Consider the following 227,923-nt stretch of genomic DNA (forward strand, 5'->3'; position numbering starts at 1 on the left):
GCATCCGACGATTCATCGCGAAGCTGCGCGGGCGGCCCGATCCCGGGCCGGTGGACATGTCCCGCCTGCTGCCGCTGACCAACGCGGTCGCGATCGTCTTCATCCTCATGACGGTGCTGCTGCTCTACGCCGACATCGTCAAACCCATCACGCTGTTCCCCTGACACCGGGCCCCTCGTGACGTGCATTCGCGCTGTCCTTCCCCGTCGTCAGCACAGTGCGAGTCCGCGTCCTGGAACGGCAGCGGGGGAAGAATCAGGGGCCGGGAGAGCCAGGTGGTGAGGGACTCGCGGTGTGTGCGCCGCGCCACCGCAGGCGTGCAGGAGCAGTGGAGGTGTCGCACCTGACCCTCCAGAGCGCCGGGACGAGTCCATAATGGAGGGGTGACTTCAGTGAGCCTCGGGATCCCGTCCGTCAAGCAGCCGCCGCCGGTCCTCGCACCGCGCCGGAAGACCCGCAAGGTCAAGCTCGGAAACATCTATGTCGGTGGTGATGCTCCGATCACCGTGCAATCGATGACGACCACGCCGACGCATGACATCAACGCGACGCTCCAGCAGATCGCGGAGCTGACCGCCGCCGGTTGCGACATCGTGCGCGTGGCGTGTCCGCGCCAGGAGGACGCCGATGCCCTCAAGGCCATCGCGGCCAAGTCGCCGATCCCGGTGATCGCCGACATCCACTTCCAGCCCAAGTACGTCTTCGCGGCGATCGAGGCGGGGTGCGCGGGGGTCCGCGTGAACCCCGGCAACATCCGTCGCTTCGACGATCAGGTCAAGGACATCGCCCAGGCCGCGAAGGACCACGGCACCGCGCTGCGCATCGGCGTCAACGCCGGCAGCATCGACCAGCGCATGATGACGGCGGACCGGGTCACCCCGGAGGCGCTCGTCGCCTCCGCGAAGTGGGAGGCCTCGCTGTTCGAGGAGCACGACTTCCACGACTTCGGCATCTCCGTGAAGCACAACGACCCCGTGATCATGGTCGACGCGTACCGTCAGCTGTCCGCAGAGGGCGACTGGCCGCTGCACCTCGGCGTCACCGAGGCCGGCCCCGCCTTCCAGGGCACGATCAAGTCCTCCGTCGCCTTCGGCATCCTGCTGGGCCAGGGGATCGGCGACACCATCCGCGTCTCGCTCTCGGCCCCGCCGGTCGAAGAGGTCAAGGTCGGCATCCAGCTGCTGCAGTCGCTGAACCTCAAGGAGCGCAAACTGGACATCGTCTCCTGCCCCTCCTGCGGCCGTGCCCAGGTGGACGTCTACACCCTGGCCGAGGAGGTCACCGAAGGCCTCAAGCACCTCGAGGTCCCGCTGCGCGTCGCCGTCATGGGCTGCGTCGTCAACGGCCCGGGCGAGGCCCGGGAGGCAGATCTCGGAGTCGCCTCCGGCAACGGCAAGGGCCAGATCTTCGTCAAGGGCAAGGTCATCAAGACCGTCCCCGAGGCCGATATCGTCGAGACCCTGCTGGCGGAGGCCAATCGCATCGCCGCCGAGATGGAGGGCGAGGACGACGCCACCACCGCCGGCGCCGCGTCGGTCTCCGTGGGCTGACGCCCATGTTCCGGCGTGGAGGGCGGGTCCGAGCGATCCGCCCCAGTGGTCTCGACGTCGCACTCGCGCACGCGCTCACCGACCCGGTGACCAATGCGCTCGCGGGCGCGCGTCTGCAGGAGGTGGGGCGCAGCGCCGCAGTCTCCCAGGAGTTCTCCCTGGCCGGGGACGAACAGCGGCCCGAGGGTCTGCTCTGGCACGGGGTGAACGTCTCCCCGTTGTCTGCAACCGGGCTGGCGCTCGGTGAGTTCGGCCGCCATCTGGCGGCCCGCAATCGCCGCTCCAGCTCGGTGGTCGGTGCCCGCGCCGCTGTCGAGAAGCTGTGGGAGTCGTTGTCTGCGGACTGGGCCCGGGACGTGCGGGAGTACCGCTGGAGCCAGCCGCTGCTGATGGCCGATGAGACCGCGCACCTCGTCACCTCGGAGCTGCGTGCGGCTGTACCGGGCGAGGAGAGCATGGTCTTCCCGGCCGCGGTCGCGATGTTCCGCGAGGAGGTCGGGGTGGACCCGATGCTGGGGGACGGCGGCCGTTCCTACCGGGCCCGTGTCGAAGGGCTGATCCATCACGGGCGCACCTATGTCGTGATCGAGGACGGCGTGGTGCTGTTCAAGGCCGACGTCGGCGCTCTGTTCGGGCCGGTCGCCCAGATCCATGGGGTGTGGGTGCGGCCGGATCACCGTGGCCGCGGAATCGGCCGGACGGCCATGGCGGAGCTGGTGCGCCAGGTGCGCCGTGACCACGCTCCGCAGGTCTCCCTGTACGTCAACGATTTCAACGAGGCCGCGCGCCGAGCCTATGCCGCTGCCGGATTCCGCCAGGTCGGCGAGCTCTCGACGATCCTGTTCTGAGGGCTCCTGCCTCTGCTGCGCCGGGCGCGGTGAACTCCGTCGCCTGGGCCGGTGCCGTACCAGGTCATTCCCGGCTCAGCGTCTCGAGAGCCAGCAGCACGTTCGCCGCGGTCCAGGCGAGCGGAGCGACGGCGGCCGGGCGCCCGTCGAACAGCACCTTCTCCGGGATCGAGCCGGCCTCGGTGCGGTGCTCGGCGATCCAGGCGAGGATCTCCAACGCGGCAGTACTTTCACCGGCCCGGGCGAGAGCCAGCCCGAGCAGACTGGTCGAGGGCGTCCAGCTGATCCCGTCCTCGCGCCAGGAGGCGCCCGGGGCGATGCCGCCTCCGGGGCGTGCGAGCTCCTGCCGCAGGGAGACCAGCTGATCGGTCGGGACCAGGTCGTGGCAGCCGGTCGCATCGAGGAACGCCAGCGCGGAGTCCGGGCCCCCGCTGCGGCGGTAGCGCTGGAAGCCGTTCGCCCCGAAGGACTCGGTCAGCAGGAGGGCGAAGGAGTCGGCGGCGCCCTGAGTCCGGTCGGAGCCGGTCAGTGCGGCGCCTCCGCGCAGGCCGGCGAGCGTGGCAGTCATGATGCCGAGCGTCACGCTGCGTTCTCGCACCTCCCAGTAATCCGGGGAGACCGGAGGCATGCCACTGCCGTCGCGGGTCGCGGCGAGCAGGGCCTCCTGGGAGGTGCTGATCAGACGGGACAGGCGATCGATCGCGGCGTCGCGACGAGGCTCGGGCAGGGCCCCCGTGACCTCGGCGGCTGCCCAGAGCACGAGGCCCGTCCCATCGAACTGGCGGCGACGGTCATCCGGTGCCCGATCGGTTCCGGGCACGTAGCGCGCCTCGAACCACCCGTCGGCCGATTGGAGGGATTGCAGGTGCTCGAGAGCGGCGAGGGCCCGCTCGACATGACCGACGCGAGCGAGTGCGACCGCGCAGAACGCCGTATCCCGTGGCCAGATGAACCGCCAGTTCTTGGTCCAGGCGGCGACGGGTGCCGGCAGCGCGTCTCCGAGGATCCACAGGTCGGCCAGGGCCGACTCCGCGAGGGACTCCAGCTGGGCTCGCCGTGGGTGGGCGGCGGCGAGGCGCGACCTCCAGGACTCGGTGCCGGCCCAGAACTCCCGCGAGCGCTCCCCGACCTCGGACCCCTCCGGGAGGGCGGCCAGCAGTCGTGTCCCGGGATGCATGGCGGCGTCGATGCCGTTGGCGCCCACCAGCACCCGCTCCTGCGTCGCGCCATAGGCGACGGTCTGCGACGACAGGGAGACGACGGCGCGGGGGTCGACCGGGGGAGCGACGAGACGGCTCACCGTGTACCCGCCCGCTCCGACGGCGCCCAGTACCGCGACGGCGCCGGCTCCGCGCAGCACGTGACGGCGGGAGGTGCCCCGGGACGGGTCGACCCGTGGATCCGCTCCCGCCGGCCGCTCGAAGGGGCTCGACCCCTCCGCGGCACGTCGTCCTGGCCAGTGCATCCGTTCAGAGTACTGGGCGCCCTCGAGGGCGCGCACGCAGCTGCTGCCGTTGGCCGCCTCGCACGGTTCCTGCCCAGTACGATGGACCCCGCATCCGCCACTGGTGGCGGTGGCGCCGAACCGCCCGCTGTGAAAGGCCGTGCCCCCATGATCCGTTTGTCGTCGTCCTTCGTCCGCACACTGCGGGAGGACCCGGCCGACGCCGAGGTCGCCAGCCACAAGCTGCTCGTGCGCGCCGGGTACGTCCGTCGCAGCGCCCCGGGCGTCTACACCTGGCTGCCGCTGGGGCTCAAGGTTCTGCGCAAGGTCGAGGCGATCGTGCGCCAGGAGCAGGAGGCGATCGGGGGCCAGGAGCTCGTGTTCTCGGCGTTGCAGCCGCGGGAGCCCTATGAGACGACCGGCCGCTGGGAGGACTACGGACCCACCGTGTTCCGCCTCCAGGACCGTCGCCAGGGGGACTACCTGCTCGCCCCCACCCACGAGGAGATGTTCACCCTCACCGTGAAGGATCTGTACAACTCGTACAAGGACCTCCCGGTGATGCTGTACCAGGTGCAGACGAAGTTCCGCGACGAGGCGCGCCCCCGCGCGGGCCTGCTGCGCACTCGCGAGTTCGTGATGAAGGACGCCTACTCCTTCGATATCGATGACGCCGGCCTGGACGCCTCCTACGAGAAGCAGCGCGGCGCCTACCAGCGCACTTTCGAGCGTCTCGGCCTGCCCACCGTGATCTGCCGGGCCGATGCCGGCGCCATGGGAGGTTCCCGCTCCGAGGAGTTCCTCCACCCGACAGCGGTGGGCGAGGACACCTTCGTGGTCTCCGACGGCGGCTACGCGGCGAACGTCGAAGCTGTCACCACCATCGCACCCCCCGCTCTGGATGATGCGGCCATCGCCGCCCTCCCGGCGATGCACGTCGAGGACACCCCCGGTGCGAGCACCATCGCCGCTCTGACCGATTTCTCCAACCGGGCCTTCCCCGGGAAGGGGCCGATCGCCGCGTCCGGGGAGTGGACCCGCTACGAGATGCTCAAGCACCTCGTCTACCTGCTGACCTACCCCGACGGCTCCACCGAACCGCTGGTGATCGCGCTGCCCGGCGACCGCGAGATCGACGACAAGCGTCTGGAGACCGCCGTCGCCCCGGCGGTCGCGACCCCGTTCACCGAGGCCGACTTCACGAAGCACCCCGTGCTCAAGAAGGGCTACATCGGCCCGGACGGCCTGGGCACGGAGTCCGATTCGGCGATCCGCTACGTGGTCGACCCCCGCGTGGTGCCCGGCACCTCCTGGGTCGCCGGTGCGGGGGAGAAGGACAAGCACGTCTACGACCTCGTCTTCGGTCGGGACTTCCACGCCGACGGCACCATCGAGGCCGCCGCGGTGCACGATGGTGATCCGGCTCCCGACGGCTCCGGCCCGATGCGGCTGACCCGGGGCATGGAGATGGGTCATATCTTCCAGCTGGGTCGCAAGTACGCCGAGGCGCTGGACCTCAAGGTGCTCGACGTCAACGGCAAGACCGTCGTCGTCACGATGGGCTCCTACGGGATCGGTGTCACTCGCGCGGTCGCCGCGATCGCGGAGCTCCACCACGACGACAAGGGCCTGGTCTGGCCGCGCCAGATCGCCCCGGCGGACGTGCACATCATGGCGACCGGCAAGGGTCAGGAGATCTTCGACGAGGCCGAACGGATCGGGACGGAGCTCGAGGCGCGTGGCCTCGAGGTGCTCTACGACGACCGCCCCAAGGTCTCCCCGGGTGTGAAGTTCAAGGACGCCGAACTGCTCGGTGTGCCCACCTCCGTGGTGGTCGGCAAGGGGCTGGCGACCGGTGTCGTCGAGGTCCGCGACCGTGCCCGCGGCACCCTCGAGGAAGTCTCGCCCGCAGACGTCGTCGAGGCCGTGGTCGCGGAGGTCCGCGGAGCCTGAGCGGCGCGGGACGGCCGGCAGCGACCGCTCCGGCCGTCCGAGGGCGGTCCGGTCACCCGCCGTCGCTGACCGCGGGGTCCTCGACCTCGAGGCTCGGCAACGGCTGCATGCCGCCGGCCAGACCCACCAGCACCTCCGCCTCCTCCATCGCAGCGACGATGGACAGGGGGCGGCGGGCGAACGGGGCCGCTCCCACCAGAGCGACGTGGTCCACGAGCAGGCCCTGGGCGAGCAGTGTCGGCAGTTCTGCGGCCATCTGCTCGTCCAGCGTGCCGCCGGGCAGAGCGTAGACCGCTTGTCGGGGGACCACCGGCGCATCGTCCTGCTCGGCCAGGGCCCCGAGCGCCTCGGCTCGCGCGCGGTGGCGTTCGCTGAGGGTGAGGTTCAGCTCGCTCTCGTCGGCCGACGTGCGGGCTGCCAGCACCTCGTGCACGTACCCGGCGTACCACTCCTCCTGCTGAGCGCGCTCGATCGTCGAGTGGTAATCGGTCGCGGCGCCGACCGACGGGGGGTCCGTCGTCGGGATCTCGCGGCTCGGCTCGATCTGCTCGGCCGTGCGGAGTGCGGGGACCTCGCCGGTGTGGGCCGCGAGATGGAAGCGGCGCACGCTCCAGGCTGTGTGGGCGGCGATCGCTGCCACCGGGCGGGCGAGGGAGCCGGAGACCTGTCGAGCGGCGTCCGTGGCCAGGTCGCGCAGTTCGACCAGCACGGCGACCATCTCTGCGCCGTCGCTCGGAGCATCGGCCGGAGCAGGGGAAGGGGTCTGGTCCGGTGCCGGATCCGTCGCGACCGCTTGTTCCCGTTCGGCCTGAGCGCCCGTCAGCAGCGCGCTGCGCTGGGCGGGCAGCGCCGAGACCAGGACCGCGAGGGCGGAGGACAGTGCAGGGTCCGCGGAGAGGTCCCCTCCCACTGCCTCCACGAGCGCGTCGGCCCCCGAGACGGCCCGATCCAGCACGGCGAGCAGATCGATCCGATACAGGTCGTCGATCCCGGGTGGAGGCGGCGTATAGGTCTCGGGGCCGCCGAGCCGGATCGGCCCGCACGCCGAGGAGGTGGCCGCGGTGAGCAGTCCGAGCGCACCTGCGGCGCCCGACCTCAGGACCCGGCGACGGGTGAGGGCGCGGGCTGCGGGGTGGTGATCATCGGGAGGGAGCACAGGAGGATTCTCGCATCGGGGCCGTTCCTGGAGGCGTCCACAGCTCGCGGACACTATCCTGGGTCCATCCCGTCGGGCGATTCGTCCCCGACGGACACAAAGGTATCCATATGCAGGAGGAGGTGAGCGAGCGATGAGCGACCTCGATGGCCAGATGGCCCACACCGCCCTGCGGGAGGCTGCAACCCGGATCCTTGCGGTCCATGACCTCGTGCTCGAGGACATCGTGGTGAAGGGTCCCCGGTCGATGCCCGAGGTGAGGTTGATCGTGGACCTGCCGGAGGACCAGCTCGGCAGCGCAGACCTCGACGCCGTCGCGACGGCGTCGCGGGAGCTGTCCGACGTGGTCGACGCCGACGACACGCTGCTGGGTCCGGACCCGGTCGTCCTGGAGATCACCACCCCCGGGGTGGATCGCGAGCTCACCGCTCCGCGGCACTTCCGTCGTTCCCGTGGTCGCCTGCTGACGCTGACCATCGACGACGTGCCCTACCGCGCCCGGCTGCTCGCCGTCACTGCCGCTGACGTCCTCCTGCTGCGCCAGGAGCCGGGACGCGATGATCGCGGCCGGCCCCGACGCCGTCCCGACGGCACGCCCGAGCGACTGGAGATCCCGGTCGCCGACGTCACCTCCGCCCGTGTCGAGGTCGAATTCGACCCGCCCGCCGACATCGCGCAGCTGATCGCTGACGCCGACCCCACCGCACTGAAGGAGAGCTGAGATGGACATCGATATGGGTGCCCTGCGGGCCCTCGAACGTGAGCGAGACATCCGACTTCCTGTCCTCCTGGACGCGATCCGCTCGGCTCTGCACGCTGCCTACCTGCACACCGACCATCCCGTGCGGGATTCCGAGGTGATCATCGACGAGCACACCGGGAAGGTCGCGGTGATCGCCCGGGAACGCGACAGCGACCGCGTGGTGGTGGAGGAGTGGGACGACACCCCCGAGAACTTCGGGCGGGTGGCGGCCTCGACGGCGCGCCAGGTGATCTTCCAGCGCATCCGTGACCTCGAGGACGAGGCGGTGCTCGGGGAGTACGCCGATCGTGCCGACGACATCGTCTCCGGCATCATCCAGCAGGGCCGTGATCCCCGCATGGTGCTGGTCGACCTCGGCGAGGTCGAGGCGGTGCTGCCTCCGCACGAGCGGGTGCCGGGGGAGGACTACTCCCACGGTCGACGATTGCGCGCCTACGTCACCGAGGCGCGTCGTGGGCCGAAGGGACCGCAGATCACGCTCTCGCGGTCGCACCCGAACCTGGTGCGGCGCCTGTTCGACCTCGAGGTCCCCGAAGTCGCCGACGGCACGGTCGAGATCGCCGGGCTCGCCCGCGAAGCCGGTCACCGCACCAAGATGGCCGTCCTGGCGACCGTTCCCGGCGTCAACGCCAAGGGCGCGTGCATCGGCCCCATGGGCGCCCGCGTGCGCTCGGTGATGAGCGAGCTGGCCGGGGAGAAGATCGACATCGTCGACTTCGACGAGGACCCCGCCACGTACGTCGCCAATGCGCTCTCGCCCTCGAAGGTCACCAGCGTCACGGTGATCGATGAGGTGGGTCGCGCGGTCCGCGCCATCGTGCCCGAGTCGCAGTTCTCGCTCGCCATCGGCAAGGACGGGCAGAACGCCCGACTCGCGGCGAAGCTCACCGGATGGAAGATCGATATCCGCCCGGACAGCGATCCCGTGCCCGAGGCCGCGCACAAGGTCGCACCGGACGCCGAGCCCAGCACTCCCGCAGGTCCCGCGGCCGATCTCTGAGATGTGGCCCACGCCTCGCGGGTGAGGGCGGTCCGTGGCGTTTCCGCTACACTGGCGAGGCTGTTCGTCCGGTGGTGACGCAGGCCGTTCGCGGTCGAGGACCCATGCAGACGGAAGCGCTCGGAACGGAGGTGGAGGCGTGCTCACCCACCCTTCGCACCCTCCGCCCGAGCGCACGTGCGTCGGCTGCCATCAGGTGGCTGCGCGCGATCAGTTGGTGCGTCTGGTACGGGAGTCCGCTCCCGACGGCGTCGCCCCGCGAGTCCGCGTCGATCCCACCGGATCGGCTCCCGGCCGCGGATCGTGGCTCCACCGCGACGCATCATGTCTCGACCTCGCCCTGCGGCGGGGCGGCTTCGCCAGGTCCTTCCGGGGCGCGGTCGACACCGGGTCCATAGCCCGGGATCTCGAGAACTCCGATTTCACCCGAACGTGGAACAGGTAGAAGAACCATGGACATCCGATGAGTACTCGGCAATGAGCACCTTCAGGAATTAATGGTCCGAGCCCTCTTGTCGGCCGGACCGAGACAGGAGAAATGTGGCTAAGGTCCGCGTCCACGAGCTCGCCAAGGAGCTCGGACACCCCAGTAAGATCGTTCTGCAGAAGCTGCAGGACATGGGCGAATTCGTTCGCTCCGCCTCCTCGACCATCGAGGCCCCCGTCGCCCGCCGTCTGCGGGAGGAGCTCCCCACCAAGGGTGGTGACAACACCTCCGCGACGAGCGCCCCGGCACCATCCGCAGCTCGTAAGCCCGGCGGCGCCCCCAAGCCCGGCAGCGTTCCGAAGCCCGGTGCCAAGCCTGCCGCCACGCCGGCACCGACCGAGCCCGAGCCGTCCGCGCCGGTGACCGAGACGCCCGCCGCAGCCGCTCCAGCGGCTCCGGCACCGGAGTCCGCCGCCGCGCCGACGCCTGCTGAGGAGCCCGCGACGTCCGATTCAGAGGCGCCCGCAGCGTCTGAGGCGCCCGCAGCGTCTGCAGCGGACACCAGCACTGCCCCCAAGCCCGGGGGCGAGCGCCCCTCGCCCGCGCCGAAGCCCGGTGGTGAGCGTCCCTCGCCCCGTCCCAGCAACGCACGTCCCGGCAACAACCCGTTCGCCAGCTCGCAGGGCATGCCCCGTCCCGGATCCCGCAAGCCGGGCCAGGGCGGCGGCGATCGTCCGCCGCGTGAGGGCGCTCCGCGTCCGGGCGCTCCCCGTCCCGGCAACAACCCGTTCGCCAGCTCGCAGGGCATGCCTCGCCCCGGGTCCCGTCCCCAGGGCCAGGGCCAGAGTCAGGGCCGCGGCACTGATCAGGCCGGTACCGCTCGTCCGGCCCGCGAGGGCGCAGCTCCCCGCCCCGGGGGCGGTCCCCGTCCCGGCGCGCCGACCCCCGGCATCATGCGACAGCACTCCAGCGGCGGTCTTGCCGACGCGCGACCCGGCGGCGACGCCGGTGCTCGCGGTCGCGGAGGCAGGCCCGGTCCCGGTGGTCGCACCGGCGCTCCCGGTGGCGGCGCTCCCGCTGGCGGCGGTGGCGGCGGTCCCCGCGGTCGCGGCGGTCGCGGCAGCACCCAGGGTGCTTTCGGTCGTGGCGGCAAGCCCGCACGCTCGCGCAAGTCGAAGCGCGCGAAGCGCGCAGAATTCGAGCAGATGTCGGCACCCGCACCGGGTGGCGTCTCGATTCCCCGCGGTGACGGCAACACCCCGATCCGCCTGCGCCGCGGAGCATCGCTCTCCGACTTCGCCGACCGCATCGACGTCAACCCCGCGTCACTGATCACCGTCCTGTTCGCGATGGGCGAGATGGCCACGGCCACGCAGTCCCTCGACGAGGTCACCTTCGACCTGCTCGGCACCGAACTGGGCTACAAGATCGAGATAGTCTCCCCGGAGGACGAGGAGCGCGAGCTGCTCGGACAGTTCGACATCGATCTCGATGCCGAGCTCGACGCGGAGGACGCAGAAGATCGCGTTCCGCGCCCCCCGGTCGTCACGGTCATGGGTCACGTCGACCACGGCAAGACCCGACTGCTCGACACGATCCGCAAGGCCACGGTGGGCGCCGGCGAGGCCGGCGGCATCACCCAGCACATCGGCGCCTACCAGGTGCAGGCTGAGCACGAGGGTCAGGACCGCGCACTCACGTTCATCGATACCCCGGGTCACGAGGCGTTCACCGCCATGCGTGCCCGTGGCGCCGACGTCACCGACATCGCGATCCTCGTGGTCGCGGCCGATGACGGCGTGATGCCCCAGACCATCGAGGCGCTCAACCACGCCCAGGCGGCGAACGTGCCGATCGTGGTCGCGGTCAACAAGATCGACAAGCCGGGTTCGAACCCGGAGAAGATCCGTCAGCAGCTGACCGAGTACAACCTGATCGCCGAGGAGTACGGCGGCGACACCATGTTCGTCGACGTCTCCGCCCGCGAGAACCAGAACATCGAGGCGCTGCTCGAAGCGGTCCTGCTCACCGCAGACGCTGCTCTCGAGCTCACGGCGATCGCCGCCAAGGACGCACGCGGTGTGTCCATCGAGGCCAACCTGGACAAGGGCCGCGGCCCGGTCGCGACGGTTCTGGTCCAGCAGGGCACGCTGCACGTCGGCGACGCGATCGTCTGCGGCATCGGCCACGGCCGAGTGCGAGCCATGCTCGACGAGAACGGCGAGCATGTCACCGAGGCGGGCCCGTCCCGCCCCGTGCAGGTGCTCGGCCTGACCTCGGTGCCCGGCGCCGGTGACTCCTTCCTGGTCGCCCAGGACGAGCGCACCGCCCGCCAGATCGCCGAGAAGCGCGAGGCCGCCAAGCGTGCCGCGTCGCTGTCCAAGGCCCGCAAGCGCATCAGCCTCGAGGACATCAACAAGGCGATGGCCGACGGCAAGGTCGAGACGCTCAACCTCATCCTCAAGGGAGACGCCGCAGGTGCGGTCGAGGCCCTGGAGGAGTCGCTGCTCGGCATCGACGTCGGCGAGGGCGTGGATCTGCGCATCATCGATCGCGGTGTCGGCGCGATCACGATGAACAACATCAATCTCGCCGTCGCGTCCGATGCGATCATCATCGGCTACAACGTGCGCGCCGAGGGATTGAACGCGCAGTACGCCGACCGCGAGGGCGTGGAGGTCAAGTACTACAGCGTGATCTACAACGCCATCGACGAGGTCGAGCAGGCTCTCAAGGGCATGCTCAAGCCGGAGTACGAGGAAGTCGAGCTGGGCTCGGCGGAGATCCGCGAGATCTTCCGGTCCTCCAAGTTCGGCAACATCGCCGGCTCGATTGTGCGCAGCGGCCTCATGAAGCGAGGCGGCAAGGCACGCATCACCCGCAACGGTGTCGTGGTCACCGAGAGCCTCGAGATCGCGGGACTGCGCCGCTACAAGGACGATGTCACCGAGGTCCGAGAGGGCTACGAGTGCGGCATCAACCTGGGGTCGTTCAACGACCTGCAGACCGGTGACGTCATCACGACGTACGAGATGCAGGAGAAGCCCCGCAGCTGATCCGGTACCGGCCGGGCGCCTCTGGGGCGCCCGGCCGCCCGCGAGGGAGGATCGACGCCACGCCGCCTCCGCGCGTGGCCAGCACCTGGGCCTCGCCTCGACGCCGAGCTCTCGCGCCCGATACGCAGGCTCGCCAGGAGGCTGCAGCCTCACGCCGCCGCTCCTGGCGGCGACGCCACCGGAGGCAGTGACCTGTCGCCCCACCCCACCCCCCATTGGCTCGATGCCCTCGTCGGGATCAGACCGACGGCGTCCAGCACTGATCGCGCTGCCAGAACGCCCGGCAGCGCTCCCGCGTCGACGTCCTGCGAGGCTCCGGTGGCCCCTGGCACCTGCTGCTGCGTGAGTGCTCGGGTATCGCGCACGTGGTTACCCGGCATACCCTCAGTCATGACGAGGCCAGCGAGATGCTGGCCGACGCCGGGCTGCAGGTGATCAGCCGTGACGGCGCCTTCCGCCACCGAGCGGATTCCTCCCTCGACCGCGACGCCCTGCTCGCGGTCGCCACCGACCATTCCCGCCTCGACGAGCTCGCAGCTCTCGACGCCGACCAGGAGACTGACCGACCATGAACGACAACCCCCGCGCCCTCAAGCTCGCCGACCGCATCAAGGTCATCGTCGCCACGATGCTCGACACCCGGGTCAAGGATCCGCGTCTCGGCTTCGTGACCATCACTGATGTGCGCGTCAGCGGCGACCTGCAGCACGCCACCTGCTTCTACACCGTCTTCGGCACCGACGAGGAACGCGAGGGCACCGGCGCTGCGCTGGTCAGCGCCACTGGCATGCTCCGCCGTGAGGTGGGGCGTCAGACCGGCGTGCGGCTCACCCCGACGCTCGAGTTCATCGCGGACGCGATCCCGGAGAACGCTCGAGTCATCGAGGACCTCCTGTCCGAGGCGCGCGGTCGTGACGCCGAGCTCGCGGAGGCGAAGGAGGGCGCCGCCTATGCCGGAGATGCCGATCCCTACCGCGTGCCGCGTGACGAGGACGCCGATCTCGACGAAGCAGAGGGCACCGGCCTCGACGACGGCTCGGGCTCGGGCTCGGGCACGGGCACCGACACCGACGGTCGCGGTCGCGAGGACGTATGACCTCGCCGCACGGCATCCTGCTGGTCGACAAGGCACCGGAGCGGACGAGCCACGACGTCGTCGCCCGCGTGCGCTGGTTGCTGGGCACCAAGAAGGTCGGCCACGCCGGCACCCTGGACCCGATGGCGACCGGACTGCTGATCCTCGGGATCGGCCAGGGCACGCGCCTGCTGACCTACCTCGTGGGCCTGGACAAGACCTACGAGGCCACGATCCGTCTCGGACGCGCCACCACCACCGATGACCGTGAGGGCGAGGATCTTGGCATCCACCACGACGCCACCGCTGTGAGCGACACCGCGATCCAGGAGCAGCTCGAGCTCCTGCGCGGGGACATCCAGCAGGTGCCTTCGACCGTCAGTGCGATCAAGGTCGACGGCAAGCGCGCCTACGCTCGCGCCCGCGCAGGAGAGAACGTCGAGCTCGCGGCTCGCCCGGTGCGGATCTCCCACCTCGAGGTGACCGGTCGTCGGGAGGTCGAGGGGCATCTCGACCTCGACGCCGTGGTCACCTGCTCCTCAGGGACCTACGTGCGAGCGCTGGCGCGCGACCTGGGGGCCGCTCTCGGTGTCGGCGGACATCTCACCGCCCTGCGCCGCACGAGCATCGGTCCGTTCGCCGTGCAGGACGGCCACAAGGTCCCGGCCCGCGGAGAGGGCGACGACGTCGATCTCCCGCTGGGCGGGCTGGGGGAGACGGCGGCCCGCGTGCTGCCGGTTCTCACCGTCGACGAGCAGGGAGCGCGCGACCTCGCCGACGGTCGCCCCATCCCGCGCACCGAGGAGCAGGCAGTCGCACCGGCGGGAGTCCCGCCGGTGCTCCGGCCCGAGGGAGAGGACCGGGACGTCGTCGCCGCCCTGGACCCCCAGGGGGCCCTCTGCGCCGTGCTCCGCCCCGACGGCTCCCGCTGGCGCCCGGCGATGGTCATCCCGCCCGAGGCCCGCTGCTGAGCAGACGCCTGCCGCCCGGGACCGTCGCCGAAACTCGAGAACCCTGGAAGGACGGACGTCCCGGCGCCCTAGACAGGTACGGCTCGAGGAGTCGTTCCCGGACGCTCTCTCGTCGGCGCCGCCCGCTGACACGACGAAGGCCTCCCCCGGAGAACCGGGGGAGGCCTTCAGCGTGTCAGCGGGATCGTGTCAGCGAGCCGCTGCTCAGTAATGGGACTCCACGCGCGTGCCCATGGATGCCCAGTCGTACAGCCACTTCGCATCGGACACCGGCATGTTGATGCAGCCATGCGAGCCGGAGAATCCGAAGGACGAGCGCCACGGTGCACCATGGAAGCCGAATCCACGATGGAAGTACTGCACCCAGGGGACGTCCTTGGTGAGGTAGTACTTCTCGTGCCCCTCGGGGTAGTACGCGGCGTTGGTCATGTCCTGACGGTCATAGCGGAGGTAGATCTCGAAGGACCCGGTGACCGTCTCGTTGCCTTCCTTGCCGTCGACCATCGAGCGCGGGCCCCACACCGGAGTGTCGCCGACGTACGCCGTGACGGTCTTGTTGGCCAGGTCCACGTCGATCCACTTCTCACCGGTCGGCTTGGCGGCAGGAGTCTCCTCCTCGGCGTCCTTCTTCTTCTCGTCCGCGTCCTTCTTTTCTTCGTCCTTCTTCTTCTCGTCCGCGTCCTTCTTCTCTTCGTCCTTCTTCTTCTCGTCCTTCTTCTCTTCGTCCTCGTCCTTGGGGGCGTCGACCTCGTCGACCTCCGCCTCGACCTTCTTGGTCTCGAACGCGGCCTCCAGGGGCGAGGTGCCGTTCAGTGCGGAGATCAGCTCCTCGGCGACCGCATCGGTGTTGGTGATCTGCAGGCCATCCGTCTTCTCGGCGACGACCTTGACGACTTCGCCCTCCTCGTCGACCTGCTCGATCCCGTTCTTGACCTCGACGGCGTCCTCGTCGGCGCGCGCGGACACCCACTCGTGCACGGCGTCCTCGTCGACGGAGACGACCAGTGCCTTGCCCTCCTCGTCGGGAGCGACGGAGAGCCAGCTGCTGCGACGTTCGGCCGAGACCTCGTGGGTCTCGTCCTCGGCGCCCGCGATGGACATCGGCTGCTCCAGGAGGGAGCCGATGGTGCCGACTGTCTCCTCGGCCTCCGCCGTGGTGATCGCCGGAGCGATGTCCTGGATCGGCTGCTCCACGCTGAAGTCCTCGAGTGCCGGCGCCTTCTGCTTCACGGTCTCCACGAGGGTCTCGGGATCCACCCCCTGGCCATTGCGGCCGGGTTCGGCGTTCCAGGTCTGCGCCTCCTCGTCGAAGGTGACCTGGGCATCGACCGGCTCGGTCATGTCCTCGGGGATGAGCCCGGTGGCGAAATCTGCGACGGCGGTCTCGTCGACGCTCACGACGGGTTCGACGGCACGCTCGCCCGACCAGGTCGAGGAGATCACGTCACCGAAGGAGTCCTCGCCGTCGACGGCGGCCTGCGCAGTGGCGGCGGCGTCGACGCTCACGCCGAGATCCGCGAGCGGCACCTCGAGCTGCTGGTCGCCGGCCGTCACGGTCACCGTGACGCCCTCGCCGCGCTCGGTGACGAGCGCGGCGATCTCCTCGGGCGTCTTGCCCGCGACGTCCTGACCCAGCACGGTCGTCCCGGGCAGGGCGCGGCCCTCGAACTGCTTGGCGTATGCCAGGGCGCCGCCGGTCAGCACGACCGCGATGACGCCGATGATGGCCACCAGGATGATGATGATCCGTCGACGGCCGTGGCGGTCGGTGGGTCGAGACGGGCCACCCATCGCGGCCGGTTCGGTCACGTTCGTCATGGAATTCGATCCGTTCTCAGCGGCCGTCGTGTCTGCCCCCGCATCAAGCGCGGGAGGGCACAGGGGTCCCTCCCCGGCGCCGCCTTGTCCTTCAGGGTAACGGAGCGCCCATCACCGGCGATATGCTGAAAATGCCGAGCTTCGTCACAGCTCGGTCACGTCCTGGGGGAAGACCTGCCGCGTCGCACCTTTTTCTGACACCTCCTCGGAGTGGCGCCAGGAACTATGCGGACGGCCGTTCACGCATCTGGGCGCTACAGTGTTCCCCGGTGTTCTCGCACCGATGGGCGCCACTGTTCGGTGCCGTTGCCCGAGGGTGCGTCCGCGCACCCGGCCCTGGAAGGACTTGACCGCGCCGTGACCCGCACCCCCATCTGGCACTCCGTCCAGGACGTGCCCGTCGACCTCGGTGCGACGGCGGTCTCGATCGGCAACTACGACGGGATCCACCGCGGCCACCGTTACGTGCTCGATCAACTGCTGCGTCATGCCGAGACCCGTTCGCTGACCCCGGTCGCCCTCACGTTCTGGCCGCACCCGCGCCACGTCATGGGCACGCCCGGGGATCCGCCGTTGCTCACGGGGCATTCTGACCGGGATCGGCTGCTGCTGCTGGCGGGACTGCACGGTGTGCTCGATCTCGAGTTCACCCGAGATTTCGCGCTCTACTCGCCCGAGGATTTCGTACGGGTCTTCCTCGTCGAGGGTCTCGGGGCGAAGTGCGTCGTGCTCGGCGAGGACGCCCTGTTCGGTCGCGCGAACGCCGGGACCATCGACACCATGCGCGAGCTCGGTCGGACGTATGACTTTGAGGTCGTCACCGTCGCGGACCTCGGCCCCGAGGGGGAAGGGAGCGGTCGCATCTCCTCCTCAGCGATCCGCGGCGCTCTGCTGGCCGGGGATGTCGAAGGTGCCGCGGAGGGTCTCGGACGGTTCCACACGGTCTCCGATGTCGTGCATCACGGGTACCAGCGCGGCCGTGATCTCGGTTTCCCGACCGCCAACCTGGGGCCGTCCCCGGCCGGTCTGATCCCGGCCGACGGCGTCTACGCCGGCCACCTCACGGTTGTGGATCAGGACCCTGGCCACCTCGGCACCGCGCCGCTGACCGGCGCACCCGCGACGATCTCGATCGGCACAAATCCGACCTTCGAGGTCGACGGCGCGCCGCGGCGGACGGTCGAGGCCTACGTGCACGGAGCGCATGATCTCGATCTCTACGGGGACACCGTCCGGATCGAGTTCGTGGCATTCCAGCGCCCCACCCTCAAGTTCGACTCGGTCGAGAGTCTCGTGGATCAGATGGAGCGGGACGTCGAGGTGACCCGCCGCACTCTCGATGCGGAGTCCTCCCGTTCGGCCACGGCCGACTGATATCCTGCACACGCCGTGAATTCGGCCGCGGAGAGTTAGTCCGCCCCACCCCGCAGCGCCCGTGATGATCGTGTGCGCATCCCGCGGGGACGTGGGGCGATGCTCGCCCAGAGAGCCCGGGACATACGGTCCCGGTGCGCCGCGCAACGACCACAGGAGAACCATGGCCTTCGACACCGCCACCAAGCAGGAGATCATCAAGGAGTACGGGACCACCGAGGGTGACACCGGTTCGCCCGAGGTCCAGGCCGCGCTCCTGACGCACCGCATCACCTACCTGACCGAGCACCTGAAGACCCACAAGCACGATCACCACTCGCGCCGTGGTCTGATGCTGCTGGTCGGTCAGCGCAAGCGCCTGATGAAGTACCTGCAGGCCACCGACATCGCGCGGTACCGTTCGCTGATCCAGCGCCTCGGCATCCGCCGCTGATCCTCTCCGCCGCTCGCCCGCAGGGGCGGGCGGCGGTTTCATCTGCCCGCCCCGGCGGGCCCCTGCGAGTTCCGCCCCGACCAGGTTCGGTCCTCGGCAGTGACCTGCGGTTCCGCAGAGACGGCTTGTCATCAGCATGTCCGTCCCTGTGCACCGCGAGTGACTGGCGATGACCGCACCGGCAGGGCAACCCCCTACCAGAGGAGATACCCATGGCCATGGAAGGCCCTGAAATCACCGCGACGACCGCGGTCATCGACAACGGCTCGTTCGGCCGTCGTGAAGTGCGCTTCGAGACCGGGCGACTCGCCCAGCAGGCAGCCGGCGCCGTCGCCGTCTACCTCGACGACGACACGATGGTGCTCTCGGCGACCGCCGTCTCGAACCGTCCCAAGGACCAGTTCGACTTCTTCCCGCTCACGATCGACGTCGAGGAGCGGATGTACGCCGCGGGCCGTATCCCCGGCTCGTTCTTCCGCCGTGAAGGTCGCCCCAGCACGGACGCGATCCTCGCCGCCCGCCTCACCGACCGCCCGCTGCGCCCGGCCTTCGTCAAGGGCCTGCGCCACGAGGTCCAGGTCGTCCTGACCGTCCTGGCCAACGGCCCCGACGACGCGTACGACGTCGTCGGCATCAACGGCGCCTCCGCGTCCACCCAGATCTCCGGCCTGCCCTTCTCGGGCCCGATCGGCGCCGTGCGCATCGCGCTCATGCCGACCGCGCAGGGCGGCCAGTGGGTCGCCTTCCCGACCTTCTCGCAGCTCGACGAGGCCGTTTTCTCCATGGTCGTCGCCGGCCGGATGATCGACGGCGATGTCGCGATCATGATGGTCGAGGCCGAAGCCACCGACAACTCCTGGACGCTCATCAAGGAGCAGGGCGCGATCGCGCCCACCGAGTCCGTCGTGGCCGAGGGCCTCGATGCCGCCAAGGTCTTCATCCGCAGCCTGTGCGTCGCCCAGCAGGAGCTGGCCGATACCGCCGCGAAGCCGGTGCGCGAGTTCCCGCTGTTCCTGGACCACCAGGACGACGCCTACGAGATCGTCGCCGGCGCCGCCACCGACCGTCTCGCCGAGGTCATGGCGATCGCCGAGAAGACCGATCGCGAGGAGCGCACCGAGCAGCTGCTCGCCGAGGTCACCGCGGAGCTCGCCGGCGAGGGCAAGCCGCTCGAGGGCCGCGACAAGGAGGTCACCGGTGCGTTCCGTGCGCTGACCAAGCAGGTCGTGCGCAAGAAGGTGCTCACCGACGGCACCCGCATCGATGGCCGCGGTCTCCGCGACATCCGTGCGCTCTCCGCCGAGGTCGAGGTGCTCCCGCGAGTGCACGGCTCGGCGCTGTTCCAGCGCGGCGAGACCCAGATCATGGGTGTCACCACGCTGAACATGCTCAAGATGGAGCAGCAGATCGACTCCCTCGGGCCGGTCACGCGCAAGCGCTACGTGCACCACTACAACTTCCCGCCGTACTCCACCGGCGAGACCGGTCGCGTCGGCTCCCCGAAGCGCCGCGAGATCGGCCACGGTATGCTCGCCGAGCGCGCCCTGGTACCGGTCCTGCCGACCCGCGAGGAGTTCCCCTACGCGATCCGTCAGGTCTCCGAGGCCCTCGGGTCCAACGGCTCCACCTCCATGGGGTCCGTCTGCGCCTCGACCCTGGCCATGCTGAACGCCGGCGTGCCGCTGCGGGCCCCGGTCGCGGGCATCGCCATGGGCCTGATCTCTGACACCGTGGACGGAGAGACCCGCTACGCGGCGCTCACCGACATCCTCGGTGCCGAGGATGCCTTCGGCGACATGGACTTCAAGGTCGCCGGCACCAGCGAGTTCATCACCGCCATCCAGCTCGACACCAAGCTCGACGGCCTCCCGGCCTCCGTGCTGACCAGTGCGCTGTCTCAGGCCCACGAGGCTCGCCTGGCGATCCTCGGTGTCCTGCACGAGGCGATCGACGCCCCGGACGAGATGAGCCCGCACGCTCCCCGCGTCATCGCGGTCACCGTTCCGGTCGACAAGATCGGTGCGGTCATCGGCCCGAAGGGTCAGATGATCAATCAGATCCAGGACGACACGGGCGCGGACATCACGATCGAGGACGACGGCACCGTCTACATCGGCGCCACCGACGGCCCCTCGGCCGAGGCCGCACGCTCCGCGGTCAACGCCATCGCCAACCCGCAGGTCCCCGAGATCGGCGAGCGCTACCTCGGAACCGTCGTGCGCGTGGTCGACTTCGGTGCCTTCGTGTCGCTCACGCCGGGCAAGGACGGCCTGCTCCACGTCACCCAGCTGCGCAAGCTGAACGACGGCAAGCGGGTCGACAACGTCGAGGACGTCGCCAAGGTCGGTCAGAAGATCGAGGTGGAGATCCGTGAGATCGACGCCCGCGGCAAGATCTCCCTCGGCGTGATCGACGACGAGAAGGAGGAGTCCGCCGACTCCGCCGCCTCGGAGCCGACCACAGCAGAGTGATCCTCGCGGCGGCCTGAGGTCGTCAGCGCCATGAGGGCGGCATCCCGGAGACGGGGTGCCGCCCTCATCGCATGTCGGCCCGATCCCCGGGGGACCGGCGCGCGGGTCCGTGTTCCGCGACACGGTCCGAGAGTGACCCCGGACGACCGCCATCCGGTCGTGGAACAATCGGTCGATGCCTTCTGACCTTGCTTTCGACGACCCCACCTCCGACGTCATGCTCGACGCCGCCACCGGCGTGCGCCGCAGCATCCTGCCCGGCGGGGTGCGCCTGCTGACCCAGACCGACCGCAGCGTGCGCAGCGTGACCATCGGGCTGTGGCTGCCGGTGGGCTCGCGCGACGAGCAGCTCCGGCACGCCGGGTCCACGCACGCGCTCGAGCATCTGCTGTTCAAGGGCACCCGCAGGCGCTCGGCGATGGACATCGCGACCGCCTTCGATGAGGTCGGCGGCGACTCCAACGCGATCACCGCCAAGGAGCACACCCTGTATTACGGCCGGGTTCGATCGGCTGACGTCCCCATGGCGGTGGACGTCCTGACCGACATGATCACCGCGAGCCTCCTGACGCAGGAGTCGCTGGTCACCGAACGGGAGGTGATCCTCGAAGAGCTCGCCATGGCGGAGGACGATCCCACCGACGTCGGCTACGAGGCGTTCCTCGCCGATGTCCTGGGCCCCGATACCGCGATCGGCCGTCCCGTCGGCGGCACCGCCGGGAGCGTGAACGCCCTGAGCATCGACGATGTGCGCGCCCACTGGACCGAGCACTACCGTCCCGACAACCTCGTGGTCACCGCCGTCGGCGACGTGGACCATGACGAGCTCGCGGGCCTGCTGCAGACCGGACTGCGTCGTGGCGGCTGGACGCTGGAGGCAGGCGCGGTGCCCACCCGTCGGCCCCGGTCCGAGCATCTCCTGGATGACACGACGAAGATGTCGTTCCAGGACGTCGCGACGATCACGCCGCACCGGCTCATCCGTCCCGCCGAGCAGAACCACATCTATCTCGGCGGGCCGGGCATCTCCGCTCTCAGCGAGGACCGCCACACCCTCTCGGTGCTCATGTCCGTCCTCGGCGGCGGCATGTCCTCGCGACTGTTCCAGAACATCCGCGAGCAGCGCGGGCTCGCGTACTCGGTGTACTCCTTCAGCGGGGGGTACCGCGATGCCGGCCTGTTCGGGATGTACGCCGCCTGCCGCCCCGGTCGTACCGCACAGGTGGTCGAACTGCTCGCGGCGGAGCTCGCCCGGATGGGTACTGGCGGCATCGACGAGGAGGAGCTGTCCCGCGCGAAGGGCCAGATCACCGGATCCTTCGCGCTGGGCCTCGAGGACACCAGCAGCAGGATGGGTCGCCTCGGCACCCTGGAACTGGTCCACGGCAGGTACACGAGCGTCGATGAGACCCTGGAGCGGATCGGCCGGGTCGACGTCGCGGCCGTTCGCGAGCTCGCCGGGCGCCTGGCCGGCTCCTTCAGCACTCGGGTCGAGGTCGGACCGGAGTCCTGACCGAGCCATGGGCCAGCACGACAGCACGTCTTTCATTGCTCTGAACCCTGAACCCCTGACGATCGAGGAGCACTCCATGACCCATTCCGCACAGGCACCCCTGCGTGTCGCCGTGATCGGCGCCGGAGGCCGCATGGGCTCCGAGGCCTGCCGCGCCGTCGAGGAAGCCTCGGACCTCGAGCTGGTCGCTCGCCTCGGCCGCGACGACGACCTCTCGGTGATCGTGCAGGAGCGGGCCCGGGTCGCGATCGACCTCACCGTTCCAGCCGTGACCGGCCAGAACGTGCAGTGGCTGGTCGAGCACGGCATCCACGCCGTGGTCGGCACCACGGGATGGACGGCCCAGTCGCTCGAGGGCCTGCGCTCACAGCTCGCCGGAGCCGACGGGGTGGGCGTGCTCATCGCCCCGAACTTCGCGATCGGAGCAGTGCTGGCCATGCGCTTCGCCGAGATCGCCGCCCGCCACTTCGAGAGCGCCGAGATCATCGAGATGCACCACCCGGACAAGCTCGATGCCCCCTCCGGCACCGCGCGCCATACCGCCGCCGCCATCGCCCGGGGCCGAGCCGCAGCCGGGCTCGGCCCGGTGCCCGACGCCACCGAGAAGGATCCTGACGGCGCCCGGGGCGCCGTCGTCGACGGGATCCACGTGCACGCCGTGCGCCAGCGGGGCCTGGTCGCGCACGAAGTCGTCCAGTTCGGCGGCCCGGGCGAGCAGTTCCAGATCCGCCACGACTCCTTCGATCGCGCCGGCTTCATGCCCGGTGTGCTGCTGGGCGTGCGCCAGGTGGCCGAGCACCCGGGCCTCACGGTGGGCCTGGACGGCTACCTCGAGCTGGACTGAGGCGAACGGATGCGTCAGAAGATCTTCGTCGTCGCGCTGGTGCTGATCACTGCGGCGTACTGCTGGGGCCTCGGCTGGATCGCGTGGGGCTTCGTCCGTGCAGGCAGCGCCCTGGGATACGGCCTCGCCCTCGGCGTTGTCATCCTGCTCGGCCTGACCGTCTGGGTGATCTGGCGCGAAGTGCTCTTCGGGGTCGCCGCCGGTGACCTCGCGCGCCGGTACGCACCCCCTGCCGACGCGGTGGCCGACGACCCGCCCGCCGAGTTCGAGGCCGCACGCGCCGCGATCCGGCAGGAGGGTGAGGAGGGCGAGGACGGTGAGGACGACTGGCGCGCCTGGTTCCGCCTTGCTCTGGCCTACGACGCTCTGCGGGATCGCAAGGGGGCGCGCATGGCCACCCGCCGTGCCATCGACGCACGCCGCGACGGAGCACGGTCCTTCGTGGACGGCCGGGGTCCAGGGGCCTGATCACGGGAGGGGCTCAGCCCCAGCCGAGAGCGCGCAATCCGGCGGCTGTGACGGCGGCGGCGATCACGACCACCAGGAACGGGGCACGCAGGAGCAGCAGCACGGCGCCGACGCCGACCGCAGCCAGCCGTGCATCGAGCACGATCTCCGCGCCGCTGGCGGCGGTCTGCGTGGCCACCAGGGCGCCCAGCAGCGCGATCGGCAGCAGGGTCGTGACCCGTGCGATCCGCGGACGCTCCAGGATGTCGGGCGGGGCCTGGTAGCCCAACCACTTCTGCCCGAAGGACAGCACCGAGGCGGCGATCACGGCAATCCACAGCATGCTCATCGTTCGCCCTCCTGCTCCGGGTTCCGGGCAGTCGTCGCGCCCTCACCATCACGACTGCTCGCGGCGGGGACCGGGTGATGACGCGAGGGCAGCAGCCCGGCCACCACCGCGACCAGAGCGGCTGCCAGCACCGGCAGCCCTGGCGGCAGCACGGGCGTGGTCAACAGGGCGATGAAGGCGGCGGCCACCGCGATGACCACGGCGTCACCGGAGCGCAGACGCGGCCACAGCAGCGCGAGGAAGGCCGCGGCGGCCGCGGCATCGAGTCCCCAGGCGCGCGGATCGGCCACGTACTGTCCGGCGAGCGCGCCGACCAGGGAGAACAGGTTCCAGAAGACGAAGACCCACAGGCCGGCGGCCCAGAAGCCGGTGCGCTTCTCGGCCGTATCCGTCCCGGAGGCCGCGAGCGCGGCGGACTCGTCGATCGTGAGGTGGGCCCGCAGGATGCCCTTCACGCCGCGGTGGGGGAGGGACGGGGCCAGGATGAGCCCGTACAGCGTGTTGCGAAGACCCAGCAGCACGGAGGCCAGGGCCGCCCCCAGGGCGGAGCCACCCCCGCCGACCACCCCGATGAAGGCGAATTGGCTGCCACCGGTGAACATCACGGCGGACAGCACCATCGCCTGCCACACATGGAGTCCGGAGGCCGTCGCGAGGGCCCCGAAGGAGATGCCGTACAGGCCGGTGGCGAGCCCGATCGAGAATCCAGTGCGACGCACGGTGCGCAGGCGGCCGGGGGAACCACGCCCGCCCTGATCGGCGGCCGGCGGAGCAGTCGTCATGATGGTGTTCACTGTACGGTCACCTGGGTGGATGTCGCGTTCGCGTCCGTTCGTGGATGTGAGAGCGTAAGACTATGACGGCCTCCTCGGACACTCCCGGCACGCTCGTGCCCACGGAAGCACTCCCGCTTCGCACCCAGGTGCTCCTGCTCGACATGGACGGCACCCTGATCGACTCCGGCCCGGCGGTCGAGCGGGCCTGGAACACACTGCTGCGCGAGCTCGGCACCGACCTCGAGTTCGGTCATGCCCAGCACGGCAAGCCGGCCCGACAGGTGCTCACCGAGCTGCTGCCCGAGCTGAGCGAGGAAGAGCTCGCGACGGCGCATGCCCGGGTCGAAGCCCTCGAGATCGCCGATGTCAGCTCGATCGTGACTCTGCCGGGCACCGAGCGCCTCCTGCGCGAGCTCGACGAGGCCGCTCAGCAGCTGGGCAGGGCCACCTGGACGATCGTCACCTCCTGCACCGCGCCGCTGTTCGAGGCCCGCTGGGCCACCACCGGGCTGCCCGTCCCCGCACAGATGGTCACCGCCGACCAGGTCGCACGAGGCAAGCCGGATCCGGCGCCGTACCTGCTCGGGGCGCAGCGACTCGGAGTCGCCCCAGCCCGGAGCGTCGTGATCGAGGATTCCGTCGGGGGGCTGCGGTCGGGGATCGACGCCGGCGCTCGCACCGTCGCCGTGACCAGCACCACGCCGGCCTCCGAGCTGGCGCCCCTCGCGGACGCCCTGGTGACGTCGCTGGATGACCTGGAGATCCGGGTCGAAGGCGAGGACCTGGTGCTGGCGCGACGCGGTAGCTGAACGTCACGCCGCGCCTGCCCGTGCGGCGGCGACGGCGTTGATAAGCTCGGGCGGCCGATCCCGGCACGCCCGGGCGCCCGCGGACACCTGACGATTCTCCGGTGCCCGTGTCGGCCCGCTGCGACCGAACCGCGGATCGGAGCCGTCCCCCTCGAAAGGACTCGTCCCATGTGCGGAATCTCCGGCAGCTACGGATTCGGCGCCGACACCGAGGGCATCGCCCGGCGGATGAACAGCGCCCTGGCCCACCGCGGCCCGGACGGCGAAGGGATCTTCGTCGCCGGTCAGGCCGGTCTGGCCCATCGTCGCCTGTCCATCATCGACATCGCCGGCGGCGCCCAGCCGATGACCACCCAGGACGGTCGCTACACGATCGTCTACAACGGTGAGACCTACAACTACCTGGACCTGCGCGCGGAGCTCCAGGAGCTCGGCCACACCTTCCGCACCGAGTCGGACACCGAAGTGCTGCTCGAGGCGCACGCCGAGTGGGGCACCGCCGCCTACGACCGCTTCAACGGCATGTTCGCCTTCGCGATCCACGATGCGCAGACCGATACGGTCACCATCGCGCGCGACCACTTCGGCATCAAGCCGCTGTACTACTGGGTCGATGACGCCCAGGACCGTGCGGCGGGCGCCCCCAAGGTGCTCTTCGGCTCCGAGATCCGCGCGTTGCTCGCCGCCGGTCAGTTCGAGGCCGCGCCGGACGATCGCGCCGTCTACCGCTACTTGAAGTTCCGGGTCCAGGACGACGACTCGCAGACCTTCTTCCACGGCGTGCGCCGGCTGATGGCTGGCCAGGTCCTCGAGATCGGGCCCGACGGCACCGAGGTCACCTCCTTCACCCGCTTGCAGGAGGAGCTGCGCGAGATCGCTGCGCGCCCCAGCCGCCCGTACAGCGAAGCCGTCGTCGACGAGTACCGGGAGCGTTTCCACGAATCGGTGCGGCTGCGCCTGCAGTCGGAGGTGCCCGTGGGCACCTCGCTCTCCGGTGGCCTGGACTCCTCCGCGGTGGCCGCCGTGATCGCTCGTCATCTGCGCGAGCAGCCCCAGGACGAGAGCTTCAGCGCCGTCGGCAGCCGACAGAACACCTTCTCGGCCGTCTTCCCGAACTCTGCGAACGACGAAGAGGCCTACGTCGACAAGCTGCTCGAGGACAACGCGGGTCAGATCACCGCACACAAGATCCACCCCCAGCCCGACGCCTTCCTCGAGGACCTGCGCGATTTCGTGCGCACCCAGGAAGAGCCGATCATCTCCACCGGCCCGTACGCCCAGTACGCGGTGATGCGCGAAGCCAGCCAGCACGTGACCGTACTGCTGGACGGCCAGGGCGCCGACGAGATGATGGCCGGGTACAACCCGTACTTCTACGTCTACCTGCGCCAGCTGCGCCGCCAGAAGCGGTTCAAGGAACTCGCCAGCGAGGTCATCGGCTCGCGCGACATTCTGCGCAAGCTCGCACGGACCAAGTACTCCGGGCGCACCTCGGTGCCGATCGAGGCCCTGCTGAACTCCGGCTTCGTGGCCGAGCACAGCTCCGAAAAGGTCACCTCGGTCCAGGACGACATCAAGGAGCGCCTGCTCGAGGACACCTTCCGCTCCTCCCTGCCCTCGCTGCTGCGCTACGAGGACAAGAACACGATGCGCTTCAGCATCGAGGGCCGCGTGCCCTTCGTGGACAAGGAGCTGCTGAAGTTCCTGTTCTCTCTCGACGAATCCGCGATCATCCACGACGGCTGGAACAAGCGGATCCTGCGCGAGTCCATGGACGGCATCCTGCCGGACATGATCTCCAAGCGCCGCAACAAGATCGGTTTCACCACCCCGGAGGGGGAGTGGTTCCGCACCATCGCCCCGGAGCTGCAGGAGATCTTCACCTCCGAGTCCTTCGCGAGCCGGCCCTACTTCGACGCCCCCAGCGTGATCGCGCTGTTCGAGGACTACATCGCCAACCCCGGCAACCACGGCACCATGATGTTCTGGCGCCTGCTGAACGTCGAGCTGTGGATGCGCACCTTCTTCGACGACACCGAGGGCTCCTCGCGCGCTCTGGGCGACCAGGCCGCTGCCGACGAGCAGGAAGCGCTGGCCGCAGCTGCTCCTGCACCGGTCCCCGAGCCCGAGGACGAAGAGCCCAAGAGCGACTACGTCGCCAATCCCGATAAGCAGCTCGACCTGGTGTCGGAGTCCGACGCCCACAGCTGGCGCCGGCTGCCCCTGCAGACCGAGCTCGTCGCGCGCGGTGATGATCTCGAGTCCCTGGTGCGCGAGCGGGCCGAGCGCTTCGCCGCGTCGCTGCCCGCGGACGTCGTCCCGGAGGGCTCTCCCTGGTACTTCGTGATCAGCGAGAAGATCATCGCGATCATGCAGGGCCGCTCCTGGTTCACCTGGGAGATCAAGCCCCGCACCTCCGCGAAGGTGCTCAGCCGCTTCGTGACCCGCACCCCGGCCGGGATCGGGCTCGGCGACCCCACCACCATGGAGCTCGCCATCCGTGAGGTCGGCCTGCCTCGTGTCGTGGCTGCCTCGGCCGCGGGCGCGGCCGGCAAGGTGGTCGGCAAGCGCGGACTGTTCTACGAGGTCGTCGGCGCCAACGTGCGAGCCATCGACGGCCCCACCCCGTACTCCGCATTCCCGTCGAACGTCTCCGCAAAGCTGCCTCCGAAGGATCCGGACGCCGTCTCGGCGACCATCTCCGCGGCGATCCGCGGCGCTGACATCCCTGCCGCCCTGCGCGACAGCTTCGTGGGCACCGTGGTCATGGATGCCAATGACATCGGCCGCAACGTGCTGGGCTCGGACGTGGCCACCCCGGACGAGCGCCTCGAGGCGACGTTCGCCGACAACCCCCTCGGTCAGGGCCGCCAGCGCACCCCGCTCGCGATTCTGGTCGATCTCGGTACCGCGTCACACCGCTGAACGGTCCTGGAGCTGGACTAGGCTCCGATGACCAGAACGTTTCCAGGAGGAGACCATGACCAGCACCGACTCGCGCCCCGTGCGGCCGTTCGGCGCGGTGGGGACCGCAATGGTCACCCCGCTCACCGAGGACGGCCGTCAGGTCGATTTCGAGGCCGCCCAGAAGCTGGCGGTGCACATCTGCGAGCACGGAAACGACCTCATCGTCGTCTCCGGCACCACGGGCGAGGCCCCCACACTCACCGATGTGGAGAAGCTCGATCTCGCCCGCGCCGTGCGTGAGGCCGTCGGGCCCGAGGTGAAGCTCCTCGCGGGCGTCGGCACCTATGACACGGCGCATTCGATCGAGCTCGCACGTGCCCATGCGGAGCTCGGCCTCGACGGCCTGCTGGTCGTCACCCCGTACTACTCCAAGCCGAGTCAGGCCGGGGTCATCGCGCACACCACCGCGGTGACCGAGGCCACGGATCTTCCCGTGATGCTCTACGACATCCCCGGGCGCGCCGGGATCCCGCTCTCCTACGAGACGCTGCTGCGGCTCGGCGAGCACCCGCAGATCCTCGCGGTCAAGGACGCCAAGTCGGACCTGCAGCAGGCGACTTTGGTGATGGCGGAGACCGGTCTGGCGTACTACTCGGGTGAGGACGCCCTCAACCTCGCGTGGCTCTCCATTGGCGCCGCCGGCATCGTGTCCGTCGTGGGCCAGGTTGCCGGCGATCTCGAGAAGGTGATGCTCGAGGCCATGGACCGGTCCGATCTCGCCACCGCGCGGGACGCCCACAACCGCCTCGCCCCGCTGATCGAGGCCACCTTGCATCGCATGCCCGGAGCCGTCGCTGCCAAGGCCGCTCTCGCCCTGCAGGGAGTGCTGCCCCACGCTGTCGTGCGCGGGCCCCACCTCGCTGCTGACGCGGATCAGCTGCGTGCGCTCGGCGCGGCGCTGGACGCGATCGACGGTGTTCCCCCACGTGATGCGACGCGGAGTCCCCGGTGACGAGCCCGTACGCCCATCGCTTGAACCAGCCGCCGAAGCTGCGCCAGGGCACGCTTCGGGTCACCCCGCTGGGTGGCCTCGGCGACGTGGGCCGCAACATGACCGTCCTCGAATTCGAGGGGCGTCTGCTGATCGTCGACTGCGGGGTGCTCTTCCCCGAGGACGCTCAGCCCGGTGTGGACCTGATCCTGCCGGACTTCGACCTGATCCGTGACCGGCTCGAGGACATCGCCGCGATCGTGCTGACCCACGGTCATGAGGACCACATCGGTGCGGTGCCGTATCTGCTGCGTATGAAGCCTGATATTCCCCTGGTAGGCAGCCAGCTGACGCTCGCCTTCATCGAGGCGAAACTCAAGGAGCACCGGATCAAGCCCTACACCTACGCGGTGAAGGAGGGGCAGCAGGAGAGCTTCGGCCTGTTCGACTGTGAATTCGTGGCCGTGAACCACTCCATCCCTGATGCCCTCGCGGTCCATGTGTCGACCCCGGCCGGCACCGTGCTGCACACCGGCGACTTCAAGATGGACCAGCTGCCCCTGGACGGCCGCATCACCGATCTGCGCGCTTTCGCCCGACTCGGCGAGGCCGGCGTGGATCTGTTCATGACGGACTCCACCAATGCCGAGGTCCCCGGCTTCACCGTCGGCGAGCAGGAGATCGGGCCGACGCTCGATGCGATCTTCGCCCGCGCGACGCAGAAGATCGTCATCGCCTCGTTCTCGAGCCACGTCCATCGCGTCCAGCAGGTGCTCGACTCCGCCGCCGCACACGGTCGCAAGGTCGCCTTCGTCGGCCGGTCGATGGTGCGCAACATGGGCATCGCCTCGGAGATGGGCTATCTCGACATCCCCGACGGCACCGTCATCGACGTGAAGAAGATCGACACCCTGCCCGATGAGCAGGTCGTGCTCATGTGCACCGGAAGCCAGGGCGAACCGATGGCCGCGCTGAGCCGGATCGCCAACCGCGACCATCGCGTCAGCGTGGGTCCCGGCGATGTCGTGATCCTCGCGTCCTCCCTCATCCCGGGCAACGAGAACGCGGTGTTCCGCGTGGTCAACGGCCTGATGGCGCTCGGCGCCGAGGTCGTCCACAAGGGCAACGCGAAGGTCCACACCTCGGGTCACGCGAGTGCCGGCGAACTGCTGTACTGCTACAACATCGTGCAGCCCAAGAACGTCATGCCGATCCACGGGGAGGTACGCCACCTCATCGCCAACGGCAAGGTGGCCGAATCCACCGGCGTTCCCGCCGAGCGGGTCATCCTCGCCAAGGACGGTCACGTCGTCGACCTCAGGGACGGCGTCGCGACCGTCGTCGGCGAGATCCCCAACGGCTACGTGTACGTCGATGGTTCCAGCGTCGGGGAGATCTCCGAGGCCGATCTCAAGGACCGCCGCATCCTCGGCGACGAAGGGTTCATCTCGCTGTTCGCCGTCGTCAACTCCGAGACCGGCGCCCTCATCGCCGGTCCCGAGATCCACGCCCGCGGTGTGGCCGAGGACGACCTCGTGTTCGAGAAGATCCGTCCCGAGATCGTCAAGGCCCTCGAGCAGGCCGTCGCCGACCAGACCGACCGCCGCGACACCCACCAGTTGCAGCAGGTCATGCGACGGGTCGTCGGCCGCTACGTGTCCCGACTGCGCCGTCGACCCATGATCATCCCGATCGTCATCGAGGTCTGACCGGCCCGGCGAGCCTCCCCGCCCAGCGACGCCTGCCCCCCTCGACCAGCCGCCCTGTGCGACGGAGGGCGTGAGATGCGTCCGGTGCGACGAGGCCGCGCGCCTCACCTCCCGGAGCGGGAGAGGGGTGGGCGGTACCCTGTCTCTTATGGCGACACGTACGTCTTCCCCCGCACGTGCGTCGAAAGGCTCGTCCCGGAGCTCGGCTGCAGGTAGTTCCCGCACCACCGGTTCCGCGACGCATGACCCCTCGACGCTTCCTCTGCCGGTGCGCGCAGTGCGCTCCGGCTATCTCGCGCTCGCGCGCATGGTCGGCGGCTTCGTCCGCTCCATCGGCGTTGCGCGCTGGGAGGTCTCCGCCGAGCAGCGGCGCGACGGCTACGCGCTGTTCCTCCTGCTGATCGCCGCCCTGGTGGCCGTCGTCGAGTGGTGGCAGTCCTCCGGCCCCGTGTTCGGTGCCGTGCATACGGTGGTCGCGGGTACTTTCGGCATCTCCTCCATGGTGATCCCCCTGCTCGCAGCAGGATGGGCGCTGCGCATGTTCCGCCGCCCGGATCAGGTGCGCGCGAACAGTCGCATCGCGATCGGTATCGCGCTCCTGCTCACCGCCCTCTCGGCGATCGCCTCCGTCTCCGCGCGCCTGCCGGCGCCGGCCGACGGCATCGACAACCTGGCTCGTGGGGGAGGGGTGCTCGGGTACCTCGCTGCCGCGCCGCTCGAAGCGCTGCTGCCGCCGGTCGCGGTCATCGTCATCCATTCCGTGCTCATCGCCTTCGGGATCCTCGTGCTCACGGCGACGCCGGTCGAATCGATCCCGGCGCGCGTGCGCGGCGTCTACGACGTCATGGTCGGCAACAGCGAGGACGAGGACGCCGAGCGGGTGGCCGTCGGCCTGCGCCCGCGTCGCGGGGGCCCCGAGCTCCACGAGCAGGCCACGCAGGCGCAGCCCTCCGGGCGTACGCGACGCCGCAGCCGCAAGGAGAAGGCCGAGGCGGCCGCCGCTGAGCGGGATCACGAGAGCTTCGGCTACGCGGGGGACGAGGCGTTCCAGCAGGGCGTCAGCGAGGAAGCCGCTGCCGCGGCGGCGAAGAAGAAGGGCCGCACGTCCGGCCCGCGACGCGGTGCGCCGGCCGACTCGACCGAGGTCTTCGACGTGGTGGAGGGGGAGAACCACCGCGCCAAGACGTTCCCCGGCAAGGGCGGGAAGCAGACTCCCGATGCCACCACCGAGATGCCAACCGCCGCGGCCGCCAAGAGTGCCGGCGCGACCAAGCCTGCGGCCACCAAGCCAGCGCCGACCAAGGCTCCGGAAGCTCAGAAGCCGGAGCTGGTGCAGCCCCCCATGGGCGACCTGCCCCGTGCTGGGGAGCAGCTCGAGCTGGCCGGCGACGTCGTGTACACGCTGCCGGAATCGTCCTTCCTCCTGGAGGGCGCGCCGCACAAGACGCGTTCCGAGGCCAACGACCAGGTGGTCGCTGCGCTCGAGGAGGTCTTCGAGCAGTTCAACGTCAACGCCAAGGTGGTCGACTTCTCCCGCGGGCCGACGGTCACGCGCTACGAGGTCGAGCTCGCCCCCGGCACCAAGGTCGAGAAGGTCACGGCCCTGGACAAGAACATCTCCTACGCAGTGGCCAGCTCCGACGTGCGCATCCTCTCGCCGATCCCCGGCAAGAAGGCCATCGGCATCGAGATTCCCAACACCGACCGCGAGACCGTCGTCCTCGGTGACGTGCTGCGCAGCTCGGTCGCACGCCGGAACGAGCATCCGCTGGTCATGGGCGTGGGCAAGGACGTCGAGGGCGGTTACGTCATCGCGAACCTCGCCAAGATGCCGCACCTGCTGGTGGCAGGTGCCACCGGTGCCGGCAAGTCGGTCTTCGTGAACTCGATGATCACGTCGATCCTCATGCGCGCGACCCCCGAGGAGGTGCGCATGGTGCTGGTCGACCCCAAGCGCGTCGAGCTCTCCATCTATGAGGGCATCCCGCACCTGATCACCCCGATCATCACCAACCCGAAGAAGGCCGCCGAAGCCCTCGAATGGGTGGTCAAGGAGATGGACGCCCGCTACGACGACCTCGCCGCCTTCGGGTACAAGCATGTCGACGACTTCAACAAGGCGGTGCGTGCAGGCGACGTCACCCTGCCCCCCGGCAGCGAGCGCCGCCTGGCCCCGTACCCGTACCTGCTGGTCGTGGTCGACGAGCTCGCGGATCTCATGATGGTGGCGCCGAGGGACGTGGAGGCGTCCATCCAGCGCATCACCCAGCTGGCGCGAGCGGCCGGGATCCACCTGATCCTGGCCACGCAGCGACCCTCGGTCGACGTGGTCACCGGCATCATCAAGGCCAACGTTCCCAGCCGGCTCGCCTTCTCCACCTCCTCGCTGCAGGACTCGCGGGTCATCCTCGACTCCGTCGGCGCGGAGAAGCTGATCGGTCAGGGCGACGCCCTGTTCCACCCGATGGGCAAGGCCAAGCCGATGCGCGTGCAGGGCGCCTGGGTCAACGAGTCGGAGATCCACAAGGTCGTCGACCATGTCAAGACCCAGATGAAGCCCAACTACCGCGAGGACGTCCAGGTCGTCGCCGTCAAGAAGCAGATCGACGATGACATCGGCGATGACCTCGACGTGCTGCTGCAGGCGACCGAGCTCGTGGTGACCACGCAGTTCGGCTCCACCTCGATGCTGCAGCGCAAGCTGCGCGTGGGGTTCGCCAAGGCCGGCCGCCTCATGGACCTGCTCGAGTCGCGCGAGATCGTCGGCCCCTCCGAGGGATCCAAGGCCCGCGACGTGATGATCCATCCCGACGAGCTCGGCACTGCCATCGCGCGGATCCGCGGCGAGGAGGTCCCGAGCTCCGAGGCGGACGAGCCCTACAGCGACGACCACTCCGTCGACCTCGAAGCGGACCCGCCCCCCGGCGCTCCCGTGGGCGAGGACGACTCCGCACCCGCGCAGAGCGAGAATCGGTACGCGACCGACCCGCTGGCCGATGACGGGTCCGAGCCGGCCACCGACTATTACGACGAGGATGATGAGGACGGGCAGGACGCCTGGAGCCTCACCGGCCGCTGAGCGTCCCTCCTCCCCGCTGCCCCGTCGGCTCCGACCACCGCCTCCACCCTCCACCCCGCAGGAGCACCGATGAGCACACCCCGTACGGACCCGGTCCCGCTCTGGAACATCGCGAACATCCTCACCATGGTGCGGTGCGCCATGGTCCCGGTGCTGGTGGTGCTTGCCGTCCTCTTCCCGGACTCCGTCCCCGGGCGCCTGCTCGTGGCGGCGGTGTTCGTGCTCGCGATGATCACGGACTTCCTGGACGGATACCTGGCACGCAGCCGGAACCTGATCACGGACTTCGGCAAGATCGTCGACCCCATCGCGGACAAGGCGATGACCGGGGCGGCGCTGATCATGCTGTCGATCTGGGAGTACGTCCCGTGGTGGATGACCATCCTGATCCTGGTCCGCGAGATCGGCATCACCGTGATGCGCTTCACCATCCTGAAGTACGGCGCACTGCCTGCGAACATGGCGGGCAAGGCGAAGACGATGGTCCAGACCGTCGCGATCAGCTTCTGCCTGATCCCCTTCGAGCTGTGGTGGGGGCCGGCGCGCTGGATCGGCCTCGCGCTGGTGCTGCTCGCCGTGGTCCTGACCGTGTGGTCCGGCCTCGTCAACCTCAAGGACGGCCTGCGACTGCGTCGTGAAGCCCTCGCCGGCGGCGCTGCGTGACCTCAGATCCCGCTGCGATCATCGACCGGGCAGCCGAGCTCGGGCTGACGATCGCGACGGCGGAGTCCCTGACGGCCGGTGCCGTGGTCGCCCGTCTGGTCGACGTCCCCGGAGCGAGCGCCGTCATCGCCGGGGGAGCGGCCTGCTACTCCTACTCCGCCAAGTCGCGTGTGCTCGGCGTGGACGCCGGCCTGCTCGTGAGCAGGGGAGCCGTGGCGCCCGAAGTGGCCACCGCGATGGCGGACGGGGCGCTCGCGCTGTACGGCACGGATCTCGCGGTGGCCACGACGGGGGTGGCCGGACCGGGCCCGGACGAGCGTGGCGTGCCGGAGGGGACCCTCTGGGTGGGCCTTGCCCGACGGGACGGCGAGACCTCTGTCCGTGAACTCCATCTCAGCGGTGGAAGGGCCAGGATCCGGGCGGCAGCTGTCGACGCCGCGCTCGAGGACCTGGGGTCCGCCCTCGGCTGCTGAGCTCACCTGCAGGTCATCACGGCGTGACGGTGCTTCCTCCTCAGGGTCTCGTCATGCACAATTCTCAGCGAGCCCTGCGAGGCGGACCACTAGACTCTGGGGAACACTCTGGAGGGTCGGGGCGTTGTGATGATCGTGATGACTTCCATGCACCGCACCCCTGAGGTGTTCCACCAGTTCAACCAGAGGAAGGGAGGCAAGGCCATGGTCCTGTTCCGTCAGGAGCTCGGGGACGTGCTGCGCGATGCTCGTCGTACCCAGGGCCGCACGCTGCGGCAGGTGTCCTCCGACGCCCGCGTGTCCCTGGGCTACCTCAGCGAGATCGAGCGCGGCCAGAAGGAGGCCTCCAGCGAGCTGCTGGTCTCCGTGACCGATGCCCTGGGTCTCCCGCTGTCCTTCGTCCTGCGCGAGGTGTCCGATCGGATCGCCGTCGCGGAGCGCGTCACCATCCCCGACACCGTTCCCGAGGGCCTCGCCGACGACGCGAGCCCGCTGGTCGGCGCTCACTGAGGTGCGGCGCAGCGAGTTCACGGAGCTGGCCGATCATGTGTTCGGCCCGGCCCTGGCCCGCACCTACACGCGTGACCTCGTGCTCGAGGACGCCGGCGGCCTGACCGCCGAGCAGGCCCTCGAGCACGGGGTTCGTGTGCGCACGGTATGGACAGCTCTCTGCGAGGCGATGGACGTGCCGGAGTCCCGGCGCTGGGAAGTTCCCCTCCAGCAGCGACGACGCTGACTCTGCCCGGATCTCCCCGGGTGTCGCGAGCATGAGGTACGGGCACGCTGCTCTCCGAGATGCCGCACGACGCACCTCGATGCCGTACGCCATGGCGGGAAGCCGTGCGACACGCCGCGACGCACCCTCTGGAAACGCGCATGTTCGAACGCCTGTTCGGTACAGTGGTCCCTGACGGTCTCCCCCGGCACCACGTCCACGATCTTGTCTTTCCTCCCCACTGACCGGTCATCCACACCGGGATCGGGGTGGCAACGAATGTCGGGACCGCCGCCTACTGTGGCCGCAAGGTCAAGACGTCGGCACTCCCGGCCCCCCAGGAAGGAACGAAGCACATGGCTGCTCCCAAGTCAGCTGGATCCAAGACGGTCGCCTCCAAGGATCGCGGCTCGTCGCTCGACAATGCTCTCGCGCAGATCGATCGGCAGTTCGGAAAGGGCTCGATCATGCGCCTGGGTGATGACACCCGGCCCCCGGTCGAGGTCATCCCCACCGGCTCCGTCGCCCTGGATGCCGCTCTCGGCATCGGTGGCCTGCCCCGTGGCCGTGTCGTCGAGGTCTATGGTCCGGAATCCTCCGGCAAGACCACGCTCGCCCTGCATGCCGTGGCCAATGCGCAGCGCAACGGCGGTATCGCGGCGTTCATCGACGCCGAGCACGCGATGGACCCGGAGTACGCCAAGAAGCTGGGCGTCGATACCGACGCCCTCCTGGTCTCCCAGCCGGACACCGGCGAGCAGGCCCTCGAGATCACCGACATGCTGATCCGCTCCGGTGCGCTGGACATCGTGGTCATCGACTCCGTGGCCGCGTTGGTGCCCAAGGCCGAGATCGAGGGCGAGATGGGCGACACCCACGTCGGCCTGCAGGCTCGCCTCATGTCGCAGGCGCTGCGCAAGCTCGCCGGTGCGCTGTCCACCTCGGGCACCACCGCGATCTTCATCAACCAGCTGCGCGAGAAGATCGGTGTCTTCTTCGGCAGCCCGGAGACCACCACCGGCGGCAAGGCGCTGAAGTTCTACGCCTCCGTGCGGATGGACATCCGCCGGATCGAGACCCTCAAGTCCGGCACCGATTCCGTGGGCAACCGCACCCGCGTCAAGGTCGTCAAGAACAAGATGGCCCCGCCCTTCAAGCAGGCCGAGTTCGACATCCTGTACGGCGAGGGCATCTCCCGCGAGGGCGGGCTGATCGACCTCGGCGTCGAGCACGGCATCGTTCGCAAGTCCGGTGCCTGGTTCACCTACGAGGGTGACCAGCTCGGCCAGGGCAAGGAGAACTCCCGCCAGTTCCTCAAGGACAACCCGGATCTCGCGGTCGAGATCGAGGAGAAGATCCTGCGCACCCTCGGAGTCGGCAAATACGCCGCTGAACCGGTGGAGGCGGCGACAGAGGCCGCGCTCGGCGAGGACGAGTTCCTCGACGAGGACGTCCCCGCCACCATCTGATCCATGGCGGATCACCTCCCGGCCGGGAGCGGCCGCGACGACCACGAGATCGCCGCGGCCGCTCCCGTCTCTCTCGCCCATATTCCCACCGCGCCCGAGATCCGCGCCGATCTCTCGCAGCGCACCCACGAGATCCTCAACTCGCCCCCCACCGCGGCGGACCCCCTGTCGGCGGAGCGGGAGAAGGCCGTCGTGCACGAGTGTCGGTACCTGATGAGGCTCCTGTCGACGCGCAGACGCTCCGCCGGGGAGATGCGCCAGCGGCTCGAGAAGCGCGAGGTCCCCGCCGATGTCGCCCACGAGACCATGGCCCGGATCGATCGCGCCGGACTGATCGACGACGCCGCCTTCGCCCGCGACTGGGTGCAGCAGCGTCGAGAGCTGCGCGCTCTGGGCGACGAGGCCCTGCGCCGTGAACTGCACAAGCGTTGGGTAGCTGCCCCCCTCATCGACGCAGCGCTGATCGCGGGGGAGAGCGACGAGGAATCACGGTGTCGTGCGCTGGTGCGATCTCGCATCGGCTATCGCGACCGCGAGCAGCTGAGCACCGAACGCGACGGCAGCCATCGCCGCCGACTCTCCCGGCGCCTGGATGCCCTGCTCACCCGCAAGGGCTACCCCGGAAGCCTGGCGGTCCACGTGATCGCCGGCGAGCTGCGCGAGGCCGCGAGCAGCCCTGAGCGCTGAGGGCTGGGCGCTCTTCGAACTGCGCAGGTGACAGGAGCTCCCACCGAGGAACGTCGGACGCGCCGCAGCCGGGGACTCTCCGGGCGAGTGCCGCCCAGGCGCCCCGGCGGGAGGCGCACAGTGGCTCGCTCGCCGTACCCTGGAGGCACTATGTCCCTCAGCACTCCCCCTTCTGACCTCGCCTCCGACGATCAGCACGTCGTCTCGCCCCGCGGCACCTACCAGGTGCGCACCTTCGGGTGCCAGATGAACGTCCATGACTCCGAGCGCCTGACCGGCATGCTCGAGGACTCCGGGCTCGTCGCCGCACCGGCTGAGGCCGATCCCCGTCGCGGCGAGGTCGACGTCGTCGTGTTCAACACCTGCGCGGTGCGCGAGAACGCCGACAACAAGCTCTACGGCACCCTCGGGTCGCTGCGGCCGGGGAAGGACGCGAACCCCGGCATGCAGATCGCCGTCGGCGGCTGCCTCGCTCAGAAGGATCGCGCCACCATCGTCGAGCGCGCACCCTGGGTCGACGTCGTCTTCGGCACCCACAACATCGGCTCGCTGCCGGTGCTGCTGGAGCGGGCCCGCCACAATGCCGAGGCGCAGGTGGAGATCCTGGAGTCGCTCGAGGTGTTCCCCTCCACTCTGCCCACGCGGCGCGATTCCGTGTACGCGGCATGGGTGTCGATCAGCGTCGGCTGCAACAACACCTGCACCTTCTGCATCGTCCCGTCGCTGCGAGGGAAGGAGAAGGACCGTCGGCCAGGAGAGATCCTCGCGGAGGTGCGCGACGTCGTCGATGCCGGCGCGATCGAGGTGACCCTGCTGGGACAGAACGTGAACTCCTACGGGGTCGAGTTCGGCGACCGCAGCGCCTTCGCGAAGCTGCTGCGGTCCTGCGGCGACATCGACGGACTGGAGCGGGTGCGGTTCACGTCCCCGCATCCCGCGATGTTCACCGATGACGTGATCGATGCGATGGCCGAGACTCCCCACGTCATGCCGCAGCTGCACATGCCGCTGCAGTCCGGCTCCGACGACGTGCTGCGCCGGATGAAGCGCTCCTATCGGGGCAAGAAGTTCCTCGGCATCCTCGACAAGGTGCGTGCACGCATCCCCGAGGCCGCCATCACGACCGACATCATCGTCGGCTTCCCCGGGGAGACCGAGGGCGACTTCCAGCGCACCCTCGACGTCGTCGAGGCCTCCCGCTTCGCCAGCGCGTTCACCTTCCAGTACTCGATCCGGCCCGGGACCCCTGCTGCGACCATGGGGGATCAGATCCCGAAGGAGGTCGTGCAGGAGCGATACGAGCGGCTGACGGCGCTGCAGGACCGCATCACGTACGAGGAGAACCAGAAGCTCGAGGGCAGCACCGTCGAAGTCCTCGTCGCCGAGGGGGAGGGAGAGCGTGCCGCCGAGACGCACCGCATCTCCGGTCGCGCCCGTGACCATCGACTGGTGCACGTCTCGCTGCCGGCGGACCTCCCGAAAGCTTCTCGTCCCCGCCCTGGAGACCTGGTCACCGCGAGGGTCACCCGTGCCGCACCGTTCTATCTGATCGCCGACAGTGCACTGGCCGTCCAGCCGGGCGCGGCGCCTTCCCGCGAGCAGTTCTCGGTGCGGCGCACCCGCTCCGGGGATGCTTGGGAGGCCGGCGTGCAGGGGCAGAGCGCCGGATCCTCCTGCGGCGCCGGCACCGGCGCGAGTGGTGCTGGCGCGGTCACCCTCGGGATGCCGAGCCTGCGCCGACCCTGAGATGCTCGGGATGAGAAACGGCCGACGCCCCTGTGCGGGATGTCGGCCGGTCCTGATCAGCAGGTGCTCGCCTGCCGAATGTCAGCTGTCGAGCTCGTCGAGCTCCGCGCCGAGGCGCTCTTCGAGGCTCTTGAAGAAAGCGATCACGGTGCTCAGACCGCATGTGATGGCGCTGTCGATCTGCGAGTCCAGGGCGCCGGCGCGGTAGTCCGCGGCGAGCTCGCCGTAGACGCCGAGCAGACCTTCGGACTCGCGGCGCACGTAGACCTTGGGCCAGACCCGGTTCATGTTCCACTCATTGCAGAGCTTGATCATCTCGACCTTGCGCGAGACGTCCACGGAGTGGCTCCAGCGGCCGCGAGTCTGCAGCACGCCGTGGTCCTCTCCGGTCAGCATGAACTGGAACCGGTAGTCGTCGAAGCGGGCGCGGAGGATCTCCGGGTGCTCGTCATCCTCGACGAAGGCGTAACCATGGCGGGTGAGGCACTCCTCGACCCTGGTCAGGGACATCGGGGCCAGACCTTCAGCCGAGTCCATCATGGAGGGGGACTCGTTCGGTGCAGTCACTTCCAACCTCAAGCAATGCAGTAGGAGATGAAATCGACCCGGGATGTCGGGCCGTCGCTCACCCTACTCCGTCCGGCTGGTTTCCACTCCGTCACCAGGCGTGATCCGCCTGACCTCAGGCATCGGCGCAGGTAGGGTGCCCACCATGGACGTCACCCCGGTCACGAAACCGGCCCCCCACCAGACAGCACGAGGGGTCGGTGACTGCGAGGTGCCGCCGCTGGTCGCGATCGTCGGGGCCACCGCGACCGGCAAGTCCGACCTGGCGATCGCGCTGGCACGTCGGCTGAACGGGGACGTGGTCAATGCCGACGCCCTGCAGCTGTACCGCGGGATGGACATCGGGACGGCGAAAGTCACGGCACTCGAGCGAGGCTCCGTGCCGCACCATCTGCTCGACGTGCTCGAGGTCACGCAGGAGGCGAGCGTCTCCGCGTATCAGCAGGCCGCCCGCGCGGCGATCGCGGGCATCCGGTCCCGCGGCAGGATTCCGATCCTCGTCGGAGGGTCCGGCCTGTACGTGCGCGCCGTGCTCGACGACATCGAATTCCCTCCCACCGACGCCGCCACGCGTGCTCGCTTCGAGGCGCGCGCCGCCCACGAAGGTGCCGGTGTGCTGCACGCCGAGCTCGCCCTCTCGGACCCCGACGCCGCAGAGATGATCGGGCCCCGCGACACCCGTCGCATCGTCCGTGCGCTCGAGGTCGGTGCCCTCACCGGACGACCCTTCACCGCCTTCCTCCCGCGACCGGTGTACGCCGATGCCCGCACTGTCCAGATCGGCCTGCGGCTGGAACGAGCCGACCTGCACGATCGCGTTGCACGCCGCGTGCACCGGATGGTCGAGCTCGGCCTGCTCGAGGAGATCCGCACCCTGCGGGATCAGGGCCTGGACCGCGGACTCACCGCTCGCCGCGCCATCGGGTACGAGCAGGGTCTCGAAGTTCTCGAGGGCACCATGAGCTGCCAGGACGCCATCGAGGCGACGGTCGTCGGCACCCGGCGCCTGGTGCGCAAGCAGGACACCTGGTTCCGGCGCGACGCGCGGGTGGCGTGGATCGATGCCGCCGCGGGCGACCCGGATGGCCCGAGCAGCGCGCTGGACCGCGCGCTGGCCGCGATCCAGGAGGGCCTCGCAGCGTCTGACCCGGAAGCGTCATAGGCTCACCCCATGACCGACAGCATCCGCTTCACCAAGGGCCACGGCACCGAGAACGACTTCGTCCTCCTGGACGATCCCGAGGGCGCCCTGGACCTGGACCCGGCCACCGTCACCGCACTCGCCGATCGCCGTGCCGGCATCGGCGGCGACGGCGTGATCCGCGCCGTCCGTACGAGACGTGCCGGGATCGACGCCCCCGCGGACGCGCCCGAATGGTTCATGGACTATCGCAACGCCGACGGCTCCGCCGCAGAGATGTGCGGCAACGGGGTGCGGGTGCTCGCCGCCCACCTGCAGCGCGCCGGCCACGTGAGCGAGGACCACTTCGAGGTCTGGACCCGCGCCGGGACACGCTCGGTCGAGATCCTGCAGCGGCCCACCACCGAGAACGGTCCCTGGTCGGTACGCGTGGGGATGGGAGACAGCCGCAGCACTCTCGAGGCACGGACCGTCGTGGTCGCGGGCCGGACGCTGGTCGGGACCGACGTCGACATGGGCAACCCGCACACCGTCGCCTTCCTGCCGTCCGAGCTCGATCTGGGCTCGCTGGACCTCACCTATCGGCCTGCCCTGGACCCCGAGCCCGCCGGCGGTGCGAACATCGAACTGGTCGCCGCACGCGGTGAGCGGCACGTGGCGATGCGCGTCGTCGAACGCGGGGTGGGCGAGACCCGCTCCTGCGGGACCGGAGTCGCAGCGGTCGCCGTCGCCGCGGCGCTGCGCGCAGGCGACGAGACCCGCCTCCCGTGGAGGGTCGACGTGCCGGGCGGCACCTTGCAGGTCGGGTGGACGGAGACCGGCGAGGTCACCCTCACCGGACCGGCCGAGCTCGTCGCGGACGGCACCACCCTGGCCTGACGCCGACGGCGCTGCGGTCCCCAGGAACCGACACCAGCCGGGGGCCTCAGCGGGAGGGTCCGACCTCCAGCACGCGGAAGCCCTTGGCACTGGCGACCTTCGCAACCTCACGCTCGGGCAGCTGGTCGTCGAGCCAGCGGCCCAGCGGGTCGGCCCCCAGATTCTTCCCGACGACCAGTGCTGCAGTGCCCTGCGGGGCCAGGCGCGCCATCCATTCCAGCAGCAGCTCGTGCAGCGCCGGCTTGCCGATCCGGATCGGCGGGTTCGACCAGATCGCGTCGAGGGCCAAGCCATCTGGTACGTCGTCGGGGGCGATGACGCGGACATTGGTGAGCCCCGCCCGCTGCGCATTCTCGGCCGTGAGCTCGCGCGCCCGCTCGCTGACGTCGACCGCCCACACCTCTGCCTCGGGATAGGTGAGTGCGGCGGTCAGGGCGATGGGCCCCCATCCGCAGCCCAGATCCAGGATCCGCGCGCGGGATGACGGCTGCGTGATCTCGTCGAGGCGTTTCAGCAGCACGGCGGTGGCCTTGTCCAGTGCGTGTCCGCTGAACACGGAGGCGCTGGAGACCAGATCGAGGTCGCGACCCGCCAGGCTCACCCGGAGGGGGAAGCGCCGGTCGTCGGTCTTGGGGGAGGGGGTGAAGTAGTGCTCGTCCACCCCAGCAGGATACTGACCCCGCGCAGCGTGCGGTGCACGTCATGGCCGCAGATGCGCCCTGCGCAAAATTCCTCGACCGGGACGCGCCGACGTGGGACTCTGTGAGTACCGCAAGTCCCCGACGCAAGGAGTACCCCGACCGTGCCCATCGCTTTCCATCCCGAGCCCGACTCCGACACCGACGTCGACGGGACCACCACGGGAGGAACCGGGGCCGCGGCGCCCACCGACAATGCAGACGGCGCCCCGGCCTCGCCGACGTCTTCGTCGCCCGCCCCCTCCGCCTCGTCGACCCCGGACCCGGCTCCCACCGCACGAAGTCGGGACGCGCTGACCGAGCGGATCCTCTCGCGCGGTGATGCGTCGGTCTCGCAGGTCACCTACGATTCCGGGGCCGATGGCGAGCAGTACGACCTCGCCGACCGTCAGGCGCTGCGCCGCGTGGCCGGGCTCTCCACCGAGCTCGAGGACGTCTCCGAGGTCGAGTACCGCCAGCTCCGCCTGGAACGTGTGGTCCTCGCCGGTCTGTACACCTCCGGCGATACCGCGCAGGCCGAGACCAGCCTGCTCGAGCTCGCGGCGCTCGCCGAGACCGCAGGCTCCGAGGTGCTGGACGGCGTCCTCCAGCGCCGTGCGCATCCCGACCCGGCCACGTTCCTGGGCAAGGGCAAGGCCGCCGAGCTCGCAGAGGTCGTCACCGAGCACGGCGCGGACACCGTGATCGTCGATGGTGAGCTCGGTCCCGGCCAGCGCCGCGCCCTCGAGGACATCGTCAAGGTCAAGGTCGTCGACCGTACTGCGCTGATCCTGGACATCTTCGCCCAGCACGCCAAGTCCCGTGAGGGCAAGGCGCAGGTGGAGCTCGCCCAGCTCGAGTACCTGATGCCGCGACTGCGCGGCTGGGGCGAGTCGATGTCCCGGCAGGCCGGCGGTCAGGTGGGCGGCGCCGGTGCGGGCATGGGCTCGCGTGGGCCCGGTGAGACCAAGATCGAGCTGGACCGTCGGCGCATCCGCGACCGCATGGCCAAGCTGCGCCGCGAGATCAAGGCCATGACGCCGGGCCGGGACGCCCAGCGAGCGGACCGCAAGCGCAATCGGGTGCCCTCGGTCGCGATCGCCGGGTACACCAATGCCGGCAAGTCCTCCTTGCTGAACCGACTCACCGGCGCCGGGGTGCTGGTCGAGAACGCGCTGTTCGCGACACTGGACCCGACCGTGCGGCGCTCGACCACTCCGGACGGCCGCGAGTTCACCTTCGCGGACACCGTCGGCTTCGTGAGGCACCTGCCCACCCAGCTGGTGGAGGCCTTCCGCTCCACCCTCGAGGAGGTCGGGGACTCCGATCTGCTGCTGCACGTGGTCGATGCCTCGCATCCGGATCCCGAGGGGCAGATCACGGCAGTGCGCACTGTGCTCGGGGAGATCGAGGGCTTCGACGTCCCCGAGGTCGTCGTGCTGAACAAGGCGGACCTCGCCGAACCGGAGACCATCGCGCGCCTGCGCAGTCAGGTCGGGGACTCGATCGTGGTCTCCGCCCGCACCGGGATGGGCATCGAGGAGCTTCGCGATCTGATCTCGGAGCATCTGCCGCGCCCCGCGGTCGAAGTCGACGTGGTGGTCCCCTACTCGCGCGGCGATCTGATCTCCCGGGTGCACACCACCGGAGAGGTGATCTCCGAGGAGCACCTCATGGAGGGCACACAGCTGCGAGCACGCGTGGATGAGGCGCTCGCCGCAGAGCTCCACGGCGCGGCCTGAGCGGTCGGCGGATCCGGCGCGGATACGCTGATCCGATGACCACCGCCACCGATCACGAGGCCGCCCCGGGGGCCGCCGACATCCAACTGTCGACCCTCATGGACGCAGCGGTCTCGGCGATCGGGGGCGCCCCGCGACCGGGTCAGCAGGCGATGGCGGATGCCGTCGATACGGCCATGTCCGGAGGGCGTCACCTGCTGGTGCAAGCAGGAACCGGCACCGGGAAGTCCCTGGCCTACCTGGTGCCGGCCCTGCGTCATGCCCTGGTCAGCGGGCGCCCGGTGGTCATCTCCACCGCCACGATCGCGCTGCAGACACAGATCGTGCGCAAGGATCTGCCGCGCCTGGTGGAGGCCATCGCGCCCCATCTGCCGCGCACCCCCACCTTCGCGCTGCTCAAGGGCCGCGCGAACTACCTGTGCCGTCACAAGCTCGATGGCGGCTACCCGGTGGAGGTCGACCCCGGAGCGCTGTTCGCCGAGGCCTCCGCCGATCCTGCCCGCGGGGGCAGCGAACGGTTGGGCGACCAGGTGAGGCGCCTGCGGGAGTGGTCGGAGGAGACCGACAGCGGGGACCGCGATTCCCTGGAGGACGCCGTCTCCGACCGTGCCTGGAGGCAGGTCTCCGTCACCGGGTCCCAGTGCCTCGGCGGTACCTGCCCGATGGTGGAATCCTGCTTCGCCGAACGCAGCCGGGAGCTCGCCCGGGAGGTCGACATCGTCGTCACCAACCATGCCTTGCTCGCGATCGACGCCTTCGACAGCCACGGCATCATCCCCGAGCACGATGTCGTGGTCTTCGACGAGGCGCACGATCTCTCCGGCCGTGTCACCAGCGCCATCACGGAGGTGCTGAACCCCGGCATGCTCCGGGGGACCGTGCGCGACCTGCGCGGGCTCGGCGTCGCGGGGACCGCATTGGACGACGCTTCCGAGGAGCTGCGGGAATCCCTCGAGCTCGCGACCGACGGGCGGGTGATCGGGTCCCTGCCCGAACGCCTCGCCGATGCCGTCCAGCATCTGCGCATCGAGGCGCGCACCGCCCATTCCGATGCCAAGGACGCCGGCGATGATTCGACCGCGGGAACGGCCGGGACCCGCAAGACGGTCCGCGCCAATCTGCAGGAGATCATCGACGTCTGCGAGCGGCTCACCTCGCCGGCCGATGACGACGTCGTCTCCGTCTCGCACTCGCCGGTCACCGGTCGCTCGAGCATCCAGGTGGCCCCCCTGAGCGTCGCCGGCGCCATGCGTGGTGCGATCCTCGAGCACCGCACCGCTGTCCTCACCTCCGCGACCTTGGCCCTCGGGGGCCGCTTCGAGCCCGCCGCCGGAGAAGTAGGGCTGGCGCGAGCCGACCGCACGGACCCCGACGTGATCCCGTCGGCGAAGAATCCCAGCGCCTGGGCCGGCCTCGATGTGGGCAGCCCCTTCGCGTACCGCAGTCAGGGGATCCTCTACACGGCGCGCCACCTCCCACAGCCTGGGCGAGAGGGCCCCTCGCCGGCGATGCTCGACCATCTCACCGATCTGGTGGAGGCATCCGGTGGGGGAGCGCTGTGCCTGTTCTCCTCACGCCGCGGCGCCGAGCTCGCTGCGGAGCACGTACGGGCCCGCCTGGATCTCACGATCGAGGTGCAGGGCGAGGACTCGATGGCGAACCTGGTGCGGAAGTTTCGGGACGATGAGAACGCCTCGTTGTTCGGGACCCTCACCCTGTGGCAGGGCGTGGACGTCTCTGGTCGCTCATTGCGGCTGGTCACCATCGACCGGATCCCGTTCCCGCGGCCCGATGACCCGCTGACGTCCGCCCGTCAGGAGCGGATCGGCCAGCATGGGGGCAATGGCTTCATGGCGGTCTCGGCCCAGCATGCAGCTCTGCTGCTCGCACAGGGGTCGGGACGTCTGATCCGATCCCATGAGGATCGTGGGATGGTCGCCGTGCTGGACCCGCGATTGGCGACGGCGCGGTACGGGGGCTACCTCCGCGAGTCGATGCCGCCGCTCTGGCCGACCTCGGACCCCGAGGTCGCACTCGGCGCGCTGCGCCGCCTCTCGGCGAACTGACTCAGACCGCGCGCAGCACGGCAACGACCTTGCCGAGGATCTCCGCATGGTCGCCGAGGATCGGGGCGAAGGCCGGGTTGTGCGGCATCAGCCAGACGTGGTCGTCGCGCTGCACGAACGTCTTCACGGTGGCTTCGCCATCGATCATCGCCGCGACGATCTCGCCCTTCTGCGCCTCCGGCTGACTGCGTACGACGACCCAGTCGCCATCGCAGATGGCGGCGTCGATCATCGAGTCGCCGACCACCTGGAGCAGGAACAGGTCGCCGTCGCCGACCAGGCGCGAGGGCAGGGTGAAGACATCCTCGATCTGCTCCTCGGCCGTGATCGGCACGCCCGCGGCGATCCGACCCAGGAGAGGCACCGTGACGGAGTTCGGGGCGATCTCCGGCACCGGCAGGGGCTCGGGGGCGCCGTCGTCCCCGGGCATCATGACCTCCATGGCGCGCGGGCGCTTCGGGTCCCTGCGAAGGAAGCCCTTGCGCTCGAGCGCCTGGAGCTGATGGGACACCGAGGAGGAGGAGGTCAGACCGACCGCATCACCGATCTCCCGCATGGTGGGCGGGTACCCGTGCGCGGAGATCGCGGAGTTGATGGTCTCCAGCACCAGGCGCTGCCGCCGGCTGAGCCCGGAGGTGGCGGTATCGGCCGGTGCGTCGTCGCGGACCCGGATCGGCTTGGGGGTGCTCGGCATCATCGTGCGGGCCTCCTGGCTTCGTCTGTCGGACCCTCGCGGTTCCGTTGTCCTGTCACCCAGCGTAGGGCGGCACGCACCGGATACCAAACATGTGTTCGAGATTCCTCTTGCGTGTCGCGCGACTTGGGGGCTACAGTCGCACAGACATTCGATCGAACAGGAGTTCGGACATGCGTACGGATACGGCTACGGTTCTTCCCTTCCCGCAGCACCGCGACGAGCGGGGCGAGCGTGCGGGTAGAGCAGGTGTTCGACTCGAGGCCACCCGGCGCGGGCGCTTCCTGGCGACTCTGGTCGCCTTCGTGCTCGGCCTGCTGGTGGCCGCGACGGCGCTGCTGATGTTCGATGTGCCCTCTGCGCTCGCGGGCTCCGACGAGACGGATGCGGTGACCGTCACGGTCGAGGCCGGCGACACCCTGTGGGGCTATGCCGAGCAGTACGCCCCCGAGGGCATGAGCGAGCAGGACTTCGTCACCGAGGTGCGCAGCGTCAACCATCTGCCCACCGGCCGGGTCACCGCTGGTCAGCAGATCGAGCTTCCGGCGGAGTGGGCCGCGACGCGCTGATTGCCGGGGCTTGCCGGTATCCTGGGTGGATGCACTGTCCGTTCTGCCGCCATCCCGACTCTCGAGTCGTGGATTCGCGCACGTCCGACGACGGCGCGACCATCCGGCGCCGACGCCAGTGCCCGAACTGCTCGAGGCGATTCTCCACCTCGGAGACCGCGTCGCTGTCCGTGCAGAAGCGCTCCGGGGTGAGTGAGCCGTTCAGTCGGGCCAAGGTGATCTCCGGTGTCCGCAAGGCCTGTCAGGGCAGGCCCGTCAGCGATGACCAGCTGGCGATGCTCGCTCAGCGGGTCGAGGAGGATATCCGCTCCAGCGGGCAGGCCGAGATCGAGGCGCACCAGGTGGGGCTGTCGATCCTGCACCCGCTCCAGGAGCTCGATCTCGTGGCCTATCTCCGCTTCGCGAGCGTCTATCAGGACTTCGACTCGCTCACGGATTTCGAGACGGCGATCGCTCGTCTGCGCGCGGAGACCCCGACCACGGCCTGAGAATCGAGCCGAGTTCGGGAGATTCTGTGGACACGGTTCGGTGCGGCCGGTCACTGTGCTTAAGATGTCCCTCGTGCACTGACGAAGTGCACACCAGATCGGCGGTCGCGGAGGGGAAGCCGCGGCCGCCGATCGCCGTCTCAGGCGGGGTCGATACCCGCCGGTAGTTCTCGCGAGTGGATCACACCGAGATGCGTCGTCGCACGGGTCATCGCGACATAGAGGTCACCGGCACCATGGGCCTCGACCAGCTCGGCCGGTTCGATCAGGATCACGCCATCGAACTCCAAGCCCTTCGCGTCCTGTGCGGTCATCACCGCGACTTCGTCGTCCACCCCCGCGGAGCCGGCGCCCACTGGAGGCAGGTCCGTTCGCGTGCGCAGCTCGGCGAGGACGTCGGCGACGCGTTCGGTGGCCGCGATGACGGCCAGACGCCCGATGCTCTCGGTGCGGACGGCGACCACGGCGTCCGCCGCGAGGCGCGCCATGGCGAACTCCTCGGTGTGCTGGATGAGCGGGTCCCGATCACCCTCACGGACGGAACTGACCGGCGTCACCGGCAGATTGTGGGCCTGCGCCATCGCCACCGCACGCTCCATGATGCGGCTCGGGGTGCGGTAGTTGACCGTCAGGTGCTCGACCTGGAGGCGGTCCTGGATGTAGGGGCTCAGAGCTTCGGTCCAGGAGGACGTGCCGCCGGCGGAAGAGGTCTGCGCGACGTCGCCCACGACCGTGAAGGACTTCGTGGGGGCGCGTCGCATCAGGGCTCGCCAGCTCATGGGGGAGTGCTCCTGGGCCTCGTCGACGACGACATGCCCGTAGGTCCAGCTGCGCTCTGTCGAGGCGCGCTCGGCGAGAGTGCGTCCATCGCGGATGTGCCCGACCTGATCGGCGAGGTCCTCGGCGCGGATGATGCCGGAGGTGTCGACGTTCTCGATGACCTTGCGGGCATAGTCGACGTCGGCCTCGCGTCGGCTTGCGGCCTCACGGGCCCTGGCCTCTGCGGGAGCGTCGTCCTCTCCCAGCAGTTCGGCGACCTCGTCGAGCACAGGGATGTCCTCGACCGTCCAGGGGGAGTCCTTGGGGCGGGCGAGGCGCTGGACCTGATCCGCCAGGGAATGCGGCGCGGCAGCGCGCAGCCGGTCGGGCCGCGAGAGCAGGATCCGCAGGAAGCCCTGCGGGGTGTAGGGGAGCCAGGCGAGGTTGAGCTGACGCTTGACCTCAGGGTCGTGGCGCAGGTCCGAGAGCAGATCGGGGCGGTCCTCGGGAACCACCGTGTGACCCTGGGAGGCCAGGGCGCGTTCGTAGGCCTCCACCAGACGGTCCATCGCAGCGCGGACGAAGACCGCGCGGGCCGCGTTGTGCGGCTTGTGCGTGGCCCGGGCCTCGCGGCGGGCGGATCGCAGGGCGTTCCGGGTCAGGGTGATCGGGGTGCCGTCGATGCGCAGGCGGATGTCCGCGTCGGGGATGATCTGGCGCTGCTTCACCGCGCGGGCGATGAGGTCGGCCATGGCGATGTCGCCCTTCACACGGGCGACCTCGTCGGTGTCGTGGAGGAAGGTCTCGATGCCGGGAACCAGCTCGCCGGGCGTCAGCATCACCACGCCGGATTCTCCGAGGCTCGGCAGCACACGTTCGATGTATCGCAGGAACCCAGGTGTCGGGGCCATGATCAGCACGCCGGTGTGCTCGAGGCGCCGACGGTGGGTGTAGAGCAGGTAGGCGGCACGGTGCAGGGCGACAGCCGTCTTCCCGGTTCCCGGGCCACCCTGGACCACGAGCACGCCACGGTTCTCGGAACGGATGATGCGGTCCTGCTCGGACTGGATGGTGGCGACGATGTCGCCCATCCGTCCGGTCCGCTGGCCGGAGACGGCGGCCAGCAGGGCTCCCTCGCCCTGCAGGACGACGTCGTGGTCGTCGGCCGCGAGCACTGACTGGTCCAGGACGTCGTCCTCGAGGCCGACGACGGCGCGACCACGACTGATCAGGTGCCGACGCAACCGGACGTTTCGGCGATCGATGCTGGTGGCCTGGTAGAAGGCGGCCGCCGCCGGGGCGCGCCAGTCCACGAGCAGCTGGTCGCGATCGGCGGTGAAAAGTCCGATGCGGCCGATGTAGTGGCGCGCCGCGTCGTCCATGTCGAGTCTGCCGAACACCACGCTGCGAGCGACCGAGCGCAGCAGCGCCAGGCGGTCCTCGTACAGCGCCATGAACGAGTCCCGCTCGGACCGGTTCTGGTGCGTCGAGGCATGCTGTGATGCCTGGATCTCCTCCAGATTGCGCTCGACCTGAGTGATGAGTTCATCGAGTCGCGCATAGAGCCGATCGGCGTAGTCCTGCTCACGTGCGATCTCCTGGGCGATCAGCCCTTCAGCGTCGTCCACGGACCTGCTCCCTCTGACGGTTGACCCTCACACCGCGCCGCGCCGGACTGACCGGGGTCGGCGAAGCACGGTGGTCCATTATGGTGGACAGGCCTGGGTGTGCGTGCCATCGGGGTGAGTGACGTCCAACCGGCCGCGAGGGAGGAAACGCTGATGCGCGACCCGCGTGACCTGTACCGGTTCGAATCCGCCGATGTGCTGGCGGCCGTGCCCCGTACCGGTCTGACCCTGGTCCATGCCCTCCCGGGCCTGGTGGACGCCGGCAACGCGTGCAGGATCGCCTCCACGTACCTGCGTGACGAGCTGCGTCATCTGCGTCTGGTCACCTTCGACATGGACGAGCTGCTGGACTATCGCGGATCCCGCCCACAGGCGGTGTTCGACGGGACGTCCTACACCGGCGTGGACATCCCCGAACTGACCTTGTCCCTCATGTACGACGAGTCGGATCGGCCATTCCTGTTCCTCGATGGGCCCGAGCCCGATCTGCAGTGGGGTCGTCTGGCAGAAGCCCTCATCGACCTGGTCGAGTTCTTCGACGTGGAGCGCGTGGTCGGGATGCAGGCGGTGCCGATGGCGGTCCCGCATACCCGTCCCATCGGGCTGTTCGCGCACGCGAACGACCCTTCGCTGCTGGGGCGTCCGAACACGCGGCCCACCCCGGCACCAGGCACGACCCTGGGGAGCGAGGACGGGGAGCCAGCTGAGATCGTGGTGCCGGCCGCGTTCGGCGCTCTGCTCGAACACCGGCTCGGCCGCGCCGATCACCCGGCGATGGGCTACGCGGCGCAGATCCCGCACTACCTCACGCGGACCGATTTCCCGGCCGGTTCGCTCGCTCTGCTGCGCCGGGTCAGCGACGCCGCGGGTCTCGACCTGCCGCTGGTGCATCTCGGTGACCTCACGGACGCGGCGACCGTCGCCCTGCAGGGGACCCTCGCCCAGAACAGCGAGGTGCATCAGATCGTCCGGACCCTCGAGGAGCAGTACGACGCCATGAGCGAGGGCAGCGATCCCTCACCACTTGCGACGACCTTGGATCTGCCGACGGCCGACGAGATCGGCGAGCACTTCGAGCGCTTCCTCGCCGACCACGACGACGAGTGGCCCGATGATCCGCGTCCGTTGTGACCTGAGGGACGCGATGCGGACCTCCCGAAGCGCCCATACGGTGAAGTTCGTTACTTCTTCGTGACCGTGCTCTGCCATTCCCTGTGTGAACGGGGCCACTGCCATGGCAGAATGGCGGCGTTGCAGTGATTGCAGGTCCAGCAGGACAATCCGTCGAAGGTGCCTCGGCACAGCAGTACGGCCTGCACCTGACGCCACCCGCCTCGGCGGAGGGCGGCTTCACGCGGCGCCGCGATCGCGTACCGCGATCGTTGATGGACGACACAGAAGGTGACAGGTATGGCACAGGGCTCGGTCAAGTGGTTCAACGCCGAAAAGGGCTTCGGATTCATCGAGATCGACGGAGGCGGCGCAGACGTCTTCGTGCATCACAGCAAGATCGACATGGACGGCTACCGCGCCCTCGACGAGGGTCAGCGCGTGGAGTTCGAGGTCACCCAGGGGGACAAGGGCCCGCAGGCCGAGCAGGTTCGCCCGGTCTGATCGACGGTCACTCCCGTTAATCTCACGGACCGGGTAGGAGCATCTGCTCCTACCCGGTCCGTCGTCGTGCGGGGGCTGTGACGAGCGTGGTGCGACGAGAGCAGTGGGCACCGCGCAGTTGATGGACGAAATCTTCCAGAAGATGGAAGTTCTCGTCCATCAACTCCGTTGGCGGGACCTCCGTCGGCGTGGCGTCGGAGGAGCCGTCCCCGCCGAGGCAGTGGTGACGCGGGCCGTGCGCCGACCTCCCGGGAGACCCGCCAGGAGACGGACCTCGCGCGGAGGCCTCAGCTGAGGCCCTGCACCTTCCCGGCGCGCGCCAGGGCCTGGACCTGCGAGGGCTGCGCCAACCGCACCGAGACCGCGTCCGAGCGCAAAGCGCGGTCGATGCCCTCGGGCAGGGGGCGACTCGACGCGACCAGCACGCAGTTGCCGCGACGCTTCCCCGACAGATGCGCGGGCTCGGCGATGACCCCGACGTGCGCGAACACTGCGGACAGGGTCGCGACCTCGTCGGCCATCAGCCCGGTGCCGGGTGGGGCCGCGCAGTTGGCGAGATAGAGCCCTCCGTCGCGCAGGACTCTCGACGCATGCTCCGCCGTCTCGCGTGTGATCAGCTCGGGTGGGGTGAGCGGCCCCGAGAACACATCGCGCACCAGCACGTCGAAGCGGTCGTCCCGCCACGACGTCAGCGCGCTGAGCGCATCCTCGATCCGCAACCGCAGCTGGGGGGAGCGCGGCAGATCGAACCAGGTGCGCACCTGGTTCGCCAGCAGCTCATCCAGCTCGACCACGATCTGCCGTGAGCTCGGATGCCTCGACGCGATCGCCCGGGGCAGCGAACAGCCTCCTCCGCCCAGATGCGCGAGCTGCGGGATCGGTCCACTGCCTCCAGCACCCGCCACGACATCCTCCCGTCCGAAGTGATGCTCGATGACGATCAGCATCCACCGCATGTACTCGAACACCAGGTGCTCGGGGTCCGGATGGAGGTGGGAGGACGGGACGGCGTTGACCTCGAGCAGCACGGAGCCGTCGTTCTCGACGGTGAGCCGAGCGGTCCCGGTGGAGATGGGGATGAGGACATCGAGCGGGCCGAGGTGCTCGAAAGGGGCGTGGCGCACACGCTCGCGACGGGACATCGCTCCACTGTAGGAGACCGGGAGGCGCAATTCCGGCGGGCGCGCGCCCTGTCCGATTCTGCCGAACGTTCCTCCCCAGGCACCTGTCGTCCACCACCGCTGCGGGCGCCCTTCGTCTGTCGGACCCCGCGCCTAGCGTGTTCATCACGCAGCACACGCAGTAGAGGCAGCACACGGAGTCTCGGCGCTCTCCCAGATCGTCGCAGGCCCACGAGACGAGGAGCAGCGATGACCACGACCACGTCCCGCCGTCGACGGCGCGCCACGGCGCTCACCTCGGACGCTCGCAGCCTGCGCCTGCGGCTCGCGCACCTCGACCAGGACCAGGCGGACCTGGAACGGGCTCGGGACCTGCTGCGGCAGGGCCGCGCTGCAGCCACGGACGAGCCGCGGGAGGCGTTCGAGCTCGTGCATCGGGCGGCGCTGCGAGGTGCGGGAATCATCGTTGCCCGGAGCAATCGTGACCGCCGCCGCAAGCTTCCGCTGAACGTCTGGACGGCGCTGGACCGACTCGGCGGCGAGGATGCGGAGCGCGCGAGCCACCTGGTGCCGCTCGTCGCGGAGCGGTCCCGTCTGGACCGGGAACCCGCCTCCGTGCCTGACCCCGGACTGCTGCGGGAGCACCTCGAGCAGACTGCACAGCACTTGGACACGGTCTCGCAGCGGCTTCTCGCGGATCTGCCGAGCCACGTCACAGCCCTCGCCGGCTGAGGTCGGCGCCGCTCCGTTCTCAGGGGTGGCGCCGAGTACAGTGCCAGCACGAGGGAGGTGCCGATGGGTGCACGCAGGGGCGCCGAGGCGCCGGAGGAGATCCCCGGGATCCTCCATCTGGACATGGATGCGTTCTTCGCGTCCGTCGAGGTGCGCGACAACCCTGAACTGCGGGGCCTTCCCGTCGTCGTCGGTGGAGCCGGCGCTCGCGGTGTGGTCGCCGCCGCCAGCTACCCCGCCCGTACCCGAGGGATCCGCTCGGCGATGCCGATGGCCACCGCGCGGCGCCTGGCCCCGGATCTGGTGATCGTCCCTCCTCGCGGCGACCGCTACCGAGAGGCATCCGCTGCCGTGATGGAGCTGCTCGGTGCGGTGATCGCGGACATCGAGCAGATCAGCATCGACGAGGCCTTCCTCGACGTGCGGGGAGCTCGTCGGCTCTTCGGCGGGCCCGAGGAGATCGCCGCTCTGCTGCGACGGATGATCCGGGAGGAGCTCGACCTGCCGAGCTCGGTCGGCGGCTCCGTCTCACGCGCCGTCGCGAAGATCGCCTCGGCGCACGCGAAGCCGGACGGCCAACTGATCGTCCCGGCCTCGCACACCGCGGACTTCCTGGCTCCGCTGCCGGTCTCGGTGATCTCCGGGATCGGGCCGAAAGCAGTCCTCTCCCTGGAGCGGATCGGCGTGCACCGGGTCGGCCAGATCCGCGACGTCCCACCGTCGACCTTGGCTCGGGCCCTCGGGCCACGAGCCCCCGACGTCACCCGGCTGGCCGACGGCAGCGACCGCACCGGTCTGGTGCATCAGGTCCGGGACAAGTCACTGGGCACCGAGCGCACCTGGGACGAGGACCTCACCGATGCCGAGGACGTGAGACTGCGCATCACGGTGATGGCCGATGATGTGGCGCGGCAGCTGCGCCGCGATGAGATGGTCGCCCGCACCGTCGTGCTCAAACTGCGCAGCCCGGACGGAACCACGATCACGCGCTCCTCCACCCTGGACCAGCCCACCTCGAGCGGCGAGCGACTGCGCGAGCAGGTCGTGGCGCTGTGGGAGCGCGAACGTCACCGACTCCGTCGGGTCCGCCTGGCCGGGGTGCGGGTCACCCATCTCGAGCCCTCGGCCTCCACTCCCGTGCAGCACGAACTGACCATGCGGTCGGGGCAGTGGCGGGACCTGGAAGCCGCGATGGACAAGGCGGTGGACCGTTTCGGATCCTCCAGTCTCAGCAGGGGATCGGCTCTCGGACCGGGCGCCAGCGGCTCTCAGCAGACCGGGGCGCCCCCTGGTGCGGACGGCGACTGAGCGCGTACTCGAGGCCCGTGCTGGCGATGCGCATCGGCGAGTGTTCCCATTACTCAGGAACTGGCTCTAAACTGGGTGAACCGCCGACGAGGGCTCCGCACCACGACCGGCGGAAGTCGCCGACCAGGCGCGAGAGGACCGGGGACAAGGAGCGGGACCATGCCGCTGTCTGAACACGAGCAGAAGATGCTCGACGAGATGGAACGTCAGCTCTTCGCTGACGACCCACGCCTCGCACGGGCATTTGCACCGACCAAGAATTCGCGACGCAGTGGTCGTCGCATCGCCATCGGCCTGGGCGGTGTCATCGTCGGGCTCGGAATTCTGGTCCTGGCTGTGTCGCTGCCGGCCGTCTGGCTCGGAGTGATCGCCTTCCTCGGCATGCTCGCCGGTGCCGTGTACGCGGTGACGACGCCCAGTTCTGCCTCGCAGAACAATCCGCCGGGCTCCGACGGCGGCGGCGGTGGGAGCGCCGGACCGACCACCCCTCGCGACGACAAGGGCGGCACCTTCATGCGCAAATTGGAAGAGCGCTGGGAGAAGCGCTCCGGGGACGATCCCCGACTCTGATCCGCCCCGGCCGCCGTTGCGCGTCCCACGAAGAACTCCCCGAAGCCCCAGCTCCTGCGAGCTGGGGCTTCGTCGTGTCCTGGAGCTGCGTGACGCGAACTCGAACGCCCAGCTCCCCGCGGCCACTGAGACCCGATGGCAGCCCAGTTGAGGCCCGCCTGCGACCCGGCTGAGGCCCGACTGCGTCCCGACTGAAACCCGCCTGCGACCCGGCGGTGGCCCGGTCGCGCCCTGAGCTGACCCCGGGGCCCCGGTCCGACCGGACGGTTCGGAGGCTGTCCTCGGGCACGGATTGCGCCTGCTCCCCCTGATTCCCCACATCCCTCCACCGGTTCCCTCCCTTTCCCTCCACCCGCTGTCCGGCGGATGCTCGGCGAACCGGTGCATCGCTCTGACCTGCAAGACCGCGGCGCGATGCGGATTCAGTCCTTCCCGCTCCGCGCGCCGCTGCGCGCAGAATCAGCCACATCGACGCGCCGTCGACGAGAATCCCCCCACCTCACACCACGTCCCTGACCTGCGCCTATGGAGGCAATCGTGCGCAGATGGGGATTCTGGTAGCGAGATGTGGGGAGTAGTGGGGTAAAGTGGAGCGCGTTGGGAGGAGATGGGTTTCGGATCGCGAGTCTCGGCGAGTGAAGGAGGGCCTGCATGTTCCTCGGCACCTTCACGCCCAAGCTCGACGAGAAGGGGCGCCTGATCTTCCCGGCGAAGTTCCGCGACGAGCTCGCCTCGGGACTGGTCATGACTCGTGGGCAGGAGCACTGCATCGCTGTGTATCCGCTGGTCGAGTTCCGCCAGAAGCTCGAGGAGGCCCGTCGGGCGCCCACCACCGATCGGCGCACCCGCGACTACCTGCGCGTGCTGCTGTCCGGCGCGGAGGACGTCATCCCGGACAAGCAGGGCCGCATCACCATCCCGGGCCATCTGCGGGGCTACGCAGACCTGGACCGGGAATGCGCCGTCATCGGCGCACTCGATCGACTCGAGATCTGGTCGCTCCCGGCGTGGGAGACCTATCTCGAACAGAAGGAAGAAGGCTTCGCCGAGACCTCCGAGGAGGTGGTTCCCGGCCTGTTCTGAGCTCGGCTCGACGGACTTCCGTCCTGTGAGACCTCTCGTCGTTCCCGCCCCGATGCATCTTCCCCGGTGGCGGGTCGGGAACGACGGGGAATCTGACAGGACGGCACCGCGGCCAGGAGGCGGAGCCGAGGGGGCCGGCGCGATCCGGTCGTCAGGAACAGAACGAACAGCACACACAGGACGCAGGGGAGGGGTGACATGGACGAGATGCAGAGCGACCTGCCGGCGCAGAACCGGCACGTCCCCGTACTGCTGGCCACCTCGGTCGAGCTCCTGGCCCCCGCGTTGCAGCAGCCCGGCGCGATCTATGTCGATGCCACGCTCGGCATGGCCGGCCACGCCGCAGCCGTTCTGCACGCCGCACCCCAGGCCCGTCTCATCGGCATCGACCGCGATCCCCAGGCGCTCGACCTCGCCCGGCGCCGGCTCGAGCAGGAGGGCGTCGCAGACCGCGCCACGCTGGTCCACGCCACCTATGACCAGATCGCCGACGTGCTCGAGGACCGCGATCTTCCCGGCGCCCACGGCGTGATGATGGACCTGGGCCTGTCCAGCTTCCAGATCGACACCACCGAGCGCGGCTTCTCCTACTCGGTCGACGCCCCGCTGGATATGCGGATGGACACCGCCTCGGACGGTCCCACCGCCGCCGACCTCCTTCAGCAGCTCCCCGAGGCAGAGATCGCCCGGATCCTCCACGACCTCGGAGACGAGCGTTTCGCCCGTCGTATCGCCCGTCGCATCGTCGAACAGCGCGCGAGCGCGCCCATCACGCGCAGCGGTGAACTCGTCGAGCTGTTGGACCGTGCGATCCCCGCGGCATCGAAGGCCAGCGGCGGACATCCCGCCAAGCGCACCTTCCAGGCGCTGCGGATCGCCGTCAACGAGGAGCTCGAAATCCTCGCCTCCGCGATCGAAGCCGCCCTGGACTGCCTTCACGTCGGCGGCCGCATCGTGGTGGAGTCCTACCACTCCGGCGAGGACCGCCTGGTCAAGACGGCCTTCTCGCGTCGCACCAGATCCTCGGCTCCGCCCGGACTCCCGGTCGAGCTCGAGCAGCACCGCCCGACCTTCACCCCGCTCGTGCGCGGCGCCCTCCAGGCCGACGAGGCCGAGCGAGGCACCAATTCCCGTGCCGCATCGGTCCGATTGCGCGCACTGACCCGTACCCGACTCGCCGAGAGAGCTCACTGATATGGCCAGCACGTCAGCCGTTCACGCCCCCGCGGTCCGTCCCGTCCGCGGTCCGAAGACGACCACGACGGCGCGGCCGCGCCTGACCGTCGTCGCCGCGCCGAAGACCGCCGGCAGCTCGATGCCGTTCACCATCCTGTGCACCCTGATCGTCGCGACGACCCTGGCTGCCCTGCTGTTCCTGAACATCCAGATGTCCGACACGAGCTACGAGATCACCCGGCTCCAGAACCAGTCGCAGCGTCTGAGCGAGGAGAAACAGGCTCTCGTCGAGACCAATGAGCGCCTGGGGACCCCGCAGGAGCTCGAGCGCCAAGCACGGGAGATCGGCATGGTCCCGGTCACGGATCCGGCCTACATCGACCTCGACACGGGCGAGGTCATCGGTGAGACGTCCCCCGCGGCGCAGACTGAAGTCAATCCGGAGCTCGCGGAGGTGCCCGCTGAGGTCGCCGTCCCGCCGGCCGAGATCTACGACGAGCCCACGACCTACCACGGCATGGGCAACGAGGGGGCCTGACCATGGCGCGGTCACGCACGACCCGATCGACCGGGAGTTCCCGCAACCCCCGCAGCGGCGCATCCCGCCCCCGCGTCCCGCAGGCACGCGTCGGGGCTCCGGCCATCCGTCATCGCTTGCTGATCTGCCTGATCATGGTGGCCGTGCTGATGCTCTCCGGGCGCCTGGTCTGGGTGCAGGGCCTGGATGCGAGCGCGCGCGCCCAGGAGGCCATCGAGCAGCGCACGGTGACCCGCACCATCCCGGCCCTGCGCGGAGACATCCTCGACCGCGACGGCACCACCATGGCCAGTTCCGTCGAGCGCTACGACCTGTGGGTGAACCAGCTGCAGATCGATCAGTACCGGCAGAACTCCACGACGGAGGAGGTCACCGGGATCGACGCGGCCGCCCAGGAGCTTGCCCCGGTGCTCGGCTGGTCCGTTTCGGACACCAAGAAGGCACTGACCGGTGATCGCGGGTTCCTCTACCTGCAGAAGAACGTCGACCCCAAGGTGCGCGACGCCGTCATCGCCCTGAAGATCCCGGGCATCGGCGCCGATCGCGTCGCCGACCGCATCTACCCGTCAGGCTCCGTGGGCGGCAACATCCTCGGCTTCGTCGGCGGCGACGGCAGTGCCCTGGCCGGCACCGAGTACTCCTTCGACGACGCACTGAGCGGCACCGACGGCAAGACCACCTACGAGCGGGGCGCGGGCGGCCAGATCATCCCCACCGGCCAGCAGCAGACCACCCCGGCGGTCGACGGCAGCGACCTGGTCCTGACCATCGACCGTGACCTGCAGTGGAAGGCGCAGCAGATCGTCGCCGGCGCCGTCGACAAATGGGGTGCCACCGGCGGCAGCGCCGTGGCCATGAACGCCCGCACCGGAGAGGTGCTCGCCCTGGCGGAGTACCCGAGCTACGATCCCAACGACCCCGGAGCCAGCGGGAACGAGTACCTCGGCAACCGATCCATCTCCAACGTCTTCGAGCCCGGTTCCACGGGCAAGCTGTTCACCATCGCCTCCGCCCTCGAAGAGGGGACGGCGACCCCGGACTCGCAGTACGAGATCCCCTACGAGATGTACTTCGAGGGGGAGCGGATCAAGGACTCCCACCAGCACCCCGATGAGCGGCTCACCCTCGCCGGCGTGCTGAAGAACAGCTCGAACGTCGGCACCGTGCAGATCTCCGAGGAGCTCGACCCGCAGGTCCGCTACGACTACCTGCGTGCCTTCGGGCTCGGGGAGCCCACCGGCGTGCAGCTGCCCGGCGAATCCTCCGGCACCGTGCACCCGGCCGAGGACTGGACCGGCCGTACCCGCTACACGACGGCCTTCGGGCAGGGGTACAACGTCAACGCTCTGCAGATGGTCTCCGCCGTGGGCACCTTCGCGAACGACGGCGTGCGCGTCCAGCCCTCGCTGGTGGCCGGAACCCGGGGGGAGGACGGCACGGTGCGTCCGCTCGGCCAGCCCGAGAGCACTCGTGTGATCTCCTCCGAGACCGCGGCGACCATGCGCGGCCTGATGGACAACGACATCGACGAGGAGACCTCGAGCGCGGCCGTCACCGGATATGCGACGGCCGGCAAGACCGGCACCGCCCAGGTCTCCGATGGCACCTATACCGCCTCCTTCATCGGCTTCGCCCCGGCGGATGATCCGGAGATCGTCGTCGGAGTGTTCATCTTCGGCCTGGACACCTTCATCTCCGGCAGCAAGGCGGCCGCCCCGGCGTTCTCCGAACTGACGACCTTCACCCTGCAGAACCAGGGCATCGCACCGACCGGCGTCGCCGGCCGCGAGTACGAGAACGAGTGGTGACCCCCCGGTGAGCGTCCCCCATGCCTCCGCCCCCGAACCTGCCCGCCCCCGTCGCCCTCTCGGGGCGAGCGCAGCAGCCCTTGCCACAGTCCTCGGCACGGCCGCCCCACAGGTGGATCTGCACCTGAGCGGGGTCACCCTGGACTCCCGCGGCGTCCAGCCCGGAGACCTGTGGTGCGCCCTGCCGGGAGCCCACGCGCACGGCGCGGACTTCGCCGCCCAGGCCCACGCCCAGGGCGCCGTCCTGGCGCTGACCGACCCGACGGGGGAGCAGCGCTGCCGTGACGCGGGCCTGGCCGTCCTCGTGGTCCAGGATCCGCGCGGCGCCACGGCGACCGCCGCGGCCCTGGTCCAGGGCCGTCCCGCCGAGCGTCTGCGCTCCATCGGCGTGACCGGCACCAACGGAAAGACCTCCGTCACCACCGTCATTACCCGGGTGCTCGATGCCCTCGCCGTGCCGGCCGGGGTCATCGGCACCAGCGGCACCGGATACCGCGATGCGGCAGGGACCGACCACGCCATCGCCACCGTGCGCACCACCCCCGAAGCTCCCGAGCTGCACGGGATCCTCGCCCGCATGGTCGAGGACCAGGTGCAGGTGGCCTCGATGGAGGTGTCCAGTCACGCCCTCGTGCTGCGTCGCGCCGACGAGGTCGTCTTCGACGTCGCCTGCTTCACCAACCTCAGTCAGGACCATCTCGACTTCCACGGCACCATGGAGGCGTACTACGAGGCCAAGCGGCAGCTGTTCACCCCCGAGCATTCGGCCCGCGGCATCATCTGCCTCGACGACGAGTGGGGCCGGCGCCTGGCCCGCGAGGCGACGGTCCCGGTGACCACCTATGCCACCGTGCCCGGGGCGGGCGCGGACCACACCGCCCACGAGATCCGTGCCGAGGGCTACGGCAGCACCTTCCTCGTGCAGGGCCCGGAGGGCACCCGCGCCCTGCACGCCGCGCTGCCCGGCCGCCACTACGTCGCCAACACCCTCGCCGCCGAGCTCCTGCTCGCCGCGATCGGACATGACGGCTGCGACGTCACGCGCGCGCTAGGCGAGGCCGGCACGGTCCCCGGGCGCATGGAGCTCGTCACCCGCGCTCCGATCCGCGGCGTCGTGGACTTCTCCCACACCGCCGATGCCCTCGAGCAGGCGCTGACCTCTCTGCGGGCGGTGCCCGGCACACGACGCGTGATCGTCGTCATGGGAGCCGGCGGTGACCGCGACCGCGGCAAGCGGCCCGCGATGGGCGAGGTCGCCGGTCGGCTCGCGGACGTGGTGATCGTCACGGACGACAACCCCCGCTCCGAGGACCCCGCCGAAATCCGTCGCGCCGTGCGCGCCGGCATTCCGGAGGCGACGAACGCGCAGGTCCACGAGGTGGACGGCCGAGGCGCAGCAATCGATCTCGCCGCCCGCCTGGCCGACGTGTCCGACACCATCCTCGTGGCCGGCAAGGGCGCCGAGACCGGACAGCAGATCGGGGATATCGTCCATCCGTTCGATGACCGCCTCCGACTGCGCGACGCGCTGAGAGCGAGCGGCGGCACGGGCGCCGACGACACGGACGGAGAACGCTGACCATGCTGCAGATCACTGCACGGGAGATCGCTGGCCTCATCGGCGGCCGCCTGGTGGGCGGAGCCACCGGCGAGGAGCTCGTCACCGGAACGGCCCGGATCGACTCGCGAGACGTCCTCGCGGGCGACCTCTTCGCGGCCTTCGTCGGCGAGCACGCCGATGGCCACGACTACGTCGCCACCGCCCGCAGGGCCGGGGCAGCACTATCCCTCGTCTCCCGCGATCTCGGAGCCCCTGCTGTGCTGGTCGACGACGTGCGCGGCGCACTCTGGGACCTCGCCCGGGCGCAGCTTGCGCAGGCGCGTCAGCACAACTCCGGCCTGGTCGTCTTCGCGATCACCGGCAGTGCCGGCAAGACCGGCGCGAAGGATCTGCTCGGCACGATCCTGAGAGCCCAGGGAGAGACGATCGCTCCCGTCGGCAGCTTCAACAACGAGCTCGGCCTCCCGCTGACCGTGCTGCGCGTGAACGCCGCGACCCGCTACCTCGTGCTCGAGATGGGGGCGCGCGGGATCGGCCACATCGCCCAGCTCACCGATATCGCCCGCCCCGATGTGTCCCTCGTGCTCAACGTCGGCAGCGCGCATCTCGGAGAATTCGGCAGCGCCGACGCGATCGCCCAGGCCAAGGGCGAACTGGTCGACGCCCTCGAGCCCACCGGTCGCGCGATCCTGAACGCCGAGGACCGCCTGGTGGCCGCCATGGGCACCCGCAGCGCAGCCCCTGTCGTGACCTGGGGGTTCACCACCGGGGATCTCCGCGGCGAGGACCTCGATCTGGATGACGACGCCCGCGTGAGCTTCACTCTCGCCGTCCCCGAGGGACTGACCACACTGCAGGGTGCGGCCATCCCCGCCGGACGCTTCCCCGTGCGCCCGGACCTGCTCGGTGAGCACCAGGGCGGCAACGTCCTGGCCGCTCTCGCCGCAGCCTTGAGCGCAGGAGTGGACCCCGCTGCCGCGACCTCCGCCCTCGACGGCGCGAAGCTCGCCTCGGGGCAGAGGATGGAAGCGCTGCGCGCGCACGACGTGCTGATCATCAACGACGCCTACAACGCGAACCCCGACTCGATGCGCCAGGCACTGAAGACCCTCGCCCATCTCGGCCGCGGCCACCGCACCATCGCCGTCCTCGGCGAGATGCTCGAGATGGGTCCGGACTCCATCCGTCTGCACGACGAGATCGGCCGCCTCGCGGTGCGCCTGAACATCTCCCAGCTGTACGTGGTCGGTGACGGCGCGGCCCCCATCCATCACGGTGCGAGCCTCGAAGGCAGCTTCGGCGGTGAATCGGAGTACGTCGACACCGTCGACGAGGTGATCGCTGTGCTAGAACGTACGGTGGCGCCCGGCGACGTGGTGCTGCTGAAGTCGTCCCGGGATGCTGGGCTCCGGCAGATCGCCGGCCCGCTGGTCGCGCACCTGGAACGACGTGAGCGACCCGATGCCCGGGCAGACGGAGGAGACGACGCATGATCGCGATCATCATCGCGGGAGCGACCGCCCTCCTGCTGTCCATCCTGGGCACGCCGCTGTTCATCAAGCTGCTGGTCAAGAAGAGCTACGGCCAGTTCGTCCGGGACGACGGACCCACCTCGCACGCCACCAAGCGCGGCACGCCCACGATGGGCGGCGTGGCCATCATCCTGACCACCATCCTCGGCTACGCGCTCTCCCACCTGCTCCTGTGGACCGCCCCCAGCGTCTCCGTGCTGCTGGTGCTGTTCCTGATGGTTGGTCTCGGGTTCGTCGGCTTCCTCGACGACTACCTGAAGATCGCCCAGCAGCGCAGCCTCGGTCTGAGCGCCCGCGCAAAGCTCCTCGGCCAGTTCATCGTCGCGACCGCCTTCGCCGTGCTCGCCCTGCTCTTCCCCGACGGCAACGGCAACACCCCGGCGTCGACGCAGATCTCCTTCGTGCGGGACATCGAGTGGCTCGACCTCGCGTTCGCCGGTTCCGTCGTCGGCTTCATCCTCTTCGCGATCTGGGCGAACTTCCTGGTCGCCGCGTGGTCCAACGGTGTGAACCTCACCGATGGCCTCGACGGCCTGGCCAGCGGCGCCACCATCATCTTCACGGCGACCTACCTGGTCATCTCCTTCTGGCAGTGGCGCCAGGTGTGCAACGTCGACCTGGACGCCGGGGGAGTCGTGCACTGCTACGACGCCCGCGACCCGCTGGACACCGCCGTGCTGTGCGCCGCGATCATCGGGGCCTGCGTCGGCTTCCTGTGGTGGAACACCTCTCCCGCGAAGATCTTCATGGGGGACACCGGCTCGCTCGCTCTCGGCGGCGCGATCGCGGGCCTGACCATCGTCTCGCGCACGGAAGTCCTCGGCGCCATCATCGGCGGCCTGTTCGTGATCATCTCGCTGTCGGTGATCATCCAGGTCGGCAGCTTCAAGCTCACCGGGAAACGGGTGTTCCGCATGGCTCCGCTGCAGCATCACTTCGAGCTCAAAGGCTGGAACGAGGTCACCATCGTGGTGCGGTTCTGGATAGTCACCGGCATCCTCGCCGGTCTCGGCCTGGGCATCTTCTACCTCGACGCTCTGCCGAGGCTCACCTCATGACCACCGCCAAGGCCCCGGCCCACTCCGCTCGCACGGACGTCGAGCAGCTGCCCTGGCCCGGGCTCGACGTCGCCGGACTGCGGATCCTGGTCGCAGGATTCGGCATCTCCGGATACGCCGTCGCCGATCAGACCATGCAGCGCGGCGCCCATGTGCTCGTGGTCGACGGCTCCGACACCCCCGAGATCCGCGAACGCACCCAGATCCTCGAGGTGCTCGGGGTCGAGGTGCGACTGGGCCCGGAGCACACCCGGTCCCTCCCTGCGGACCGCGAGGTCGACCTCGTCGTCACCTCACCCGGCTGGCGCCCCAGCCAGCCGCTGCTGGCCGCTGCGGCCGCCGCCGGGATCCCGGTGTGGAGCGAGATCGAGCTGGCCCGCCGAATGCAGGCCGCGGACGGTCCCGCCTGGCTCGCCGTCACCGGCACCAACGGCAAGACCACCACCGTCACCATGCTCGAGTCGATCCTGCAGCACGCCGGGCTGCGAGCGGTCGCCTGCGGCAACGTCGGCCTGCCGGTGATCGAGGCGGCCCTGGACCCCGAGGGCTTCGAGGTGCTCGCGATCGAGCTCTCCAGCTTCCAGCTGCACTGGACGGAGCACCTGGACTGCGAGGCCGCGGCGGTCCTCAACGTGAGCGCCGACCACCTGGATTGGCACGGCGGCGCCGAGGCGTACGCACGCGCCAAGGGCCGCATCTTCGACGGCGTCCGCGCCGCGTGCATCTACAACGTCGCCGACGAGACCACGCTGCGCCTGGTCGAGGACGCAGACGTGGTCGAGGGTGCCCGCGCCGTCGGCATCTCGCTCTCCTCGCCCGATCTCTCCGAGGTCGGCGTGGTCGAGGGCATGCTGGTGGACCGTGCCTTCCTCACCGAGCGCCGCACCGCCGCCGCCGAGCTCGCCACCCTCGGCGACCTCGCCCACCTGGGTCCGCAGGGCGCCGGCCCGCATATCCTGCTCGATGCACTGGCCGCCGCTGCCCTGGCGCGGGCGCACGGTGTCCCGGCGCATGCCGTCCGCGACGGGCTGCGGGCCTATCACGTGGGCAGTCATCGCGCCCAGCAGATCGCGACCCTCGACGACATCGCCTTCGTCGACGACACCAAGGCCACCAACCCCGCTGCCGCGGCCGCCTCCCTCCGCGCCGCCGAGCGGGTCGTCTGGATCGCCGGCGGCGACACCAAGGGCGCGGATCTGGATGCGCTCGTCGCCTCGGTCCAGGACCGTCTGGTCGGCGTCGTCCTGCTGGGCGTGGACGCGGCGCCGTTCACCTCCGCGCTGGCACGACACGCCCCCGAGGTCCCCGTCCGTCGGATCGATCCGGGCGACACTGACGATGTCGCCGGGCGCTCCCGACTCATGGAGGACGCGGTGCAGGCCGCACGCTCCCTCGCCTCCGCGGGGGACGTCGTACTGCTGGCACCTGCCGCCGCCTCCATCGACCAGTTCCGTGACTATGCGGAGCGGGGGGATCTGTTCGCGGCGGCCGTCACCCGACTGCCAGGAGCGAGCACATGACGACCGAGGAGACCCGCCGGGATGCGCGCAGGTCCACCGGCGTCGTCCGCCCCGACGAGGAGCAGCCGCTCGGCAACATCGGCACCCGGGTGCGCGATGGCGTCGGCAGCTGGCTGAAGTCCCCCGCCCTGGATTTCTACGCCCTGATCGTCATCGGTGCACTGCTGGTCAGCGTGGGCCTGGTGATGGTGCTCTCCTCCTCGGCGGTGATCAACATCTCGCGGGGGAACTCGGGCTTCGCCGGGCTGTTCCGCCAGGGCACCTTCGCCGCCATGGGTCTCGGGCTGCTGGTGGTCGCCGCGTGCCTCCCACCCAGCTTCTATCGCAGGGCGGCGTGGCCGCTGCTCGGACTCGGACTCGCCCTGCAGTGCCTGGTGTTCGTGCCCGGGCTGGGCGTGGCGGTGGACGGCAACCAGAACTGGATCCGTATCGCGGGTCAGACCCTCCAGCCCTCGGAGTTCCTCAAGCTCGCGCTCGCGGTATGGCTGGGAGCGCTCCTGGCCACCAAGAGATCGCTCCTGCACAGGCCCGGGCATCTGCTGTTCCCCCTGGTGCCGGGAGCCCTCCTCGCCCTGGGGCTGGTCATGCTCGGCCACGACCTCGGAACCATGATGATCATGGCCATGCTCGTCGCGGGTGCGGTGTGGGTCGCCGGTGTCCCGAGGCGCTGGTTCTTGGTGGTCGGCGCCGCCGGTCTGGTCGGGGTGTTCGCCCTGACGATCACGAGTGCGAACCGCATGGCGCGCATCGGGAACTGGTTCCACGGGGTCTGCGAAGGGGATTCCTGCTACCAGGCCGATCAGGGTCTCATGGGCCTGGCCGAGGGCGGCTGGTGGGGCGTCGGCCTCGGTGAGTCCCGCCAGAAGTGGGGACGCCTGCCCGCTGCGGAGGACGACTACATCTTCGCGATCATCGGCGAGGAGCTCGGTCTGATCGGGACCCTGGGTGTGCTCGCCCTGTTCGCCGTCCTCGCCCTGGTCATGTTCCGCATGATCACCCGGATCGATGACCATTTCATGCAGATCACCGTCGCCGGCATCAGCGCCTGGCTGCTCGGCCAGGCCTTCGTGAACATGATGGTGGTCACGGGGCTCCTTCCCGTGATCGGTGTGCCGTTGCCCTTCATCTCCTCGGGCGGCTCCGCCCTGCTCGCCTCCATGGCGGCGCTCGGCGTGCTGATTTCCTTCGCGCGCCGGGAACCCGGCGCCCCCGAGGCGATCAGCGCCCGCATCGGCTCGGTCCGACGCTCGATCAGCGTGCTGCCTGCCCCACGCGACGCGACCGGTCCGGCACAGAAGGCCCGAAAGACTCAGAAGGCTCAGAAGGCTCAGAAGGCTCAGAAGGCTCAGAAGACCCAGAAGACCCAGAAGGCTCAGAAGGCTCAGAAGACCCAGAAGTCCAGCAAGCCGTCGACGACGACCCGACGCAGCTCGACCGGCCGAACCACTTCCTCCTCGCGAAGGACCCGATGACCACGTCCACCCCGCCCCGCATCCTTCTGGCAGGGGGCGGCAGCGCCGGCCACGTGTCTCCGCTGCTCGCCACCGCCGCACAGATCAGCCGTCGTGCCCCCGGCGCCGAAGTGCTCATCCTGGGGACCCCGGACGGCCTGGAGGCGGACCTCGTGCCCGCGGCCGGCTACGAACTGCTGACCATCGAGAAGGTCCCGTTCCCGCGCCGGCCCGACAGCGCGGCCCTGCGCTTCCCGCTGAGGTTCGCCGGCACGCTCCGCGAGGTGCGCTCGATCCTGCGTGACCGCGAGATCGATGTCGTCGCCGGCTTCGGCGGATACGTCTGCCCGCCGGCCTACCTCGCGGCCTTCTCGGCACGGTCGCCCGTGGTGGTGCACGAGGCGAACCGACGACCGGGCCTGGCGAACCGGCTCGGCTCACGCCGCGCGGCCGCGGTGCTCACCGCTTTCGACGCCTCCAGCCTGCCCGGAGCCCGCCGGATCGGGATGCCGATGCGCGATGGCATCGCCCACCTGGATCGCGGTGCCCGTCGCCGTGAGGCGCTGGCGGGCTTCGGACTCGATCCCGCCCGTCCGGTGCTGCTGGCCACCGGTGGATCCCTGGGCGCCCAACGGATGAACGCCGCCGTCGCCGAAGCCGCCGAGAGCTTCACCGAGGCCGGGGCCCAGATCCTCCATGTCACCGGCCGCGGCAAGGCCGAGGGCCTCCGCAGCCACCCCGGGTACTGCGTGGTCGAGTACGTCAGCGCCATGGAGGACGCCTACGCCGCCGCCGATCTCGCCCTGACCCGCTCCGGGGCCGGCACCGTCTGCGAGCTGACCGCCGTCGGTCTGCCCGCCGTCCTGGTCCCGCTGCCGATCGGCAACGGCGAACAGGCGCTCAATGGTCAGGACGTCGTGGCCGCTGGTGGTGCGCTGATGGTGGCCGATGCCGACCTCGACGCCACCTACCTGCGCACCCAGGTGCTGCCGCTGCTCCAGGATCCAGCTCGCCGGGAGTCGATGGCCGACGCGGCCCGAACCTTCGGGATCAGCGACGCCGCCGAGGTGATGGCCGACATCGTGACCGGAGTCGCACGCCGAGGCCGACCCGATCGCGGCGACCAGCCGACTACGGTGGCCCCATGAGCTCCGCTGCAGCCCCGGCCGGCCCGTCCGAGCAGCGCGTGCCGCGGACGATCCTGCGGCCCGGAGACGTCATCACCCGCAGCGCCTGGCCCACAGACCGTGAGGTCCGCTCGCTCCACGTGATCCGCATCGGCGGCGCAGGAATGTCCGCTGTCGGCCGCCTCGCACTGGAGGCCGGTCTGGCCGTGAGCGGGTCCGACTCGCAGGACGGGCAGTTCATCGCACCGCTGCGCGCGGCCGGCGCTCGCATCGGGATCGGCTTCGACGCTGCGCTGCTGGCCGACGACGTCGACGTGGTGGTGGTCTCCACGGCGGTCCGGGCCGATAATCCCGAGGTGATCGCAGCCCAGGAGCGGGGGGTCCCCGTCGTCCACCGCGCCGCGGCGCTCGCCGGTCTGCTCGGCGGGCGTGACCAGGTCGCCGTGGCCGGCACGCACGGGAAGACCTCCACGACCGGCCTGGCCGTCACGGCGCTGCGCGGCGCCGGACTGGACCCCGCCTGGGCCCTCGGTGCCGCCGTCCCGGATCTGGGACGCAATGCCGGTTTCGGAGCCGACCCGGCGATCGCTGTCGCGGGGGCAGAGGCCGCCGGGGGCATCGCGGTGATCGAGGCCGACGAGTCCGACGGCTCCTTCCTCGCCTTCAGTCCCCGAGCGCTCGTGGTCACCAACCTCGAACCTGATCACCTCGACTTCCACGGTGACGCCGAGACCCTCACCGCCGGCTTCGACGCACTGACCGAGCAGATCGCCCCCGGCGGTCAGCTCGTGGTGTGCGCGGATGACCCCGGCGCTCGCGACCTGGGCCGGAGAGCGGCGCAGCGCGGAGTCCTCGTGAGCACCTACGGCACTGGTGCCGACGCCGACTGGCAGATCCTCTCCGAGCGCGGAGGTGCCGGGGGCGTGGAGATCGAGCTCAGGACCCCTCGGGGCCACCTGACCGCGCAGCTCTCCGTCGCCGGCCACCACAACGTGCTCAACGCCCTCGGCGCTCTGGCGGCCACCAGCGCCGCCGCACCGGAGGTCGAGGTCGCAGCACTCGCCGCAGGCCTGGCCGCCTTCACCGGCGCCTCGCGACGCTTCGACGTCGCCGGAGTCGCCGGGGGCGTGACCGTCGTCGACGACTACGCCCACCACCCCCGGGAGGTCTCGGCGATCATCGCCGCGGCGCGAGGCATCACCGAGGCGCAGTCCAGCGGTGGCCGGGTGCTGGTCGTCTTCCAGCCGCACCTGTTCTCCCGCACCAGGGATTTCGCCCATGACTTCGCTGCGGCGCTCGCGACCGCGGACCACGCCTGGGTGATGCCGGTCTACGCGGCCCGGGAGGACCCGGACCCGAGCACCGATGCCCGCACCATCACCGACCACGCCCCGGGGGAGAACGTGCATCCCCTGGTCGACGGCGACCAGGTCGCGACCCGGGTCCGCGACGCAGCGCGCCCCGGCGACCTGGTGCTCATGCTCGGCGCCGGCGATATCGTCGAGACCACGCCCGCCGTGATGGCGGTCCTGGACGCTCCGCAGGACGCCTGATGGCTCGCCGCCCTTCGACCCCGCACCCGACCCCTCGACGCCGTTCGCCGGCCCCGCCGCGCCGGAGCGCACCGGCGCTGCGAAGCACGGGCTCCCCTGCGTCGACCTCGCCGGCCAGCCCGGCTCCGTCCCCTCGCCCCGAGCAGTCGCAGCCGTCGACTGCGCGCTCCACGCGCACACGGAGCGCCGCTGTCGGTCGCCCGGACCCGGCCTCCGCGGTCGCTGCTGCGGCCGCGCCCGATGCCGACGAGGGCGGCCGCATCGTCCAGGCCGCCGGCCGTTTCCGCGCGCTGGTCTCCGGGCGACCCTGGCGTCGACGCCGGCGCGCGATCATCGCGGGCGCCATGGCGATAGTGCTCGTGCTCGTCGCAGGGCTCATCACCGCGATCTTCCTGCCGTCCCTCCAACTCCAGCAGGTCACCGTCGCGGGCCTCGGCTACGTCGAGGAGGAGACGGTGCGGGAATCCGTCGAGCAGTACCGCGGCGACAGCGTGGTGCTGCTGCCGACCTCCGGTATCGCCGAAGACGTCGGGGCCGTTCCTGGTGTGCACAGCGTCGAGGTGGAGCGGGACTGGCCTGACGGCGTCCGCGTCACGGTGACCGAGGAGCCCCCGGTCGCACTGCTGACCAAGACCGATGGGACCACTTCCGTGGTCGATGCCCAGGGTCAGGAGCTGCCCGCCGCGGCAGGGGAGGGCGCGAGCCTGGTGCCGCTGGCCGTCGACGACGGCTCCGCGGATCCCGAGGGCGCCGCCACCGCCATGAGCGAGGTCCTCGCGAGCGTGCCCGATCAACTGCGCGGATCCGTGCAGGAGGTGGCCGCCTCGAGCGCGAGCGACGTGCGACTGGTCCTCGGCCTCGAGGACGGCGGCACCAAGAGCGTCGTGTGGGGAGACTCCGACGACGCGGAGCTCAAGGCCGAGGTGGTCCAGGCTCTCATCGCGGAGCCCGGGACCGAGATCGACGTCTCTTCTCCGGTCGCCCCCGTCACTCGGTGAGGCCCCGAAGCCCTCGGCAGTGAACCTTTCCACCGTGGGAGGGCGACACGCGCCCTTGGTGTTTGCGTGCGAGAGCCTGCGTCCCTAGCGTCAAAGGAAAGAAGAGGTGCCCCGAAGTCCAAACCTCGAGTCGAGGTTGAGGGTTTCGGTAGTCCGTGACCAGGCGCGACGCAGTCCCTTCTTCGCAGCTGAACCACAAGAGCAAGGACCCAAATCGTGGCCGGAACCCAGATCTCCCTAGCAGTCATCAAGGTCGTCGGCGTCGGCGGTGGAGGTGTCAACGCTGTCAATCGCATGATCGAGTCCGGCCTGAAGGGCGTCGAGTTCATCGCGATCAACACCGACGCGCAGGCACTGCTGATGTCCGACGCGGACGTCAAGCTCGACGTCGGCAAGGAGATCACCCGTGGTCTCGGCGCCGGTGCCGATCCCGAGGTCGGCAAGCGCGCCACCGAGGACCACGCCGAGGAGATCGAAGAGGTCCTCCGCGGTGCGGACATGGTCTTCGTGACCGCCGGCGAAGGCGGCGGCACCGGCACCGGCGGTGCCCCCGTGGTCGCCAAGATCGCCCGCAGCCTCGGCGCGCTGACCATCGGCGTGGTCACCCGCCCCTTCACCTTCGAGGGCCGCCGCCGCTCCACGCAGGCCGAGTCCGGCATCGCCGGCCTCCAGGCCGAGGTGGACACCCTCATCGTCATCCCGAACGATCGCCTGCTGTCCATCGCGGACAAGCAGGTCTCCATGCTGGACGCCTTCAAGTCCGCGGACCAGGTGCTGCTCTCCGGTGTCCAGGGCATCACGGACCTGATCACCACCCCGGGCCTGATCAACCTCGACTTCGCCGACGTGAAGTCGGTCATGCAGGGTGCTGGCAGTGCGCTCATGGGTATCGGCTCCGCCCGGGGTGAGGACCGCGCTCTGCAGGCCGCCGAGCTCGCGGTCTCCAGCCCGCTGCTGGAGGCCTCGATCGATGGCGCCTACGGTGTGCTGCTGTCCATCCAGGGCGGCAGCGACCTGGGCCTGTACGAGGTCTCCGAGGCGGCCCGTCTGGTCCAGGAGGCCGCTCACCCGGACGCGAACATCATCTTCGGTTCGGTCATCGACGACGCCCTGGGCGACGAGGTGCGGGTGACCGTCATCGCCGCCGGCTTCGAGAGCGGCGGCCCGTCCCCGCTCCAGGAGCCCCCGCGTCAGGCCGCCCGCCCGGAGCCGATCCCGGCTCCGCGCGCCTCTTCCCAGGAGCACCGCTCGACGAGCGGCAGCACGCAGCCGCGTCCGGTCGGTGCGGGCGCGGGTGCTTCCGGGGCCCCCGGGGCCTGGGGCCTGCCGCAGCAGACCTTCTCGCCGTCCCGCCAGGGCTCGACCGAGCCGGAGACGGAGGTGCTCGAGTCCACCGAGGCCGACCAGGAGCAGTACCAGCAGGGTCAGCAGGGTCAGCCCGGCCAGCAGGGCTGGAATGCGCCGCAGCAGGCGCAGAACCCGCCGCAGCCCGCCCCCCGCGCTCCGGAGCAGGAGCCCGCCCGGCCCCCGCACATCGAGGAGCCGCCGTCCGACGATGACGATCTCGACCTGCCGTCGTTCCTGAAGTGACATCGGATCTCCCAGCACGGGCCTCGCGACTTCGCGGGGCCCGCGCCCTGTTCACGGGGCGCGCTGGGGGAGTGGGTGCAGGCGACTTCGCGGCACTCAACCTCGCGCGCCACGTCGGCGACGACGAGCCGGACGTCGAGCGCAACCGAGAGCTGGTCGCGGAGGAGATCGGCGTCCCCCTGGTGTTCGTCGAGCAGGTCCATTCGGCGACAGTGCACGTTCTGCCCGCGACCGGGCAGGTCCCCGTCGTGACGGCGGATGCCATGGTCACCGATCGCTCGGACCTCGCGCTCGCGATCATGGTCGCGGACTGCCTGCCGGTGCTGCTGTCGGAGGCGAGCGCAGGGCTGATCGCCGTCGCCCACGCCGGTCGTGCTGGTCTGCTCGGAGGAGTCCTCGAGAACACCGTGCGCGCGATGGTCGAGCTCGGGGCCCGTCCGGCGGATCTGACCGCGAGCATCGGGCCGTCGATCTGCGGTGCCTGCTACGAGGTGCCGGAGACCATGCGTGAGGAGGCCGCGGCCCTGCTGCCCGCCACCTGGGCCCGCACCCGTCGAGGGACGCCCGCACTGGACCTGCGCGCCGGAGCGGTCGGCGTGCTGGAGGCCGCCGGGATCGCGAGGGCCTCGATCGACACCGACCATCCCTGCACTTTCGAGGACGAGAACTGCTTCTCCTACCGCCGCCAGGGGCGGACCGGACGGTTCGCAGGAGTGATCCGGCGGCACTGATCTGGGGCGCCGTGCCCCACGACACGGGTGGCGACACGCCGACGGCCTCCCGGAGTCCCGGAAAACCCTGCGGTACTTTCAAGGAACAAGGGCTCTCGCGCACTCCCCGTGCTTCCCCGGAGCCCAGGTCAGCGTGTACAACAATCTGGGAGATCTGCGATGGGTAACTGGCGCAATGCCATGGTCGCACTCGGCCTCGCCAACGAGGTCGATGACGAATACTACGAGGACGAGCGGGTCCGTCAGGACGACGCCGCCCCGGCTCGCCGCACCGAGCGCGGCCCCGAGCCCGCACCCGAACGGGAGGCCCAGGTGACCCCGATCCGTCAGCGATCCAACGTCGTGGCCATGGCCCCGGCAGTGGAGGAGTCGATGCACCGCATCACCACCATCCATCCGCGTTCCTACAACGACGCGAAGGCGATCGGTGAATCCTTCCGTGACGGTGTCCCCGTCATCGTGAACCTCTCCGACATGCAGGACGGCGATGCGAAGCGCATGGTCGACTTCTGCGCCGGACTCGTCTTCGGTCTGCGCGGCAGCATCGAGCGGGTCACCTCCAAGGTCTTCCTGCTCTCACCGGAGTTCGTCCAGGTCGACGGAGACACCTCTGCCGACGAGGGCAGCTTCTACAACCAGAGCTGAGCGATTCCGTGCAGATTATCGCAGGAGTGCTGTACCTCGCAGTACTGCTGTACCTGATCGTGCTCATCGCGCGCTTGGTGCTCGAGTGGATCCAGTCCTACGCGCGGGAGTTCCGCCCGAGCGGGCTCGTCCTGGTGCTGTTCGAGGTCGTCTACACGCTGACCGACCCGCCGGTGAAAGGTCTGCGGCGCTTGATCCCGCCGCTCCGCCTGGGACCTGTGGTCCTCGACCTGAGCCTGATGATCCTGCTCGTCGTCGGCTGGATCCTGCTCGCCGTGCTGTCCTCCTTCGCACGCTGACGCCGCGCGACCTCCACCAGCCGTCGTGGGCGACTCCCGACATCCGCTAGGCTGTCGACACCGCGCTCCACGCGCACCACGACCCCAGATTGACGAGAAGGTGACCCATGGCTCTGATGCCCGATGACCTGCTGTCCAAGCGGTTCACGCCGGTCCGGTTCTCCGAGGGCTATGACATGGACGAGGTGGACAACTACCTCGACAACGACATTCTGCCGCGCCTCCAAGAGCTGATCGACGAGAACAACCGACTGACCAAGGAGCTCGAGGAGGCGCACAACCGTCTCGCCGAGTTCGAGTCCGCACCGGCAGCGTCGACCGAGGCTCCTGCGGCCGAGGACGATGTCGAGACGGACATCGTCGACGAGACCCCGATCTCCGCGGCCGCTGTGCCGGAGGCCGACGCGACGGCGCCCCAGGCCGTCGTCGAAGAGGCCCCCGCCGACGAGACCGCTGCGGCGACGCCGACCGCGGCCGAGCAGTCGACCCCGGACCAGTCCGCTGCCGGCATCATCGCCCTGGCGAACCGTCTGCACGACGAGTACGTCAAGAACGGCGAGGACGAGCGCGACCGCCTCATCACCGATGCCAACGACGAGCACAAGCGCATCGTCGGCGAGGCGGAGGAGACCTCCCGCTCCACGCTGGCCGATCTCGAGACCAAGAAGGCCGAGCTCGACAAGACGATCGAGGGCCTGCGCACGTTCGAGCGCGACTACCGCAACCGTCTGCGCAACTACCTCGAGAACCAGCTCCGCGATCTCGACACGAGCGAGACGCAGGACAAGCAGGCGAACTTCGGTCTGTGAATCACGCTGATCCCACGCCGACGAGCGCCGGGCCCACGGGGTCCGGCGCTCGTCGCCGTCTGAGCCGAGGAGCCGTTCTCGGCGGTATGGGCGTTGTCGGTGTCGTGCTCGCCGTCGCCGACCAGGTCACCAAGAACTGGGCGGAGGCGAACCTGCCCGAGCTCGACCCGCAGCCCTTCATCGGGGAGCTCCTGCAGTTCACGCTGCTCTACAACTCCGGGGCGGCCTGGGGGATGGGCGCCGAGATCACTCCTGTGGTCACGTGCCTGCAGATCGCCATCGTGATCGGCGTGATCGTCTTCGCCGTCAAGGCGGTCCGGTCTCCCTGGTACACCCTCGCGCTCGGGCTGATCCTGGGGGGCGCGCTCGGCAACATCCATGACCGTCTGCTGCGCCCGCCCGGGCCGTTCCACGGTGCGGTCGTGGACTTCCTGGAACTGCCGAACTGGCCGGTCTTCAACGTCGCGGACATGGCCGTGGTCGGCGGGGCGATCCTCATCGTGCTGCTCGGCGTGATCGGCCACGCGTCGGATCCTGCTGTGGCCGAGGCCGAGGAGCGCGCGAAGGCCGAAGGCATCGCCGACGAGGAGACGGAACGCCCTGCGGATCCTGAGGCCGGAACCGGCCGCGAGCCCGCCCGCGACCCGAAGGACCCCCGTTGAGCGCTTCCCGCACCCTGATGGTCCCTGACGGACTGGCCGGAGAGCGCGTGGACGTCGGCATCTCGCGGATGCTGGGCCTGTCCCGCACCCGGGCCGCGGAGCTCATCGATGCCGGTCTGGTCGAGGTCGACGGCCAGCCGCCGGCCCGCTCCACCCGTCTGGAGCCCGGGGTGATGCTCACCGTCGAGCTGCCGGACGAGAAGCCGGCCTCCCAGGTGCGTCCGCAGATCGCTGCGGGCATGAGCCTCGTGCATCAGGATGACGACATCGTGGTGATCGACAAACCCGTCGGGGTCGCCGCGCACCCCAGTCCTGGATGGTCCGGTCCCACGGTGCTGGGACACCTGGCCGCCGCCGGTGTGAGCATCCGGACCACCGGCGACCCCGACCGGCAGGGCATCGTGAGTCGTCTGGACGTCGGCACCAGCGGGCTGATGGTCGTCGCCCGGACCGAGCGCGCGTACACCACGCTCAAGGACGCCTTCCGTGCCCGAGAGGTCGGCAAGATCTATCACGCGGTCTGCCAGGGGACTCCGGACCAGCCCGAGGGCACCATCGAGTCCCCGATCGGCCGCTCACCGAACCATGACTACAAGTTCGCGGTGCGCCGTGACGGCAAGCATTCGGTGACGCACTACGAGACGCTCGAGGCGCTGCAGGGCGCGACGCTGCTGCGCGTGCGCCTGGAGACGGGCCGCACCCATCAGATCCGCGTGCACCTGGCAGCCCTGCATCACCCGTTGGTGGGAGATCCTCTGTACGGCGCGGACCCGACTCTGGCGGCGAAGGTGGGGCTGATCCGCCAGTGGCTGCACGCCATGGAGCTCACCTTCATCCACCCGGCCACCGGGCACGAGGTCACCTTCATCTCGCAGTACCCCCACGACCTGCATGAGTCGCTGGAGTCGCTGCGCGCGCCCTGACCGCTGCAGCGACTACCGTCGAGGCATGAGCGACGAGCAGACCACAGCCCTGACCCCGACGCGGGATGCGGCCCTGGCCCGACCCGACTTCCCCTTCGCTCGGGTCGCACGGCGGCTCGGCATCGATCCTGCCGGTGCCGAGATCGCGCTGCGCGACGACGACCGGGCGCGTGCGGCGATCGCCGAGGCCTCCCGCGCCTACCTGGACGCCGACGATGCTCGTCGCGCGGGGCGTGCTCCCACCACGGCGGTCGCCCTGGACCCGGACTTCCCGACCGGCGTGGGCATGGCACTGGTCGGGGCAGCGGTGCTCTGGGATTCCCGGGACCTGGTGCCCCGCATCGCACTGCGCGTCGCCAAGGACCACTACGAGGATGGCGCCGACGAACTCTCGGCGAGCTACATCGCCCCGGTCCAGGAATCGGTGGACCCGGGCGTGAGCAGCCAGGACGACGCCTCCGCGTGGGCCGCGCAATCACTGCTGGTCTCCGTGCTGCAACGCTCCGGCAGCCCTGCCCAGGCCGACGAGATCGCCCGGGACCTCGCCGCGCACGCGGTCCCGATCGACCTGTGGCGTGATGATGACCCGACGCTGCCGGACGATTCGATGTCCTGGCACGGGGGCGCCTTCGTCGGCGGGATCCCACCGCGCCGAGATGAACGCAGCCTCAGCTACGAGGACGTCCACGACTACATGAACTCGCTGCTGGCCGACATGCGCCGCGAGCGGGAGGCCGAGGGCGAGGCCGTCGCTGACTGAGCCGCGTCATCGAGGGCAGGATCGGCCGGGCTCCGGCGGCGACCACCGATCCCATCCTGGCCGTCCGCGGCGAGGGTGCCGGCCCCCGCCGAGCGGGCACGCTATTCCCGACACGCCCGACCCGCCGGGGTGACCTCCCCGACGGCGACGCGACGGTCCCTGAGGCGACGGCCCCGGGCGCGCGTCGCTACCCTGGAAGCATGGCCTCCGATGACTTCGTGCACCTCCACGTCCACACCGATTACTCGCTCCTGGACGGGGCCGCGAAGATCGACAAACTGGTCGACGAGACAGTCCGCCAGGGCCAGAAGGCCGTAGCGATCACGGACCACGGCTACTTGTTCGGGGCCTACGAGTTCTATCGGACGGCGAAGGCAGCGGGCATCAAGCCGATCATCGGCATCGAGGCCTATGTGACCCCGGGGACCAGTCGTCACGATCGCACCCGCGTGCAGTGGGGCACCCGTGAGCAGCAGCTCGCCGGCGACGACGTCTCCGCCCGCGGCGCCTATACGCACCTGACGCTGCTGTCCCGCTCCACCGAGGGGATGCACAACCTGTTCCGGCTGGGCTCGGCCGCGTCCCTGGACGGGCAGATGGGCAAGTGGCCCCGCATGGACCGCGAGATCCTCTCGCAGTATTCCGACGGACTGATCGCCACCTCGGGCTGCCCCTCCGGCGAGGTCCAGGTCCGCCTGCGCCTGGGCCAGTTCGACGAGGCCGTCAAGGCCGCCGGCGAGTATCAGGACATGTTCGGCAAGGACAACTACTTCATCGAGCTGATGGACCACGGCCTGTCCATCGAGAAGCGCGTGACCAAGGACCTGATCGCGGTCTCCCAGGCCGTCGGCGCCCCGTTGGTCGCCACCAACGATCTCCACTACGTCACCGAGCAGGATGCGACGATCCAGGACGTTCTGCTGTGCATCAACTCCGGATCGCGCCTGAACGATCCCGACCGCTTCAAGTTCGGCGGGTCCGGCTACTTCCTGAAGTCCGCCGCGCAGATGCGTGAACTGTTCCGGGAGTTCCCCGAGGCCTGCGACAACACCCTGCGCATCGCCGAGATGTGCGAGGTCGATTTCCGCACCACGGACGACGGCGCGAACTACATGCCCCACTTCCCCACCCCGGCCGGGGAGGACGAGGAGTCCTGGTTCGTCAAGGAGATCCAGCGCGGACTGGAGTACCGCTACCCGGCGGGCATCCCCGATGAGGTCCAGAAGCGCGCCGACTACGAGGTCCGCGTCATCCTGCAGATGGGCTTCCCCGGGTACTTCCTGGTGGTCTCCGACTACATCAAGTGGGCCAAGGAACAGGGCATTCGCGTGGGACCCGGCCGTGGTTCCGGCGCCGGCTCGATGGTTGCGTACGCCATGCGCATCACCGACCTCGACCCCCTCGAGCACGGCCTCCTGTTCGAGCGGTTCCTGAACCCCGACCGCGTCTCCATGCCCGACTTCGACGTCGACTTCGATGATCGCCGCCGCGGCGAGGTCATCGAGTACGTGGAGCGCAAGTACGGCGACGACCGGATCGCGCAGGTCATCACCTACGGCGTCATGAAGACGAAGAACTCCCTCAAGGATGCCGCGCGCGTCCTGGACTACCCGTACGCGATGGGTGACCGCCTGTCCAAGGCGCTCCCGCCCACCGTGATGGGCAAGGACATCTCGATCAAGGGGATCTTCGATCCCGAGGACAAGCGCTACGCGGAGGCGGGGGAGTTCCGCAAGGTCCACGACGAGGATCCCGACGTGCAGAAGGTCGTCGAGATCGCCAAGGGCGTCGAGGGCCTGACCCGCGGCTGGGGTGTCCATGCCTGCGCCGTCATCATGTCCAGCCACCCGCTGGTCGACATCGTCCCGATGATGCGGCGTCCCTCCGACGGCCAGATCATCACGCAGTTCGAGTACCCCACCCTGGAGACCCTCGGCCTGCTGAAGATGGACTTCCTGGGGCTGCGCAACCTCACCGTGCTCTCGGACGCGGTCGAGAACATGGGGCGCAACGGGAAGGAGGTGCTGGACCTCGAGGCCCTCCCGTTCGACGACCAGAAGACCTACGAGCTCCTGCAGCGTGGCGACACCTTGGGCGTGTTCCAGCTGGACGGCTCCGGCATGCGCACCCTGCTGCGACAGATGAAGCCCGACCAGTTCGGGGACATCACCGCCGTCTCCGCCCTGTATCGCCCGGGACCGATGGGCATGAACTCGCACACCAACTACGCGCTGCGCAAGAACGGCCTGCAGGAGATCACGCCGATCCATCCGGAGCTCGAAGAGCCGCTGTCGGAGGTCCTGGGCGAGACCTACGGCGTGATCGTGTACCAGGAGCAGGTCATGAAGACGGCGCAGAAGGTCGCCGGATTCAGTCTCGGACAGGCGGACATCCTGCGCCGCGCCATGGGCAAGAAGAAGAAGGCGGAGCTGGACAAGCAGTACGTCGGCTTCGAGAGCGGGATGACGGAGAACGGGTACTCCGCCGCCGCGGTGAAGGCACTGTGGGACACCCTGCTGCCGTTCTCCGACTACGCCTTCAACAAGTCACATTCGGCCGCCTACGGCGTGATCTCCTACTGGACCGCCTACCTCAAGGCGAACCATCCCACCGAATACATGGCCGCCCTCCTCACCTCCAGCCAGGAGAACCGTGATCGCCTCGGCCTGTACCTGGGTGATTGCCGTCATCGCGGCATCACGGTGCTCCCGCCGGATGTCAACGAGTCCGACCTCTACTTCTCGGCCGTCGGTGACGACATCCGCTTCGGGCTCTCCGCGATCCGCAACGTCGGCGCCCACGTCGTCGAGGAGATCATCGCGACCCGCCAGGAGAAGGGCGCCTTCACCTCCTTCACCGACTTCCTGGACAAGGTGCCGCTGTCGGTGTGCAACAAGCGCACCATCGAGTCCCTCATCAAGGGCGGCGCCTTCGATTCGCTCGGCGCGAACCGCCGCTCCCTCGTGCTCATCCACGAGGACGCGGTCGACTCCGTGGTCGATGTGAAGCGCAAGGAGGCCCAGGGCCAGTACGACCTCTTCGGTGACGTCTTCGGCAGTGCCGGCGGCGACGATGACATCGCCACCGGATCGGCGGCCACCATCGTGATCCCCGACCTGCCCGAGTGGGACCGCAAGGAGAAGCTCGCCTTCGAGCGCAACATGCTGGGCCTGTATGTCTCCGACCACCCCCTGTACGGGCTGGAGCACGTCATCGCCCAGAACTCCTCGACGTCGATCAGTGCGCTGGCCGACGACGGCGCGGTCCAGGACGGCGCCATGGTCACCATCGCCGGGCTCATCACGAGCCTGCAGCGCAAGACCACCAAGAAGGGCGACATGTGGGCGATCGCCACGATCGAGGACCTCGAGGGCTCGATCGACTGCCTCATGTTCCCCTCGACCTATCAGACCGTCGCCACGGAGCTCGCCGAGGATCTCATCGTCTCGATGAAGGGACGCGTGGACACCTCCAAGGGCATGCCGGAGCTGCGGGTCATGGAGATGTCGATCCCGGAGACCGGGGGAGGCCCCGACGGTCCGGTCATCATCGCGCTGCCGGCGATGCGCGCCACCAGCAAGGTCGCCCAGCAGCTGCGCGGGGTGCTCGAGGACAATCCCGGATCCAGCGAGGTGCGATTGCGCTTGCAGGAGCCTGGCCGCACCACCCTCATGCAGCTCGACAAGCGACTCTCCGTCTCCCCATCGGCGGCGCTGTACGCCTCGCTGAAGACACTGCTCGGTCCCAGCTGCCTGCAGTGACATGACACTCACGCTGCGGGTCGCGACGTACAACATCCATCACGGGGCTCGCGGCGACGGCCGGCTGGACCTGCCGCGCATCGCCGGGGCGATCGCCGACCTGCGGGCCGACGTCATCGGCCTGCAGGAGGTCGACGTCGGCTACGGGACGCGCTCGGGTTTCGAGGATCAGGCCGCACGCCTGGCGGAGCTGCTCGGTCTGCGCGGGTGCTTCGGGGCCGCTATCGACCGCCCCCCGGCCGTCGCGGGATCGCGGCGACAGCAGTACGGGCTCGCCCTGCTGACCCAGCACGAGATCACCGCGCACGCGATGCACCTGCTGCCGGGCCATCCGCATCTGGACGCTCTGCGCGAGAGGCGCGGCCTGCTGTCCGTGACGGTCCGCCCGCCCGGGCAGGAGCCGCTGCACGTTCTGGTCACGCACCTGGACCACGAGGAGCGCGGGCACCGCACCGCCCAGGTGCTGCGGATCATCGAGCACGCGGAGACGCTCGACGGCCCCCTGGTGCTGGTGGGCGACATGAACGCGGACCCCTGCGCGCCCGAGCTCGCGCCGCTCGCCGCACGCGGGTGGCGGGAGGCAGCCGGCGAGATCTCCGGGGCCGGACCGCGCTCGCCGCTGATGGCGATGATGACCGCAGCCCTGCCGTGGGCGCGCTCGGCCGGTCGCGCCACCTTCCCCTCACGGCTGCCGCTGCGTCGCATCGACTCGATCTGGGTGCGTGGCGACCTCGAGGCGACCGGGCTGGAGGTGGGCACGTCTCGCGCCTCCGATCACCGGCCCGTGGTGGCGGCGCTCCGGCGGGTCCCGGCCGCGCTCTGATCAGCGCCACTATCGTGGGTCCATGAGCGCTGCTGATCTCGCCACGGACCCTGCGACCTTCCTCCCTGAGGACCTGCTGACCACCTTCCGCGCACGCGCGGCGGTGCACGACCGGGAGAACACCTTCCCCCGCGACGACCTCGCCGACCTCCGCGAGCGCGGCTACCTCCGTCTGCTGGTGCCGAAGGAGCTCGGCGGACTCGGTGCGAGCCTGCTGGAGGCCAGCCGGATCCAACGTCGCCTCGCCCAGGCCGCTCCCGCGACCGCCCTGTCGATGAACATGCATCTGGTGGTGACCGGGGCTGCGCTGCATGGCCACCGGCTCGGCGTCGGAGCCGTGCGCACGATCCTCGAGACCGCCGCCGCCGGGAATCTGTTCGCCTTCGGGATCTCCGAGGCCGGCAACGACGCGATGCTCTTCGACTCGTCCACCCGTGCCGAGCCCACCCGGGCCGGCGGCTATCGGGTCACCGGCACCAAGATCTTCACCTCCCTCGCCCCGGTCTGGGACCGCCTGGTGGTCCACGGCAGGGTCGTGGACGCTGCCGAGAAGGATCCGCGCCTGGTGTTCGGGGTGCTCGAGCGCACCGCCGCGGTCGAGACCCTCGACGACTGGGACACCCACGGCATGCGTGCCTCCCAGTCCCGCACCACCCGCCTGCACGAGGCCCAGATCGCTGCCCAGCAGGTCCTGACCCACACGCCCGTCGGCCCGAACCCCGATCCCTTCGTGATGGGCATCTTCGGGGCCTTCGAACTGCTGATCGCCTCCGTCTACACCGGCATCGCCGAACGGGCGATCACGCTCGGCACGGACATCGCGACCACCCGTCGCAGCCTCGCTACGGGCATCGTCCACGCCGACGACCCCGATATCCGGCGGCATCTGGCCGCGGCGGCGATCGGCGTCGACGGCGCCGTCCTGCAGCTGGAGAAGGTTCTGTCCGACTTCGACGCGCTGGGACAGGGATCCGGCGGTCCCGGCGACACCGACCACGGTCCGCGCTGGTTCCTGCACTTCTCCGGAGTGAAGTTCCGCGCCACCGAGGCCGCCATCGCCGCCGTGGACCAGGTGCTGCGCGCCGGCGGCGGTTCCCAGTACTTCCGCCGCAGCGAGCTCGAGCGGCTCTCGCGCGACGTGCGCGCCGGGATGTACCACCCCTCGACCGCGGAGTCGGTGCACGCCTCGTACGCGAAGGCCCAGCTCGGCGAGATCGGCGCGGCGCGCATCCCGCAGGAGCGCTGAGAGCGATGAAGATCGTCATTGCCGGCGGTTCCGGAACCCTCGGCCGCGCGCTCACCACAGCGCTGCGGGACCGCGACCACGAAGTCGTGATCCTCACCCGCTCCCCGCGACCTGAACCCGCGCGAGGCGGCGCCCGGGACGTGCCCTGGGATGCCCGCACCGCGGGGAGCTGGACCACCGAGCTCACCGGTGCTGACGTCGCGGTGGTGAACCTCGCCGGGCGCCTGGTCGACGCGCGACCCACCCCGGCGAACATCGCCGACCTGACTCGCTCCCGGGTCGAGGCCACAGCGGCTCTGGTGGAGGCGAGCCGGCACCTGGATCGGCCGCTCGCACGGTGGGTGCAGGCCTCGACCACCGCGATCTGGTCCGATGCGGGGGAGAAGCACCTCGACGAGGACAGCCCGATCCCCGTCGGGCTCCCGCAGATGACAGGCGTCGCCGAGCGCTGGGAGCGTTCCCTCGACGGGGCGCACGCGAGCCGGCAGATCATCCTGCGCACCGGCGTGGTGCTGGAGTCGAACACGCTGGCCCTGGACCGTCTGCTGCTCCTGGCCCGCTGCGGACTGGGAGGCCCGGTCGGTACCGGACGTCAGTGGGTCAGCTGGATCCACGTCGAGGACTGGGTGCGGATCGTGCTGGCCGCCCTCGGGCTGGAACGGCCGCAGATCCCTTCAGGGATCGTGGTCGCCTCGGCCCCGCATCCGGTGCGCAATGCCGAGTTGATGCGGACGCTGCGTCGCGCGGTGGGCCGCCCGCTCGGGCTGCCCACCCCGGCTCCCGTGCTCCGGCTCGGCGCGATGCTGCTGCGCACCGACCCCGACCTCGGCCTGACCGGTCGATACGCCACCTCGACGGTGCTGGAACAGCTCGACTTCGAGTTCCACCATCCACGACTCGAGGGCGCGGTCGCGGCGCTGCTGTCGCCGTCCCCCTCGCCATGACGATCGCCCCGGCCCTTCCAGAACGGAAGGACCGGGGCGATCGTGGTGAACCTGATGAGGAATCAGGCGTCCTCGGAGGTCTCCGGGACCGGAGCGGTCTCGTCGGCCTGCTCCGGGACGGGAGTGGTCTCCTCGGCCTGCTCGCGCACCACACGGCCGCCGTCGGCAGCACGCTGGAGCGTGTCCTGGAAGTCCACACCGGTGGTGGACTTGACCATGTCGAGCACCTGGGCCAGACCCAGCGAGATGTTCTGGCCGATCTTGGCCTCGCCGTCGGTGGAGAAGACCGACAGGTTGGAGATGTTCGAGTACGGCGCAGCCAGCTCATTGGCGACGGACGGCAGCACCTCGAGCACCTGGGCAAGCACCGCGGCGTCGTTGAACTGCTTGTACGCCTCGGCGCGGGCACGCGTGGTGTCCGCCTCGGCATCGCCCTTGGCGCGGATCGCTGCGCCCTCGGCCTCACCCGTGGCTCGCATCGAGTCGGCGGCGGCCTGCCCCTCGAGACGGACCGCTTCGGCGTCCTTGGAACGCCGCTGCAGCTCGACCTCGGCCTCGGCCCGACCGCGGGCCTCGATGGCGTGGGCCTCCGCATCTGCGGTGACCTTCCGGGAGTCGGCGCGGTTGCGCTCGTCGGCCAGCTGGGCCTCCGACTCCGCGATGTGGGCGTACTTCTTGGAGTCCGCATCCTGCTGCTCGGCGTAGCGCTTCGCCTCGGCCGGCTTATGGACCTCGGCGATCAGCTCCTTCTCGCGCAGGTCGTTGTTGCGAACCGCGATGAGCTCTTCCTGCTCGATGATCCGCTGCTGCTGGGCCGCACGGGACAGCGGGCCGGAGGCGTCGGCGACGGCCTGACGCGCATCCGTCTCCTCCTTGATCTCCGCGTTGCGCAGATCGAAGGTCTGCTTCGACTCCGCCTCCTGCTGGAGGTTGAGGTTCTTCGCCTGCGTGGATTCACGGTTCGCGTCCGACTCGGCGATCGCGGCGCGCTTGGCAACCAGCGCGGCCTCGGGCCGGCCCCAGTCGCGCAGGTACGAGCCGTCGTCCTCGATGGCGGAGATCTGGAAGGTGTCGATGACCAGGCCCTGGTTGTTCATCGAGTGCTCGGATTCGGCCTGCACCTGCGAGGCGAAGGACGCACGGTCGCGGATGATCTGCTCGACGCTGAGGGTTCCCACCACGGCGCGCAGGGTGCCGGAGAGGATCTCCTGGGTGTAGTGGTCGATCTGCTGCTGCTGATCGAGGAAGCGCTGGGACGCCTTGCGGACGTCCTCGATGTTGCCGCCGACCTTCACCTGCGCCACCCCGCGCAGACGCAGGAAGATGCCGTTCATCGAATAGCCGTCGACCTCGACCGGGATCTGGCGTGAGCTCAGGCTCAGCACGAAGGCCCGGTCGAAGATCGGGCGCACTATAGCGCGGCCACCGATGATCACCCGGGCGCTGCCGGACTCGAGATCGATATCGCCGGTGGGGGTGGTCTTCGCGTTGCGGCCGGTGATGATCAGCGCCTCGTTGGGCGCGGCGATCCGGTAGCTGCGCACCAGCACCAGCAGCGCGATCAGCAGGATGACGACGATCACCGCGACGCCGACGATAATGGGTATGAGTGCTTCCATGGGGTCCCCTCAGTCTGTGGAAAGCGTGCTATCCCCATCCTGTCATCGGAAACCGGTTGGCGCTCCGTCGTCCCGGCAGGGGAGACCGCCTTGTGATCTGTGGCCAGGCGCCGGATCCCCACGCGCCATCAGATCGCGCTGGTGGTGGAGGTGCCGAGAAGGAGCAGCATCGGAGTGACCCGCCAAACCGCCCCGATAGTCTCACAATGCGTACAGTGCGTCCGAATGTCGGGATCGCGGGTCTAGGGTCACGCCCGTGAATACCACGCAGACTCCACCCAGCCCGGCCGGTTCGGCGCCCGCCGCCGCGCCCGCGAACACCCGCGGGCGCGTGATCACCGCCTCGATGGTCGGCACCACGATCGAGTTCTTCGATTTCTATGCCTACGCGACGGCGGCCTCGCTGGTCTTCCCAGCGCTCTTCTTCCCCACGCAGACCCCGGCCAACCAGCTGCTGAGCTCTTTCGCGATCTTCGGCGTCGCTTTCGTCGCCCGCCCCCTGGGCTCGCTGATCTTCGGCCACTTCGGCGATCGAGTCGGCCGCAAGAACACTCTCGTCGCCAGCCTCCTGGTGATGGGCATCGCGACGTTCCTCATCGGCGTCCTGCCTGCTGCCTCGACCCCCGGCTTCACCGTTCTCGCCCCGGCGATCCTGGTGCTGCTGCGTTTCTGCCAGGGCATCGGCCTGGGCGGGGAGTGGTCCGGCGCCGCACTGCTGGCGACGGAGAACGCCCCGCCCGGCAAGCGCGCCCTGTACGGCACCTTCCCGCAGCTCGGCGCCCCGATCGGGTTCATCCTGTCGAACCTGCTGTTCGTCGTCCTGAGCCTGCAGCTGAGCGATGCACAGTTCATGGCCTGGGGATGGCGCCTGCCCTTCCTGCTGTCCTCCATCCTCGTCATCGTCGGCCTCTGGGTGCGCCTGAAGCTGATGGAGAGCCCCGCTTTCCAGAAGGTCATCGACGAGGAGCGCGTGGCCGCGGTCCCGATCGCCCGCGTGTTCCGCACGGCCTGGAAACCCCTGATCCTCGCGACCATCGCGATGGTCGCGACCTATGTGCTCTTCTACCTGATGACGGCCTTCCTCATGGTGGTCGGCACCACCGCTGCCGACGAGGAGACTGCGCGCGCCGCCGCCGAGGCGGCCGGCAAGCCCTTCGACGCCGCCGGGTTCGCGCCCGGGCTCGGCTTCGACCGACCTCAGTTCCTGACCATGCTGATCATCGGCGTCGTGTTCTTCGGGATCTTCACCCTGGTCTCCGGTCCGCTGGCCGATCGCCTGGGCCGTCGCAAGCTGCTGGTGGCGGTCACCCTCGCCATCGGGGTGTTCGGGCTGGCGATCGAGCCGCTCATGCGGGCCGGCACCGTCGGTGTCATGGCTGCGCTGATCCTCGGCTTCACGCTGATGGGCCTGACGTTCGGACCGATGGCCGCGTTCCTGCCGGAGATGTTCCGCGCCGACGTGCGCTACACCGGCAGTGCGGTCAGCTACAACATGGCCTCCGTCATCGGCGCGGCCCCCGCGCCCTACGCGATGATCGCCCTGTGGCAGCTGCTGGACGGCCCGCTGTGGCTGGTCGGCGGCTACCTGACCCTCGCCGCGATCATCACCCTGGTGGCCCTGCTGATCGGCAAGGAGACCCGCGAGGTCGACTACCTGGCCTGATCGACGTGCTGCGAGGGACGAGCGGTAGGAGATCAGGTGGGGTTATGCAGCCTGATCGACGTGCTGCGAGGGACGAGCGGTAGGAGATCAGGTGGGGTTATGCAGCCTGATCGACGTGCTGCGAGGGACGAGCGGTAGGAGATCAGGTGGGGTTATGCAGCCTGATCGACGTGCTGCGAGGGACGAGCGGTAGGAGATCAGGTGGGGTTATGCAGCCTGATCGACGTGCTGCGAGGGACGAGCGGTAGGAGATCAGGTGGGGTTATGCAGCCTGATCGACGTGCTGCGAGGGACGAGCGGTAGGAGATCAGGAGGGGCTGCATCCCCTGACCTGGTTGCTGACAGACGGCGAGGGCGCCCACGGAGACTCCGTGGGCGCCCTCGTCGACTGTGGCGAGGATCAGCCCTCGCGGTGCTCGCGGTAGTAGCGGATCAGCGCCGCGGTCGAGGAATCCTCGCCGGTGATGGCCGCGTCGTCGCCCGCGACCGCACCGGCCAGGTCCTTGGCGAGCTGCTTGCCGAGCTCCACCCCCCACTGGTCGAAGGAGTTGATGCCCCACACGACGCCCTGCACGAAGGTGATGTGCTCGTACAGTGCGATCAGCTGACCCAGCACGGACGCCGTCAACTTCGGGGCCATGATCGACGTCGTGGGGCGGTCCCCGGAGAACTCGCGGGCCGCGACCAGGGCGCCCTCGGTTCCCTCGGCGCGCACCTCGTCGGCGGTCTTGCCGAAGGCCAGCGCCTTGGTCTGGGCGAAGAAGTTCGCCAGGAACAGCTCGTGCACGTCCTGCTCGCCGTCGACCAGCGCGTGGTTCGGGGTGGCGAAGGCGATGAAGTCCGCCGGGACCACGCGCGTGCCCTGGTGGATGAGCTGGTAGAAGGCGTGCTGCCCGTTCGTGCCGGGCTCGCCCCAGAACACCTCGCCGGTCTCCGTGGTGGCGAGCGATCCGTCCCAGCGCACGGACTTGCCGTTGGATTCCATGGTCAGCTGCTGGAGGTAGGCCGGGAAGCGATGCAGGTACTGGGAGTAGGGGAGCACCGCGTGGGTCTCCGCCTCCAGGAAGTTCACGTTCCACACGTTGAGCAGGCCCATGAGCAGCGGGACGTTCTGCTCGGCCGGGGCGGTGCGGAAGTGCTCGTCCATCGCGTGGAACCCGGCCAGCAGCTCCTCGAAGACGTCCGGGCCCAGCACGGTCGCCAGCACGGTGCCGATGGCGGAGTCGACGCTGTAGCGCCCGCCCACCCAGTCCCAGAAGCCGAAGGTGTTCTTCGGATCGATGCCGAAGGCCTCGACCTTGTCCAGCGCGGTGGAGACGGCCACGAAGTGCCTGGCCACGGCTTCCTTCTCCTGTTCGACCGTGAGGCCCGCGTTCTCGCGCAGTCCGGTCAGCAGCCACTCGCGCACCAGGCGTGCGTTGGTGAGGGTCTCCTGCGTGGTGAAAGTCTTCGACGCGACGATGACCAGGGTGGTCTCGGGGTCGAGGTCCTTCGTAGTCGCATACGCGTCGGTGGGGTCGATGTTCGAGATGAACCGGGCCTCGAGGCCGTCCTGCGCCAGCGACATCAGGGCCTCGTAGATCATCACAGGGCCGAGGTCGCTGCCGCCGATCCCGATGTTCACCACGGTCTCGATGCGCTTCCCGGTCATGCCCGTCCACTCGCCCGAGCGCACGGAGTCCGCGAAGTCGTAGACGCGCTGCAGGGTCTCCTGGACGTCCTCGTCGATGCTCTGGCCGTCGACTTCGAGGGTGGGGGTGGCGTCGGCGGGGCGACGCAGCGCGGTGTGCAGCACGGCACGATCCTCGGTGGTGTTGATATGGGTGCCGGCGAACATGGCGTCGCGGCGCTCCTGGACGCCGACCTCGCGGGCGAGCTGCTGCAGCAGTTCCACCGTCTCTGCGGTCACGAGGTTCTTCGACAGATCCACGCGGAGATCGGCGGCGTCGAAGCTGAAGCGGTCCGCGCGCTGCGGATCGGTGTCGAACCACTCGCGCAGCGAGCCGTTCAGCTCGAGGTTGTGTGCCTCGAGGGAACCCCACGCATCCGTGGAGGTGGGATCGACGGGGGCGGAGGACGAAGTCGGAGCAGTCATACGGCTATTGAACACCCCACAGATGAAGGATGTGTGAAGGATGTCCTTCCCGGTCAGGCCGGTGCGGACGGAGCCCGGGAGTTGATTGACAAAGAGGCGAGACCGATTTGTGACCGACTGATGGATAGTTGTTGACACGCGAGGGTGCAGACTGAGGGGCACGTCGTGCGCAACGGAGCGCGACGAATCCAGCCCGCGTCATTCCTCAGGAGACCCCATGGCCATTTCGCGACGATCCATGATGCTCGGCACCGCTGCCGGCAGTGCCGCTGCCATCACCCTCGCCGCCTGCTCCGGCGGCGATGGCGGAGCCGGTGGCGGCAGCGACAGCGGCGGCGGCACCGGCGAGCCCATCCTCGCCAATGGCACCGAGCCCGAGAACCCGCTGGTCCCCACCAATACCAGCGAAGTGGGAGGCGGGCGCATCATCACGTCGGTCTTCTCCGGTCTGGTGTACTACACGGCCGACGGCAAGGTCGAGAACGAGGTCGCGGAGTCCATCGAGTCCGAGGACAGCCAGAACTGGACCATCACGATCCGCGAGGGTCTGACGTTCTCCGACGGCACCGCACTGACCGCGCAGAACTTCGTCGACGCCTGGAACTTCGGCGCGAACACCGCGAACGCGCAGAAGAGCCAGTCCTTCTTCCAGCCCATCGAGGGCTTCGACGAGGTCGCCGCCGACGATGCGACCGCCGATCTGACGCTCTCCGGCCTGGAAGTCGTCGACGACACGAGCTTCACCGTCAAGCTGGTCTCCACCCAGGCCGACTTCTCCTCCCGCCTCGGCTACTCCGCGTACTCCCCGCTGCCGCCCTCGGCCTTCGACGACATCGACGCCTTCGGTGAGGCCCCCATCGGCAACGGCCCGTACATGGTCGAGTCCTGGGCCCACGACTCCGAGATCGTGCTGGTCCCGAACCCGGAGTACGACGGCCCGCGTGCCGCCCAGAACGCCGGCGTCACGTTCGTCGTCTATGCCGATGAGGAGACGCTGTACAACGACATGCTCTCCGGCAACGTCGACGTCTCCGACATCATCGCCACCTCCGCACTGTCGACCTTCGAGGACGAGCTCGGCGAGCGTGCCGTCAACGCTCCGGGCGCCGTGTTCCAGTCCTTCACCATCCCGCAGGATGATCCGGACTTCTCCGGAGAGGCAGGCAAGATCCGCCGCCAGGCGCTCTCGTATGCGATCGATCGCACGGCGATCTGCGACTCGCTGTTCTACGGCACCCGCACCCCGGCGACCGACTTCGTCGCGCCCGTGATCGACGGCGGTGGCGCCACCGACATCGCTGGGTCCGAGGTCCTCGAATTCGACGAGACCAAGGCCAAGGAGCTGTGGGCGGAGGCGGAGGCCATTGAGCCCTTCAAGGGCCCCTTCAGCCTGGCCTACAACGCGGACTCCCCGCACAAGGACTGGGTCGAGGCCGTGTGCAACTCGGTCAAGAACACCCTCGGCATCGAGGCCACGCCGAATCCGTTCCCGGCCTTCGGCGAGTTCCGCGAGCAGATCACGGCGCGCACGATGGAGGGTGCCTTCCGCTCCGGCTGGCAGGCGGACTACCCCTCGGTCTATAACTTCCTGGGCCCGCTGTACTCGTCGGCTGCTGCGGACGGCAACGGCAGCAACGACGGCGACTACAAGAACCCGGAGTTCGACGACCTGCTGAAGGAGGGCCTGGCCGCACCGGACATCGATGCTGCGAACGAGAAGTTCCACGCCGCAGAGGCGATCCTGATGGAGGATCTGCCGGCCTTCCCGCTGTGGTACCAGAACACCTTCGGCGGCTACTCCGATCTGGTCTCGAACGTGGAGTACGGCTGGGACACCGTCCCGCTGTACTACGCGATCACCAAGTGATCCTCTGATCTTGCCCTCCGGCGGGAGGCGGCCCTGGTGCCGCCTCCCGCCGTCGCACGTCCGTCTGCCGGGGCCACGGATGTGCGCCGCTCCGTCCTCGCCCCGTGCTCCCACAACCGAAGGTGACCGACGTGATCTGGTACATCGGGCGGCGACTGCTGCAGATGATCCCCGTCTTCCTCGGCGCCACCCTCATCGTCTATCTGATGGCTTTCGTCTCCTCCGGCGACCCCATCGCGGCGATTGCGGGTGACAAGCCGATCTCCCAAGCCGTGCAGGACAAGCTGCGCGCGCAGTACAACCTCGACGAGCCCGTCCTCATGCAATGGCTGATCTACCTGGGCAATCTATTCCAGGGGGACTTCGGCATCGGCTTCAACGGTCGACCGATCATGGATCAGATCAAGCTGGCGTTCCCCGTGACATTCCGGCTCGCCATCATCGCCATCGTGATCGAGACGATCTTCGGTGTGATCGCCGGAGTCATCGCGGGCCTGAAGAAGGGGACGCTGATCGACACGACGCTGTTGATGGTGTCCCTGCTGGTGATCGCGGTGCCGACCTTCGTCATCGGCTTCCTCGCCCAGTTCGTGCTCGGCGTGCAGCTGGGAATCGCACCGGTCAACGTCGGCCGGGACCCCTCGTGGCAGAACCTGCTGGTACCCGGAGCGGTGCTCGGAGCAGTGTCCTTCGCCTACGTGCTGCGCCTGACCCGTACCTCCATCGCCGAGGTCGCGACCGCGGATCACGTGCGCACCGCGACGGCCAAGGGCCTTTCCCGGGGCGGCGTCATCTCCAAGCACATCCTGCGCAACTCGCTGATCCCCGTCGTCACCTTCATCGGCGCCGACCTCGGCGCCCTGATGGGCGGCGCCATCGTCACCGAGGGCATCTTCAACGTCAGCGGCATCGGCTCCCTGCTGTTCCGTGCCATCAATGACGGCGAGAGCCCGATGATCGTGTCCTTGGTGACGCTGCTGGTCATCATCTTCCTGATCGCCAACCTGACCGTGGACCTGCTCTACGCCGTGCTCGACCCGAGGATCCGTTATGCGAAGTGACCCACGCACTGCCCGATCTGTTCGCCCTGCGGCGGAACATGTCGTCGCCTCGCTGGACGAGACTCCGCTGCAGGCCGTCGATGCCGTCGACACCACGACCGCACCTCGCTCGATGTGGTCCGAGGCCTGGCACAGTCTGATCCGCAACCCGGTCTTCCTGATCTCCGCAGCGCTGATCGTGGTCATCCTGTTCATCGCCGCGTTCCCCGGGCTCCTGACCAACCAGGATCCGAACTACGCCAAGATCACGCAGGCCAACCAGCCTCCGAGCGCCGAGCACCCCTTCGGAACCACTCGTCTGGGGTACGACGTCCTGGCCCGGGTCCTGTACGGCACCCGGACGTCGGTGATGGTCGGCTTCTTCACGATGCTCCTGGCCACTCTCATCGGCGGAGTCGTCGGTGCACTGGCTGGCTACGTCGGAGGCATCTTCGACGCGGTCCTGTCCCGCATCACCGACATCTTCTTCGCGATCCCGCTGATCCTCGGAGCGATCGTCATCGCTAACCGGGTGGACGCCCTGAACGTCTGGATCGTGATCCTGGTCCTCGGGGTGTTCGGCTGGACCAACATCGCCCGCATCATGCGCGGCTCAGTGATCTCGGTGAAGAACGAGGACTTCGTGACCGCGTCGACGGCGCTGGGCGCGAACCCGGTGACCAACCTCGTCAAGCACGTGGTGCCCAACGCGATCGCCCCGGTGATCGTCACTGCGACGGTGAATCTCGGGGTGTACATCGTCGCCGAGGCGACGCTGTCCTTCCTCGGCCTGGGCCTTCCGAGCTCCTCGGTCTCCTGGGGCGGGGACATCTCCGATGCCCGGCCCGCGCTGCGCACGCAGCCGATGATGCTGTTCTACCCCTCGATGGCGCTCGCGATCACCGTGCTGAGCTTCATCATGCTCGGCGACGCGGTGCGCGACGCCCTCGATCCGAAGGCGAGGAAGCGATGATGGCCTCCACGAACGACACGGCGACCAACGAGCCGCTGCTGGAGATCTCCGATCTCGAGATCACCTTCGCCACCACCAACGGGCCGGTGCGAGCAGTGCGCGGTGCGAATCTGTCGGTGTACCCGGGCGAGACGGTCGCGATCGTCGGTGAGTCGGGCTCCGGCAAGTCCACCACAGCGATGAGCATCGCGCGCCTGCTGCCGGAGAACGGCAAGGTCACCGGTGGCAGCATCCGGTTCGGAGGAAAGGACATCACCTCCGTGCCCACTCGCGAGATCCTTGCGCTGCGTGGAAACGAGATCGGCCTGGTCCCGCAGGATCCCATGAGCAACCTCAATCCGATGTGGAAAGTCGGAACCCAGATCAAAGAGGCGCTGACCGCCAACGGCATGGCACGGGGCGCGAAAGCGCGCTCGCGCGCCGTGGAGCTGCTCGAAGAGGCCGGACTGCCCGACGCGAGCCGCCGGGCGAACCAGTACCCGCACGAGTTCTCCGGAGGCATGAAGCAGCGCGCGCTGATCGCGATGGGCCTGGCGGCGCGTCCCCGACTGCTGATCGCCGATGAACCCACCAGCGCGCTCGATGTCACCGTCCAGCAGCAGATCCTCGACCACCTCGACACGCTCACCGCGGACCTCGGAGTAGCGGTACTGCTGATCACGCACGACCTGGGACTGGCGGCCGAGCGCGCACAGCACCTGGTCGTCATGTACAAGGGCCAGATCGTCGAGTCCGGCCCGGCGATCGACCTGCTGCAGAATCCTCAGCATCCGTACACCCAGCGCCTCATCAGCGCCGCGCCGTCGCTGGCTTCGCGCCGTCTGGTCTCCGGAACCAAGCGGGCCGAGGTGCGCGAGCATGCGCACGAGCATCTGCAGCCCGCGGAGTCTGCCGGTGACCGCACCGCTCCGGAGTTCGGGGACGCGGAGGCGAACCTCGACGCCGTGATCCAGGTCCAGGAGCTCACCAAGGAGTTCCCGATCCGCGGCGCGGTGCCGTGGAAGTCGATGCCCTTTACGGCGGTCGACCACGTCTCCTTCGAGATCGAGCGCGGCACCACCACGGCGATCGTGGGGGAGTCCGGCTCCGGCAAGTCCACCGTCGCGCAGATGGTCCTCAAGCTGCTCCAGCCCACCTCGGGCCGGGTGCTCTTCGAGGGCAAGGACGTCACGACCTACCGGGGCAAGGAGCTGAAGGATCTGCGCCGGCGGGTGCAGCCGATCTTCCAGAACCCCTACGGGACCCTCGATCCGATGTACTCGATCTACAGCACGATCGAGGAGCCGCTGCGTCTGCACGGCATCGGGGATGCGAAGAGCCGTGAGGCGAAGGTCCGTGATCTGCTGGACAAGGTCGCTCTCCCCGCGGAGATGATGCGCCGCTATCCCAATGAGCTCTCGGGCGGGCAGCGCCAGCGCATCGCCATCGCCCGCGCACTGGCGCTGGATCCCGAGGTCGTGATCTGCGACGAGGCCGTCTCCGCCCTGGACGTGCTCGTCCAGGCCCAGGTTCTCGAGCTGCTCAATGATCTGCAGGGCGAGCTCGGCCTGTCCTACCTCTTCATCACCCACGACCTCGCCGTGGTCCGGCAGATCGCCGACCGCACCCTGGTCATGGAGAAGGGGAAGGTCGTCGAGCAGGGCACCACCGACGAGGTGTTCCACTCCCCGCAGCAGGATTACACCAAGCGGCTGCTCGCCGCGATCCCGGGCGGCGCGATCCCGCTGGCGGGTTCGGAGACCATCGACGTGCAGGCCCCGCCGGTCGCGGATGAGGACGATCCGATGCCCACCGACGGCCCGTCGCAGACCGATGGCCCCGTGGACCCGTTCTCCCGCGCAGAACGCGCCTGAGCGCGAGCCGAGGAGCAGCAGGACCCCGACCGCGCCCGGTTCGAGAGATCGGACCGGGCGCGGTGCGCTGTGGCGAGGATCGCCCAGAAGGGCGTCGAAGGTCTCACCTCTGACCCCGTGTGACTTCCGTGCTGGCCAGATACACTCGCCAGGGCCCTGGAGCGGGCCGCACCCACGTGCGGCCGGGCGCTGCTCGGCCCTCGCCCCGCAGTGCAACCTGAAACGAGCAACCGCGTATGACACTCCGCCTCCGCACCGACCTGCGAAACGTCGCCATCGTCGCCCACGTCGACCATGGCAAGACCACTCTCGTCGACGCCATGCTCACTCAGGGTGGCGCCTTCAGCGACCACGACAAGCACGGCGAGCGGGCCATGGACTCGGGCGAGCTGGAGCGCGAGAAGGGCATCACGATCCTCGCGAAGAACACGGCGATCCGGTACGTCGGACCGTCCGCCGCCGAGGCCGGTGAGAGCGATGGCATCACCATCAACGTCATCGACACCCCCGGCCACGCCGACTTCGGCGGCGAGGTCGAGCGCGGCCTGTCGATGGTCGACGGCGTCGTGCTGCTGGTGGACGCCTCCGAGGGCCCGCTGCCGCAGACCCGCTTCGTGCTGCGCAAGGCCCTGGCCGCGAAGCTTCCCGTGATCCTCGTGGTCAACAAGGTCGACCGTCCCGACGCGCGCATCGAGGCAGTCGTCGGTGAAGCCACCGACCTGCTGCTGGGCCTGGCATCGGACCTCGCCGAGGAGATGCCCGACATCGACCTCGATGCGGTGCTCGACGTGCCCGTCGTCTACGCCTCCGGCAAGGCCGGCCGCGCCTCGATCACCAAGCCCGAGGACGGCACCCTCCCCGAGGACGAGACCGTGGAGCCGCTGTTCAAGACGATCCTCGACTCGATCCCCGCGCCGAGCTACGACGACGAGGTGCCCCTGCAGGCCCACGTCACCAACCTCGACGCGTCCCCGTTCCTCGGCCGCCTCGCGCTGCTGCGCATCAAGAACGGTGAGCTGAGCAAGGGCCAGCAGGTCGCCTGGTGCACGACGGACGGCACCACCAAGCAGGTGAAGATCACCGAGCTGCTCGAGACCAAGGGCCTCTCCCGCGAGCCCATGACCCGCACCGCGCTTCCCGGTGACATCGTCGCCGTGGCCGGCATCCCGGAGATCATGATCGGTGAGACCCTCGCCGATCTCGCGGATCCGCGCCCGCTGCCGCTGATCACCATCGATGATCCCGCGATCTCGATGACCATCGGCATCAACACCTCCCCGCTGGCCGGCAAGAACGGCAAGGGCCACAAGCTCACCGCTCGTCAGGTCAAGGACCGTCTCGACCAGGAGCTGGTCGGCAACGTGTCCCTGAAGGTGCTGCCCACCGAGCGTCCCGACGCCTGGGAGGTCCAGGGCCGCGGCGAGCTGGCGCTGTCGATCCTGGTCGAGCAGATGCGTCGTGAGGGCTTCGAGCTCACCGTCGGCAAGCCGAAGGTGCTCACCCGCGAGATCGACGGCAAGGTCCACGAGCCCGTCGAGCGCATGACCGTCGACGTGCCCGAGGAGTACCTCGGCACCGTCACGCAGCTGATGGCAGGCCGCAAGGGCCGGATGGAGACCATGAGCAACCACGGCTCCGGCTGGGTGCGTATGGAGTTCATCGTGCCCTCGCGCGGCCTGATCGGTTTCCGCACCCGGTTCATGACCGAGACCCGCGGCAACGGCATCGCGTCCTCCTACGCCGACGGCTTCGAGCCGTGGATGGGGAACATCGAATTCCGTGCCAGCGGCTCGCTGGTCGCCGATCGCGCCGGCACCGTCACGCCGTTCGCGATGATCAACCTCCAGGAGCGCGGCTCCTTCTTCGTCGAGCCGACCAGCGAGGTCTATGCCGGTCAGATCGTCGGCGAGAACTCGCGCAACGAGGACATGGACGTGAACATCACGAAGGAGAAGAAGCTGACGAACATGCGCGCAGCCTCCTCCGATTCCTTCGAGAACCTCGTGCCGCCGCGCCGGTTGACCCTCGAGGAGTCCCTCGAGTTCACCAACGAGGACGAGTGCGTCGAGGTCACCCCCGCGGTCGTGCGCATCCGCAAGGTCATCCTGGATGCCAACGAGCGCAACCGCGCGCGGTCGAAGGCCAAGTCCGGGAAGTGAGACCGTGACGGATACGCGCCGCCGACCGGTCTCGGTCGACACGAGCTCCGTCGCCGCCCGCATCACCCAGGGCGCGATGGGGGTCGTCCTGGCCGTCATCTCGGTGCTGCTGATGATCACCACGCATCGGATGCAGCTCGAGATCGGCGGCGTGGCTCTTCCCGTCGGACTGCTGTTCGGCGGCGCGTTCCAGATCGTCACCTGCGTGTTCCTCTACGCGGCGACCGGGAGTCGGTTGCCGCTGGTGGTGCTCGGTTCGCTGTGGGGTCTCATCGCGGCGCCGTTCCTGGGCCGCGGAGCAGGGGGCGGGGTGCTGATGCCTGCCGTCATCGCCGATCAGCCTCAGTTCTCCGGTTGGATCGTGCAGGGGATCGGGGTGGCGGTCCCGTTCCTCACGGTCGGTGTCATCACCCTGCTGCGCCGCCGGCAGCGATGACCACCGGACCCCGGCCCGACTGGGCGACGATCCCGAACCTCGTCACGCTCGCGCGCTTCGTGCTGCTGGGCCCGGTCTGTCTGCTGCTGCTGGACGGCCCGGGCCCGCTCGCCGTCGTCCTGCTCCTGGTGTGGGCGTCGACCGACTGGATCGACGGGATGCTGGCCCGCGTCCTGCACCAGAGAAGTCGCACCGGTGAGCTCATCGACCCGATCGCGGATCGGGTGGGCCTGGCAGCGATCGTGCTGACACTGGCGATGATCGAGCTGCTGCCCTGGGCGGCGCTCGTGATCATCGTGGTCACGGACGTCGCGATGATGCTCCTGGTCTCGCGGGCGGCCCTCGGTGGGCGCATCTCCGTCTCCCGGCTCGGAAAGGTGCGCACCTTCGTGCTGATGACGTCGGTGTTCCTGCTGGTCGCCTCCGCAGCCTGGGCGCCGGGGCTGATCCCCGCCGTCCAGGCACTGCTGTGGCTCGCCGTGGTGCTGCACGTGATCTCCGGCGCGGACTACATCCTCAGGGCATCTCGCGTCTCGGGCGCCGCACCGGCGGGGGAGGGACCTCCTTCGCCGCGATGACGAGCACCCGCGGCACGCGCACCTGGCCGCGGCGGGTCATCACCTCCACCTCGGTCTCGTCGGCAGCGAGGATCGTGCCGAGGGCATCGGTCATCGATTCCCCGTGGGGCGATGTCTTCCGGTCGATCGCGTAGCGCAGCACTACACGCGTACCCACCTGCAGGAACGGCGCCCATCCGGCGCGTACCCGATCTCCTTCGTGATCCGTCATCCTGCGAGGCTATCCTCGCCGCGATGTTCCTCGTGTCACGTCCGCTCGGCGGGCCCGTTTCGGGGGCCCGGGCAGGTTCCCGGGGTGAGAGGATGGACCTGTCTCTGAGACGGAAGGTTGCTGCCCCCATGACGTATGTCATCGCCCTGCCCTGCGTGGACGTGAAAGATCGTGCCTGCGTGGACGAGTGCCCCGTGGACTGCATCTACGAGGGTGATCGGATGCTCTACATCCAACCCGATGAATGCGTCGACTGCGGCGCCTGCGAGCCGGTGTGCCCGGTGGAGGCGATCTTCTACGAGGACGACACCCCGGACCAGTGGGCCGAGTACTACACGGCGAACGTCGATTTCTTCGACGACCTCGGCGCGCCCGGTGGCGCCGCCAAGATGGGCGTGATCCACAAGGACCACCCGATCGTCGCGGCCCTGCCCCCGCAGCCGAACCCCCTGGGCTGATCCATGCCCGCCACTGCTGCGCGTCGCGCCCTCGCCGGGCGACTGCCCGCCTTTCCCTGGGACGCTCTGGCCGGTGCGAAAGAGCGCGCGGCCGCCCACCCGGACGGCATCGTCGATCTCTCTGTCGGCACCCCGGTCGATCCGACCCCCGCCTCCGTGCGGGCCGCTCTCACCGCAGCCGCGGATCGCCCGGGATACCCGACGACGGTCGGGACGCCCGCGCTGCGCGAGGCCCTCGTGGACTTCGTGCGCCGTCATCGCGGCGCTCCCGAGCAGCTCGACGTCGACGGCGTGCTGCCGACCGTCGGCTCCAAGGAGCTCGTGGCGCACCTTCCCTTCCAACTCGGCATCGGAGCGGGCGAAGCCGTCGCGTTCCCGGCTGTTGCGTATCCGACCTACGACATGGGCGCCCGCTTCGTCGGCGCCGAGGCATTGCCCGTGGACATGGCGGCACTGGCCGCCCAGGGCGATGCGGCGCTGCCCGATCCGTCGGTCGTCTCCCGTCTCCGCCTGCTCTGGCTGAACTCACCGTCGAACCCGACCGGTGAGGTGCTCGCCGCTGGCCAGCTGGCGTCCATCGTCACCTGGGCCCGTGAGCGGGGCATCATCGTCGCCTCGGACGAGTGCTATGCGCTGCTGCCGTGGACCGTCGACGAGGTCCCCTCGGTGCTGGACCCGCGCGTGAACGGCGGCGACCTCGACGGCCTGCTGTGCGTGTACTCGCTGTCCAAGCAGTCGAATCTGGCCGGCTACCGCGCGGCGTTCGTCGCCGGTGATCCGGCCCTGGTGGGGGAGCTGCTCGCCGTGCGCAAGCAGGCCGGCATGATGCTCCCCGCGCCGATCCAGGACGCGATGACCGTCGCCCTGGGCGATGACGACGCGGCGCGCGCCCAGCGAGAGGTCTACCGCTCCCGCCGCACGATCCTCGAGCCCGCCCTGCGCGCCGCCGGCGCGCAGATCCACGGTTCCCAGGCAGGTCTGTACCTGTGGTCCACCTTCGGTGAGAGCGCGATGAACAGCGTCGAACGTCTCGCCGACCTCGGTATCCTGGCCGCCCCGGGGATGTTCTATGGTGAGGGTGGCGGGACATTCGTCCGCGTCGCACTGACCGCGACCGACGAGCGGATCACCACCGCTGCCCGGCGCCTTCCGCGCCTCTGATACCTGCGCTCCGAGCGCACCCACCGATCCGACACTGCACAACGGAGAGCCCATGGATCACGCGACCTCGTCTGCTCAGCTCACTCTCGGGGAGAAGTCCCTCGACCTTCCGATCGTCCCCGCCGTCGAGGGCAACTCCGGCATCGGGATCGGACCGCTGCGCAAGGAGACGGGTGAGGTGACCTACGACCCCGGCTTCATGAACACCGCGAACGCGAAGTCCGCGATCACCTACATCGACGGCGATGAGGGGATCCTGCGCTACCGCGGGTATCCGATCGAGCAGCTCGCCGAGAAGGCCTCCTTCCTCGAGGTCTCCTACCTGCTCATCAACGGCGAGCTGCCCACCAAGGGCCAGCTCGACAACTTCGAGGCACAGGTCGAGCGGCGCACCCTGCTCGACGAGCGCTTCAAGCGCATGTTCGACGGCTACCCGCGCGATGCCCATCCGATGGCGGTGCTGCAGGCCGGTACCTCCGCTCTGTCGACCTTCTACCAGGACTCCCTGGACCCCTTCGACGAGGAGCAGGTGCGGCTGTCCTCCGTGCGGCTCCTCGCCAAGATGCCGACCATGGCCGCTTACGCGCACCGCATCGCCCAGGGTCATGCACTGCTGTACCCGGATAACCGGCTCTCGCTGATCGAGAACTTCCTGCGCCTGACCTTCGGGTTCCCGGTCGAGGATTACATCGCCGACCCCGTCGTGGTGCGTGCGATGGAGCAGCTGCTGATCCTGCACGCCGATCACGAGCAGAACTGCTCCACCTCGGCCGTACGCCTGGTGGGCTCCTCGCAGGCGAACCTGTTCACCTCCATCGCCGCAGGCATCGGCGCGCTGTCAGGGCCCGCGCACGGCGGCGCCAACGCCGCGGTGATGGACATGCTCGACCAGATGCAGGCCGAGAACATGGACCCGCACGACTTCATGGAGAAGGTGAAGAACAAGGAGGACGGGATCCGCCTCATGGGCTTCGGCCACCGGGTCTACAAGAACTACGATCCGCGCGCCCGCATCGTGAAGAAGATCGCCGACGACGTCCTCGAGCGACTCGGCGTCCACGACGAGCGCCTCGAGCTGGCCATGAAGCTCGAGGAGATCGCCCTGAAGGACGACTACTTCGTCGAGCGCAAGCTCTACCCGAACGTCGACTTCTACACCGGCCTCATCTACAACGCCATCGGGTTCCCGACGGAGATGTTCACCGTGCTGTTCGCCATCGGCCGCCTGCCGGGCTGGATCGCCCAGTGGCAGGAGATGGTCCACGACCCGGAGACCAAGATCGGGCGTCCGCGTCAGATCTACACCGGTCACGGCGAGCGTCAGTACCGGGCCATGGAGGAGCGCACCGGCACCAGCGAGCTGCGCCTGGCGGAGCTCAAGGCGGATATCGACAACCGCGCCTGAGGCCCGCGCTGCCTCGCATCGGGGCTCGTGGAACCATGGTCAGGTGCCGTGGAGCGCGCGACGCAGCTCTCCAGCGCGGTTCGAGGTGATCGAGTCGACGCCGAGGGCGGCGAGCTGTCGTGCGCGATCAGGATCATCGACCGTCCAGCACGACACCGCCAGCCCCAGGCTGCGAGCATGGGCGATGGACGTCGCGTCCACCAGCTCGTGCGATGGGTTCCAGGCGTGCGGGCGCAGTGCGGCGACCGTCGCCTCGTCGATCAGGTCCGTGCTTTTCCAGGTCAGCCAGATATCGGCCGACGGATCGGCCTCCCGCACCGAGCGCATCGCTGGCAGGCCCCCGCAGAAGGCGGGCACTGGATCGGCCTCCAGTGCGATGGCAGCTGCTGCGGCGGCAAGGTCGACGGGGACATCGTTCTCGGGCAGGTCGATCAGCAGACGGGCCGGGCCGGCGGCCGCGAGTGCCTCGGCCAGCAGAGGAATCCCTCTGTTGAGCTCGCCGGCCATCTGCTCCCGCACCGGGCGATCCGTGCCCCACAGGCGACGCGTGGTCGCATCGTGCAGCAGCACGACGGCGCCGTCGGCCGTGAGCCGCACATCGACCTCGATCATCGACGCGCCGTCATCACGCGCTCGACGGATCGCCGCGAGGGTGTTCTCCACCTCGTGCATCGGATCGCCGCGATGGGCGACGATCTGGGGGAGCGGAGAGGCGAGTGCGCGCATGGACCGAGAGTACTGACTCTGCCCTGATCGACGTCGACGGATCAGTCGTCGCGGGAGATCGGCTCCCCGGCGTAGGTGCCGAGGGACCACAGATTGCCCTCGGGGTCGCGCACCGCGAACTCGCGGCTGCCGTACGGAGTGTCGTCCAGAGGCATGATGACGTCGGCCTTCTTCTCCAGGACCCGCTGGTAGAGGGCGTCGATCTCGGTCACCACGACGTAGGCGCCGGCGCTGCCGGGCTCCCGGGACCAGATGGTGGCTCCCTCCTGATGGCTTCCGATCATCACGCCGCCGCGACCGTCCGGGCGGCGGAGCTCGCTGTGGGCGACGCGGTCGCCGTCGTCGTATCTCGCGGTGAGGACGAACCCGAGCACATCGGTGAGGAAGTCGAGGAGTCCGGGGGCGTCGCGGGCCTGGAGCGTGACAAGGACGGTGGGTCCGTGTGGCGAGGTGCTCTGCTCAGTCATGCTGCTCATTCTCGACCGCACCGTGCCCACCGTCTTGAATGTTCCGGAACTCCTCGCGGATCCAGGAACACGGGCCCAGGCCCGCGTACCGCGTGAACTCACGCGTCAGATGCGCCTGGTCGCTGAAGCCGGCTTCGGCTGCGATCCGAGCGAGGTCCGCACGGCCCCGGCGTCGCACCTGTCGCGCGATGGAGGTCGAGGCGTTCTCGAAGCGCATCAGCCCCGCGACCTGTTTGGGCGAGCGGCCCAGCTCCTGATGGAACAACGTGCCGAGATGACGTGTGCTCAGGCCGACGGCGGTGGCGAGCTCGGCCACGGGAATCCTGCCGTCGGATCGTTCCAGGAGGTCCCAGGCGTGCAGCAGCTCTGGCCGCAGGAGCACGTCCCGGTCGCAGTGACGGCGGATCAACCGCTCGGCGACGAGGTGGAATCGCGTGTCCCAGGCAGTCGCTTCCCGCAGCTGCTCGTGGAGTTCGAGGGGCCAGCGCCCCAGGACGGACTCGCCGTCGAAGTCGGTCACGGGAAGCTCCGCGGCCGGGAGGCCGAGGACAGATCGGGCCGCCAGCGGATGCATCGCGATCTGCACTCCGGCCTGGGTCGCACGCTGTCGCACATAGCTGGCCGCCGTGTGCAGCCCGCCGATGATGACGGGGTGCGGACGGGCATGGCGGAGGGCGGCGGCCGTCGAGGTGGCCTCCACGCCGTCATCGAGGGCGATGATGAAGGTCAGTCGTGAGGAGGGCAATCCTCGGTGCAGGCCCTCAGGCGCCTCCAGTGCCCGGTACCCGACCATGGAGCTGATGCCGGGGGCAGGACGGGCGGGAGCAGAGACGAAGTCCCAGATCGGATCGTGGTGCACGCCCTCACCCATGCGGCGAGGCTACCCCTGGCTGACGAGCACCACCACATGGTCGGGCTCGCCGCCTGAGACGGTCGCCCACGCCGTGGCGCTTTCACCTCGCACGGAGCGGTCCCAGACGCGGCCCTGGTAGGACACCTGGATCACGCCGTCGTCGGCCGCGCGGGCGACCGCCCAGTTCGCGAGTGTCCAGCCGAGACCCGTGTCGCCCTGCGGGTCGATGACCACTGCTGTGGCGCCCGCTTCCGCGGGTAGCTGCGGCGCCGAACCGCTGGCGGCGGCGAGGGTCGAGGTCAGGCGGCCGGCCTCGGTCAGCTGCGGGAACTGGCGCACGAGCTCGGAGCGCACCTGCTCGGGGGAGACGGTCGATCCGACCTCGCCCAGTGTGCACACCAGGTTCGCACCGCTCTGGCCGGTCAGCGCCGAGGCATACAGGCGACCCTCGGTCTCGTGGTCCCGGTAGGCCTCGGGGTGCCCGCTGCGCTGCACCTCCTGCGCGACGTCGTTGATATCGGCCGCGGTGTACCCGTCGACCTTCTCCAGGGCGTCGTAGAAGGCATTGGTGGAGTAGACCGGATCCAGGATCTCCGCCTCGCTGCCCCAGCCCTGCGAAGGACGCTGCTGGAAGAGGCCGAGGGAGTCGCGGTCGCCGTGCTCGATATTGCGCAGCTGCGACTCCTGGTAGGCGGTCGCAAGCGCGATCGAGGCCGCCCGCGGGGGCAGACCGCGGTCGACGGCGACGGCGCTGATCAGCGCGGCGTTCGCGACTCGCTCCGTGGAGTACCGGTGCGAGGTGCCCAGTCCCGTCGCCGTGCACGTGCCCTCGTGGGCGGGGGAGCCGTAGTGCTGCAGGGCGATGTAGGAGCCCCCGGCGATCCCGGCGAGCACCAGCACCATCACCAACGGGATCACGAGGTGGCGGGCGACGGAGCCACTTCTGCCTGCGCTGCGCGCCACCTCGTGCTCTCCTCTCCGGTCAGTTCGCGTGCAGGGCGGCGTTGAGCTCGACGGTCTGACCCTCCCGGGCCACCGCCTCGACCGCGCCGGTCAGGGAGTTGCGGCGGAACAGCAGGTTCGAGATGCCGGAGAGGTCACGGGCCTTGACCACGTGAGGTTCCTCGGCGCTCGCGCCCTGCTCACCGACCACGATGACCTTGGTGCCGGCGGTGAGGTACAGGCCCGCCTCGACCACGCTGTCGTCGCCGAGGGCGATGCCGATCCCGGCTTCCGCGCCCACCAGGGAGCGCCGACCGATGCTCACGCGCTCGGTGCCGCCGCCGGAGAGGGTGCCCATCGTCGAGGCGCCGCCGCCCACATCGGAGCCGTCTCCGACGACGACGCCCTGGGAGATCCGGCCCTCGACCATCGAGGTGCCCAGCGTGCCGGCGTTGAAGTTCACGAAGCCCTCGTGCATGACGGTGGTGCCCTCCGCGAGGTGGGCGCCCAGGCGCACGCGGTCGGCGTCGCCGATGCGCACCCCGGTGGGCAGCACGTAGTCGACCATGCGGGGGAACTTGTCGATGCTGAAGACGGTGGGGGTGCGGCCCGCCGAGATCAGTCGCAGGCGGGTCTCCTCGAAGCCGGCCACGGCGCAGGGGCCCTGCGAGGTCCACACGGCGTTGGTGAGCATGCCGAACAGCCCGTCGAGGTTCTGGGCGTTGGGCTGGACCAGGCGATGGGAGAGCAGGTGCAGTCGCAGGTAGGCGTCGGCGGTGTCGGCCGGGGCGGCGGCGAGCTCGATCGCGCGCACCACGACCTCCTGGGTGGTGCCGCGCACCTCGTCGGCGCGGGCGGCGGAGCTCAGCTGCGCGTACAGGGGGTGGGCCTCGGGGTCGTCCTGGACGGCCCCGAGCACCGGTGCGGGATACCAGGCGTCGAGGGTGGAGCCGTCGGCGGCGATCGTGGCGAGGCCGATGCCCCAGGCGTGGGTGGCGGGGGAGGCGGGACCAGGCGTCGTCGTAGTCATGGGGAGAGTCTACGAATCCTGGCTGGGGGAATGGGCATCGCGGTCACCGACCAGGGTGAACAGCACATGGAAGTCCGTCGCGGGGCTCTCGGAATCGGGATCGCCGGCCACGTCCGCGCCGTGCTCGTCGCGGTTCAGACGGTTGAACTCCATGATCGTGGTTCCGACCAGGTCCGCGAGTTCGTCGAATTGGTCGGAGGAGATCCGCAGCGTCGTGGCGACCAGCGAGCTCTTCCCCGTGGTGTCCGGGTCCGAGGCGCCGGCACGGGCGGCCCAGGTGGTCCGCATCCAGTCGAGGGCGGCCAGGGACACCGCGCTGGACGCGGCCTCGTACTCGCGGGCCTCCGCCGGCGTGCCGTCGGCGCCCGACGGATCGACGGGCCCGGACCGGAAGGAGGACTGGGCGAGCTTCCAGACCCGGTCGCGCTTGTCGCGAGCCGCCTCCGGGGCCTCGGCCACGACGCCGCCGCGGGCGAGGATCCGCAGGTGGTAGCTCACGGAGTTCGCAGGGATCCCCAGCTCTGCGGCGAGATCCGCAGCGCGCGCTGTACCGAGCCGGCCGATGCGCTCCATCAACGTCAGGCGCAGCGGATGGGCGAGGGCGCGCAACTGGTCTCGGGAGGCGTCCTCGCCGATCCCTGCAGCACGGTCCGGGTCCTCCTCGGGGGTGGTCATGGGGTGAGTCTACGGAGACGGACCTCGCCCTGCACGACATGGTGCGCACAACAAGGTGCGCAAAAAATATTGCGCAAGAACTGGTGCGCGTATAGATTCTCCGCATGACCACCACGACACCGACCTCTCTGCGCCGCGATCGCGAGTACCTCCTCTGGCTCGGGGGAGACGTCGCTGCCGGCATCGGCACCGAGATCGGGATGTTCGCCTTCCCGCTGATCACGTTCGCGGTCACCGGCTCCACGGTCGCGACCGGGGTGGTTGGCCTGGTCCAAGGGATCGGACAGTTAGCAGGGATGCTGCCCGGGGGAGTGATCGCCGATCGCTACGACCGCCGCCGGCTGCGCCTGCTCTCGAGCGTGCTCGGTGCGCTCGCCCAGGTCGTGCTCATCGCGGTGCTGGTCGGGGGCACGGCCGGCGTGGCCGTGCTCGCGGCGCTGGCGGCCACTGACCGCTTCCGGGCGTCACTGCTGGACTCGGCGTCCAACGCCATGCTCAAGCAGCTCGTGACCCCGGAGCAGCTGCCGACGGCCGTCTCCGTCAACCAGGGCAGGGACGCCGCGATCGCCCTCGGGTCCGGCCCGACCGGTGGTGCGCTGCTCGCGCTGCATCTCGCCGTTCCGGCGCTGACCCAGTTGGTGGGCAACCTCGTCAGCGTCCTGTGCACCCTCCTCATGCGAGGCGACTACCGGCCGCGCACCGTGGGTGCCCCGTCCACTCGCCTCCTCGCGGACCTTCGCGAGGGCGCACGCTGGATCCTGTCCCAGCCAGTGCGCATGCAGATCTCGGCGGCTGCCGCGCTGGTCAATCTCGGGGCCAACGGCGCGCTGCTGTCGGTGACGCTCATGCTCGCGGCGGACGGAGTGCCGGCGCTGCGGATCGGGCTGCTCACCACGGCGTTCGCCCTCTCGCTCCTGATCGGCTCGGCGGTGGCGCCGCGAGTGGTCGCCGCCGTCCCGACCGGGGCGCTCATGGTGCTCGAGCTGACGCTGATCGCCCTGATCACCGCGATCATCCCCGCTCTGCCAGGCTTCTGGTGGATCGTCGGGGCGTATGCCCTGCTGGGGATCGGGCTGGCACCGTTGAACGCGGCGACGATGGGCTTCTTCACGCACATCACGCCGGTGGAGATGCAGGGGCGGGCCGGGGCGTTCTCGGGGCTGCTGTCGATGGGCCTGATGCCGCTGGCGCCCGCCCTAGCCGGGTTCGGGCTCGAGGCGTGGGGCGCGGGCGTGACGCTCGGCATGTTCGCCGGCGTCTGTGCGGGCGGTGCTCTCGTGGTGGTGCTCGGAGGACAGGCGCGTCGTATTCCTGCCTCCGGGGCGTGGGACTCCTATGCCGTGCGCACCCATCTGGTCTCCCCAGGGCAGTCAGAGCCTTCTGTGCAGGCATCATCGGTCCCTGCCGATCCGGGGACATCGGATCAGATGTCGAGCTGATCTGTCTCGCCCAGAGGGCCCGTCTCGCCGAACCACTGCGCCGCACGAGCCCGGCGCACGATCTGCTCGAGGCGCCGCCCGCGCAGCTGCACCGCGACCACCGCGAGCAGCAGCGCGAGCACCCCGCCGCCCAACGACCACAGAGCCGTCGTGGTCAAGGAGCTGTCGTCGCCGCTCAGCAGCGTGATCAGCAGAACTGCCGCCCCGACACAGATCGCGATGATCCCGATTCCCACGAGCAGGGCCGGGCCCAGCAACCGCAGGAGCGCCGGTCCGGCCGAATCACCCTGCAGGGCCCGGTGCATCGGCAGTCCGCGCCCGAGCTGTCCGGGCCGGGTGACCGCCCAATCCAGTAATCGATGATCGCGGCGCCGGGTCGCGATCGTCCCGACCAGCGCCGCGAGGACCATGGCGACGCCGATCGTGACCAGCAGCGGGACGGTCGCGGGAGGCAGCGCGGTGCGACTCAGCTCCTCAGCGCGCACACCGATCACGACCAGCGCGCTCACGCACCCCAGCGCCCCCAGCAGCAGCACCGTCTCCAGCACCCGCAGGGGAAGCTGGCGCGCCGCCCGCTCCGCCTGCGCAGCGGAGGCGAGCTCATCGGCCACCGGGTCGGCGCCCTCGTCCAGCGCCACCCGACGCTCGTCCGCCAGGTTCTCCATGAAGGCTTCAGCATGCGACCCGGCGTGCAGAGAGACGGCGTACTGCGCCCGCTGGGCGGCCGACAACCACGCCGTCATCACCATCGAGTCCGCGAGAGCACGTTCCTCGGGCAGCAGGTTCGAATTCGCGATCGCGCGGATCCGCGCAGCTTGTCGGCCGGCGAGCACGCCTCCGGGGACGGCGGGAGCGCCGTGATGCAGGTGCCTCGGCGGCGGCGGGGTGTTCGTCATGCCACATATGGTCCCAGACCGTGAGCTGCACAGGACTCTGCTGGGCCCGCGCCATACTGGTCCGATGACCGCCGCCACCGACCTCGCACGCACCGTCGCCGTCATCGGTGCGGGCCCCCGTGGTACGGCGATCATCGAGCGGCTGGTCGCGGCCTCGAAGCTCCCCGAATGGCGCGGCGCGCTGACCGTGCACCTCATCGACCCTCAGGTGGGTCGCGGCGGCGCCGTGTGGCGGCACGACCAGTCCGATGTACTGCTGATGAACACCACGACCTGCCAGACCTCGATGTATCCCGATGAGACCTGCCATCCCGTGCTGGCGCCCCTGCACACCGAGACCCTCGCCGACCATCTCGCCGACGAGGGACTGGCCCCCAGCGACTTCGCCTCCCGCGCCGCCCACGGCCGCTACCTCGCCCGGGTGCTCGGGACCGCAGAAGCCGACGCCGATCCCGACCGCCTCCGCATCGTCCAGCACGCTGCCGAAGCCGTCGATGTCACCGGCCCCGCCGACGGCATCCAGCGGGTGCGACTGTCCGACAGCCGCGTGCTCAGCGCCGACGCGGTCGCGCTCGCGCTCGGCCACCTGCCCACGGCGCTCGGCCCCCGCTCCCAGCAGCTCGCCGACGCTGCCGCACGCCACGGCCTGGTCCACGTCGGCCCGGCCAACCCGCTCGAGGTCGACTACTCCTGTCTGCTGGGCCGTGAGGCGGTCGCCGTCCAGGGCATGGGCTTGAACTTCTACGACGCCATCGGCATGCTCACCACCGTCGCCGGCGGCCGCTTCGAGCCCGACGACACGGCGGCGTCGGGCCTGCGGTACCTGCGCGGTGGCGGCGAGCCCCGACTCGTCGTCGGCTCCCGGTCCGGCATGGTCTACCGGCCCAAGCCGGACCTCGGCCCCGAGCTGCCCGAGCCGTATCTCCCGCAGGTCCTCACCGGGGAGCGGGTGCTCGAGCTCGCGGTGCGGTCCGCCGGTATCGACCACGAGCGCGACGTCATGCCGCTGATATTCGCCGAGCTGCGCCGCGGGCTCGACGGGGCCGGCTTCGCGGAGCTCGCGCACGATGAGCCCCTCACGCATCTGCTGTTCCCCTTCGGCCGGCGCGGCGGCGACGCAGCCGACGCGCATCGCCGCACCGGCGACGTGCTGCGTGACTCCCTGCGCGCCGCCACCGAGCCAGATCCCGCCTGGGTGCTGATCTACCGAGTGCTCATCGCCATGCGACTGCAGGTGGGCCGACTCACCGATCTCGGTGCCTACACCACAGAATCAGTGCGCCGCGACATCGACGGGCATCTGCGCAATGCCTTCGCCTCCTGGGCTTCGGGCCCTCCCGTGCTGCGCGCCCGCCAGGCCCTCGCCCTCGAGGAGGCCGGTCTGCTGGAGTTCACCGGCCCGCGCATGCACATCGACATCGACGACGAGGCCGGCCGTTTCGCGGTGCGCGGCGCCGAGGGGCCGGTCACGCTGTGCGACGGGGTGTTCGAGGCGCACCTGCCGCCGGTGGACCTGCCCGCGTACCGCAGCGCCCTGCTCGGCGCCTGGCGCGAGCGCGGCGAGGTCCAGAAGGACTCCTGGGCCTCCCGCGGCAGCCGCCGCCGGATGCTGACCGGCTCGATCGCCGTCGACGGCCTCTATGCACCGATCGGGCTCGACGACACGGTCTACGAGCGGCGCCTCATGGTCGGCGTCCCCGTGAGCACCGCGCAGCCCGGATCTGCGATCAGCGCCGAGCCCGGCACTTCCGCCCAGCTGCTGCGTCACGCCGAGGCGGTGGCGCTGCGCCTGGCCCGCGCCGGGGGAGCGCTGGCCGGGGACTGACCCACGACCACCGCAGGGCTGGGGGCAGTGGCACGATGGCACCATGCTGACCGCCGAGAATCTCCCCCCCGCCCTGGACCCCCGCACCGACATCGTCGAGCTCACCGCCGCGATCGTCGACATCGAATCCGTCTCGGGGAACGAGGAGGCGCTCGCCGACGCCGTCGAGGCCGCACTGCGCGAGCACGCCGTGCATCTCGAGGTGATCCGCGACGGCGATACCGTCATCGCGCGCACCCACCGCGGCCTGGACCAGCGCGTGCTGCTCGCCGGGCACCTCGACACCGTGCCGGTCGCCGACAACCTGCCCTCCTCCCGCCGCCTCCGCGAGGGTCGCGAGGAACTGGTGGGTCGCGGCACCTGCGACATGAAGGGCGGCGTCGCCGCGTTCCTCGCCCTCGCCGTCGAGGCCGACGCCGCTCCCGTCGATCTCACCTGGATCTTCTACGACCACGAGGAGGTCGCTGCGGCGGACAACTCCCTGACCCGCCTCGCGACCGAGCACCCCGAGTACCTCGCAGCGGACTTCGCGCTCCTCGGCGAGCCGACCTCGGCCGGGGTCGAGGGCGGATGCAAGGGCACCATGAAGCTCGAGGTCACCGCGCGCGGCATCGCCGCGCACTCGGCCCGCGACTGGGTGGGCGACAACGCCATCCACCACCTCGCCCCTGTGCTCGAGCGCCTCTCCGCCTACGAGGCCCGGCGGGCCGTGATCGACGGCCTCGAGTACCGCGAGTGCCTCAATGCGGTCGCGATCTCCGGCGGCATCGCCGGCAATGTCATCCCCGACCGGGCCGGCGCCACACTCAACTACCGCTTCGCACCGGACACCAGCGTCGCGCAGGCCGAGGCGCATGTGCGCGAGGTGCTCGACGGGCTCGATCTCGACATCGTCGTCACCGACGCCGCGGCCGGCGCCCTGCCGGGCCTGGCCGACGACGCGGCCCGCGCTTTCCTCGCCGCCCTCGGCGACGTCCCCGTCGCCGCGAAGCAGGGCTGGACGGACGTGGCTCGCTTCGCCGCGCTCGGCACCCCTGCCGTGAACTTCGGCCCCGGGGACCCGCTGCTCGCCCACACCGACGACGAGCACGTCCCGCTCCAGGACCTCCGCGTGGTCCTCGACTCTCTGCGGCGCTGGCTGGGAGTGACCGCGCGATGACCGGACCGAACAAGGACTGCGTCGATCTCGGATCGCAGCAGCAGCCGATACGCTCGATCCATGACGCCTGAGGAACGAGACCGCCACCGCAAGGGGCCCATCACGCTGAGCGGCTCCCAGCGACCCGCCCGCACCACGGACCAGCGTCTGCTCGAGGAGGATGCGCCCGGAGACTGGGTGCACTCCGATCCGTGGCGCGTGATGCGCATCCAGTCGGAGTTCGTCGAGGGCTTCGGCGCGCTCGCCGAACTGGGGCCGGCCATCTCGATCTTCGGCTCCGCGCGCATCGGGCAGGAGCACCCGTACTACGAGTGCGCACTCGAGATCGCCAAGGGCGTCGTGGGCCTCGGCTACGCCGTCATCACCGGCGGTGGCCCGGGCATCATGGAGGCCGGCAATCGCGGCGCCCAGGAGGCCGGAGGCGTGTCCGTCGGCCTCGGGATCGAACTCCCGCATGAACAGGGGATGAACGAGTATGTGGACCTCGGGGTCGACTTCCGCTACTTCTTCGCCCGCAAGACGATGTTCGTGAAGTACTCCAGCGGCTTCGTGGTGATGCCCGGAGGGTTCGGCACCTTCGACGAGCTGTTCGAGGCGCTGTGCCTCATGCAGACCCACAAGATCGACCTGTTCCCGGTGGTGCTGGTGGGCCGCTCCTACTGGCAGGGCCTGCTCGACTGGCTGACCAGCGCGGTCCTGGACGGCGGCACGATCAACTCGGTCGACATCGATCTGCTGCGTGTCGTGGACACCGCGGACGAAGCGCTCGACGTGCTGCGGGAAGCCACCCGGACGTGACCGCCGTCAGTCCGATCGTGCTGCTCCTGCTGCTGGTCGCAGTGGTCGTGGCGGTGCTCATGGTGCTGGTCGCGCTGGGGCGGATCGGGGACGGAACTGCCGTCCCGGAGCGGCGCCGGAGAGCCCGGCGCTCGACCCGGTCGCAAGACCTGAGATAATAGCCACCGTACGCGCGCTGTCCGAGGCCCCGTCCGGGGGAGCCACTCAGGGACAGCGACACCATCAAGGAGGCATGCCATGGCTGCTATGAAGCCGCGCACCGGGGACGGTCCGCTCGAGGTCGTGAAGGAGGGTCGCAGCACCATCATGCGTGTTCCGCTCGAGGGGGGCGGCCGTTTGGTCGTCGAGATCGCCGCGTCGGAGGCCGTGGAGCTTCGCGACGCCCTGGAAGGCATGATCAACTCCTGATCGACGCCGGACGACAGCCCCGCACCCTCGAGGTGCGGGGCTGTCGTCGTCGGCTCAGGGGCGGGCGGGGCGCAATACGGCGGCGAGCACGCCGTCGCCGCTGCCGGTGAGCATCGAGACCAGGTCCTCTGATTCGGCGACGCCCTTGAGCACGGCTCGCACCGACCGGGTCTCGGCGTCGCGGGCCGTGGGGTCGGCGACGCGGTCGTGATAGAGCGCATGGGGGACCACCAGGACGCCTCCCGGGCGCAGCAGGCGCCTCGCGTGCTCGAGCAGGTCCAGGGCGTGCGGTGCCTGGGCGGGGAAGCTCACCAGGTCGTAGGCGTGGTCGGTGAGGCGACCGATGACGTCGCGCGGAGTGCCGGCGATGGTCCGCACTCGCGGGGAGCGGATCTGCGCCTCGGTGAACGACTGGCGGGCCGCGCGCTGGTTCTCGACCTCCGGGTCGATCGTCGTGAGCACGCCATCAGGATGCATGCCGGCCAGCAGGTAGAGCGAGCCGACGCCGCTGCCGGTACCGATCTCGACGGCGGACTTGGCCTGCACCGCCGCCGCGAGCACCCGCATCAGCGCGCCGGCGCCGGGCAGGACGGGAGTCGCGCCGATCTCGTTGCCGCGCTCTCGGGCGCGGGCGAGGACGCCATCGTCGGCGAAGAGGGTCGTCTCGTCGACGAACTCCTCACCATGGGCCCAACTGGCCACTTTTCCCGACGACATGACTGCATCCTTCCGGTCGGCTCGTATGATCTGGCCCAGACTATGGCAGAGACGGAGGCTGGGACACCTGCGCCGCCTGCGATGCAATAATGGCCGCAGTATCAGCGGACGACACGTACAGGTGGGACATGGGCGGCACCGGATTCATGGGTCTCGGCGGGTGGGAAGTCGTCATCCTGCTCGTGGTGTTCCTCGTGATCGTCGGCCCTCAGCGACTTCCCGACCTCACGCGACAGCTCGTGCAGTGGGTGCGTCAGGCCCGCCGCTGGGTCGACGACTCGCGGGCGACGGTCGAGGACGAGATGGGCATCGCCATCGAGGACCTCAGGAAGTACGACCCGCGTCAGTACGATCCGCGCCGGATCATCCGCGAGGCATGGGGCGACACCGACCCCTCGGAACTGCTGCCCAGCAAGGACGCGATGTCCGTTGCCGCCGGCGCCGGCGCCGGGGCGGCGGCGAAGGGCAAGAAGTCTGCGAAGGGGAAGAAGAACGACGGCCCGAAGCGGGCGCCCTTCGACCCCGAGGCCACCTGAGCTCGCCTCAGCTCTTCGCGACGGACAACGGCAGCTTCATCCCCTCGAGCCCACGAGGCTTGCGCACGAGCGCACGGGCCACACCCTTCAGGGCCATCGCGGTCGGGGAGTCCGGGGCCGTCAGCACCAGCGGAACGCCCCGATCGGCGCCTTCGCGCAGCGCGGGATCCAGGCCGACCCTCCCCAGCACGGGCACGTCGTGGCCGACGGCCCCCGCAAGGGTCGCTGCCACCCGGTCTCCGCCGCCGGAGCCGAAGACGTCCATCACGGTGCCGTCGGGGAGCGTCAGACCCGCCATGTTCTCCACCACCCCGGCGACCTCCTGCTCGGTCGAGGTGGCGAGCGAACCGACCCGCTCGGCGACCAAGGACGCCGACTGCTGCGGCGTGGTCACCACGACCATCTGGGCGCTCGGCAGCAGCTGCGCGACGGAGATCGCCACGTCCCCCGTGCCGGGCGGCAGATCCAGCAGCAGCACGTCCAGGTCGCCCCAGAACACGTCGGAGGCGAACTGCTCGATCGCCCGGTGCATCTTCGGGCCGCGCCACACCACGGCCTGGCCCTCCGGCACGAACATCCCGATGCTCATGACGGCCACTCCGTGCGCCTCGGGCGGCATCAGCAGGTCCGAGACCTTGGTGGGCTGAGCGGTGATGCCGAACATGCCGGGCATCGAGAAGCCGTGGATGTCGGCGTCGATCACGCCGACGCGCAGACCGTCGGCCGCCATCGCGGCAGCGAGATTCGCGGTCACCGTGGACTTGCCGACCCCGCCCTTGCCGGAGGAGATCGCGTAGATGCGGGTCAGCGAGCCGGGCTGGTTGAAGGGGATCTGCCGACGCCCCTGGCGGAGTCGGTTGGTGAGCTCCCGGCGCTGCTCCTCGTTCATGGCGCTGGTCGAGACCTCGACCCGGCTGAGACCGGGGACCGTTGCGGTCGCCTCGGCGGTGTCGCGCTCGATGCGGTCCCGCATGGGGCAGCCCTCGATCGTGAGCAGCACCTGCACGCGGGCGATGCCATCGGGGTCGACCGTGACGGAGTCGACCATCCCGAGCTCGGTGATCGGGCGATGGATCTCAGGATCGATCACCGCGTTCAGGGCCTCATGGATGAGGGCGACGCGGTCGTCGGCGGAGGTGTGCTCGGTCGTGCTCATGGCGTGTGGTGCTCCTTCGGAAGGTCGGGCTCGCCGGCCCGGTCGCGCTCGGACAGCACGGCGTCGATCTCCTCGCGGAGGATCGCACGCAGGGCGTCGGCGTCGAGAGGGGAGGTGACGGATGGGGAATCGGGGGCGCTGTCGAGGTCCTCGAGCAGGTCGCGCAGCTCGCCGCGCACGAAATCTCGGGTGGCGACGTCGTTCAGGGCCAGGCGCAGGGAGGCGATCTCCCGGGTGATGAAGTCGGTGGTCGCGTGATTGCGATCGTTGGACTGGCGGTCCTGCTCGGCCTGCACGCGGTCGCGGTCGTCCTGGCGGTTCTGCGCGAGCAGCAGAAGAGGTGCGGCGTAGGACGCCTGCAGGGACAGGATCAGCGTGAGCAGGGTGAAGTTCAGTGCTCGCGGGTCGAACTGCGCCGAGACCGGTGCCAGCGAGTTCCAGGTCAGCCACACGGCGCAGAACAGCGTCATCCCGACCAGGAAGGCCGGTGTGCCCATCATGCGGGCGAAGCCCTCGGCGCCCCGGCCGAAGGCGTCGCCGCGGAAGGGATTGCGCAGGCGTGCCTGGCGACGGGGCGCGGGGTCGTCGAGCGGCGGCGGGTTGTGCTCGGCCATCCTCACTCCTCCTTCGCGGCATCGCGGGCGGTGGCCCGGGCGATCTCCGACAGGTCGATCTGCCCGGTGGTGGGCACCGGTTCGTCCTGTTCGCGCCAGTCATCGGGCAGCATGTGGTCCAGCACGTCATCGACGGTGACCGCTCCCAGCAGGCGGCCGTCCTCGTCGATCACCGGGATCGAGACCAGGTTGTAGGTGGCCATCTCACGGGTCACCTCGGACAGCGGCGCCGTCGGCCCGACCGCGACCTTGTCGGCGTCGAGGATCTCCCCGACGGGCCGGTCGGGGCGTTCGCGCAGCAGCTGCTGGAAATGGACGATGCCCAGCAGCTTGCCGGTCGGCGTCTCCAGCGGGGAGCGGCACACGTGCACCGTGGAGGCCAGCGCGGCGTGCAGGGCCTCGCGGCTGATCATGGCCAGGCAGTGCGCCACCGGGGTCTCCGGGGCCACCACGAGCGGCTCCGTGGTCATCATCCCGCCGGCGGTGTACTCGTCGTACGCGAGCAGCCGGCGCACATCCTCCGCCTCCTCCGGTTCCATCAGGTTCAGCAGCTGGGACGCGACCTGATCGGGCAGCTCCTGGACCAGGTCCGCAGCGTCGTCGGGATCCATCGCGTCCAGGATGTCGGCGGCGCGGGTGGCGTCCATGCCCGTGACGACCTCGACGCGGATGTCCTCGGGCAGCTCCTCGAGCGCGTCCGCGAGGCGCTCGTCGGACAGCTCGCCGGCCAGTTCGATGCGCCGTTTGGCATCCAGTTCCTGGATGATCTCGGCGAGGTCGGCGGGATTGAGATCCTGATAGGACGCGGCCAGCAGATGCGCGGACTGCTCCGCCTGGGTGCCGTAGAGGCCGGCCACCTCGGACAGCTCCACCGTGAGCGTCTGGCCCCGCGAGACCAGGCGGCTCAGCGAACTGCCGCGACGGCGGCGGCGCACGTGCAGCCGCGACACCTCCCAGTCCCGGTGCCGGTTCTGGTCCAGAGCGATGTCCAGCACGGTCGCCTCGCCGGAGCCGTCGTGCAGAGTGACAGCACGGTCCAGCAGGTCCCCGATCACCAGCAGTTCGCCGGTGCGCTTCTCGAAGCGGCGCACGTTGAGCACGCCGGTCGAGATCACCTGGCCCGGGGAGATCGACGTGACCCGCGTGATCGGCAGGAACACGCGGCGTTTGACCGCGACCTCGACCACGAGGCCGACGGCGCGCGCGGAGTTGCGGGCCTGGGGGAGGAGCACGACGTCGCGAACCTTCGCCACCGCGTCCCCGATGGGATCGAAGACGGTGGTGCCGACGAGTCGTGCGGCGTAGAAGCGCGGCGGCGTAGTGGTGCTCACTGCCTCAGACTAGCGATCCAGCGCTCGACGTCCTGCACCCGTCGGGGCGCCGCGGCAGAGAGGTTCTCCACGCCGTCGGCGGTGACCAGGACGTCGTCCTCGATACGCACGCCGATGCCGCGCAGCTCCTCGGGAACCAGCAGGTCGTTCTCCTTGAAGTACAGGCCCGGTTCGATGGTGAAGACCATGCCGGGTTCGAGCTCTGCGTCGAGATACATCTCGCGGCGGGCCTGCGCGCAGTCGTGCACATCCATGCCCAGGTGGTGGCTGGTGCCGTGCGGCATCCACCGTCGGTGCCACTGGCCCTCGGGTGCCAGGGACTCCGCGGCGGTGCCGGGCAGGACGCCCCACTGCTCGAGACGGCCGGCGAGGACCTCCATCGCGGCGGCGTGCAGCTCGCGGAAGCGCAGTCCGGGGCGCGCCACCGCGAAGGCGGCGTCGGCGGCCTCGAGCACGGCCTCGTAGACCCGACGCTGGACCGGGGAGAAGGTGCCGGCGACCGGCAGGGTGCGGGTGACGTCCGCGGTGTAGAGGGAATCGACCTCGACGCCCGCATCGATCAGCACCAGCTCGTCGGCCTGCACAGCGCCGTCGTTGCGGGTCCAGTGCAGGGTGCAGGCGTGATCGCCGGCGGCGGCGATGGTGTCGTAGCCCACTCCGTTGCCGTCGGCCCGCGCGGTCCGGGCGAAGACGCCCTCGATGACACGCTCACCGCGAGCATGGTCGACGGCCGCGCTCAGGTTCCGGATGACGTCCTCGAAGCCTCTGATGGTCGCGTCGACCGCGACGCGCATCTGGCCGATCTCGTACTCGTCCTTGACCAGCCGCTGCTCGCTCGCCGCTTCCTTCAGCCCGGCGTGCTGCGCGGCGGCATCGTCCCCGCCGGGCAGACCGTTCTGGGCACGGATCTCCTGGACCATGGCCTCCACGGTGGCGTCCACGCCCGGCATGATCGACAGCGACAGCTGGGCGCCGATGTCCTTGGCGAGGTGGTCGCGCAGCTCGTCGATGTGACGCACCTCGACGCCGAGCCGCTGGGAGGCCTCGTCGAGGGTGGGGCGGCGTCCCACCCACATCTCGCCGTAGCGGGAATCAGCGTAGAACTCACTGGTGTCGAAGCCCGCGCGGGGGCGGAAGAAGTACGTCGCCTGAGCGCGATGCGCATCCTCGGCCGACGGTTCGATCACCAGCACGCTGTCGGGTTCCTCGTCGGTGCCCAGGCCCGCGTAGTACGCGAAGGCCGTGTCGGGGCGGAACGGGTAGTCGGTGTCGTTGGAGCGCACCTTCAGCACGCCCGCGGGAAGCACGAGTCGCGTCCCGGGCAGGCGCTGCACGAGCGCGTCGCGACGGGCGGGGGTGAAGTCCGCGGCCTCGCGACGGTCCGCGTCCGGGACGGTCTCATCCCAGCCGGAGGCGATGAAGTCGCGGAACGCCGCATTGGTGGGGCGCTGGCTGCGCGAGTCCCCGCGCGAGGCGAGGTCCTTGCCGGCGTCGCGGTCGTCGGTGCTGATCTGGCTCGTGTCGGTGCTCTCGGTGCTCACTCCCCGATGGTCTCACGCCGCGGTCTACGCTGGGCCTATGAGTCAGCCGTCCATCCCCCACGGCGCGGAGCGCATCGACCTGCACACCCACACGTCGTGGTCCGACGGCACCTGTGGGGTCCTCGAGCTGCTGCAGCACGCGCGCGAGGCGCAGCTGGACGTCCTCGCGCTCACGGACCACGACACCGTGGCGGGCTGGGCCGAGCTGCCCGCAGCGGTCGCCGCGACCGGCGTCGCCGCCGTGCCCGGGATCGAGGTCTCCAGCGAGCACCAGGGCCTCAGCGTGCACGTGCTCGCGCTCCTGGTGGATCCGTCCCCGGACAGCGAGCTCGCCGCCGAGATGGCGCGGGCCCGCTCCTCGCGCATCGAGCGAGCTCGGGCCATGGTCGAGCTGATCGGGCAGGACCATCCGATCACCTGGGAGGACGTCCGGGCGCAGGCCGCCGGAGAGAGCACCGTGATCGGACGGCCGCACATCGCCGACGCCCTGGTCGCCCATGGCGCCATCCCGGACCGTTCGGCGGCCTTCGCGGAGATCCTCAGCCCCTCGGGGCCCTACTACGTGCCGTACTACGCGCCGTCACCGGTGGCCGCGGTGCGGGCGATCCGCGAGACCGGCGGGGTGGCGATCGTCGCCCATCCCGGGTCCGTGAGCCGAGATGCGGACCTGCCGGTGGACCTGCTGGAGGCGATGGTGGAGGCGGGTCTGACCGGGATCGAGGTCGACCACCGCGAACATGACGAGGCCGAGCGCGCGCGATTGCGGGACTTCGCCGCCGTCCACGATCTCCTGATCACGGGCGGCAGCGACTACCATGGCGCCGGCAAACCCAACCGGCTCGGAGAGAACCTCACGCAGCCGGACGTCCTGGCCGCGATCACCCACCGCGCCACGAGCACCACCGAGGTCATCCGTTAAGTGAACCTGGTCGATCCGAGCTTCCTCACGGGAGTGTTCGTCACCCTCTTCGTCATCATCGATCCCCCGGGCACCGTCCCCATCTTCCTCTCGTTGACCAGCACCATGACCGCGAAGCAGCGCTCCCGGGCGGCACTGGTCGCGGTCGGTGTGGCGATACTGATCATCTCGGTGTTCGCCCTGTTCGGGCGGTTCATCCTCGACTACATGAGCATCTCGCTGCCCGCGCTGCAGTTCTCCGGCGGCCTGCTGCTGCTGATCGTCGCGCTGCAGCTGCTGTCCGGCAAGGAGGGCGAGATGGCCGCGCGCGAGGGGGTCAACGTGGCTCTGGTGCCACTGGGCACGCCGCTGCTCGGCGGGCCGGGCGCGATCGTCGCCGTGATGCTGTTCGTGGAGCAGACCGGTGGCGAGGCCGCCCGCGTCAGCTCGCTGGTGATCGCCATGACGCTGCTGGCGGCCACGATGTACCTCGCGCTGCGCTTCGCGGGTCTCATCGCCCGGGTGCTCGGGGACGGCGGCGTCACCCTGGTCACGCGCATCTCCGGTGTGCTGCTCGCCGCTATCAGCACCCAGATGATCTTCGACGCGATCCATGCCTTCCTCCTCAGCTGGGGCATGCTCCCCACCTGACGACAACGGTCCGCACCTCCTGGGAGGTACGGACCGCCGGGTTGATCAGGGACTGATCAGGAATCGCTCTGCGGGGCCTGCTGACCCTCGCCGCCACGGCTGCGGCCGCGACCGCCCCGGGACCGACGACGGCGCGGACGGTCCTCGCCCGAGCCCTCGTTCTTCTGGCCGGAGTCGCTCGCAGCGGTCGACGGTGCGCCGCCCGACTCGGCGGTGACCTCACCGTTGACCCGACGGGTGCGCGAACGGGTGCGACGGGGACGCTCGCCGGCGCCCTCGGTCGCGACGGGTGCTGCCGGCTCGCTCGGGCGCTCCTTGCGCGGCTCGCTGCGACGCTCGCCGCCACGGCTGCGACCTCCGTCGCGGCCACTGTCCCGACCGCCGCGACCGCTGTCACGGCCACCGGTGCGCGGGCCGCGCGAGGAGTGATCCGGACCGCCGAGGTCCTCGATCTGCTCGGCTCCCAGACCATCCCGCGTGCGCTTGTCCCGGGGCAGGGTGCCCTTGGACCCGGTGGGGATGTCGAGATCGGTGTAGAGGTGCTCCGAGGTGGAGTACGTCTCGACGGCCTCGGTGGACTCCAGGCCCAGCTGTCGAGCGATGAGGGCCCAGCGTGCCAGGTCCTCCCAGTCCACGAACGTGACCGCGGTGCCCTTCTTGCCCGCGCGTCCGGTGCGGCCGGTGCGGTGCAGGTAGGTCTTGTCGTCGTCCGGGCAGTTCCAGTTCACGACGTGGGTCACGTCGGTGACATCGATGCCGCGGGCGGCGACGTCGGTCGCGACCAGCACGTCGATCTTTCCGTTGCGGAAGGCGCGCAGCGCCTGCTCACGGGCGCCCTGGCCGAGATCGCCGTGCAGCGGAGCGGCCGCGAAGCCGCGGTCTGCGAGATCGCCGGCCACGCGGTCCGCCTGACGCTTGGTGCGCATGAAGATGATCGACAGGCCGCGACCACGGGCCTGCAGCATGCGGGCCATGACCTCGATCTTGTCGAGCTGGTGCGCGCGGTAGACGACCTGCTTGATGTCGGCCTTGGTGCGCGCCCCGTCGTTCGGGTCCTGGGCACGGATGTGGGTCGGCTGGCTCATGAAGCGACGGGCCAGGGCCATGATCGGGCCGGGCATCGTCGCGGAGAACAGCATGGTCTGGCGGGTGGACGGCACCGCCTGCAGCAGCTTCTCGATGTCCTCGAGGAAGCCGAGGTCGAGCATCTCGTCGGCCTCGTCGAGCACTGCGGTGCGCACCTGGGACAGGTCCAGGTACTTCTGGCGCATGAGGTCGATCAGACGGCCCGGGGTGCCCACGACGACCTCGACGCCTCGTTCGAGGGCCTCGATCTGCGGCTCGTAGGCACGGCCGCCGTAGACGGTCAGGATGCGCACGGGGCGCTTGGCCGACGCAGCGATGAGATCCTCGGCGACCTGCACCGCGAGCTCACGGGTGGGCAGGACCACGAGGGCCTGCGGCTTGCCGACGGGACGACCGTCGGGGTTGTCCTCGCCCGGGGCGACGGCCGCCTGCAGCAGGGGGATGCCGAAACCGAGCGTCTTGCCGGTGCCGGTCTTGGCCTGACCGATGATGTCGCGGCCGCGCAGGGCGACCGGGAGGGTCATCGACTGGATGGGGAATGGATGGATGATGCCCTTGGCCGCGAGGGCCTCGACGATGTCGTCCCGGACAGCGAAGTCCGCGAAGGTCTGCTGGGGCTCGCTGGGCTCGCTCGTGTTCGGGGTGCCGGAGCTCTGCTCGACGGCGGGGGAGGCCGACACGGCCTCATCGGTGTGCGGGATGGTTTCAGGCACCGTTCAACTCTCTGTCATGGATATGCACCGCCATCGTAGCCCCCGCCCTTCCGGGCACCCGGTATTCAGCCCTCGCCGCCGTCGCTGACCTCGGGAATCGGACTGCTCGGATTCGTGGGGGTGACGCGATCCTCGTCGGGGAGCCCCTCCCCGGGTTCGACCTCCTGCTCGGAGGGGATCGGGGCCTCCGGGGTCTCGGCACCCTCGGGCACCTCGAGCTCCGGCTGCTCAGGAGGCAGCTGCGTGCGCTGGATCGACACCGACACCAGTCCCAGCCCGCCCATGACGATGTCGTCGTAGGCGACCAGACGGCGGGTCTGGGCATCGAAGTAGAGCATCCGGGAGGTCAGCTCGAGGGGCGCCTCCCCTTGGAGCACCGGGGAGACTCCGCCCGAGGCGAGCGCACCTCCGGTGGAGCCGACGGTGAACCAGTCGGTGCCCGAACCATCCCGGTCGAGTTCGACCTTGGAGGTGTGCATATGTCCCGACAGCACCAGGGGCGCCCTGCCCTCCAGCCCCGCAGGCTGTGTCGGATCGTGCATCAGCGCGAGGTCGACCGGAGTGTCCGGATGCGCCTCGTCATAGGCTGTGATCGTGTCGCCGAGCTGGAATCCGCTGGCAGCCACGGCGTCCTTGCCCTCCCGCCAGCCGCCGGCATCGGAATCGTCGTCGGCCGCGAAGCGGGGGTCGCCGATCCCGGCGATGCGCAGCCCGGCCATCTCGATGACCTCGTTGTCGACCACGGTGGCATTGGGCTGGGCGGCGATCGCCGCGGCCGCCGCGGCACCGTCATGGTTGCCGCTGACGTACACGTAGGGCACGTCGAGCCCGCCGATCACGGACAGCTGCTGGTTCTCCACGGGCGTGCCCCACGAGACGATGTCCCCGGTGTCGATGACGAGGTCGATCGCGAACTGCGTGTGCAGCTGCTCGATGACGTCGTAGGCCTGCGGGTTGTCATGGATGTCGGAGACGTGCAGCACCGTGATCAGGTTCTCCTGGTCCATGCCCACCGGCAGGGAATCCGCCGCGATGTACAGCGCGGAGACCTGGCCGACGAACTCGGCCAGGGTGTCGCGGTAGCTCTGGTAGTCCGCGACCGTGGCCTGCCCGATGTCGGCGATGTAGGTGGCCTGCGAGAGCAGGCCGTCGAACTTCGGCTGATACAGCGATTCGGGCTTGAAGGTCACCGAGGTCACGGCCATCGAGACTCCGACGACGGCGACGGCGCTGCCCCCGGCGATCACGGAGCGGCGCACACGACGGAAGGTGAGGCCGACGGTGAGTCCTGCCCCGGCGGCTGCGAACAGGGCGTTGAGCGCGGCGTTCTTGGCGGCGGCGGCGGTGATCGCCTCAGGAGCCGTCTGGGTGAGTTCGGTGAACCCGGTGTCGGAGTAGAAGAGTGCCTCGGCCTTGGCGACGTCCACGCCTTGCACGCGGGCCTCGATGCGCACGGGTGCGAGGTGGGTATCGAAGACGACCTCGCCCACCGGGGGCAGCAGCAGCACCGTGTCCGAGGACAGCGATGGGCGCAGGTGCACACTCGCGGTCAGCGGGCCGACGTCGACCCGCGTCGCGGGGACCAGCATGATGCCCACGATCGCGCCGAGGACGGCCACCAGGGTCGTGGTGGTGATGTGGAGGATCAGCGCATTGCGCCGCCTTCGCCGCCGGCGCTCCGCAGAGTCCTCCGGTGTGTCGATCTCCTCCGGCGCCTCGGGCGCCGCGGAGCCGTCGGCGGCGCCCACGGGTTCTCAGCCGAGGAAACCGACGCGACGGGGCTCCTCCGTGGAGAACTCCGCATAGGCGAGCTTGGCGCCGGGGACGAGGACGGTGCGGCCCTTGTCGTCGACGAGGGTGACGGGGGAGCCGTCGGCGACGGCGGTGCTCAGGCGCTCGAGCAGTTCTTCGGCCTTCTCCGTGGACTCGATGACGATCTCACGGGGCGAGTGCTGGATGCCGATGCGGATCTCCATGGCGATGTCCTTTCCTCCGCCTCGCAGGCGGGGACGTTCCGGTGCTGTGCGTCCGGAAGTCTACCCGTCGGACCCGGGGGTTGCGGTGCCGTCCGCTCCCAGCACAGTGCCCGAGATCCGGGGGTGCTCGAGCGGTGCGAACCCGGTCAGACCATGCACCATGAACGTGGTCATGACCTCGAGGATCGATGCACGCTCGGCGTCGCCGGCGGCATCGTGCAGCAGGAGCGCGGTGGTCTGGGTGGAGGCGATCAGGCCGCGGCCGATGACTCGTGACTGCTCCGTGGTGATCTGCCGGGAGGCGGCCAGCACCCCGGCGAGCTCGACCGCCATCTGGTCGAGCACCTCGCTCGCGCGTCGCTGAACCGCCTCGGAGATCGACTCGTTGCCCGTGAACAGCCGCAGGGAGTTCTCCAGCGAGACCAGATCGTAGAAGCGCTCGAGCCCATAGCGCACGCGCTGGGGCGTATCCCCCTCGAAGGAGCCGATGGCCCGCACCTCGGCCAGCATGTGCTCCGCGATGATGTCGATGACCTCGACGTACAAGGTCTCCTTGGAATCGAAATGCTGGTAGAGGACCGGCTTCGTGACTCCTGCGGCAAAGGCGATGTCGTCCATGGACGTCCCGTGGAAGCCCTTCTCGGTGAACACACGGGTGGCGAGCTCGAGGAGCTGGGTGCGCCGCTGCGCGCGGGGCATCCTGGTGGTGGGGGACGGTGTCATGGCGTCGACCTCCGAGGGCGGTGGCTGGGTCGCAGTGATCCATAGCACTCTACCGCTCCGACCGTGGCCGTCGGACCAGCGCAGATGTCAGCGCCGTGAGGTGGAATAGGGGGATGGCACGAGCAGGGGCGACCACCGACGAGGGGATCGGTCTGCTCGGGCCCGATCTGTCGGCACTGCCGCCCGTCCTGGAGCCCGATCTCCTGGACCAGGAGCAGCGCACAGCGGTGGATCAGTTCACCGCCGGGGCGGATGTCCTCGTCCAGGGCGGCCCGTCGAGCGGACGCACGGCCGTGGCGCTGGCGGCTGCCGCCGCACTCGGGGAGGGCACGCTGCTGCTGGCTCCGCGCCGCGTCGCCGCCGGGCGCCTGCGGGATGCTCTCGCCGTCCATGGTCTCGGCGAGGTCCGGGCGATGACCCCGCCGGCCCTGGGCCATGCGATCCTGCGCTCCGACGCCCTGGCGCGGGGACTGGGAGCGCCCACCCTGGTGACCGGCGCCGAACAGGATGCCCTGATCGCGGAACTGATCGCCGAGCGGGAGACCTGGCACCTCGAGGTGGACCCCGGAGCCCGCACGCTGCCCGGCTTCCGCACGGAGCTGCGCGACCTCATCACCCGTGCCACCGAACTGGGCCTGACCCCGACGGACCTCGACGAGCTGGGGCGCACGCGCCAACGGCCCGCCTGGCGCGATGCGGCCGCGATCCTGCGGGACTACGTGGGGGTCCTCGATCTCGAGGCCTCCGCAGCCCTCGATGCCGGTCCCCGGTTGGACTCCGGCGCGCTGGTGCGTCGCGCCGCGAGTCTGCTCGAGGATCCCCGTACCCCGGCACCGTTCCGGGCGGTGGTGGTCGACGACGCCCAGGACCTCACCACCGCCGGTATCGCGCTGGTCGCCGCGCTGGCCGCCGCCGGCAGCCCGGTGCTGATCTGCAGCTGCCCCGACGCCGCGGTGGACACCTTCCGCGGTGCGCTCCCGGACGCCGCCGACCGCCTGCGCACGCTGCTGCGCCGCCCCGTCTCCGAGGTGACTCTCCGCAGGGCGCACGGGACCGCGGCGGGGATCACTGCGGGCGTCGACGCCCTGCGCGGGCGGCTCCCGCTGGCCGGAGCGTCCGTGGCCAGCCGTCGGCCACGAGCGCAGGCCGGGCCCGGTATCGCCACCCTCCGGGCCGACGACCCGCTCGACGAGGCGCGGCTGATCGGCTCCGCCCTGCGCGACCTCCACCACCGCGAGCACGTGGACTACGACGACATGGCCGTGGTGTGCCGCTCCGGATCGGCCGTGGCCGATGTCGCCGATCTCCTCTCCCGGACCGGACTGCCGGTGCGTACGCCGCGACGCCCGCAGCCGCTGCGCGAGGTGCCCGCGATCGCCGATCTGCTGACCATCGTCGAGCTCGGCCTCGCCCCGGAGGGCGCCGAGGTGGATCCGCTGCTGGCCGCCCAGCTGCTGCGCGGTCCCTTCGGGGACGCCGATACCCTGCGGCTGCGTCGCATCCGGCGCCTGCTGCTGAGCGCGCAGCGAGAGGCTGACTCCTCCTCGGAGATCCCCAGCGAGCAGCTGCTGGCCCGCGCGCTCGTCGACTCCGAGGCACCCGGCCTCCCCGACCCCGCCGCCCGCGACCGTGCCGCAGCCCCCGTGCACCGGGTGCGCGCCATGATCCGGTCCGTGCGCGAGCATCGTGAGGACGACGCCGAGCAGGTCCTCTGGCAGGCCTGGGACGCCTCGGGACTCGCCGGCGGCTGGCGCCGCGCCGCGATCGGCACCAGCGGTGACGTCGACGGCGCCCGTGCGCGCCTGGCGGGCGCCCGGCTCGATGCCCTGCTCGAGCTGTTCGCCGCGGCGGAGCGACTCACCGAACGACGCCCCGGCGCGGGCGCCCGGGACCTGGTCGAGCAGATCCGCGCCCAGGCCGTCGTCGAGGACACGCTCGCCCCGGCGGCCGCCCCGCGCGGTCGGATCGCCGTGCTCACCCCCGCCCAGCTCGCGGGGGAGCATCGCGACACCGTCGTCCTAGCCCGCGTCCAGGAGGGCACCTGGCCCGATCTGCGCCTGCGCTCGACCCTGTTCGGCGCGGCCGAGCTGTCCCTGCTGGCCGGGACCCGCTCCGGCGCCGACCTCCCGGCCGATCCCGAATCGCTGCGTGCCCTCCAGCGCAGCGAGGTGATCGCCGACGAGCTGCGCCTCGCGGTCAGCGCCGTGGCCCGAGCACGCACCCGGGTGCTGGTCACCGCGGTCCAGGACGAGCAGCTCGAACCCTCCGCGCTCCACGAGGCCCTCACCACGATCGCGGCCGGCGCCGGGGACCCCTGGATCGATCTCGAGCGCCTCCGGGAGGACCCCGGACCCGCCCCCGACCTGCGTCAACTGGTGGCGGCCCTGCGCCGGCGCCTGCACGATCCACAGCCGCAGCGGGCCCAGGACGCCGCGTTCGCCCTGGACGCCCTGTCCCGGGCCGGCGCTCCGGGCACCGATCCGCAGCGCTGGTACCACCAGGAGCCCAGCAGCGTGGGGCCCCTCCACGACCCGGAGACCATGATCCGGCTGTCGCCCTCGGCCCTCGAGCGCGCCGTGGACTGCCCGCAGTCCTGGCTCATGGAGCGCGCCGGAGGGACCCGCGCCGGCGGCCCCGCGCAGCTCATCGGCACCGCTCTGCACCACCTCGCCCAGGTCCACCCCCGCGGCCCCGAGGGCGGCACGCCGGACCTGCTGGAGGAGCTGCACACCCTGCTGCGCTCGGTCCCCGGCACCGACACCTGGTCAGGTCGTCGCCGCGTGCGCCGCGCCGAGGACGCCGCCGAGCTCCTCGCCGACTACCTGCGCAGCGCCGGGCAGCCGCTCGCCGTCGAGGCCCCCTTCGAGGTGGAGCTCGGGCGGGTGCAGCTGCGCGGGAGCATCGACCGCATCGAAGGCGACGCGACCGGACTGCGGGTCGTGGACCTCAAGTCCGGGAAGAGCCCGAAATCCGCGGCCGCGGCCGAGGACGACCTGCAGCTGGCCGCCTACCAGGCCGCGGTCCGGGAGGGGGCGCTCGCCGAGCAGCTCGGCCCGGACGCCGCCGAGCGATCCAACGGGGCTCAGCTGGTCTACGTCGGCACCGGCGCGAAGAAGCCCGCGGTGCGCACCCAGACCGCGCTCGCGCGGGCCGAGGACCCCGCCTGGTTCGACGATCTCGTCGCCCAGGTCTCCGAGGACGTCTCCGGCCGCCAGGTCATCGCTCGCCTCAACGCCCACTGCACCCACTGCGCCGTGCGCAGCAGCTGCCCCCTGCAGCCCGAAGGAGACCAGCTATGACGCTGTCCGCCGCGTACCTCGCCGCGCTGCTCGAGCAGCCGCCGCCCACGGACGAGCAGATCGCGGTCATCGAGGCCCCGCTGGACCCGATGCTGGTGGTCGCGGGGGCGGGCTCCGGCAAGACCGAGACCATGGCCTCACGCGTCGTGTGGCTGATCGCCAATGCGCTCGTCGAGCCCCGCCAGGTGCTGGGCCTGACCTTCACGCGCAAGGCCGCCCATGAATTGTCGGCCCGCATCTCCGCACGCCTCGCCACGTTGGCGGGGGCGCTGCGCGCCGAGGGGCTCGACCTGCCGCCGGGCCTCGAGCGCGGGCAGGATGACCTGGTGGGCCAGCGCCCCGTCGTCCACACCTACAACGGTTTCGCCCTGGACCTGGTGCGCGAGCACGCACTCGCGGTCGGTATCGACCCCGAGCTGACGATGATGTCCACCTCGGCCTCCTGGCAGCTGGCCCATTCGCTCGTCGAGGGCTGGGACGACTCGCTGGACCTGGAGGCCTCACCGGCGACCCTCACGGCCGCCCTGCTGTCCATGACCTCCTCGCTCGCTGACCACCTGGTGACCCCCGAGCAGCTGCGCGAGCATCTCACCGCGATCCGCGACCACCTCGCCGGGATCCCGCTGCAGGCAGAAGGTCGGCGCCGCACCACCCCCAAGGCCGTCGCCTCGGTGCTCGGCGCCCTCGACGCGCGACTCGCCCTGATCCCGCTGCTCCAACGCTTCGCCCAGGTGCGCACCGACAGCTCCGCCCTGGACTTCGCCGACCAGGTCTCCCTTGCCGCCCGGGTGGCGAGGGAGGTCCCCGCCGCGAGCCGGCTGGCACGCCGGATGCACCGCGTGGTGCTGCTGGACGAGTTCCAGGACACCTCCGTCGCGCAGCTGCAGATGCTCACGGATCTGTTCGGTCCCGGCCACGCCGCCTGCGCCGTCGGGGACCCGCAGCAGGCGATCTACGGCTGGCGCGGTGCCTCGGCCGCCTCCCTCGCCGGCTTCGCCGACGCCTTCGCCACCGACGAGCGGCCCGTTCTGCACCGCACCCTGTCCACCTCCTGGCGCAACGACGAAGCCGTGCTCGCGATCGCGAACACGCTGGCCGCCCCGCTGCGCGGACACGACGCCGGGCTCACCATCCCCGAGCTGCGGGCCCGACCCGGGGCAGGGGAGGGGGCCGCCGAGATCATCGAGGCCGCCGACGAGCGCACCGAGGCCCGCGCGATCGCCGACTGGATCCTGGACCGCCGCGCCGAGACCGAGGACGGCGTCGCCTCGGCCGCGGTGCTGGTGCGCGCTCGGCGTCAGATCCCTGCCCTGGTCGAGGGTCTCGAGGAGAAGGGCCTGGTGGCCCACGTGGTCGGCCTCGGAGGCCTGCTCCACCGCCCCGAGGTGGCCGACGTCCGCGCCCTCCTGCACTGCGCCCACGATCCCGGCCGCGGTGACGCCTTGATGCGTCTGCTCACCGGCCCCCGCTTCCGCCTCGGTGCCCGTGACCTCTCGGTGCTGGGGCGCTGGCGCGACCGCCTCGGCTCACGCCTGCGCCGCGAGGTCGACGCCCCCGGCGGCGAGGACGAGGCCGAGTCGGTCTCCCTCGTCGATGCGGTCGACGACCTCCCGCCCACGGACTGGACCGACCCCTCCGGGCGCTCGCTGACCGGTACCGGGCGCGCCCGGTTGGAGCAGATCCAGCAGATCCTGCGCGAGATGCGTCGCCTGCTGCCGCTGCCCCTGCCCGATCTCGTCACCGCCGCCGTGCGTGTGCTCGACATCGATCTCACGCTGCACCAGGGCGACCCCAGCTCCCGGGCGCTCGCGGATCTCGAGACGCTGCGCGACCACGCCGCCGCCTTCGAGCGCACTGCCCACCGCGGCGGCCTGGGCGCCTATCTCGACCTGCTCGAGATCAGCGAGGACGAGGAAGCGGGCCTCGCCGTCACCGCCGCCCCCGAGGACTCCCGCGACGAGGACGACGGCGCGGCGGTCACCCTCGTCACGATGCACTCGGCGAAGGGCCTGGAATGGGACCTGGTCGCCGTCGCCGGGCTCACCGAGGGCACCGTCCCCTCCTACGACCTGCGGCGCGCGAAGACCGACGACAGCGGCCGGGTGCGGGTGCCCGACAACGGCTGGCTGTCCACGCTGGCCTCGGCCTCCGTGCCCACCGCCCTGCGGGGCGATGCCGACACCCTGCCCGAGTTGGCCTGGGCCGAGGCGGACACGCAGGTCGACGCTGAAGGACTGATCGAGGACTACCGCTTCGCCCAGGGGGAGGAGTCCCTGCGCGAGGACCGCCGGCTCATGTACGTCGCCGTCACCCGGGCTCGGCGTCGCCTGCTGCTCACCTCCGCTGCCTGGCGCACCGGACTGGCCTCGGCGCGCCCCCGCTCCCGCTACCTCGTGGAGGTGGGGGACCTGGTCCCCGAACAGTTCCGGACGGTCCAGGAGGTGCCGCCTCAGAACCCGATGGAGACCGAGCGGCCCCAGGCGCACTGGCCGCCCGCTCCGGGCGAGCCGGAACTCGCGCGGCGCCGGGCGGCCGAGATGCTGGCACAGGCCGCAGAGAGCTCGACCCAGGAGCCCGCGGATCCTGCGCTGGCCGAGGTCCTGCGGCGGGCGCTGGCGGACCTCGCGCAGCAGGCCGCGCCTCCCGTCGTGCACTCGCCGCCGCGACTCTCGGCCTCCCAGGTGGTCCACCAGGCCCGCGATCCCCGCGGGGCCGCGATCGACCTGCTGCGGCCCCTGCCCCGGCAGCCCTCACCGGCGGCCGCTCGCGGCACGGCCTTCCATGCCTGGCTCGAGTCCCGCTACGACAGCGCCACCCTGCTGGACCTCGAAGACCTCGCGGACCTCGCAGAGGACGACGGCCCCCACGCCGACGACGTCGCTCTGCGGGAGGCGTTCGCTGCCTCGCCCTGGGCGCAGCGCAGCCCGATCGCCGTGGAGCACCCGGTGCAGACTCGGGTGGGGGAGATCGCCGTGCGCGGCGTGATCGACGCCGTCTTCGCGGATCCGCACCCCGGCCCAGAAGCCGACGGGGTCATCATCGTGGACTGGAAGACGGGGCGCATCCCGCGACCGGCGCAGCTGCGCGAGCGCTCCCTTCAGCTGTCGCTGTACCGCCTGGCCTGGCACGAGAGCACGGGCCTGCCGCTGGCGAAGATCCGTACGGCCTTCCACTTCGTGGCCGACGGCATCACCCATGAGGTGGACCGCCACCCCTCGCGGGAGCGGATCGCCCGGTTGCTCACGGGGCAGTGAGCACTCTCAGGCGTCCTCAGCGCGCGGAGCCATCTCGTCGTAGGCGCGCTCGGCCTCGTCCCGGGCGAGCTGGGCGAGGTCGGCGTCGAGGTCCGCGATCATGCCGCGGGCGTCGGAGACGATCGACTCGTCACCGGTCTCCAGGCCGTGGGTGAGCCACTCCGCGACGGCGAACTCACCGAGAGCCTGCGCCCGTTCCATCAGTCGCGGATGCGTCGAGGTGGGAAGCTCCTCGCGGTAGGCGGCGTACAGCTCGTCGAAACGGTCCGGATCCAAGGACGAGACCAGCCAGGCGAGATCGGTGGCAGCATCCGCGACCCGCGAGGACGACCAGTCGCGCAGGGCGCTGACCCTGTCCCCGGTGAGGAAGAGACTCTCCTCGGAGAGGTCGCCGTGGATGAACTGAGGGGTGAAGTCCCACAGCTCCTCGTCCTCCAGCAGGGCTTCCCAGCGCTGGGCGACGGCGGCCGGCAGATGCCCGCCCTCCTTCGCGGCGGCGACGCGGGAGCGGTGCTCGGCGTGGAGGATCTCCGGGGTGAAGGACTCCACCCCGGCCGCCTCGGCCGCGTAGCGCGGGACGGTGTGGATGCGGGCCAGGATCTGGCCCAGCGAACGGGTGAGCTCTGTGGATTCCTGCAGGTTCTCCAGCATCAGCGGGCGGCCGACGGGGGCCTCCGTGACGGCGGCGCGGCCGCCTTCGGACAGCTTCACGAACCCCAGGACGGGCGGGATGACCGTGTGCAGCGGCGTCCCGGTGAGGGCGTCGGCCACCTTCAGATCACGCTCGAGCCGAACCCCGGAGGCGGTCGACCCCGGGGAGAGGACCATGACGCGACGACCCTCCTCGCCGATGATGCCGGCGACGTCGAGATCCTCGATGGGGGTCGCGATCGGCGTGGTCCGCACGGGGATCAGCCCGGGGACCGCCGCCGCAGCCAGAGCGGCCAGGGAATAGGAGTTGCGATGCACCCTTCCACCGTACCCGGCGGACGCTCCCGATCCGCGTAGGCTTCCGGGTATGGCGAACCTCCGCGGACCTCATCTGCACACCCCCTTGACCCTGCTGAGCTCCGACCGGGATGCGCTCAGCCGCGTCGACCCGGCGATGGTCGCCCCCGGCGAGGACGCCCGCTATCTCGTCACCCGGGCCGGTGAAGCGTCCCTGCGCGAGGACGAGAGCGGGGCGCTGCGCGTCGCGCTGGAGACCGCTGACCCCCGGGGCGGCGCCCACCAGCCGCTGGTGCTGCTGGGTCGACGGGACGGGCTGCGCATCCTCGCGGTCGAGATCCTGGAACCCAGCGCGGAGCTCGACGACCCCGGGCGTGATCTGCGTGACCTGCGGCGCGTCGCGGACCTGATGGTGCCGGACGATGCCGACCTCGCGCTGACCGCGGTCGCCATGGGGGCCTGGCACCGCTCCATGCGGTTCTGCCCGCTGTGCGGCGAGATGCTCGAGGCGGAGGTGGGCGGCTGGGTGCTGCGCTGCCGTGAGGACGGCACCGAGCACTTCCCGCGCACCGACGCGGCGGTGATCATGGCGGTTCGTGACAGCGAGGACCGCCTGCTGCTGGCCCGCAATACGAACTTCCGAGGGCGCTTCCACTCCGTCCTGGCCGGCTTCGTCGAGCCGGGGGAGAGCCTCGAGAACGCGGTGGCCCGCGAGGTCGCCGAAGAGGTCGGTGTCACCGTCGAGGAGGTCGAGTACGTCGGCAGCCAGCCCTGGCCCTTCCCTCGCTCCCTCATGCTCGGCTATCGCGCCTGGGTGCCGGGGCCCGTGGAGCTCACGCTCCAGGAGGACGAGATCGCCGAGGCCCGGTGGTTCACGCGTGAGGAGCTCGCCGCCGCCCTCGTCGCCGAGGAGATCGAGTTGCCCAATACCGCCTCCCTCGGCCGCGCCCTGATCGACGACTGGTACGGCGGCCCCGCCGAGGTGTGAGGCACCCGTCGTCCACAGCGTGAGGAGATCCGTCGGCGGTCGCTGGCAGGATGACCCCGATGACCGATCCAGCCCAGCCCTCCGCACTGCAGACCCCTGCCCCGCCCGTCGACGCCGAGAGCATCCTCGCCGCGCTCGACCCGGAGCAGCGGGAGGTCGCGCGCACCTTCGGGTCCCCGATCTGCGTGCTCGCCGGCGCCGGCACCGGCAAGACCCGTGCGCTGACCCACCGCATCGCCTACGGGGTCCTCACCGGCCAGCTGAACCCGCGCCACGTGCTCGCAGTGACCTTCACTGCGAAGGCGGCCGCCGAGATGCGGGCCCGGCTGCGGGACCTCGGCGTGCCGGCGGTGCAGGCCCGCACCTTCCACGCCGCTGCGCTGCGACAGCTGCGCCACTTCTGGCCGCGCGTGGTGGGAGGGCCGGTGCCCGAGATCATGGCGAACAAGTTCGCGGGCATCGGCGAGGCCTGCCAGCGTCTGCACATGAGCGTGGACCGGGCCGCACTGCGCGACATCGTCTCCGAGGTCGAGTGGTCCCGGGTCGCGATGCTCACCCCCGAGGCGTACCCGGAGGCGGCGGAGGCCGCGAAGCGACCGGGCGTTGCCGGCTTCGATGCCCGGTCCATCTCCCGCATCCTCACCCAGTACGAAGAGGTGAAGAAGGAACGCGGTGTCATCGACTTCGAGGACGTCCTGCTGCACCTGGTCGGCTTCCTCACCGAACGGGCCGACGTCGCCCGCGAGGTCCGTGGCCAGTACAAGCACTTCGTCGTCGACGAGTACCAGGACGTCTCCGCCCTCCAGCACACCCTGCTACGACTGTGGCTGGGCACCTCCGACGACGTCTGCGTGGTCGGGGACGCCGCCCAGACCATCTACACCTTCGCCGGGGCGCGAGCCTCCTACCTGCTGGACTTCCCGAAGGAGTTCAAGCGGGCCCGCACCATCCGGCTCGAGCGCAACTACCGCTCCACCCCGCAGATCGTGCGCATGGCCAACACCGTCCTGGACGGCGCCCGCGGCCGCACCCGGGATCACCGGCTCACGCTGGTCTCCCAACGGGACGCGGGTCCGCCACCGATCGTCGAGACCTTCCCGGACGATCCTGCAGAGGCCGACGGCATCGCCGATCGCATCGCGGCCCTGGTCGCCGAGGGCCGCTCAGCCGCGGAGATCGCGATCCTGTTCCGCACCAACGGCCAGTCCGAGGCCTTCGAGCAGGCGCTCACCGCCCGCGGCATCGGCTATCTGGTGCGCGGCGGGGACCGCTACTTCGAACGTCAGGAGGTGCGCCGGGCGATGGTCTCCCTGCGCGCCGCCGCCCGGGTCGAGCAGCTGGACCCCGCGCGCGCTGTGCGCGACGTCCTCTCCCAGCAGGGCTGGTCCGAGAAGGCCCCTGAGACGACCGGGGCGATCCGCGACCGCTGGGATTCCCTCAACGCCCTCGTCGGTCTTACCGACACCGTCAGCGCCCGTCCCGGGACGACCATGGCGGACCTGGTCCGCGAGCTCGAGGAACGTGCCGAGGCGCAGTCCGCCCCGGTCGTCGACGGCGTCACGCTGGCCTCGGTCCACGCCGCGAAGGGACTGGAGTGGCCCGTCGTGTACGTGGTCGGGGCGAGCGACGGACTTCTGCCGATCTCCATGGCCAAGACCGCCGCCGAGGTCGAGGAGGAGCGCCGGCTGTTCTACGTCGCCCTCACCCGGGCCCGCGATCTGCTCACCGTGAGCTGGTCCGCAGCCCGTACCCCGGGTGCCCGTGGCAGCCGTAAGGCCTCCCGCTTCCTGGATGGGGTCCTCGAGCACCCCGATGCCCAGGAGTCACGCCCTGGTGCCGACGCCCGCCGCACCGGCCGGCGCAGCGCGACCGTCTATGCCGAGTGCCGGGTGTGCGGACAGGGTCTGATCTCGCCGCGCGAGCAGCGGCTCGGCCGCCACCAGGGCTGCCCCTCCACCGCCGATGCGGCGTTGCTCGACGCCTTGAAGGGCTGGCGGTTGGATCAGGCGCAGGCGAACGGCGCGCCCGCCTTCTCGATCCTCACCGACGCCGCCCTCGAGGCGATCGCCGAACGCGGCCCGCGCACCGAGCAAGAGCTGCTCGCGGTCCCGGGCATCGGCCCGGGCAAGGCCGAACGGTTCGGCACCGCCCTCCTCGAGCTGCTCGCAGACCACCGACCGAACCAGTGAAACCGCAGGTCAAAAAATAGATGTGACGTCAGCGGAACGTGTGTAGACTCATGCTCGTCAATCGTCCACGTCGTGGTCCGGGACACCGGGACGCGCGCATTCGAAAGGGGGTGGCCTCAGTGAACATCATCTGGAACTTCGCAGAAGCAGGTCTGCGCCCCCTCGGCGCGCCCTCCCTTCTGCAGCGTGAACGGGGCAATGCCCCCACGGTGCCCAGCCTGAGCTGACGAGGCCTGACCTCGCTGCCGGTGCGGCACCGCCGCCGCACCCCCGCCCGCAAGGGCTCGTCCCCCCGACGAACTTCAAAGCAGCGAGACGATGACTTCTCTACTCACCACATTCCTGAACCCTGCCGACACCGCAGCGACCACGCTGCCGTGCCACGATGCCGCTGCGGCGGACCTCTTCTTCTCCGAACGCCCTGCTGACCTGGAACAGGCCAAGACGCTCTGTGCCGGCTGCCCCTTCCTCGAGGAGTGCCGCCAGGGCGCTCTGGACCGGGAGGAGCCCTGGGGCGTCTGGGGCGGCTCGATCTTCGAGTCCGGTCGCATCATCGCCGTCAAACGCGGCCGTGGCCGGCCCCGGAAGGACCGGGACCAGAACGCAGCATGACCACCGCCTCCCGACGGAGCGGAACGCACGAGGGGCGAGGCGCCGTGATGGCGCCTCGCCCCTCGTCGTGCGTCGGGCTGATCAGAGCAGTCGGATCAGGCGGTGCTTCTGATGCCTGATCTCCTACCGCTGGTACCTCGCAGTACGTCGATCAGGTCGTGCTGCTTGCGCCTGATCTCCTACCGCTCGTACCTCGCAGTACGTCGATCAGGTGGTGCTGCTTGCGCCTGATCTCCTACCGCTCGTACCTCGCAGTACGTCGATCAGGTGGTGCTGCTTGCGCCTGATCTCCTACCGCTCGTACCTCGCAGTACGTCGATCAGGTGGTGCTGCTTGCGCCTGATCTCCTACCGCTCGTACCTCGCAGTACGTCGATCAGGTGGTGCTGCTTGCGCCTGATCTCCTACCGCTCGTACCTCGCAGTACGTCGATCAGGTGGTGCTGCTTGCGCCTGATCTCCTACCGCTCGTACCTCGCAGTACGTCGATCAGGCCTTGCCGAGGATGCGGTTCAGCTTCGTCCCGCACTCCGGGCACACGGCCTTCGCCATGCGGCGACCGTTGGAGACGACGACGTTGCCCTCGGCCTCCCGCTTCTCGCGGCACTTGACGCAGTAGAACTCTCCGGCATAGGTCTCGTCGGCCATATCCGCTCCTTGTAGGAATCGACAGTGGTGTTCGGTTCCCCGGACGCGCAGCTGACGCCACGAGGCCGGGATCGATCCACTGTAACGGGGTGCGGCGAAGGCGCACGAATCGAGATCGTGTCTCCGAACGGGGCGGCCCGTCGCGCGCTTCGGGATCAGGAGGCTCTGCAGGGAGCCGAGGAAGTGCGCGCGACGAACCGACATCGGAGGCCCCGAAGGCAGGTTGGGACCTGAAGGGCCGTAGGACCCCGGGGGCGCTCAGCACCACGCGCACCTTCCCCGTGTGCGTCCTGCTAGTTATCCCGGGGTCCCACGTGCAGGGAAACCTAGCCCCTGCGGACCGGATGGGTCAAAGGGCGGTCGGGGACCGGCTGTGGACAACCTGCCCCAGGGTGTGGACAGCTTCGGGACAGTGATCCTCAGGTTGTGGAGGATGGACCATATGGCCAGGTCAGGGCACTGTGATGAGGAACTTCGTGGTGCACAGGTGTGGATGAAGTTTCTTTCGTCGCAGAACGTGCCAGGCTTGTCCGCATGACAGATCTCGTCCTTCAGGAGCACGTCTCGGGCCCCCGCGGCGAGCGCGTGCTGGTACGCCGATCACCCCGTCGCCGCCGCACCGTGTCGATCACCCGCCGCGACGGCGATCTGGTGATCGCCATCCCGGCATCGTTCAGCGGGCGGCAGGAACGGGACTGGGTGAAGAAGATGGTCGACCAGCTGGTCAGGAAAGAGGCGCGGGCGGCTCCGACACGTCGCAGCGACACCGCTCTCGCCGAGATGGCGCGGGAGGTCAGTGAGGCTTATCTCGACGGTCGCGCCCGCCCTGTCTCGGTGACCTGGTCCACACGGCAGAACCAGCGATGGGGATCCTGCACCCCGGCCAGCGGCACGATCCGACTCTCCCACCACCTGCAGGAGATGCCGGACTATGTGGTGCGCTCGGTGATGATGCACGAGCTGACCCACCTCCTGGTGCCCGGACACGGCCGTGAGTTCCGGGAGCTGATGGCCCGGTATCCGCAGGCTCAGAAGGCTCAGGGCTTCCTCGACGGCGTCTCCTGGGCGAAGAACCTGCCCGCCGGGGAGCTGGATGGGGATGTCGAGGTGCTGGAAGGTCAGTCCGCGTAACGGGCGAGGTACGGCGCGAGCGCGTCGAGCTTGCCGGCCATGTCGGCGACGGTGCCCTCGGGCAGGGCGGACGTCGAACGGCCCGGCCCGTCGCCGTGCAGCGGCCAGGGCACCCAGCGCACCTCAGGGGACTCCTCGCTCGCCGTCAGGGGGAGCGCGGAGGCGCGGGCGGGGGCTCGCAGCAGGTACTGCACGTCCCAGTGCTCGGTGCACGCCCCGAAGGCCGCATCGAGCAGGTGCCGGTGCAGCACGGCGGGGCCGGGGCCCACACGCTGGAGATCCTCCAGCCCGATCTCCTCGGCGACCTCCCGGCGGGCGGCCCGCTCGAAGCTGCTCTCGTCCGCCTCGAGGTGGCCGCCGGGCTGCACCCAGAAGCGACCCTTGCGATGCCACACGAGCGCCACGTGCTCTGCGGGCTCGTCGATCACCACGGCGCTCGCCGTGAGGTGGCGCGGCCCGCCCTCGCGATGCAGGGCGTGGGGGATGCTCTCGAGCAGGGCGAGGTAGTCCTCCACGACGCCGGGGTCGCCGGTGGTGGTGTCGCGGGTCGCCCTCAGCTCCGCGAACGCCACTGCGAGGGGATCAGCGACCATCGGCGTTGTCGGGTTTCCCGTCGTCCTCGTCGGGCTGGTCGCGCAGACCGCCCTGTCCGTCCTCCTGGGGGGCTTCGCTGTCGCCGGTGCCGCTGAGCAGACGTTCGAGCTCGGCGTCGAAATCCGTGGGCAGCGCGAGATCGGCCAGCGCCTCGGGGGAGTCCTCGGCACCGCCCTGGGGCGCCTGCGGGCGCCCGGAGAGCACCTCTGTCGTCGGCAGCAGGTCGGGGTGCTCCCACTTGCTCTCGCGGCCCTGTTCGCCCTCGGTGGCCAGCACGCTGTCCCACCAGGCCAGGGCCTCGCGCACTCGGCGCGGACGCAGCTCGATGCCGACAGTGCTGGCGAGCATCTGCTCGGCCGGGCCTCCCGCCGCGCGGCGACGGCGCAGCACCTCCCGCATCGCTTCCAGGTCCGGAAGCTTGCCCTCGAGCGCCTTGGTGGTGACGTGGTCGACCCACGACTCGATCAGCGCCAACGTCGTGGCCAACTCCTCCAGGGCGCGCTCCTGCGCGGCCCGGCGGGTGAAGACGAACATCTCCTCGGGGCGGCGGGCCTGAATCGCCTGTGGGTCCGAGAGGTCCAGGTCACGCACCATCTCGTCGAGCGCGTCGAGGTCCAGGGTGATGCCGCGGGCATAGTCTTCGATCGCCGAGAACAGGGCCTTGCCCAGCCAGGGCGCCGCGCTGAACAGCGCGGTGTGGGCGATCTCGCGGGAGGCGAGGAAGATGCGCGCACCCCCGGGATCCAGGGAGTGCGTGGAGATCAGGTCCTCGACATTGGCCGCGACCAGGGCGGGCTCGCCCTCGCGGCCCAGGGGCAGCGATAGATCGGTGGTGCCGGAGACCTCGCGGGCCAACGCGCCGATCGCATGCCCGAACTGCACGCCGAACATGGTCCCGCCGATCCGCTCCATCATCGCGGCCGGGTCGCCGGGCAGGCCCATGCCGTTCTCGCCGGTTCCGCCCATTCCGCCAGCACCGTCCATGTCGCCCATCTGCCCCATCTGGGAGGCGATCGCCTCGCCGATGGCGCCGGCCATGTACTTCGCGACCGGCTCGACGATGGACTTCCAATGCGGCAATGTGCGGTGCAGCCAGGTGCCGCGGCTGAAGACACCCAGCTCGTGGGTAGGCACATCGATCGCGATCACCGGGTCCAACCAGAGGCGGGCCACCTGTGCGGCCTGGCGCAGGTCAGCGGCCTGGGCCGCGGTGGGATCCGGATCGCCGGGCGTGCCGGTGGGCTCCGGAGCACCGGGGATGCCAGCCATACCGCCGGCGGTGCGGCGCGCGATGTCCTCGGCCATTTCCCAGTTCACGGGACTGTCGCCCTGTGCGGCGAACATGTTCTGCATCTGCGCGGCCGCGGCGCGCAGCTGCGCCGGGTCCTGCGGCAGATTCGCCTGCTCGGCCAGGGCCGAGAGGTCAAGTCCGTCGAGAGCACCTTCGGGCAGGGCGTCCCCGAAGGTCTCCTTGAGGAAGCGCTTCAGCGCCTCCTCGTCCATATCGCCGGGTCCACCCGGGATCGGGTCATTGCTCATGGCCACCTCCAGCAGTCAACGGACTGCCCAGCGTACCGAGCGCGCCTGGGGGAAGGGGAGCAGGGACACGTGGGGCACAATGTCGGGGTGATAGACGACCAGTTCCGGCCTAGGCGCCTGCAGCGGGCCCGTGCGGTGATCGCACGGTCCGTGGACGGTGCCCAGCTGGCCCATCCCTGGCTCGCGCTGGGTTCGATGCTGCTGCTGTGCCTGATGATCCTGGGCGGTTCGCTGATGCCGGTGCCCTATGTGATCGAGCGGCCCGGCCCGGCGATCGACGTGCTCGGGGAGTTCGAGGACGAGCAGATCCTGATCATCGACGGCGCGCAGACGCATCCCACGCAGGGATCGCTGATGATGACCACCGTCTCCGTCGACGGCGGCCCCGGGTACCGGGTGACACCGGTAGAGGTCGTCGCCTCGTGGTTCGACCGCACCACGTCCGTCCTGCCGCGCGAGCTGGTCTTTCCCGAGGATCAGACCCGCGAGCAGACCGTCCTGACGAACTCCGTCGCGATGAGCACCTCCCAGCAGGGCGCAGTCGCGGTCGCCCTGGACGAGCTCGGCATCGCGTACGAACCGATGGTGATGATCGGCGGCGTCGCACCGGGGGCACCGGCCGAGGGAACCCTCGAACCCGGAGACGTGATCCTGGCCGTCGGAGAGAAGAGCGCGCCCGACCTGACGGGCTACCAGGAGCTGATCCGCGCCACCCCCGAAGGGGAGGCGGTGCCGCTGCGGGTGCAGCGCGGCGAGGAGCAGTTGGACCTCGAGGTGCCCACCGAGACGGTCGACGGCGCCGCGCGGATGGGCGTCGTGCTGTCCGCCGGCTACGACTTCCCGATCGATGTCGAGATCTCGGTCGGCGAGATCGGCGGCCCCAGCGCCGGCACGATGTTCTCCTTGTCCGTGTATGACGAGCTCACCCCCGGGGCGCTGACCGGCGGCCACCGGATCGCGGGCACCGGCACCATCTCCGAGGACGGCGCTGTCGGCCCCATCGGCGGGATCCGGCAGAAGATGGTCGGCGCGCACGAGTCCGACGCCGAGTTCTTCCTCGCCCCGAGCGCGAATTGTGACGAGGTCGTCGACTACGAACCCGAGGGGCTCGAGGTGGTCGCGGTCTCCGATTTCGACGACGCCGTGCAGGCGACAGAGACCATCGCCGAGTCCGGCAGCACCGCCGGGCTCCCCACCTGCGACGAGGTCGCGGACAACCCGGATACAGAGGACTGATGAGCAAGCGCAATCGCCGTCGTACCCCACCCAGCCCCACCGTCGTCTTCGACTTCGGGGGAGTGCTGAGCGCCGGGCACGATCCGGTCCCGGACCTGCACGAGCTGCTCGGAGGGGATATCGAGTCCCTGCGCAGCGAGCTGTGGTCGCGGCGGGATGCCTACGACCTGGGCACCACCACGCCATCCCAGTACTGGGGCGCCGTCGGTGCGGCCGTCGGCGTCGAGCAGCTCTCCGAGACCGAGATCGGCGAGCTCCAGACCGCGGACAACCGCTACTTCCTGCGGCTGGATCCCGCCTCCCGGACCCTGATCCACGATCTTGCCCGCCACCGGGTGCGCCTGGCGCTGCTGTCCAACGCCTCGGAGGCCTTCGGGGAGGCGGTGCGCCGTACCGACTGGTTCGAGGCCTTCACCTTCGCGGTGATCTCCGGTGAGGAGCGCGCGGTCAAGCCGGATCGGGAGCTCTATGAGGTGCTGCTGGATGTGCTCTCGCACGAGACCGGGGGAGTGTCGATCCCGTCGGCCGTCATCTTCTTCGACGACCGCGAGGAGAACGTGGCGGCCGCGAAGGCGCTCGGGATCGACGCGCATCTGTGGCCGCGCAACGGTGAAGAGCGCGACGAGGGTGTGGAGCACGGCGCGGACATGGCGCGTCGGGTGCTGACCGAACGGGGCATCTCGCTGGACTGACCGTGCCGGAGCCGGTGAGAAGCTGGCACGAGCGCAGGCCTCCGAAGGTCACGCCGTGAAGAGCGCCACCACCCAGGCGGCCATCCCTCGATCGCGGACCCGGCGAACATCGCGAGCAGGCGCTCCCACCAGGCACTGTGATCCTCCACGAACAGCGTGCCCAGCGGGACCAGCACGGAGCTCACGCCCGAGAGCGTCGTCGCCCCGGTGAGCACTGCCACGATGAACGGGATCTCCCGGCTCCACCCGACGATCTCGATCACAGACCAGATCGAGCCGATGCCACCGCGGGCAGCGAGGAGCGCGGCCAGCACATGACAGGCCAGCAGAGGGAGCCATCGGCTGCGACGCGGAGCGGTCTCCTCCATGGAGACGACCTGGAGGCGGGTGGTCGATCGACGCACTGGCGCTGCTGGTGCAGCTGCTGCGGGTCTAGCCGGCGACGGCGGGGTAGAGTCGGGCACTGCGACACATCCCGTGCGGCGCCCGTCCAGGGCGCGCCGGTGAGAATCCCCAGATCCCCCTCTCCGAACAGGAACACGAGTTGGCTGAATTCATCTATTCCATGTACAAGGCCCGGAAGGCAGTGGGCGAGAAGGTCATCCTCGATGACGTCTCCATGAGCTTCTACCCGGGTGCGAAGATCGGCATGGTCGGCCCCAACGGCGCCGGCAAGTCGACGATCCTGAAGATCATGGCCGGGCTGGATACGCCCAGCAACGGCGAGGCCCGGCTCTCGCCCGGCTACAGCGTCGGCATCCTGCTGCAGGAGCCGCCGCTGGACGAGACCAAGACGGTTCTGGAGAACGTCCAGGAGGGCATGGGCGAGCTGTTCAAGAAGGTGCAGCGCTTCAACGCCATCGGCGAGGAGATGGCAGAGCCCGACGCCGACTTCGACGCGCTGATGGCGGAGATGGGCACGCTCCAGACCGATATCGACGCGGCGAACGGCTGGGATCTGGATTCCCAGCTCGAGCAGGCGATGGACGCGCTGCGCTGCCCGCCCGGCGACGAGAACGTCGCCCACCTCTCCGGCGGTGAGCGTCGCCGTGTCGCGCTGTGCAAGCTGCTGCTGGAGAAGCCCGACCTGCTGCTGCTGGACGAGCCCACCAACCACCTCGACGCCGAGAGCGTGCTGTGGCTCGAGCAGCACCTGCAGCAGTACGACGGCGCCGTCATCGCCGTCACCCACGACCGGTACTTCCTGGATCACGTCGCCCAGTGGATCGCCGAGGTCGACCGCGGTCACCTGTACCCCTACGAGGGCAACTACTCCACCTACCTCGAGAAGAAGGCGGAGCGCCTCAACGTCCAGGGCAAGAAGGACGCCAAGCTCTCCAAGCGCCTCAAGGAGGAGCTGGAGTGGGTCCGCTCGAACGCCAAGGGGCGACAGGCGAAGTCCAAGGCCCGCCTGGCCCGCTACGAGGAGATGGCAGAGGAGGCCGAGCGCACCCGCAAGCTGGACTTCGAGGAGATCACCATTCCGCCGGGCCCGCGCCTGGGCAACCAGGTCATCGACGCCAAGGACCTGAAGAAGGGCTTCGGCGAGCGCATCCTCATCGACGGTCTCTCCTTCACCCTGCCGCCCAACGGCATCGTCGGTGTCATCGGCCCCAACGGCGTCGGCAAGACCACGCTGTTCAAGACCATGGTGGGTCTGGAGCCGCTGGACGAGGGCGATCTGAAGATCGGCAAGTCCGTGCAGATCAGCTACGTCGACCAGAACCGCGAGAACATCGACCCGGAGAAGAACCTCTGGGAGGTCGTCTCCGACGGTCTGGACTACATCCAGGTCGGCAAGGTCGAGATCCCCTCGCGCGCCTACGTCAGCCAGTTCGGCTTCAAGGGCCCGGACCAGCAGAAGAAGGCCGGGATCCTCTCCGGCGGTGAGCGCAACCGCCTGAACCTGGCGCTGACCCTCAAGCAGGGCGGCAACGTGCTCCTGCTCGATGAGCCCACCAACGACCTGGACGTGCAGACCCTCGGCTCGCTCGAGAACGCGCTGCTGGAGTTCCCGGGCTGCGTCGTGGTCGTCTCCCACGACCGCTGGTTCCTGGACCGCGTGGCCACGCACATCCTGGCCTATGAGGGCACCGAGGAGAACCCGGCGAACTGGCACTGGTTCGAGGGCAACTTCGAGTCCTACCAGGCCAACAAGGTCGAGCGCCTGGGTGCGGACGCCGCGCGTCCTCACCGCGTGACCTACCGTCGCCTGACCCGCGACTGAGTCCGCCACCTGACGCACCCCGGGCCCGAACATCGTGAGATGACCGGGCCCGGGGTGCGTCGTTCTTCGTCCAGGCGGCGGCTCGCCCTGGTCAGTTGCCTGTGTGCTGCTCGGATGCTCCCGGGTCCAGGCTGGCCACGACGCGCGAGGACGCTGTGCCGGACTGGTTCTGAGGAGCCATCTCGCGCGTGACGACGAGACGATCTGCCGTCTCCGGTGAGGTGAAGCGGATCAGCCCGTCGCGGGAGAGGTCGAGAACGCCGAGATCCTCCTGCACGCCGTCGGTCTCGGCCCAGAGCTGAAGGACCTCGTCCTGGTAGCCGAGAACTCCCTCGGCACGCAGGGAGATGCCGTCCTGCGTGATCACTGCCTGCCACCGGCCGTTGTCACTGCGCCCGTGCACCAGCTCGGCGTCGGGCTGGACGCTGCGCAGGGCCCAGGAGCTGGCGAAGTCGCGCGTGTCGGCGAGCTCCCGTCGGGCATCGACCAGGAAGCCACCGAGCACGACTGCCCCGACCAGGGCGAGTGCTGCGACCGAGCGCGATAGCCAGGGCACCCGGCCTCGGGAGCGCGGGTCCTGCCAGGCTCGAGCTCGCCGGCGCCGCGAGCTGCGCACCTCGTCGGAGGCACTGAAGGTGAACGCCGGTGCCTGATCAACGATGACCTGAGCCGGAGCCGGCCCGGTATCCGGGGTGTGCAGAGGAAGGGCAGACGGTGCGGTGCTGGGCATCCCCCCGGTCAGTGCGGGCGGGCCCACCTCACGGCGCTGCGAGTCGTTGCCGAGGACCGGGGTCGAGTAGGTGCCTCGATACGCGGCCTCGGCCCCCGGGCCCGCCGGGAATCCGTCGAGCACCTCGGCGTGCAGGCCCCGCGAGGGCGGCTGCGCGGTGAGCAGGGTCAGCTGCGCCGCAGCCTCCACCGCGTGGCGGTGGATGCCCGCCCGTTCCGGGCTGTCGGTCAGGGCGTGCAACCGTCGCCGCTCGTCCTCCTGGGCCAGGGCCAGAGCGTCCAGTGCGGCGAGCGCCCGGATCTCGGGGGCATGCGGGCCCCCGAGGGGCACCAGCTGATCGAGCGTCTGCGCCAGGACCGTCGCCGCCTCCGGGCGCTTTGCGGCGGAGTAGGCGAATCGCCCCTGTGCGGCGGACTCGACCAGTGCCCGCTGAGCCGGCGGCAGCTCCAGCAGCGTGCGCATCACGTCCACTTCGCGGCGGTCCTGGGTGCGATCGTGCGCGGCCTCGGGGGCGATCAGGGAGCGCACGGCGCCGCGTGGCTGGGTGGCCACGGCGGCGCGGCGGGCCCGGTCCAGCACCGCGACGTCCCCCGGCAGATCACCTGCGGCGAGGGCCCGGGCATCGTGCAGACAGGAGCGCAGCACGCGAACGGTGAGCGAGCCGGCTCTCGCGGAGGAACCGGTGACGTGCACCGCGAGGCCGTGGATGCGAGGACCGAGCACATCGACCAGAGCGGCAGCCGCACGCTGGTCGCCGCTCGAGGCGCGCTGCAACAGGATGCTGACCGCGTCGAGCCGGTCACCGGTCCGTGTGTCGCTCCCCATCGGGCGCCCCCGTTGCCTTCTCGACGTCTCTGCAGGCATCACCCCCTGTGATGCCGATTCATTATCGCAGGCGGGAGAAGACCGAGCCGCTGGTCCACAACAAGCCTGCCGCTCCGACGATGGGTCGCGCAGAAAGCTCTTGCAAGAGGCGCGTTTCGTGGCGCGCAACCCTGCGGAATCCTGGAGAGAAAATGGACATATGTGCAGGCTGGAGGAAGAACGGGCGACGATAGGCCCCGTCGCCCAGCATGCAAGAAGCGTGCAAAGCGAGGCCGGCTCGTCGGGTACCGTACAGGCATGAAGCCGCTCTCCACGATCACGGTGTCCTCCGAGCTCCCCGGCCCCCTCGAACCCCTGCGCGAACTGGCCCTGAACCTGCGCTGGACCTGGCGCCGGCAGACCATCGACCTGTTCCGCTCCCTCGATGCGGAGGCTTTCGTCGCCAGCGGAGAGAACCCCATCGCGATGCTCCCGCAGGTGCCCGCCGGCCGCCTCGCCGAGGCGGCACGGGACGAGACCTTCCTCGCGCGGATGCGCTCCGAGGTGGGAGACCTTCGGACCTACCTCGACTCCGGGCGCTGGTTCCAGCGCACGGTTCCCGAGAGCGTCGGTGCAGCCGCTGCCGTGGCGCCGTCGGTCGCCTACTTCTCCATGGAGTTCGGCATCTCCCCGACGCTGCCGATCTACTCCGGAGGCCTCGGCATCCTCGCCGGTGACCACTTGAAGTCCGCCTCGGACCTGGGGGTGCCGATGGTCGCGATCGGCCTGCTCTACCAGTGGGGCTACTTCTCGCAGTCGCTGGATCGTTCCGGGTGGCAGCAGGAGACGTACGAGCACAACGATCCCGCGCAGCTCCCGGTCCAGCCGGTCCGCGCCGGGGACGGCGCGCAGCTCACGGTCGCCGTCACCCTGCCCGGTGGCCGGGAGGTCACCATCGCGATCTGGCAGGCGCAGGTGGGCCGCGTGCCGCTGCTGCTGCTGGACACGAACCTCGAGGTCAACGACGACGAGGCCCGGCAGATCACCGATCGCCTCTACGGGGGCGATCACGAGCACCGCATCGTCCAGGAGATCGTGCTGGGCATCGGCGGCGTGCGCGCGGTGGACGCCTACGCGCAGGCCACCGGAACTCCGTCGCCGACGGTGTTCCACCTCAACGAAGGTCATGCCGGGTTCTCCGGGCTGGAGCGCGTGGGCCGGCTCATGCAGAGCGGCGCCGGATTCTCCGAGGCCCTCGCCGAGGTGCGCGCCGGCACCGTGTTCACCACCCATACCCCGGTCCCTGCCGGCATCGACCGCTTCGAGGCCGACCAGCTGCGGCAGTACCTCGGCGCCGATGACTCCGGGATCTCGCATCTGGTGCCCTCGTTGCCGGTCGAGGCCGCCCTCGCGCTCGGCATCGAGGAGGGCGGGGACGTCTTCAACATGGCTCAGCTGGGCTTTCGTATCGCCCAGCGCTCCAACGGTGTCGCCAAGCTCCACGGGGCCGTCTCCCGCGCCATGTTCCAGGACCTGTACCCGGGCTTCGACGTGCCCGAGGTCCCGATCGGCTCGGTCACCAACGGTGTGCACCGTCGCACCTGGACCTCCCCGGCCATGGACGACCTCTTCAAGAAGGCGCTCGGTGACGTCGACGTCTCCTCTCTCAGCGACTGGAGCGCGCTGGCGACGCTGAACGACCACGAACTCACCGAGACCCGCAATGCGCTGCGCGCCGACCTCGTCACGATGGCCCGCACCCACGTCAAGGAGTCGTGGCTGCGCCGCGGCGCCGACGAGGCCGAGCTCGCCTGGACCGGGACCATCCTGGATCCCGGCGCACTGACCATCGGCTTCGCCCGTCGGGTCTCGACCTACAAGCGTCTCACCCTGATGCTCTCCGACCCCGAGCGGCTGAAGCGCATCCTGTTGGATTCGGAGCGCCCGGTCCAGATCGTCATCGCCGGCAAGTCCCACCCGGCCGATCGCCCCGGCAAGGAGTTCCTCCAGCAACTGGTGCAGTTCGCCGACGAGCACGGCGTGCGCCACCGGATCGCGTTCCTGCCCGACTACGACATCGCCATGGCCTCCGTGCTGATCGCCGGGTCGGACGTGTGGCTGAACAACCCGGTCCGTCCCGAGGAGGCCTCGGGCACCTCCGGGATGAAGTCCGTGCTCAACGGTGGCCTCACCTTCTCCGTCTCCGACGGCTGGTGGGACGAGATGAAGGACGACGAGGCAGGGTGGACCATCCCCACAGCCGACGTCGAGGACCAGGGTGAGCGGGACCGGCTCGAGGCCGAGGCGCTGTACGAGATCCTCGAGAGCCGGATCGTGCCGCTGTTCTACGAGCGCGACGCCCGCGGTCTGCAGCGAGGCTGGATGACCACGGTCCGCTCCTCGCTGGTGCGGATCGCCCCGCAGATCACCGCTGCCCGGATGGTCCGCGACTACGTCACCGAGCTGTACCTGCCCTCGCTCCGATCCGCCTCCGCCTTCGCCGCCGACCCGTCCCTGGCCGGCGCATTCACCGCGTGGAAGGCCGACGTCCAGGCCGCCTGGTCGAGGGTCGCCGTCACCGGTGTGACCCTGGAGGGCGCTCACGGCGATGCGGTCTCGACCGGCGCCGAGGTCAGCGTGGTGGCAGACGTCGAGCTGGCCGGGCTGCGGGATGCGGACGTGCTCGTCGAGGCGGTGCTGGGACCGATCGGCGCCGACGATGAGATCATCGATGCTCAGCTGATCCCGCTGCAGCACGGGGACGACGGTCGCTGGGCCGCTCGATTCGCGCTCACGGTCCCCGGCGAGGTGGGATACACCGTGCGGGTCACCCCGCAGCATCCGGTGCTCGCCCATCGCGCCGAGCTCGGGCTGGTCGCCACCGCCTGAGCCGCCCGCAGTACCCGAACGGAAGGTCCCGACCCTGTGCCGAGCCGTCGTGCGCTCCTGCTCTCCACTGCTGCGATAGGAATGGTCGGGGTCGGGGCCCTGCCCGCGTGCTCCCGGGAGGAGCCCGCCCCACTCGACGACGCCGACACCCTGCGGATGCGGGTGTGGGACGACGCCGCGGCCTCGGCCTATGAGACCTCGCTGGAGGCGTTCACGGGGGACACCGGCATCGCCGTGGAGGTCGAGGTGATGGTCTGGGACGACTACTGGAAGCAACTGCCGCTCGACGTCGCGTCCCAGTCACTGCCCGATGTGCTGTGGATGAACACCGCCCACCTCGCGGAGGCCCAGGCCAGCGGCCAGCTGCTCGAGGTCGGAGGGATCGCGGGGGATGCGGTCGCGCAGTGGGAGGAGGTCGCCACCGATCTGTACCGCGTGGACGGTTCGTTGTGGGGAGTGCCGCAGATCTGGGACCAGAGCATCGTGGTCGCCCATCAGGATCTCGTGGCCGCCGCCGACGGCGATGCCTCGGCGCTGCGCTTCGAACCAGGTGCGAGCAGTGATCCGCTGCGGGACCTCGCGCGCACGCTCACGGCGGACGGGGACGGGCGTCATCCCGGGGACGAGGGCTTCGACGCCGCCGCCCGAGCCACCTTCGGTTTCGGGTCCCATCCGGATCGCACCGCAGTGCTGGGCCCCTTCATCGCCTCTGTAGGCGGAACCTGGCAGGACGAGGAGTCCGAGTTCGCCTTCGCCTCGGAGCAGGGCGTCACCGCCGTGCAGTACCTCGCGGATCTCGCGGCGGAGCACCTCGCGCCGGCGGGTGCCGAGACGGTCGCCGATCAGGGTCTGTGCCAGAGCCTCTTCCTCGAGGGGAAGCTCGGCCTGCTGCAGACGGGCACCTACGATCTGCATGCTCTCGCGGAAGGCGTCGCGGGAGCCTTCTCCTGGACCGTCCATCCGCCGGTCGCCGGGCCCGAGGGGGTTCACCCGCTGGTGCACGCGGTTGCCGCGGTCGGTGTCGATCCGGACGACGATGCACGGGAGGCGGCGATCGGAAAGCTGCTGACCTGGCTCGGCAGTGTTGAGGGGCAGCGTCCGCTGGCCGAGAACCGCCTCGGCGTCCCCGCCCACCGAGAGCTGCTCACCGTGTGGCAGGACACCTGGAAGGCCGAGGGCGTCGACGTCTCCGCCGTCGGAGAGGTCCCGGAAGGCATAGCCCTGCCGGAGACGGGCAGCCGTTCGGCCGCCGGCACCGGCGCGGCGCTGCCGATCATCGCAGAGGTCTTCCGCGGCGAGACCACCGCAGACGAGGCCCTGCCGCGGGCCCAGGAGGCGGCGCGCTCGGCGATGGGGTGAGCCATGTCGGCAGTGCGCGGATCCTTAACCGGGAGGCGGCGGTGCGGGTAGGAGGCGGCGCAGTGCGTCCGTGTCGCCGTCGACGCTGGCCCCGGCGGCGACGGCACGCTCGAGAGGGAGCGCTCCCTGGAGGAGGCCGACGAGAATCTGACCCGGCCCGTGGATGACAGCCACTGGGTCTCGGTCAGGCGACGGCGGATCTACTGCGATCACCCCGTGACGGGAGGTCGCGTCGAAGCCATCGTCCAGGTCGCCGAATCGTACGGTCGCCTCGGGGAGATCGGGATCGCGGTCGCGCAGGAGATGACGCGCCGGCAGTGCCAACCAGTGCATCTGGAAGTGGGCGTCGGCCGGGGCGTTCGGCACTGTCGGTGCTCCCCACCTCAGGAGCTCGCGCACCACTGCCTCGAGCGCCCGCCCGCGCTGCGTGAGACGGTACGGCCACGTGCTCGCAGGTCCGTCAGCGGACGCTCGTTCCAGGATCCCGTGCTCGTCCAGGGTTCGCAGACGTGCGGACAAGAGGTTCGGCGCGATCCCCGGCAGGCCCCGCTGAAGCTGCGAGAAGCGCCTCTCCGGGCTCAGCAGGAGCTCTCGCACGATGAGCAGCGTCCAACGATCACCGACGACATCGAGCGCTCTGGCCACCGCGCACAGTTGTCCGTAGGACTTCACCGGGCCCCCTTGACAGACTCGTTCATCTACTAGAGATTCTATAGTAGATCACCGTCGATCTTCCTGAAGGGACACGTCATGACTCTCCTGAACTCCCCCTCCGCCCCGAACCTGCTGCAGGAGTACTACGCCATTCTGACCGGTGGCCTCTCGTCCTACGCCGACGGGGCCACGCTGCGCCCCCTCCTGTCCGAGCACCTCGACTTCACCGGCAGCCTCGCCGGGCACGTACCGGACGCCACCGAGGGATTCCTGCAGGGTGTTGCGGGATTCATCGGTGCGGTCAGCGCGATCGCGGTGCGTCGCGAGGTCCACGACGCCCAGGGTTCTGCGGTCCTGTACGACGCGACGCTTCCCGGAGGCATCGTGCGCATGACGGAGTTCTTCACCTTTGCCGGTGGAGTGATCTCCACGCTCGATCTGCAGTACGAGGGTCAGGACTACCTCGCCAAGGGTGGCCGATGAGTACGGACCGAGGCGATCTGCTGGCGCGGATTCGGCGAGGACTGCCCGTCGGAAGGCCCGTGCGGGAGGTCCCGATGTTCGGCGGCACGGCGATCATGCTCGAGGAGACGATGCTCGTCTCCGTCGGGCGAGATGGTTCGCTGCTCGTGCGCGTCGACCCCGAGGACCACGCAGCACTGCTCGGACGCGCCGGCGCTCGCCCTGCTGTGATGGGGAAGGATCGGCCGATGGGGCCGGGCTGGCTCACGGTGGAGGCGCGAGGGCTTCAGAGCGATGACCTACTCATCGGGTGGCTCGAGATCGCCCTCGCCTTCCATTCCCGCTGAGGACTCCCGTCACTGCCCGGAGAGCCCGCTCAGCCCTGGGCCTTGACGCGGATCATGCCCTCCTGGGTGACCGTTGCGACGAGATCCCCCGCACGGTCGAACAGCTGCCCGTGGGTCAAGCCGCGCCCGCCGGAGGCCGAGGGGGAGCGCTGCACGTACAGCAGCCACTCATTGGCGTTCACGTGGCGGTGCCACCAGATCGCGTGATCGATCGTCGCCATCCGCAGCCCGGGCGTGATCCAGCTCAGCCCCTGCCGGCGCAGGATCGGCTCGAAGGGCGTGTAGTCGCTGGCGAAGGCGAGGATCGCGTCGTGCAGCAGCGGCTCCGTCTCCACCGGGGCGAGGGTGCGCATCCACACCATCTGCGTGTCTGCAGTGTCGGAGGCGGGGTCGGGCCGGAGGTAGATGGGGTCGGTGACGTGGCGGATGTCGATCGGGCGCTGCTCCGCCCAGTAGCGGGCCACCGGGTGCTCGATCCCCTGGAGGACCTCCGCGGTGGTGGGCAGTCCCTCCGGATCGGGCGCCTCGGGTGCACGCTCCTGATGCTCGAGGCCGTCCTGGAGCTCCTGGAAGGACGCGGTCATCGCGAGGATGGTGCGCTCGCCGTCATCAGCGGTGCGGCCCGGCTGCGTCGCCAGCACCCGGCGCACCGAGAAGGAGCCTCCGTCGCGCAGCGCATCGACCTGGAAGCGGATGGGATGGGCCGGATCGCCCGGGGCGAGGAAGTACGAGTACGTCGAATGGATGCGCCGGCCCTCCGGCACGGTGCGGCCGACGGCGGTGACGGCCTGTCCCATCACCTGCCCGCCGAACACATGGCCGCCCGGATGCGGCGAGGAGTCCCCCTCGTACGCCGCGACGGTGGCCGGGGTGGCGAAGGCGGGGGCGATGTCGATCTCGCGCAGGTCGAGCAGATCGACCAGTCCTGCCGCGATGGCCGCCGGGTCATAGCTGGGGGTCGTCATGGCCATGATCGTACTTGCCGCTGGACGCAATACCATGCTGACCATGGTCAACAGCTCTGCTCTCGACATCGACGTGCCCGTGCGCTGGACGGACCTGGACGCCTACGGACACGTGAACAACGCGGCCATGGTGCGGCTGCTGGAGGAGGCGCGTATCGGCGCCTTCTGGAAGGCGCCGCCGGAGCAGGTCGCACTCGGTGCCCCCGTACCGGCGGCCGCGCTGCCCGGCGGCGGGGCAGGATCGCCGATCAGCACCGTGATCGCCTCGCAGCGCATCGAGTACGTGCGCTCGATGGGCCACCGACGGGACGGCGCGGTGGTGCGATTGTGGCTCTCGCGCCTCGGCGGGGCCAGCCTGAGCGTGGACTATCTGGTGCTCACGCGTGATGACCCCGAGGGGGCCTCGCCCTATGCCCGCGCCCGCACCGTGGTGGTGATGGTCGATGCCGCGAGCGGGGCGCCGGTGAAGATCGATGGCCCCACCCGCGAGCATCTGCAGGGTTTCACCGGGGAACCGCTGATCTTCCGTGACTGATCAGGTCAGGTGGCCGGGGATGACCTGCCCGGCCGCAGGGGCCTCGCCGCCGTCGACCGTGTTCACCAGCGAGTGCGCGGCGCGGTCCACGTAGTCCCCGAGGGTCTCCGCATGCAGCGGCGCCAGGTCGAGGGAGTCGATGGCCGCGCGCATGTGACGCAGCCAGGCGTCCCGCGCTGCGGGGGAGACGGGGAACGGCGCGTGGCGCATCCGCAGACGGGGGTGGCCGCGCTGTTCGCCGTAGGTCTTGGGACCTCCCCAGAACTGCTCGAGGAAGGTGCGCAGGCGCTCCTTGGCCCCGGTGAGATCCTCCTCCGGGTACATCGGCCGCAGCAGCGGATCCTCGGCGACGCCCGCGTAGAAGCGGTCGACGAGCGCTGCGAAGGTGGCGTGGCCGCCGACGGCCTCGTAGAAAGAGATCTGAGCGGGCTGCTCGGGCTGAGCGGGCTGATTGGGCACGGGGATTCCTCGGGGATCAGGGCTGGGTGGTCTCGGAGAAGCGGGGCAGGGCGAAGGAGATGCCGGCCTCCGCGAAGGCGTCTCGAGCCCTGCCGCGCAGTTCGCGCTCCAGCGCCCACTGCTGGCCGGGGGCGGTCTGGATGATCACGCGCCGCTGGTAACGATTGCCGTCCATGTCGAGCATGCCGCTGATATCGGCCGGGGACTGGATGACCTCCGACCAGTGCTCGTCCTTGGACAGCTCCAGGGTGACCGACCTGAGCACCTTGGTGACTGCGTCGTCGTCCGCCTCGGCGTCGATGTCCAGGACCACCACGGCGTTGGAGAAGCCACGGGAGTAGTTGCCGACGCGGATGATCTCGCCGTTGCGCACGGTCCACAGCACCCCGTCGATCCCGCGCACCTGGGTCACCCGCAGGTTGATCCCCACCACGGTGCCCTCGGCGTATTCGAGGTCCACGTAGTCGCCGACCGCGACGATGTCCTCGAAGAGCATCACGATGCCGGCGACCACGTCCTTGATGATGGTCTGCGCGCCGATACCGGCGGCCAGCCCGATCACGCCGAGCGAGGCGATCACCGGGGCGATGTTCACCCCGATCTTGTCCAGGATCATGACCAGCGCCACGGCCCAGATCATCAGGTGCGCCACATTGCGGGCGACGCTCGAGAGAGTCTCGGCCCGCTGCTCGCGTCGTGCCTGCGCGGCCTTCTGGGCGCGGGCGTCGCGCTTGACGACGGTGCCGGCGACGCTCGAGAGCTTCGTGCCGGAATCCGCCATGGTGCGGAAGAAGCGGCGCAGCAGCCAGCTGGCGGCCACGCTGGCGAGGGTCGCGGCGATCAGGATCACGACGATCAGCACGCCGCTGCTGGCCAGCCAACCCACCAGGGAGTCCACGAGGGTCAACGCCTCGTCCGTCCCGGGGTTGGCGAGAAGGGGTCCGATGTCGATGGGGTCCTCAGGCATGGCCCGACCCTAACGCCCGCCGGTGCGAAGAGTCTTCAGGGCGGGGGTCAGCAGCAGCCCCACGAGATAGAGGCCACCCAGCACGATCGTGATCACGCCGACGGGCAGTGTCGTCGGCAGGACGTGCTGGGCGACCAGGTCGGCGCCGCCCAACAGCACCGCACCCATGGCGGCGCTCGCACCGAGCGGGATCCCGGTGCCGTTGACCAGGCGCTTCGCGAGCTGTGGAGCGGACAGCGCGACGAAGGCGATCGGTCCGGACAGGGCAGTGACCGCAGCGATGAGCACGACCGCCAGCAGCAGGATGCGGCGTCGGGTGCGCTCGACCGCGACGCCGTGCATGGAGGCCAGATCGTCACCGAGCTCGAGTTGACGCATCAGGGGTACGCAGAGGACGAGGGCGGGGACCACGAGGAGCAGCAGGATCAGCACCGGCACGAGCCCGGCCCAGTCGATCAGAGACAACGTGCCGGCCCCCCACATGCTCGCGGCCATCGCGACCTCGTCCTGCACCTGCAGCAGGATCCACACGTTGATCGCGTGCAGCATGGCCGAGATGGCGATGCCGACGACGATCAGCCGGAATCCCTGCACCCCGCCCCGTCGCGCCAGCAGGTACACGACGACAGCCGTGCCGAGTCCACCCGCCAGCGCGCCGACGATCGTCGTCGCCCCGCCGAGCACGCCGCTCACCGTCGGGCCCGCCACCAGACTCAGCAGCAGAACCCCGGTGTACGCGCCGGTGGAGAAGCCCAGCACGTCGGGGGAGCCCAGAGGGTTGCGGGTCAGGGTCTGGAAGATCGCCCCCGACAGGGCGAGCGCGGCCCCGAAGACGATCGCAGCCAGCGCGCGCGGCAGCCGCCAGTGCAGCACGATGGTGCTCGCGAAGCCCCCGTCGCCCGCCAGCGCCCGCAGCAGGTCCCCGAGCCCCAGCGGGTAGTCGCCGCGGGAGAGGGAGACCAGGGTCAGGGCGAGGGCGAGCCCCACCAGCACCGCGACGACGACGGCATGGCGGGAGCGGCGCGCGGCGACCGTGGTGCTCACAGCCCGCTCGCCCGACGCCGACGGACCAGGATGATCAGGACGGGCGCCCCGAGCAGAGCGCTGATGATGCCGACCGGGACCTCTCCGGGCCACCTCACCAGGCGGGCGATCACGTCGGCCAGCACCATGATCACCGCGGAGAGCAGTGCCGCCAGCGGCAGCAGGCGCGTCTGGTCCGGGCCCACGATCCACCGGGCGACGTGCGGGGCCATCAGACCGAGGAAGACGATCGGTCCCGCCAGGGCGGTCGCTGAGCCTGCCAGCAGGGTGATCGCCAGGACCATGAGGACCCGGGTGCGCTGCACGTTCGCACCGAGGGAGGCGGCCATGTCCTCCCCGAGGCCGAGCGTGTTCATGGGCCCGGCCAGGAGCAGGGCGAGGACCACGCCGATCGCGACCACCGGCAGCGCGGGCAGCGCGGTCTCCCAGCCGCGCTGCGAGAGATCCCCGCTCTCCCAGACCAGCAGGATCGAGTACTCCCGGGGATTGGACAGGCGGAAGGCGGAGGTGAGGCCGGCCAGCACCGCGCCGAGCGCCACTCCAGCCAGGGTGAGGCGCTCGGGGGAGATCGCCCCCGCGCCCAGGGTGCCGATCATGAACACTGCGAGAGTTGCGAGGAACGCCCCGACCAGGGAGGCCGCGACGAAGACGAGGGGTGAGGAGACTCCGAGCAGCACGATCGCGAGCACGACCGTGAAGGCCGCACCGGCGTTCACCCCGAGGATTCCCGGTTCGGCCAGTGGATTGCGCGTGAGCACCTGCATGAGCGCCCCGGCGAGGCCCAGAGCGGCGCCCGCGGCCACCGCGATCACGGTGCGCGGGAGCCGCAGATCGATGATCGCCGAGTAGTCCTGCACTGCGATGCCGAGGGCCTCGGCACGCTGCGAGGCGGACTGCCCCGAGCCCAGGTCAGTGGCAGCATCGAGCAGGATCCGGCTCACCGTCGCCGGGGGCACCAGGCGGGAGCCGAGGTACAGGCTCGCGGCGCTCAGCAGCACCAGGGCGAGCAGCGCGATGCTGACTGCGATGAGACGGCGTGGGCGCGCAGGAGCGCCGCCGTCGCGGTGACGACGCAGGGCGGTCGTGGGTGAGCGTCCGATCACAATCTGCTTCCCGAAGGGCTGAAGGGCCTGTTCGCCCCGTACGAGGTAAGGGTAGCCTCGCCTCCGGTCCGTCCGGGACCACCCTTCACCTCACGGAGCACCCACCATGATCTCTCGCCGCAGCCTCTTCGCCGTCCTGACCGCCGGGTCCGGTCTCGCGCTCGCCGCGTGCAGCGGCTCCGACGCCGACAGCACCGGTGGCGCCTCCGATACTGGCGCCGAGACGGGGGACGGTGGATTTCCGGTCCAGATCGCCACCACCTTCGGCCCGGTCACCGTGGACGCCGCCCCGCAGCGCATCGTCGCACTGGGCTGGGGCGATGCGGAGACCGCGCTCGCGCTCGGCGTGCAGCCCGTCGGTGCCTCCGACTGGCTCGGCTTCGGCGGCGAGGGCGTCGGCCCCTGGGCCGATGGCCTGTACGAGGAGTCGCCGACGATCATCGAGACCCTCGAACCTTCGTACGAAGCGATCGCGGCCCTGACGCCTGACCTGATCCTCGATGTGAAGAGCTCCGGTGACCAGGAGCGCTACGACCGGCTCAGCCAGATCGCGACCACCATCGGTGTCCCCGACGGGGGCACGAACTACCTCACCACACCGGAGCAGCAGCTGGACATGATCTCCCGGGCGCTGGGTCGCTCGGACGGCGCCGAGGCACTGCAGCGCGAGCTCGACAGCGTCTTCGTCCAGGCCGCCGCCGAGCATGCCGACTGGGAGGGCAGGACGGTGGCTGCGGCCACCCGCACCTCCGAGGGCTGGGGCGCCTACATCGAGGGCACGGAGCGCGTGGAGTTCCTCGAGCGGCTGGGCTTCGTGCTCTCCCCGCAGATCGCCGAGCTGCCTGTCGGTGCCTCCGGGTTCTCCGTGGACATCTCCGCCGAGCAGCTCGATCTGCTCGACGCGGATCTCGTCGTGGCGTTCCCGATCTTCCTCGAGGCCTCCAAGATCACCGAGGACGCCCAGTGGAAGCAGATCCCGGCTGTGGCCGACGGCCGCTCCGTGGTCATCGACGGCGACCTGTCCTCGGCGTACTCCCTGGGTTCGGTGCTCTCGAGCACGTACGCCGTGAAGCAGCTGGTGCCTCTGCTCGAGGAGGCGCTCGGCGCCTGACTCCGAGCCCCGAGAGGCCCGACGTCAGAGTGTCAGCGCATCACAGCATCAGGCCGTCACTCGACGTCCGCAGAGCGCACTCGCTCCTGGCGCGCCACCGTGTCGCGTCCCTCGATGACGATGCGGCGCAGCCCGAAGGGGGCCTCCTCGCCGTCGGCGAGCCAGGCGTCGGCGTCGTCCAGCACGTTCTGGTCCCCGTAGGAGGACGGGAAATAGCCCGAGACGATGCGGTGGGCGATCTCGTGCGAGCGCTCCTGCCAGACCTGCTGGATCACGGAGAAGTACGGCTGGCGGTACGGGGCGATCAACGAGTCGTCGACGACTCGGCGGAACCCCTGGATCACCGCAGTGATCGACTCGTTGGCCAGGGTGTCCTTCTCGACGGTGCGGCGCCAGGCCTTCGCCTTGGACGCCTCCGTCGGCAGAGCGGCGCGTGCGGTCAGTGCGCTCTTGCGGCCGGACTGGGTGTCGTCCGAGGCGAGCTGCTCGTCGATCCCGGTGGCATCGATCCCGCCGAGGACGGCGAGGGAGATCACGAGCTTCCAGCGCAGATCGGTGTCGATCGTGCGGCCGGGCAGCTCGATGGCTCCCTCGAGCAGGCCCTCGAGGCTACGACGGTGCTGCTCGGTGCGGGCCAGTCGCGCGAACGTCTCCACGAACTGGAGCTGGGCGTCGGAGCCTGCCTCAGCGGCCGTGGCGAGCGTCCAGACGGCGCTCGCGGCGGCCTCGGTGCGCATCTCCCGCTGGTCGGGGGCGGCGTAGGAGCCCGCGACGGTCTCCAGCTGCTGCAGCAGGGTGCGGACCACGGAGGAGGAGTCCTCCCCGGTGAGGTGGGCCAGCACGAGCGTCTGGAAGCGACGACTGGGAAGTTCACCGTCGCGCACCATGTCCCAGGCGGAGGACCACAGCAGGGTGCGGGCCAGCGGGTCGTCGAGATCCCGCAGATGGTCCATCGCCACCGCGAGGGAGGCGTCGTCCAGGCGGATCTTCGCGTAGGCGAGGTCCCCGTCGTTGACCAGCCACAGATCGGCGCGCTCCCCGGTCAGCTCCGGGACCTCGGTGAGGGCGCCGTCGACGTCGATCTCCACCGAGGCGGAGCGCACGAGCCTTCCGTCCTGCACGGAGAAGCCGCCCACCTGCAGGCGGTGGGGGCGCAGGGTGCGGTGCTCCTCGGGAGCGGTCTGCTCGATCGCGAAGCGGGTCACCGCGCCGTGCGGGTCGTCCCCCTCGCGCTCGATCAGCGGGCGCAGCGTGTTCACACCGGCGGTCTGCAGCCACAGCTGCGACCAACTGCTGAGATCGCGGCCGCTGGTCGCCTCGAGCTCGACCAGCAGGTCCGTCAGCTCGGTATTTCCCCAGGCGTGCTTGGCGAAGTAGGCGCGCACCCCGGCGAAGAACTCCTCGCGGCCGACGTAGGCGACCAGCTGCCGCAGCACCGAGGCGCCCTTGGCATAGGTAATGCCGTCGAAGTTGGTCTCGACCGCCTCGAGGTCGACCATGTCGGCCACGATCGGGTGGGTCGAGGGCAGCTGGTCCTGCTGGTAGGCCCAGCCCTTCTCGGACAGGGCGAAGGTGGTCCAGGAGTCGGTCCAGCGAGTCACCTCGGCGCTCGCGAGCGTCGAGGCGTACTCGGCGAAGGACTCGTTCAGCCACAAGTCGTCCCACCAGCGCATGGTCACCAGGTCGCCGAACCACATGTGGGCGAGCTCGTGGAGGATCGTGAGATCGCGGCGTTCGCGCACGGCGTCGGAGACGTCGGAGCGGAACACGTAGGACTCGACGTAGGTGATGGCGCCCGGGTTCTCCATCGCGCCCATGTTGTACTCCGGCACGAATACCTGGTCGTACTTGCGGAACGGGAAGTCCTGGTCGAAGGCCTCCTCGTAGAAGTCGATGCCGAGCTTCGTGATGTCGATGACGTTGTCCGCATCGACGTGCTCGGCGAGCGAGGCGCGGGCGAAGACGCCCATCGGCACGGTGCGGCCGTCGCGGGTGGTGATCTCGCCGGTGCCGCCCTGGTAATTGCCGGCGATGAGCGCGACCAGGTACGTGGAGATCCGTTCGGTGGGCTCGAAGGCCCAGGTGGAGGTGCCCTCACGGTGCTCGAGAGGAACGGGCTGCGGAGTGGGGGCGTTGGAGATGACCCGCCAATGATCCGGAGCGGTCACGGTCAGGCGGAAGGCGGCTTTGAGATCGGGCTGCTCGAAGCAGGCGAACATGCGACGGGCGTCGGAGACCTCGAACTGCGTGTACAGGTAGACCTCGTCGTCGACCGGGTCCACGAAGCGGTGCAGGCCCTCACCGGTGTTCATGTAGGTGCCCTCGGCGAGGATGCGCACGACGTTCTCGCCCTCGGCCAGGGCCGGCAAGCGCACTCGGGCGCCGTCGAAGCGGGAGGCCGGGTCAGGCAGGAGCTCGCCGTTGAGCTCGACCTCCTGCACGGTCTTCGCAATGAGGTCGACGAAGGTCTCCCGCGCCTCGCTCGCGGAGAAGCGGATGGTGGTCTCGGTGCGGAACGTCTCCGGGCCCGTCGTGAGGTCCAGACGGATGTCGTAGGAGTCGGTGCTGAGGAACGAAGCGCGGCTGCGCGCCTCGTTGCGCGTGAGGTTCTCGGATGCCATGGGCTCCATCCTGCCACCCCTGCCGGCGATGCCCTCCCCAGGCACCCCGCTCCCACCGTCAACGGCCAGGTAGAGTGCTGAACATGCGTTCAACGGCACGTGCCGGGGGCAGGGTCGTGATCTGATGCCTCTCCTCGAATCTGGTGACAGCAGCATCTACTACGAGACCCACGGCCAGGGGCCAGCACTGGTTCTCGTCCATGCGATCAGCGCCGGAGCGGGCATGTGGCGTGCGCAGATCGAACGCTTCGCGGTGGATCATCAGGTCATCGTGTTCGACGCCAGGGGCGTCGGTCGCTCGGGATCGATCCGTGGATGGCGGAAGATCCGCGACCGCATGTCCGACGACCTTGCGCGCCTGCTCGACCACACCGGCCATCGGCGCGCGGCTGTGTGCGGTGTGAGCTTCGGTGGCGTGATCGCCCAGCATTTCGCTGCACGGCACCCGGACCGCGTGGAACGGCTGGCGATCGTCGACTCCTACAGCGACACCCGTCCACTCGCCCTCGGCCGCGCGCTGTGGCTCGTGTCCGTCTACGGCGGGGCGGTCTCGAATTTTCTGCCACCCCGGGTGCTGGCGCGGATCATGCGGCAGCAGTACCGACGCTGGCCGGAGGCCGCCGAAGTCCTCGCGGGTGCGGTGAGGAGCCTGCGCCCGCTCGATGCCTTCAAGACTCGCTGGGCGATCAACCTCGTCAACTATCTTCCGGCCCTGAACCGCGCCGACTATCCGGTGCTCGGCGTGGTCGGGGACAGCTCCTGGCCGCGATCGCAGACGTTCATGGAAGAGCTGGCTGCAGCCGTGCCCCGGGTGCAGCTCGTGCACGTCGCGGATTCCTGCGATCCCACTCCGCTGTGCCGACCGGAGTTCTTCGACGAGATCCTCGCTGCCTTCCTCGAGGACGGGGTCCTTCCCGCTGCGTGGTGACGGCGGCCCCGGTGGCAGGACCGCCCCGCGGGCCGGGGCCCGCCCGGGATGGACCGCATCGACGTGCTGGAGGATGGCAGGATCGGGGAGATCGGCATCCTCGAGGAGTTCGCCGAGCAGCTCCCGGGAGGAAGCGGCCGGTCGCAGTCACCGCCGCGTGAGGTCGAGGTCCCAGGTGTAGTGCTCGGGCAGCGTCGGCAGCGGCCATGTGGGATCGGGGAAGAAGTACTCGTACCCGGCGGAGAACGGGTAGGACCACTCGGCGATGTGCTGCTCGGCCTTCTGACCGGCGGCGCGGATCGAGGAGATCTCCTCGGCCGTGAAGTACCCGGTGCGTTCGGCGCCCTCGAGCTCGTCCTCGTCCTTGTAGTGCCAGTCCCGCCGCGGCAGCACGACGAGATCCAGGACCAGGTCCCGAGTGCGCACGCCCTCGTCGGTGCGCTCGTACGGAGTCTCGAGGTTCACGTAGTAGCAGCCCAGGGAGCCGTCGTCCTTGTAGAACAACCAGACGGAGTAGGGCGTCTCGGGCAGCCCGATCATGAGGATGCCGTTGCCGGTCCACAGTTGTTTGGACTGCACACGGGGAGCGGTGAACATGCCCTCGTCACCGGCGCGACGCAGCGCGGCACCGGATTCGAGGACAGGCAGGAGCACTTCGGTCCCGGGCGCGATCCAGATCGCGACGCCGCGATCATCGTCCAGCACGACAGTGCCGGGGCGGACGGTGCGAGTGGGGTGCTGCTGGGTGTAGTAGGTCCAAGTCACCTGGTCGCCGGGCGACCAGCGCGGGGTGGAAGACATGGTGGTGATCCTGGCCGGATCGGCCTCCACGGACGCCCCGTACCAACCGGCCACCGGGCCGGGGCTGCACTGCCCGTGAAGGGGTAGGCGTATGGGGCGACCATACCGCCTCCCACCCGGACGCACGGGCGGCGCGCCGGGTTCCTGGAGATCAGGCCGTGATCGAGGCTCCGCGCAGCTGTGCTGAGAGGGGGCAGTCCATGGGATCGGCGTGGCCGAGTCCGACCCGGTTGAGATACCTGATGATGATTCCGTACGAGGAGATCAGGTTGGTCTCGGTGTAGATGATCCCGCGCTCGGCGCAGAATTCCTTGACGATCGGGCGGACCTTGCGCAGGTTCGCCGAGGGCATCCGCGGGAACAGGTGATGCTCGATCTGCAGGTCGAGCCCGCCCATCGCCCAGTTCATGAGCCGGCCGCCGGTGATGTTGCGGCTGGTGAGGACCTGACGGCGCAGGAAGTCGACCGAGAGGTCCTTCGGGATCAGGGGCATGCCCTTGTGGTTGGGGGCGAAGGAGCCGCCCATGTAGATGCCGAAGAGAGCGAACTGCACGGCCAGGAAGGCGGCGCCCATGCCGAGGCCCAGGGTCGCGAACACGATGACCGGGAAGCCGACGATGCGGATCAGCACCAGGATCCCCTCGGCCCAGCGGTGCTTGACACGCTCGTTCGTGAAGACGGCGGAGATCGCCTCGTAGTGCAGCACGAAGGCGAACAGGCTCAGCATCGGGACGAAGGCCCAGCCCTGGCGCTTGGCCAGCCAGCCCATGAAGCCGGAGCGTCCCTTCACATCGTCAGGGTCGAACACCAGCACGCCGCCGGCGATGTCGCCGTCGCGGCCGATGGTGTTGGGGTTCGCGTGGTGCTTGTTGTGCTTGCGGGTCCACCAGGCGATGCTCAGCCCCACCACGAGGTTGCCGACGATGCGGGAGAACCACTCGTTGTGACGGCCGGAGGAGAAGACCTGCTGGTGCGCGGCGTCGTGCCCGAGGAACGCTGCCTGGGTGAACAGGATGCCGAACAGTGCCGCGACAGCGAGCTGCCACCACGTGTTCCCCAGGGTCAGCAGCAGTACGAAGGCGCCGACGAAGGCGAGGGCCAGGAGCGCGGTGCGCAGCATGTAGGAGCGCACGTTGCGGCCCATGAGGCCGGCGTCCTTCACCCGCTGGGAGAGCTCGAAGTAGTCCCGGGTCTGCGCCGCGGCCTGGGCCCGGGGCGCACGAGGTTCTGCAGTGGTCGTCATGCCGATGACGCTAGGGCAGAGCCGTGCACGATGGCGTCCCTCGCGGGAGCGAACCTGCACCCCCTACCTGGGTAGGGGGTCGGCGATCGGTATCCGTGTGATGACGGCGAACCCTCCGTCGGCCGTCGGCCCGGCCTCCACGGTGCCGCCCAGGGCGGTGACCCGCTCGCGGGTCCCCGACAGGCCCAGTCCGGAGCCGGGGATCGGATCCTGTGCGGAGTCGGGGGCGACATTGGTGACGTCGACCAGCAGCGCCCCGTCGGCCGCAGTGACCCGGACCTCGATCGACGCTCCGCGGGAATGGCGCAGGGCGTTGCTCAGTGCCTCCTGGACGACCCGGTACGCCGTCAGCCCTGCCGTGGGGGGCACTTCGGCGTGGGAGATGGTGGCACTGATCGAAGCGCCGGAGGCACGGCTGGAGGCGACGAGCTCCTCGATATCGGCGAGCCCCGGCATCGGCATCTCCTCGAGGGAGTCGTCGGTGCGCAGGGTCGCGAGCAGTGAGCGCATCTCACCGAGCGCCTGCCGGGAAGAGGCTGCGATGTCTTCGAACTCCTGCTCGGCCTGGGCATCCAGACCCTGCAGGCGGAACTTCGCGGTGCCGGCCTGCACGGTGATCACGGACATCGAGTGGGCGACCACATCATGCAGCTCGCGCGCGATGCGGCTGCGCTCCTCGAGCTCGTACCGACGGCGCACCTCCTCCGCGCTGAGGGTCTGCGCCTGTTCCACCTGGCCGCTGATCAGGAGCCACTGCCGCACCGTCAGCCCCATCAGCACCACGCCGCCGCTGATCGCGACCAGCACCACGCCGTTGGTGGTGACGGACCTCAGGGCGTCGTCCGCGCGAGTGGTGGGTTCGGTGATCAACAGGCACACCAGGGTCAGCAGGGCACCGCCGGACCATGCGGACACCGCCCAGAACCAGCGATGGAAGACCGCCAGCACGGTGAGGGTGAGGCAGTGGGCGAGCAGTGAGGTCACCGGCCACGGCCAGGGACGTTCGAGGTGTGCCGGGGCCGTGACCAGCATGATGGCGAGCGCGGCCACGACGGACAGGGAGAGTCCGGCCCAGGGCCAGCGCACCGCGAGAATGGCGGCCACAGGGGCAGCGATCGAGACCATCATGGCGGGCGCCGGGTGCACGTCGTACAGAGAGGCGGTGACCGGCCATGCGACGACCACCAGCACGAAGCTGATGAAGGCGACCGTCATCCGCACCCAGGCGCTCTCGCGCAGGCGGGCATCGACCGCGGACGGCGCCGTCAGGGTGAGACGACCGGTGCGACGGGAACCGGGCACGGCCCCGCCCAGCAGCGGAGCGCTGACCACCACATCGAGCAGCGCGAGGGCATGCACCATGGCGGGCAGGGAGAGCGCGAGTGCGAGGCCGATGACCAGGGCGAGCGCCCACTGCCCCGGGACCGTCGCACCGCCGGTCGGGAGGAAGCGGCCCCAGAACCAGAACGTGAGCCCCGCCAGCGCGAGGATCGTCCATACCAGCGTGACTCCCACCGTGAGCACCCGCACCGGGAGCGCGATGAACGCTTCGAAGGCAAGATCGAGCCAGCGCCGCGAGTCCGAGATCAGGCGCAGCAGGCCGGCTGCGCCGCGTCCGCGCGCGCGGTACTGCGGCGGGTTGATCTCGAGGCCCCAGCGACGCAGACGGGCGCGGTCCAGCTGTGCGCACACCGAGGCCAGCGCCAGGGTGAGCGGGAACAGCAGGACGCCCACCCACGCGATCGCCAGCGCTGCCGAGATCGCTGACAGCGGCAGCAGCACCACGATCGCGAGCAGGGTCAGGGCCAGCCCGGGGAGGATCAGGGCGAGGTCCCGGCCCAGGCGGCTCAGACTGTGGCGATCAGGGACCAGGAACATCGACGGCTCCTCTCGGGGAGCGGGGATACTGTGGCGCCATGGTTCCCGCTGAGCAGGCCCTCATCCGTGTGCTGATCGTCGACGACCAGTCGATGATCCGCGGCGGTTTCGAGGCGCTGTTGAACGCGCAGGAGGGGATCGAGGTCGTCGGTACCGCGGCGGACGGCGCCGGAATCACAGAGGTCGTGCGCCGCCTGCGCCCCGATCTGGTGCTGATGGACATCCGCATGCCGCAGGTCGGCGGGCTCGACGCGACCCGGGCGGTGCTCGCGATGCCGGGCACGCCGCCGAAGATCATCATGCTGACCACCTTCGATGCCGACGAGTACGTGTTCGCCGCCCTGCGTGCCGGGGCGAGCGGGTTCCTGCTCAAGGATTCCACACCCCAGGATCTGGTCCAGGCGGTGCGTGTGGTCGCGGGCGGCGACTCGTTGCTGGCCCCGCGCGTGACCCGCGCCCTGATCGAGGATTTCGTCGCTCGTCCAGAGCGCTCGACGCGGCCCGACGCGAGTCTGAGCGCGCTCACCGAGCGGGAGTTGGATGTGCTGCTGCTGGTGGCGCGAGGCCTGGCGAACCGGGAGATCGCCGACGAACTGGTGATGGCCGAGCAGACGGTCAAGACCCACGTCTCGCGCATGCTCTCCAAGCTGGCGCTGCGTGACCGTACCCAGCTGGTGGTCGCCGCGTATGAGTCGGGCCTGGTGCGCGCGGGCCACTGACCGCGGCGACGCCCGCTGAGGACAGTCAGGACAGCGCGTCCTCGAGCAGCTCGCGCAGCGTCGGTGCCGGGTCTCCCGGGACCAGCTTCTCGCGGGCGGCGCGCAGCTCGGTCGCGCCCACGTGCGCGCGCAGCGCCTGCACCAGTTCCTGCGCCGTGATCGTGGTGGTGTCGGCGCCGTGCCGGGCCCGCAGGTGCGTGGTGTCCGAGACGTCCTGGGCGGCGATCCGGGTCGTGATCGCGGTCGCCACCTCGGGTGGCAGCGGCGCGACGCCGTGCTCGGCGGCCCGCTGCTCGAGGGCGACCATGCGTTCATGGGCACGGGGATTTCCCATCTTCACGCGGCGGGCGGACATGAGCTGGCTGAGCATCGGGGCACTGACCCCGAGCACCTCGGCGAGGCGCTTCTGCGGGATCGAGTACAGCGCCATCACGGTCCGCAGGCGATCGTGGAGGGTCTGTCCGTAGAGCTCGCGCTGGAGCCGGCGGTTCTGCGTCAGGCGGTCCTCGCTCATGCCAGAGCCGCCCAGACCAGGGCCGCGGCACCGGCCAGGCACAGCAGGGCCACCAGCAGCAGGAGCACACCGATCCAGGTGGTCGAGCGCGTGCGCCGCGAGGGCTGCGGTGCCTGTGGTGCCGGTGGAGCCTGCGAGGGGTGCAGGAGCTGCGCCTGAGGGTTCCGCCGGGTCGGATCGTGGACGACACGCTCGGTGGTGATGGGCTGCTGCGGACTCGGACTCGGACTCGGCTGCCGGTTCGGGGTCGCAGCGCTCGCACCGCTGGACTTGGCGGTGAGTCGCTCGTGCAGGCCCGGGCTCAGGCCGGCGAGTGTCACGGGGCCCTCCAGCGGCACCTCGTGCAGCACAGAATCCGCCTCATCCACGTCGATCTGGTCGAAGACCTCGAAGGGCTGGCCGTCGGCGGTGCGGGACCACTGACCCGGTGGCATCGACGGCACGGGGATCGTGTCCCGTGCCTGGACCGCCGTCGGCCGTGCGTCCGGATCGATCGCGAGCATCGCGCGCAGCAGGTCCCCGAGGGGACGGGCCGCGGGATCGGCGCTCCCGGCGAGGGCGGCGCTCACCCGCTGCGGGAGCGACGAGGGCGCGGGACGTTCCCGCGGAGGAAGGGGAGCGAGGGCCTCGAGCGCGCAGGCCGCCGCGGCCCAGACGTCCTGGGCCCAGGAGGTGCCCAGTCCCTCGAGGAGCTCCGGGGCCATGAATCCGGGGGTGCCGTGCACGAACCCGGTCTCCGTGAGCCGCACGTCGGTCTCGTGCAGGGCGATGCCGAAGTCGGCCAGCAGGAGATGCGGTGCGCCGTCTCCGGTGGCGTCCAGCAGCAGGTTGGCGGGTTTGACGTCGCGATGGACCCAGCTGGACTCGTGCATCGCGGCGAGGGCGTCGAGGAGCTGCCGCAGCAGCTGCGCGACCAGGGAGGGAGCCAGCGCGCCGTGATCCGCGAGCGCCCCGGCCAGGGTTCCGCCGTGCACGAGCGGCATCACCAGCACGACCGTGTCGTCCTCCGCGACCCAGGTGTACGGGGGCAGAAGATGTGGGTGCTCGCCGAGACCCTTGGCGGTGCCCACGGTCTGCTCGCGCACGAAGCGCAGCACCTCGGCGCCGTCGCGCTGACGCATCACCTTGGCGGCGCAGATCGCTCCGTATCTGCGGTCGATCGCACGCCACAGCGACCCTGAGGCGCCCCGGGCGAGGGGATCGAGCAGCTCGATGCGGCCTGCGATGACATCGGACATGATGGTGGTCATGCTAGGGCACACTCGTGCGACCTGACCCTTCGACTTGACGACTGGGTTAACTATTGCAAATACTAGCTCCGTCCGGACCAACGAGGCCACCCACTCGGCAGACCCCAGGAGAGCGCATGACCCGCAGTGCACGCCCCCGCGGACCGCTCACCTCTGCGGCGAACCGGGCCCGACGACGGATCCTGCTGAGGATGCTGACCGCGCTGCTCGGTGCGACCCTCGCCCTGGCGGGAGGCATCCCGGCCGCGCTCGCCGACCCCACGACCGACGAGGAATCATCGCCCTCGGTCTACTCCGCCACGGGGCAGGACATCGAAGGCGGCGGGTCCCTCGCCCAGGCGGCGCTGGTCGCGCCGGGGATCTACCGCGACACCTTCGAGCGCGGCGGTGCCCAGGAGTACGAGCCCGGGACGACGAAGTACTACCGGATCACCGTGGAGGACGGACAGCGTGTGCACGCGGCCGCGACCATCGCCGCCGCGCCCTATCCCGGTGGCGTGCCCGAGGACTACAGCTCTCTGGGGATCGAGCTCTCCTACCTCACGGCCGGTGGGGACGCCTGCGACGATGGCGGGACCACGGACATCGGCGAAGCCATCACCGGTGACGGACCGATCACCACCACCGCTGTCTCCGACGTCGTGGGCCCCGACGGGTGCACCGGCGGCGAGCTGTTCTTGCAGGTCACCCGCACGGGGATGCGCTCGAGCGAGGACCCGTTGCCCGTCGAGATCCAGGTCGCCCTCCAGCCGCCCGGCATCGGGGGAGGGAGCCCGTCCGTGGAGGAGGAGATCGAGGACAGTGGAGCCTCCCCGGTCGCGCCGGAGGACACCGCCCCGATCACGCTGGGTCGCTCCTTCGCGGGGGCCACGCCCCTGGAACCCGGTTCCTCCGTCGTCGAACTGGCCCCCGGGGAGACGGGTCTGGCCCGGATCGAGGTGCAGGAGGGGCAGCGCCTGCGGTGGCGCACCGAGGTCATCTCCCAGCCGGAGGGGGATGCCGGGTACGTCGCTCTGCGCACCTTCGACGCCGCCCGCGCACAGGTGACCGTCGGTGGTGGATCCTGGCCGCTGAGCACCGCGGACACCGTCGCCGGCGGAGGCATGGTCGCACCGGTGGACCGGGGCAACCGCAGTTCCGAGCTCGACACGGTGCAGTCGGCGTGGCTGCCGGGGACGCACACGATCCAGCTCCAGCGCCCGCAGCGCACGGTCGAGGCGGACCCCGCCGGCGACGGACCGGTCACGCTCATCCTCACTCTCGAGGTCGAGGGAGAGGTGGCGAAGGACGCCGCCGACGGCACCGTGCTCGAACTCGGGGAGACCACCTCGACCGCCGGCGCCGGGGGTGGCCTCTTCGGGGGGCAGGGCGGTCTCGGTCGCGTCGCGATGATCGCGGGCGCCGGACTGCTCACGGTGATGGCGCTGGTGTCCGGGGTGGCCGGGGCACTGGTGCTGCGGCTGCGCCGGAACTGAGCGGGAACCGCTCGGTATCGACCGCCTTGGCCGATCCTGGTCAGCCCGCCCAGGCCTCCCACAGGCGGGCGTAGTCGCCACCGAGGGCGACCAGCTGCTCGTGGGTTCCCTGCTCGACCACTCGTCCGCCGGCCATCATCAGGATGCGGTCGGCCACCATCGCCTGGGAGAGTCGGTGGGCGACGATGATCGTGGTGCGGCCACGGGCCACCTCGAGCGCGGCGCGCTCGAGGACCCGGGCGCCCGAGGAGCCCTCGTCGGCCGTGGCCTCATCGAGCACCAGCACCGCAGGATCGCGCAGGGAGATGCGGGCCAGCGCCAGTTGCTGGGACTGCTCCGCCGTGAGCCGCTCGCCCTTCTCCCCGACCTCGGTGGCCAGGCCGCCGGGCAGACGCTCCGCCCAGGTCGCGGCGTCGACGCGGCGCAGTGCCGCCCACAGCTCCTCGTCGGTCGCCTGGGGCTTCGCCAGTCGCAGGTCCTCGCGCAGAGTCCCGCGGAACACGTGGACGTCCTGGCTGACGATCGAGGCGTGCGTGCGCACCGCCTCGATATCCGCGTGGGCGAGGTCGGCGCCGCCGTGCAGCACCCGGCCGTGACGGGGCAGGAGCGTGCCGGCCAGGATCGCCGCGAGCGTGGACTTGCCGGCACCGGAGGCGCCCACCAGGGACACCACCTCACCGGGGGCGATGTCGAGGTCGATCGGCTGCAGCACCACCCGCTCGTTGCCCTGTTCGTCGGTCCCGTAGGCGTGGGAGATGCCTTCGAGGCGGATCGAGGCATCCGAGGGACGCTCGTCGCCGGGGGAGGCCGCCGGGTCGATCGAGGAGATGACGCCGACCATGCGGGACACGCTCGCCACCGCCGACTGCACCTCGTCGAGGTTGAAGATGACCGCCATCATCGGCCAGAACAGGCTGACCAGGTAGACGGCGGCGGCGGTGACCAGGCCGATCGGTGCCCCGGCCACGTGCACCATGACGAACCCGAGCACGAGCACGAGCAGCAGTGCCAGGTTCTCCGGGATGTTGATGAACAGGACCAGGCGTCCCACCAGGTACATCACCCGCATGTTCAGCACCGACGCAGTCTCCGAGAGCACCGCGACGTGGCGGGTCTCGCGGCGCTCGATGCCATAGGCGTGCACGGTGGGGATGCCGTGGATCGCCGAGAGCAGCCCCTGCGCGCGGGCCCCCATCGCGATCCGCTCACGGCGGTACAGCGGTGCGGTGCGACGCAGGTACCACAGGGCCGAGACCACGTACATCGGCACCACCACCACCACGAGGATGAGCAGCCAGGGCGACAGCGTCGCCATGCCGACCATCGTCACCATGACGTAGAAGCCCATCTGGATCAGCGAGGGCACGAGGTTGTTCACAGCGCGCGCGGCGACGTCGACGTCGTCGGCCACCCGGGAGAGGGCGTCACCGATCCCGGAGCGCTCCATGGTCTGCGCGGGCAGGTCCAGGGCGCGATCGATGACCTCCTCACGCATGCCGGCGAGGATCCGTTGGCCCAGAGCCGAGACCATCGACCAGCCGACTGCGCTCAGCACGGCCTGCACCACGGCCACCCCGAGGATCTGGGCACCCAGGCGCCAGGCGTCCTCGGAGGTGCCGCCCCCGGCGGCGACGACGTCGACGGCCGCGCCGATCAGTCGCGGGAGGACCGCGGCGGCCGCCGCCCCGCCGAGCGTGACCAGGGTCGTCAGCAGCGTGGCCACCCAGTGCTCTCGCAGCCTGCCCAGTATGAAGCGAACGGTCTCGCCGCCCTTCGCGATCGGCAGCAGCTGCGCGTGCTCGGCGAGCTGGCGCCGGGCGGTCGCGTCGTCGCCCAGGACCTCGTCGAGCGGGCGCTTCCAGTCCAGATCGCTCATCGCTGCACCATCTCCCGGTAGTCGTCGAGATCCATGAGGGCGAGGTGCTCGCCCTCGGCGACCACCTCGCCGGAGCGCACGTACACCACACGGTCCGCCTCGCGCAGAAGGGCGGGGGAGCGCGTGACGACCAGGGTCGCCCGGTCGGTACGACGACGGGCCGCCACCAGGGCCTCGGCGATGTGCTGCTCGGTGACCGCGTCGACAGCGGTGGTGGGGTCCTGCAGCACCATCACCGGGGTGTCGGCCGCGACCGCGCGGGCCAGAGCGATGCGCTGGCGCTGGCCACCGGAGAGGTTCGAGCCCCGATCGAGGATGCGCGAGTCGAACCTGTCGGGAAGGATTTGCAGCATGTCCTCGGCGCCGGCGGCGTGCAGGGCGGCCTCGGCCCAGGCGTCGTCGCTGCCATCGGTCGCGGTGCCGTCAGGGGCGCGAGTGGCGAGCTGCTCGCGCAGGCTGCCGTCGAACAGGTCCACCACGTGCGGCTCGACGAGGAGGTCGGCCCGCAGCCCCGCACGCTCGGCGGGGGAGATCGGACGCTCGCCCACGCGGGCGCCGGCGTCGTGGTGACCGCTGACGGCGTCGATCGCGGCGTCGGAGTCCCGGACGTCGGAGCACGCCAGCGCCACGAATGTGCCATCGGCGACGCTGAGATCGAGGTCGGGCAGGTGCAGGCCACCGGCCCCGCCGCGTCGGCCGTGGGCGGCCCCGGCCCCGTCCCCGCGATCATCGCGAGCGGTGGAGAGGGCATCGAGCGTGAGCTCCGGGTCATCGACCGTCCGACCCAGGTCCGCGAACAGGTCGCGCACGCGCCGCGCGGACGTCGACATGCTCGCCCACCACACGGGCATGTTGGACAGGCCCTGGAGGGCGCCCATCACCTGGCGGGCCACGCCCACCACGGCGATGAGGGCGCCGATGCCGAGTTCGCCCTGCAGGCCACGGATCGTGGCGATGACGATCACGGCAGCCATCATCGCGCCGGTCACGAAGGTGGTCAGGCCGGAGGAGATGCCCGAGTAGCGGGCATTGACCAGCGCGGCCTCGAGGGCCACTCGGGAGCGCTTGCGGTACTGGGCACGGGCTCGTGCCTGCACGCCGAGACCCTGCAGCACACGCAGACCGTGCACCAGGTCGGTCGCGGTCGCGGCGGCCTCTGCGGCCTGGGTCTGCTGGGCGTCGTAGCGCTGCGACAGGGTCGGGGTGATCACGCGCACCACGATCACCATCACCACGATGCCGAGCAGCATCGCCGCCCCGAGCCAGATGTCCTGCACCGCCATCCACGCGGTGGCACCGAGGATCACGATGCTCGCCGGGATGCCCCAGGGCAGCATGTCCAGCACGTCGGAGGCCTTGTCGGCGTCCGAGGTCGCGATCGAGAGCACCTCGCCGGCGGGACGCCGCACGCGTCGGGAACGGGGGTCCAGGACAGCGCCGGTCAGGCCCACGCGCAGCCGATGCCGCTCGTACATGCACGCCTTCTGGCTCTCGAGGAACGTATAGATCCACAGCATCATGCCCGACAGCCGCAGGCCGATCACGACCGCGGCACCGACCAGGGTGAAGGTCAGGTTCCCGCCCACGATCCCGCGGTCGATGACCAGACCCAGCAGGATCGGGAGCAGCATCTCCGCGGCTTCGGAGAGCGTCGCCAGCGGCAGCACGACCCAGAGCATCCGCGGGTGATTGCGGATGACGGAGGCCAGCACCCCAGGGCGCCGCGCAGCGGGGACGGAGGGGATCCGGGCAGGGGAAGCGGTGGTGGACTTCTCCACCATCGTCGAGGTATCGGGCACCTGATAGATACAACCCCTATCGGAGCCCCGTTGCAACGTGTTTTCCCACCCGATTCGGAATGGTCCGGACGATGACAGAATGGCCGCACCACTTCCGAGATCAGGAGCTGCCATGAGCGACCGCCCCGTCGAGCTGTTCGTCGATCCCGTCTGTCCCTACGCCTGGATGACCAGCAGGTGGCTGCTCCACGCCGCCGAGGTCCGAGAGATCACCCCCTCGTTCTCGGTGATGTCGCTGTCGGTGCTCAACGAGGGCCGTGAGGTCGACCCGGATTATCGCCGGATGCTCGACGACTCATGGGGCCCGGCGCGCCTCGCGGTCGGGATCTCCCGCACTCACGGCAAGGACGCCTTCGCCCGCTGGTACACCGCCTGGGGCGAGCGGTATCACGTGGGCGGCGACCAGGACGACCGCCGCGCGGTCGCCATCGGTGCGCTCGAGACGGCGGGACTGCCCGCCACCTTGATCGACATCTACGAGCCCGTCGCGGGCGATGAGACCGACCTGGCGCTGCGTGCCTCGCACGACGGGGCGATCTCCCGTGTCGGCGAGGACGTCGGCACTCCGGTCATCTCCTTCGGCGAGGGCACCGCCTACTTCGGCCCCGTCGTGTCGCCGTCCCCGAAGGGCGAGGACGCCGGTCGCCTGCTCGACGCCCTGGAGACGATGGCCACCCTCGACGGCTTCTACGAGCTCAAGCGGACCCGCACCGGCGGCATCGACTTCGGCTGACGACAGCGCTGAACCACCGTTCCTCCGGCTCCTCGCCACCCCTCCCACAGAAAGAGACACCCCACATGCGCGTGCATATCGGGACCGACCACGCCGGCTTCGAACTGAAGAACCGCCTGGCCGCGGCCCTTCAGGACAAGGGCCATGAGGTCACCGACCATGGTGCCCACACCTACGACGCCGTGGACGACTACCCGCCGTTCTGCACCGATGTCGGCGAGGCCGTCGTGGCGGACCCGAGCTCGTTGGGCATTGTCCTGGGAGGCTCCGGGAACGGCGAGCAGATCGCTGCGAACAAGGTGGCTGGCGTGCGCGCCGCGCTGGTGTGGAACGAGGACACCGCCCGGCTCGCCCGCCAGCACAACGACGCCAATGTGATCTCCGTGGGCGCCCGCCAGCACTCCGAGGACGAGCTGGAGTCGCTCATCGACCTGTTCCTCGCCGAGCCGTTCTCCGGCGAGGAGCGCCACCAGCGGCGCATCGACCTGGTGGCGCGCTATGAGGGGACCGGCGGCTACGGGGACACCGCCGCACCTGCCACGCCGTAATGCCGGAGGGGCATACCGTCCACCGGCTCGCCGCAGCGTTCGTCCGCGGATTCGCAGGGCAGCGAGTGCGAATGTCGAGCCCGCAGGGTCGCTTCTCCGAGGCGGCGCAGGTGGATGCCATGGTGCTGCTGGGTGCCGAGGCGGTCGGCAAGCACCTGTTCCTGCAGCTCGCCCCCTCCGCGGACGTCGACCCGGACTCCCCGGTGGTGCGCCATGTGCACGTCCATCTCGGCCTGTACGGCTCGTGGACCTTCGCCGGTGACCCCGGTTTCGCCGATGCCCACGCGATCGGCGCACCGCGACTGCGCGTCGGCGAGCGCGAGGAAGGGCTGGACGGCGAGGGCGAGCTGGACTGGCGCCGGCTGGTTCCGCGGCCGACGGTGCGTCTGCGTGTCGCCGGGCCGCACGGGCTCGCGGACCTGACCGGCCCCACCGCCTGCGAGGTGCTCGACGGCGCGGGGAGGCAGAAGATCCTGGAACGGCTCGGTCCGGACCCGCTGCGCCCGGACCCGGAGGGAACAGGCCGGCGCCGATTCGTGGCCGCCGCGCGTCGCTCCCGCACCACCATCGGCGCGCTCTTGATGAACCAGCAGGTCATTGCTGGGATCGGGAACATCTATCGGGCGGAGGCGCTGTTCCGGGCCCGGCTGGACCCCTTCGTGCCGGGCAAGGACCTCAGCCCCGGGATGCTCGAGGGCATCTGGGAGGACCTGGTCGACCTGCTCGACTATGGCGCCCGCACCGGCTGGATCGTGACCACCCAGGTCGAGCACCGGGAGATCGAGGCCCGCATCCTCGAGCGCTCCCGCGGCACCCGCCAGAACGGCGACGAGGACCCCGGGGTGGTGCCCCGGGAGCAGTCGTTCTACGTGTACCACCGTCAGACCCTGCCGTGCCGGCTGTGCGGCACCGTGATCCGCTCGCGGGACCTCGCCGCGCGCACGGTCTTCTGGTGCCCGCGCTGCCAGAGCGTGCGCAGCCGGCGGGCAGCCTGGTCCCGCGAGCATCCCGCCGCCGCGTGGGCGCTGGTGCCAGGAGGCTGCAGCGAGGTGCGCCCGTAGACTTCCGCCGATGAACACTGCTGCGCCCGCCCCCGTCCCCGTCACTCAGGAGGGCATGCTCCCGGTCGGAGACTGCCACGAGATCTTCTGGGAGGAGAGCGGCGCGCCCGGCGGTGTGCCGGTCCTCTACCTCCACGGTGGGCCCGGGGGGCGCCTGAGCCCCGGCTACCGGCGCAGCGCGCCGGTCGATCGGGCCCGGATCATCGGCGTGTCCCAGCGGGGCGCCGGACGGTCGACGCCGTCGGCCGGTGATCTCGGACCGGCGGATCTGACGGCGAACTCCACCACCCATCTGGTCGCGGACCTCGAGGCACTGCGCGAGCATCTCGGGATCGACGCCTGGATCGTCGAGGGCGCCTCCTGGGGCAGCACCCTCGCCCTCGCCTACGCCCAGGCCCATCCCGAACGGGTGCTCGGCGTGGTGCTGTTCGCCGTCACCAGCACCTCGCGTCGCGAGGTGGACTGGATCACCGAGGGCATCGGCGCGGTCTTCCCGGAGGGCTGGGACGCGCTGGCGACCTTCGCCGAGACCTACGGCGACTTCGACCGCCACCACCACGGCGAGCAGCGGGTCCGCCTGGTCGAGGCCTACCGCCGCCTGGTTGCCGCCGAGGATCCTCAGCTCGTCGAGTCCGCCGTCGAGGCCTGGATGACCTGGGAGGACGAGCACATCCGGATCGGCACCGGAGGCACGGAGATCGCCGCTGCGCCCACGACGCTCACCGAGGCCGAGCGCACGCAGCGCCGCACCATGGTGCGCCTGGTCACCCACTACTGGGCCCACGATGGTTTCGTCGCCGACTGGGCCGCGCCATGGGGCGCAGACCCGGGCAGCGGCCTGCTCGGCGGGATGGAGCGCCTTGCGGGCATCCCCGGTGTGCTCATCCACGGCCGACGGGACGTCTCCGGTCCCGTCCTGACCGCCTGGGAGCTGCATCGGGCCTGGCCCGGCAGCGAGTTGATCCTGCTCGAGGAGGAGGGCCACGGCGGTCCCCGGATGGTCGAGCAGTGGCGCGCAGCGGTGGCGCGGATGGTGGATACCGCGCAGGCTTCCCGAGAGTAACGTGAGCGCTATGCCAGAACCCGTGATCCCCCCGTCGGTGTCGGCCTCTGCTCCGATCACCGGTGCGGTGCTGCGACGAGCCGCTGTGGCGGACGTCGATCCCCGTACGCTCTATCTGCTCGCGAAGCTCCGTCAGGACGTGTTCACCGTCGAGCAGAAGGCCACCGATCCCGACCTCGACGGCCGGGATCTCGAACCCACCACCACTCTGCTCTGGGTCGAAGTGCCCGGGCCGGAGGCCGCAGCCGCAGGGCTCGAGCGCGAACCCATCGCCCACACCCGCGTTCTGCGCGAGGCCGACGGCACACTGCGCATCGGCCGCGTCGCCGTCCGTGCCGCGAACCGTCGCGATGGGGTGGGTCGGTGGATCATGCGCGCCGCCCTCGACGCCACCCACGAGCTCGATCCTCGCTCCGAGGTGCACATCGACGCCCAGGCCTATCTGGAGAGGTGGTACCGGGCGATGGGCTGCGAGAGGGTCGGCGAGGTGTTCTGGGAGGCCGGCATCGAGCACGTGCCGATGGTGTTCCGCCATCCCGAAGACAGAGTGAGAGCCGGAAGCGGGAGCGAGCGAGGCTGAATCAGCCTGCCTGCTCGATCATCGCCACGATCTCGGTGCGGTCGAAGTACCGCGCGGTCGCGAGCGCGCTCGGCGCGCCGAGGGTCGCGTCGGCCCCGGCGTCCAGCAGCTCCCGTGCGACGTCCGCGTAGCCCTTGAAGGCGACCCCGGCGAGCGGGGTCTGCCCACGATCGTTGGCCAGATCCACGTCGGCCCCGCGGGCGGCGAGCTCGCGCACGAGATCCGCATGCCCGTGATATGCGGCGAGCATGAGCGGCGAATTGCCGTTGCCGTCGCGGAGGTTCACCGGTGCTCCCTGGTCGACCAGCGGCAGCAGCTGCTCGGCGTCTCCGCGGCGGGCCGCGTCGAGCAAGGACTGGGCGAGGGCGATGACTGCCTCGTCCTCGGGGACGGTCGGCTGGGGCTGGGTCTCGTCGTTCACCACGCCAGGCTACGACCCGCGGCGGCGGTGCGCATCACCGCATCAGCAGTTCCGCGACGGCGGGCCACACCAGCAGGCCCACTCCGAGCAGCGCGCCGAGGACGTCGGCCCGCCCGAATCGGCTCGGTTCGGCCCAGGTGCGCGTCGTCGCAGTCGCGAAGCCGCGCGCATCCATCGCCAGAGCCTGCTGCTCGGCGCCCCGCAGCGTGTCCACCAGCAGGGCGAGGGTGGCACCGGCCAGCAGCTTCGGGGAAGCGGGGGAGCCCAGGCCGCGCTGGATCCGAGTGCGGGTGATGATCTCCCACTGCCGGCCCAGGTGGGCGACCCTGACGAGAGCGACCACCGAGGCGGCGACGGGGCGGGCGGGCAGTCGCAGCCGTCCGCCCAGCGCATCCCCGAGGGAGGTGGCATCCACGCTGCCCAGAGCGAGCACGCCCGGGGCGACGAACACCGTGATCCGAGCGGCTTCTTTCAGGCCCAGCAGCCAGGCCGGCCCGGACAGGGCCGGAGCCTCGCCCAGCAGCGCCGTGGTCCACGCGAGGCCCGCGGCGGAGAGCAGGATCGGCGTCAGCCGCAGCGCCCCGCCGCGCAGGGAGCGCACGGCCAGCGGTCCCAGCAACGCGATCGGGAGCGCGGCCAGCAGGCCGCCCTGCCAGGTGTGGACGGCGAAGGAGCCGATGGCGGCGAGGATCCCGATCAGGCACAGCGTCAGCGGGTTCAGGGCGTCGGCCGGGATCCTGCGGCGGTGCGGGAGTGGTTCCTCGGTGCGCTCGGGGACCGGCAGCTCCAGGCGGTTCTCCGCTGCTGCGATGAGCTCCGGATCGTGGGAGGCGACCAGGACGGCGCAGCCCTTCCCGGCTGCCTCGCGAAGCAGGTCCAGGACCGCGCGCCGACGGCCGGCATCGAGCCCGACGGTGGGTTCGTCGAGCACCAGCAGGTCTGGTCCCTGGGCCAGCGCGGCGGCGATCGCCACGCGCCGCTGCTCCCCGCCGGAGAGCCGATAGGGATGGGCGCGGGCGAGATCGGCGAGGCCGGCGCGCTCCAGCAGTTCATCGGCCAGTGCCTCGTCGTCGGCCCAGGCCGAGGCGAGCAGTTCCTCGCGCACGGTGCGCGCGAGGAAGGAGTGCTCCGGGTTCTGGGGGACGGTCGCGATCCTCTCGCGGGCCGGACGCCGCACCGTGCCGCGGAGCCGCCTGCGCGGTCCGAGCAGGGTTCGCAGGGCGGTGGTCTTCCCGGCGCCGCTGGGCCCGGTGAGCACTGTGAGCTGCCCGGCGCGGACCTCGAGATCCAGGGGGCGTCGGATCCCGCGCTCGGGGACGGTGACGCCGTGGAGGGAGGCGATCACCGGGCCGGGGGGTCGCTCGGTGCGCAGCGTGGCGTCAGTCTCGGCCAGCACTCCGGCCCCGACCAGCAGGTCTGGGTGCTCGCGCAGGACCTCAGCAGGGTCTCCGTCGGCAAGGATCCTGGCCTGGGGGCCGAGCACCACGAGGCGGTCGAGGTGGGGGAGCCACGGCTCGATCCGGTGCTCCGCGATCACCAGGGTGCGGCCCTCGGCTGCCGCCAGGATTGCAGTGCGCACCTGCTCCGCGGTGTCCGCATCGAGCATGCTCGTGGGTTCGTCGAGCAGCAGCAGATCCGGTCCGAGCGCGAGGGACCCGGCCAGGGCGATGCGCTGCTGCTGCCCGCCGCTGACGGCCAGCGGCGCACGGGACCGATCCAGGTCGATACCGGCTTCCTGCAGGGCGGACTCAGCCCGGTCATGGATCTGTTCCCGGGGCAGAGCGGCGTTCTCCGGGCCGAACGCCGCATCCCGGGCCAGGGTGGCGGCGACCAGCGCATGGGCGGGATTCTGCAGCAGCAGTCCGCGCTCCCCGGGCCGGCGCGGTGGCATGGGGAGTCCTTGTGCCGTGCCGGACTCCTCGTCCAGGAGGCCGGCGAGAGCGCGCAGCACGGTCGACTTCCCGCTCCCGCTCGCTCCGGTCAGCAGAACACGCTGGCCGGGGGCGATGTCCAGATCGAGGCCAGCGATGGTCGGTTCACGGCGGGTGTGCGGGTGCCATGTGAGGCCCCTCAGATGCAGGCTCTGCCCGCCCTGCCGGGTGCTCGTCACGCCTCGGCGGTGCGGACCTGGTCACGGCCCGCAGCCAGGGAGTCCACGGCTCCTGTCGCCACCAGAGAGCGCGCTGCGGCCCATCCGAGCACGCCGCACAGGAACGCTCCGGAGACGACGAAGCACCCGAGCATCGCGATCGCGAAGGGCCAGCTCATCTCCGGGTAGTAGGCGAAACGCTCCCACACCCATTCCAGGGCGGCGGAAAGCACCCCGCCCAGCACCGCGACGGGAAGGGTGAAGCGGCGGTACCGGGTGAGCAGGAAGGCCAGCTCGACGCCGCCGCCCTGCAGCACCCCGGAGACGGCGGTGCCCCAGCCCCACTGGCCGCCGAGCAGCATCTCGAGCGTGGCGGCGATCATCTCGGCGAGCAGGGCAGCGCCCGGCTTGCGGACGATCAAGGCGGCGAGCACGGCCGGCAGGAACCAGATCCCGGCGAGCAGACCCTCGGCGGGCTTGAACGCAGCGGTGAGCGGGCCGATCAGGGTGTAGAGCTGCCCGTATCCCAGGAACGCGACCCCGAAGGCCGCCCCGATCAGAACGGTGACCAGCAGATCGATCGTACGAAAACGTGTCATCACTTCTCCTCCCATATGCACGGAAGGGGCGCCCGGCACCGATGGTGCCGTGCGGAATCCCGACTCCCTACGCCGGTGCGAGCCGGATCAGGTTCGAGGGTCTGCGCCATGTCGCGCACTCTCAGCACCGTGGCGGTGCTCCCCTGTCAGTGGATGACCAGCGCTCAGTCTAGCCCGCCGGGAGCACCGGAGAGCTGGCGTGCGGCGCACGTCACCGCCGCGAGCGGATCGCCTGGTCGATCGCGGTGGCTGCGGCCTCCGGGTCGTCGGGGGAGATGAGGTAGTTGGTGCCCGAGCGCCCGATGATCTCGACCATGGTCCCGGCCCGGGTGACCATCATCCGGTACGGCTGCTGCGTATCGCCGGTGGTGAAGATCTTCCGGTCGCCGACGGGGGTGAGCTCCGCGGGCGTCGAGGACGTCGCCTTGCCGCGGCGCCAGCCGTACCCGCCCAGGGTCACCCCGACCGAGGACTGCGGAAGCGTGCGGAACTGGACGGTGCGGAAGTCCTCCAGCGGCCATGACCTGCGCGGCAGGAAGCCGCCGAGGCTCACGGTGAGCCCCCGTTCGTCGACGAGGAAGCGGGAGTGCTGCCCCATCCAGGTCCAGAGCGTCAGCAGGGCGAACAGCCCGGCGACCGTGATCCCTGCCAGCAGGCTGTTGCGTTGGGCGAGCAGGAGCGTGACGATCACTCCGGCCAGCACCGTGAGGCCGATGCGGGTCCACCCGACCCCGGAGGGCCGGGTGGTGCCGACGTGGAACGGTGCGTCCGGCCTCATCGGGGGTGCCTCGCGCGGGGCGCGCTCACCAGATCGTCACCCGTTCCTCGGGTGCGCGGTACATCGCGTCACCGGTGCACACGTCGAAGGCCTCGTGGAACTCGTCGAGATGACCGACCACCGTGTTGCATCGGAACTCCATCGGGGCGTGGGGGTCCACGGCGAGGCGCCGGATGGCTTCCTGGGGGCGGTTCATGCCGCGCCACACGGTGGCCCAGGACAGGAACACGCGCTGGATGCCGGTGAAGCCGTCGAGCTCGGTGTCGAGATCCGTGGCGTCCCGGCTCCTTCGGTACGCCTTGACCGCGATCGACAGCCCGCCGAGGTCACCGATGTTCTCCCCGATGGTCAGCGCGCCGTTGACCCGGTGGGTGTCGTCGAGCTCGCGCGGGGAGAGCTCGGAGTACTGGGCGATCAGCGTCGCCGCGCGCTCCTCGAAGGCTTCGCGGTCCTCGGGGGTCCACCAGGAGACCAGGTTGCCGTCGCCGTCGTACTTCGACCCCTGGTCGTCGAAGCCATGGCCGACCTCATGGCCGATGACCGCGCCGATGCCGCCGAAGTTCACGGCGTCCTCGGCGTCGGCGTCGAAGAACGGGGGCTGCAGGATCGCGGCAGGGAAGACGATCTCGTTGCGCCCCGGGTTGTAGTAGGCGTTGACCGTCTGCGGGGTCATGTGCCATTCGGTCTCGTCGATCGGGCCGCCGACCTTCGCGTACTCGTAGTCCGCGTCGAAGCGGCGCGAGGCGCGCACCGTGGCCACCAGGTCCCCGGGGACGATCTCGAACCCTTCGTAGTCGCGCCAGGAGTCGGGGTAACCGATCTTCGGGGTGAACTTCTCCAGCTTGGCCAGAGCCTTCTGACGGGTGTCAGGAGTCATCCACTCCAGGGACTGGATCGAGGAGCGGTAGGCATCCATGAGGGCGTCGACCAGGCCCATCATGCGTTCCTTGTGGGAGGCCGGGAAATGGCGCGAGACGTACTCGCGGCCGACGGCGAAGCCCACGGTGCCCTCGACGAAGGCGACGCCGCGCTTCCACCGCTCGCGCAGCTCCTCGGCGCCGGAGAGCACCCGCCCGGAGAAGGCGAAGTCCTCCTCGACCAGGGCGGCGGGCAGGTACGGCGCGTAGGAGTCGATGGCGTGCAGCGCGAGCCAGGTGCGCAGCACCGTGAGGTCCTCACCGACGAACAGCTCCGCCGCCGCGGAGACGAACTCGGGCTGGCCGACGGAGATGACCTCGACGGCCCGTGCGGGGGCCCCGCTGCCCTCGAGGTAGGCATCCCAGGGGAAGGTGGGGGCGAGCTCGCGGCGCTGGGCGGCGTCCATCGGGTTGTACGACTTCTCGCGATCGCGCAGACGGACCACGTCGACATGGCAGTGGGCGAGTCGGGTCTCGAAGTCCATCACCGCGCTCGCGAGGGCCTCGGCGTCGCCGGAGAGGAGCCCGTCGCGGCCCGGCAGCTCGGCGAGGCGGGCGAGGTTCGCGAGGTGGGTGAGGTAGGCCTCGCGGATCTGGGCGTAGTGCTCCTCGCGGTAGTAGGACTCGTCCGGCAGTCCCAGCCCCCCTTGATGCACCTTGACCTGGTAGTTCGTGGAGTCGTGGTCATCGGTCCAGACGTAGGCCAGCAGCACGCTGGCACCGGAGTCCGGAGCGGCCATGGTGCGTGTGACCGCCTCCAGGTCCGCGCTCGCACCGATGCCGGCGAGCAGTTCCTCGAGCGGGGCGATGCCGGAGCGCTCGATGGCCTCGGTGTCCATGAACATCCGGTACAGCGCCCCGACGCGCGCGTGATCGCTGGTCGGGACCTCGTCGGTGCCCAGCTGGTCGGCGTCGGCCGCAGCCTCCTCGATGATCTCTCGCACCCGTTCCTCCGAGAGGTCCCGCAGCTGGTGGAAGGCGCCGTCGCTCGAGCGGTCCGCGGGGATCTCGTGCGTGGCGAGCCAGCGTCCGTTGACGTGACCGAAGAGGTCGTCCTGGAGGCGGATGTCGGGGTCGACCTCGCTGAGGGCGAGGCCCGAGCGGGTGGGATCGGACGGGGCAGTGGTCATGGTCGGCTCCTGCGGGGTCATCGGAGGGGTGGGGTCATCGGGCGGGCGACGATCACAGCGTGATCAGGCCCAGAGAGGCGAGAGCCAGGGTGAGCACGCCGATCGCCAGCGGGGCATAGGCCCATGCGGAGCGGGCGCGCTCCGCCGGCGATCGGCGCTGGAGGACCAGGGTGGACAGACCGGAGCCGATCGACAGCACGACGGTGCCGATGGCCAGGACCGGGGAGAGGATCACCAGCACCGTGGCGCCGACCTGGAAGGTGAGGGTGCCGATCACGTCCAGCAGTCGCATCACCACGGCGGAGCGGGCCCCCACGCGTTCGGCCAGCAGTGTGGAGATGGCGTCCTTGGACCAGTCCGAGGGGCGTGCGATCCGGCGCCGGGTGGAGATGGTCTGGGCGGTGGCGAGGGTGAGCCACACGAGGGCGGCGCCGGCCCCGACCCACACGCCGAGTTCGGCACGTATGTCAGCGGGCCACAGCACGAGCGCCAGCAGCACCGCGGCGACGCGCAGCGCCTCCTCGACGGCGCTGCGCACGGCGAGCAGACCGGGGTTCACGGCCAGCTGCGTACGCGTACGGGCGACGAACAGACTGGTCACGACGAGGGAGCCGAGGTGCGCGGCGCCCAGAGCGATGCCCAGCAGCAGCACCACCGGGCTGGTCGGCGCCAGCGGCAGGATCGCGAGGAGCAGGACCACCGCGAGGACGGGGATCACCAGGGCGAGGATTGACAGACCCTTGACGAGGTCCTGCACCAGATCGGCACCCGTGGGCGGGTGGTCGTGGCCGGTGTGGTCGTGCGGATCGGCGCAGTGCGGGTCCGTGGGTCCCGGGGTGCCGTCGGTGTCGGTCATGGAGCTCCTTCGAAGTCCTCACCAGGGTACTGGGATCAGGAAGCAGTGCGGTCGGTGTGGAACCATGGCCACGTGAGGACGGATGCTGCACTGACCATGGAGACGGGCCTGACTCCCGAGCAGCGCCGACGCGCCCTCGGATCGGTGATCGCCGCAGCCACCGGCGACGCGCTCGGTGCCCCCTACGAGTTCCAGGCCCCGGTGGTCGATTCCGAGGACATCGACATGATCGGCGGCGGGATCCTGGGGTGGCAGCCCGGCGAATGGACGGATGACACCTCCATGGCGATCGTCGTCCTGGAGGCTGCGGTCTCCACCTCGAATCGCCATGACCTGCGGGTCGAGTCCGCGCAGGACCAGATCGCCCGCGAGTGGTACTCGTGGTCGCTGGGTACCCCCGACATCGGAGGGCTCACCTCGCAGGTCGTCAGGCGCGCCTCGGACCTCGCGCGCGCCAACGGCCACTACACCCCACGGGCGGCCGACTTCCGGGCGGCGGCGATCGCTGCGTACGAGGAGCTCCCGGCCACCGCGGGCAACGGATCGCTCATGCGCACGCACGTCGCGGTACTGCCGTATCTGCTGTCCTCGGACGACGATGCGGCAGAGGGCATCGACACGGTGTGCCGTCTGACACACATCCATTCCGACGCCACCGAGGCCTGCATGCTGTGGGGCTTCGCGGTGCGCCACGCGATCCTCACCGGTGAGATCGACGTGCGCTGCGGATTGCCGCGTCTGTCCGAGGAGCGGCGGGCGCTGTGGACCGAGCGGATCGAGGAGGCGGAGATCGGCACGCCGGCCTTCTTCCGCCGCAACGGCTGGGTCGTGGGTGCCTTCCAGGCCTCGTGGGCGGCCATCACCGGCGTCAGCCCGATCCCGCCGGGAAAATTCGATCAGCGCGACACCCTGGTCGCGGCGCTGGAGTCCGCCGCGCGGGCCGGGTACGACACCGACACCGTCGCCTGCATCACCGGCGCGCTGATCGGTGCCGCGCTGGGACCCAAGGCCGTGCCGCCGGAATGGCGACGCATGCTGTTCGGGTGGCCGGGCTACGAGGTCGACGAGCTGACGGGCCTGGTCGAGCGTCTGCTGGCGCCGATGGCCGGACCGGCCGACGAGGAGCAGTGACGATGCTCAGCACATCCAGCACATCCAGCACGTCCGGCGGGTGGGATCTGCGGATCGTGAGCTGGAACCTGTGGGAGCTGCGCGGGGATCTGCACGCGCTGGTCGAGGCGGTGCAGGACCTCGCCCCCGATGTGCTCCTGGTGCAGGAGGCGCCCCGCTTCGTGCTGCCGACGACGCGGCTCGCCTGGTTCGCGCGGCAGGTCGACCGGCAGATCCTGGTCGGGGGGAGAGGGGGGCGTGGCCTTGCGATCCTTGCCACCGATGAGGTCGCCGCGCAGGTGATCCGTCGCGGTATGCATCCCGTCGCCCAACAGCTGTCGGACCTGAACTCGACCTATCCGCGCGGGGTGGCCGCAGTGCGACTGTCCGTGCCCGGCGGCGGGGCCGTCGTCGTCTCCTCGACGCATCTGGCCCTGCAGGAGAACAATCGTCTCGCCCACGCAGCGCACCTGACGGAGCTGGTGGACGCCACGGGCGCCCCGGCGATCGTCGGCGGAGATCTCAACGAGACCGCCGAGGGGCCGGCCCGCAGGCTCCTGGAGTCAGTGCTGACGGATCCGGCGGCGCAGACCGAGCACACGTTCCCGGCGCGCGGGCCCGTGCGCCGCATCGATGCGGTCCTGGCCACGGCCGGGGTGCAGGTGCGCCGCGCCATCGCGGTGACCTCGACCCAGCGCGTGGACGAGGAACGTCTGTCCGGTGCGTCGGATCATCTGCCGACGCTGCTGGACGTCACTCTCTGACGCGCAGTCCCGTCCGCAGCGCGACGACGTCGTCCTGTCCGCCGACGTGGCGGATCCGGATGCCTCCGGAGCCGTCCCCCGCGCCGCTGTCGGCGCCGACCGTTTCGACCACCGTGAGCTGGGTGCGGTAGGACTCGACGGCGCGGCGCACGATGTCGGCCGTGCCGGGGTGGTCCCGCCAGATGAATCCGGATCCGTCGGTGCCACCCGTCTCCGTGATGCTCGTCTCCGGGGCGCTCGCCACCTCGATCATCACGGAGCCGGTGCGGGCGCAGGCAGCAGCGGTGACGTGATGGGCGTGGACGTGGTCGGGATGGCCGTAGGTGCCACCGTCGTCGTACCCGATCACCACATCCGGTCCCACGTGCGCGATGAGCGCGGCCAGGTCATCGATCGCGTCCTGGAGGCGGCGGTGGGTGAAGCTCTCGGGCCCGGCGGTCTCCGAGGGGCCGGCGAGCCCCTCGCGCACCCATTGCATGCCGGAGTCGCGGTATATCCGCGGGCCGGCACCGTCGGCGAGAGCGGGCGCCGTGCCGAGCATGTACCGGGCGGCCAGACCGAGGATCGCGGTTGCGGCGTCGATCTCCGCCTCGCGGATCATGTCGAGCGGGCGGGTGTCCTCCGAGGCGACGGAGCCGGGGACGACCTCTCCTTCCTCCCCGCGGGTGGCGGTGACCAGCTCGACGCGGGTGCCGGAGGCGGCCAGCGAGGTCAGCAGGGCGCCGGTGGAGAGCGACTCGTCATCGGGATGGGCGTGGACGACCAGGACCGTGTCGGCATCGTCCAGAGCCCGCCAGGGATCGGTGCTCATGCGGTGCCTCCCTCGGCAGGGCTGGTGGGGCCGGTGGGGCCGGTGGCAAGGGTGCGCGCGTACAGCGCGGCGAGGGTCTCGGCGGCGGCCTCCCAGGTGCGGGTGGCGGCGAACTCGCGGGCGGAGCGGACTGCGCTGGCGTAGCCCTCGGCGTCACCCAGCAGGGACTGGACCGCTTCGGCCCAGATATCTGGATCGCGGCTGCTCAGCACCAGACCCTCGGGGCCGATGGCCTCCTGCACGCCTCCGGCGCAGCGCCAGGCGACGACCGGGGTACCGCTGGCCTGCGCCTCGAGAGCGACCAGACCGAAGGTCTCGGACCAACTGGTCAGCAGAAGAGCTCCCGCGCAGCGCATCTCCTCGGCGAGTTCATCGCGGCCGAGCGAACCGACGAATTCGACACGGTCCTCGATGCCCAGGGCGCGGGCACGCGCCGTGAGCTCCTCGAGGTAGTGCTGGAAGTCCTGGGAGACGCCCCCGGCGAGGACCAGCCTGGCCCCGAGCGCCGGATCGAGATGGGAGAGCACCTCCAGGGCGAGGTCGGGGGCCTTCAGCGGCTGCAACCGGGCGGTGAACAGGAGAGTCGGGCGGCGTCGACGCTCGTCGACGTCGGCGCAGGGGCGGAATCGATCCACGTCCACCCCTGGACGGACGACGCTGAGACGTTCTCCCGGCACGCCGTAGCGCTCGCTGATGGTGCGGGCCTCCGCCTCGGAGACCGCGACCACGAGCTCGGACCCGGTGGCGACGAACTGCTCCCCGGGGATGCGACCGGCGGATTCGGCGGGCTCACCGGCATCAAGGGTCCCGGCGCCGTCCGGGGCGGCGACGGAGTGGAACGACTGCAGATGGGGCAGGCCCAGCTCTCGCGCGACCGGGAGGGCAGCGACGCCGCTGAACCAGTGGTGGGAGTGGACGAGGTCGTAGGAGCCGTCGGCGAGGATCCCGTGCAGGGCGTCGCGGAAGGGGGAGATCGCCTGCTCCATGTCGCTCTTGGCGAGCGGCGCGGCCGGCCCTGCGTCGAGATGGTGCAGCCGGATCCGCTCGGAGACGTCGACCATGGCAGGGGAGTCCGGGTCGCGGCGGCGCGTGAACAGGTCGACGTGATGGCCGAGCCCGGCCAGGGCCCGGGTCTGTTCCAGGACCACGACGTTCATGCCCCCGGCGTCGGCGCCACCGGGCTCCTCGAGAGGAGAGGTGTGCAGGGAGATCGCGGCGATGCGCAAGGGAGCGACAGGCATGCCCGACATCCTAGGCGGGCTGGAAGGGTGGCTTGTGTTCGCCCGTGACGAAACATAAGGCGTCCTGGGTCACGGGAAGTTGAAACAGTCACCAGAGTCATAGAGCCTGATGGTCATGGATACGGCGGAGAAGGTGGATTGGGCGGCACTGAACGTCCACGCGGCGGGCCGCCCTGCCCGCCGCCTCGTGGCGAAGGCGATCGCGGCGGCCGGTGGTGACCGACATCCTGGCGTCGTCCTGGACCTCGGGGCCGGCGCCGGTGCCGATTCCCTGCAGTTCGCGCGGCGCGGCTGGACCGTGCACGCGTATGACACCGACGACACCTTGGCCGGCCGCCTCGTCGAGAACGAGCGCATGTCCGGCTCGGTGCAGTTCCATCACACGGACATCGCCGAGGTCGAAGCCTTCCCGGCCGCGCAGATCGTGTATTCGACCTACACCTTGGGGCTGCTGGGGCCGGCGGCCCTGGCGGAGACCTGGACGAAGCTGGTCGACGCGCTGCCGCGCGGCGGCGTGATGGCGGTGGATCTGTTCGGCACGAACGACACCTGGGCGGATCGCGCGGATATCGCGACCCTGCCGCTCGAGGACATCGACGCGATGTTCCGCGGCTTCCAGATCATCGACCGCACCGTGCGCGATGAGGACGGTCGCTTCCTCGCCGACAAGAAGCACTGGCACGTCATCACGACACTCGCCCGGAAGCTGAGCTGACCTCTTCCGGGCTGGCGAGCCTGCCCAGGCCGCTGAGCAGTCCATCTCGCAGGGCGGCGCGCTCCTGCATCATCGCCACGCGGAGCAGGGCGCCGGAACCGATCCGCCAGCCCTGGCCCGGGAGCGTGCGGCGCAGCGCGTAGGTGCGCAGAGCCGATCTCACGGTCCTGGAGGGATCGTCGCGCGCGGACTCTGTGCGGAGCGCGTCCGCGAGGGCGACCGCATCCTCGAGCGCCGTGTTCGCCCCGTGCCCCAAGTTCGGCGCCATCGCGTGGGCGGCGTCCCCGAGCAGCACCACGTTCTCCCGGACCGGGGTCACCAGCGGCGCGGTATGGATCCCGTGGACCGAGGTGGCTTCGGGTCGTGCCGCCGCGAGGACGGCATCGATCGGAGTGCGGCGGTTCCCGACTCTCGTGCGCAGGTGCTCGAGGTCTGCCTGCACCGAGGCTGTGCGATGTTCCGGGATGCAGGCGAACCAGTTCGTGCCGCCACTGTCGGCCGGGTCGTGGCTGTTCGCGAGTGGCGTGATGCCGAACAGCCAGCCGCCTCCCCAGGTCTCGGAGACCTCTGGCGGGGCGATGCCGGCGGTGCCGCGCAGCACGGTCACACCGTGCGACCGTGCTGCGGTGCGGCCGGGCCATCCGGAGCGGCGCACGAGGGAATGCACGCCATCGGCGCCGAGGAGCAGATCGGCGTCCTCGCGCAGCGGGCGCACGTCAGCGATTCGGCGCTGGGTCCGTCGCACCTGCTCCGGGACGGCCTCCTGCAGGATCCGCACGAGATCGGAACGCGCCACGAGGAGGGCGTCTCCCGCGGGAAGGGTCGCGAGCACGCGGCCGTCTCGTCCGTGGACGGTTCCGCTGCGCGGAGAGGCGGAGACTCGCTGGACGGCGTCCAGAACCCCGAGCTGGTCCATCGCGCGCTGTGCGGACGCGAATATGCCCAGGGCTGTCCCTACGGAGGGGACCTCGAAGAGCTCGTCGATCAGCTCGACGTGATGACCATCGGCGGCCAGAGCGATCGAGGCCGAGAGACCGGCCACGCCCGCGCCGAGGACCCGGATCCTCAGGGGTGGGGGCATGGGATGCTCCTTCATCGCGCAAGGCGGAGGGCTCGTGCGGCCCGGAGGGCTGCTTCGGTGTGCTCGAGCCTACTGCGGGAGCAGGCGGATCGGGATCGTCACCGGAGTCGACCGAAGCGATACGGCTCGGGGTGATCAGACGGGGCGTGGGGGACGCACCGTGCGCCCCGTGGGGGCTGCGCCAGGTCCACCCGGCCGATGGCGGCTCTGGGACGTCGGCGTGGGGCCCGTCAGCGATAGGCGCGGGAGGAACTGGGTCGGCAGCGGTCGAGGCGTAGGGCGTCGTCCCGATCCCGGCGTCAGAGTCAGGGCCAGCTGCTCGACTCCTCGGGGAAAGCGGTGAGAGAACCCAGAGCCCGAGTTCTTTGACCAGGTTGCAGCGCACGCACAGGCCCTGGCCGTTGTCGTAGCTCGTCGGCCCACCGCGGTGGTACGGCTCGGCATGGTCGATCTGACGGACGATCGCAGTGCACCACGGGGTGCGGCAGGTGGTGTCGCGCCACCGGATCATGCGTGCGAGTCCGGCGGGGAAGGCTCGAGCGCGCGACTCCATGCCCACCAGCTCTCCAGTGCTCGGACTGGTGTAGAGCCGTCGGTAGAACGCGGTGACTGTCTCGTCGGGGTGATCCTGCTCGGGGCCGCGCAGAAAGCCCGGGGGAGTCCCGTGCAGGGTATCCGTGATGATGTGCGCCGGGATCGCGCCATATCCCTCGAGCTGCGCGCATTCGGCATCGTTGTCGCGGCCCAGCAGTGCGGTATCGGTGATGACGATGCCGACGTCCATCCCGGGCGACCTGCGCGGGCTCTTTCCGCCCTCATCGGCTGGGGCTGCGCTGCTCAGCGCCGCATCCACCAGGAGATCTGCCTCGAGCGCGGGGACCGAGTCCTTGGCGCCGGCAGCACGCAGGGATTCCGCTCCGCGATGCAGCACCTGCATCACCCCGGCGGCGTCGACGCCGCGCAGGACGGCGCTCACGCGAGCCATGCCATCGGCCAGCGGCGTCATCGTCACGTGCCGCGCCCGTGCGGCGCGCTCGGCCCGATCGCGGGACCTCTCGGGTTCGAGCTGTTGGATCATGTCCTGCACGTCGGAGCGGAGCCGGCGGTCCCCGGTACCCGTCAGTGCCCCGGGATCCTTGCAGACCTCTTCGTCGATGCTGGCGCAGGTAGCGGGGTCGGCCGCGGAGAGAGTGCTCGCCAGTGCAGCTGCCAACCGTTCCGGGATGCGCCCCTCCCAGAGTGCGTCGTGGACTCCCGGCAGGTTCTGGACCAGACGCCGAGCGGAGGCGAGGGAGAAGGACGACGCCGCCGGGGAGATCCGACGGGCGAGCCCGATCTCGTGCGCGGAGCCTTTGCCCAGCGCGTTCGGAGGGGCGTCTCGTTGCAGGTCCGCCTCGCGGATCCGCTGCTCGGCCCGGACCTGCCAGGTGGCCTCGACCGCGGCCAAGGACGAGCGGAGGTGGTCGAGCCCCCCGAGCACGGCCAGCGACTCCTCGGGAGAGCGCGGGGCGGTGCTTGCCAGAGGGTCTCGGACGGAGGTGGTCAGGGTGAATGCCCGGAGGGTGGCCGCGAGGATCTCGGCGATCGTCACACGGGCCTCGGGGCTCCCGTCGAAGGCGGCCAGTCGATCCGTGACGGCGCACAGGAGGTCACCGCTCGACGCAGCGCCCCCCGCACGGGGTGTCGCCTCGTCGGGATGATCTCCGGTGCCTGTCGTCTCCATTCTTCGAGCGTATTCATGCTCGACATGACGCGATAGGGCACCGAGGAATCTGTGGAAAATGTGGATGAGCTGGTGGAAAAGGCACCACGGTGGAGGAACGGTCGGGGCAGCGGTGGACAGGTCCCACGCGGGTGACGCGCGGAGACGAGAGGCGCCGCGGCCGCGGCGCACGGGTGGGCTGAAGGGAGAAGGCTTGCTGCGGACTGAACATCTGTTTAGCATGACGTGGTGTCCTCTTCCGATCCCTCCGCCTCATCAGCGCGCGACCGCATCAGGGACTCGGCCCTGGAACGGTTCGGCCGAGACGGAGTCAACCGGGTCACGATCCGCGCGATCGCCGCTGATGCAGGTGTCTCGCCCGCACTGGTCATCCATCACTTCGGTTCCAAGGAGTCCCTCCGCAAGGCTTGCGATGCCCACGTGGTGGCGCTGATACGCGGCGGGGATGATGCGGCTCCGGACCTCACCGCCATGCTCGAATCCGCGACGCCGGTGCGCCGATACCTCGCCCGGGCCCTCTTGGACGGCACGTCCGATGCCGCGGCGCTGTTCGACGAGATCGTCGAGCTGACGGCCGACTGGCTCGCCGACGGCGAGCGAGAAGGGTGGGTGCGGCATAGCGAGCAGCCGCACGCCCGAGCCGCCCTGTACGTCACGTGGCTGTTGGCGCCGCTGGCCTTCGACACGCACCTCGCCCGCGTGCTCGGAGTCGCCGACCCCCACGGCATCGACGCGACCCTGCGTTTCGCCCCGGTGGCGCTCGACGTCTTCACCCACGGAATATTCACCAGCGATCGAGAGCTCGAGGCGTGGCGCGCGGTCGGAAAGGAGCACGGCTCACCATGAAGGCACTCATTTTCGCGCACGGCACCCGCGGTGACGTCCAGCCCTACGTCGCACTGGCCCACGCCCTCCAACAGTCCGGTCACGAGACCACACTCGCGGCGCCGAGCGGATCGGCCTCCCTCGCCGAGCCGTACGGGATACCGTTCGCGCCCCTGGATGACAGCATGAACGAAGGCATGAATGACCCCGATGTTCGCAGCGCGATGGAGACGAACTACCGCGGCCTGCGCGGCAAGCTCACTGCATTCAAGCTCATGCGCCGCGCCGGGCCCGAGCTCAGGAAGGTTCTCGACGACATGGCGGCCGTACCGGCCACTGATGTGGATATCGTCGTCCATCCGGTGAACTCGCCGATACAGCATCTCGCCGAGAAGCTCGGCGTACCCGCTGTGGCGGTCGGCCTGCAGCCGGGCTGGGTGCCGACCAGCGAGTTCTCGAATCCACTGCTCCCGTTCCGCATCCCGAAGCGGCTCAACCACGCCAGTTACCTGGCGACCCGCCTGGTCCTGTGGGCGCTGGTCCGATCCGGAGGACGCTGGCGCGCCGACACCCTCGGCCTGCCTCGCCGTCCGCATCAGAACGACGCCGTGCGCGCGCCGGACGGCACGCCGATCACGTTGCTGAATGCTTTCAGCGAACACGTGCTGCCGGCACCGCCGAAGTATCCGACCTGGACTCACACGACCGGCTACTGGTTTCTGCCCGCCGCGGCCGACTGGGAACCTCCGGAGCAGCTGACGACCTTCCTGGATGCCGGATCTCCACCGGTGTACATCGGATTCGGAAGTATGGCGGGACGAAATCCTGCGCGCATCGGCCGCATCGTCTCCGAGGCGGTCCACCGCGCTGATGTACGCGCCGTCCTCGTCACCGGATGGGGCGGGATCGACGCCGAACTCGACTCCGAGCGCTTGCTCGTCCTCGACCAGGCACCCCACGATTGGCTGTTCCCGAGGACAGCAGCGATCGTGCATCACGGCGGAGGCGGCACCACGGGTGCGGCGCTGGCAGCGGGGCGCCCGCAGGTCGTCTGCCCGTTCATCGCCGACCAGCCGTTCTGGGCCAGCCGCATGACGGGGATCGGGGTGGCGCCCCCGCCGTTGCTTCAGCGTGATCTCACTGCGGACAACCTCGCCGCAGCCTTGCGCACTGCCACCGCCGATCAGTCGATGGCCACCACGGCGGCCGACGTCGGCGCGAAGATCCGTGGCGAGAACGGTGTCGCGACAGCCGTCGAGATTCTGGAGAGTCTGACCACTCGTTGACGCGACTGGACCACGATCAACCCCGACGCGCGGCATCCCGTCAGCATCTCGTGCGTTATGCTGCGCTCCCTGCGGTCACGCCCTGGGCCCCGTGCTCAATGCCCCAGCAGCGTCAGCACAGCGGTCACCCGGCGGTGCACGCTCGAGCTCTCGCTCAGGCCGAGCTTCGCGAACAGCCGTTGCGTGTGCTTCTCCACCGCGCCGCCGCTGATGAACAGCCGCTCCGAGATCCCCGCATTCGTCAGACCTTCACCCATCAGCTCGAGCACCTCGCGCTCGCGCGCGGTGAGATCGTCCAGCGGCGTGCGCCGGCGCGAAGCGATCACCTGGCCGACGACGTCCGGGTCGATGGCCACGCCGCCGCCCGCGACCCGCTCGATCGATTCCAGGAATGCTCGGATGTCGAACACGCGGTCCTTCAGCAGATACCCCGTCGCGCTCGCGCCGGATTCGATGAGCTCGGTCGCATAACTGACCACGACGTACTGGCTGAGCAGCACGATCGGGGCCTCGGGCCAGGACCTGCGGATCTCCTGCGCGGCTCGCAGTCCCTCATCGGTGTGGCTCGGGGGCATACGGATGTCCGAGATCACCAGGTCGGGCCGGAGCTCCAGGGCGCGCACCACCAGCTCGGTGCCGGTCGCAGCGGTCCCGGCCACGATGTGCCCGGCATCCTCCAGCAGCAGCCGGAGGCCCTCGCGCAGCAGAGCGGAATCGTCGGCGATCAGGACGCGCACGGGATCACCGCCTCGATCCGAGTGCCCTGGCCCGTTGGCGACTGCACGCTCAACCGGCCCTCGAGCGAGGCGACCCGACCGGCGAGCCCGGCCAGGCCGCCACCGGTGCGCATCTGCGCGCCGCCGCGTCCGTCGTCCTGGATGATCACCCGAGCATCATCGCCCATCCGGGCGACCTCCACGTGCACATGCTGCGCCCCTGAGTGCTTCGCGGCGTTCGTCAGGGCCTCCGAGACGACGTAGTAGATCCCGATCTCGACATGCTCGGGAAGGTCCAGATCCGGGCTCTCGACAGAGGTCGGCAGGGGAGAGATCGCCGCGAGTTCGGTGAGGGCTGCGGCAAGACCTCGATCCACGAGGACCGGTGGGGCGATGCCCCGGGAGAGCCGGCGCAGGTCATCGAGGGTCAGGCCCAGCTGCTCCCGGGTCTCCCGGAGCACGGACTGTGCCTTCTCGGGGTCCTTGGCGGCCAGCATCTCGACCCGGGCGAGATCCATCGAGGCCCGCACCAGGCGCTGCTGCGGCCCGTCGTGGAGGTCACGCTCCAGGCGGCGCAGGGCAGTCGACTCCGCGGTGCGACCGGCTGCGCGGGACTCCTGGGTGCGCAGCAGACGCTGTTGGGACTCGTAGCGCGAGCTCAGCAGCCCGCGGGCGACGCCCTGATGCAATGCGGTCAGTCCGCGAATCAGCGGGCCCACGGTGAGCAGGAAGAAGAGCCCCGCGACGACCTGCATCCCGACGTCGACCGCGACAGCATATCGACCGGTGACACCGAACAGTTCACCCAGCCCGTTCACCTGCGAGGACGGCAGTACCTGCTCGAGGATCAAGGTGGCGACCGGGCCGCCGACCGTGGCGATCGCCCCGCCGATCCAGGCCAGGGCCAGCGGGAGGGTGATCAGCACCAGCAGGAAGTTCACCAGGATCCACAGGGCGTTCAGCCAGGACTGGGGGTCGGTGAGCGGAGTGAGCAGGCGGCGCGCTGGGCCGGCGCCGGCGGGAGCCAGCTTGGCGGCCGGGGTGGGCAGGTCGGTGCCGAGCACCGCGGAGTGGACGGCGCGCCCTGCGCTGGCGAAACCGCGCGCGACGAGCACGGCGAGGACGAGGATCGGCAGGCCGATCCAGACCACGACGGTGGGTGCTCCAGCGGCGAGCAGGGTGATCACCAGCGAGAAGCCGAGGACTCCGAGAGGGAGCGCGATGAGGACGTACGCGAGGAAGCGCCCGATCCGGGAGGCCCAACGGCCGATGGACCAGCGCCGCGAGGCATCGTTCCCGGCGGTCTGGGGAAGGGTCATGGTGTTCATGTCTCAACTCTGGTGCTGGATCCTCTTTCGTCCCATCCTGTCACCAGGCGTGGACCTGTCGGGCTGGCCCGACAGCCTCGCGGCCGGACGGCTCCGGGACAGGGTGACGTCACCCGTAGGTCGGGTACTGCGGCCAGCCCTCGGGGGAGTCCTCCCAGTCCTGCTGGCGACCGTAAACGGTGCGATCCATGATCTGAGCGACCGGAAGGATCGCCTCCGTGCCGCGCGCCCAGGTCGCATAGGTGAGGAACACGCGCCCCTCGCGCAGCAGGTAGTACGAATAGCCGGGCACGGGACCTGAGTACCCGCCGTCCTCCTCGCGCAGGGTCCACCCCCAGTCCCAGTGGTAGGTGGTCCCGGCCGACGAGACCCAGGTGTGCGGCCAGCCCTGCATCTCGCGCCAGGCGCGGAGTCTGTCGATCGGGGCCTCGGAGATCATCGCGAAGGAGATCTCCTCCTCGTCGAGGCGTCCCATGTTCGCCGGCAGGTTGTCCACCGCCCAGGAGCAGCTCGGGCACCCCGCGTCCCAGTCGGCGCCGAACATGACGTTCTGGACCAGCAGCAGGTAGCGACCGGCGAACAGCTCGGACAGCCGCACCGGGCCGTCCTCGCCGGTGAACTCGTAGTCCTCGACCTCCACCATCGGCAGTCGACGCCTCGCGGCGGCCGCGCGATCGCCTGCCCGAGTCACCTCCTTGTCGAGGACCCATTGCGCGGCGACGGCGCTCTCGAAGTCCGAGCGGTCGACGACCGGGGGCGTGGCGGCGGGTTGGTGGGCTTTGCGGTGCGCGGTCTGATCGGTCGACGTCTCGGACATGGCGACTTCGTCCATCGGGGATCACCCTCCTTGCGGGACGGCGCTTCTCGCCGTCCTCACCCTGTTGTCGAACAGGACCACCGGATTCGACCATGCCCCACGGGAGCGGCTCGTCCTGGCTCGACACGGTAGTCCTGAGGCAGGCACGGCACCAGAGCTGGGCGCAGGTCCACCCTTGGCGGGGACCTTTCCACCCGGTGACGACTCGTGCGCGGTCGGACACGATCCTGGTGTGAGGCAGCTCGCACTGGTTACGGTCGTGGGCGCCTATCCGCCAGACCCGAAGGTGACCATTCAATGCACTCTGCCCTGCGTCGCAGCGAACCGCTCCGCGGCGACCTGCTCCACCATGATCTCCTCCGCCGCGCTCTGCTCCTCGCTCTGCTCCTCGCTCTGCTCCTGGCGAGCTGCCTGGGGGCCTCCGTGCTGCCGGCCTCGGCCGCAGATCCCCGTTCTCCGACCGGTTCGTGGTCGGCCGCGACGCCCGCGACCATCGATCAAGGCGAGCTCGAGGCTCTTGACGTGCGCGAGCCCGGCGCCTCCTCGGAGTACGACCGTGATGACTTCGGCCCGGCCTGGCAGGACATCGACGGGAACGACTGCGATACCCGCAACGACATCCTCACTCGGGACCTCAGCGGCGAGGAGTACGAGTCCGGCACCGGCGATTGCGAGGTCATCGTCGGCGTCCTGAAGGACCCCTACTCCGGCGAGGTGATCGACTTCGAGAAATCCAAGGGCTCCTCGCAGATCGATATCGACCACATCGTGCCGCTGGGAGCGGCCTGGGATGCCGGGGCTTCGGAGTGGACCGATTCGGAGCGTCTCGCCTACGCGAACGACCCCGAGGTGCTGGCGGCCGTGAACTCCTCGGACAACCGCTCGAAGTCCGATTCCACCATCGGTGAGTGGCTGCCCGAGAACACGGAGGTCACCTGCCAGTACGCCTCGTCCTACGTGTCGGTCTCCGCGAAGTACGACCTCAGCATCTCCCCGGCCGACGACGAAGTGCTCGAGGACCTCTCCGCGCAGTGCGGGTGAGCGAATCTCGGTCGCTGCGCTTGACTCGCTGCGACGGAGCGCTCACTCCGACTCGAGAATTCCCTTCAATGTCGCGAGATCCTCCGCGACGGCCGTGGCGTCGGCCTCGAACTCCTTCTCGGACATGGCGCCGCGGCGCAGGGTGAACACCACCTCGCAGCGCGTCTCCTCCAGCGGGAGCACCCGCAGCGGGTTCAGCACGGACTCGCCGGTGGGCAGGGTGACGCTGTGATCGAGCACCCCGTACTCGTTCTCCGGTACGAAGCTGACCAGCACGCGACCCATGGGGGAGTTCATCGACCACTGGGTGACCTCCCGCTGCACATCGCTGCCGGCGAGCCCGGCCGCCCAGTGCGGGAGGTTCCGCGGATCGCTCGCGTAGTCGTACACGGCGCGCCAGGGGCGCTCGATGAGGACGTCGAGGTGGCGGGAGGCGCTGCCGCCCGAGGTCGTCCCGGTGTTCTCGCTCATGGCCGCGACGCTAGCAGTCACGTGCGTCGGTCGGCCCGTTCAGGACGCCAGCGGAGCGCCGGAGGAGGTCTCTGCTTCGGCGGCCCCTGACTGCATCGCCACGGCGCGCTCCGCCGTGGCTCTCACGGCCTCGGGCCACGGCGTCGGCTCGATCCCCTCGTCTGTGGTGAGGATGCCGGGCCGCAGCACGGAGGGCTCGAACCAGAGCTTGGAGATGCCGGAGAGCTCCCGGGCGAAGGTGTTCACCCCGGACAGCGCCCGCAGGGCGAGCAGCGGGATCGGCACCGGGCGGCGGACCGGCTGCCCGAGCAGGGAGGAGGCGAGGGCGATGAGCTCTCGCTGAGGGCGCGCAGGAGCCGACGGGGCGTTCAGCACCGCATCCCCGCTCGGGGCGAGACGCTCGGCGTGCCGGGCCGCGTGGAGCATGGCCCGGGCGAGATCAGGGATGTGCGTGAGCGTGTGGGGAGCGTCGAGGTCCCCCACCACGATCGCGCGCCGCCCGGCGGCGATGCGTTCGATGACCATCGCGCTGGCCACCGCGGCCCCGGTGCCCACGGCCGTCGGCCCTACGAGATCCGAGGCGACGACGCTGAGGGTGCGGGCCGCATGGTCACGACGCTGCTCGAGCAGGGCGACGCGCACCTCGCCCTTGGCGTCCAGCGGCGAGAAGGCAGCGCCCTCGACGAGATCCGAGGCGCCGCCCTGGAAGGCGTACATCGACTCCGGGAAGAGGACGGGAATGTTCCGGGCGGCGGCGGCCTCGAGCACCGCGAGCTCGCGCGGGGGCAGGTCCCGGCGCCAGATGCGGGCGTCGTAGGGGGCGTGGAAGGTGGCATGGACGGCGTCGGCCCCGACGAGGGCTGCGGTGAGCGCGGCCGGGTCGAGCACGTCGCCGGTGACCCGGTCGATGCCGGGGGAGGCGGCGATCTCGCTGCGCCGCAGAACGGTGACCTGGTCGCCGTCCGTCAGGGCGCGGTCGATGATCGCGCGACCGATCTGGCCTTCTCCGATGACGAGATGATGCATGAGGACTCCTGAAATGTGAGCACTGCTCTCTAACTGGTCGAGTTCAGTACACACCTCGCCGGACCCAAAAGCAAGAGCAGTGCTCTCTAAATGTGGAACAATGGCGCCATGACTGCTGAGGCGACGACGACGAGAACGCCGGCCACGCCGCGAGCGGAGGCCCGCGAGCGCACGATGCGACGGATCGTGGAACTCGGGAACGCCCAGCTCGCCGAGTGCGGGCCGGGGGCGCTCAGCGTGCGCGAGATCGCTCGCGGCCTCGGCATGGTCTCCTCTGCGGTGTATCGCTACGTGAGCTGCCGCGACGAGCTGCTCACGCTGCTGATCGTCGACGCCTACGGGGACCTCGCCGATGCCGTCGACGAGGCGCTCGCCGAGGCCGGCCAGGGCCCGCGGGATCGGTTCCTCGCGCTGGCGACGGCGATGACCCGCTGGGCGATCGCGCACCCCGAGCGCTGGACGCTCCTGTACGGCACTCCGGTGCGCGGCTACGACGCCCCGGCGGAGAGCACCAACGTCGGTGGCACCCGGGTCATCGCTCGTCTGCTGGCGATCGCGGCGGATGCGCAAGGAGGGACGGGGAAGGCAGGCGCGGCGGGGGTGCGTCCCGCGGTGCGTGTCACCCCCGCGGTGGAAGCGCTGCTGGAGAGGCATCTGGCCGAGTTCGCGGTGGATTCCGATGTGGACTCCTCCCTGCGGGCCGTGACGGTCTGGAGCGGCCTCGTGGGGATCATCAGCGCCCACGTGTTCGGGCAGCTGGGCGCCGATGCCGTTGCCGTCGGCGAGCAGATCCTCGAGATCCAGGGGGAGCTTCTCGCCGATCTCCTCATCGGCAGCTGAGGCTGGGCCCTGTCCCTGGCCCCGTACCGGAGCCGCGTCGGCTCTCGCGCTCCCATGTGCTGAGGGCGATGCGAGCTGCGGAGCGCACGGAGGTCGGCTCCTGCAGCCGCGCCCCGTCGGCCTCCGGGATCACGACCACCCAGCGGGCCCGCCCGCGTCGGCGCATCCGCCCGATCTCGATACCGCGCCCTGCCGACAGCGGGATGAGCAGGGCTCCGCTCGGGCCGACCTGCAGGTGCCGGGCGAGCTCGGGCCGCCGCTCCAGCAGGAGGGCACGGATCTGCTCCCGCTCGTCCTGGGCGGTTCCACCCGTCGAAGGGTGTGCGAGGACCGGTCCTGTCGTGGTCATGCGGCGAACCTAGGGGAAGGGTCCGACACTCGGGTCGAGGCATCGACTGACGGCGGAGCCCCTGCGAATCCCACCCGACGGCGACGCCGAACGGCTACGGTGAGAAGCGCCTATGAGCCGCATCACACGGAGGTCCACGTGCCCCTGTACGAATTCCGCTGCGAGAACTCCCACCTGCACGAGCTGCTGCTGTCGATGTCGGCCGCGGACCGCACTGCGCCGTGCCCGGAATGCGGGAGCGCCGCGACCCGTCTGGTCAGCTCGCCGGCACTCGGGCACCTCGGCTCGGAGCGCGCCCGACTCCTCGACCGCACCGCAGCGAGCGCGCACGCTCCGGCCGTCGTCGACCAGGTGCCCGGTCCCGGATCCGCCAGGCCGGCCCGCACCAGCCACGACCCGCGCCACGCGCGGCTGCCACGCCCCTGAGGCGCCCCTGGATCTGATGGCGCCGGTCCTCGGCGCCGTCGCTGTGGAAGGAGAGATCATGCCCGAGAACGTCTTCCCGCTGAATTCCGCCAAGCCCTTCACCGATCAGAAGATCCTGGGCCACAACCGGTGGCACCCGGACATCCCGCCCGCCGTGAGCGTGCGGCCGGGAGACACCTTCCGTGTCGACTGCCGCGAATGGTTCGACGGATACATCCAGAACGACGACTCCGCCGAGGACATCGCCACCGCGCCCCTGCACACGGTGCACACCCTGTCCGGGCCGTTCCGCATCGAAGGGGCCAAGCCCGGGGACCTGCTCGTGGTGGACATCCTCGACGTCGGCCCCATTCCGCAGGAGGACGTCGGCCCGCTGGCCGGCCAGGGCTGGGGCTACACCGGCATCTTCGCCAAGCGCAACGGCGGCAGCTTCCTGACCGACCAGTTCCCCGACGCGTACAAGGCGGTCTGGGACTTCCGCGGCGACCGCGCGACCTCCCGCCACGTCCCCGGCGTCGAGTTCACCGGCATGATCCACCCCGGCCTGATGGGCACCGCCCCCTCCCCGGAACTGCTCAAGAAATGGAACACGCGCGAGGCTGCGCTGATCGCGACCGATCCGAACCGGGTGCCCGCCCTCGCCCTGCCGCCCGAGCCACACGGTGCGATCCTCGGGGCCGTGCCCGAGGGGGACGCCGAACGAGTCGCCGGCGAGGGCGCCCGCACCGCACCGCCACGAGAGAACGGTGGCAACCAGGACATCAAGAACCTCACCAAGGGCACCCGGATCTTCTACCCCGTCTTCGTCGACGGCGCGAACTTCTCCGTCGGCGACCTGCACTTCAGCCAGGGCGACGGAGAGATCACCTTCTGCGGCGGCATCGAGATGGGCGGTTTCGTGGACTTCCACGTCGACGTCATCTCCGGCGGCATGGAGAAGTACGGCGTGAGCGAGAACGCGATCTTCATGCCCGGCAACACGGCGCCGCAGCACAGCCAGTGGCTGTCGTTCTCCGGCACCTCAGTCACCCTCGACGGCGAGCAGCGCTACCTCGACTCGCATCTCGCCTACCAGCGGGCCTGCCTGCACGCGATCGACTACCTGTCGATGTTCGGGTGGTCGAAGGAGCAGGCCTACCTGCTGCTCGGCGCCGCCCCCATAGAAGGCAGGTTCTCCGGGGTCGTGGACATCCCCAACGCGTGCGCGACGGTGTACCTGCCGCTGGACATCTTCGACATCGACATCCGGCCGGGCTCCGGCGAGGTGCCGCAGATCGATGCGGGTATCGGGGCCCCGCGCGCGAGCGTGGGCTGACAGGACAATACGTCGGGCCCCGTGGTGCCGCGCGCCGCGGGGCCCGCTGCGTTCAGATGCCCAGGGCACGGGTCCACACCAGGTCATGGCGGGCGACGAAATCCGCAGCCCTTCGCCAGTGGGCGCCGTGACCGGCCGTGAACATCGACCCCCAGGGCTCCAGGCCACGGGCATTCGCCGTGCGCAGCAGGTCGAACATCGCCTCGGTGCGCTCGACCATCGCCTCCGGCAGACGCCCGCGCAGAGCCTCATCGGCCCCGTAGCCGTCGACGAGAGCGGCCAGTGCCGCCGCGGCCTCCTGCGGATCGGCCGACGCATCATTCAGAGAGAAGGACTGGGCGGAATAGGCCAGGTCCCAGAGCCGTGTGCTGGGTGCCGCGCCGTCCCAGTCGATGAATACCCAGCGCTCGCCGAGGATCAGGTTCCACGGGGTGAGGTCGCTGTGGCACACGAGGTCCGCCTGACCGCCGGGCGCCGGGATCAGGGGCTCCCACGGGGCCGGGGCCGTCGGGCTGAAGCCCACGCAGGCGTCGTGGATCGCGCGGATCAGCTGCCCCACCCGGGTGAGCTCGACGAGCGACAGCGCAGGAGCGTGCAGGGCGAGGGTTCCAGGCACGAACTCGAGGATCTGCCGGCCTCGCTCGTCGCGACCGAGCGTTTCAGGGAGGTCGATGCCGGTGGCGGACACAGTGCGCATCAGCTCGTGCACGGCCGGCGTGGTCGGTCCCCATGGCTTGCGCACCGTGTTCCCGACGCGCACCACGCCCTCGGTCGCGTTGCCGCCGTCCAGGGGCTGCTCGGATGGATTGGTCATCGCATTACTCTAAGGAGTTCCGACTCGGAAGGACCCGCTCGATGACGTCGCACCCCTCCATGGGCCCTCGAGGGCTGGTGCGCATCGCGGCGCCACCGGGGACCGGGAAGTCGACCGTGCTGCCCCATCTCGTCGACCTCGCGCGAGGTCATGCCGTCGTCGCCGATATCGATGAGATCCTCGAGGAGGGATCGTTGCTCGGCGTTTCGATCGCGGATCCTGCGGCCGCGCAGAACTGGCCGGCGTACGACCGTCTCTGGGCTCGCATCGCCGGGTTCGTCACCCGCGCCGAGCTGTTCATCGTCCTCCTGATCCAGGTCCCCGGGGTGGACGAACCGGAGGATCCCAGGCTGCTCGGTTGGGAGATCGACGACGAGCTGCGCGCGCGCCGACTGCGGTCACGGGGCGAGAGTGAAGCAGTCATCGAAGATGCCGCGGCGGATGCTGCAGGGTTGCGGTCCGTGCTGCCCCCAGACCGGATCATCAGGACGCCGGACGGCGCGTCGCCCCCTCGCTGTGCCGAGATCCTCTGGCAGGCGGCGAGCAGGATGGCGGACCCAGCGTGAGCGTCATCGGTGCCTACGGGGACCGCGCACAGGAGTACGCCGATCTGCTCGGGTCGATCGAGGCGATGGCTGACCAGGATCGGCGGTGCATCGAGACCTGGGCGGCCCACGTCGACGGCCCGATCCTCGATGCCGGATGCGGACCGGGCCACTGGACCGCCCACCTCGCCGCGCGCGGCCACGACGCCCGGGGCCTCGATCCGGTGCCGGAGTTCGTCGAGATCGCCCGGGACTCCCATCCCGGGGTGCTGTATCGAGTCGGATCCTTCGCAGACCTGCAGGACAGGCCGGGGGAGTGGGGCGGCCTCCTCGCCTGGTACTCGCTGATCCATCTCCCGCCCGCAGAGATCCCCGGTGTGCTCGGGAGCCTGCATGAGGCGCTGCGGCCGGCGGGGCACCTGCTGCTGGGGTTCTTCGACGGGCTCCGCCAGGAGGCCTTCGCCCACGCGGTGACCACGGCGCAGTTCTGGCCGGCCGAGCAGATGGCGGCCCTGCTCGAGGAGGCAGGTTTCTCGGTCCAGGAGGTCCAGCGACGAGCGAATCCTGGTTCCCGGCCCCACGCCGCGATCAGCGCCCGCCGCCGCTGAGGGCGACGCCGCTGAGTTGCCCGTGCAGGCGGATGGCTACGCTGACCGGTATGGAACAGCGCACATCGGACGGCAGTGCAGGCGATGCGGACTACGCGGTCATCGGGACCTCCTATGCGGGGTACAGGCAGCCGGATCCGCGCCTCGCCGCCGCGATCACCGCAGCGCTCGGTGACGCGCGCAGCGTGCTGAACGTCGGCGCGGGCACCGGCTCCTATGAACCCGTGGACCGGGACGTGACTGCGGTCGAACCGTCGGCCGCCATGCGCGCGCAGCGACCTCCCCAGCTGCCGTCCGCAGTGGACGCCACCGCAGAGGATCTCCCCTTCCAGGACGCGACCTTCGATGCCTCGATGGCCACGTTCAGCGTCCACCAATGGCAGGACGTCGAGGCGGGACTGCGCGAGATGCGCCGGGTGACCCGCGGGCCGGTCGTGATCCTGACCTGCGATCCGAGACTGGTCGACCGATTCTGGCTCACCGAGTACGCCCCCGAGGTGATCTCCACCGAGGCACGCCGCTACCCCGCACTCGGCGTCCTGGCCAGCGCGCTCGGAGGCCGAACGACCAGCCGCAGCATCCCTATCCCGCTGGACTGCACCGACGGCTTCCACGAGTCGTACTACGGCCGTCCCGAAGCACTGCTCGACCCTCACGCTCGGCTGTCCTGCTCGGCGTGGAGCTTCGTGCCCGATGAGGTCCGGGACCGCTTCGTGCGCGAGCTCCGGCGTGATCTGGACAGCGGCGCCTGGGACGAGAAACACGGAGCCCTGCGGTCCCTGCCCGCGTACGAGGGCTCGCTCGTGCTCGTCGTCTCGGAGCGCTGACATGGCGGAGCACTCGGAGCCCCCGACCCTCCTGCTGCTCAACGGTGCACCGGGCAGCGGGAAGTCCACCCTCGCCGCGCTGCTCGCCGCCGAGCGACCCCTGGCGCTCGCCCTGGATATCGACTCGATCAAGCACTCCCTCGGCGAGTGGGACCGGGACCTTCAGGCGTCCGGACTGCAGACGCGCCGCCTCGCGGTCGCGATGATCCGGCAGCATCTCACCGACGGGCACGACGTGGTCCTCGGGCAGTATCTGGCGCGCACCGCATTCCTCGAGGAGCTCGAGCGCGTCGCCGCCGAGTGCCAGGCACGGTTCGTCGAGGCCGTGCTGATCCTCGACGAGGAGACTTTGGCGCAGCGGCTCACCGCGCGCCGTGCGGCCCCTGATCGGCCGGAGCAGGCGGCGAACGACCGCTTCGTCGGCCCGCAGGACGTCGCCGACCTCGTGCGGTCGATCGAGAACGTGCTCAGATACCGGCCGAACGCACGTCGCCTCGACGCGCGGGGGAGCCGCAGCAGTGTCTTCGAGGAACTTCGCCGGCTGTCTCGCCAGGAGTGAACCTGCCGTGCCGATCAACAGAATATTGACAACGATGTGTTGAAGGCTCACGCTGTCGATATGACTCCTCACTCCGAGAGCGAACCCGACACCGCCGAAGCGGCGCGCCGGCTCCTGCACGCGGCAGGTGGAAGCGAGCTGCCACGGCTGCCCTGGCAGCACCCTGCTGAGCCCGCCGACGACATGACCTTGCTGCGCTACGCGCTGTGGCGGGCGAACCAGAGGATCGACGCCGCCTCGACCGAGGAGCTGAGAGCGGCGCTGCGACTGATCGAGTCGGCACGATCCGATCTCGACACTCTGGAGGTCGCATTGCTGCTCACGGCTCGCGCCGAGGGACTGACCTGGTCCCAGATCGCCGAGGAGCTCGGACTGCGATCCCCCCAGGCGGCGCAGCAGCGGTACCAGCGAGTGGCGCAGCGCCCCACCTCCGAGGCGCCAGCCGATCCCGGAGACTCATGACCACGCGAGGAGCCTCGGCGGAACTGCTCACCGTCCACGCCCTGCGGCTCGCCGGGTTCGCGGACGAGGAGGGGATCGCCGATCGCGCCCTGCTCCCCGACCACCGGATCCGCCGTGTTCTGGACGATGCGGCACGTGCCGGACATGCACGGACCATGAGCTTCGCGGATGCTCACGGCTGGATCCTGACCGAATCCGGTCGGGTCCATCTCGCCGCCCTGCTCGAGGCCGAGGTGGAGGGAGCGGGGGCGCGCACGGTCCTGAACGCGGTGATCGAGAGGTTCGACGCGATCAACGGCGAATTCGTCGAGACCGTCTCGCGGTGGCAGCTGCGCTCCACGGCATCGACGGGAGCGCCACCTACCGGGGCCGATGCCCAGGCTTTCGACACGCTGCTGAGTCACCTCTCCGCGTTCGGCGACGAGTTGGACATCGTCCTTGCGGCCCTGGTGAGCGTGCTGCCCCGCTTCGGCCGGTATCCCGCGCAGTACGCCCTCGCGGTGCGCAGAGCACAGGACGAGGGACTGCGGTGGGTCACCGGCGTCGGGCTCCTGTCGTGCCACGTGGTGTGGGCCGAGCTCCATCAGGATCTGCTCTCGACCCTCGGGCGCGAGCGATGACCCGGCGCACCCTGTACCTGGCCCGACACGGCGAGGCGGATCCGCTGGGCGCCCTCACGGACCGCGGGCGCGAGCAGAGCCGTCGCCTCGGGCGACGACTGGCCGAGCTGCCGATCGACGTGATCTGGCATTCTCCGCTGCCGCGCGCGACCGAGAGCGCCGCGGTGATCGCCCGGAGCCTTCCACCGGTCCTCGTCGACGAGGCGGCCGAGCTCATCGACCACATCCCCGACGTCCCGGACCTGACGGACCTCTCGCCGATGTGGGCCGCCTTCTTCGACGGCATGGGGGAGCGCGAGATCGACGCCGGGCGGCGCACCGCCCGCCGCCTCACCGCGCGCTTCGCGACGCCGATCCCCGCGCCGGGCCGGCCTACGCACGAAGTGCTGATCACCCATGCGTACCAGGTGGCATGGATGGTGCGCGATGCGCTGGGAGCCCCGGCGCGAAGCTGGATGTCCCTGGCCGGGATGGCCAACACCGGTCTGACCATCATCGAGTACGACTCCGGAACCCCGCCCCTCGTGCACAGCGTCAATGATCGCTCGCACCTGGTCGATGCTGCTCCGGCATCGGGCACCCGTCACCCGGACGGGCCGGTGCGATGACCCTCGTCGACCTCCACGATGCACAGCCGGAGACCTCGGGCGGGAAGGCTGCCGGCCTGGGCACCCTCCTGCGTGCTGGGGTGGAGGTGCCGACCGGCGTCGTCATCCCCGTCGGTGAGTATCGACGGCACCTGGCCCGTCACGGACTCGACCCCGCCAGGACGCCCCTGGCCGAGCTGCGGGAGCGGATACTGCAGATGGGGATCGCCGACGGCCTGGTCCGTGCGATCGACGACGCCTTGCGTCACCGACTTCCCGGGGACGGAGCCGGATACATGGCGGTGCGCTCCTCCGCGACGTACGAAGATCTGGCGGGTGCCTCGGCCGCGGGACAGTACGACAGCGTCCTCGCGGTGCGCGGCACCGACGCCGTGTGCGCCGCGGTCCTGCGGTGCTGGGCCTCGCTGTGGTCCGTCCACGCCCTCGCCTATCGAGGAGAACGATCGGCCGCCGCGGACGCAACCCCGGAGATGGCCGTGCTGATCCAACCGTTCCTGGACGCGGAAGTCTCCGGAGTGCTGTTCACCGGGCAGGAACGGATCCTCGAGGCGACCTATGGACTCGGCGAGCGGCTCGTCAGCGGGGCCGTCACGCCGGATTCCTGGCGGATCACCTCCGAGGGAATCCTGGCGCGGCGCGTGGGATCGACGACGCACCGAGCAGACCGAGTGGGGGAGCGGATCCAGCTCCGCGAGGTCCCGGCGGATCGTCGGCGCGCGATGTGCCTGAGCGACGCCCAGGTGCGCGGGCTCGACGGCGTCGGCCAGCAGGTCGCCCGCGTGCTCGGCGCGTCCGCAGACATCGAATGGGCCCTCACGGGTGAAGCTATCCACGTCCTGCAGGCACGGCCGGTCACGACGACGATGCCCAGTTCTCTGGGTCCTCTGGGTCCTCTGGGTCCTCTGGATCCGCGGGACGTCGTCCCGGGACCGGGCAGCTTCCATGGGGTTCCGGCGAGCGGTGGCACCGCGACCGGGACGGTCCGCCTCATCGACGGTCCTGACGATTTCCCGCGGGTGGGGACGGGGGACGTCCTCGTCTGCCGATCCACCGATCCGGCCTGGACACCGCTGTTCCGGATCGCGGGGGCGGTGGTCACGGAGACCGGGGGAGTGCTCTCGCACGCGGCGATCCTCGCTCGTGAGCTCGGTATCCCCGCGGTCCTCGCCGTACCCGGGGCGCTGCAGCGGATCCCGGACGGCGCGACCGTCACGGTCGATGGGGACGACGGCACGATCCAGGTGCGCCGGCCGGGCTAGGCCGAACGCATCAGGGCCTCCGCCAGCTCCCGAGGATGGCTGAGCGGCACGCAGTGGCACCCGGGGATCTCCTCGGCGGCCACGCCCAGCCGTTCGAGCGCGACGCGACGGAGGAAGGCGGGCGGGAAGAACCGGTCGTCCTGGCAGACGAGCACCCGCGTGGGGACGTCCGGATGGGCGGCCAGGGGCCACGGGGAGGCGAAGGACGCCTCGGACTGGTCGCGGGAGCGGCGCATCGCCTCCTGCGCCAGCTCGCGGGGGACCCCGTTGAGGAAGCTGACGTACGGGTCCTCGTTCCCGGTCAACCCACCGTCCCGGACGGCCTGGAACTGGACCGCCTCGGAATAGCCGGTGCGCTCCCACCAGTCGCCCGGGCGCTCGCCGGGGGCCGGGATCATTCCTGCCACGTAGACGAGCGCGGCGCCCGGGAACCGGTCTGCGACCAGCGGTGCGGTGAACCCGCCGAAGGAGTGGCCGACGACCACGGGGTCCTGACGCTGACCGATGGCCTGGACCACGGCGTCGGCGGTCTCCGGGAGACCGGCGCTCTCGTCCTCGCACGGCAGATCCGGGGCGACGACGTCGTGCCCGCGCGCTCGCAGTTCGGCGGCGACGAGATGCCAGGACCAGCCGACATCGGCGGCCCCGTGGATCAGGACGAACGTTGCCATGGTGCCCTCCGGGTCGAATCAGTCGCCGAGGATCGCGCCGGTGGAGGCGGACTGCACGAGCTTCACATATTTGCCCAGCACGCCCTTGGTGAACTTCGGCGGCAGCGGGGTCCAGCCCTCCTGGCGCGCCGCGAGCTCGTCCTCGTCGACCAGGAGATCCAGGGCGCCGGACCCTACGTCGAGCCGGATCCTGTCCCCATCGCGCACGAAGGCGATCGGCCCGCCGTCCACCGCTTCGGGGGCGATGTGGCCGACGCACAGGCCGGTGGTGCCGCCGGAGAAGCGACCGTCGGTCATCAGCAGGACGTCCTTGCCCAGGCCCGCGCCCTTGATCGCTCCGGTGATGGCGAGCATCTCGCGCATGCCGGGACCGCCCTTGGGACCCTCGTAGCGGATCACGATCACGTCACCGTGGGTGACCGTGCCGTCGTTCAGCGCGTCCATCGCCTGCTGCTCGCGGTCGAAGACGCGTGCGGTGCCTTCGAACACGTCGGCCTCGAAGCCGGCGGACTTCACCACCGCGCCGTCGGGGGCGAGCGAACCGCGCAGGATGGTGATGCCGCCGGTCGGGGCGATCGGTGCCGAGGCGGGCCGCAGCACCGTGCCGTCCGCGGGGCGCGGGGCGAGGACCTCGAGGTTCTCGGCGATGGTGGATCCCGTGATCGTCAGGCAGTCCCCGTCCAGCAGTCCCTCGTCGAGCAGCGTCTTCATCACCACCTGGATGCCGCCGACATGGTCGACGTCGTTCATCACGTAGCGGCCGTAGGGCTTGAGATTCGCGAGGTGGGGGACCTTCGCGCCGATGCGGGCGAAGTCGTCGAGGGTGAGATCGACGTCGGCCTCGTGCGCGATCGCCAGCAGGTGGAGCACGGCGTTGGTGGAGCCGCCGAAGGCCTGGACCACGGCGATCGCGTTCTCGAAAGCAGGCTTGGTCATGACGTCGCGGGAGGTGATGCCGCGGCGCAGCATCCCCACGACCGCTTCGCCGGCTCGGCGCGCGTCCGCATCGCGGCGACGATCTGCCGACGGGGGTGTCGCGGACCCGGGGATGGACATCCCGATCGCCTCGGCCACGGTCGACATGGTGTTGGCGGTGTAATAGCCGCCGCACGCGCCCTCGCCGGGGCAGATGGAGCGTTCGATCCGCCCGACGTCCTCGCGGCTCATGAGCCCGCGGGCGCACGCCCCGACCGCCTCGAAGCCATCGATCAGGGTGACGTCCTTCTCGGTGCCGTCGGTGAGAGTGACCTTGCCCGGCGTGATCGTGCCCGCATAGACGAACACGCTGGCCAGGTCCAGTCTCGCGGCAGCCATCAGCATCCCGGGCAGTGACTTGTCGCAGCCGGCCAGCAGGACGGAGCCGTCGAGCCGCTCGGCCTGCATGACGGTCTCGACGCTGTCGGCGATGAGGTCCCGGGAGACCAGCGAGTAGTGCATGCCGTCGTGGCCCATGGAGATGCCGTCGGAGACGGAGATGGTGCCGAACTGCAACGGGTACCCGCCCCCGGCGTGCACCCCCTCCTTCGCAGCGCGGGCGAGGCGGTCCAGCGAGAGGTTGCAGGGCGTGATCTCGTTCCAGGAGCTCGCGATCCCGATCTGGGGCTTGCCCCAGTCCTCGTCGCCCATGCCCACGGCGCGCAGCATGCCGCGGGAGGCGGTGGCCCCGAGGCCGTCGGTGACCTGCCGGCTGCGCGGCTTGATATCGGGGCCGGAGGAGGCGGAGACGTCGTCGGCGGTCATGGCCCGACCCTATGCCCGGACCCGCACCGGCGGGAAGGATCAGCGCCCCGTCGCGTCCTCCGCGATGGTGCGCAGGCGCGCGAGGTGCGCGCTCCACTGCTGCTCGGACAGCTCGGGCAGGTTGCTGACTTCGGCCCGCAGGCCGGCTGCGCCGTCGAGCCCCTCGCGGATGATGTCGGCGTGGCCCGCATGGCGGGCGGTCTCCGCGATCAGGTGGACCAGCAGGGTGTGCAGCGTCGGGTGGCGTCGCTCCTCGGGCCACCAGGGGACCTCCGCGAGCGCGGTCAGGGGCAGCTCGCGGAGCGCGGCGTCACCGTGCGCCCAGGCCGCCCGGTATCCGTCCACGATGTCCTCGCGCGACTCGTCGGCGCGGGCCCAGAGATCGGTCAGCTCCCCGTCCGGGTCCAGGTCCGTCGCCGCGTCGTCGGTCTCCCACGGCCAAGGGACCTCCAAAGGACGGCCCAGGCATTCTCCGAGATAGCCGAGCTCCACCCAGGTCAGATGTTTGACGAGCCCCAGCAGGGTGGTACCGGTCGGGGTGGACGGCCAGCGGACCTGTCGCTCCGTCAGGCCCTCGAGCTTGAACAGCAGCACCTCGCGCTGCAGCTGCAGATACCGGTGCAGGATCATCGTGTCGGCTTCGTCGTCGCGCGTCATGCGGTGAGGGTAGCGGCGGGGGCCCGGGCTCCGCGACGGGATTTCCGCTGTCGGGAGCTCGAGGTGGTCACCGGATGCGCGCGCCGTGCTCGGACCCGACGCGCGTGCAGCGCTCCAGCTGGGTCACGTGCGCCGGGGTGAGCTCGTCCAGGCTCGAGACCTGCAGCAGCTGCATGGTGCGCCGAACCTGCTCGGAGAGGATCTGGATCGCGCGGTCCACGCCGGCGCGGCCACCGGCCATCAGGCCGTAGAGGTAGGCCCGGCCGATGAGGGTGAAGTCAGCGCCCAGGGCGATCGCGGCGACGATGTCGGCGCCGTCGCGGATGCCGGTGTCCAGGATGATCTCGACATCCTTGCCGACTTCGCGGGCAACCTCCGGCAGCAGCTGGAAGGGCACCGGTGCCCGGTCGAGCTGGCGCCCGCCGTGGTTGGACAGTCCGATCGCGTCGACCCCGAGGTCGGTGAGCTTCTTGGCGTCCTCGAGGGTCTGGACCCCTTTGACGGTGAACTTGCCCGGCCACATCGCGCGGATGGTCGCGAGGTCGTCGAAGTCGATGGAGGGATCCATGGCGGAGTTCAGGAGCTCGCCGACGGTCCCTCCGGTCTCGGACAGGGAGGCGAACTCGAGCTTGGGCGTGGTCAGGAAGTCCCACCACCACCAGGGACGCACCGAGGCGTTGAGCACGGTGCCGGGGGTGAGCTGCGGGGGGATCGCGAAGCCGTTGCGGGTATCGCGCAGGCGCGCTCCCGCCACGGGGGTGTCGACGGTGAAGAACAGGGTGTCGAAGCCGGCCGTGGCGGCGCGCTCGACGAGCTCGTAGGAGATCTCGCGCTTGCGCATGACGTAGAGCTGGAACCAGTTCCGGCCGTGCGGATTGGTGGCCTGGACGTCCTCGATCGACGTGGTGCCCAGCGTGGACAGGGTGAAGGGGATGCCGGCGGCGCCGGCCGCGCCGGAGCCGGCGATCTCGCCCTCGGTCTGCATCAGGCGGGTGAAGCCGGTGGGGGCTATGCCGAAGGGCAGCGCGGAGCTGCCGCCCAGGATCTGCGTCGAGGTGTCCACGCGGGAGACGTCATGCAGGATCGAGGGGTGGAACTCGACATCCTCGAAGGCCTCCACGGACCGACGCATCGAGATCTCACCCTCGGCGGCGCCGTCGGTGTAGTCGAACGCTGCGGCCGGGGTGCGGCGCTTGGCGATCGTGCGCAGGTCATCGATCGTCAGCGCTGACTCCAGTCGGCGCTTCTTGGGATCGAGCTCGACCTTCTTGAACTTCATCAGGTCGAGGATCTCGGCCGGCTTGGGGATCTGTCGCTGGACCATGAGGGGTCTCCTTCGTCGTCAGGGCTTCGTCGGTGAGGGGGAGGGCAGGCGGGATTCTCAGGTCACTGCGTGGGCACCATCCATGACAGTACGGTGGACTGGAGGCCCACCAGGAGGCACAGGGCGACCAGCATGCCCAGGCTCCACCAGATCACCTTGCGGAAGATCTCCGATTCGCGCCCGACGAGACCGACAGCCGTAGCGGCGATCGTGAGGTTCTGCGGGCTGATCATCTTGCCGACCACGCCCCCGGAGGTGTTCGCCGCGACCAGCAGGGCGGGGTCCAGGCCCGCCTTCTCGGCCGCGGTCTGCTGCAGCGTGGCGAACAGGGCATTGGCACTGGTGTCGGAGCCGGTGACCGCCGTGCCCAGCCAGCCGAGGATCGGCGAGAAGAAGGCGAAGGCCGCCCCGGTGCCGGCGATCCAGGTGCCGATGGTGATGGTCTGCCCCGACAGGTTCATGACGTAGGCGAGGGCCAGGACCGACCCGACCGTGAGGATCGAGAAGCGGAGCTTGACGACGGTGGTGACGTAGACGTCGACGGCGTCCTTGGCGGAGAGGCGGAACACTGCGGCGACGATGATGCCGGTGATCAACAGCAGCGTGCCCGGGGAGGACAACCACTGCAGGGAGTACACGGTGCTCTCCGCGACCTCCCCGGCGGCGTTGAGCACCTTCCCGTCGAGCCCGGGCCAGGGGATCGAGATGTCGGTGGAGCTCAACAGGGAGTTCAGGGGTCCCCACAGCTTCGACACGGAGAAGATCGCGATGACCAGGAGATAGGGGAACAGGGCCAGGAACACGCGGCCGGCGGTGAGCGGGGTCTCGGTGCGTGGCGGTGTGGCGACGGCGACCTGGCCGGACCCGGAGCCGGGCGCGGCATCGGGCGCCTCGGCGGCTTCGCTCTCGCGCTCCAGACGCATGTTCTCCGTCGCGTCCTTGCCGCCGACAGGCTTCCACACCCGCAGCATGAGGACTGCCGCGGCGAGTCCGGCCAGCGAGGAGATGATGTCGGTGAGTTCGACGGACAGCCAGTTCGAGGACACGTACTGGGCGACGCCGAAGACGACGCCGACCAGGAGCGCCAGCGGCCAGAGCTGACGGATGCCCCGCTTGCCGTCGACCAGCAGGACCAGGAACAGCGGGACCAGGGTGGCCAGGAACGGGGTCTGGTGTCCGATGATGGCACCGATGTGCTGGTAGTCGATCCCGGTGAGGTTGCCGGCGGTGATGATCGGGATGGCGATGGCGCCGAAGGCCACCGGGGCGGTGTTGGCGATGAGCACCACCGTGGCCGCTCGCATCGCGGTGAAGCCGATCGACATGAGCATGACGCCGGTGATCGCCACCGGTGCCCCGAAGCCGGCGAGGGCCTCGAGCAGGCCGCCGAAGCAGAAGGCGATGATGATCGCCTGGACGCGTGGGTCGTCCGAGATCACGTTGATGACCAGTCTCAGGTCCTCGAACCGTCCGCTGCGGACGGTCAGCTCGTAGAGCCAGATCGCGTTGACCACGATCCACATGATCGGGAAGATCCCGAAGGCGAATCCCTCGGTCGCCGAGAGTGCGACGAGACCGACCGGCATGCTGTAGGCCAGCACGGCGACGGCAGCGGCCACCGCGAGAGCGGACAGGCCCGCCCAGTGCGCCTTCCAGCGCAGCACACCCAGGGTGAGGAAGATCGTCAGCAAGGGCAGGATGGCGATCAGCGAGGACCACAGCAGGCTGTCTGCCAACGGTGCGAGTTCTGCTGTGTACATAGGGGCCTCCGACACGCATCAGCCGCGGTGCTGCACAGCATCGCCGTCGATGTGGTGCCTCGTGAGTCGGAACGAAGAGCGTGGGAGACCATCCTGTGGTCTGACCACAGAGGCGATGCTAGGCCCTGGATCGTCTGAGGGCAAGGCACGGATCGCGGCGTGCACCGGCTGTGCTAGAACAGGACCATGGTCGACAACACAGACGGCAAAGAGGTCGGACCGCAGACGGATCGGTCCTCGGGAGTGGGCGCGATGTGGCGACCGGTGACTCGGAGCAGCACGCACGAGCTGGTCATCGAGGCGATCGAGGACCAGATCATGGCCGGCACCCTCACCGTCGGCGACCTCCTGCCCTCGGAGCGGGAGCTCGCCCTCCGGCTCCAGGTCAGCCGTTCCGGAGTGCGCGAGGCCATCCGGGTCCTCGAAGGTCATGGGGTGCTGCGCTCCGACGTCGGATCCGGCCGCGGCGCCGGGACCTTCGTCGCTGCCCTTCCGAGCGCGGCACTGGCCCGGTTCCTCCGCCTCCATGTGGCCCTGTCGAACTTCCGCATCCAGGAGGTCGTCGAGGCGCGCATCATGCTGGAGCGGGCGAGCGCGTCGCTGGCGGCCGAGCGGGCCGATGCCGACGCGCTGGCGGAGATGGAGCGGCTGCTGGCGATCATGGATGACCCCGACGTCAGTCGCGAGGCGTTCAACGACGCCGACACCGACTTCCATGTCGCCATCGCAGCGGCGGGCGGGAACACCCTGTTCTCCGACATGACCGGCGCGATCCGTTCCTCCCTGCGCGCCCCGATCCTCGAGGCGTTCACCAAGGTGACGAACTGGGATGCGCTGGCGTCGATGCTGCGCACCCAGCACCACGAGATCCTCGAGGCGATCATCCAGGGGCAGGCCGAGAGGGCGGGGGACCTCACCGCTGCGCACGTTCGGGAGGCGTCGGCCGCGCTGCCGGATCTGCCCGACGCGTAGCGGTGCAGAGCGGTGGGCCCCTGCCCGAGGACGTCGGAGACTGGTGACTGCGGCCGCCGCCTCAGGAGGCGGGAACCGGGCGCTCGTCCGGACCGTCGTACTGCGAAAGGGGCCGGATCAGGGCGTTCGCGGCGCGCTGCTCCATGATGTGGGCGGTCCAGCCGGTCACGCGCGCGGCGATGAACAACGGCGTGAACATCTCGGTGTCGAAGCCCATCAGGTGGTACGTCGGCCCCGCCGGGTAGTCCAGGTTCGGTTTGATGCCCTTGGCCTCGTCCATGGACTGCTCCAGACCGTTGTACAGGCCCAGGATCTCGGAACGCCCGACGTGCGCGATCATCGCGTCCATGGCCTCCTTCATGGTCGGCACCCGCGAGTCCCCGTGCTTGTAGACCCGGTGCCCGAAGCCCATGATCTTCTTCTTCTGCGCCAGCGCGTCGTCCATCCAGGCCTTTGCGCGGGCGTGGGCCTCCTCCTCGGACTCCTCCGGGCGAATGCCGATCTCCTCGAAGGTGTGCATCACCGCCTCGTTCGCCCCACCGTGCAGGGCGCCCTTGAGCGCGCCGATCGCGCCGGTCACCGCCGAGTGCAGATCGGACAGGGTCGAGGTGATCACGCGGGCGGTGAAGGTGGAGGCGTTGAAGGAATGCTCGGCGTACAGCACCATCGAGACGCGGAACGCCTCGACCACCTCGTCGGACGCCTCCTGCCCGAAGGTCATCCACAGGAAGTTCCGGGAGTAGTCCAGATCGTCCCGAGCGGGGATCGACTCGGTGGGACCGCCGGCCCGGCGGCGACGCTGCTCATAGGCGACCACGGCCGGCAGCTGGGCGAACAGGCGCCTTGCCTTCTCCAGCTCGGCATTCGGCGAGGAGTCCTTCGCGGTGGGGTCCATCGCCCCGATCACGGAGACGGCGGTGCGCACCGCATCCATCGGATGGCATTCGGCCGGCAGGGAGTCCATCGCCGCTTTGACCTCGGCGCTCAGTGCACGGTGGGAACGCTCGTGGCGCGCGACCTCGGTCAGTTCCTCGGCCGTGGGGAGCTCCCCGGTCCACAGCAGGTGCGCCACGGCCTCGAAGGGCTGGGTGGCGGCCAGCTCGGGGACCGGGTACCCGCGGTAGAGCAGGGAATTGGTCTCGGGGTTGACCTTGGAGACGGCGGTGACGTCGGCGACGACCCCGTTCAGTCCCTTGTGGATCTCGCTGGTCTCATTCATGAGTCACTCCTGGGATCGACGGCGGTGTCGGGGGTGCGGTCCGTGCGGGGGGCGCTGTCAGCGCGGCGGACGGCGGGGACCTCGAAGTCGAAGATCGAGGCGTCGAAGCGGGTGTAGCCCTCATAGTCCACCAGTTCGTAGAGCCTGGCGCGAGTGAGCATCTCATCCACCCGAGGGGCCTGGGTACCCTCCGAAAGGATCGTCTCCAGCACCCGCTCGGCCGCGCCCATCGCCGCACGCAGCAGCGTGACCGGATAGATCACCATGGCCACGCCTGCCTCGGCCAGTTGGGTGCGGGTGAAGAGCTCGGACTTGCCGAACTCGGTCATGTTCGCCAGCACCGGCACATCCAGAGCCGCGCAGACCTGCTCGAACTCCGAGAGGTCCGCGAGCGCTTCGGGGAAGATCGCGTCGGCGCCGGCATCGACCAGGGCCTTCATCCGGTCGATCGCGGCGTCCAGTCCCGAGGTGGCGCGCAGGTCGGTGCGGGCCATCACCAGGAACCCCTCGTCGCGGCGACCGTCGGCCGCAGCGCGGATGCGCTGGGTGGCGGTCTCCTCGTCCACCATCGTCTTGCCGTCCAGGTGCCCGCAGCGCTTGGGATTGACCTGGTCCTCGATGTGGCAGCCGGCCAGGCCCGCGTCCTCGAGCTCTCCGATGGTGCGGGCGACATTCATCGGTTCGCCGAACCCGGTATCGGCGTCGATCAGGCAGGGCAGGTCGGTGGCGGCGGCGATCTGGCGACCGCGGGCCGCCACTTCGCTCAGCGTGGTCAGCCCGATGTCGGGCAGGGCCAGCTCATTGGCGATCACCGCCCCGGAGATGTAGACCCCCGGGAACCCCTTCTCCTGGATCAGTGTCGCCGACAACGGGGTGAAGGCCCCCGGGAAGGGCTGGGCGGCGCCGGGCGTGAGCAGTGCGCGCAGATCCTGGCGCTTCTGCGCGGCGGTCCTGGTGGAGTGCAGCATCAGAACAGTCCCTTCGGTCCGGCGGTGAGATCCACGACGCCGGTCGCGGCGCGGACGTTGAGCCGGCCCAGCTCCCCGGCGGCGAGGTCCGGCAGGTTCGCCGCGGTCTCCAGGAAGCGGTCGATCTCGGCGCTCTCCACGAGACCGTCGGCCAGGGATCGGAACTTCTCGACGTACTGCGCGCGGGTGAAGGGCCGGGCGCCGAGGGGGTGGGCGTCGGCCACGGAGATCCGGTCCTCGATCACGGTGCCGTCGACGAGGGTGATACGCACGTCGCCGCCGAAGGCCTTCTCCGCCAGATCCTGGGAGTGATAGCGGCGGGTCCACTCCGGATCCTCCTGGGTGGCGACCTTCTGCCACAGCGCCACGGTGTCGCGGCGTCCTGCTCGCTCCGGGGCGTACGAGTCCACGTGGTGCCAGGTCCCGTCCTGCAGGGCGACGGTGAAGATGTACGGGATCGAGTGGTCGAGGGTCTCGCGGGAGGCGGTCGGATCGTACTTCTGCGGATCGTTCGCTCCGGACCCGATCACGTAATGGGTGTGGTGGGAGGTACGGATCAGGATCGAGTCGACCTGGGACGGATCGGTGGCCTCGGGGTGCTCGGTGTGCAGCCGGCGGGCCAGGTCGATCCATGCTTGGGCCTGGTACTCCGCCGAGTGCTCCTTGGTGTAGGTGTCCAGGATCGCGCGCTTGGTCTCGCCCAGTACCGGCAGCGGCACCGTGTAATGGGCCTCCGGGCCGTCCAGCAGCCAGGCGATCACACCGTCTTCGCCCTCGTAGATCGGCACCGGGGAGGTCTGTCCGCGCATCGCCCGATCGACGGACTCGACGGCCATCTTCCCGGCGAAGGCCGGCGCGTGGGCCTTCCAGGTGGAGATCTCGCCCTTGCGGGACTGGCGGGTGGCGGTGGTGGTGTGCAGCGCCTGCCCGATGGCCTGGAACACCGTCTCGGTGTCCAGTCCCAGCAGGGTTCCGATCCCGGCGGCGGCCGAGGGGCCCAGGTGGGCGACGTGGTCGATCTTGTGGGCGTGCAGGGAGATCGCGCGCACCAGGTCGACCTGCAGCTCGTAGCCGGTGGCGAGGGCGCGGATGAGGTGATGGCCCGAGCTGCCCAGGTGCTCGCCGACGGCGAGGATCGGCGGGATGTTGTCGCCGGGGTGGGAGTACTCAGCGGCCAGGAAGGTGTCGTGGAAATCGAGTTCTCGCACCGCCACGCCGTTGGCCCAGGCTGCCCATTCCGGGGAGCTCTTCTCCGTGATCCCGACAATGCTCGCGCCGCTGCCGCCGGTGGAGACCGGGTGACTGAGCGCCTGGGACCGGGCGGAGACGATGGGGGCGCGGCCGACGGAGGCGATCGCGACCGAGGCATTGTCGATGATCCGATTGATGATCATCTCCTGGACCTCTGGCTCCACCGCGACCGGATCCGTGGCCACCTCGGCCATGGACCAGGCCAACTGGTCGGTGCGGGGAACCTGTTCCTCGGAGCGGTGGACGCGGACGTCGTGGTCTCTCATGCTGTCGTCTCCTTCAGGGGTGCGCCGAGGTGGGCGCTGCGGGGGCGAACGGGGTCTCGTGTGCGGTCAGTCGACGTGTCGGAGTCGGTGGGGCAGGCCGTGGCAGGTGGGGCGAGGGGCTCGGCCTGCAGGTGAGTCAGCGCCTGCTGGAGGTGCACGGTGGTCGCGGCTGCGGCGAGCTCCGGGTTGCCGGCCGCGATGGCGCGGGCGATCGCGGCATGCTCGTGGGCGGAGTCGGCCAGGCGGGTCGGCGATCTGCGCGAGAGCCGGCGCAGTCGGGCGAGGTGGACCCGGACGCCGCGCAGCGCGTCGGCCAGATAGTCATTGCCGCTGGTGGAGTCGACGGCGGTGTCCAACTCCCGGGTCAGCGCGTAGTAGTCGGTGGGTTCGGCGCCCTGCGCGAGGGGCGCGGTGGAGCGACCGAAGCGCTCGGCGAGCTCGGAGAACCGGTCCTGCGCCGCGGGGTCCGCACCGGTGATCTCGGCGGCGCGACGGACGGCCAGCACCTCCAGGGCGATCCGCAGGTCGAACAGCTGGGTCGCCTCGGCCAGAGAGACCGCCGTGACCACGACCCCGCGCCCGGCAGAGGGGGCGGCCAGGCCGTCCCCGACCAGCCGGCCCAGTGCTTCGCGCAGCGGGGTGCGGGAGAGTCCCAGCCGGGCCGACTGCTCGACCTCGCCGAGAACAGTGCCGGGTTCGAGGGTTCCCGCGATGATCTCCTCACGCAGGGTGAGGTAGGCCCGGTCGCTCGCACGCATACGACCAGTGTATGCACACTCGACGCAGATGAGCCCATGTCGTCAGAAACGTCCCCGAACGCGGCTTCTGTGTATACAGCGGAGAATTCCTGGCTCCGCCTCGGCTGCCCATCGGGCACCCGGAAGGGATGACCTCCTGCGCCGTCAGGAGCGTCGACGGCCGATGGTGCGGAATGCCTCCAGAGTCTCGGCCGGGTCCAGGACCACGCCGGGGTGGGGGCCGGCCTGCCTCCACGCCGCACGCCAGTCCTCGACATCGGGGGAGGACAGGGCGCCCCCGGCGAGCAGCACCATGTTCCCGTCGGCCGGGCGGGTCAGCAGCGAGGCCTGGGTCAACGTCCACACGCCGGACAGCCCTTTCGTCGCGGCCGCGTCCTCGAGCTCGCGGACCTGCTGGGCGAGGAAGCGCTGCCCGGCGTCGTCGCCCACGTTGACCAGCAGCAGCCCGTCCTCCTCCAGATGTTCGAGCGCTTCGCCGTAGAAGTCCCGAGCGGCCAGGTGAGCGGGGGAGGACTCTCCGGAGAACACGTCGATCACGACGGCGTCGAACCGTCGGCCGCTCATCGCAGCGAGCTCCTCGCGGGCATCACCGATCACGACCTCCAGCTCGGTCCCCACCGGCATCGGCAGGGCGGTGGTCACGAGCGTCGGCAGCTCGCGTTCGATCTCGATCACCAGCTGCGCGGAGCCGGGCCGAGTGGCCTGCACGTACCGGGCCAGCGTGAGCGCACCGGCACCCAGATGGGCGATCCGGATCTTCTGCTGACGGGGCCATGCCGCATCGACGACGTTCGCCATCCGCCGCAAGTACTCGTGGACGATGTGGGTGGGATCGGCGAGATCGACATGCGACTGCTCGACGCCGCCGATCTGCAGCACCCAGCCGCCGTCGACCTCATCCTTGATGATCCATGCCGGCCGATCGGAGAAGCCCAGCTGCGCGCTGCGCTGCGAGCCGGGAGACAGGTCGGTGGGGCGCATGGACTCATTATCCTGGATGTCGCGCCCGCCACGGCCCCCGGACGGGGATGACAATGGGCAGTATGCACACCCTCGAACTGGCGGGCCGACGCTTCACCATCACCCGGGCGAGCGCGGAGGATCTGCTCGCGATCGTCGCGCTCCTGGCCGACGACGTCCTCGGCCGCGACCGGGAGGGTGCCGGGATGGCGACGTACGAGAGGGCCTTCCACCAGATCGACCAGGACGAGAACCAGCTCCTGGTCGCGGTGCGCGACGCCGATGATCGAGTTGTCGCCACGATGCAGCTCACGCTGATCCCCTCGCTGTCCCGAGCAGGCGCCACCCGGCTCCAGATCGAAGCGGTCCGGGTCGCGGAGTCGACCCGGGGGAGCGGACTGGGCACCGCACTGTTCCGGTGGGCGCACGAGTGGGGACGCGAGCACGGGGCGACGCTCGCCCAGCTGACCACTGACTCCTCGCGCACCGATGCGCACCGCTTCTACGACCGCCTCGGGTATCTCCCGAGCCACGTGGGATTCAAGCTGCCCCTGTGACCCGCCCGGCAGGGACCGCGCTCAGCGGCGGTCGCCGGCTTGGATGTGCACATGCAGATGCTTGGAGTCCTGGTAGGCACCGAGGTTCGTGAGCACTGCCGCGGCGCCGTACTCACGCTCCACCTCGCGGGCGAGGCGCTGGACGACCCGCAGCAGGGCCAGCAGGTCCGCCTCGTCGTCGCCGCCCGCCGCGGTCAGCGACCCGATGTGCCTCGTCGGGACTGCGACGAGGTGCACCTCCCAGAACGGCTTCGTGTGGTGGAAGGCGAGTACGCGATCGTCCTCATGGACCACATCGAGGGCACCCGGGTCCGGGATCGCGACATCGCAGTAGAAGTCAGCTCCCGTGTACGCCAGAGGTGTCGTCATGGACCCAGTATGAGGGAATCATCGTCCCGTGCCCCGATGTCGGCGGGCGTCCGCTCCCTACTCCAGCTTGTGCAAGTATGAAGCAGTACTTCGGGGAGCGGGCTGTGGGCACCACGTGGGCGACCCCTCCAGCGCCTGTCCGACCGCCGATCACGACCGGAGCATCATGATCACTCCCAGTCCCACTGCCGACGCGCCCGTGGCCGACGAGACCGTGCCGAAGGACCGCTTCCCGCACGTATACGTCATCCTTGTCCTGTTCGCCCTGCTCGCGGCGGTGCTGAGCTGGGTCGTCCCGGCTGGCCAGTACGAGCGAGTCCCCGGTCCGGACGGCCGCGAGGTCGTCGACCCGGACAGTTTCTCCTTCATCGAGCAGTCTCCTGTGACCGCGATCGAGCTGCTCACCGCCATCCCGCGCGGCCTGGTCGACGCCGGGGCGATCGTCTTCTTCGTCTTCATGATCGGCGGCATGTTCGAGGTGGTGCGACGCACCGGCCTGATCGACGTCGCCCTCGCGGCCATCGCGCGCCTCTTCGCCGGACGCGGCGTCGCCGTCATCCCCGTGCTGATGGTCGTCTTCTCGCTGATCGCGAGCTTCATCGGAGTGCCCGAGCTCTCGCTCGTCTACATCCCCGCAATCCTCCCGCTGATCCTCAGCCTCGGGTACGACCGGGTGGTGGCGGCGGCCGTCGCCCTGCTCGGTACCGGAGCGGGCTTCGCGGCCGGCTTCCTCAACCCGATCAACACGGGACTGGGCCAGCAGATCGCAGGGCTCGCACCGTTCTCCGGCATCGGCCTGCGGGTCGCGCTGTACATCGCCTACCTCGTCACCGCGGTCGGTTACATCATCTGGTACGCGAGGCGGGTCGCCGCGGACCCGACCCGGTCCGTCCTGCACGGGCACGCCGATACCACCGTGCGGGAGCGGGACAGGCTCGATCTTGAGGCGATCCCGACGTTCTCCAGCCGACAGAAGGCCGCCGGTGTCGCCCTGATCCTGCTCGCGGGCGTGCTGGTGTGGGGCGTCATCACCCAGGGCTGGTTCTTCCCCGAGTTCGCGGGGATGTTCCTCCTGATCGCCATCGTGGTGGGGCTCGTCGCCGGTCTGAGGACCCGGGAGATGGCCGAGGCCTTCGACCAGGGACTGCGCGACGTCCTCGCCGGGGCGATCATCGTCGGCATCGCCCGCGGCGTCGCGATCGTCCTCGAGGACGGCAACATCCTCGACACCATCGTGTTCGGCCTCGGCGAATCGGTCGGGTTCCTGCCTCCGGTGCTGTTCGTCGTCGGGATGTTTCTCGTGCAGGCGGTCTTCAACCTGATCGTCCCCTCCGGATCGGGGCAGGCCCTGGTGACCCTGCCGGTGCTCGCGCCGCTGTCCGATCTCCTGGGCGTGACGCGGCAGAGCGCCGTGCTGGCCTACCAGACCGGCGACGGCATGACGAACCTGATCTATCCGACGTCGGGGTACTTCATGGCGGCGCTCGCCGTGGGCCGGGTGCCGTGGAACCGCTGGGTGCGGTTCTACGCGCCGTTGCTGGGCATCTGGGTGCTCATCTCGATCGGTTTCCTCGTGTTCGCCCAGCTCACAGGGTGGAACTGACGCCGAGGCGGCGCTCTCGTCGCGAAGGGTCTCAGCGGGTCAGGACCTGGCCCCGGCGTACCCTGAGGAGCACAGGGGAGAGGAGCCCAGATGACGCAGACGCACCAGGACACGGCCGACGTGACGGCGCTGAAGGACGAGGTGATGGCGGAGCTGGCTGCACTCGAGGATCCCAGGATTCGCGCGGTCAACGAGAAGCGCGGCGACGATCATGGAGTGAACCTCACGAAGCTCCGCGCCATCGCCAAGCGGCTGAAAGCCCAGCCTCCCCTTGCCCGCGAGCTGTGGGCCACCGGCGACACCGCCGCGAAGCTCCTCGCGATCCTCCTCACCCGCCCGAAGGACTACGGGCGCGATGAGCTCGACGCCCTGCTGCGAGAGGCAGGGACACCCAAGGTGCATGACTGGATCGTGAGCTACCTCGCAGTGAAGAGCCGGCACCGTGAGGAGCTGCGCGCAGCCTGGTTCGCCGACGCCGACCCCGTGGTGGCGAGCGCTGGCTGGGCGCTGACCAGCGACCGCGTGGTGAAGAAGCCCGAGGGAATCGACCAGCCCGCCCTGCTCGACGTCATCGAGACCGAGATGAAGGACGCTCCGGAGCGCCTGCAATGGGCGATGAACACCTGCCTCGCCCAGATCGGGATCGCCACTCCTGAGTTGCGTGAGAGGGCGCGAGATATCGGAGAGCGCCTCGAGGTGCTCAAGGATTATCCGACGCCCCCGAACTGCACCTCACCGTTCGCGCCGATCTGGATCGACGAGATGGTCCGACGGAGCAGCACCGGCTGAGAAGCCAGGTTGCCACCGCATCTCCGGGGTGGTCGAGACGCCCTCGGCGGTCCACCGCTGGTGGGGTTCACCCGAGCGTGATCGTCGTCAGCGGGGATCCGGTGTCGAGGTGCAACGTGCCGCCCGGGACGACGGCACGGGCGATGTTCTCGAGAGCGCGGGCACGCAGATGCGGGTGTCGGCCGTCGAGCGCACCGACCCGGCAGGCGAAGGCGATGTCGAACAGTTCGATGGACGGGTCGAGCTCGAAATCCTCGACGGGCGCACACACGGTGGAGAGCACCCCGGCGACGATCTCGTCGTCGCAGGCGGCTCGCGTCCGCTGGATTCCGGTATCAGACCGATCCAGCACCAGCACATGGCCGCCCGGACCGACCCGGGCGGCGACCTCCCGCGCGGCGGTGCCCGGCGCCCCTCCGATCTCGAGCACTCGCAGGCCTGGACGCAGGGGTAGGGCGTCGACCACACGTCGGAGCCGGTCGGAGAGCAGGCTAGGCACTGGTCATCCTCCTCGAGTGCTGCGGAATCTGACGGCCGTGGCCCGCCCGATCACCCGTCCTCGCCCCGAGCGATGTGCTCGAAACTCGTGAGAAGGGGCGATCCCTGTGGGTCATCGAGGGCCACCTGCGTCATCAGAACGCTCACCTGGTCGCGGCGAGGGTCGATGCGAGCGATGGTCCCGGCACCTCCGGCCCATCCGTAGGTGCCGTCGGTGCGCACGCTCCCGCCGTACCCCCATCCCTCTCCGTCGTCGAGGAAGAAGCCTGCCTGGTCACGCTGCTCGGCGGTGAGATGGTCGGTCATGATCGAGGTGACGAGTGGGTCGGGGAGGACCCGACGTCCCTGATGCAGCCCGCCGTCCAGCAGCATTCTCCCGAAGGTGAGCCAGTCGTCGGCGGTTCCGATCATGCCGCCGGCCCCGTCCGGGAACGTCGGGGGGTGGGCGTGTCGACCCTCGGCAGGGTCCACGAGTCGCAGTTTCTCGCGGGGATCATCCGGTCGCTCGTATCGGGCGGCGAAGCGGTGGAGGTCCGACGGCGGTACCCACCAGCGGGCGTCCGTCATCTCCAGCGGCTCGACAAGTCGCTTCGTCATCAGCTCGTCCAAGGGGCGATCGGCGAGCCGCTCCAGCAGGAGTCCGAGGATGGTGCTGCCGGTGTTGTAGGTCCACCCCTGGCCCGGCTGATGGGCCAGCGGCAGCTTCCCGGCCGACGTCAGGAAGGACTCGCGATCTAGGGATCTCGGTGCGGGCCCTTCCTGGAGCTCGGCGACGAGCGCTGTGGTGAAGTCCGACTCGAAGTCGGTCGTGAACCCGAGCCCGCCGCGCAGGGTGAGCAGATCCTCCAAGGTCACCGGACGGTCGGCCGGGGTCGTGGACGTGAGCGGTCCGCCCGGGTCCTCGAGGACCCGGGGCCCGGAGAGCTCGGGCAGCCAGCGGTCGACGGGGGAGTCGATGCCGATACTGCCGTCGGAGACGAACGTCAGTGCCAGGGCTGCCGTCAGCGGCTTGCTCAAGGAGTCCCAGTGGAACAGTGTCCGTGCGGACATCGGGATCGTCGACTCGAGGTCCTGGCTGCCGACCACCACGGTGTCGGTCCGTCCGCGCCGACAGGACAGGGCCACCGCCCCGGGAAGCGCACCGGAGTCGACGTGTTTCTGGAGCATGTCCGCGATGGGAGCCATCGCTGCAGTCTGCCAGAGGCCGTGGGATCCGCGCTCGGCGCGAGAGGCCCGTCCAGGTCGGGACGCGCATCGCGACGCTCTCTCCACGCCGATGGCGCGGCTACGGCCCAGGCGTCGGCCTCGGACGGCGGAGCGCGAGGGGCAGGGTCGCCAGGGAGAGGGCTCCGCCGACCAGCAGGGCGGTGCTGAAGGACGAGCCGCTGGCGATCATGCCGATCATCACCGCGCCCAGGCCGGTCCCGGCGTCGAAACCGATGTTCCACACTGCGCTGGCCGATCCGTAATGAGGGCGGCTGACGGCCTGGAACGCGACCACCAGGGTGAGGTTCTGCAGGGCGCCGTAGCTGATGCCCACCAGCGTCGCCCCGATCAGCAGGGCCAGGACATCGGTGGCCTGGGGATCGCGCACTCCCCAGGCGAGGACGGCCATGCCGACGGTGGTGAGGACGACCAGCGGCCAGATGAACGCCTGCGGCCCGAACATGTCGGAGAGACCGCCCGCCCGCCAACGGGCCAGCGCTGCGGTCACCGTCATGCACAGCAGGGCGAGCGTGCTCAGGCCCGCACTGTCGCTCATCGGCGCCATGAAGGTGATCAGAGCGCCACCGGCCAGGGTGACCGCCAGCAGCAGGGCCATCGGGCGCAGCAGCTGCAGATAGGGCGGACGTTCCCCCGAGGTGGGGACCCGTTCGACCCGTCGGCCCAGCACGATCGCCGGCACCACCCCCGCCGCGGGCAGCATCCCGAGGGCGAAGATCAGCTCGAAGCCCAGGTTCTCCACGATCCACGGACCGCCGGAGACCAGGAGCACCTGCGGACCGGCGATCGCCAGTCCGTACACCCCGATCGCTTTGCCTCGGCGGGCCGGTTCGACCAGCTCCGCGACCAGGGCGCTGCCGGTCACGGTGAGCACTCCGAAGCCCAGGCCCCGCACGGCCGACAGCGCGAGCACGGGCAGGAGATCGTCGCTGAGAGCGAAGGCTCCCGCGGGCAGGCCCAGCAGCAGCGCTCCTGCGGCCAGCACCGGTGCCCATCCGAAGCGGCGAAGTGACGCGGGGACGATCAGTTGGGTCAGGACGGTGAAGAGCATGAGCACGCCATTGACCAGCCCGGCGCCGACGGAGCCCGCGCCCCCGTGGACCGCCCAGAGAGGTGCGACCGGCAGCAGGGCGGCATACCCGGAGAATCCCAGAACCGTCATGGCCAGGAGCAGGGGCATGCCCGGAGAGCGCAGTGCCGAGCCCTTCACGGCGTCTCGGACGGGGGTGCGGGCGCGAGCGTGCGCTCGACAGGACGATGCATGATTTCCAGGCTAGCGCCAAGGCTGTGGCAACGGGTGGTGGGCGCGTGCGCGCGGATCTGTTGCAATACAGGACAGTACTGTATTGTTTATGCCATGCACGAGAGAGAAGCACCCCGTCCCGGCCGTCCCCGCAGCGCCGAAACGGACCGGGCCGTGCTCGAGGCCGCGCTCGACCTGTTCATCGAAGGAGGCGTCGAGGCGGTGAAGACGGAGACTGTCGCGAAGCGGTCCGGGGTCACGCGCGCGACCGTCTACCGGCGCTATCCGCGGCGGGAGGATCTGGTGATCGCTGCGGTCGCAGAGGCGTATCGCGCGCACCTGGAGCAGCCGGCTCCGGAACACCCCACCCTGGCGGAGACGGTCGCCGGTATCGCGGGCGCGCTGGCTGACGCGCGCGTCCGTCGTGTGCTCCGACGGCTGATGTCCGTGCCCCACGAGCATCCGGAGCTCTTCGCCGAATACCGCGCGGTGACCGGAGCGCCGGATCGGGACGAGATCATCCATCAGGTGCTGGAGAAGGAATCGGACTGCGGGAACTTTCCCGCTCACGGTGACCTGGAGATGGTCCAGACGCTGTTCGCGGCATCGATCAGCACGCACCTGCTCACCCGGCCCGACGACGAGCCCGCCGAGCAGATCGTGGCCTTCCTGTACCGAGTGCTGGCCGCCCTCGGCCATCACCAGAGTGCAGACGACACGTCGAAGGAGTCCTGATGAGCACCGCCGTCACCGTGGAACGACTGGTGAAGCACTTCGGGCAGAACCGCGCCCTGGACGGGCTCGACCTGGAGGTCCGCTCCGGCGAGGTCCATGGGTTCCTCGGCCCGAACGGGGCCGGGAAGTCCACTACCCTCCGCATCCTGATGGGGCTCATGC

Annotated in this window: 209 protein-coding genes, 1 pseudogene and 1 riboswitch (2 of these 211 running past the window's edge); of the genes and pseudogenes, 131 read left to right on the forward strand and 79 right to left on the reverse strand. The window is 70.0% G+C overall.

Annotation, left to right across the window (positions count from 1 at the left end):
• From INT51_RS05410 to INT51_RS05420, 3 genes are all read left to right on the forward strand, one after another.
• A protein-coding gene (locus INT51_RS05410) for an RIP metalloprotease (RefSeq protein ID WP_193104189.1) crosses the window boundary here: on the forward strand, positions 1-164 show its 3' portion. 1,186 nt of this gene lie to the left of the window's left edge; 164 of the gene's 1,350 nt are visible here — the last part of the coding sequence; its start codon lies beyond the left edge, outside the window; its stop codon occupies positions 162-164.
• 219 nt (positions 165-383) lie between these two features.
• Positions 384-1,550 (forward strand): flavodoxin-dependent (E)-4-hydroxy-3-methylbut-2-enyl-diphosphate synthase, encoded by a 1,167-nt coding sequence (gene ispG / locus INT51_RS05415; protein ID WP_193104190.1) that lies wholly within the window; start codon positions 384-386, stop codon positions 1,548-1,550.
• A gap of 5 nt (positions 1,551-1,555) precedes the next feature.
• Entirely contained in the window at positions 1,556-2,398 is an 843-nt protein-coding gene (locus tag INT51_RS05420; protein ID WP_193104191.1) for a GNAT family N-acetyltransferase, read from the forward strand.
• 64 nt (positions 2,399-2,462) lie between these two features.
• Here the strand turns inward: INT51_RS05420 and INT51_RS05425 are convergent, their stop codons facing one another.
• Entirely contained in the window at positions 2,463-3,863 is a 1,401-nt protein-coding gene (locus tag INT51_RS05425) for a hypothetical protein (RefSeq protein WP_193104192.1), read from the reverse strand.
• A 147-nt stretch (positions 3,864-4,010) separates the two neighbouring features.
• Between INT51_RS05425 and INT51_RS05430 the strand changes: the two genes are divergently transcribed.
• Positions 4,011-5,795: a proline--tRNA ligase gene (locus INT51_RS05430; RefSeq protein WP_193104193.1), complete on the forward strand. Its 1,785-nt coding sequence runs from the start codon at positions 4,011-4,013 to the stop codon at positions 5,793-5,795.
• A 52-nt stretch (positions 5,796-5,847) separates the two neighbouring features.
• Here INT51_RS05430 and INT51_RS05435 read toward each other — a convergent pair whose 3' ends face one another.
• Positions 5,848-6,951 (reverse strand): DUF4439 domain-containing protein, encoded by a 1,104-nt coding sequence (locus tag INT51_RS05435; RefSeq protein ID WP_304502086.1) that lies wholly within the window; start codon positions 6,949-6,951, stop codon positions 5,848-5,850.
• A 133-nt stretch (positions 6,952-7,084) separates the two neighbouring features.
• On the opposite strand from INT51_RS05435, the gene rimP reads away from it, so the two are divergent.
• The 8 genes from rimP to truB all read left to right on the forward strand — a co-directional run bounded on the left by rimP (position 7,085) and on the right by truB (position 14,243).
• Positions 7,085-7,672 carry a ribosome maturation factor RimP gene (gene rimP / locus INT51_RS05440; protein WP_193104195.1) on the forward strand — a complete coding sequence of 196 codons (588 nt, stop codon included), beginning with the start codon at positions 7,085-7,087 and terminating at the stop codon, positions 7,670-7,672.
• A gap of 1 nt (position 7,673) precedes the next feature.
• On the forward strand, positions 7,674-8,714 hold the full coding sequence (gene nusA, locus INT51_RS05445) for a transcription termination factor NusA (RefSeq protein ID WP_193104196.1): 1,041 nt from the start codon (positions 7,674-7,676) through the stop codon (positions 8,712-8,714).
• 139 nt (positions 8,715-8,853) lie between these two features.
• A complete protein-coding gene (locus INT51_RS05450) occupies positions 8,854-9,159 on the forward strand; it encodes a YlxR family protein (protein WP_193104197.1) in 306 nt (101 codons plus the stop codon).
• A 95-nt stretch (positions 9,160-9,254) separates the two neighbouring features.
• Positions 9,255-12,197 carry a translation initiation factor IF-2 gene (infB, locus tag INT51_RS05455; RefSeq protein ID WP_193104198.1) on the forward strand — a complete coding sequence of 981 codons (2,943 nt, stop codon included), beginning with the start codon at positions 9,255-9,257 and terminating at the stop codon, positions 12,195-12,197.
• 21 nt (positions 12,198-12,218) lie between these two features.
• On the forward strand, positions 12,219-12,632 hold the full coding sequence (locus tag INT51_RS22825; protein ID WP_193104387.1) for an EspF repeat-containing protein: 414 nt from the start codon (positions 12,219-12,221) through the stop codon (positions 12,630-12,632).
• Positions 12,563-12,769 (forward strand): hypothetical protein, encoded by a 207-nt coding sequence (locus INT51_RS05465; protein WP_193104199.1) that lies wholly within the window; start codon positions 12,563-12,565, stop codon positions 12,767-12,769. Before INT51_RS22825 ends, INT51_RS05465 begins: the two co-directional genes overlap by 70 nt.
• Entirely contained in the window at positions 12,766-13,293 is a 528-nt protein-coding gene (gene rbfA, locus INT51_RS05470; protein WP_193104200.1) for a 30S ribosome-binding factor RbfA, read from the forward strand. The genes INT51_RS05465 and rbfA overlap by 4 nt, the downstream gene beginning before the upstream one ends.
• Positions 13,290-14,243 carry a tRNA pseudouridine(55) synthase TruB gene (truB, locus tag INT51_RS05475; protein ID WP_193104201.1) on the forward strand — a complete coding sequence of 318 codons (954 nt, stop codon included), beginning with the start codon at positions 13,290-13,292 and terminating at the stop codon, positions 14,241-14,243. The genes rbfA and truB overlap by 4 nt, the downstream gene beginning before the upstream one ends.
• Before the next feature lie 204 nt (positions 14,244-14,447).
• On the opposite strand, the gene INT51_RS05480 is transcribed toward truB, so the two are convergent.
• Positions 14,448-16,061: a L,D-transpeptidase family protein gene (locus tag INT51_RS05480; protein WP_193104202.1), complete on the reverse strand. Its 1,614-nt coding sequence runs from the start codon at positions 16,059-16,061 to the stop codon at positions 14,448-14,450.
• A 357-nt stretch (positions 16,062-16,418) separates the two neighbouring features.
• Between INT51_RS05480 and INT51_RS05485 the strand changes: the two genes are divergently transcribed.
• From INT51_RS05485 to INT51_RS05510, 6 genes are all read left to right on the forward strand, one after another.
• The gene (locus INT51_RS05485; protein WP_193104203.1) at positions 16,419-17,435 is read left to right on the forward strand and encodes a bifunctional riboflavin kinase/FAD synthetase; all 1,017 of its coding nucleotides are present in this window, start codon (positions 16,419-16,421) and stop codon (positions 17,433-17,435) included.
• Between the two features lie 163 nt (positions 17,436-17,598).
• Positions 17,599-17,868 (forward strand): 30S ribosomal protein S15, encoded by a 270-nt coding sequence (gene rpsO, locus INT51_RS05490; protein ID WP_193104204.1) that lies wholly within the window; start codon positions 17,599-17,601, stop codon positions 17,866-17,868.
• A 218-nt stretch (positions 17,869-18,086) separates the two neighbouring features.
• Complete coding sequence (locus tag INT51_RS05495; RefSeq protein ID WP_193104388.1) at positions 18,087-20,339, forward strand: polyribonucleotide nucleotidyltransferase; 2,253 nt, start codon at positions 18,087-18,089, stop codon at positions 20,337-20,339.
• 175 nt (positions 20,340-20,514) lie between these two features.
• The gene (locus INT51_RS05500) at positions 20,515-21,852 is read left to right on the forward strand and encodes a pitrilysin family protein (protein ID WP_193104205.1); all 1,338 of its coding nucleotides are present in this window, start codon (positions 20,515-20,517) and stop codon (positions 21,850-21,852) included.
• Positions 21,853-21,928: 76 nt separating this feature from the next.
• Entirely contained in the window at positions 21,929-22,696 is a 768-nt protein-coding gene (gene dapB, locus INT51_RS05505) for a 4-hydroxy-tetrahydrodipicolinate reductase (protein ID WP_193104206.1), read from the forward strand.
• Positions 22,697-22,705: 9 nt separating this feature from the next.
• Positions 22,706-23,164 carry a hypothetical protein gene (locus tag INT51_RS05510; RefSeq protein ID WP_193104207.1) on the forward strand — a complete coding sequence of 153 codons (459 nt, stop codon included), beginning with the start codon at positions 22,706-22,708 and terminating at the stop codon, positions 23,162-23,164.
• A gap of 13 nt (positions 23,165-23,177) precedes the next feature.
• On the opposite strand, the gene INT51_RS05515 is transcribed toward INT51_RS05510, so the two are convergent.
• Positions 23,178-23,492 carry an AzlD domain-containing protein gene (locus INT51_RS05515; protein WP_193104208.1) on the reverse strand — a complete coding sequence of 105 codons (315 nt, stop codon included), beginning with the start codon at positions 23,490-23,492 and terminating at the stop codon, positions 23,178-23,180.
• Entirely contained in the window at positions 23,489-24,274 is a 786-nt protein-coding gene (locus INT51_RS05520) for an AzlC family ABC transporter permease (protein ID WP_193104209.1), read from the reverse strand. Before INT51_RS05520 ends, INT51_RS05515 begins: the two co-directional genes overlap by 4 nt.
• Positions 24,275-24,348: 74 nt before the next feature.
• Between INT51_RS05520 and INT51_RS05525 the strand changes: the two genes are divergently transcribed.
• The 12 genes from INT51_RS05525 (at position 24,349) to miaB (ending at position 39,516) form a co-directional block, all read left to right on the forward strand.
• On the forward strand, positions 24,349-25,077 hold the full coding sequence (locus INT51_RS05525; RefSeq protein ID WP_193104210.1) for an HAD family phosphatase: 729 nt from the start codon (positions 24,349-24,351) through the stop codon (positions 25,075-25,077).
• Between the two features lie 168 nt (positions 25,078-25,245).
• On the forward strand, positions 25,246-28,002 hold the full coding sequence (gene asnB, locus INT51_RS05530) for an asparagine synthase (glutamine-hydrolyzing) (RefSeq protein WP_193104211.1): 2,757 nt from the start codon (positions 25,246-25,248) through the stop codon (positions 28,000-28,002).
• A 55-nt stretch (positions 28,003-28,057) separates the two neighbouring features.
• Positions 28,058-28,996 carry a 4-hydroxy-tetrahydrodipicolinate synthase gene (dapA, locus tag INT51_RS05535; RefSeq protein ID WP_193104212.1) on the forward strand — a complete coding sequence of 313 codons (939 nt, stop codon included), beginning with the start codon at positions 28,058-28,060 and terminating at the stop codon, positions 28,994-28,996.
• Positions 28,993-30,684, forward strand: coding sequence for a ribonuclease J (locus INT51_RS05540; protein WP_193104213.1), 1,692 nt, complete (start codon positions 28,993-28,995; stop codon positions 30,682-30,684). The genes dapA and INT51_RS05540 overlap by 4 nt, the downstream gene beginning before the upstream one ends.
• Before the next feature lie 268 nt (positions 30,685-30,952).
• Positions 30,953-33,763, forward strand: a complete 2,811-nt coding sequence (locus INT51_RS05545) for a DNA translocase FtsK (RefSeq protein WP_304502087.1) — start codon at positions 30,953-30,955, stop codon at positions 33,761-33,763.
• Between the two features lie 69 nt (positions 33,764-33,832).
• Positions 33,833-34,426 (forward strand): CDP-diacylglycerol--glycerol-3-phosphate 3-phosphatidyltransferase, encoded by a 594-nt coding sequence (gene pgsA, locus INT51_RS05550; protein ID WP_193104215.1) that lies wholly within the window; start codon positions 33,833-33,835, stop codon positions 34,424-34,426.
• Positions 34,423-34,899, forward strand: coding sequence for a CinA family protein (locus INT51_RS05555; protein ID WP_193104216.1), 477 nt, complete (start codon positions 34,423-34,425; stop codon positions 34,897-34,899). Before pgsA ends, INT51_RS05555 begins: the two co-directional genes overlap by 4 nt.
• A gap of 204 nt (positions 34,900-35,103) precedes the next feature.
• A complete protein-coding gene (locus INT51_RS05560; RefSeq protein WP_193104389.1) occupies positions 35,104-35,409 on the forward strand; it encodes a helix-turn-helix domain-containing protein in 306 nt (101 codons plus the stop codon).
• 1 nt (position 35,410) lies between these two features.
• A complete protein-coding gene (locus INT51_RS05565) occupies positions 35,411-35,635 on the forward strand; it encodes a DUF3046 domain-containing protein (RefSeq protein ID WP_193104217.1) in 225 nt (74 codons plus the stop codon).
• Positions 35,636-35,970: 335 nt separating this feature from the next.
• Positions 35,971-37,083 (forward strand): recombinase RecA, encoded by a 1,113-nt coding sequence (recA, locus tag INT51_RS05570; protein ID WP_193104218.1) that lies wholly within the window; start codon positions 35,971-35,973, stop codon positions 37,081-37,083.
• A gap of 3 nt (positions 37,084-37,086) precedes the next feature.
• Complete coding sequence (locus INT51_RS05575) at positions 37,087-37,770, forward strand: regulatory protein RecX (RefSeq protein ID WP_226832002.1); 684 nt, start codon at positions 37,087-37,089, stop codon at positions 37,768-37,770.
• Between the two features lie 150 nt (positions 37,771-37,920).
• Positions 37,921-39,516, forward strand: coding sequence for a tRNA (N6-isopentenyl adenosine(37)-C2)-methylthiotransferase MiaB (gene miaB, locus INT51_RS05580; RefSeq protein ID WP_193104219.1), 1,596 nt, complete (start codon positions 37,921-37,923; stop codon positions 39,514-39,516).
• Between the two features lie 81 nt (positions 39,517-39,597).
• Here the strand turns inward: miaB and INT51_RS05585 are convergent, their stop codons facing one another.
• Positions 39,598-40,083 (reverse strand): YbjN domain-containing protein, encoded by a 486-nt coding sequence (locus INT51_RS05585; RefSeq protein ID WP_304502088.1) that lies wholly within the window; start codon positions 40,081-40,083, stop codon positions 39,598-39,600.
• Between the two features lie 145 nt (positions 40,084-40,228).
• Between INT51_RS05585 and miaA the strand changes: the two genes are divergently transcribed.
• Together miaA and dapF are read left to right on the forward strand one after the other, a co-directional pair.
• The gene (gene miaA, locus INT51_RS05590; protein ID WP_193104220.1) at positions 40,229-41,245 is read left to right on the forward strand and encodes a tRNA (adenosine(37)-N6)-dimethylallyltransferase MiaA; all 1,017 of its coding nucleotides are present in this window, start codon (positions 40,229-40,231) and stop codon (positions 41,243-41,245) included.
• A gap of 9 nt (positions 41,246-41,254) precedes the next feature.
• Positions 41,255-42,103 (forward strand): diaminopimelate epimerase, encoded by an 849-nt coding sequence (gene dapF, locus INT51_RS05595; protein WP_193104221.1) that lies wholly within the window; start codon positions 41,255-41,257, stop codon positions 42,101-42,103.
• A 46-nt stretch (positions 42,104-42,149) separates the two neighbouring features.
• On the opposite strand, the gene INT51_RS05600 is transcribed toward dapF, so the two are convergent.
• Positions 42,150-42,764, reverse strand: coding sequence for a class I SAM-dependent methyltransferase (locus tag INT51_RS05600; RefSeq protein ID WP_193104222.1), 615 nt, complete (start codon positions 42,762-42,764; stop codon positions 42,150-42,152).
• A gap of 141 nt (positions 42,765-42,905) precedes the next feature.
• Between INT51_RS05600 and hflX the strand changes: the two genes are divergently transcribed.
• Together hflX and INT51_RS05610 are read left to right on the forward strand one after the other, a co-directional pair.
• On the forward strand, positions 42,906-44,522 hold the full coding sequence (gene hflX / locus INT51_RS05605) for a GTPase HflX (protein WP_193104223.1): 1,617 nt from the start codon (positions 42,906-42,908) through the stop codon (positions 44,520-44,522).
• Between the two features lie 35 nt (positions 44,523-44,557).
• Positions 44,558-46,588: an ATP-dependent DNA helicase gene (locus INT51_RS05610; protein WP_193104224.1), complete on the forward strand. Its 2,031-nt coding sequence runs from the start codon at positions 44,558-44,560 to the stop codon at positions 46,586-46,588.
• 1 nt (position 46,589) lies between these two features.
• Here INT51_RS05610 and lexA read toward each other — a convergent pair whose 3' ends face one another.
• On the reverse strand, positions 46,590-47,285 hold the full coding sequence (gene lexA, locus INT51_RS05615) for a transcriptional repressor LexA (RefSeq protein WP_193104225.1): 696 nt from the start codon (positions 47,283-47,285) through the stop codon (positions 46,590-46,592).
• Between the two features lie 170 nt (positions 47,286-47,455).
• Between lexA and INT51_RS05620 the strand changes: the two genes are divergently transcribed.
• Together INT51_RS05620 and nrdR are read left to right on the forward strand one after the other, a co-directional pair.
• Entirely contained in the window at positions 47,456-47,851 is a 396-nt protein-coding gene (locus INT51_RS05620) for a LysM peptidoglycan-binding domain-containing protein (protein ID WP_193104226.1), read from the forward strand.
• A 29-nt stretch (positions 47,852-47,880) separates the two neighbouring features.
• Complete coding sequence (gene nrdR / locus INT51_RS05625) at positions 47,881-48,339, forward strand: transcriptional regulator NrdR (protein ID WP_193104227.1); 459 nt, start codon at positions 47,881-47,883, stop codon at positions 48,337-48,339.
• Positions 48,340-48,479: 140 nt separating this feature from the next.
• Here the strand turns inward: nrdR and INT51_RS05630 are convergent, their stop codons facing one another.
• Positions 48,480-50,726, reverse strand: coding sequence for an ATP-binding domain-containing protein (locus INT51_RS05630; RefSeq protein WP_193104228.1), 2,247 nt, complete (start codon positions 50,724-50,726; stop codon positions 48,480-48,482).
• Positions 50,727-50,879: 153 nt separating this feature from the next.
• On the opposite strand from INT51_RS05630, the gene INT51_RS05635 reads away from it, so the two are divergent.
• Together INT51_RS05635 and INT51_RS05640 are read left to right on the forward strand one after the other, a co-directional pair.
• Positions 50,880-51,857, forward strand: coding sequence for a proteasome assembly chaperone family protein (locus INT51_RS05635; protein WP_193104229.1), 978 nt, complete (start codon positions 50,880-50,882; stop codon positions 51,855-51,857).
• Positions 51,858-52,136: 279 nt separating this feature from the next.
• A complete protein-coding gene (locus INT51_RS05640; protein WP_193104230.1) occupies positions 52,137-52,340 on the forward strand; it encodes a cold-shock protein in 204 nt (67 codons plus the stop codon).
• Positions 52,341-52,627: 287 nt separating this feature from the next.
• On the opposite strand, the gene INT51_RS05645 is transcribed toward INT51_RS05640, so the two are convergent.
• Positions 52,628-53,482 (reverse strand): spermidine synthase, encoded by an 855-nt coding sequence (locus INT51_RS05645; RefSeq protein WP_193104231.1) that lies wholly within the window; start codon positions 53,480-53,482, stop codon positions 52,628-52,630.
• Between the two features lie 228 nt (positions 53,483-53,710).
• Between INT51_RS05645 and INT51_RS05650 the strand changes: the two genes are divergently transcribed.
• From INT51_RS05650 to INT51_RS05780, 27 genes are all read left to right on the forward strand, one after another.
• Positions 53,711-54,193, forward strand: a complete 483-nt coding sequence (locus INT51_RS05650; protein WP_193104232.1) for an SAV_6107 family HEPN domain-containing protein — start codon at positions 53,711-53,713, stop codon at positions 54,191-54,193.
• 63 nt (positions 54,194-54,256) lie between these two features.
• A complete protein-coding gene (gene dinB, locus INT51_RS05655; protein ID WP_193104233.1) occupies positions 54,257-55,501 on the forward strand; it encodes a DNA polymerase IV in 1,245 nt (414 codons plus the stop codon).
• Between the two features lie 159 nt (positions 55,502-55,660).
• Complete coding sequence (locus tag INT51_RS05660) at positions 55,661-56,071, forward strand: DUF3040 domain-containing protein (protein ID WP_193104234.1); 411 nt, start codon at positions 55,661-55,663, stop codon at positions 56,069-56,071.
• 651 nt (positions 56,072-56,722) lie between these two features.
• Positions 56,723-57,154: a division/cell wall cluster transcriptional repressor MraZ gene (gene mraZ, locus INT51_RS05665; RefSeq protein ID WP_193104235.1), complete on the forward strand. Its 432-nt coding sequence runs from the start codon at positions 56,723-56,725 to the stop codon at positions 57,152-57,154.
• Positions 57,155-57,352: 198 nt separating this feature from the next.
• Complete coding sequence (gene rsmH, locus INT51_RS05670) at positions 57,353-58,348, forward strand: 16S rRNA (cytosine(1402)-N(4))-methyltransferase RsmH (protein WP_193104236.1); 996 nt, start codon at positions 57,353-57,355, stop codon at positions 58,346-58,348.
• 1 nt (position 58,349) lies between these two features.
• Positions 58,350-58,868 (forward strand): hypothetical protein, encoded by a 519-nt coding sequence (locus tag INT51_RS05675; protein ID WP_193104237.1) that lies wholly within the window; start codon positions 58,350-58,352, stop codon positions 58,866-58,868.
• 116 nt (positions 58,869-58,984) lie between these two features.
• Complete coding sequence (locus tag INT51_RS05680) at positions 58,985-60,676, forward strand: penicillin-binding protein 2 (protein WP_226832003.1); 1,692 nt, start codon at positions 58,985-58,987, stop codon at positions 60,674-60,676.
• Between the two features lie 7 nt (positions 60,677-60,683).
• Positions 60,684-62,255, forward strand: coding sequence for a UDP-N-acetylmuramoyl-L-alanyl-D-glutamate--2,6-diaminopimelate ligase (locus INT51_RS05685; RefSeq protein ID WP_193104239.1), 1,572 nt, complete (start codon positions 60,684-60,686; stop codon positions 62,253-62,255).
• 2 nt (positions 62,256-62,257) lie between these two features.
• The gene (murF, locus tag INT51_RS05690) at positions 62,258-63,730 is read left to right on the forward strand and encodes a UDP-N-acetylmuramoyl-tripeptide--D-alanyl-D-alanine ligase (protein WP_193104240.1); all 1,473 of its coding nucleotides are present in this window, start codon (positions 62,258-62,260) and stop codon (positions 63,728-63,730) included.
• Positions 63,727-64,827, forward strand: a complete 1,101-nt coding sequence (gene mraY / locus INT51_RS05695; protein ID WP_193104241.1) for a phospho-N-acetylmuramoyl-pentapeptide-transferase — start codon at positions 63,727-63,729, stop codon at positions 64,825-64,827. Before murF ends, mraY begins: the two co-directional genes overlap by 4 nt.
• Entirely contained in the window at positions 64,824-66,347 is a 1,524-nt protein-coding gene (gene murD, locus INT51_RS05700) for a UDP-N-acetylmuramoyl-L-alanine--D-glutamate ligase (RefSeq protein ID WP_193104242.1), read from the forward strand. The genes mraY and murD overlap by 4 nt, the downstream gene beginning before the upstream one ends.
• Entirely contained in the window at positions 66,344-67,819 is a 1,476-nt protein-coding gene (gene ftsW / locus INT51_RS05705) for a putative lipid II flippase FtsW (RefSeq protein WP_193104243.1), read from the forward strand. The genes murD and ftsW overlap by 4 nt, the downstream gene beginning before the upstream one ends.
• Entirely contained in the window at positions 67,816-68,946 is a 1,131-nt protein-coding gene (gene murG, locus INT51_RS05710) for an undecaprenyldiphospho-muramoylpentapeptide beta-N-acetylglucosaminyltransferase (RefSeq protein WP_193104244.1), read from the forward strand. Before ftsW ends, murG begins: the two co-directional genes overlap by 4 nt.
• Entirely contained in the window at positions 68,943-70,478 is a 1,536-nt protein-coding gene (gene murC, locus INT51_RS05715; protein ID WP_193104245.1) for a UDP-N-acetylmuramate--L-alanine ligase, read from the forward strand. Before murG ends, murC begins: the two co-directional genes overlap by 4 nt.
• Positions 70,478-71,476, forward strand: coding sequence for a cell division protein FtsQ/DivIB (locus tag INT51_RS05720; RefSeq protein ID WP_193104246.1), 999 nt, complete (start codon positions 70,478-70,480; stop codon positions 71,474-71,476). The genes murC and INT51_RS05720 overlap by 1 nt, the downstream gene beginning before the upstream one ends.
• Before the next feature lie 216 nt (positions 71,477-71,692).
• Complete coding sequence (gene ftsZ, locus INT51_RS05725; protein WP_193104247.1) at positions 71,693-73,066, forward strand: cell division protein FtsZ; 1,374 nt, start codon at positions 71,693-71,695, stop codon at positions 73,064-73,066.
• Positions 73,063-73,797: a peptidoglycan editing factor PgeF gene (gene pgeF / locus INT51_RS05730; RefSeq protein ID WP_193104248.1), complete on the forward strand. Its 735-nt coding sequence runs from the start codon at positions 73,063-73,065 to the stop codon at positions 73,795-73,797. The genes ftsZ and pgeF overlap by 4 nt, the downstream gene beginning before the upstream one ends.
• A gap of 159 nt (positions 73,798-73,956) precedes the next feature.
• A complete protein-coding gene (locus tag INT51_RS05735; protein ID WP_193104249.1) occupies positions 73,957-74,442 on the forward strand; it encodes a cell division protein SepF in 486 nt (161 codons plus the stop codon).
• An 8-nt stretch (positions 74,443-74,450) separates the two neighbouring features.
• Positions 74,451-74,741 (forward strand): YggT family protein, encoded by a 291-nt coding sequence (locus tag INT51_RS05740; protein ID WP_193104250.1) that lies wholly within the window; start codon positions 74,451-74,453, stop codon positions 74,739-74,741.
• 107 nt (positions 74,742-74,848) lie between these two features.
• Positions 74,849-75,550: a DivIVA domain-containing protein gene (locus tag INT51_RS05745; protein ID WP_193104251.1), complete on the forward strand. Its 702-nt coding sequence runs from the start codon at positions 74,849-74,851 to the stop codon at positions 75,548-75,550.
• 86 nt (positions 75,551-75,636) lie between these two features.
• Positions 75,637-76,212, forward strand: coding sequence for a signal peptidase II (gene lspA, locus INT51_RS05750; RefSeq protein ID WP_226832004.1), 576 nt, complete (start codon positions 75,637-75,639; stop codon positions 76,210-76,212).
• Complete coding sequence (locus INT51_RS05755) at positions 76,209-77,135, forward strand: RluA family pseudouridine synthase (RefSeq protein WP_193104253.1); 927 nt, start codon at positions 76,209-76,211, stop codon at positions 77,133-77,135. The genes lspA and INT51_RS05755 overlap by 4 nt, the downstream gene beginning before the upstream one ends.
• A 25-nt stretch (positions 77,136-77,160) precedes the next feature.
• On the forward strand, positions 77,161-77,895 hold the full coding sequence (locus INT51_RS05760; RefSeq protein WP_193104254.1) for a hypothetical protein: 735 nt from the start codon (positions 77,161-77,163) through the stop codon (positions 77,893-77,895).
• A gap of 200 nt (positions 77,896-78,095) precedes the next feature.
• Positions 78,096-81,656, forward strand: a complete 3,561-nt coding sequence (gene dnaE / locus INT51_RS05765; RefSeq protein ID WP_193104255.1) for a DNA polymerase III subunit alpha — start codon at positions 78,096-78,098, stop codon at positions 81,654-81,656.
• A gap of 1 nt (position 81,657) precedes the next feature.
• Entirely contained in the window at positions 81,658-82,479 is an 822-nt protein-coding gene (locus INT51_RS05770) for an endonuclease/exonuclease/phosphatase family protein (protein WP_193104256.1), read from the forward strand.
• Positions 82,480-82,501: 22 nt separating this feature from the next.
• Positions 82,502-83,725, forward strand: a complete 1,224-nt coding sequence (locus tag INT51_RS05775; RefSeq protein WP_193104257.1) for an acyl-CoA dehydrogenase family protein — start codon at positions 82,502-82,504, stop codon at positions 83,723-83,725.
• Positions 83,726-83,730: 5 nt separating this feature from the next.
• Positions 83,731-84,669: an epimerase gene (locus INT51_RS05780; protein ID WP_193104258.1), complete on the forward strand. Its 939-nt coding sequence runs from the start codon at positions 83,731-83,733 to the stop codon at positions 84,667-84,669.
• 62 nt (positions 84,670-84,731) lie between these two features.
• Here the strand turns inward: INT51_RS05780 and INT51_RS05785 are convergent, their stop codons facing one another.
• Positions 84,732-86,288, reverse strand: a complete 1,557-nt coding sequence (locus tag INT51_RS05785; protein WP_193104259.1) for a flotillin family protein — start codon at positions 86,286-86,288, stop codon at positions 84,732-84,734.
• Positions 86,289-86,544: 256 nt separating this feature from the next.
• Here INT51_RS05785 and INT51_RS05790 point away from each other — a divergent pair, with 256 nt between their 5' ends.
• The gene (locus INT51_RS05790) at positions 86,545-87,951 is read left to right on the forward strand and encodes an MFS transporter (RefSeq protein WP_193104260.1); all 1,407 of its coding nucleotides are present in this window, start codon (positions 86,545-86,547) and stop codon (positions 87,949-87,951) included.
• 400 nt (positions 87,952-88,351) lie between these two features.
• Here INT51_RS05790 and pgi read toward each other — a convergent pair whose 3' ends face one another.
• Positions 88,352-90,046, reverse strand: a complete 1,695-nt coding sequence (gene pgi / locus INT51_RS05795) for a glucose-6-phosphate isomerase (protein ID WP_193104261.1) — start codon at positions 90,044-90,046, stop codon at positions 88,352-88,354.
• A 217-nt stretch (positions 90,047-90,263) separates the two neighbouring features.
• Here pgi and INT51_RS05800 point away from each other — a divergent pair, with 217 nt between their 5' ends.
• The 7 genes from INT51_RS05800 to INT51_RS05830 all read left to right on the forward strand — a co-directional run bounded on the left by INT51_RS05800 (position 90,264) and on the right by INT51_RS05830 (position 98,952).
• Positions 90,264-91,913: an ABC transporter substrate-binding protein gene (locus INT51_RS05800; protein ID WP_193104262.1), complete on the forward strand. Its 1,650-nt coding sequence runs from the start codon at positions 90,264-90,266 to the stop codon at positions 91,911-91,913.
• 131 nt (positions 91,914-92,044) lie between these two features.
• Positions 92,045-92,974, forward strand: coding sequence for an ABC transporter permease (locus tag INT51_RS05805; protein ID WP_193104263.1), 930 nt, complete (start codon positions 92,045-92,047; stop codon positions 92,972-92,974).
• On the forward strand, positions 92,964-93,926 hold the full coding sequence (locus tag INT51_RS05810; RefSeq protein WP_193104264.1) for an ABC transporter permease: 963 nt from the start codon (positions 92,964-92,966) through the stop codon (positions 93,924-93,926). Before INT51_RS05805 ends, INT51_RS05810 begins: the two co-directional genes overlap by 11 nt.
• Entirely contained in the window at positions 93,926-95,779 is a 1,854-nt protein-coding gene (locus INT51_RS05815) for an ABC transporter ATP-binding protein (protein ID WP_226832005.1), read from the forward strand. The genes INT51_RS05810 and INT51_RS05815 overlap by 1 nt, the downstream gene beginning before the upstream one ends.
• A gap of 236 nt (positions 95,780-96,015) precedes the next feature.
• A complete protein-coding gene (gene typA / locus INT51_RS05820; protein ID WP_193104266.1) occupies positions 96,016-97,938 on the forward strand; it encodes a translational GTPase TypA in 1,923 nt (640 codons plus the stop codon).
• A gap of 4 nt (positions 97,939-97,942) precedes the next feature.
• Positions 97,943-98,374: a hypothetical protein gene (locus INT51_RS05825; protein ID WP_193104267.1), complete on the forward strand. Its 432-nt coding sequence runs from the start codon at positions 97,943-97,945 to the stop codon at positions 98,372-98,374.
• Positions 98,371-98,952 (forward strand): CDP-alcohol phosphatidyltransferase family protein, encoded by a 582-nt coding sequence (locus tag INT51_RS05830; RefSeq protein ID WP_193104268.1) that lies wholly within the window; start codon positions 98,371-98,373, stop codon positions 98,950-98,952. The genes INT51_RS05825 and INT51_RS05830 overlap by 4 nt, the downstream gene beginning before the upstream one ends.
• Here INT51_RS05830 and INT51_RS05835 read toward each other — a convergent pair.
• Positions 98,891-99,163, reverse strand: coding sequence for an acetyltransferase (locus INT51_RS05835; protein ID WP_193104269.1), 273 nt, complete (start codon positions 99,161-99,163; stop codon positions 98,891-98,893). The two genes, INT51_RS05830 and INT51_RS05835, sit on opposite strands and share 62 nt — an antisense overlap.
• Positions 99,164-99,291: 128 nt before the next feature.
• Between INT51_RS05835 and fdxA the strand changes: the two genes are divergently transcribed.
• From fdxA to INT51_RS05850, 3 genes are read left to right on the forward strand one after another with little or no spacing between them, the layout of a single operon-like run.
• Positions 99,292-99,621: a ferredoxin gene (fdxA, locus tag INT51_RS05840; RefSeq protein ID WP_193104270.1), complete on the forward strand. Its 330-nt coding sequence runs from the start codon at positions 99,292-99,294 to the stop codon at positions 99,619-99,621.
• A gap of 3 nt (positions 99,622-99,624) precedes the next feature.
• The gene (dapC, locus tag INT51_RS05845) at positions 99,625-100,782 is read left to right on the forward strand and encodes a succinyldiaminopimelate transaminase (protein ID WP_193104271.1); all 1,158 of its coding nucleotides are present in this window, start codon (positions 99,625-99,627) and stop codon (positions 100,780-100,782) included.
• 52 nt (positions 100,783-100,834) lie between these two features.
• Positions 100,835-102,187 (forward strand): citrate synthase, encoded by a 1,353-nt coding sequence (locus INT51_RS05850; RefSeq protein WP_193104272.1) that lies wholly within the window; start codon positions 100,835-100,837, stop codon positions 102,185-102,187.
• 39 nt (positions 102,188-102,226) lie between these two features.
• Here the strand turns inward: INT51_RS05850 and INT51_RS05855 are convergent, their stop codons facing one another.
• The 6 genes from INT51_RS05855 to INT51_RS05880 form a co-directional block, all read right to left on the reverse strand.
• On the reverse strand, positions 102,227-102,913 hold the full coding sequence (locus INT51_RS05855) for a glycerophosphodiester phosphodiesterase (protein WP_193104273.1): 687 nt from the start codon (positions 102,911-102,913) through the stop codon (positions 102,227-102,229).
• 41 nt (positions 102,914-102,954) lie between these two features.
• Positions 102,955-103,380 (reverse strand): VOC family protein, encoded by a 426-nt coding sequence (locus tag INT51_RS05860; protein ID WP_193104274.1) that lies wholly within the window; start codon positions 103,378-103,380, stop codon positions 102,955-102,957.
• Positions 103,373-104,251, reverse strand: coding sequence for an AraC family transcriptional regulator (locus INT51_RS05865; protein ID WP_226832006.1), 879 nt, complete (start codon positions 104,249-104,251; stop codon positions 103,373-103,375). Before INT51_RS05865 ends, INT51_RS05860 begins: the two co-directional genes overlap by 8 nt.
• A 9-nt stretch (positions 104,252-104,260) precedes the next feature.
• Positions 104,261-105,136: a hypothetical protein gene (locus tag INT51_RS05870; RefSeq protein ID WP_226832037.1), complete on the reverse strand. Its 876-nt coding sequence runs from the start codon at positions 105,134-105,136 to the stop codon at positions 104,261-104,263.
• 79 nt (positions 105,137-105,215) lie between these two features.
• Positions 105,216-106,205 carry a 2,3,4,5-tetrahydropyridine-2,6-dicarboxylate N-succinyltransferase gene (gene dapD, locus INT51_RS05875; RefSeq protein WP_193104275.1) on the reverse strand — a complete coding sequence of 330 codons (990 nt, stop codon included), beginning with the start codon at positions 106,203-106,205 and terminating at the stop codon, positions 105,216-105,218.
• 9 nt (positions 106,206-106,214) lie between these two features.
• Positions 106,215-106,880, reverse strand: coding sequence for a helix-turn-helix transcriptional regulator (locus INT51_RS05880; protein WP_193104276.1), 666 nt, complete (start codon positions 106,878-106,880; stop codon positions 106,215-106,217).
• A gap of 104 nt (positions 106,881-106,984) precedes the next feature.
• Between INT51_RS05880 and INT51_RS05885 the strand changes: the two genes are divergently transcribed.
• Positions 106,985-108,319 carry an MFS transporter gene (locus INT51_RS05885; RefSeq protein ID WP_193104277.1) on the forward strand — a complete coding sequence of 445 codons (1,335 nt, stop codon included), beginning with the start codon at positions 106,985-106,987 and terminating at the stop codon, positions 108,317-108,319.
• On the opposite strand, the gene INT51_RS05890 is transcribed toward INT51_RS05885, so the two are convergent.
• Complete coding sequence (locus INT51_RS05890) at positions 108,304-109,215, reverse strand: hypothetical protein (protein WP_193104278.1); 912 nt, start codon at positions 109,213-109,215, stop codon at positions 108,304-108,306. The genes INT51_RS05885 and INT51_RS05890 overlap by 16 nt on opposite strands.
• A 64-nt stretch (positions 109,216-109,279) precedes the next feature.
• Here INT51_RS05890 and INT51_RS05895 point away from each other — a divergent pair, with 64 nt between their 5' ends.
• The 5 genes from INT51_RS05895 to INT51_RS05915 all read left to right on the forward strand — a co-directional run bounded on the left by INT51_RS05895 (position 109,280) and on the right by INT51_RS05915 (position 113,405).
• Entirely contained in the window at positions 109,280-111,040 is a 1,761-nt protein-coding gene (locus INT51_RS05895; protein ID WP_193104279.1) for an FAD/NAD(P)-binding protein, read from the forward strand.
• A 43-nt stretch (positions 111,041-111,083) separates the two neighbouring features.
• Positions 111,084-112,199, forward strand: a complete 1,116-nt coding sequence (gene dapE / locus INT51_RS05900) for a succinyl-diaminopimelate desuccinylase (protein WP_193104280.1) — start codon at positions 111,084-111,086, stop codon at positions 112,197-112,199.
• Positions 112,200-112,259: 60 nt separating this feature from the next.
• Positions 112,260-112,997: a TIGR00730 family Rossman fold protein gene (locus INT51_RS05905; RefSeq protein ID WP_193104281.1), complete on the forward strand. Its 738-nt coding sequence runs from the start codon at positions 112,260-112,262 to the stop codon at positions 112,995-112,997.
• On the forward strand, positions 112,994-113,155 hold the full coding sequence (locus INT51_RS05910) for a hypothetical protein (RefSeq protein ID WP_193104282.1): 162 nt from the start codon (positions 112,994-112,996) through the stop codon (positions 113,153-113,155). The genes INT51_RS05905 and INT51_RS05910 overlap by 4 nt, the downstream gene beginning before the upstream one ends.
• A 79-nt stretch (positions 113,156-113,234) precedes the next feature.
• Positions 113,235-113,405, forward strand: coding sequence for a DUF3117 domain-containing protein (locus INT51_RS05915; RefSeq protein WP_193104283.1), 171 nt, complete (start codon positions 113,235-113,237; stop codon positions 113,403-113,405).
• A gap of 54 nt (positions 113,406-113,459) precedes the next feature.
• Here INT51_RS05915 and INT51_RS05920 read toward each other — a convergent pair whose 3' ends face one another.
• Entirely contained in the window at positions 113,460-114,122 is a 663-nt protein-coding gene (locus INT51_RS05920) for an O-methyltransferase (protein WP_193104284.1), read from the reverse strand.
• 89 nt (positions 114,123-114,211) lie between these two features.
• On the opposite strand from INT51_RS05920, the gene INT51_RS05925 reads away from it, so the two are divergent.
• Positions 114,212-114,658, forward strand: coding sequence for a twin-arginine translocase TatA/TatE family subunit (locus tag INT51_RS05925; protein ID WP_226832007.1), 447 nt, complete (start codon positions 114,212-114,214; stop codon positions 114,656-114,658).
• 7 nt (positions 114,659-114,665) lie between these two features.
• Here INT51_RS05925 and INT51_RS05930 read toward each other — a convergent pair whose 3' ends face one another.
• From INT51_RS05930 to INT51_RS05945, 4 genes are read right to left on the reverse strand one after another with little or no spacing between them, the layout of a single operon-like run.
• Positions 114,666-115,814 carry a P-loop NTPase gene (locus INT51_RS05930; RefSeq protein WP_226832008.1) on the reverse strand — a complete coding sequence of 383 codons (1,149 nt, stop codon included), beginning with the start codon at positions 115,812-115,814 and terminating at the stop codon, positions 114,666-114,668.
• Positions 115,811-116,428, reverse strand: coding sequence for a DUF1003 domain-containing protein (locus tag INT51_RS05935; protein WP_193104285.1), 618 nt, complete (start codon positions 116,426-116,428; stop codon positions 115,811-115,813). The genes INT51_RS05930 and INT51_RS05935 overlap by 4 nt, the downstream gene beginning before the upstream one ends.
• 2 nt (positions 116,429-116,430) lie before the next feature.
• Entirely contained in the window at positions 116,431-117,759 is a 1,329-nt protein-coding gene (locus INT51_RS05940; RefSeq protein WP_193104286.1) for a magnesium transporter MgtE N-terminal domain-containing protein, read from the reverse strand.
• Positions 117,756-119,300, reverse strand: a complete 1,545-nt coding sequence (locus tag INT51_RS05945; protein WP_193104287.1) for an aminopeptidase P family protein — start codon at positions 119,298-119,300, stop codon at positions 117,756-117,758. The genes INT51_RS05940 and INT51_RS05945 overlap by 4 nt, the downstream gene beginning before the upstream one ends.
• Before the next feature lie 37 nt (positions 119,301-119,337).
• Here INT51_RS05945 and INT51_RS05950 point away from each other — a divergent pair, with 37 nt between their 5' ends.
• Together INT51_RS05950 and INT51_RS05955 are read left to right on the forward strand one after the other, a co-directional pair.
• The gene (locus INT51_RS05950) at positions 119,338-120,219 is read left to right on the forward strand and encodes a PHP domain-containing protein (RefSeq protein ID WP_193104288.1); all 882 of its coding nucleotides are present in this window, start codon (positions 119,338-119,340) and stop codon (positions 120,217-120,219) included.
• Positions 120,220-120,849 (forward strand): MarC family protein, encoded by a 630-nt coding sequence (locus INT51_RS05955; RefSeq protein WP_193104289.1) that lies wholly within the window; start codon positions 120,220-120,222, stop codon positions 120,847-120,849.
• 56 nt (positions 120,850-120,905) lie between these two features.
• Here INT51_RS05955 and INT51_RS05960 read toward each other — a convergent pair whose 3' ends face one another.
• The 4 genes from INT51_RS05960 to INT51_RS05975 all read right to left on the reverse strand — a co-directional run bounded on the left by INT51_RS05960 (position 120,906) and on the right by INT51_RS05975 (position 125,347).
• The gene (locus INT51_RS05960) at positions 120,906-122,648 is read right to left on the reverse strand and encodes a DEAD/DEAH box helicase (protein WP_193104290.1); all 1,743 of its coding nucleotides are present in this window, start codon (positions 122,646-122,648) and stop codon (positions 120,906-120,908) included.
• A gap of 65 nt (positions 122,649-122,713) precedes the next feature.
• Positions 122,714-124,396 (reverse strand): metallophosphoesterase, encoded by a 1,683-nt coding sequence (locus INT51_RS05965; protein WP_304502089.1) that lies wholly within the window; start codon positions 124,394-124,396, stop codon positions 122,714-122,716.
• A 6-nt stretch (positions 124,397-124,402) separates the two neighbouring features.
• Positions 124,403-124,624 carry a DUF3107 domain-containing protein gene (locus tag INT51_RS05970; RefSeq protein ID WP_193104291.1) on the reverse strand — a complete coding sequence of 74 codons (222 nt, stop codon included), beginning with the start codon at positions 124,622-124,624 and terminating at the stop codon, positions 124,403-124,405.
• A 60-nt stretch (positions 124,625-124,684) separates the two neighbouring features.
• Entirely contained in the window at positions 124,685-125,347 is a 663-nt protein-coding gene (locus INT51_RS05975; RefSeq protein WP_193104292.1) for a TetR/AcrR family transcriptional regulator, read from the reverse strand.
• Positions 125,348-125,460: 113 nt separating this feature from the next.
• Between INT51_RS05975 and INT51_RS05980 the strand changes: the two genes are divergently transcribed.
• Both INT51_RS05980 and INT51_RS05985 read left to right on the forward strand, forming a co-directional pair.
• Complete coding sequence (locus tag INT51_RS05980; RefSeq protein WP_193104293.1) at positions 125,461-128,646, forward strand: UrvD/REP family ATP-dependent DNA helicase; 3,186 nt, start codon at positions 125,461-125,463, stop codon at positions 128,644-128,646.
• Entirely contained in the window at positions 128,643-131,900 is a 3,258-nt protein-coding gene (locus INT51_RS05985) for an ATP-dependent DNA helicase (RefSeq protein WP_193104294.1), read from the forward strand. Before INT51_RS05980 ends, INT51_RS05985 begins: the two co-directional genes overlap by 4 nt.
• A gap of 6 nt (positions 131,901-131,906) precedes the next feature.
• Here the strand turns inward: INT51_RS05985 and INT51_RS05990 are convergent, their stop codons facing one another.
• A complete protein-coding gene (locus INT51_RS05990) occupies positions 131,907-132,869 on the reverse strand; it encodes a phosphotransferase (RefSeq protein WP_193104295.1) in 963 nt (320 codons plus the stop codon).
• 49 nt (positions 132,870-132,918) lie between these two features.
• Here INT51_RS05990 and nudC point away from each other — a divergent pair, with 49 nt between their 5' ends.
• The 3 genes from nudC (at position 132,919) to INT51_RS06005 (ending at position 136,637) form a co-directional block, all read left to right on the forward strand.
• Positions 132,919-133,836, forward strand: coding sequence for an NAD(+) diphosphatase (gene nudC, locus INT51_RS05995; RefSeq protein ID WP_193104296.1), 918 nt, complete (start codon positions 132,919-132,921; stop codon positions 133,834-133,836).
• A 59-nt stretch (positions 133,837-133,895) separates the two neighbouring features.
• The gene (locus tag INT51_RS06000; protein WP_193104297.1) at positions 133,896-136,025 is read left to right on the forward strand and encodes an ATP-dependent DNA helicase UvrD2; all 2,130 of its coding nucleotides are present in this window, start codon (positions 133,896-133,898) and stop codon (positions 136,023-136,025) included.
• A 318-nt stretch (positions 136,026-136,343) separates the two neighbouring features.
• Entirely contained in the window at positions 136,344-136,637 is a 294-nt protein-coding gene (locus INT51_RS06005) for a WhiB family transcriptional regulator (protein WP_193104298.1), read from the forward strand.
• 487 nt (positions 136,638-137,124) lie between these two features.
• On the opposite strand, the gene INT51_RS06010 is transcribed toward INT51_RS06005, so the two are convergent.
• A complete protein-coding gene (locus INT51_RS06010; protein WP_010551122.1) occupies positions 137,125-137,283 on the reverse strand; it encodes a DUF5679 domain-containing protein in 159 nt (52 codons plus the stop codon).
• A 534-nt stretch (positions 137,284-137,817) separates the two neighbouring features.
• Here INT51_RS06010 and INT51_RS06015 point away from each other — a divergent pair.
• Positions 137,818-138,414, forward strand: coding sequence for a M48 family metallopeptidase (locus tag INT51_RS06015; RefSeq protein ID WP_193104299.1), 597 nt, complete (start codon positions 137,818-137,820; stop codon positions 138,412-138,414).
• On the opposite strand, the gene INT51_RS06020 is transcribed toward INT51_RS06015, so the two are convergent.
• Positions 138,402-139,007, reverse strand: a complete 606-nt coding sequence (locus INT51_RS06020; RefSeq protein ID WP_193104300.1) for an NUDIX hydrolase — start codon at positions 139,005-139,007, stop codon at positions 138,402-138,404. The genes INT51_RS06015 and INT51_RS06020 overlap by 13 nt on opposite strands.
• On the reverse strand, positions 138,997-140,547 hold the full coding sequence (locus tag INT51_RS06025; protein ID WP_193104301.1) for a zinc-dependent metalloprotease: 1,551 nt from the start codon (positions 140,545-140,547) through the stop codon (positions 138,997-138,999). Before INT51_RS06025 ends, INT51_RS06020 begins: the two co-directional genes overlap by 11 nt.
• 87 nt (positions 140,548-140,634) lie before the next feature.
• Between INT51_RS06025 and INT51_RS06030 the strand changes: the two genes are divergently transcribed.
• The 3 genes from INT51_RS06030 (at position 140,635) to ettA (ending at position 144,702) form a co-directional block, all read left to right on the forward strand.
• Positions 140,635-141,783, forward strand: coding sequence for a PDZ domain-containing protein (locus tag INT51_RS06030; RefSeq protein ID WP_304502092.1), 1,149 nt, complete (start codon positions 140,635-140,637; stop codon positions 141,781-141,783).
• Positions 141,783-142,475 carry an HAD family hydrolase gene (locus tag INT51_RS06035; protein ID WP_193104302.1) on the forward strand — a complete coding sequence of 231 codons (693 nt, stop codon included), beginning with the start codon at positions 141,783-141,785 and terminating at the stop codon, positions 142,473-142,475. The genes INT51_RS06030 and INT51_RS06035 overlap by 1 nt, the downstream gene beginning before the upstream one ends.
• Positions 142,476-143,019: 544 nt before the next feature.
• Positions 143,020-144,702 (forward strand): energy-dependent translational throttle protein EttA, encoded by a 1,683-nt coding sequence (gene ettA / locus INT51_RS06040; protein WP_193104303.1) that lies wholly within the window; start codon positions 143,020-143,022, stop codon positions 144,700-144,702.
• Positions 144,703-144,793: 91 nt separating this feature from the next.
• Here the strand turns inward: ettA and INT51_RS06045 are convergent, their stop codons facing one another.
• Positions 144,794-146,257: a hypothetical protein gene (locus INT51_RS06045; RefSeq protein ID WP_226832009.1), complete on the reverse strand. Its 1,464-nt coding sequence runs from the start codon at positions 146,255-146,257 to the stop codon at positions 144,794-144,796.
• Between the two features lie 297 nt (positions 146,258-146,554).
• On the opposite strand from INT51_RS06045, the gene glgP reads away from it, so the two are divergent.
• Positions 146,555-149,125: an alpha-glucan family phosphorylase gene (glgP, locus tag INT51_RS06050; RefSeq protein ID WP_193104305.1), complete on the forward strand. Its 2,571-nt coding sequence runs from the start codon at positions 146,555-146,557 to the stop codon at positions 149,123-149,125.
• A gap of 36 nt (positions 149,126-149,161) precedes the next feature.
• The gene (locus INT51_RS06055) at positions 149,162-150,484 is read left to right on the forward strand and encodes an ABC transporter substrate-binding protein (protein WP_304502093.1); all 1,323 of its coding nucleotides are present in this window, start codon (positions 149,162-149,164) and stop codon (positions 150,482-150,484) included.
• Positions 150,485-150,508: 24 nt separating this feature from the next.
• Here the strand turns inward: INT51_RS06055 and INT51_RS06060 are convergent, their stop codons facing one another.
• Complete coding sequence (locus tag INT51_RS06060; protein WP_193104306.1) at positions 150,509-151,156, reverse strand: winged helix-turn-helix transcriptional regulator; 648 nt, start codon at positions 151,154-151,156, stop codon at positions 150,509-150,511.
• Between the two features lie 78 nt (positions 151,157-151,234).
• Here INT51_RS06060 and INT51_RS06065 point away from each other — a divergent pair, with 78 nt between their 5' ends.
• Positions 151,235-151,621, forward strand: a complete 387-nt coding sequence (locus INT51_RS06065; protein WP_193104307.1) for a hypothetical protein — start codon at positions 151,235-151,237, stop codon at positions 151,619-151,621.
• A complete protein-coding gene (locus INT51_RS06070) occupies positions 151,618-151,947 on the forward strand; it encodes a TfoX/Sxy family protein (RefSeq protein ID WP_193104308.1) in 330 nt (109 codons plus the stop codon). The genes INT51_RS06065 and INT51_RS06070 overlap by 4 nt, the downstream gene beginning before the upstream one ends.
• Positions 151,948-151,976: 29 nt before the next feature.
• Here the strand turns inward: INT51_RS06070 and INT51_RS06075 are convergent, their stop codons facing one another.
• Entirely contained in the window at positions 151,977-152,912 is a 936-nt protein-coding gene (locus INT51_RS06075; RefSeq protein WP_193104309.1) for an acyl-CoA thioesterase II, read from the reverse strand.
• A 43-nt stretch (positions 152,913-152,955) separates the two neighbouring features.
• Between INT51_RS06075 and INT51_RS06080 the strand changes: the two genes are divergently transcribed.
• Positions 152,956-153,447, forward strand: coding sequence for a thioesterase family protein (locus tag INT51_RS06080; RefSeq protein ID WP_226832010.1), 492 nt, complete (start codon positions 152,956-152,958; stop codon positions 153,445-153,447).
• Here INT51_RS06080 and INT51_RS06085 read toward each other — a convergent pair whose 3' ends face one another.
• The 4 genes from INT51_RS06085 to INT51_RS06100 are packed head-to-tail and all read right to left on the reverse strand — an operon-like array spanning position 153,448 to position 157,020.
• Positions 153,448-153,906, reverse strand: a complete 459-nt coding sequence (locus tag INT51_RS06085; RefSeq protein ID WP_193104311.1) for a globin — start codon at positions 153,904-153,906, stop codon at positions 153,448-153,450.
• Positions 153,907-153,922: 16 nt separating this feature from the next.
• Positions 153,923-154,873: a mechanosensitive ion channel family protein gene (locus INT51_RS06090; protein WP_193104312.1), complete on the reverse strand. Its 951-nt coding sequence runs from the start codon at positions 154,871-154,873 to the stop codon at positions 153,923-153,925.
• Between the two features lie 9 nt (positions 154,874-154,882).
• Entirely contained in the window at positions 154,883-155,917 is a 1,035-nt protein-coding gene (locus INT51_RS06095; protein ID WP_193104313.1) for an iron chelate uptake ABC transporter family permease subunit, read from the reverse strand.
• Positions 155,914-157,020, reverse strand: a complete 1,107-nt coding sequence (locus tag INT51_RS06100) for an iron ABC transporter permease (RefSeq protein WP_304502094.1) — start codon at positions 157,018-157,020, stop codon at positions 155,914-155,916. The genes INT51_RS06095 and INT51_RS06100 overlap by 4 nt, the downstream gene beginning before the upstream one ends.
• A gap of 106 nt (positions 157,021-157,126) precedes the next feature.
• Here INT51_RS06100 and INT51_RS06105 point away from each other — a divergent pair, with 106 nt between their 5' ends.
• Positions 157,127-158,131 (forward strand): iron-siderophore ABC transporter substrate-binding protein, encoded by a 1,005-nt coding sequence (locus INT51_RS06105; RefSeq protein WP_193104314.1) that lies wholly within the window; start codon positions 157,127-157,129, stop codon positions 158,129-158,131.
• Positions 158,132-158,187: 56 nt separating this feature from the next.
• Here INT51_RS06105 and pepN read toward each other — a convergent pair whose 3' ends face one another.
• A complete protein-coding gene (gene pepN, locus INT51_RS06110) occupies positions 158,188-160,752 on the reverse strand; it encodes an aminopeptidase N (protein ID WP_193104315.1) in 2,565 nt (854 codons plus the stop codon).
• Positions 160,753-160,876: 124 nt separating this feature from the next.
• Here pepN and INT51_RS06115 point away from each other — a divergent pair, with 124 nt between their 5' ends.
• Positions 160,877-161,680 (forward strand): alpha/beta fold hydrolase, encoded by an 804-nt coding sequence (locus tag INT51_RS06115; RefSeq protein WP_193104316.1) that lies wholly within the window; start codon positions 160,877-160,879, stop codon positions 161,678-161,680.
• A 147-nt stretch (positions 161,681-161,827) separates the two neighbouring features.
• Here the strand turns inward: INT51_RS06115 and INT51_RS06120 are convergent, their stop codons facing one another.
• From INT51_RS06120 to INT51_RS06130, 3 genes are all read right to left on the reverse strand, one after another.
• Entirely contained in the window at positions 161,828-162,481 is a 654-nt protein-coding gene (locus tag INT51_RS06120; protein ID WP_193104317.1) for a DUF402 domain-containing protein, read from the reverse strand.
• 151 nt (positions 162,482-162,632) lie between these two features.
• Entirely contained in the window at positions 162,633-163,724 is a 1,092-nt protein-coding gene (locus INT51_RS06125) for an acyl-CoA desaturase (protein WP_193104318.1), read from the reverse strand.
• Between the two features lie 63 nt (positions 163,725-163,787).
• Complete coding sequence (locus tag INT51_RS06130; RefSeq protein WP_193104319.1) at positions 163,788-165,602, reverse strand: histidine kinase; 1,815 nt, start codon at positions 165,600-165,602, stop codon at positions 163,788-163,790.
• 38 nt (positions 165,603-165,640) lie between these two features.
• On the opposite strand from INT51_RS06130, the gene INT51_RS06135 reads away from it, so the two are divergent.
• Positions 165,641-166,321: a response regulator transcription factor gene (locus tag INT51_RS06135; protein WP_193104320.1), complete on the forward strand. Its 681-nt coding sequence runs from the start codon at positions 165,641-165,643 to the stop codon at positions 166,319-166,321.
• Positions 166,322-166,346: 25 nt separating this feature from the next.
• On the opposite strand, the gene INT51_RS06140 is transcribed toward INT51_RS06135, so the two are convergent.
• Positions 166,347-166,835, reverse strand: coding sequence for a DNA-binding protein (locus INT51_RS06140; protein ID WP_193104321.1), 489 nt, complete (start codon positions 166,833-166,835; stop codon positions 166,347-166,349).
• Entirely contained in the window at positions 166,832-168,085 is a 1,254-nt protein-coding gene (locus INT51_RS06145; protein ID WP_193104322.1) for a serine/threonine-protein kinase, read from the reverse strand. The genes INT51_RS06140 and INT51_RS06145 overlap by 4 nt, the downstream gene beginning before the upstream one ends.
• 116 nt (positions 168,086-168,201) lie before the next feature.
• Between INT51_RS06145 and INT51_RS06150 the strand changes: the two genes are divergently transcribed.
• Complete coding sequence (locus tag INT51_RS06150) at positions 168,202-169,560, forward strand: hypothetical protein (protein WP_193104323.1); 1,359 nt, start codon at positions 168,202-168,204, stop codon at positions 169,558-169,560.
• Between the two features lie 40 nt (positions 169,561-169,600).
• Here the strand turns inward: INT51_RS06150 and INT51_RS06155 are convergent, their stop codons facing one another.
• Together INT51_RS06155 and INT51_RS06160 are read right to left on the reverse strand one after the other, a co-directional pair.
• On the reverse strand, positions 169,601-171,436 hold the full coding sequence (locus INT51_RS06155) for an ABC transporter ATP-binding protein (RefSeq protein ID WP_193104324.1): 1,836 nt from the start codon (positions 171,434-171,436) through the stop codon (positions 169,601-169,603).
• On the reverse strand, positions 171,433-173,235 hold the full coding sequence (locus INT51_RS06160) for an ABC transporter ATP-binding protein (RefSeq protein ID WP_304502095.1): 1,803 nt from the start codon (positions 173,233-173,235) through the stop codon (positions 171,433-171,435). The genes INT51_RS06155 and INT51_RS06160 overlap by 4 nt, the downstream gene beginning before the upstream one ends.
• A gap of 112 nt (positions 173,236-173,347) precedes the next feature.
• On the opposite strand from INT51_RS06160, the gene INT51_RS06165 reads away from it, so the two are divergent.
• From INT51_RS06165 to INT51_RS06185, 5 genes are all read left to right on the forward strand, one after another.
• Positions 173,348-173,968 (forward strand): disulfide bond formation protein DsbA, encoded by a 621-nt coding sequence (locus tag INT51_RS06165; protein WP_193104325.1) that lies wholly within the window; start codon positions 173,348-173,350, stop codon positions 173,966-173,968.
• A gap of 65 nt (positions 173,969-174,033) precedes the next feature.
• Positions 174,034-174,516 (forward strand): ribose-5-phosphate isomerase, encoded by a 483-nt coding sequence (locus tag INT51_RS06170; RefSeq protein ID WP_193104326.1) that lies wholly within the window; start codon positions 174,034-174,036, stop codon positions 174,514-174,516.
• Positions 174,516-175,577: an Fpg/Nei family DNA glycosylase gene (locus INT51_RS06175; protein WP_193104327.1), complete on the forward strand. Its 1,062-nt coding sequence runs from the start codon at positions 174,516-174,518 to the stop codon at positions 175,575-175,577. The genes INT51_RS06170 and INT51_RS06175 overlap by 1 nt, the downstream gene beginning before the upstream one ends.
• Before the next feature lie 10 nt (positions 175,578-175,587).
• Positions 175,588-176,640: an alpha/beta fold hydrolase gene (locus tag INT51_RS06180; RefSeq protein WP_193104328.1), complete on the forward strand. Its 1,053-nt coding sequence runs from the start codon at positions 175,588-175,590 to the stop codon at positions 176,638-176,640.
• A 10-nt stretch (positions 176,641-176,650) separates the two neighbouring features.
• Positions 176,651-177,220, forward strand: a complete 570-nt coding sequence (locus tag INT51_RS06185) for a GNAT family N-acetyltransferase (RefSeq protein ID WP_193104329.1) — start codon at positions 176,651-176,653, stop codon at positions 177,218-177,220.
• Position 177,221: 1 nt separating this feature from the next.
• On the opposite strand, the gene INT51_RS06190 is transcribed toward INT51_RS06185, so the two are convergent.
• From INT51_RS06190 to INT51_RS06215, 6 genes are all read right to left on the reverse strand, one after another.
• Positions 177,222-177,641 carry an ankyrin repeat domain-containing protein gene (locus INT51_RS06190; RefSeq protein ID WP_193104330.1) on the reverse strand — a complete coding sequence of 140 codons (420 nt, stop codon included), beginning with the start codon at positions 177,639-177,641 and terminating at the stop codon, positions 177,222-177,224.
• Positions 177,642-177,675: 34 nt separating this feature from the next.
• Positions 177,676-179,751: an ATP-binding cassette domain-containing protein gene (locus tag INT51_RS06195; RefSeq protein WP_304502096.1), complete on the reverse strand. Its 2,076-nt coding sequence runs from the start codon at positions 179,749-179,751 to the stop codon at positions 177,676-177,678.
• Positions 179,748-180,329 carry an ECF transporter S component gene (locus tag INT51_RS06200; RefSeq protein WP_193104331.1) on the reverse strand — a complete coding sequence of 194 codons (582 nt, stop codon included), beginning with the start codon at positions 180,327-180,329 and terminating at the stop codon, positions 179,748-179,750. Before INT51_RS06200 ends, INT51_RS06195 begins: the two co-directional genes overlap by 4 nt.
• A 47-nt stretch (positions 180,330-180,376) precedes the next feature.
• A riboswitch (TPP riboswitch) is annotated at positions 180,377-180,484 on the reverse strand.
• 56 nt (positions 180,485-180,540) lie between these two features.
• A complete protein-coding gene (locus INT51_RS06205) occupies positions 180,541-181,107 on the reverse strand; it encodes a hypothetical protein (RefSeq protein ID WP_193104332.1) in 567 nt (188 codons plus the stop codon).
• Between the two features lie 25 nt (positions 181,108-181,132).
• On the reverse strand, positions 181,133-183,154 hold the full coding sequence (locus INT51_RS06210) for a M13 family metallopeptidase (protein WP_193104333.1): 2,022 nt from the start codon (positions 183,152-183,154) through the stop codon (positions 181,133-181,135).
• 52 nt (positions 183,155-183,206) lie between these two features.
• Positions 183,207-184,010: a hypothetical protein gene (locus tag INT51_RS06215; RefSeq protein WP_193104334.1), complete on the reverse strand. Its 804-nt coding sequence runs from the start codon at positions 184,008-184,010 to the stop codon at positions 183,207-183,209.
• 72 nt (positions 184,011-184,082) lie between these two features.
• On the opposite strand from INT51_RS06215, the gene INT51_RS06220 reads away from it, so the two are divergent.
• Together INT51_RS06220 and INT51_RS06225 are read left to right on the forward strand one after the other, a co-directional pair.
• The gene (locus INT51_RS06220; RefSeq protein WP_304502097.1) at positions 184,083-185,141 is read left to right on the forward strand and encodes an ADP-ribosylglycohydrolase family protein; all 1,059 of its coding nucleotides are present in this window, start codon (positions 184,083-184,085) and stop codon (positions 185,139-185,141) included.
• A gap of 2 nt (positions 185,142-185,143) precedes the next feature.
• Positions 185,144-185,884 (forward strand): endonuclease/exonuclease/phosphatase family protein, encoded by a 741-nt coding sequence (locus tag INT51_RS06225; protein ID WP_193104335.1) that lies wholly within the window; start codon positions 185,144-185,146, stop codon positions 185,882-185,884.
• Here INT51_RS06225 and INT51_RS06230 read toward each other — a convergent pair.
• Both INT51_RS06230 and INT51_RS06235 read right to left on the reverse strand, forming a co-directional pair.
• The gene (locus INT51_RS06230) at positions 185,874-186,695 is read right to left on the reverse strand and encodes a PIG-L family deacetylase (protein WP_193104336.1); all 822 of its coding nucleotides are present in this window, start codon (positions 186,693-186,695) and stop codon (positions 185,874-185,876) included. The genes INT51_RS06225 and INT51_RS06230 overlap by 11 nt on opposite strands.
• Complete coding sequence (locus INT51_RS06235; RefSeq protein WP_193104337.1) at positions 186,692-187,936, reverse strand: glycosyltransferase; 1,245 nt, start codon at positions 187,934-187,936, stop codon at positions 186,692-186,694. Before INT51_RS06235 ends, INT51_RS06230 begins: the two co-directional genes overlap by 4 nt.
• A 115-nt stretch (positions 187,937-188,051) precedes the next feature.
• Between INT51_RS06235 and INT51_RS06240 the strand changes: the two genes are divergently transcribed.
• Entirely contained in the window at positions 188,052-188,651 is a 600-nt protein-coding gene (locus tag INT51_RS06240; RefSeq protein WP_193104338.1) for a trans-aconitate 2-methyltransferase, read from the forward strand.
• Here INT51_RS06240 and INT51_RS06245 read toward each other — a convergent pair.
• Positions 188,623-189,732: an FAD-dependent monooxygenase gene (locus tag INT51_RS06245; RefSeq protein ID WP_226832011.1), complete on the reverse strand. Its 1,110-nt coding sequence runs from the start codon at positions 189,730-189,732 to the stop codon at positions 188,623-188,625. The genes INT51_RS06240 and INT51_RS06245 overlap by 29 nt on opposite strands.
• Before the next feature lie 382 nt (positions 189,733-190,114).
• Positions 190,115-191,677, reverse strand: a pseudogene (locus tag INT51_RS06250) (HNH endonuclease); the annotation flags it as partial.
• Between the two features lie 6 nt (positions 191,678-191,683).
• Here INT51_RS06250 and INT51_RS22640 point away from each other — a divergent pair.
• Positions 191,684-192,301, forward strand: a complete 618-nt coding sequence (locus tag INT51_RS22640; protein ID WP_193104339.1) for a TetR family transcriptional regulator — start codon at positions 191,684-191,686, stop codon at positions 192,299-192,301.
• On the forward strand, positions 192,298-193,566 hold the full coding sequence (locus INT51_RS06260; RefSeq protein WP_193104340.1) for a glycosyltransferase: 1,269 nt from the start codon (positions 192,298-192,300) through the stop codon (positions 193,564-193,566). Before INT51_RS22640 ends, INT51_RS06260 begins: the two co-directional genes overlap by 4 nt.
• Before the next feature lie 95 nt (positions 193,567-193,661).
• Here the strand turns inward: INT51_RS06260 and INT51_RS06265 are convergent, their stop codons facing one another.
• From INT51_RS06265 to INT51_RS06275, 3 genes are all read right to left on the reverse strand, one after another.
• Positions 193,662-194,303, reverse strand: a complete 642-nt coding sequence (locus INT51_RS06265) for a response regulator transcription factor (RefSeq protein ID WP_193104341.1) — start codon at positions 194,301-194,303, stop codon at positions 193,662-193,664.
• Positions 194,291-195,610, reverse strand: a complete 1,320-nt coding sequence (locus INT51_RS06270) for a sensor domain-containing protein (protein WP_193104342.1) — start codon at positions 195,608-195,610, stop codon at positions 194,291-194,293. The genes INT51_RS06265 and INT51_RS06270 overlap by 13 nt, the downstream gene beginning before the upstream one ends.
• A gap of 109 nt (positions 195,611-195,719) precedes the next feature.
• The gene (locus tag INT51_RS06275) at positions 195,720-196,442 is read right to left on the reverse strand and encodes a DUF899 family protein (RefSeq protein ID WP_226832012.1); all 723 of its coding nucleotides are present in this window, start codon (positions 196,440-196,442) and stop codon (positions 195,720-195,722) included.
• 282 nt (positions 196,443-196,724) lie between these two features.
• Between INT51_RS06275 and INT51_RS06280 the strand changes: the two genes are divergently transcribed.
• Complete coding sequence (locus INT51_RS06280; protein ID WP_193104343.1) at positions 196,725-197,468, forward strand: HNH endonuclease family protein; 744 nt, start codon at positions 196,725-196,727, stop codon at positions 197,466-197,468.
• A gap of 42 nt (positions 197,469-197,510) precedes the next feature.
• Here the strand turns inward: INT51_RS06280 and INT51_RS06285 are convergent, their stop codons facing one another.
• Both INT51_RS06285 and INT51_RS06290 read right to left on the reverse strand, forming a co-directional pair.
• Positions 197,511-197,939, reverse strand: coding sequence for an SRPBCC family protein (locus INT51_RS06285; protein ID WP_193104344.1), 429 nt, complete (start codon positions 197,937-197,939; stop codon positions 197,511-197,513).
• Between the two features lie 39 nt (positions 197,940-197,978).
• Positions 197,979-198,965 carry an NAD-dependent epimerase/dehydratase family protein gene (locus INT51_RS06290; protein ID WP_193104345.1) on the reverse strand — a complete coding sequence of 329 codons (987 nt, stop codon included), beginning with the start codon at positions 198,963-198,965 and terminating at the stop codon, positions 197,979-197,981.
• Between the two features lie 108 nt (positions 198,966-199,073).
• On the opposite strand from INT51_RS06290, the gene INT51_RS06295 reads away from it, so the two are divergent.
• Entirely contained in the window at positions 199,074-199,805 is a 732-nt protein-coding gene (locus INT51_RS06295; RefSeq protein WP_193104346.1) for a TetR/AcrR family transcriptional regulator, read from the forward strand.
• Here INT51_RS06295 and INT51_RS06300 read toward each other — a convergent pair.
• Positions 199,792-200,154 (reverse strand): hypothetical protein, encoded by a 363-nt coding sequence (locus tag INT51_RS06300; protein WP_193104347.1) that lies wholly within the window; start codon positions 200,152-200,154, stop codon positions 199,792-199,794. The genes INT51_RS06295 and INT51_RS06300 overlap by 14 nt on opposite strands.
• Positions 200,155-200,292: 138 nt before the next feature.
• On the opposite strand from INT51_RS06300, the gene INT51_RS06305 reads away from it, so the two are divergent.
• Positions 200,293-200,580, forward strand: coding sequence for an FmdB family zinc ribbon protein (locus tag INT51_RS06305; RefSeq protein WP_193104348.1), 288 nt, complete (start codon positions 200,293-200,295; stop codon positions 200,578-200,580).
• Positions 200,581-200,638: 58 nt separating this feature from the next.
• A complete protein-coding gene (fmdA, locus tag INT51_RS06310) occupies positions 200,639-201,895 on the forward strand; it encodes a formamidase (RefSeq protein WP_193104349.1) in 1,257 nt (418 codons plus the stop codon).
• A gap of 52 nt (positions 201,896-201,947) precedes the next feature.
• Here the strand turns inward: fmdA and INT51_RS06315 are convergent, their stop codons facing one another.
• Positions 201,948-202,709: a phosphotransferase gene (locus tag INT51_RS06315; RefSeq protein WP_193104350.1), complete on the reverse strand. Its 762-nt coding sequence runs from the start codon at positions 202,707-202,709 to the stop codon at positions 201,948-201,950.
• Positions 202,710-202,750: 41 nt separating this feature from the next.
• On the opposite strand from INT51_RS06315, the gene INT51_RS06320 reads away from it, so the two are divergent.
• Genes INT51_RS06320 through INT51_RS06355 form a run of 8 tightly spaced genes read left to right on the forward strand, consistent with a single transcriptional unit; the run spans position 202,751 to position 208,197 of the window.
• A complete protein-coding gene (locus INT51_RS06320; RefSeq protein WP_193104351.1) occupies positions 202,751-203,275 on the forward strand; it encodes a hypothetical protein in 525 nt (174 codons plus the stop codon).
• The gene (locus INT51_RS06325) at positions 203,272-203,862 is read left to right on the forward strand and encodes a class I SAM-dependent methyltransferase (protein WP_304502098.1); all 591 of its coding nucleotides are present in this window, start codon (positions 203,272-203,274) and stop codon (positions 203,860-203,862) included. The genes INT51_RS06320 and INT51_RS06325 overlap by 4 nt, the downstream gene beginning before the upstream one ends.
• 50 nt (positions 203,863-203,912) lie before the next feature.
• Positions 203,913-204,689 (forward strand): class I SAM-dependent methyltransferase, encoded by a 777-nt coding sequence (locus tag INT51_RS06330; RefSeq protein WP_193104352.1) that lies wholly within the window; start codon positions 203,913-203,915, stop codon positions 204,687-204,689.
• A gap of 1 nt (position 204,690) precedes the next feature.
• Complete coding sequence (locus INT51_RS06335; protein WP_193104353.1) at positions 204,691-205,248, forward strand: AAA family ATPase; 558 nt, start codon at positions 204,691-204,693, stop codon at positions 205,246-205,248.
• Positions 205,249-205,308: 60 nt separating this feature from the next.
• Complete coding sequence (locus tag INT51_RS06340) at positions 205,309-205,710, forward strand: hypothetical protein (protein WP_193104354.1); 402 nt, start codon at positions 205,309-205,311, stop codon at positions 205,708-205,710.
• A complete protein-coding gene (locus INT51_RS06345) occupies positions 205,707-206,330 on the forward strand; it encodes a transcriptional regulator (protein WP_193104355.1) in 624 nt (207 codons plus the stop codon). The genes INT51_RS06340 and INT51_RS06345 overlap by 4 nt, the downstream gene beginning before the upstream one ends.
• Positions 206,327-206,938: a histidine phosphatase family protein gene (locus INT51_RS06350; protein WP_193104356.1), complete on the forward strand. Its 612-nt coding sequence runs from the start codon at positions 206,327-206,329 to the stop codon at positions 206,936-206,938. The genes INT51_RS06345 and INT51_RS06350 overlap by 4 nt, the downstream gene beginning before the upstream one ends.
• Positions 206,935-208,197, forward strand: a complete 1,263-nt coding sequence (locus tag INT51_RS06355; protein ID WP_193104357.1) for a PEP/pyruvate-binding domain-containing protein — start codon at positions 206,935-206,937, stop codon at positions 208,195-208,197. The genes INT51_RS06350 and INT51_RS06355 overlap by 4 nt, the downstream gene beginning before the upstream one ends.
• Here INT51_RS06355 and INT51_RS06360 read toward each other — a convergent pair.
• The 5 genes from INT51_RS06360 to INT51_RS06380 all read right to left on the reverse strand — a co-directional run bounded on the left by INT51_RS06360 (position 208,194) and on the right by INT51_RS06380 (position 214,349).
• A complete protein-coding gene (locus tag INT51_RS06360) occupies positions 208,194-208,868 on the reverse strand; it encodes an alpha/beta fold hydrolase (protein ID WP_193104358.1) in 675 nt (224 codons plus the stop codon). The two genes, INT51_RS06355 and INT51_RS06360, sit on opposite strands and share 4 nt — an antisense overlap.
• A gap of 18 nt (positions 208,869-208,886) precedes the next feature.
• A complete protein-coding gene (gene ilvD / locus INT51_RS06365; protein ID WP_193104359.1) occupies positions 208,887-210,608 on the reverse strand; it encodes a dihydroxy-acid dehydratase in 1,722 nt (573 codons plus the stop codon).
• A gap of 39 nt (positions 210,609-210,647) precedes the next feature.
• Entirely contained in the window at positions 210,648-211,265 is a 618-nt protein-coding gene (locus INT51_RS06370) for a DinB family protein (RefSeq protein WP_193104360.1), read from the reverse strand.
• A gap of 67 nt (positions 211,266-211,332) precedes the next feature.
• Entirely contained in the window at positions 211,333-212,589 is a 1,257-nt protein-coding gene (locus INT51_RS06375; RefSeq protein WP_193104361.1) for an alpha-hydroxy acid oxidase, read from the reverse strand.
• A 62-nt stretch (positions 212,590-212,651) separates the two neighbouring features.
• Entirely contained in the window at positions 212,652-214,349 is a 1,698-nt protein-coding gene (locus tag INT51_RS06380; protein WP_193104362.1) for an L-lactate permease, read from the reverse strand.
• A gap of 186 nt (positions 214,350-214,535) precedes the next feature.
• Between INT51_RS06380 and INT51_RS06385 the strand changes: the two genes are divergently transcribed.
• Positions 214,536-215,321 carry a FadR/GntR family transcriptional regulator gene (locus INT51_RS06385; RefSeq protein ID WP_193104363.1) on the forward strand — a complete coding sequence of 262 codons (786 nt, stop codon included), beginning with the start codon at positions 214,536-214,538 and terminating at the stop codon, positions 215,319-215,321.
• A 61-nt stretch (positions 215,322-215,382) separates the two neighbouring features.
• On the opposite strand, the gene INT51_RS06390 is transcribed toward INT51_RS06385, so the two are convergent.
• From INT51_RS06390 to INT51_RS06410, 5 genes are all read right to left on the reverse strand, one after another.
• Entirely contained in the window at positions 215,383-216,540 is a 1,158-nt protein-coding gene (locus INT51_RS06390) for a bifunctional 2-methylcitrate synthase/citrate synthase (RefSeq protein ID WP_193104364.1), read from the reverse strand.
• Positions 216,537-217,508 carry a methylisocitrate lyase gene (prpB, locus tag INT51_RS06395; protein ID WP_193104365.1) on the reverse strand — a complete coding sequence of 324 codons (972 nt, stop codon included), beginning with the start codon at positions 217,506-217,508 and terminating at the stop codon, positions 216,537-216,539. Before prpB ends, INT51_RS06390 begins: the two co-directional genes overlap by 4 nt.
• Entirely contained in the window at positions 217,508-219,025 is a 1,518-nt protein-coding gene (locus tag INT51_RS06400) for an MmgE/PrpD family protein (protein WP_193104366.1), read from the reverse strand. The genes prpB and INT51_RS06400 overlap by 1 nt, the downstream gene beginning before the upstream one ends.
• On the reverse strand, positions 219,022-219,783 hold the full coding sequence (locus tag INT51_RS06405; RefSeq protein WP_193104367.1) for a GntR family transcriptional regulator: 762 nt from the start codon (positions 219,781-219,783) through the stop codon (positions 219,022-219,024). The genes INT51_RS06400 and INT51_RS06405 overlap by 4 nt, the downstream gene beginning before the upstream one ends.
• A gap of 144 nt (positions 219,784-219,927) precedes the next feature.
• Positions 219,928-220,764 carry a spermidine synthase gene (locus INT51_RS06410; protein WP_193104368.1) on the reverse strand — a complete coding sequence of 279 codons (837 nt, stop codon included), beginning with the start codon at positions 220,762-220,764 and terminating at the stop codon, positions 219,928-219,930.
• Positions 220,765-220,826: 62 nt separating this feature from the next.
• Here INT51_RS06410 and INT51_RS06415 point away from each other — a divergent pair, with 62 nt between their 5' ends.
• A complete protein-coding gene (locus INT51_RS06415; protein ID WP_193104369.1) occupies positions 220,827-221,300 on the forward strand; it encodes a GNAT family N-acetyltransferase in 474 nt (157 codons plus the stop codon).
• A gap of 21 nt (positions 221,301-221,321) precedes the next feature.
• Here INT51_RS06415 and INT51_RS06420 read toward each other — a convergent pair whose 3' ends face one another.
• Positions 221,322-221,669, reverse strand: a complete 348-nt coding sequence (locus INT51_RS06420; RefSeq protein ID WP_193104370.1) for an HIT domain-containing protein — start codon at positions 221,667-221,669, stop codon at positions 221,322-221,324.
• Between the two features lie 166 nt (positions 221,670-221,835).
• On the opposite strand from INT51_RS06420, the gene INT51_RS06425 reads away from it, so the two are divergent.
• The gene (locus INT51_RS06425) at positions 221,836-223,272 is read left to right on the forward strand and encodes a YfcC family protein (RefSeq protein ID WP_193104371.1); all 1,437 of its coding nucleotides are present in this window, start codon (positions 221,836-221,838) and stop codon (positions 223,270-223,272) included.
• Between the two features lie 90 nt (positions 223,273-223,362).
• Positions 223,363-224,061 (forward strand): DNA alkylation repair protein, encoded by a 699-nt coding sequence (locus tag INT51_RS06430; RefSeq protein WP_193104372.1) that lies wholly within the window; start codon positions 223,363-223,365, stop codon positions 224,059-224,061.
• A 67-nt stretch (positions 224,062-224,128) separates the two neighbouring features.
• Here the strand turns inward: INT51_RS06430 and INT51_RS06435 are convergent, their stop codons facing one another.
• The 3 genes from INT51_RS06435 to INT51_RS06445 all read right to left on the reverse strand — a co-directional run bounded on the left by INT51_RS06435 (position 224,129) and on the right by INT51_RS06445 (position 226,963).
• Positions 224,129-224,560 carry a cyclopropane-fatty-acyl-phospholipid synthase family protein gene (locus INT51_RS06435; RefSeq protein WP_193104373.1) on the reverse strand — a complete coding sequence of 144 codons (432 nt, stop codon included), beginning with the start codon at positions 224,558-224,560 and terminating at the stop codon, positions 224,129-224,131.
• A gap of 50 nt (positions 224,561-224,610) precedes the next feature.
• A complete protein-coding gene (locus INT51_RS06440) occupies positions 224,611-225,744 on the reverse strand; it encodes a serine hydrolase (RefSeq protein ID WP_193104374.1) in 1,134 nt (377 codons plus the stop codon).
• Between the two features lie 100 nt (positions 225,745-225,844).
• Positions 225,845-226,963, reverse strand: coding sequence for an MFS transporter (locus INT51_RS06445; RefSeq protein ID WP_193104375.1), 1,119 nt, complete (start codon positions 226,961-226,963; stop codon positions 225,845-225,847).
• 177 nt (positions 226,964-227,140) lie between these two features.
• Here INT51_RS06445 and INT51_RS06450 point away from each other — a divergent pair, with 177 nt between their 5' ends.
• Together INT51_RS06450 and INT51_RS06455 are read left to right on the forward strand one after the other, a co-directional pair.
• Complete coding sequence (locus INT51_RS06450) at positions 227,141-227,761, forward strand: TetR/AcrR family transcriptional regulator (RefSeq protein WP_193104376.1); 621 nt, start codon at positions 227,141-227,143, stop codon at positions 227,759-227,761.
• On the forward strand, positions 227,761-227,923 hold the beginning of the coding sequence (locus tag INT51_RS06455) for an ABC transporter ATP-binding protein (protein WP_193104377.1). 785 nt of this gene lie beyond the right edge of the window; the window shows 163 of its 948 coding nt (coding positions 1-163); it begins with the start codon at positions 227,761-227,763; its stop codon lies beyond the right edge, outside the window. The genes INT51_RS06450 and INT51_RS06455 overlap by 1 nt, the downstream gene beginning before the upstream one ends.

Source organism: Brachybacterium sp. FME24, from assembly GCF_014897705.1.
Lineage (GTDB): Bacteria > Actinomycetota > Actinomycetes > Actinomycetales > Dermabacteraceae > Brachybacterium.

What these genes read in the sequence shown, in the direction of transcription:
- INT51_RS05495 (WP_193104388.1), top strand. Translation starts at nt 18,087, where the DNA reads ATGGAAGGCCCTGAAATCACCGCGACGACCGCGGTCATCGACAACGGC.
- INT51_RS06420 (WP_193104370.1), bottom strand. Translation starts at nt 221,669, where the DNA reads ATGACGACACCTCTGGCGTACACGGGAGCTGACTTCTACTGCGATGTC.
- INT51_RS06390 (WP_193104364.1), bottom strand. Translation starts at nt 216,540, where the DNA reads ATGAATGAGACCAGCGAGATCCACAAGGGACTGAACGGGGTCGTCGCC.
- miaB (WP_193104219.1), top strand. Translation starts at nt 37,921, where the DNA reads ATGTCCCTCAGCACTCCCCCTTCTGACCTCGCCTCCGACGATCAGCAC.
- glgP (WP_193104305.1), top strand. Translation starts at nt 146,555, where the DNA reads ATGAAGCCGCTCTCCACGATCACGGTGTCCTCCGAGCTCCCCGGCCCC.
- INT51_RS05870 (WP_226832037.1), bottom strand. Translation starts at nt 105,136, where the DNA reads ATGGTGCTGGTGCTCGCCGGGATCGCCGGGGGCTCCTACATCGCCCTG.
- typA (WP_193104266.1), top strand. Translation starts at nt 96,016, where the DNA reads ATGACACTCCGCCTCCGCACCGACCTGCGAAACGTCGCCATCGTCGCC.
- INT51_RS06260 (WP_193104340.1), top strand. Translation starts at nt 192,298, where the DNA reads ATGAAGGCACTCATTTTCGCGCACGGCACCCGCGGTGACGTCCAGCCC.
- INT51_RS06145 (WP_193104322.1), bottom strand. Translation starts at nt 168,085, where the DNA reads ATGACCACCATCATGTCCGATGTCATCGCAGGCCGCATCGAGCTGCTC.
- INT51_RS06070 (WP_193104308.1), top strand. Translation starts at nt 151,618, where the DNA reads ATGAGTACGGACCGAGGCGATCTGCTGGCGCGGATTCGGCGAGGACTG.
- INT51_RS05980 (WP_193104293.1), top strand. Translation starts at nt 125,461, where the DNA reads ATGGCACGAGCAGGGGCGACCACCGACGAGGGGATCGGTCTGCTCGGG.
- INT51_RS06045 (WP_226832009.1), bottom strand. Translation starts at nt 146,257, where the DNA reads ATGGGGAGCGACACACGGACCGGTGACCGGCTCGACGCGGTCAGCATC.
- INT51_RS06035 (WP_193104302.1), top strand. Translation starts at nt 141,783, where the DNA reads ATGAGCAAGCGCAATCGCCGTCGTACCCCACCCAGCCCCACCGTCGTC.
- dapB (WP_193104206.1), top strand. Translation starts at nt 21,929, where the DNA reads ATGACCCATTCCGCACAGGCACCCCTGCGTGTCGCCGTGATCGGCGCC.
- INT51_RS06020 (WP_193104300.1), bottom strand. Translation starts at nt 139,007, where the DNA reads ATGGTCGCTGATCCCCTCGCAGTGGCGTTCGCGGAGCTGAGGGCGACC.
- INT51_RS05525 (WP_193104210.1), top strand. Translation starts at nt 24,349, where the DNA reads ATGACGGCCTCCTCGGACACTCCCGGCACGCTCGTGCCCACGGAAGCA.
- INT51_RS06010 (WP_010551122.1), bottom strand. Translation starts at nt 137,283, where the DNA reads ATGGCCGACGAGACCTATGCCGGAGAGTTCTACTGCGTCAAGTGCCGC.
- INT51_RS06170 (WP_193104326.1), top strand. Translation starts at nt 174,034, where the DNA reads ATGCGCGTGCATATCGGGACCGACCACGCCGGCTTCGAACTGAAGAAC.
- INT51_RS06450 (WP_193104376.1), top strand. Translation starts at nt 227,141, where the DNA reads ATGCACGAGAGAGAAGCACCCCGTCCCGGCCGTCCCCGCAGCGCCGAA.
- INT51_RS05865 (WP_226832006.1), bottom strand. Translation starts at nt 104,251, where the DNA reads ATGGGTGAGGGCGTGCACCACGATCCGATCTGGGACTTCGTCTCTGCT.
- INT51_RS06090 (WP_193104312.1), bottom strand. Translation starts at nt 154,873, where the DNA reads ATGCCTGAGGACCCCATCGACATCGGACCCCTTCTCGCCAACCCCGGG.
- rpsO (WP_193104204.1), top strand. Translation starts at nt 17,599, where the DNA reads ATGGCCTTCGACACCGCCACCAAGCAGGAGATCATCAAGGAGTACGGG.
- INT51_RS05420 (WP_193104191.1), top strand. Translation starts at nt 1,556, where the DNA reads ATGTTCCGGCGTGGAGGGCGGGTCCGAGCGATCCGCCCCAGTGGTCTC.
- INT51_RS06065 (WP_193104307.1), top strand. Translation starts at nt 151,235, where the DNA reads ATGACTCTCCTGAACTCCCCCTCCGCCCCGAACCTGCTGCAGGAGTAC.
- INT51_RS06205 (WP_193104332.1), bottom strand. Translation starts at nt 181,107, where the DNA reads ATGAGGCCGGACGCACCGTTCCACGTCGGCACCACCCGGCCCTCCGGG.
- INT51_RS06115 (WP_193104316.1), top strand. Translation starts at nt 160,877, where the DNA reads ATGCCTCTCCTCGAATCTGGTGACAGCAGCATCTACTACGAGACCCAC.
- dapF (WP_193104221.1), top strand. Translation starts at nt 41,255, where the DNA reads ATGACCGACAGCATCCGCTTCACCAAGGGCCACGGCACCGAGAACGAC.
- INT51_RS06210 (WP_193104333.1), bottom strand. Translation starts at nt 183,154, where the DNA reads ATGACCACTGCCCCGTCCGATCCCACCCGCTCGGGCCTCGCCCTCAGC.
- INT51_RS06400 (WP_193104366.1), bottom strand. Translation starts at nt 219,025, where the DNA reads ATGAGAGACCACGACGTCCGCGTCCACCGCTCCGAGGAACAGGTTCCC.
- INT51_RS06240 (WP_193104338.1), top strand. Translation starts at nt 188,052, where the DNA reads ATGGATACGGCGGAGAAGGTGGATTGGGCGGCACTGAACGTCCACGCG.
- INT51_RS06385 (WP_193104363.1), top strand. Translation starts at nt 214,536, where the DNA reads ATGGTCGACAACACAGACGGCAAAGAGGTCGGACCGCAGACGGATCGG.
- lspA (WP_226832004.1), top strand. Translation starts at nt 75,637, where the DNA reads ATGGGCGTTGTCGGTGTCGTGCTCGCCGTCGCCGACCAGGTCACCAAG.
- INT51_RS06175 (WP_193104327.1), top strand. Translation starts at nt 174,516, where the DNA reads ATGCCGGAGGGGCATACCGTCCACCGGCTCGCCGCAGCGTTCGTCCGC.
- prpB (WP_193104365.1), bottom strand. Translation starts at nt 217,508, where the DNA reads ATGCTGCACTCCACCAGGACCGCCGCGCAGAAGCGCCAGGATCTGCGC.
- INT51_RS06425 (WP_193104371.1), top strand. Translation starts at nt 221,836, where the DNA reads ATGATCACTCCCAGTCCCACTGCCGACGCGCCCGTGGCCGACGAGACC.
- INT51_RS05780 (WP_193104258.1), top strand. Translation starts at nt 83,731, where the DNA reads ATGAAGATCGTCATTGCCGGCGGTTCCGGAACCCTCGGCCGCGCGCTC.
- INT51_RS06375 (WP_193104361.1), bottom strand. Translation starts at nt 212,589, where the DNA reads ATGGTCCAGCGACAGATCCCCAAGCCGGCCGAGATCCTCGACCTGATG.
- INT51_RS06290 (WP_193104345.1), bottom strand. Translation starts at nt 198,965, where the DNA reads ATGCATCATCTCGTCATCGGAGAAGGCCAGATCGGTCGCGCGATCATC.
- INT51_RS05830 (WP_193104268.1), top strand. Translation starts at nt 98,371, where the DNA reads ATGACCACCGGACCCCGGCCCGACTGGGCGACGATCCCGAACCTCGTC.
- INT51_RS06340 (WP_193104354.1), top strand. Translation starts at nt 205,309, where the DNA reads ATGACTCCTCACTCCGAGAGCGAACCCGACACCGCCGAAGCGGCGCGC.
- INT51_RS05920 (WP_193104284.1), bottom strand. Translation starts at nt 114,122, where the DNA reads ATGTCGTCGGGAAAAGTGGCCAGTTGGGCCCATGGTGAGGAGTTCGTC.
- murG (WP_193104244.1), top strand. Translation starts at nt 67,816, where the DNA reads ATGACCACGTCCACCCCGCCCCGCATCCTTCTGGCAGGGGGCGGCAGC.
- mraZ (WP_193104235.1), top strand. Translation starts at nt 56,723, where the DNA reads ATGTTCCTCGGCACCTTCACGCCCAAGCTCGACGAGAAGGGGCGCCTG.
- INT51_RS06320 (WP_193104351.1), top strand. Translation starts at nt 202,751, where the DNA reads ATGACGTCGCACCCCTCCATGGGCCCTCGAGGGCTGGTGCGCATCGCG.
- INT51_RS06120 (WP_193104317.1), bottom strand. Translation starts at nt 162,481, where the DNA reads ATGTCTTCCACCCCGCGCTGGTCGCCCGGCGACCAGGTGACTTGGACC.
- INT51_RS05925 (WP_226832007.1), top strand. Translation starts at nt 114,212, where the DNA reads ATGGCCGCAGTATCAGCGGACGACACGTACAGGTGGGACATGGGCGGC.
- murD (WP_193104242.1), top strand. Translation starts at nt 64,824, where the DNA reads ATGACCACCGCCAAGGCCCCGGCCCACTCCGCTCGCACGGACGTCGAG.
- INT51_RS05770 (WP_193104256.1), top strand. Translation starts at nt 81,658, where the DNA reads ATGACACTCACGCTGCGGGTCGCGACGTACAACATCCATCACGGGGCT.
- INT51_RS06370 (WP_193104360.1), bottom strand. Translation starts at nt 211,265, where the DNA reads ATGACGCGCGACGACGAAGCCGACACGATGATCCTGCACCGGTATCTG.
- INT51_RS06125 (WP_193104318.1), bottom strand. Translation starts at nt 163,724, where the DNA reads ATGACGACCACTGCAGAACCTCGTGCGCCCCGGGCCCAGGCCGCGGCG.
- INT51_RS05860 (WP_193104274.1), bottom strand. Translation starts at nt 103,380, where the DNA reads ATGACTGAGCAGAGCACCTCGCCACACGGACCCACCGTCCTTGTCACG.
- INT51_RS05735 (WP_193104249.1), top strand. Translation starts at nt 73,957, where the DNA reads ATGGGTAACTGGCGCAATGCCATGGTCGCACTCGGCCTCGCCAACGAG.
- INT51_RS05855 (WP_193104273.1), bottom strand. Translation starts at nt 102,913, where the DNA reads ATGCGCGCACTCGCCTCTCCGCTCCCCCAGATCGTCGCCCATCGCGGC.
- INT51_RS06315 (WP_193104350.1), bottom strand. Translation starts at nt 202,709, where the DNA reads ATGACCAATCCATCCGAGCAGCCCCTGGACGGCGGCAACGCGACCGAG.
- INT51_RS05775 (WP_193104257.1), top strand. Translation starts at nt 82,502, where the DNA reads ATGAGCGCTGCTGATCTCGCCACGGACCCTGCGACCTTCCTCCCTGAG.
- INT51_RS06275 (WP_226832012.1), bottom strand. Translation starts at nt 196,442, where the DNA reads ATGGACGAAGTCGCCATGTCCGAGACGTCGACCGATCAGACCGCGCAC.
- INT51_RS05930 (WP_226832008.1), bottom strand. Translation starts at nt 115,814, where the DNA reads ATGAGCACGACCGAGCACACCTCCGCCGACGACCGCGTCGCCCTCATC.
- INT51_RS06155 (WP_193104324.1), bottom strand. Translation starts at nt 171,436, where the DNA reads ATGAGCGATCTGGACTGGAAGCGCCCGCTCGACGAGGTCCTGGGCGAC.
- INT51_RS05510 (WP_193104207.1), top strand. Translation starts at nt 22,706, where the DNA reads ATGCGTCAGAAGATCTTCGTCGTCGCGCTGGTGCTGATCACTGCGGCG.
- INT51_RS05970 (WP_193104291.1), bottom strand. Translation starts at nt 124,624, where the DNA reads ATGGAGATCCGCATCGGCATCCAGCACTCGCCCCGTGAGATCGTCATC.
- INT51_RS06180 (WP_193104328.1), top strand. Translation starts at nt 175,588, where the DNA reads ATGAACACTGCTGCGCCCGCCCCCGTCCCCGTCACTCAGGAGGGCATG.
- INT51_RS05500 (WP_193104205.1), top strand. Translation starts at nt 20,515, where the DNA reads ATGCCTTCTGACCTTGCTTTCGACGACCCCACCTCCGACGTCATGCTC.
- INT51_RS05720 (WP_193104246.1), top strand. Translation starts at nt 70,478, where the DNA reads ATGGCTCGCCGCCCTTCGACCCCGCACCCGACCCCTCGACGCCGTTCG.
- INT51_RS05430 (WP_193104193.1), top strand. Translation starts at nt 4,011, where the DNA reads ATGATCCGTTTGTCGTCGTCCTTCGTCCGCACACTGCGGGAGGACCCG.
- INT51_RS06280 (WP_193104343.1), top strand. Translation starts at nt 196,725, where the DNA reads ATGCACTCTGCCCTGCGTCGCAGCGAACCGCTCCGCGGCGACCTGCTC.
- INT51_RS05760 (WP_193104254.1), top strand. Translation starts at nt 77,161, where the DNA reads ATGAGCGACGAGCAGACCACAGCCCTGACCCCGACGCGGGATGCGGCC.
- INT51_RS05645 (WP_193104231.1), bottom strand. Translation starts at nt 53,482, where the DNA reads ATGTCCCGTCGCGAGCGTGTGCGCCACGCCCCTTTCGAGCACCTCGGC.
- INT51_RS05915 (WP_193104283.1), top strand. Translation starts at nt 113,235, where the DNA reads ATGGCTGCTATGAAGCCGCGCACCGGGGACGGTCCGCTCGAGGTCGTG.
- INT51_RS05610 (WP_193104224.1), top strand. Translation starts at nt 44,558, where the DNA reads ATGACCACCGCCACCGATCACGAGGCCGCCCCGGGGGCCGCCGACATC.
- INT51_RS05835 (WP_193104269.1), bottom strand. Translation starts at nt 99,163, where the DNA reads ATGACGGATCACGAAGGAGATCGGGTACGCGCCGGATGGGCGCCGTTC.
- lexA (WP_193104225.1), bottom strand. Translation starts at nt 47,285, where the DNA reads ATGATGCCGAGCACCCCCAAGCCGATCCGGGTCCGCGACGACGCACCG.
- INT51_RS06165 (WP_193104325.1), top strand. Translation starts at nt 173,348, where the DNA reads ATGAGCGACCGCCCCGTCGAGCTGTTCGTCGATCCCGTCTGTCCCTAC.
- INT51_RS05950 (WP_193104288.1), top strand. Translation starts at nt 119,338, where the DNA reads ATGAGTCAGCCGTCCATCCCCCACGGCGCGGAGCGCATCGACCTGCAC.
- INT51_RS06235 (WP_193104337.1), bottom strand. Translation starts at nt 187,936, where the DNA reads ATGCCTGTCGCTCCCTTGCGCATCGCCGCGATCTCCCTGCACACCTCT.
- nudC (WP_193104296.1), top strand. Translation starts at nt 132,919, where the DNA reads ATGGCGAACCTCCGCGGACCTCATCTGCACACCCCCTTGACCCTGCTG.
- INT51_RS05800 (WP_193104262.1), top strand. Translation starts at nt 90,264, where the DNA reads ATGGCCATTTCGCGACGATCCATGATGCTCGGCACCGCTGCCGGCAGT.
- pepN (WP_193104315.1), bottom strand. Translation starts at nt 160,752, where the DNA reads ATGGCATCCGAGAACCTCACGCGCAACGAGGCGCGCAGCCGCGCTTCG.
- asnB (WP_193104211.1), top strand. Translation starts at nt 25,246, where the DNA reads ATGTGCGGAATCTCCGGCAGCTACGGATTCGGCGCCGACACCGAGGGC.
- dnaE (WP_193104255.1), top strand. Translation starts at nt 78,096, where the DNA reads ATGGCCTCCGATGACTTCGTGCACCTCCACGTCCACACCGATTACTCG.
- INT51_RS05975 (WP_193104292.1), bottom strand. Translation starts at nt 125,347, where the DNA reads ATGACACCGTCCCCCACCACCAGGATGCCCCGCGCGCAGCGGCGCACC.
- INT51_RS06330 (WP_193104352.1), top strand. Translation starts at nt 203,913, where the DNA reads ATGGAACAGCGCACATCGGACGGCAGTGCAGGCGATGCGGACTACGCG.
- INT51_RS06105 (WP_193104314.1), top strand. Translation starts at nt 157,127, where the DNA reads ATGATCTCTCGCCGCAGCCTCTTCGCCGTCCTGACCGCCGGGTCCGGT.
- INT51_RS06270 (WP_193104342.1), bottom strand. Translation starts at nt 195,610, where the DNA reads ATGAACACCATGACCCTTCCCCAGACCGCCGGGAACGATGCCTCGCGG.
- INT51_RS05650 (WP_193104232.1), top strand. Translation starts at nt 53,711, where the DNA reads ATGACCACGACCACGTCCCGCCGTCGACGGCGCGCCACGGCGCTCACC.
- INT51_RS06345 (WP_193104355.1), top strand. Translation starts at nt 205,707, where the DNA reads ATGACCACGCGAGGAGCCTCGGCGGAACTGCTCACCGTCCACGCCCTG.
- dapE (WP_193104280.1), top strand. Translation starts at nt 111,084, where the DNA reads ATGCTGACCGCCGAGAATCTCCCCCCCGCCCTGGACCCCCGCACCGAC.
- INT51_RS05885 (WP_193104277.1), top strand. Translation starts at nt 106,985, where the DNA reads ATGACCACCACGACACCGACCTCTCTGCGCCGCGATCGCGAGTACCTC.
- INT51_RS06415 (WP_193104369.1), top strand. Translation starts at nt 220,827, where the DNA reads ATGCACACCCTCGAACTGGCGGGCCGACGCTTCACCATCACCCGGGCG.
- INT51_RS05810 (WP_193104264.1), top strand. Translation starts at nt 92,964, where the DNA reads ATGCGAAGTGACCCACGCACTGCCCGATCTGTTCGCCCTGCGGCGGAA.
- INT51_RS05985 (WP_193104294.1), top strand. Translation starts at nt 128,643, where the DNA reads ATGACGCTGTCCGCCGCGTACCTCGCCGCGCTGCTCGAGCAGCCGCCG.
- INT51_RS06200 (WP_193104331.1), bottom strand. Translation starts at nt 180,329, where the DNA reads ATGACACGTTTTCGTACGATCGATCTGCTGGTCACCGTTCTGATCGGG.
- INT51_RS05850 (WP_193104272.1), top strand. Translation starts at nt 100,835, where the DNA reads ATGGATCACGCGACCTCGTCTGCTCAGCTCACTCTCGGGGAGAAGTCC.
- INT51_RS05635 (WP_193104229.1), top strand. Translation starts at nt 50,880, where the DNA reads ATGCGCGACCCGCGTGACCTGTACCGGTTCGAATCCGCCGATGTGCTG.
- INT51_RS06230 (WP_193104336.1), bottom strand. Translation starts at nt 186,695, where the DNA reads ATGAGCACCGATCCCTGGCGGGCTCTGGACGATGCCGACACGGTCCTG.
- INT51_RS06215 (WP_193104334.1), bottom strand. Translation starts at nt 184,010, where the DNA reads ATGACCGACACCGACGGCACCCCGGGACCCACGGACCCGCACTGCGCC.
- dapA (WP_193104212.1), top strand. Translation starts at nt 28,058, where the DNA reads ATGACCAGCACCGACTCGCGCCCCGTGCGGCCGTTCGGCGCGGTGGGG.
- rbfA (WP_193104200.1), top strand. Translation starts at nt 12,766, where the DNA reads ATGAACGACAACCCCCGCGCCCTCAAGCTCGCCGACCGCATCAAGGTC.
- INT51_RS05935 (WP_193104285.1), bottom strand. Translation starts at nt 116,428, where the DNA reads ATGGCCGAGCACAACCCGCCGCCGCTCGACGACCCCGCGCCCCGTCGC.
- INT51_RS05515 (WP_193104208.1), bottom strand. Translation starts at nt 23,492, where the DNA reads ATGAGCATGCTGTGGATTGCCGTGATCGCCGCCTCGGTGCTGTCCTTC.
- INT51_RS05815 (WP_226832005.1), top strand. Translation starts at nt 93,926, where the DNA reads ATGGCCTCCACGAACGACACGGCGACCAACGAGCCGCTGCTGGAGATC.
- INT51_RS05785 (WP_193104259.1), bottom strand. Translation starts at nt 86,288, where the DNA reads ATGGAAGCACTCATACCCATTATCGTCGGCGTCGCGGTGATCGTCGTC.
- INT51_RS06005 (WP_193104298.1), top strand. Translation starts at nt 136,344, where the DNA reads ATGACTTCTCTACTCACCACATTCCTGAACCCTGCCGACACCGCAGCG.
- recA (WP_193104218.1), top strand. Translation starts at nt 35,971, where the DNA reads ATGGCTGCTCCCAAGTCAGCTGGATCCAAGACGGTCGCCTCCAAGGAT.
- ilvD (WP_193104359.1), bottom strand. Translation starts at nt 210,608, where the DNA reads ATGACCGCCGACGACGTCTCCGCCTCCTCCGGCCCCGATATCAAGCCG.
- pgsA (WP_193104215.1), top strand. Translation starts at nt 33,833, where the DNA reads ATGAGCACACCCCGTACGGACCCGGTCCCGCTCTGGAACATCGCGAAC.
- INT51_RS06300 (WP_193104347.1), bottom strand. Translation starts at nt 200,154, where the DNA reads ATGACCACGACAGGACCGGTCCTCGCACACCCTTCGACGGGTGGAACC.
- INT51_RS06355 (WP_193104357.1), top strand. Translation starts at nt 206,935, where the DNA reads ATGACCCTCGTCGACCTCCACGATGCACAGCCGGAGACCTCGGGCGGG.
- INT51_RS06440 (WP_193104374.1), bottom strand. Translation starts at nt 225,744, where the DNA reads ATGGCTCCCATCGCGGACATGCTCCAGAAACACGTCGACTCCGGTGCG.
- rsmH (WP_193104236.1), top strand. Translation starts at nt 57,353, where the DNA reads ATGGACGAGATGCAGAGCGACCTGCCGGCGCAGAACCGGCACGTCCCC.
- INT51_RS06135 (WP_193104320.1), top strand. Translation starts at nt 165,641, where the DNA reads ATGGTTCCCGCTGAGCAGGCCCTCATCCGTGTGCTGATCGTCGACGAC.
- INT51_RS06410 (WP_193104368.1), bottom strand. Translation starts at nt 220,764, where the DNA reads ATGCGCCCCACCGACCTGTCTCCCGGCTCGCAGCGCAGCGCGCAGCTG.
- INT51_RS06185 (WP_193104329.1), top strand. Translation starts at nt 176,651, where the DNA reads ATGCCAGAACCCGTGATCCCCCCGTCGGTGTCGGCCTCTGCTCCGATC.
- miaA (WP_193104220.1), top strand. Translation starts at nt 40,229, where the DNA reads ATGGACGTCACCCCGGTCACGAAACCGGCCCCCCACCAGACAGCACGA.
- INT51_RS05425 (WP_193104192.1), bottom strand. Translation starts at nt 3,863, where the DNA reads ATGCACTGGCCAGGACGACGTGCCGCGGAGGGGTCGAGCCCCTTCGAG.
- INT51_RS06225 (WP_193104335.1), top strand. Translation starts at nt 185,144, where the DNA reads ATGCTCAGCACATCCAGCACATCCAGCACGTCCGGCGGGTGGGATCTG.
- INT51_RS06150 (WP_193104323.1), top strand. Translation starts at nt 168,202, where the DNA reads ATGACCCGCAGTGCACGCCCCCGCGGACCGCTCACCTCTGCGGCGAAC.
- INT51_RS05675 (WP_193104237.1), top strand. Translation starts at nt 58,350, where the DNA reads ATGGCCAGCACGTCAGCCGTTCACGCCCCCGCGGTCCGTCCCGTCCGC.
- INT51_RS06360 (WP_193104358.1), bottom strand. Translation starts at nt 208,868, where the DNA reads ATGGCAACGTTCGTCCTGATCCACGGGGCCGCCGATGTCGGCTGGTCC.
- INT51_RS06245 (WP_226832011.1), bottom strand. Translation starts at nt 189,732, where the DNA reads ATGCCCCCACCCCTGAGGATCCGGGTCCTCGGCGCGGGCGTGGCCGGT.
- INT51_RS05575 (WP_226832002.1), top strand. Translation starts at nt 37,087, where the DNA reads ATGGCGGATCACCTCCCGGCCGGGAGCGGCCGCGACGACCACGAGATC.
- INT51_RS06350 (WP_193104356.1), top strand. Translation starts at nt 206,327, where the DNA reads ATGACCCGGCGCACCCTGTACCTGGCCCGACACGGCGAGGCGGATCCG.
- INT51_RS06075 (WP_193104309.1), bottom strand. Translation starts at nt 152,912, where the DNA reads ATGACGACCCCCAGCTATGACCCGGCGGCCATCGCGGCAGGACTGGTC.
- mraY (WP_193104241.1), top strand. Translation starts at nt 63,727, where the DNA reads ATGATCGCGATCATCATCGCGGGAGCGACCGCCCTCCTGCTGTCCATC.
- INT51_RS05745 (WP_193104251.1), top strand. Translation starts at nt 74,849, where the DNA reads ATGGCTCTGATGCCCGATGACCTGCTGTCCAAGCGGTTCACGCCGGTC.
- INT51_RS05890 (WP_193104278.1), bottom strand. Translation starts at nt 109,215, where the DNA reads ATGACGAACACCCCGCCGCCGCCGAGGCACCTGCATCACGGCGCTCCC.
- INT51_RS05640 (WP_193104230.1), top strand. Translation starts at nt 52,137, where the DNA reads ATGGCACAGGGCTCGGTCAAGTGGTTCAACGCCGAAAAGGGCTTCGGA.
- truB (WP_193104201.1), top strand. Translation starts at nt 13,290, where the DNA reads ATGACCTCGCCGCACGGCATCCTGCTGGTCGACAAGGCACCGGAGCGG.
- INT51_RS05480 (WP_193104202.1), bottom strand. Translation starts at nt 16,061, where the DNA reads ATGACGAACGTGACCGAACCGGCCGCGATGGGTGGCCCGTCTCGACCC.
- INT51_RS05560 (WP_193104389.1), top strand. Translation starts at nt 35,104, where the DNA reads ATGGTCCTGTTCCGTCAGGAGCTCGGGGACGTGCTGCGCGATGCTCGT.
- fdxA (WP_193104270.1), top strand. Translation starts at nt 99,292, where the DNA reads ATGACGTATGTCATCGCCCTGCCCTGCGTGGACGTGAAAGATCGTGCC.
- INT51_RS05895 (WP_193104279.1), top strand. Translation starts at nt 109,280, where the DNA reads ATGACCGCCGCCACCGACCTCGCACGCACCGTCGCCGTCATCGGTGCG.
- INT51_RS05905 (WP_193104281.1), top strand. Translation starts at nt 112,260, where the DNA reads ATGACGCCTGAGGAACGAGACCGCCACCGCAAGGGGCCCATCACGCTG.
- INT51_RS06025 (WP_193104301.1), bottom strand. Translation starts at nt 140,547, where the DNA reads ATGAGCAATGACCCGATCCCGGGTGGACCCGGCGATATGGACGAGGAG.
- INT51_RS06445 (WP_193104375.1), bottom strand. Translation starts at nt 226,963, where the DNA reads ATGCCCCTGCTCCTGGCCATGACGGTTCTGGGATTCTCCGGGTATGCC.
- ftsW (WP_193104243.1), top strand. Translation starts at nt 66,344, where the DNA reads ATGACGACCGAGGAGACCCGCCGGGATGCGCGCAGGTCCACCGGCGTC.
- INT51_RS05660 (WP_193104234.1), top strand. Translation starts at nt 55,661, where the DNA reads ATGCCGCTGTCTGAACACGAGCAGAAGATGCTCGACGAGATGGAACGT.
- nusA (WP_193104196.1), top strand. Translation starts at nt 7,674, where the DNA reads ATGGACATCGATATGGGTGCCCTGCGGGCCCTCGAACGTGAGCGAGAC.
- INT51_RS06430 (WP_193104372.1), top strand. Translation starts at nt 223,363, where the DNA reads ATGACGCAGACGCACCAGGACACGGCCGACGTGACGGCGCTGAAGGAC.
- INT51_RS05880 (WP_193104276.1), bottom strand. Translation starts at nt 106,880, where the DNA reads ATGACCACCCCCGAGGAGGACCCGGACCGTGCTGCAGGGATCGGCGAG.
- nrdR (WP_193104227.1), top strand. Translation starts at nt 47,881, where the DNA reads ATGCACTGTCCGTTCTGCCGCCATCCCGACTCTCGAGTCGTGGATTCG.
- rimP (WP_193104195.1), top strand. Translation starts at nt 7,085, where the DNA reads ATGAGCGACCTCGATGGCCAGATGGCCCACACCGCCCTGCGGGAGGCT.
- INT51_RS06080 (WP_226832010.1), top strand. Translation starts at nt 152,956, where the DNA reads ATGGTCAACAGCTCTGCTCTCGACATCGACGTGCCCGTGCGCTGGACG.
- INT51_RS06015 (WP_193104299.1), top strand. Translation starts at nt 137,818, where the DNA reads ATGACAGATCTCGTCCTTCAGGAGCACGTCTCGGGCCCCCGCGGCGAG.
- murC (WP_193104245.1), top strand. Translation starts at nt 68,943, where the DNA reads ATGAGCTCCGCTGCAGCCCCGGCCGGCCCGTCCGAGCAGCGCGTGCCG.
- INT51_RS06335 (WP_193104353.1), top strand. Translation starts at nt 204,691, where the DNA reads ATGGCGGAGCACTCGGAGCCCCCGACCCTCCTGCTGCTCAACGGTGCA.
- fmdA (WP_193104349.1), top strand. Translation starts at nt 200,639, where the DNA reads ATGCCCGAGAACGTCTTCCCGCTGAATTCCGCCAAGCCCTTCACCGAT.
- murF (WP_193104240.1), top strand. Translation starts at nt 62,258, where the DNA reads ATGCTGCAGATCACTGCACGGGAGATCGCTGGCCTCATCGGCGGCCGC.
- INT51_RS05620 (WP_193104226.1), top strand. Translation starts at nt 47,456, where the DNA reads ATGCGTACGGATACGGCTACGGTTCTTCCCTTCCCGCAGCACCGCGAC.
- INT51_RS06295 (WP_193104346.1), top strand. Translation starts at nt 199,074, where the DNA reads ATGACTGCTGAGGCGACGACGACGAGAACGCCGGCCACGCCGCGAGCG.
- INT51_RS06000 (WP_193104297.1), top strand. Translation starts at nt 133,896, where the DNA reads ATGACCGATCCAGCCCAGCCCTCCGCACTGCAGACCCCTGCCCCGCCC.
- INT51_RS05520 (WP_193104209.1), bottom strand. Translation starts at nt 24,274, where the DNA reads ATGACGACTGCTCCGCCGGCCGCCGATCAGGGCGGGCGTGGTTCCCCC.
- INT51_RS06140 (WP_193104321.1), bottom strand. Translation starts at nt 166,835, where the DNA reads ATGAGCGAGGACCGCCTGACGCAGAACCGCCGGCTCCAGCGCGAGCTC.
- INT51_RS06405 (WP_193104367.1), bottom strand. Translation starts at nt 219,783, where the DNA reads ATGCGTGCGAGCGACCGGGCCTACCTCACCCTGCGTGAGGAGATCATC.
- INT51_RS06285 (WP_193104344.1), bottom strand. Translation starts at nt 197,939, where the DNA reads ATGAGCGAGAACACCGGGACGACCTCGGGCGGCAGCGCCTCCCGCCAC.
- dapC (WP_193104271.1), top strand. Translation starts at nt 99,625, where the DNA reads ATGCCCGCCACTGCTGCGCGTCGCGCCCTCGCCGGGCGACTGCCCGCC.
- INT51_RS06380 (WP_193104362.1), bottom strand. Translation starts at nt 214,349, where the DNA reads ATGTACACAGCAGAACTCGCACCGTTGGCAGACAGCCTGCTGTGGTCC.
- dinB (WP_193104233.1), top strand. Translation starts at nt 54,257, where the DNA reads ATGGGTGCACGCAGGGGCGCCGAGGCGCCGGAGGAGATCCCCGGGATC.
- INT51_RS06130 (WP_193104319.1), bottom strand. Translation starts at nt 165,602, where the DNA reads ATGTTCCTGGTCCCTGATCGCCACAGTCTGAGCCGCCTGGGCCGGGAC.
- dapD (WP_193104275.1), bottom strand. Translation starts at nt 106,205, where the DNA reads ATGACTACGACGACGCCTGGTCCCGCCTCCCCCGCCACCCACGCCTGG.
- pgi (WP_193104261.1), bottom strand. Translation starts at nt 90,046, where the DNA reads ATGACTGCTCCGACTTCGTCCTCCGCCCCCGTCGATCCCACCTCCACG.